Origin of the sequence: Acinetobacter celticus (genome assembly GCF_001707755.1) — a bacterium.
GTDB classification, from domain to species: domain Bacteria; phylum Pseudomonadota; class Gammaproteobacteria; order Pseudomonadales; family Moraxellaceae; genus Acinetobacter; species Acinetobacter celticus.
In genome coordinates, this window is sequence record NZ_MBDL01000010.1 from 115344 (window position 1) to 346029 (window position 230686).

General features: G+C 38.4%; 246 protein-coding genes, 1 tRNA gene, 1 other RNA gene and 3 pseudogenes (2 of these 251 only partly in view). 93 read left to right on the plus strand and 158 right to left on the minus strand.

The genetic code is table 11. The features are described 5' to 3' along the window. Positions 1 to 147 carry the beginning of a hypothetical protein gene (locus BBP83_RS15505; protein WP_068887899.1) on the minus strand. Its footprint begins 270 nt before the window's first position, so the window shows 147 of its 417 coding nt (coding positions 1-147); it begins with the start codon at positions 145 to 147; its stop codon lies off the left edge, out of view. On the opposite strand from BBP83_RS15505, the gene BBP83_RS09560 reads away from it, so the two are divergent. After that, positions 119 to 415 carry an Arc family DNA-binding protein gene (locus BBP83_RS09560; protein ID WP_068887901.1) on the plus strand — a complete coding sequence of 99 codons (297 nt, stop codon included), beginning with the start codon at positions 119 to 121 and terminating at the stop codon, positions 413 to 415. The genes BBP83_RS15505 and BBP83_RS09560 overlap by 29 nt on opposite strands. An 89-nt stretch (positions 416 to 504) precedes the next feature. Here the strand turns inward: BBP83_RS09560 and BBP83_RS09565 are convergent, their stop codons facing one another. The 37 genes from BBP83_RS09565 to BBP83_RS09740 form a co-directional block, all read right to left on the minus strand. Next, positions 505 to 1038, minus strand: a complete 534-nt coding sequence (locus tag BBP83_RS09565; protein ID WP_068887903.1) for a hypothetical protein — start codon at positions 1036 to 1038, stop codon at positions 505 to 507. A 31-nt stretch (positions 1039 to 1069) separates the two neighbouring features. Continuing rightward, complete coding sequence (locus BBP83_RS09570; RefSeq protein WP_068887905.1) at positions 1070 to 1633, minus strand: hypothetical protein; 564 nt, start codon at positions 1631 to 1633, stop codon at positions 1070 to 1072. Positions 1634 to 1712: 79 nt separating this feature from the next. Then, the gene (locus BBP83_RS09575) at positions 1713 to 2129 is read right to left on the minus strand and encodes a hypothetical protein (protein WP_245669736.1); all 417 of its coding nucleotides are present in this window, start codon (positions 2127 to 2129) and stop codon (positions 1713 to 1715) included. 73 nt (positions 2130 to 2202) lie between these two features. Continuing rightward, positions 2203 to 2439: a hypothetical protein gene (locus BBP83_RS15020; protein WP_078055427.1), complete on the minus strand. Its 237-nt coding sequence runs from the start codon at positions 2437 to 2439 to the stop codon at positions 2203 to 2205. 41 nt (positions 2440 to 2480) lie between these two features. Further along, positions 2481 to 2951 (minus strand): hypothetical protein, encoded by a 471-nt coding sequence (locus BBP83_RS09580; protein WP_068887907.1) that lies wholly within the window; start codon positions 2949 to 2951, stop codon positions 2481 to 2483. 39 nt (positions 2952 to 2990) lie between these two features. Beyond that, complete coding sequence (locus BBP83_RS09585) at positions 2991 to 3926, minus strand: phage tail tube protein (protein WP_068887908.1); 936 nt, start codon at positions 3924 to 3926, stop codon at positions 2991 to 2993. A gap of 94 nt (positions 3927 to 4020) precedes the next feature. Further along, the gene (locus tag BBP83_RS09590; RefSeq protein WP_068887912.1) at positions 4021 to 4800 is read right to left on the minus strand and encodes a hypothetical protein; all 780 of its coding nucleotides are present in this window, start codon (positions 4798 to 4800) and stop codon (positions 4021 to 4023) included. 95 nt (positions 4801 to 4895) lie between these two features. Then, positions 4896 to 5330: a phage tail terminator-like protein gene (locus BBP83_RS09595; RefSeq protein ID WP_078055428.1), complete on the minus strand. Its 435-nt coding sequence runs from the start codon at positions 5328 to 5330 to the stop codon at positions 4896 to 4898. Then, the gene (locus tag BBP83_RS09600) at positions 5327 to 5701 is read right to left on the minus strand and encodes a hypothetical protein (RefSeq protein ID WP_068887914.1); all 375 of its coding nucleotides are present in this window, start codon (positions 5699 to 5701) and stop codon (positions 5327 to 5329) included. Before BBP83_RS09600 ends, BBP83_RS09595 begins: the two co-directional genes overlap by 4 nt. A 53-nt stretch (positions 5702 to 5754) precedes the next feature. Next, positions 5755 to 6375 (minus strand): hypothetical protein, encoded by a 621-nt coding sequence (locus tag BBP83_RS09605; RefSeq protein ID WP_068887916.1) that lies wholly within the window; start codon positions 6373 to 6375, stop codon positions 5755 to 5757. Between the two features lie 29 nt (positions 6376 to 6404). Continuing rightward, positions 6405 to 6776: a glutamate 5-kinase gene (locus BBP83_RS09610; RefSeq protein ID WP_415502428.1), complete on the minus strand. Its 372-nt coding sequence runs from the start codon at positions 6774 to 6776 to the stop codon at positions 6405 to 6407. Next, positions 6773 to 7147: a hypothetical protein gene (locus tag BBP83_RS09615; protein WP_068887918.1), complete on the minus strand. Its 375-nt coding sequence runs from the start codon at positions 7145 to 7147 to the stop codon at positions 6773 to 6775. Before BBP83_RS09615 ends, BBP83_RS09610 begins: the two co-directional genes overlap by 4 nt. A gap of 4 nt (positions 7148 to 7151) precedes the next feature. Next, on the minus strand, positions 7152 to 7769 hold the full coding sequence (locus BBP83_RS09620; RefSeq protein ID WP_068887919.1) for a HeH/LEM domain-containing protein: 618 nt from the start codon (positions 7767 to 7769) through the stop codon (positions 7152 to 7154). 38 nt (positions 7770 to 7807) lie between these two features. Then, positions 7808 to 8752: a major capsid protein gene (locus BBP83_RS09625; protein WP_068887921.1), complete on the minus strand. Its 945-nt coding sequence runs from the start codon at positions 8750 to 8752 to the stop codon at positions 7808 to 7810. 9 nt (positions 8753 to 8761) lie between these two features. Beyond that, on the minus strand, positions 8762 to 9520 hold the full coding sequence (locus BBP83_RS09630; protein ID WP_068887923.1) for a DUF6651 domain-containing protein: 759 nt from the start codon (positions 9518 to 9520) through the stop codon (positions 8762 to 8764). 109 nt (positions 9521 to 9629) lie between these two features. Beyond that, positions 9630 to 9902 (minus strand): hypothetical protein, encoded by a 273-nt coding sequence (locus BBP83_RS09635; protein ID WP_068887924.1) that lies wholly within the window; start codon positions 9900 to 9902, stop codon positions 9630 to 9632. A gap of 87 nt (positions 9903 to 9989) precedes the next feature. Continuing rightward, positions 9990 to 10610, minus strand: coding sequence for a super-infection exclusion protein B (locus BBP83_RS09640; protein ID WP_068887926.1), 621 nt, complete (start codon positions 10608 to 10610; stop codon positions 9990 to 9992). A gap of 47 nt (positions 10611 to 10657) precedes the next feature. Beyond that, positions 10658 to 11779, minus strand: a complete 1122-nt coding sequence (locus tag BBP83_RS09645; protein ID WP_068887928.1) for a minor capsid protein — start codon at positions 11777 to 11779, stop codon at positions 10658 to 10660. A 40-nt stretch (positions 11780 to 11819) separates the two neighbouring features. Beyond that, positions 11820 to 12053, minus strand: coding sequence for a hypothetical protein (locus tag BBP83_RS09650; RefSeq protein WP_068887930.1), 234 nt, complete (start codon positions 12051 to 12053; stop codon positions 11820 to 11822). 99 nt (positions 12054 to 12152) lie between these two features. Continuing rightward, a complete protein-coding gene (locus BBP83_RS09655) occupies positions 12153 to 13565 on the minus strand; it encodes a DUF4055 domain-containing protein (protein ID WP_068887932.1) in 1413 nt (470 codons plus the stop codon). Further along, the gene (locus tag BBP83_RS09660) at positions 13562 to 14854 is read right to left on the minus strand and encodes a terminase large subunit domain-containing protein (protein ID WP_068887934.1); all 1293 of its coding nucleotides are present in this window, start codon (positions 14852 to 14854) and stop codon (positions 13562 to 13564) included. The genes BBP83_RS09655 and BBP83_RS09660 overlap by 4 nt, the downstream gene beginning before the upstream one ends. Then, positions 14814 to 15335, minus strand: coding sequence for a DUF2280 domain-containing protein (locus tag BBP83_RS09665; RefSeq protein WP_068887937.1), 522 nt, complete (start codon positions 15333 to 15335; stop codon positions 14814 to 14816). The genes BBP83_RS09660 and BBP83_RS09665 overlap by 41 nt, the downstream gene beginning before the upstream one ends. A gap of 58 nt (positions 15336 to 15393) precedes the next feature. Next, on the minus strand, positions 15394 to 16035 hold the full coding sequence (locus tag BBP83_RS09670) for a putative metallopeptidase (RefSeq protein ID WP_068887939.1): 642 nt from the start codon (positions 16033 to 16035) through the stop codon (positions 15394 to 15396). Next, a complete protein-coding gene (locus tag BBP83_RS09675) occupies positions 15995 to 16432 on the minus strand; it encodes a hypothetical protein (protein ID WP_068887941.1) in 438 nt (145 codons plus the stop codon). The genes BBP83_RS09670 and BBP83_RS09675 overlap by 41 nt, the downstream gene beginning before the upstream one ends. Positions 16433 to 16467: 35 nt before the next feature. Then, entirely contained in the window at positions 16468 to 17157 is a 690-nt protein-coding gene (locus BBP83_RS15300) for a DUF6988 family protein (RefSeq protein ID WP_171258083.1), read from the minus strand. A gap of 86 nt (positions 17158 to 17243) precedes the next feature. Then, positions 17244 to 17600, minus strand: coding sequence for a roadblock/LC7 domain-containing protein (locus tag BBP83_RS09685; protein ID WP_068887943.1), 357 nt, complete (start codon positions 17598 to 17600; stop codon positions 17244 to 17246). A 139-nt stretch (positions 17601 to 17739) separates the two neighbouring features. Continuing rightward, a complete protein-coding gene (locus BBP83_RS15305; RefSeq protein WP_171258084.1) occupies positions 17740 to 17916 on the minus strand; it encodes a hypothetical protein in 177 nt (58 codons plus the stop codon). Between the two features lie 1624 nt (positions 17917 to 19540). Continuing rightward, positions 19541 to 19981: a hypothetical protein gene (locus BBP83_RS09695; protein WP_068887946.1), complete on the minus strand. Its 441-nt coding sequence runs from the start codon at positions 19979 to 19981 to the stop codon at positions 19541 to 19543. A gap of 5 nt (positions 19982 to 19986) precedes the next feature. Beyond that, entirely contained in the window at positions 19987 to 20382 is a 396-nt protein-coding gene (locus BBP83_RS09700) for a hypothetical protein (protein ID WP_068887949.1), read from the minus strand. Next, positions 20360 to 20773 (minus strand): HNH endonuclease, encoded by a 414-nt coding sequence (locus tag BBP83_RS09705; protein WP_068887951.1) that lies wholly within the window; start codon positions 20771 to 20773, stop codon positions 20360 to 20362. The genes BBP83_RS09700 and BBP83_RS09705 overlap by 23 nt, the downstream gene beginning before the upstream one ends. Beyond that, positions 20760 to 21035 carry a hypothetical protein gene (locus BBP83_RS09710; RefSeq protein WP_068887953.1) on the minus strand — a complete coding sequence of 92 codons (276 nt, stop codon included), beginning with the start codon at positions 21033 to 21035 and terminating at the stop codon, positions 20760 to 20762. Before BBP83_RS09710 ends, BBP83_RS09705 begins: the two co-directional genes overlap by 14 nt. Beyond that, a complete protein-coding gene (locus BBP83_RS09715) occupies positions 21032 to 21751 on the minus strand; it encodes a hypothetical protein (protein ID WP_068887955.1) in 720 nt (239 codons plus the stop codon). The genes BBP83_RS09710 and BBP83_RS09715 overlap by 4 nt, the downstream gene beginning before the upstream one ends. Next, positions 21732 to 22739, minus strand: a complete 1008-nt coding sequence (locus BBP83_RS09720; protein ID WP_068887957.1) for a hypothetical protein — start codon at positions 22737 to 22739, stop codon at positions 21732 to 21734. Before BBP83_RS09720 ends, BBP83_RS09715 begins: the two co-directional genes overlap by 20 nt. After that, complete coding sequence (locus BBP83_RS09725) at positions 22736 to 23071, minus strand: hypothetical protein (RefSeq protein ID WP_068887961.1); 336 nt, start codon at positions 23069 to 23071, stop codon at positions 22736 to 22738. The genes BBP83_RS09720 and BBP83_RS09725 overlap by 4 nt, the downstream gene beginning before the upstream one ends. After that, complete coding sequence (locus tag BBP83_RS09730) at positions 23068 to 23301, minus strand: hypothetical protein (protein WP_068887962.1); 234 nt, start codon at positions 23299 to 23301, stop codon at positions 23068 to 23070. Before BBP83_RS09730 ends, BBP83_RS09725 begins: the two co-directional genes overlap by 4 nt. Positions 23302 to 23348: 47 nt before the next feature. Continuing rightward, a complete protein-coding gene (locus BBP83_RS09735) occupies positions 23349 to 23849 on the minus strand; it encodes a phage regulatory CII family protein (RefSeq protein ID WP_068887964.1) in 501 nt (166 codons plus the stop codon). A 58-nt stretch (positions 23850 to 23907) separates the two neighbouring features. Continuing rightward, entirely contained in the window at positions 23908 to 24126 is a 219-nt protein-coding gene (locus BBP83_RS09740; protein ID WP_068887966.1) for a helix-turn-helix domain-containing protein, read from the minus strand. 134 nt (positions 24127 to 24260) lie between these two features. On the opposite strand from BBP83_RS09740, the gene BBP83_RS09745 reads away from it, so the two are divergent. The 5 genes from BBP83_RS09745 (at position 24261) to BBP83_RS09765 (ending at position 26752) form a co-directional block, all read left to right on the plus strand. Beyond that, positions 24261 to 24932: an XRE family transcriptional regulator gene (locus BBP83_RS09745; RefSeq protein ID WP_068887968.1), complete on the plus strand. Its 672-nt coding sequence runs from the start codon at positions 24261 to 24263 to the stop codon at positions 24930 to 24932. A 29-nt stretch (positions 24933 to 24961) separates the two neighbouring features. Next, positions 24962 to 25264 (plus strand): hypothetical protein, encoded by a 303-nt coding sequence (locus BBP83_RS09750; RefSeq protein ID WP_068887970.1) that lies wholly within the window; start codon positions 24962 to 24964, stop codon positions 25262 to 25264. 37 nt (positions 25265 to 25301) lie between these two features. Beyond that, positions 25302 to 25517: a KTSC domain-containing protein gene (locus BBP83_RS09755; RefSeq protein WP_068887972.1), complete on the plus strand. Its 216-nt coding sequence runs from the start codon at positions 25302 to 25304 to the stop codon at positions 25515 to 25517. 330 nt (positions 25518 to 25847) lie between these two features. Next, on the plus strand, positions 25848 to 26174 hold the full coding sequence (locus tag BBP83_RS09760; protein WP_068887974.1) for a hypothetical protein: 327 nt from the start codon (positions 25848 to 25850) through the stop codon (positions 26172 to 26174). Between the two features lie 224 nt (positions 26175 to 26398). Continuing rightward, a complete protein-coding gene (locus BBP83_RS09765; RefSeq protein ID WP_068887976.1) occupies positions 26399 to 26752 on the plus strand; it encodes a hypothetical protein in 354 nt (117 codons plus the stop codon). 72 nt (positions 26753 to 26824) lie between these two features. Here BBP83_RS09765 and BBP83_RS09770 read toward each other — a convergent pair whose 3' ends face one another. Then, positions 26825 to 27283: a DUF2147 domain-containing protein gene (locus BBP83_RS09770; RefSeq protein ID WP_068888579.1), complete on the minus strand. Its 459-nt coding sequence runs from the start codon at positions 27281 to 27283 to the stop codon at positions 26825 to 26827. Between the two features lie 304 nt (positions 27284 to 27587). Here BBP83_RS09770 and BBP83_RS09775 point away from each other — a divergent pair, with 304 nt between their 5' ends. From BBP83_RS09775 to BBP83_RS09830, 12 genes are read left to right on the plus strand one after another with little or no spacing between them, the layout of a single operon-like run. Next, complete coding sequence (locus BBP83_RS09775) at positions 27588 to 27872, plus strand: hypothetical protein (protein ID WP_068887978.1); 285 nt, start codon at positions 27588 to 27590, stop codon at positions 27870 to 27872. After that, positions 27872 to 28495, plus strand: a complete 624-nt coding sequence (locus BBP83_RS09780; RefSeq protein WP_068887981.1) for a hypothetical protein — start codon at positions 27872 to 27874, stop codon at positions 28493 to 28495. The genes BBP83_RS09775 and BBP83_RS09780 overlap by 1 nt, the downstream gene beginning before the upstream one ends. Before the next feature lie 15 nt (positions 28496 to 28510). Next, the gene (locus BBP83_RS09785) at positions 28511 to 29638 is read left to right on the plus strand and encodes an ATP-binding protein (protein WP_068887983.1); all 1128 of its coding nucleotides are present in this window, start codon (positions 28511 to 28513) and stop codon (positions 29636 to 29638) included. Further along, the gene (locus BBP83_RS09790) at positions 29635 to 29979 is read left to right on the plus strand and encodes a DUF2786 domain-containing protein (RefSeq protein WP_068887985.1); all 345 of its coding nucleotides are present in this window, start codon (positions 29635 to 29637) and stop codon (positions 29977 to 29979) included. The genes BBP83_RS09785 and BBP83_RS09790 overlap by 4 nt, the downstream gene beginning before the upstream one ends. Further along, entirely contained in the window at positions 29976 to 30878 is a 903-nt protein-coding gene (locus BBP83_RS09795; RefSeq protein WP_068887987.1) for a hypothetical protein, read from the plus strand. The genes BBP83_RS09790 and BBP83_RS09795 overlap by 4 nt, the downstream gene beginning before the upstream one ends. Next, positions 30875 to 31132 carry a hypothetical protein gene (locus BBP83_RS09800; RefSeq protein WP_068887989.1) on the plus strand — a complete coding sequence of 86 codons (258 nt, stop codon included), beginning with the start codon at positions 30875 to 30877 and terminating at the stop codon, positions 31130 to 31132. Before BBP83_RS09795 ends, BBP83_RS09800 begins: the two co-directional genes overlap by 4 nt. Next, a complete protein-coding gene (locus BBP83_RS15510; protein WP_245669737.1) occupies positions 31132 to 31680 on the plus strand; it encodes a hypothetical protein in 549 nt (182 codons plus the stop codon). Before BBP83_RS09800 ends, BBP83_RS15510 begins: the two co-directional genes overlap by 1 nt. After that, positions 31680 to 32177: a hypothetical protein gene (locus BBP83_RS09810; protein ID WP_068887991.1), complete on the plus strand. Its 498-nt coding sequence runs from the start codon at positions 31680 to 31682 to the stop codon at positions 32175 to 32177. Before BBP83_RS15510 ends, BBP83_RS09810 begins: the two co-directional genes overlap by 1 nt. After that, the gene (locus tag BBP83_RS09815; RefSeq protein ID WP_068887993.1) at positions 32170 to 32475 is read left to right on the plus strand and encodes a hypothetical protein; all 306 of its coding nucleotides are present in this window, start codon (positions 32170 to 32172) and stop codon (positions 32473 to 32475) included. The genes BBP83_RS09810 and BBP83_RS09815 overlap by 8 nt, the downstream gene beginning before the upstream one ends. Then, positions 32468 to 32713, plus strand: a complete 246-nt coding sequence (locus BBP83_RS09820) for a hypothetical protein (protein ID WP_068887995.1) — start codon at positions 32468 to 32470, stop codon at positions 32711 to 32713. The genes BBP83_RS09815 and BBP83_RS09820 overlap by 8 nt, the downstream gene beginning before the upstream one ends. Next, on the plus strand, positions 32714 to 32917 hold the full coding sequence (locus BBP83_RS09825) for a hypothetical protein (protein WP_068887997.1): 204 nt from the start codon (positions 32714 to 32716) through the stop codon (positions 32915 to 32917). It begins immediately after the preceding gene. Between the two features lie 3 nt (positions 32918 to 32920). Next, complete coding sequence (locus BBP83_RS09830) at positions 32921 to 34045, plus strand: phage integrase Arm DNA-binding domain-containing protein (RefSeq protein WP_068887999.1); 1125 nt, start codon at positions 32921 to 32923, stop codon at positions 34043 to 34045. 517 nt (positions 34046 to 34562) lie between these two features. On the opposite strand, the gene BBP83_RS09835 is transcribed toward BBP83_RS09830, so the two are convergent. Further along, on the minus strand, positions 34563 to 34784 hold the full coding sequence (locus BBP83_RS09835) for a transposase (protein ID WP_068888001.1): 222 nt from the start codon (positions 34782 to 34784) through the stop codon (positions 34563 to 34565). Positions 34785 to 36225: 1441 nt separating this feature from the next. Between BBP83_RS09835 and aroQ the strand changes: the two genes are divergently transcribed. The 3 genes from aroQ to accC are packed head-to-tail and all read left to right on the plus strand — an operon-like array spanning position 36226 to position 38494. Continuing rightward, positions 36226 to 36681: a type II 3-dehydroquinate dehydratase gene (aroQ, locus tag BBP83_RS09840; protein WP_068888003.1), complete on the plus strand. Its 456-nt coding sequence runs from the start codon at positions 36226 to 36228 to the stop codon at positions 36679 to 36681. 17 nt (positions 36682 to 36698) lie between these two features. Beyond that, positions 36699 to 37115, plus strand: a complete 417-nt coding sequence (locus tag BBP83_RS09845; protein ID WP_068888005.1) for an acetyl-CoA carboxylase biotin carboxyl carrier protein — start codon at positions 36699 to 36701, stop codon at positions 37113 to 37115. 17 nt (positions 37116 to 37132) lie between these two features. Next, positions 37133 to 38494 (plus strand): acetyl-CoA carboxylase biotin carboxylase subunit, encoded by a 1362-nt coding sequence (gene accC / locus BBP83_RS09850; protein ID WP_068888006.1) that lies wholly within the window; start codon positions 37133 to 37135, stop codon positions 38492 to 38494. A 56-nt stretch (positions 38495 to 38550) separates the two neighbouring features. Here accC and BBP83_RS09855 read toward each other — a convergent pair whose 3' ends face one another. After that, complete coding sequence (locus tag BBP83_RS09855) at positions 38551 to 39039, minus strand: hypothetical protein (RefSeq protein ID WP_068888008.1); 489 nt, start codon at positions 39037 to 39039, stop codon at positions 38551 to 38553. Between the two features lie 143 nt (positions 39040 to 39182). Further along, the gene (locus BBP83_RS09860; protein WP_245669738.1) at positions 39183 to 40322 is read right to left on the minus strand and encodes a GGDEF domain-containing protein; all 1140 of its coding nucleotides are present in this window, start codon (positions 40320 to 40322) and stop codon (positions 39183 to 39185) included. A 263-nt stretch (positions 40323 to 40585) separates the two neighbouring features. Between BBP83_RS09860 and BBP83_RS09865 the strand changes: the two genes are divergently transcribed. Further along, positions 40586 to 42148 (plus strand): sensor domain-containing diguanylate cyclase, encoded by a 1563-nt coding sequence (locus tag BBP83_RS09865; RefSeq protein WP_068888581.1) that lies wholly within the window; start codon positions 40586 to 40588, stop codon positions 42146 to 42148. 317 nt (positions 42149 to 42465) lie between these two features. On the opposite strand, the gene BBP83_RS09870 is transcribed toward BBP83_RS09865, so the two are convergent. The 9 genes from BBP83_RS09870 to BBP83_RS09910 all read right to left on the minus strand — a co-directional run bounded on the left by BBP83_RS09870 (position 42466) and on the right by BBP83_RS09910 (position 56037). Next, on the minus strand, positions 42466 to 44166 hold the full coding sequence (locus tag BBP83_RS09870) for an NAD-dependent malic enzyme (RefSeq protein ID WP_068888012.1): 1701 nt from the start codon (positions 44164 to 44166) through the stop codon (positions 42466 to 42468). 342 nt (positions 44167 to 44508) lie between these two features. Continuing rightward, entirely contained in the window at positions 44509 to 45627 is a 1119-nt protein-coding gene (locus BBP83_RS09875; protein WP_068888014.1) for an ABC transporter permease, read from the minus strand. A 4-nt stretch (positions 45628 to 45631) separates the two neighbouring features. Further along, positions 45632 to 46756, minus strand: coding sequence for an ABC transporter permease (locus BBP83_RS09880; protein WP_068888018.1), 1125 nt, complete (start codon positions 46754 to 46756; stop codon positions 45632 to 45634). Beyond that, positions 46756 to 48513, minus strand: a complete 1758-nt coding sequence (locus BBP83_RS09885; protein WP_415502429.1) for an ATP-binding cassette domain-containing protein — start codon at positions 48511 to 48513, stop codon at positions 46756 to 46758. Before BBP83_RS09885 ends, BBP83_RS09880 begins: the two co-directional genes overlap by 1 nt. A gap of 16 nt (positions 48514 to 48529) precedes the next feature. Beyond that, positions 48530 to 49546 carry an HlyD family secretion protein gene (locus BBP83_RS09890; RefSeq protein ID WP_068888022.1) on the minus strand — a complete coding sequence of 339 codons (1017 nt, stop codon included), beginning with the start codon at positions 49544 to 49546 and terminating at the stop codon, positions 48530 to 48532. 266 nt (positions 49547 to 49812) lie between these two features. Further along, on the minus strand, positions 49813 to 52983 hold the full coding sequence (locus tag BBP83_RS09895) for an efflux RND transporter permease subunit (RefSeq protein ID WP_068888024.1): 3171 nt from the start codon (positions 52981 to 52983) through the stop codon (positions 49813 to 49815). Continuing rightward, a complete protein-coding gene (locus tag BBP83_RS09900; protein ID WP_068888027.1) occupies positions 52973 to 54217 on the minus strand; it encodes an efflux RND transporter periplasmic adaptor subunit in 1245 nt (414 codons plus the stop codon). Before BBP83_RS09900 ends, BBP83_RS09895 begins: the two co-directional genes overlap by 11 nt. Before the next feature lies 1 nt (position 54218). Continuing rightward, positions 54219 to 55577 (minus strand): TolC family protein, encoded by a 1359-nt coding sequence (locus tag BBP83_RS09905; RefSeq protein WP_068888029.1) that lies wholly within the window; start codon positions 55575 to 55577, stop codon positions 54219 to 54221. Between the two features lie 49 nt (positions 55578 to 55626). Beyond that, complete coding sequence (locus BBP83_RS09910; protein WP_068888031.1) at positions 55627 to 56037, minus strand: cation efflux protein, CzcI-like; 411 nt, start codon at positions 56035 to 56037, stop codon at positions 55627 to 55629. Between the two features lie 363 nt (positions 56038 to 56400). Here BBP83_RS09910 and BBP83_RS09915 point away from each other — a divergent pair, with 363 nt between their 5' ends. Next, on the plus strand, positions 56401 to 56838 hold the full coding sequence (locus BBP83_RS09915) for a DUF2147 domain-containing protein (protein ID WP_415502430.1): 438 nt from the start codon (positions 56401 to 56403) through the stop codon (positions 56836 to 56838). Between the two features lie 258 nt (positions 56839 to 57096). Here BBP83_RS09915 and BBP83_RS09920 read toward each other — a convergent pair whose 3' ends face one another. Continuing rightward, the gene (locus BBP83_RS09920; protein ID WP_078055429.1) at positions 57097 to 57465 is read right to left on the minus strand and encodes a NirD/YgiW/YdeI family stress tolerance protein; all 369 of its coding nucleotides are present in this window, start codon (positions 57463 to 57465) and stop codon (positions 57097 to 57099) included. Between the two features lie 171 nt (positions 57466 to 57636). On the opposite strand from BBP83_RS09920, the gene BBP83_RS09925 reads away from it, so the two are divergent. Further along, positions 57637 to 59070: a cryptochrome/photolyase family protein gene (locus tag BBP83_RS09925; protein ID WP_068888037.1), complete on the plus strand. Its 1434-nt coding sequence runs from the start codon at positions 57637 to 57639 to the stop codon at positions 59068 to 59070. Positions 59071 to 59114: 44 nt separating this feature from the next. Here BBP83_RS09925 and BBP83_RS09930 read toward each other — a convergent pair whose 3' ends face one another. From BBP83_RS09930 to BBP83_RS09945, 6 genes are all read right to left on the minus strand, one after another. Further along, positions 59115 to 59339: a hypothetical protein gene (locus tag BBP83_RS09930; RefSeq protein WP_068888041.1), complete on the minus strand. Its 225-nt coding sequence runs from the start codon at positions 59337 to 59339 to the stop codon at positions 59115 to 59117. 124 nt (positions 59340 to 59463) lie between these two features. Beyond that, a complete protein-coding gene (locus BBP83_RS15310) occupies positions 59464 to 59640 on the minus strand; it encodes a hypothetical protein (protein WP_171258085.1) in 177 nt (58 codons plus the stop codon). Positions 59641 to 59744: 104 nt separating this feature from the next. After that, positions 59745 to 60179 (minus strand): I78 family peptidase inhibitor, encoded by a 435-nt coding sequence (locus tag BBP83_RS09935; RefSeq protein WP_068888043.1) that lies wholly within the window; start codon positions 60177 to 60179, stop codon positions 59745 to 59747. 216 nt (positions 60180 to 60395) lie between these two features. After that, the gene (locus BBP83_RS09940; protein ID WP_068888045.1) at positions 60396 to 60623 is read right to left on the minus strand and encodes a hypothetical protein; all 228 of its coding nucleotides are present in this window, start codon (positions 60621 to 60623) and stop codon (positions 60396 to 60398) included. 680 nt (positions 60624 to 61303) lie between these two features. Then, on the minus strand, positions 61304 to 61417 hold the full coding sequence (locus tag BBP83_RS15515) for a hypothetical protein (RefSeq protein WP_245669739.1): 114 nt from the start codon (positions 61415 to 61417) through the stop codon (positions 61304 to 61306). Between the two features lie 548 nt (positions 61418 to 61965). Further along, positions 61966 to 62196 carry a hypothetical protein gene (locus tag BBP83_RS09945; RefSeq protein ID WP_068888047.1) on the minus strand — a complete coding sequence of 77 codons (231 nt, stop codon included), beginning with the start codon at positions 62194 to 62196 and terminating at the stop codon, positions 61966 to 61968. Between the two features lie 254 nt (positions 62197 to 62450). On the opposite strand from BBP83_RS09945, the gene BBP83_RS09950 reads away from it, so the two are divergent. Both BBP83_RS09950 and BBP83_RS09955 read left to right on the plus strand, forming a co-directional pair. Further along, a complete protein-coding gene (locus BBP83_RS09950; RefSeq protein WP_068888049.1) occupies positions 62451 to 62933 on the plus strand; it encodes a CinA family protein in 483 nt (160 codons plus the stop codon). 78 nt (positions 62934 to 63011) lie between these two features. Next, a complete protein-coding gene (locus BBP83_RS09955; protein WP_068888583.1) occupies positions 63012 to 63632 on the plus strand; it encodes an aminotransferase in 621 nt (206 codons plus the stop codon). An 80-nt stretch (positions 63633 to 63712) separates the two neighbouring features. On the opposite strand, the gene prpC is transcribed toward BBP83_RS09955, so the two are convergent. Further along, positions 63713 to 64849: a bifunctional 2-methylcitrate synthase/citrate synthase gene (gene prpC / locus BBP83_RS09960; RefSeq protein ID WP_068888051.1), complete on the minus strand. Its 1137-nt coding sequence runs from the start codon at positions 64847 to 64849 to the stop codon at positions 63713 to 63715. A 3-nt stretch (positions 64850 to 64852) separates the two neighbouring features. After that, the gene (gene prpB, locus BBP83_RS09965) at positions 64853 to 65737 is read right to left on the minus strand and encodes a methylisocitrate lyase (protein ID WP_068888053.1); all 885 of its coding nucleotides are present in this window, start codon (positions 65735 to 65737) and stop codon (positions 64853 to 64855) included. Between the two features lie 233 nt (positions 65738 to 65970). On the opposite strand from prpB, the gene BBP83_RS09970 reads away from it, so the two are divergent. From BBP83_RS09970 to BBP83_RS09980, 3 genes are all read left to right on the plus strand, one after another. Further along, positions 65971 to 66621: a TetR/AcrR family transcriptional regulator gene (locus tag BBP83_RS09970; protein ID WP_068888055.1), complete on the plus strand. Its 651-nt coding sequence runs from the start codon at positions 65971 to 65973 to the stop codon at positions 66619 to 66621. A gap of 117 nt (positions 66622 to 66738) precedes the next feature. Next, entirely contained in the window at positions 66739 to 67659 is a 921-nt protein-coding gene (argF, locus tag BBP83_RS09975; protein ID WP_068888057.1) for an ornithine carbamoyltransferase, read from the plus strand. 92 nt (positions 67660 to 67751) lie between these two features. After that, positions 67752 to 68222: a hypothetical protein gene (locus BBP83_RS09980; protein ID WP_068888585.1), complete on the plus strand. Its 471-nt coding sequence runs from the start codon at positions 67752 to 67754 to the stop codon at positions 68220 to 68222. A 63-nt stretch (positions 68223 to 68285) separates the two neighbouring features. On the opposite strand, the gene BBP83_RS09985 is transcribed toward BBP83_RS09980, so the two are convergent. The 7 genes from BBP83_RS09985 to rpiA all read right to left on the minus strand — a co-directional run bounded on the left by BBP83_RS09985 (position 68286) and on the right by rpiA (position 75213). Next, the gene (locus BBP83_RS09985; protein WP_068888060.1) at positions 68286 to 68639 is read right to left on the minus strand and encodes a YnfA family protein; all 354 of its coding nucleotides are present in this window, start codon (positions 68637 to 68639) and stop codon (positions 68286 to 68288) included. Between the two features lie 109 nt (positions 68640 to 68748). Then, the gene (gene clpA, locus BBP83_RS09990; RefSeq protein ID WP_068888062.1) at positions 68749 to 71025 is read right to left on the minus strand and encodes an ATP-dependent Clp protease ATP-binding subunit ClpA; all 2277 of its coding nucleotides are present in this window, start codon (positions 71023 to 71025) and stop codon (positions 68749 to 68751) included. A gap of 9 nt (positions 71026 to 71034) precedes the next feature. Continuing rightward, complete coding sequence (clpS, locus tag BBP83_RS09995) at positions 71035 to 71451, minus strand: ATP-dependent Clp protease adapter ClpS (RefSeq protein ID WP_068888064.1); 417 nt, start codon at positions 71449 to 71451, stop codon at positions 71035 to 71037. 19 nt (positions 71452 to 71470) lie between these two features. Then, positions 71471 to 72223: a hypothetical protein gene (locus BBP83_RS10000; RefSeq protein ID WP_068888065.1), complete on the minus strand. Its 753-nt coding sequence runs from the start codon at positions 72221 to 72223 to the stop codon at positions 71471 to 71473. A gap of 78 nt (positions 72224 to 72301) precedes the next feature. Then, on the minus strand, positions 72302 to 73357 hold the full coding sequence (gene argC / locus BBP83_RS10005; RefSeq protein WP_171258086.1) for an N-acetyl-gamma-glutamyl-phosphate reductase: 1056 nt from the start codon (positions 73355 to 73357) through the stop codon (positions 72302 to 72304). A 362-nt stretch (positions 73358 to 73719) separates the two neighbouring features. Further along, positions 73720 to 74400 (minus strand): YgjP family zinc-dependent metalloprotease, encoded by a 681-nt coding sequence (locus BBP83_RS10010; RefSeq protein ID WP_068888067.1) that lies wholly within the window; start codon positions 74398 to 74400, stop codon positions 73720 to 73722. Positions 74401 to 74541: 141 nt separating this feature from the next. Further along, complete coding sequence (gene rpiA / locus BBP83_RS10015; protein ID WP_068888069.1) at positions 74542 to 75213, minus strand: ribose-5-phosphate isomerase RpiA; 672 nt, start codon at positions 75211 to 75213, stop codon at positions 74542 to 74544. A 106-nt stretch (positions 75214 to 75319) separates the two neighbouring features. Between rpiA and ilvA the strand changes: the two genes are divergently transcribed. Further along, entirely contained in the window at positions 75320 to 76858 is a 1539-nt protein-coding gene (gene ilvA, locus BBP83_RS10020; protein WP_068888071.1) for a threonine ammonia-lyase, biosynthetic, read from the plus strand. Positions 76859 to 77293: 435 nt separating this feature from the next. Here the strand turns inward: ilvA and BBP83_RS10025 are convergent, their stop codons facing one another. Next, positions 77294 to 78031, minus strand: a complete 738-nt coding sequence (locus BBP83_RS10025) for a histidine phosphatase family protein (protein ID WP_068888073.1) — start codon at positions 78029 to 78031, stop codon at positions 77294 to 77296. Between the two features lie 54 nt (positions 78032 to 78085). Continuing rightward, the gene (locus BBP83_RS10030) at positions 78086 to 78937 is read right to left on the minus strand and encodes a 3'(2'),5'-bisphosphate nucleotidase CysQ family protein (protein ID WP_068888075.1); all 852 of its coding nucleotides are present in this window, start codon (positions 78935 to 78937) and stop codon (positions 78086 to 78088) included. Positions 78938 to 78951: 14 nt separating this feature from the next. Between BBP83_RS10030 and BBP83_RS10035 the strand changes: the two genes are divergently transcribed. The 4 genes from BBP83_RS10035 to BBP83_RS10050 all read left to right on the plus strand — a co-directional run bounded on the left by BBP83_RS10035 (position 78952) and on the right by BBP83_RS10050 (position 81935). After that, positions 78952 to 79638, plus strand: a complete 687-nt coding sequence (locus BBP83_RS10035; protein WP_068888077.1) for an HAD-IA family hydrolase — start codon at positions 78952 to 78954, stop codon at positions 79636 to 79638. Continuing rightward, positions 79631 to 80074: an RNA-binding S4 domain-containing protein gene (locus tag BBP83_RS10040; RefSeq protein WP_068888080.1), complete on the plus strand. Its 444-nt coding sequence runs from the start codon at positions 79631 to 79633 to the stop codon at positions 80072 to 80074. Before BBP83_RS10035 ends, BBP83_RS10040 begins: the two co-directional genes overlap by 8 nt. 142 nt (positions 80075 to 80216) lie before the next feature. Further along, a complete protein-coding gene (gene recA / locus BBP83_RS10045) occupies positions 80217 to 81260 on the plus strand; it encodes a recombinase RecA (RefSeq protein ID WP_068888082.1) in 1044 nt (347 codons plus the stop codon). 69 nt (positions 81261 to 81329) lie between these two features. Further along, positions 81330 to 81935, plus strand: a complete 606-nt coding sequence (locus BBP83_RS10050; protein WP_068888084.1) for a regulatory protein RecX — start codon at positions 81330 to 81332, stop codon at positions 81933 to 81935. On the opposite strand, the gene BBP83_RS10055 is transcribed toward BBP83_RS10050, so the two are convergent. Beyond that, positions 81932 to 83134: a hypothetical protein gene (locus tag BBP83_RS10055; protein WP_068888086.1), complete on the minus strand. Its 1203-nt coding sequence runs from the start codon at positions 83132 to 83134 to the stop codon at positions 81932 to 81934. The two genes, BBP83_RS10050 and BBP83_RS10055, sit on opposite strands and share 4 nt — an antisense overlap. 192 nt (positions 83135 to 83326) lie before the next feature. Then, an RNA gene (ffs, locus tag BBP83_RS10060) (signal recognition particle sRNA small type) lies at positions 83327 to 83423 on the minus strand. A 287-nt stretch (positions 83424 to 83710) separates the two neighbouring features. Here ffs and BBP83_RS10065 point away from each other — a divergent pair. Next, positions 83711 to 84565: a YbgF trimerization domain-containing protein gene (locus tag BBP83_RS10065; RefSeq protein ID WP_068888090.1), complete on the plus strand. Its 855-nt coding sequence runs from the start codon at positions 83711 to 83713 to the stop codon at positions 84563 to 84565. Positions 84566 to 84622: 57 nt separating this feature from the next. On the opposite strand, the gene lpxA is transcribed toward BBP83_RS10065, so the two are convergent. The 12 genes from lpxA to rimO all read right to left on the minus strand — a co-directional run bounded on the left by lpxA (position 84623) and on the right by rimO (position 97039). Continuing rightward, positions 84623 to 85411, minus strand: coding sequence for an acyl-ACP--UDP-N-acetylglucosamine O-acyltransferase (gene lpxA, locus BBP83_RS10070; protein WP_068888092.1), 789 nt, complete (start codon positions 85409 to 85411; stop codon positions 84623 to 84625). Continuing rightward, complete coding sequence (gene fabZ / locus BBP83_RS10075) at positions 85408 to 85893, minus strand: 3-hydroxyacyl-ACP dehydratase FabZ (protein ID WP_141689978.1); 486 nt, start codon at positions 85891 to 85893, stop codon at positions 85408 to 85410. The genes lpxA and fabZ overlap by 4 nt, the downstream gene beginning before the upstream one ends. Beyond that, positions 85886 to 86965, minus strand: coding sequence for a UDP-3-O-(3-hydroxymyristoyl)glucosamine N-acyltransferase (lpxD, locus tag BBP83_RS10080; protein WP_068888096.1), 1080 nt, complete (start codon positions 86963 to 86965; stop codon positions 85886 to 85888). The genes fabZ and lpxD overlap by 8 nt, the downstream gene beginning before the upstream one ends. A 3-nt stretch (positions 86966 to 86968) precedes the next feature. Beyond that, on the minus strand, positions 86969 to 87466 hold the full coding sequence (locus BBP83_RS10085) for an OmpH/Skp family outer membrane protein (RefSeq protein WP_068888097.1): 498 nt from the start codon (positions 87464 to 87466) through the stop codon (positions 86969 to 86971). A gap of 47 nt (positions 87467 to 87513) precedes the next feature. Then, complete coding sequence (bamA, locus tag BBP83_RS10090; protein WP_068888099.1) at positions 87514 to 90099, minus strand: outer membrane protein assembly factor BamA; 2586 nt, start codon at positions 90097 to 90099, stop codon at positions 87514 to 87516. 44 nt (positions 90100 to 90143) lie between these two features. Further along, complete coding sequence (gene rseP, locus BBP83_RS10095) at positions 90144 to 91499, minus strand: RIP metalloprotease RseP (protein WP_068888589.1); 1356 nt, start codon at positions 91497 to 91499, stop codon at positions 90144 to 90146. Between the two features lie 13 nt (positions 91500 to 91512). Then, entirely contained in the window at positions 91513 to 92700 is a 1188-nt protein-coding gene (gene ispC, locus BBP83_RS10100) for a 1-deoxy-D-xylulose-5-phosphate reductoisomerase (protein ID WP_068888102.1), read from the minus strand. After that, on the minus strand, positions 92701 to 93525 hold the full coding sequence (locus tag BBP83_RS10105; protein WP_068888104.1) for a phosphatidate cytidylyltransferase: 825 nt from the start codon (positions 93523 to 93525) through the stop codon (positions 92701 to 92703). Between the two features lie 3 nt (positions 93526 to 93528). Next, positions 93529 to 94281, minus strand: a complete 753-nt coding sequence (gene uppS / locus BBP83_RS10110) for a polyprenyl diphosphate synthase (protein ID WP_068888106.1) — start codon at positions 94279 to 94281, stop codon at positions 93529 to 93531. A 6-nt stretch (positions 94282 to 94287) separates the two neighbouring features. After that, positions 94288 to 94842 carry a ribosome recycling factor gene (gene frr, locus BBP83_RS10115; protein ID WP_004651725.1) on the minus strand — a complete coding sequence of 185 codons (555 nt, stop codon included), beginning with the start codon at positions 94840 to 94842 and terminating at the stop codon, positions 94288 to 94290. A gap of 78 nt (positions 94843 to 94920) precedes the next feature. Continuing rightward, the gene (pyrH, locus tag BBP83_RS10120) at positions 94921 to 95649 is read right to left on the minus strand and encodes a UMP kinase (RefSeq protein ID WP_068888108.1); all 729 of its coding nucleotides are present in this window, start codon (positions 95647 to 95649) and stop codon (positions 94921 to 94923) included. Positions 95650 to 95695: 46 nt separating this feature from the next. Next, on the minus strand, positions 95696 to 97039 hold the full coding sequence (gene rimO / locus BBP83_RS10125; RefSeq protein ID WP_068888110.1) for a 30S ribosomal protein S12 methylthiotransferase RimO: 1344 nt from the start codon (positions 97037 to 97039) through the stop codon (positions 95696 to 95698). A gap of 346 nt (positions 97040 to 97385) precedes the next feature. On the opposite strand from rimO, the gene glnL reads away from it, so the two are divergent. Both glnL and glnG read left to right on the plus strand, forming a co-directional pair. Beyond that, on the plus strand, positions 97386 to 98495 hold the full coding sequence (gene glnL, locus BBP83_RS10130) for a nitrogen regulation protein NR(II) (RefSeq protein ID WP_068888112.1): 1110 nt from the start codon (positions 97386 to 97388) through the stop codon (positions 98493 to 98495). Continuing rightward, the gene (gene glnG, locus BBP83_RS10135) at positions 98482 to 99960 is read left to right on the plus strand and encodes a nitrogen regulation protein NR(I) (protein WP_068888114.1); all 1479 of its coding nucleotides are present in this window, start codon (positions 98482 to 98484) and stop codon (positions 99958 to 99960) included. Before glnL ends, glnG begins: the two co-directional genes overlap by 14 nt. Before the next feature lie 97 nt (positions 99961 to 100057). Here the strand turns inward: glnG and BBP83_RS10140 are convergent, their stop codons facing one another. Both BBP83_RS10140 and mnmG read right to left on the minus strand, forming a co-directional pair. Then, positions 100058 to 100384, minus strand: a complete 327-nt coding sequence (locus BBP83_RS10140; protein ID WP_068888117.1) for a hypothetical protein — start codon at positions 100382 to 100384, stop codon at positions 100058 to 100060. 460 nt (positions 100385 to 100844) lie between these two features. Then, on the minus strand, positions 100845 to 102725 hold the full coding sequence (mnmG, locus tag BBP83_RS10145; protein ID WP_068888119.1) for a tRNA uridine-5-carboxymethylaminomethyl(34) synthesis enzyme MnmG: 1881 nt from the start codon (positions 102723 to 102725) through the stop codon (positions 100845 to 100847). Between the two features lie 254 nt (positions 102726 to 102979). On the opposite strand from mnmG, the gene BBP83_RS10150 reads away from it, so the two are divergent. The 16 genes from BBP83_RS10150 to BBP83_RS10225 all read left to right on the plus strand — a co-directional run bounded on the left by BBP83_RS10150 (position 102980) and on the right by BBP83_RS10225 (position 123025). After that, positions 102980 to 103330: a hypothetical protein gene (locus tag BBP83_RS10150; protein WP_068888121.1), complete on the plus strand. Its 351-nt coding sequence runs from the start codon at positions 102980 to 102982 to the stop codon at positions 103328 to 103330. A 153-nt stretch (positions 103331 to 103483) separates the two neighbouring features. Then, on the plus strand, positions 103484 to 104374 hold the full coding sequence (locus BBP83_RS10155) for a bile acid:sodium symporter family protein (RefSeq protein ID WP_068888123.1): 891 nt from the start codon (positions 103484 to 103486) through the stop codon (positions 104372 to 104374). An 82-nt stretch (positions 104375 to 104456) separates the two neighbouring features. Continuing rightward, positions 104457 to 105338 (plus strand): bile acid:sodium symporter family protein, encoded by an 882-nt coding sequence (locus BBP83_RS10160; RefSeq protein ID WP_068888125.1) that lies wholly within the window; start codon positions 104457 to 104459, stop codon positions 105336 to 105338. 136 nt (positions 105339 to 105474) lie between these two features. Then, positions 105475 to 106377, plus strand: a complete 903-nt coding sequence (gene prmA / locus BBP83_RS10165; RefSeq protein WP_068888127.1) for a 50S ribosomal protein L11 methyltransferase — start codon at positions 105475 to 105477, stop codon at positions 106375 to 106377. A gap of 19 nt (positions 106378 to 106396) precedes the next feature. Further along, positions 106397 to 107284 (plus strand): DUF3426 domain-containing protein, encoded by an 888-nt coding sequence (locus BBP83_RS10170; protein ID WP_068888129.1) that lies wholly within the window; start codon positions 106397 to 106399, stop codon positions 107282 to 107284. A 398-nt stretch (positions 107285 to 107682) separates the two neighbouring features. Continuing rightward, a complete protein-coding gene (fis, locus tag BBP83_RS10175) occupies positions 107683 to 107952 on the plus strand; it encodes a DNA-binding transcriptional regulator Fis (RefSeq protein WP_001086304.1) in 270 nt (89 codons plus the stop codon). A 94-nt stretch (positions 107953 to 108046) separates the two neighbouring features. Next, positions 108047 to 109621 (plus strand): bifunctional phosphoribosylaminoimidazolecarboxamide formyltransferase/IMP cyclohydrolase, encoded by a 1575-nt coding sequence (gene purH, locus BBP83_RS10180; protein WP_068888131.1) that lies wholly within the window; start codon positions 108047 to 108049, stop codon positions 109619 to 109621. A 148-nt stretch (positions 109622 to 109769) separates the two neighbouring features. Further along, positions 109770 to 111053 carry a phosphoribosylamine--glycine ligase gene (purD, locus tag BBP83_RS10185; protein ID WP_068888134.1) on the plus strand — a complete coding sequence of 428 codons (1284 nt, stop codon included), beginning with the start codon at positions 109770 to 109772 and terminating at the stop codon, positions 111051 to 111053. 560 nt (positions 111054 to 111613) lie between these two features. After that, entirely contained in the window at positions 111614 to 112486 is an 873-nt protein-coding gene (locus tag BBP83_RS10190) for a MetQ/NlpA family ABC transporter substrate-binding protein (RefSeq protein WP_068888136.1), read from the plus strand. Positions 112487 to 112558: 72 nt separating this feature from the next. Continuing rightward, positions 112559 to 113584, plus strand: a complete 1026-nt coding sequence (locus tag BBP83_RS10195; RefSeq protein WP_068888139.1) for a methionine ABC transporter ATP-binding protein — start codon at positions 112559 to 112561, stop codon at positions 113582 to 113584. Then, a complete protein-coding gene (locus tag BBP83_RS10200) occupies positions 113581 to 114276 on the plus strand; it encodes a methionine ABC transporter permease (RefSeq protein WP_068888142.1) in 696 nt (231 codons plus the stop codon). Before BBP83_RS10195 ends, BBP83_RS10200 begins: the two co-directional genes overlap by 4 nt. 330 nt (positions 114277 to 114606) lie before the next feature. Then, positions 114607 to 118179 carry a DNA polymerase III subunit alpha gene (dnaE, locus tag BBP83_RS10205; RefSeq protein WP_068888144.1) on the plus strand — a complete coding sequence of 1191 codons (3573 nt, stop codon included), beginning with the start codon at positions 114607 to 114609 and terminating at the stop codon, positions 118177 to 118179. A 57-nt stretch (positions 118180 to 118236) separates the two neighbouring features. Further along, positions 118237 to 119079, plus strand: coding sequence for an RNA methyltransferase (locus BBP83_RS10210; protein WP_068888146.1), 843 nt, complete (start codon positions 118237 to 118239; stop codon positions 119077 to 119079). Beyond that, a complete protein-coding gene (gene cysE / locus BBP83_RS10215; RefSeq protein WP_068888148.1) occupies positions 119072 to 119878 on the plus strand; it encodes a serine O-acetyltransferase in 807 nt (268 codons plus the stop codon). Before BBP83_RS10210 ends, cysE begins: the two co-directional genes overlap by 8 nt. A 114-nt stretch (positions 119879 to 119992) precedes the next feature. After that, a complete protein-coding gene (locus tag BBP83_RS10220; protein ID WP_068888151.1) occupies positions 119993 to 120907 on the plus strand; it encodes an ABUW_2363 family tetratricopeptide repeat lipoprotein in 915 nt (304 codons plus the stop codon). Positions 120908 to 121021: 114 nt separating this feature from the next. After that, positions 121022 to 123025 carry an esterase/lipase family protein gene (locus tag BBP83_RS10225; protein WP_068888153.1) on the plus strand — a complete coding sequence of 668 codons (2004 nt, stop codon included), beginning with the start codon at positions 121022 to 121024 and terminating at the stop codon, positions 123023 to 123025. Positions 123026 to 123065: 40 nt separating this feature from the next. Here BBP83_RS10225 and BBP83_RS10230 read toward each other — a convergent pair whose 3' ends face one another. Then, entirely contained in the window at positions 123066 to 123821 is a 756-nt protein-coding gene (locus BBP83_RS10230; protein ID WP_068888155.1) for an iron-containing redox enzyme family protein, read from the minus strand. Positions 123822 to 124127: 306 nt separating this feature from the next. Between BBP83_RS10230 and BBP83_RS10235 the strand changes: the two genes are divergently transcribed. Then, positions 124128 to 125345, plus strand: coding sequence for a GGDEF domain-containing protein (locus tag BBP83_RS10235; protein ID WP_068888157.1), 1218 nt, complete (start codon positions 124128 to 124130; stop codon positions 125343 to 125345). A gap of 284 nt (positions 125346 to 125629) precedes the next feature. Next, positions 125630 to 128254, plus strand: coding sequence for a DNA mismatch repair protein MutS (gene mutS, locus BBP83_RS10240; RefSeq protein ID WP_068888160.1), 2625 nt, complete (start codon positions 125630 to 125632; stop codon positions 128252 to 128254). A 266-nt stretch (positions 128255 to 128520) separates the two neighbouring features. On the opposite strand, the gene BBP83_RS10245 is transcribed toward mutS, so the two are convergent. Continuing rightward, positions 128521 to 129321 (minus strand): BRO-N domain-containing protein, encoded by an 801-nt coding sequence (locus BBP83_RS10245; protein WP_078055430.1) that lies wholly within the window; start codon positions 129319 to 129321, stop codon positions 128521 to 128523. Between the two features lie 167 nt (positions 129322 to 129488). Between BBP83_RS10245 and BBP83_RS10250 the strand changes: the two genes are divergently transcribed. Both BBP83_RS10250 and BBP83_RS10255 read left to right on the plus strand, forming a co-directional pair. Beyond that, positions 129489 to 129941, plus strand: coding sequence for an Arc family DNA-binding protein (locus BBP83_RS10250; RefSeq protein ID WP_068888162.1), 453 nt, complete (start codon positions 129489 to 129491; stop codon positions 129939 to 129941). 29 nt (positions 129942 to 129970) lie between these two features. Continuing rightward, a complete protein-coding gene (locus BBP83_RS10255; protein ID WP_068888164.1) occupies positions 129971 to 130837 on the plus strand; it encodes a hypothetical protein in 867 nt (288 codons plus the stop codon). Positions 130838 to 130995: 158 nt separating this feature from the next. Here the strand turns inward: BBP83_RS10255 and BBP83_RS10260 are convergent, their stop codons facing one another. From BBP83_RS10260 to BBP83_RS10270, 3 genes are read right to left on the minus strand one after another with little or no spacing between them, the layout of a single operon-like run. After that, positions 130996 to 132066, minus strand: coding sequence for a hypothetical protein (locus BBP83_RS10260; protein ID WP_068888166.1), 1071 nt, complete (start codon positions 132064 to 132066; stop codon positions 130996 to 130998). 3 nt (positions 132067 to 132069) lie between these two features. Then, entirely contained in the window at positions 132070 to 132567 is a 498-nt protein-coding gene (locus tag BBP83_RS10265; RefSeq protein ID WP_068888168.1) for a type II toxin-antitoxin system VapC family toxin, read from the minus strand. Beyond that, a complete protein-coding gene (locus tag BBP83_RS10270) occupies positions 132564 to 133379 on the minus strand; it encodes a hypothetical protein (protein ID WP_068888170.1) in 816 nt (271 codons plus the stop codon). The genes BBP83_RS10265 and BBP83_RS10270 overlap by 4 nt, the downstream gene beginning before the upstream one ends. A 245-nt stretch (positions 133380 to 133624) precedes the next feature. On the opposite strand from BBP83_RS10270, the gene BBP83_RS10275 reads away from it, so the two are divergent. Beyond that, positions 133625 to 133846: an excalibur calcium-binding domain-containing protein gene (locus tag BBP83_RS10275; RefSeq protein ID WP_068888173.1), complete on the plus strand. Its 222-nt coding sequence runs from the start codon at positions 133625 to 133627 to the stop codon at positions 133844 to 133846. Next, positions 133782 to 134750 carry a hypothetical protein gene (locus BBP83_RS10280; RefSeq protein WP_245669740.1) on the plus strand — a complete coding sequence of 323 codons (969 nt, stop codon included), beginning with the start codon at positions 133782 to 133784 and terminating at the stop codon, positions 134748 to 134750. Before BBP83_RS10275 ends, BBP83_RS10280 begins: the two co-directional genes overlap by 65 nt. Positions 134751 to 135212: 462 nt before the next feature. On the opposite strand, the pseudogene BBP83_RS15645 reads toward BBP83_RS10280, so the two are convergent. Continuing rightward, positions 135213 to 135439 (minus strand): annotated as a pseudogene (locus tag BBP83_RS15645) (type II toxin-antitoxin system HigB family toxin); the annotation flags it as partial. Between the two features lie 268 nt (positions 135440 to 135707). Between BBP83_RS15645 and BBP83_RS10290 the strand changes: the two are divergent. Continuing rightward, positions 135708 to 138419: a M66 family metalloprotease gene (locus BBP83_RS10290; protein ID WP_068888177.1), complete on the plus strand. Its 2712-nt coding sequence runs from the start codon at positions 135708 to 135710 to the stop codon at positions 138417 to 138419. Between the two features lie 256 nt (positions 138420 to 138675). Then, positions 138676 to 139389 carry an outer membrane protein gene (locus tag BBP83_RS10295; RefSeq protein ID WP_068888179.1) on the plus strand — a complete coding sequence of 238 codons (714 nt, stop codon included), beginning with the start codon at positions 138676 to 138678 and terminating at the stop codon, positions 139387 to 139389. Positions 139390 to 139457: 68 nt separating this feature from the next. Here BBP83_RS10295 and BBP83_RS10300 read toward each other — a convergent pair whose 3' ends face one another. The 33 genes from BBP83_RS10300 to BBP83_RS10460 all read right to left on the minus strand — a co-directional run bounded on the left by BBP83_RS10300 (position 139458) and on the right by BBP83_RS10460 (position 164548). Further along, positions 139458 to 140444, minus strand: a complete 987-nt coding sequence (locus BBP83_RS10300; RefSeq protein WP_068888182.1) for a phage late control D family protein — start codon at positions 140442 to 140444, stop codon at positions 139458 to 139460. Continuing rightward, positions 140435 to 140644, minus strand: coding sequence for a tail protein X (locus BBP83_RS10305; RefSeq protein ID WP_068888184.1), 210 nt, complete (start codon positions 140642 to 140644; stop codon positions 140435 to 140437). Before BBP83_RS10305 ends, BBP83_RS10300 begins: the two co-directional genes overlap by 10 nt. Position 140645: 1 nt before the next feature. Beyond that, entirely contained in the window at positions 140646 to 141104 is a 459-nt protein-coding gene (locus BBP83_RS10310; RefSeq protein WP_078055431.1) for a phage tail protein, read from the minus strand. Next, positions 141104 to 143503 carry a phage tail tape measure protein gene (locus BBP83_RS10315; RefSeq protein ID WP_141689970.1) on the minus strand — a complete coding sequence of 800 codons (2400 nt, stop codon included), beginning with the start codon at positions 143501 to 143503 and terminating at the stop codon, positions 141104 to 141106. The genes BBP83_RS10310 and BBP83_RS10315 overlap by 1 nt, the downstream gene beginning before the upstream one ends. A 218-nt stretch (positions 143504 to 143721) precedes the next feature. Then, complete coding sequence (locus tag BBP83_RS10320; protein WP_068888190.1) at positions 143722 to 143994, minus strand: phage tail assembly protein; 273 nt, start codon at positions 143992 to 143994, stop codon at positions 143722 to 143724. 1 nt (position 143995) lies between these two features. After that, the gene (locus BBP83_RS10325) at positions 143996 to 144505 is read right to left on the minus strand and encodes a phage major tail tube protein (protein ID WP_068888193.1); all 510 of its coding nucleotides are present in this window, start codon (positions 144503 to 144505) and stop codon (positions 143996 to 143998) included. A 12-nt stretch (positions 144506 to 144517) separates the two neighbouring features. Next, a complete protein-coding gene (locus BBP83_RS10330) occupies positions 144518 to 145711 on the minus strand; it encodes a phage tail sheath subtilisin-like domain-containing protein (RefSeq protein WP_068888195.1) in 1194 nt (397 codons plus the stop codon). Positions 145712 to 145812: 101 nt separating this feature from the next. Then, positions 145813 to 146529 carry a CatB-related O-acetyltransferase gene (locus BBP83_RS10335; RefSeq protein WP_078055432.1) on the minus strand — a complete coding sequence of 239 codons (717 nt, stop codon included), beginning with the start codon at positions 146527 to 146529 and terminating at the stop codon, positions 145813 to 145815. 85 nt (positions 146530 to 146614) lie between these two features. Further along, a complete protein-coding gene (locus BBP83_RS10340) occupies positions 146615 to 147079 on the minus strand; it encodes a hypothetical protein (protein ID WP_068888197.1) in 465 nt (154 codons plus the stop codon). Next, entirely contained in the window at positions 147079 to 148611 is a 1533-nt protein-coding gene (locus tag BBP83_RS15355) for a phage tail protein (protein ID WP_068888199.1), read from the minus strand. Before BBP83_RS15355 ends, BBP83_RS10340 begins: the two co-directional genes overlap by 1 nt. Continuing rightward, positions 148608 to 149138 (minus strand): phage tail protein I, encoded by a 531-nt coding sequence (locus BBP83_RS10350; RefSeq protein ID WP_068888201.1) that lies wholly within the window; start codon positions 149136 to 149138, stop codon positions 148608 to 148610. The genes BBP83_RS15355 and BBP83_RS10350 overlap by 4 nt, the downstream gene beginning before the upstream one ends. Beyond that, on the minus strand, positions 149131 to 150051 hold the full coding sequence (locus BBP83_RS10355) for a baseplate assembly protein (protein WP_068888203.1): 921 nt from the start codon (positions 150049 to 150051) through the stop codon (positions 149131 to 149133). The genes BBP83_RS10350 and BBP83_RS10355 overlap by 8 nt, the downstream gene beginning before the upstream one ends. Beyond that, the gene (locus tag BBP83_RS10360; RefSeq protein WP_213030443.1) at positions 150048 to 150386 is read right to left on the minus strand and encodes a GPW/gp25 family protein; all 339 of its coding nucleotides are present in this window, start codon (positions 150384 to 150386) and stop codon (positions 150048 to 150050) included. Before BBP83_RS10360 ends, BBP83_RS10355 begins: the two co-directional genes overlap by 4 nt. Further along, positions 150386 to 150910, minus strand: a complete 525-nt coding sequence (locus tag BBP83_RS10365; protein ID WP_068888205.1) for a phage baseplate assembly protein V — start codon at positions 150908 to 150910, stop codon at positions 150386 to 150388. The genes BBP83_RS10360 and BBP83_RS10365 overlap by 1 nt, the downstream gene beginning before the upstream one ends. After that, positions 150907 to 151485 carry a hypothetical protein gene (locus BBP83_RS10370; RefSeq protein WP_068888207.1) on the minus strand — a complete coding sequence of 193 codons (579 nt, stop codon included), beginning with the start codon at positions 151483 to 151485 and terminating at the stop codon, positions 150907 to 150909. Before BBP83_RS10370 ends, BBP83_RS10365 begins: the two co-directional genes overlap by 4 nt. Then, a complete protein-coding gene (locus BBP83_RS10375) occupies positions 151470 to 152018 on the minus strand; it encodes a hypothetical protein (protein ID WP_068888210.1) in 549 nt (182 codons plus the stop codon). Before BBP83_RS10375 ends, BBP83_RS10370 begins: the two co-directional genes overlap by 16 nt. Next, entirely contained in the window at positions 152015 to 152314 is a 300-nt protein-coding gene (locus tag BBP83_RS10380; RefSeq protein WP_213030444.1) for a head-tail joining protein, read from the minus strand. The genes BBP83_RS10375 and BBP83_RS10380 overlap by 4 nt, the downstream gene beginning before the upstream one ends. A gap of 29 nt (positions 152315 to 152343) precedes the next feature. Next, on the minus strand, positions 152344 to 152634 hold the full coding sequence (locus tag BBP83_RS10385) for a hypothetical protein (protein WP_068888214.1): 291 nt from the start codon (positions 152632 to 152634) through the stop codon (positions 152344 to 152346). 51 nt (positions 152635 to 152685) lie between these two features. Continuing rightward, positions 152686 to 154674, minus strand: coding sequence for a phage major capsid protein (locus BBP83_RS10390; protein WP_078055433.1), 1989 nt, complete (start codon positions 154672 to 154674; stop codon positions 152686 to 152688). Beyond that, positions 154674 to 156236, minus strand: coding sequence for a phage portal protein (locus BBP83_RS10395; protein ID WP_068888216.1), 1563 nt, complete (start codon positions 156234 to 156236; stop codon positions 154674 to 154676). The genes BBP83_RS10390 and BBP83_RS10395 overlap by 1 nt, the downstream gene beginning before the upstream one ends. Before the next feature lie 9 nt (positions 156237 to 156245). Beyond that, a complete protein-coding gene (locus BBP83_RS10400; RefSeq protein ID WP_068888218.1) occupies positions 156246 to 156791 on the minus strand; it encodes a hypothetical protein in 546 nt (181 codons plus the stop codon). Between the two features lie 124 nt (positions 156792 to 156915). Further along, the gene (locus BBP83_RS10405; protein WP_068888220.1) at positions 156916 to 157485 is read right to left on the minus strand and encodes a hypothetical protein; all 570 of its coding nucleotides are present in this window, start codon (positions 157483 to 157485) and stop codon (positions 156916 to 156918) included. Beyond that, positions 157469 to 159463: a phage terminase large subunit family protein gene (locus BBP83_RS10410; protein ID WP_213030445.1), complete on the minus strand. Its 1995-nt coding sequence runs from the start codon at positions 159461 to 159463 to the stop codon at positions 157469 to 157471. Before BBP83_RS10410 ends, BBP83_RS10405 begins: the two co-directional genes overlap by 17 nt. Next, positions 159456 to 159956 carry a terminase small subunit gene (locus BBP83_RS10415; RefSeq protein WP_068888224.1) on the minus strand — a complete coding sequence of 167 codons (501 nt, stop codon included), beginning with the start codon at positions 159954 to 159956 and terminating at the stop codon, positions 159456 to 159458. Before BBP83_RS10415 ends, BBP83_RS10410 begins: the two co-directional genes overlap by 8 nt. A gap of 93 nt (positions 159957 to 160049) precedes the next feature. Further along, complete coding sequence (locus tag BBP83_RS10420; protein ID WP_068888233.1) at positions 160050 to 160643, minus strand: lysis system i-spanin subunit Rz; 594 nt, start codon at positions 160641 to 160643, stop codon at positions 160050 to 160052. Between the two features lie 6 nt (positions 160644 to 160649). Next, on the minus strand, positions 160650 to 161267 hold the full coding sequence (locus BBP83_RS10425) for a lysozyme (protein ID WP_068888235.1): 618 nt from the start codon (positions 161265 to 161267) through the stop codon (positions 160650 to 160652). Continuing rightward, a complete protein-coding gene (locus BBP83_RS10430) occupies positions 161264 to 161635 on the minus strand; it encodes a hypothetical protein (RefSeq protein WP_068888237.1) in 372 nt (123 codons plus the stop codon). The genes BBP83_RS10425 and BBP83_RS10430 overlap by 4 nt, the downstream gene beginning before the upstream one ends. A gap of 59 nt (positions 161636 to 161694) precedes the next feature. Next, complete coding sequence (locus BBP83_RS10435; protein WP_068888239.1) at positions 161695 to 162114, minus strand: Mor transcription activator family protein; 420 nt, start codon at positions 162112 to 162114, stop codon at positions 161695 to 161697. 6 nt (positions 162115 to 162120) lie between these two features. Continuing rightward, positions 162121 to 162576 (minus strand): hypothetical protein, encoded by a 456-nt coding sequence (locus BBP83_RS10440; RefSeq protein ID WP_068888241.1) that lies wholly within the window; start codon positions 162574 to 162576, stop codon positions 162121 to 162123. Further along, on the minus strand, positions 162573 to 162932 hold the full coding sequence (locus BBP83_RS10445; protein WP_245669742.1) for a hypothetical protein: 360 nt from the start codon (positions 162930 to 162932) through the stop codon (positions 162573 to 162575). The genes BBP83_RS10440 and BBP83_RS10445 overlap by 4 nt, the downstream gene beginning before the upstream one ends. Next, complete coding sequence (locus tag BBP83_RS10450; protein WP_068888243.1) at positions 162929 to 163861, minus strand: helix-turn-helix domain-containing protein; 933 nt, start codon at positions 163859 to 163861, stop codon at positions 162929 to 162931. The genes BBP83_RS10445 and BBP83_RS10450 overlap by 4 nt, the downstream gene beginning before the upstream one ends. A 12-nt stretch (positions 163862 to 163873) precedes the next feature. Continuing rightward, positions 163874 to 164323, minus strand: coding sequence for a phage regulatory CII family protein (locus tag BBP83_RS10455; RefSeq protein WP_068888245.1), 450 nt, complete (start codon positions 164321 to 164323; stop codon positions 163874 to 163876). Between the two features lie 24 nt (positions 164324 to 164347). Continuing rightward, entirely contained in the window at positions 164348 to 164548 is a 201-nt protein-coding gene (locus BBP83_RS10460) for a Cro/CI family transcriptional regulator (protein WP_068888247.1), read from the minus strand. 100 nt (positions 164549 to 164648) lie between these two features. On the opposite strand from BBP83_RS10460, the gene BBP83_RS10465 reads away from it, so the two are divergent. Next, entirely contained in the window at positions 164649 to 165296 is a 648-nt protein-coding gene (locus tag BBP83_RS10465) for a LexA family protein (protein ID WP_068888249.1), read from the plus strand. A 106-nt stretch (positions 165297 to 165402) separates the two neighbouring features. On the opposite strand, the gene BBP83_RS10470 is transcribed toward BBP83_RS10465, so the two are convergent. Then, the gene (locus BBP83_RS10470; protein WP_078055434.1) at positions 165403 to 167082 is read right to left on the minus strand and encodes an SNIPE associated domain-containing protein; all 1680 of its coding nucleotides are present in this window, start codon (positions 167080 to 167082) and stop codon (positions 165403 to 165405) included. A gap of 258 nt (positions 167083 to 167340) precedes the next feature. On the opposite strand from BBP83_RS10470, the gene BBP83_RS10475 reads away from it, so the two are divergent. From BBP83_RS10475 to BBP83_RS10505, 7 genes are all read left to right on the plus strand, one after another. Continuing rightward, on the plus strand, positions 167341 to 167529 hold the full coding sequence (locus BBP83_RS10475; RefSeq protein WP_068888251.1) for a hypothetical protein: 189 nt from the start codon (positions 167341 to 167343) through the stop codon (positions 167527 to 167529). A 55-nt stretch (positions 167530 to 167584) separates the two neighbouring features. Beyond that, a complete protein-coding gene (locus BBP83_RS10480) occupies positions 167585 to 168241 on the plus strand; it encodes a hypothetical protein (RefSeq protein WP_068888601.1) in 657 nt (218 codons plus the stop codon). A 59-nt stretch (positions 168242 to 168300) separates the two neighbouring features. Beyond that, positions 168301 to 168507, plus strand: a complete 207-nt coding sequence (locus tag BBP83_RS10485) for a hypothetical protein (RefSeq protein WP_068888253.1) — start codon at positions 168301 to 168303, stop codon at positions 168505 to 168507. 20 nt (positions 168508 to 168527) lie between these two features. Further along, on the plus strand, positions 168528 to 169658 hold the full coding sequence (locus BBP83_RS10490) for a phage integrase Arm DNA-binding domain-containing protein (RefSeq protein WP_068888254.1): 1131 nt from the start codon (positions 168528 to 168530) through the stop codon (positions 169656 to 169658). A 233-nt stretch (positions 169659 to 169891) separates the two neighbouring features. Beyond that, complete coding sequence (gene fdxA, locus BBP83_RS10495; RefSeq protein ID WP_004651686.1) at positions 169892 to 170215, plus strand: ferredoxin FdxA; 324 nt, start codon at positions 169892 to 169894, stop codon at positions 170213 to 170215. 148 nt (positions 170216 to 170363) lie between these two features. After that, a complete protein-coding gene (locus BBP83_RS10500; protein ID WP_068888256.1) occupies positions 170364 to 171086 on the plus strand; it encodes a D-Ala-D-Ala carboxypeptidase family metallohydrolase in 723 nt (240 codons plus the stop codon). 133 nt (positions 171087 to 171219) lie between these two features. Then, a complete protein-coding gene (locus BBP83_RS10505) occupies positions 171220 to 171885 on the plus strand; it encodes an O-methyltransferase (protein WP_068888258.1) in 666 nt (221 codons plus the stop codon). A gap of 121 nt (positions 171886 to 172006) precedes the next feature. On the opposite strand, the gene BBP83_RS10510 is transcribed toward BBP83_RS10505, so the two are convergent. The 11 genes from BBP83_RS10510 to BBP83_RS10560 all read right to left on the minus strand — a co-directional run bounded on the left by BBP83_RS10510 (position 172007) and on the right by BBP83_RS10560 (position 180263). Beyond that, on the minus strand, positions 172007 to 172849 hold the full coding sequence (locus BBP83_RS10510; protein WP_068888259.1) for a universal stress protein: 843 nt from the start codon (positions 172847 to 172849) through the stop codon (positions 172007 to 172009). A 151-nt stretch (positions 172850 to 173000) separates the two neighbouring features. Next, the gene (locus BBP83_RS10515) at positions 173001 to 173618 is read right to left on the minus strand and encodes a DapH/DapD/GlmU-related protein (RefSeq protein ID WP_068888603.1); all 618 of its coding nucleotides are present in this window, start codon (positions 173616 to 173618) and stop codon (positions 173001 to 173003) included. Then, positions 173611 to 174210: an IMPACT family protein gene (locus tag BBP83_RS10520; protein WP_068888261.1), complete on the minus strand. Its 600-nt coding sequence runs from the start codon at positions 174208 to 174210 to the stop codon at positions 173611 to 173613. Before BBP83_RS10520 ends, BBP83_RS10515 begins: the two co-directional genes overlap by 8 nt. Positions 174211 to 174438: 228 nt before the next feature. Further along, the gene (lptB, locus tag BBP83_RS10525; RefSeq protein ID WP_068888263.1) at positions 174439 to 175185 is read right to left on the minus strand and encodes an LPS export ABC transporter ATP-binding protein; all 747 of its coding nucleotides are present in this window, start codon (positions 175183 to 175185) and stop codon (positions 174439 to 174441) included. Beyond that, the gene (lptA, locus tag BBP83_RS10530) at positions 175185 to 175751 is read right to left on the minus strand and encodes a lipopolysaccharide transport periplasmic protein LptA (RefSeq protein ID WP_068888266.1); all 567 of its coding nucleotides are present in this window, start codon (positions 175749 to 175751) and stop codon (positions 175185 to 175187) included. The genes lptB and lptA overlap by 1 nt, the downstream gene beginning before the upstream one ends. Then, positions 175741 to 176283 (minus strand): LPS export ABC transporter periplasmic protein LptC, encoded by a 543-nt coding sequence (gene lptC / locus BBP83_RS10535; RefSeq protein WP_068888268.1) that lies wholly within the window; start codon positions 176281 to 176283, stop codon positions 175741 to 175743. The genes lptA and lptC overlap by 11 nt, the downstream gene beginning before the upstream one ends. 40 nt (positions 176284 to 176323) lie before the next feature. Beyond that, positions 176324 to 176863 carry a KdsC family phosphatase gene (locus BBP83_RS10540; RefSeq protein WP_068888270.1) on the minus strand — a complete coding sequence of 180 codons (540 nt, stop codon included), beginning with the start codon at positions 176861 to 176863 and terminating at the stop codon, positions 176324 to 176326. Between the two features lie 3 nt (positions 176864 to 176866). Continuing rightward, positions 176867 to 177844, minus strand: coding sequence for a KpsF/GutQ family sugar-phosphate isomerase (locus tag BBP83_RS10545; RefSeq protein ID WP_068888272.1), 978 nt, complete (start codon positions 177842 to 177844; stop codon positions 176867 to 176869). 201 nt (positions 177845 to 178045) lie between these two features. After that, positions 178046 to 178121, minus strand: a tRNA-Gly gene (locus tag BBP83_RS10550). Positions 178122 to 178185: 64 nt separating this feature from the next. After that, on the minus strand, positions 178186 to 179607 hold the full coding sequence (cysS, locus tag BBP83_RS10555; protein WP_068888274.1) for a cysteine--tRNA ligase: 1422 nt from the start codon (positions 179605 to 179607) through the stop codon (positions 178186 to 178188). Positions 179608 to 179984: 377 nt separating this feature from the next. Next, positions 179985 to 180263, minus strand: a complete 279-nt coding sequence (locus tag BBP83_RS10560) for a hypothetical protein (RefSeq protein WP_068888276.1) — start codon at positions 180261 to 180263, stop codon at positions 179985 to 179987. A 418-nt stretch (positions 180264 to 180681) separates the two neighbouring features. Between BBP83_RS10560 and BBP83_RS10565 the strand changes: the two genes are divergently transcribed. The 3 genes from BBP83_RS10565 to BBP83_RS10575 all read left to right on the plus strand — a co-directional run bounded on the left by BBP83_RS10565 (position 180682) and on the right by BBP83_RS10575 (position 183789). After that, positions 180682 to 181392, plus strand: a complete 711-nt coding sequence (locus tag BBP83_RS10565) for a glutamine amidotransferase (protein ID WP_068888278.1) — start codon at positions 180682 to 180684, stop codon at positions 181390 to 181392. Between the two features lie 131 nt (positions 181393 to 181523). Further along, a complete protein-coding gene (locus tag BBP83_RS10570) occupies positions 181524 to 182156 on the plus strand; it encodes a LysE family transporter (RefSeq protein WP_068888280.1) in 633 nt (210 codons plus the stop codon). A 535-nt stretch (positions 182157 to 182691) separates the two neighbouring features. Further along, positions 182692 to 183789 (plus strand): OmpW/AlkL family protein, encoded by a 1098-nt coding sequence (locus BBP83_RS10575; RefSeq protein ID WP_068888282.1) that lies wholly within the window; start codon positions 182692 to 182694, stop codon positions 183787 to 183789. Positions 183790 to 184380: 591 nt separating this feature from the next. Here BBP83_RS10575 and BBP83_RS10580 read toward each other — a convergent pair. From BBP83_RS10580 to tkt, 4 genes are all read right to left on the minus strand, one after another. After that, the gene (locus BBP83_RS10580) at positions 184381 to 184959 is read right to left on the minus strand and encodes a YceI family protein (protein WP_068888285.1); all 579 of its coding nucleotides are present in this window, start codon (positions 184957 to 184959) and stop codon (positions 184381 to 184383) included. A 132-nt stretch (positions 184960 to 185091) separates the two neighbouring features. Further along, positions 185092 to 185538 (minus strand): GNAT family N-acetyltransferase, encoded by a 447-nt coding sequence (locus tag BBP83_RS10585; RefSeq protein WP_068888287.1) that lies wholly within the window; start codon positions 185536 to 185538, stop codon positions 185092 to 185094. Positions 185539 to 186112: 574 nt separating this feature from the next. After that, positions 186113 to 186328 carry a hypothetical protein gene (locus BBP83_RS10590; RefSeq protein WP_068888290.1) on the minus strand — a complete coding sequence of 72 codons (216 nt, stop codon included), beginning with the start codon at positions 186326 to 186328 and terminating at the stop codon, positions 186113 to 186115. Positions 186329 to 186489: 161 nt separating this feature from the next. Then, positions 186490 to 188478 carry a transketolase gene (gene tkt, locus BBP83_RS10595; protein WP_068888292.1) on the minus strand — a complete coding sequence of 663 codons (1989 nt, stop codon included), beginning with the start codon at positions 188476 to 188478 and terminating at the stop codon, positions 186490 to 186492. Between the two features lie 705 nt (positions 188479 to 189183). On the opposite strand from tkt, the gene metK reads away from it, so the two are divergent. From metK to BBP83_RS10620, 5 genes and pseudogenes are all read left to right on the plus strand, one after another. Further along, on the plus strand, positions 189184 to 190350 hold the full coding sequence (gene metK, locus BBP83_RS10600) for a methionine adenosyltransferase (protein ID WP_068888294.1): 1167 nt from the start codon (positions 189184 to 189186) through the stop codon (positions 190348 to 190350). Positions 190351 to 190602: 252 nt separating this feature from the next. Beyond that, a pseudogene (locus BBP83_RS15675) lies at positions 190603 to 190926 on the plus strand (SMI1/KNR4 family protein); the annotation flags it as partial. Between the two features lie 139 nt (positions 190927 to 191065). After that, positions 191066 to 191410: a hypothetical protein gene (locus tag BBP83_RS10610; protein ID WP_068888295.1), complete on the plus strand. Its 345-nt coding sequence runs from the start codon at positions 191066 to 191068 to the stop codon at positions 191408 to 191410. A gap of 136 nt (positions 191411 to 191546) precedes the next feature. Beyond that, positions 191547 to 192248, plus strand: coding sequence for a VIT1/CCC1 transporter family protein (locus BBP83_RS10615; RefSeq protein WP_068888297.1), 702 nt, complete (start codon positions 191547 to 191549; stop codon positions 192246 to 192248). Between the two features lie 122 nt (positions 192249 to 192370). Further along, positions 192371 to 193582, plus strand: coding sequence for a YeeE/YedE family protein (locus BBP83_RS10620; protein WP_068888298.1), 1212 nt, complete (start codon positions 192371 to 192373; stop codon positions 193580 to 193582). A gap of 50 nt (positions 193583 to 193632) precedes the next feature. Here the strand turns inward: BBP83_RS10620 and BBP83_RS10625 are convergent, their stop codons facing one another. Then, positions 193633 to 194154, minus strand: coding sequence for a hypothetical protein (locus BBP83_RS10625; RefSeq protein ID WP_068888300.1), 522 nt, complete (start codon positions 194152 to 194154; stop codon positions 193633 to 193635). Positions 194155 to 194356: 202 nt separating this feature from the next. On the opposite strand from BBP83_RS10625, the gene BBP83_RS10630 reads away from it, so the two are divergent. Beyond that, on the plus strand, positions 194357 to 195400 hold the full coding sequence (locus tag BBP83_RS10630) for an NAD(P)H-dependent flavin oxidoreductase (protein ID WP_068888303.1): 1044 nt from the start codon (positions 194357 to 194359) through the stop codon (positions 195398 to 195400). Positions 195401 to 195675: 275 nt separating this feature from the next. Here the strand turns inward: BBP83_RS10630 and dusB are convergent, their stop codons facing one another. The 4 genes from dusB to pgaB all read right to left on the minus strand — a co-directional run bounded on the left by dusB (position 195676) and on the right by pgaB (position 200761). Beyond that, positions 195676 to 196719 carry a tRNA dihydrouridine synthase DusB gene (dusB, locus tag BBP83_RS10635; protein ID WP_068888305.1) on the minus strand — a complete coding sequence of 348 codons (1044 nt, stop codon included), beginning with the start codon at positions 196717 to 196719 and terminating at the stop codon, positions 195676 to 195678. A 339-nt stretch (positions 196720 to 197058) separates the two neighbouring features. Beyond that, positions 197059 to 197472, minus strand: a complete 414-nt coding sequence (gene pgaD / locus BBP83_RS10640) for a poly-beta-1,6-N-acetyl-D-glucosamine biosynthesis protein PgaD (protein ID WP_068888307.1) — start codon at positions 197470 to 197472, stop codon at positions 197059 to 197061. Then, on the minus strand, positions 197462 to 198754 hold the full coding sequence (gene pgaC / locus BBP83_RS10645) for a poly-beta-1,6-N-acetyl-D-glucosamine synthase (protein ID WP_068888309.1): 1293 nt from the start codon (positions 198752 to 198754) through the stop codon (positions 197462 to 197464). The genes pgaD and pgaC overlap by 11 nt, the downstream gene beginning before the upstream one ends. Positions 198755 to 198766: 12 nt before the next feature. Continuing rightward, positions 198767 to 200761: a poly-beta-1,6-N-acetyl-D-glucosamine N-deacetylase PgaB gene (gene pgaB / locus BBP83_RS10650; RefSeq protein WP_068888310.1), complete on the minus strand. Its 1995-nt coding sequence runs from the start codon at positions 200759 to 200761 to the stop codon at positions 198767 to 198769. A 536-nt stretch (positions 200762 to 201297) separates the two neighbouring features. Between pgaB and BBP83_RS10655 the strand changes: the two genes are divergently transcribed. Both BBP83_RS10655 and BBP83_RS10660 read left to right on the plus strand, forming a co-directional pair. After that, complete coding sequence (locus BBP83_RS10655; protein ID WP_068888312.1) at positions 201298 to 202506, plus strand: DUF1615 domain-containing protein; 1209 nt, start codon at positions 201298 to 201300, stop codon at positions 202504 to 202506. Continuing rightward, on the plus strand, positions 202473 to 203135 hold the full coding sequence (locus BBP83_RS10660; RefSeq protein ID WP_068888314.1) for an HAD-IB family hydrolase: 663 nt from the start codon (positions 202473 to 202475) through the stop codon (positions 203133 to 203135). Before BBP83_RS10655 ends, BBP83_RS10660 begins: the two co-directional genes overlap by 34 nt. Before the next feature lie 65 nt (positions 203136 to 203200). On the opposite strand, the gene BBP83_RS10665 is transcribed toward BBP83_RS10660, so the two are convergent. Both BBP83_RS10665 and BBP83_RS10670 read right to left on the minus strand, forming a co-directional pair. Continuing rightward, positions 203201 to 204295: a fatty acid desaturase family protein gene (locus BBP83_RS10665; protein WP_068888316.1), complete on the minus strand. Its 1095-nt coding sequence runs from the start codon at positions 204293 to 204295 to the stop codon at positions 203201 to 203203. A gap of 15 nt (positions 204296 to 204310) precedes the next feature. Then, entirely contained in the window at positions 204311 to 205381 is a 1071-nt protein-coding gene (locus BBP83_RS10670; protein WP_068888605.1) for a ferredoxin reductase, read from the minus strand. 141 nt (positions 205382 to 205522) lie between these two features. On the opposite strand from BBP83_RS10670, the gene fabR reads away from it, so the two are divergent. Continuing rightward, entirely contained in the window at positions 205523 to 206215 is a 693-nt protein-coding gene (gene fabR, locus BBP83_RS10675) for an HTH-type transcriptional repressor FabR (RefSeq protein ID WP_068888318.1), read from the plus strand. Between the two features lie 68 nt (positions 206216 to 206283). On the opposite strand, the gene BBP83_RS10680 is transcribed toward fabR, so the two are convergent. After that, positions 206284 to 207087 (minus strand): alpha/beta fold hydrolase, encoded by an 804-nt coding sequence (locus BBP83_RS10680; protein WP_068888319.1) that lies wholly within the window; start codon positions 207085 to 207087, stop codon positions 206284 to 206286. Between the two features lie 158 nt (positions 207088 to 207245). Further along, positions 207246 to 207512, minus strand: coding sequence for a PAAR domain-containing protein (locus tag BBP83_RS10685; protein ID WP_068888321.1), 267 nt, complete (start codon positions 207510 to 207512; stop codon positions 207246 to 207248). Between the two features lie 225 nt (positions 207513 to 207737). Between BBP83_RS10685 and BBP83_RS10690 the strand changes: the two genes are divergently transcribed. After that, a complete protein-coding gene (locus BBP83_RS10690; RefSeq protein ID WP_068888324.1) occupies positions 207738 to 208025 on the plus strand; it encodes a hypothetical protein in 288 nt (95 codons plus the stop codon). A gap of 91 nt (positions 208026 to 208116) precedes the next feature. Here BBP83_RS10690 and rapA read toward each other — a convergent pair whose 3' ends face one another. The 7 genes from rapA to BBP83_RS10725 form a co-directional block, all read right to left on the minus strand. Beyond that, positions 208117 to 210945: an RNA polymerase-associated protein RapA gene (gene rapA / locus BBP83_RS10695; protein ID WP_068888326.1), complete on the minus strand. Its 2829-nt coding sequence runs from the start codon at positions 210943 to 210945 to the stop codon at positions 208117 to 208119. 151 nt (positions 210946 to 211096) lie between these two features. Next, complete coding sequence (locus BBP83_RS10700; RefSeq protein WP_068888328.1) at positions 211097 to 211741, minus strand: RluA family pseudouridine synthase; 645 nt, start codon at positions 211739 to 211741, stop codon at positions 211097 to 211099. A 657-nt stretch (positions 211742 to 212398) separates the two neighbouring features. Then, the gene (locus tag BBP83_RS10705) at positions 212399 to 212794 is read right to left on the minus strand and encodes a PAS domain-containing protein (RefSeq protein ID WP_245669743.1); all 396 of its coding nucleotides are present in this window, start codon (positions 212792 to 212794) and stop codon (positions 212399 to 212401) included. A 477-nt stretch (positions 212795 to 213271) separates the two neighbouring features. Further along, positions 213272 to 213688, minus strand: coding sequence for a GlcG/HbpS family heme-binding protein (locus BBP83_RS10710; protein WP_068888332.1), 417 nt, complete (start codon positions 213686 to 213688; stop codon positions 213272 to 213274). Positions 213689 to 213775: 87 nt separating this feature from the next. Continuing rightward, entirely contained in the window at positions 213776 to 215080 is a 1305-nt protein-coding gene (hemL, locus tag BBP83_RS10715; RefSeq protein ID WP_068888334.1) for a glutamate-1-semialdehyde 2,1-aminomutase, read from the minus strand. Positions 215081 to 215118: 38 nt separating this feature from the next. After that, positions 215119 to 215739, minus strand: a complete 621-nt coding sequence (thiE, locus tag BBP83_RS10720) for a thiamine phosphate synthase (RefSeq protein ID WP_068888336.1) — start codon at positions 215737 to 215739, stop codon at positions 215119 to 215121. A gap of 560 nt (positions 215740 to 216299) precedes the next feature. Then, the gene (locus BBP83_RS10725) at positions 216300 to 216683 is read right to left on the minus strand and encodes an Mpo1-like protein (RefSeq protein ID WP_068888338.1); all 384 of its coding nucleotides are present in this window, start codon (positions 216681 to 216683) and stop codon (positions 216300 to 216302) included. 317 nt (positions 216684 to 217000) lie between these two features. Here BBP83_RS10725 and BBP83_RS10730 point away from each other — a divergent pair, with 317 nt between their 5' ends. Both BBP83_RS10730 and BBP83_RS10735 read left to right on the plus strand, forming a co-directional pair. After that, the gene (locus tag BBP83_RS10730; protein ID WP_068888340.1) at positions 217001 to 218461 is read left to right on the plus strand and encodes a CYTH domain-containing protein; all 1461 of its coding nucleotides are present in this window, start codon (positions 217001 to 217003) and stop codon (positions 218459 to 218461) included. 121 nt (positions 218462 to 218582) lie between these two features. Continuing rightward, positions 218583 to 220049: a CYTH and CHAD domain-containing protein gene (locus BBP83_RS10735; RefSeq protein WP_068888342.1), complete on the plus strand. Its 1467-nt coding sequence runs from the start codon at positions 218583 to 218585 to the stop codon at positions 220047 to 220049. A 64-nt stretch (positions 220050 to 220113) separates the two neighbouring features. On the opposite strand, the gene BBP83_RS10740 is transcribed toward BBP83_RS10735, so the two are convergent. Further along, the gene (locus tag BBP83_RS10740) at positions 220114 to 220746 is read right to left on the minus strand and encodes a hypothetical protein (protein WP_068888344.1); all 633 of its coding nucleotides are present in this window, start codon (positions 220744 to 220746) and stop codon (positions 220114 to 220116) included. Between the two features lie 106 nt (positions 220747 to 220852). Here BBP83_RS10740 and BBP83_RS10745 point away from each other — a divergent pair, with 106 nt between their 5' ends. The 9 genes and pseudogenes from BBP83_RS10745 (at position 220853) to BBP83_RS10785 (ending at position 229573) form a co-directional block, all read left to right on the plus strand. Next, positions 220853 to 221248, plus strand: coding sequence for a DUF3144 domain-containing protein (locus tag BBP83_RS10745; protein WP_068888346.1), 396 nt, complete (start codon positions 220853 to 220855; stop codon positions 221246 to 221248). A 224-nt stretch (positions 221249 to 221472) separates the two neighbouring features. Beyond that, positions 221473 to 221679, plus strand: a pseudogene (locus BBP83_RS10750) (amidohydrolase family protein); the annotation flags it as partial. A 244-nt stretch (positions 221680 to 221923) separates the two neighbouring features. Next, entirely contained in the window at positions 221924 to 222310 is a 387-nt protein-coding gene (gene rpsF / locus BBP83_RS10755; RefSeq protein WP_068888349.1) for a 30S ribosomal protein S6, read from the plus strand. An 11-nt stretch (positions 222311 to 222321) separates the two neighbouring features. Then, positions 222322 to 222549 (plus strand): 30S ribosomal protein S18, encoded by a 228-nt coding sequence (rpsR, locus tag BBP83_RS10760; RefSeq protein WP_068888352.1) that lies wholly within the window; start codon positions 222322 to 222324, stop codon positions 222547 to 222549. A 9-nt stretch (positions 222550 to 222558) separates the two neighbouring features. Further along, entirely contained in the window at positions 222559 to 223005 is a 447-nt protein-coding gene (gene rplI, locus BBP83_RS10765; RefSeq protein ID WP_068888354.1) for a 50S ribosomal protein L9, read from the plus strand. 189 nt (positions 223006 to 223194) lie between these two features. Further along, positions 223195 to 224643 (plus strand): replicative DNA helicase, encoded by a 1449-nt coding sequence (gene dnaB / locus BBP83_RS10770; RefSeq protein WP_068888356.1) that lies wholly within the window; start codon positions 223195 to 223197, stop codon positions 224641 to 224643. A gap of 345 nt (positions 224644 to 224988) precedes the next feature. Beyond that, positions 224989 to 226062 carry an alanine racemase gene (gene alr, locus BBP83_RS10775; protein ID WP_068888358.1) on the plus strand — a complete coding sequence of 358 codons (1074 nt, stop codon included), beginning with the start codon at positions 224989 to 224991 and terminating at the stop codon, positions 226060 to 226062. A 338-nt stretch (positions 226063 to 226400) separates the two neighbouring features. Further along, on the plus strand, positions 226401 to 227402 hold the full coding sequence (locus BBP83_RS10780; RefSeq protein ID WP_068888607.1) for a helix-turn-helix transcriptional regulator: 1002 nt from the start codon (positions 226401 to 226403) through the stop codon (positions 227400 to 227402). Positions 227403 to 227902: 500 nt separating this feature from the next. Beyond that, positions 227903 to 229573, plus strand: coding sequence for an FMN-binding glutamate synthase family protein (locus BBP83_RS10785; protein WP_068888360.1), 1671 nt, complete (start codon positions 227903 to 227905; stop codon positions 229571 to 229573). A gap of 112 nt (positions 229574 to 229685) precedes the next feature. Here the strand turns inward: BBP83_RS10785 and BBP83_RS10790 are convergent, their stop codons facing one another. Then, positions 229686 to 230686, minus strand: the 3' portion of a protein-coding gene (locus BBP83_RS10790; RefSeq protein WP_068888362.1) for an alpha/beta hydrolase. It continues 40 nt past the right edge of the window; 1001 of the gene's 1041 nt are visible here — the last part of the coding sequence; its start codon lies beyond the right edge, outside the window — the gene reads right to left on this strand; it ends in the stop codon at positions 229686 to 229688.

Consider the following 230686-nt stretch of genomic DNA (forward strand, 5'->3'; position numbering starts at 1 on the left):
AATCTTATCGGCTTTAACTTCCTGCTTTTCAGCCTTCACTTTTAAATCCATTACCTCTAGATAATGCTTTGCATCTTCAAAGTGAATAGCGCGTAATTCACGATATGTACCCTTATATTTGAAGTGGTTTTTTAAACGACTCCACATACTCGCAATTGTTCCACCATCAAAACTCAAAGAGCAAATTGAGAAGTCTGCTAATAATAATGAGCGCTCTATTACAGCCGAGCTTGTTGCACGCTTAGAACAAAGTCTTGCTTTATATCCTGAAGATCATCCGATAAATATGTCTCCAGAAGAGCTAATGCAACGCACAACCCAGACCGTTGCCAAAGAGGTGGTTGAGGAATTTATTGAAAGGATGAAGAAAAACGATTTGGGAAATATTAAAATTGAGTTTATTGAGAAAAAGTAAATTAGCGCTACCCCTTCTCAAACCTCTAAAATGAGGTTTCACTCCCCATATGTGAGGAGCATTAAAAAAGCACCCTAGGGTGCTTTTGCTTACTTTATATCATTAACAACATCATCTAAGTACCAGTCTTTAGCAAAGGTATTCACATCTTCTATTTGCTTGCCTGTCACCCCTAACCAACCACCAGTCCAAGATCCATATTGTGGTTCACCATCTAGTGTGTATACGTTCTCAGGCATTGTTCGCAGTGTGTAGATAGGATTTTGAAATTCATACTCTTTACCCAGTTTTTGAAAATAATCGCCCTTGAAATAGAATTTATCCTCCCCCTTGTAGCCAAGATAAACTTTATTGAATTGCTTATCTTTTGTTTTTTCAGAAAACTGGAGCATCACTCGACTCACATCTAGTGCACTATTTTCTCCAGATATACCTCGGAGGTCATACTTTAACTCAGCTGGATTGATAAACCATTTGTAATGAACCCAAACCTTTACACCCTCATTCCTTGGATCGCCTTTTAAAACACTTACCATGTGTCTTTGAAGCGAGAAATAATTCACTGTAAATATGCTTACTACAGCAATAATAATTCCCAAAGCTACTATTTTTAAAGTTTTCATATTTTAATACCCCGTAAACAACGCAATCAATCTATAGCTTTTCTTCCGCTTCGTTAAAACTCTTGGTATTAAATTTAAACTGTTTTAAGCCATTGTTATAAAATGGAACTTCGACAATTATTGTTTTAAATGTTCTAATATTTTGAAGGAATGGTTTTGATGAACTACCATCTAGCACAAGAATAGTCCCATCACCTCCCTGAGTGTCATACTCATGAAATCTTACATCTTGAACTGGGTTATTGCCAAACTTTACGGACACACTGCAACCATAACTACCACAATCATACTGGCCCCTATCAATTGTTAAAAAAATTCGAGCAGACCCTCTTTTTGAATCAAGCACATCTAATTGTAATCTGTTCTCACCATCATAAGGAAAATCCAGATCTGCATTATTTCCTGAACGCAAAGCAAGCCACCTTGATTCGGTATTACGCATCTCATCCCTATTAACCACGACCCGCCACTCACCCTCTCTGGATTCAATACTTGGTCTAATCTCATCTTTCGCAATGTTGGGCTGGTTTGCATTTTCGCTCTTTTCACACCCAGCCAGCCCGACCATTACAGCCAAAAATAGCACCTTCTTCATATAAAACCCCTCTTATAAGTATTCACAAGATACTAATTTACCGCATAAAAAGAAACCGCCACTTGGGCGGTTTGTCATCTTAAGGTTTTGGGTTTGTTAGTATCAATGGCTTTTCATTGCTTAAATTAGCCATGCCATTGACTGTTCTGCAATGAGGCTGGCTCATATCAAGCACTTGCGTACCTTCTACCCGATAGCCAATTTTACCCACAATAAAAGCATGATTAAGGCTTGAGATTACAACATCAGTTAAGGCCACTGAGCATTTATTCTTCTCAATCGCCTTATCCATTGCAGTCTTCATATTTGGAATGCCAAGCGGAAATAATACAACAGGAACCGAATCATCTGCCGTAACGCGCTCACCTTTCACAAACTGACTGGAGTTAAGGTTGTAGTTTTTGGTGCTGGCAACTGTTAAATCAGCCATACGTACGCTACACCCACTCGCAGTTAATCCTAGCCCAATCATTGCTACTACTAATAATTTTTTCATGTTACCCCCTAAATTAAGGTGATAAATTACTCATTTTCTTGCAAAAAGTCTAGATAGGTAAAAGAAAAGCACGCTAAGATGATTTTCCTACCCGCCTCCTCACATCATCCAAAAACAAGTTATCCAGAGCAAATACACACTCAACAAAGATGTGTAACTCGCACGGCGCTTCATACAGCTCAAGATATGAATTGATACTACTACCATCCAATGGCATAGCCACGGGATGATAAGAGCGTGCTCGAGCAATCACATTAAATGCCGTCACAATGGCATGAGCTGTAAAGCTAAACTCAGGCGCATCATCCAACTTTCGCCCAAGCTTATCGCGGATCTTCTTCTGATACTCTGTTAAGCCTCCGTCTCCAGCATGCCATCGGTAGAGCTTTGTGACTTTCCCAGTGCATCGGCTTTAGCTTGATCTGCTTCCAATTGGATCTGTTCAGCATTTGCTTTGACAAACACCCATACAGCAATACCAATATCACCCATGCTTAAAAGTTTAATTGCATTTTCGGGTGTACAAGGCTGTTCTGCTTCCTTCCCATTTTCAGAGAAAACCACACCTTTCCAGTCTTCAATTAAGTGGCATGCTGTAGCATCCAAAAGAAGCTCATGATAAAGCTTGTCTTCCGCACTGGCCGTGGAAACGTTATAGCCCTTGGAAGCAACCTGATTCTGTGCCCGCTCCAATGCTACCCGGTAAGGCTTATACGCCTCGCCACGAATCTTGAATTCTGCCAACACATTACCTTTGGCATCTTTGTATTCTTTCCAAAGAGAAATATTTTTGCTCTTCTGAATTTCTGCTTTTAAAGCCATTTTCTTATCCCCAAAATAATGCCCCTTTCGGGGCTATGTTTATACTTCAGTGCGTGTAATGGTTGGCGCTTCTTTTACCTGACGGAATTCCATAGCTAACGTATGGTCATCATTTTTATTGGTATCGGAAAGGCCATCATTATCGAGTTCTAACTTGGTGAAATTGAACCCATAAGCATTACCCTTAGAGTCTTCTAGACCAATTTCCGCAGTCATGTTTTGGCGCGACTCAACATAAGGAATCCATGCTTTTGAAGTTGTGGTTAAGGCCAGCGTCACATTTAGCGTGATACTCACATTACCTTCGGTATAGCGGTTCGGAATCAAGCTACCATTCCCCAAACATGGTTTAGCGGTCAGGTTGTTATTAATCGTGATTGTGAATGATTCAGCGCATGCTGTACCGACAGTACTTACACCACTAATCTTAAACTCGTTCACATTAATAGATGACATGAACGGTGTTGTGGTTGCTGGCAATGGCGAATTCACAGGACTAGCAACAGGATTGCTATAGCCCGTTGCATTGATTGAAGCACTACCCGTAATTTTACCTTCAGTATCTCCCTGAATGGTCAGCTCACCAATGCGACAACCTGAAAACACTTGAATAAAACCGACTTTCTTATCGTGCTTCACAATCGTATAGGTTGGTAAGGTATCGCCACCAATTTCAAGCGTTGATACAGATGGCGTGCCTGAATCAACAAACATGTTGCCTGCCACACCTTCAAAGAACATGTCTTGGCTAAGCGCTGATAACTCGTACTCAACATTTCCGACCGCTTCTGCAGAAGTAGCGACTGAACCCTGCTCAAAACGAGAATCTACAATTTCATCAGATTGAGTCAAAGACACTGTCTTTTTCAATGAGTCTGAGTTACGGCGCAATGTATGCCACTCAGGCGCTACAGGTAATGTATTCGGTGTTTCTTCTTTCGCAATGTGGATAACCACATCGGTGCCTTTGGACATGGCTGTCTCCTAATTTTAGGCGTAAAAAAACCGCCATGTAGGCGGTTATTGGATTAAATTATTTAACTATCTTCAATCATATCCATTAATTTGGTTAATCTTGAATTAAAGAAAATGCATTCAATAGTTCTTCCTCTTGAATACTTGGAATCGTGTGTAAATTATCAAACAAAAAATTATGTATTTTCTTATGTTCTGCAACTAGATTTAACTCATCAATTGCACAATCATCCTTTGTACATGAGGCACCTTTCACTTGATTCACATAATTTCTGAACTTCACTTCATCAGCATTTTCAGTTTTTAACAATTCGAATAACTCGGTAATGAATTCAATATATTTATCTCTATTTGAAATCCGAAATGCTTTATCAGGATCATGAAAACAAATTGAAGCTAAACCATGACCTATAATTTCTCCATAAGCAGTTTCTTCAGCAGTATTTAGCTTGCCTTTAGTATGTGCATATGAATCACCTAATGCATGTATTAACAATCCAGCTTTACGAATGTTTGGCTCGTTCAATGCTTGAGCAATAGCATTTTTTAAATCACTTCTTCTTTTTTGAATTTTTTTATGGTTTCCACCATGTAGGCTATGAACTTTATTGTAGATAAAACTGCGCCATTCTTCTCCAAATTTAAAGAATTGCCCAGTAGCGCTGAAATCTTTTGATTCATCTGGGTATTCAGAATAAAAGGATAGCCACAAAGAATCATCTTCACTTCTACCCGCAAATCTAGAAATTAAGTACGGTGTATCTAAATGCCCATAAATATTGTACATCGGCACAACATGTAATCCACCCAGTTTAGAAATATCTATTTTTTCTAGATTTGTTAACAAATCTAATTCTAAATTATCTTCACTCATTTTTTATTCTCAGTACAAGTATAATAAGAGGTCTAACATTAGAATTAATATAAATTATTTTCCACTACAAAATGATAGATAGTAATACTTAACCCCTAGTTCACCACATAGGCCACATTCACGTTGTACTGGTAATAACTCATGCTAGATGGGTCGCCAATCGCGCTGGAATGACCCGCATCAATAATATTTGCTTCACGTAGCTCTAGGTGATCAATTCCATAAAACTCCATGTGTTCAGCCCACTTATCTGCCAATTGAGATAATGCATCTGTGCCTGTATTTAACGGCGCAAATAGCTGAATAAAAATAATCCCCGTCGTTCTGGTACAAGGCTTATCTCCCATACCTGTAATGAACTTCCCCGCATTATTTACGGTGATCTTGGCCCATAACTCCTTTTCAGGTGGCTCAAATGGCTTGCCTTCATGCAATGGGTTGTTCGCCAACTGAATGTGCTCTTTAAGCATTCCAGTGAATGCGCCCACACGCGCAAGAATGGCCCGCAAGGCTTGGGTATTTGTCATCATTTGTACTTCTCACACACGTATTGAAATGACAAGGCATAAACGCCATTTGGCGCCTGCATACTATGGCCGTTTTCTAATGCCAATCCATACGGGCTATTCGTTTGGATATAGACCAAGCCACCAAATTGGGCTGTAGCTGCGACTTTAAGGCCTTGGGCTAAAGTTTCAGAGCCTGATTCGTCATATTCTTTTTGATATGTGCTATCAGGTGAATCCAGCGTAACTTTGTGCGATGCGCGGAACTCTCCGTCCATTACTGGTGATCTTAGGACGACCTGTTGCAAAACTTCACCTACAATTTTTTGAACGTGCTGATCAGCATCTTTCAAAGCAGTTAAAGCAAAACTAGAAGGTTTATTTTTCCATGACATAAATTTCACCCATTAAAAAACCCACCGAGGTGGGCATTGCATTTCTGGTTTTTTTACTTCAAACAATAAGATAAATCAAACATCTTTTTAATAATAATTTCAAAGTTTTCTTTATTTGCCACCATTTTTTCACCTTGAAAATTCATCCAGAATTCACTATTTTCTATAGAGGTTCTTCTAAAGTTTTGACTTATCAAATTTGGCACCGCTTTCATTTTTTCAATCTGATTGTTTAAAGTAACTACATCCTGAATGTATATCTCATTAAGATGTCTTGAGAAACTCTCATATTGTTTAGCAAACTCAAAATTAGAAGAATATTTATACGTCACCAAAACATTAAATTCACTTTGGAGTCTTCCTCGCTTTACTACTATTTGACTTAGAGTTTGCATTTTACTCAACGATGCTTCATCGTGGACTCTAAATGTTAATGAAATTCCAGTATTTTTAATTCCCCAGCTTCTTAAATTACGATCTAATGAGGTCAATCCATTGTTGCCAGCAGAATTACTTAAAAGATCCGCTAAATAAAAATTAATTCTATCAACCATATTTTTAGCGTTTTCCAAAAATTGAGTTGATATATTCTGATGCTCCTCTTTTACCTGATTTGCATTTTTGAGAATTTCTATATCTCTCTTTCCGATTTCTTTTAACTCATTAAATTCCATAAATCCCCCTTAATTCCAGAAGAATATTACTAAACTTTCCGCAACTGGCAAACCCAAATAGATCCTGTTGAATCAGCGCCAATATTCACCACCCTAAATCGCCCTTTGCTTATAGCCCATACGTCACTAATTTGTGGCACCTGTGTGACTTCATTCTGCAATACTGTGGCCTTTGAATCTGTTGATTGGTAATCCATTGGCTTAACCATATCTTTCAAATAAGAGCCAAATAGAACACCGCGCCCGCTATAGGCTTCCACGGTTATCGTCGGATATGTCTGCGTTTCAAAATCAAAGTCACCTGACTGGATTTCTTTAGAACATGTAAATGTATCAACAGCATCAGCAAGTTTTTTATCAAAAGCTTTGGCTACTTTAGATTGAATCTTATTTTTAATCATGCCCGATACACCTTAAATGTAAATCCTTTTGACTTTAGGTTCAGTGAAGCAATGTATGCCCGAGCGATTTGCTCAAACTCAGATATTTCAACACTACCTTCGGCAAATGTTTCACTGACTTGCACGGTATCCGCTTTAACACTCTCACTTGTCGTTTGACGAGCAATGCCAGCGTAGATCACACCACCCTGAATACCCTTGATAATTTCACACGACGCATCTTTTAGAAGTTGGTCAATCGGATCGGGAACAAAGCCAACTTCATTCCGCATCCATGTATTCGCTAATTTGATTAAACGAGCCTTATCACTATCATCGGCAAAGTCCGCCCCAAGGATAGATTCAGCTTCGGCAATAGCAATAAAGCTCATGGCGTTATTCCTTTGAAATTAAGAGTGCCAATAGGTCATCTTTTTTGGCATCAGATGGAAATTCAATGCCTTTCAATTTCAAAACATCTTTCAGCTCATCAACCTTCATTTTTGAGTAATCAACCGATTGAAGTTCAACGATACGGGCTTGCATTGCACCAACATCATTTTTGAATGCAATGAATTCGCCTTGTCCTATGTCCAACTGTTCTTTTGTGTTGGTTAAATCGAGTGCGACTGCATCAAATTGCTCTACTGGAACTAAGCCAGTTAAATCGGCAGGCTCGCCCTGAATCAGTCCAGCTTTTAACATTTCCATTTGTTGTTTCAGGTCATCATTTTCAGCGACAACCTTTTCACATTCCGCTTTGGCTTGATCGATAGTGGCTTGTAGTTCTGGTGTGATGCTAGCTTTAACGTCAATTGTTAGAGGCTTAGCTTTAGGTAGCTCACGCACCTCAACATCAACACCTAACTCTTCATAGTCAGCTTTGATATGGGGATAGTCACCATAGATCACGACCGACTGAGCATTTGATTCAGGTTTTAAATAATATTCGGGATTCTGAAATGATCCCTGCTCATCAATGCCTGAGCTCTTTTTTGCATAGATAATTTTCAATTTTTTCTCCCAAAAAGAAAGAGGGCTAATGCCCTCTTTTATGGTGTGCCTGACAGATCAAGCAATGTGCCCGCAGTCATCTTGTTGCTGGTTGCATACTTCTGCCAGTTGGCATCTGCACCAAGCAATGCCAGTGTCGGATTTGCACCTTTTGATGCATCCCAAGAATAACCAAGGATATCCAGATTAAACGTACCTTCAGCACGCATACCGATAGCCAAGTTTTCTTCATCATTGATATCGTACGCACGGAAACCCGGTGCCTGTGATTCAGTCACAGTTAATGCACCTGCCTGTAAACCAAATGCATCATTGTCGCCAACCATATCGGTCACTAAAACAGGTTTACCAAGTGTTCCTGGTAATCCACCATAAATCACTAATTCAGATTCACCGTAAACCTGATTGGTTAAAGCCTCATCCACAATATCGAAATACGTGTCAGAGTTCATAACCCATAACGAGATACGGCCAAACTTGTCACCAAATTTACGCATGCCTTTTGTCAAAGCCTTACGACCATCTGTGGCAATACTACCCTTAGCAATCATGTCAGGGTTACTTGTGATAGCGGCTTTAAGTGCTGTTAAACCATATTGCAAACGACCAGCTACCAATGCATCAGCTAAGTCATAACCAATGATTTCTGCAAACTCTTCTGGTGAGCGTGCACGGCGTTTAAAAGCTTCTTCAGTAGAAGAATATGGGCCATATTTGTACGGCGTTTTAATACCAACCATTTCACCAGCACCAATCTTCTTCGGTGTGACCTTTGCAGTAGAATTCACATCACGGTGCTCAATACCACCACCAACACGATAGAAAGATTTCTGATCAAAATCACCTTGAATGACGTTATTTACATAACGGATTGCACCATTTGATGCTTGGTTAAACACATTCAAATTATCCTGCAAACGTTCTAAATACGCTGTTTGGGCTAATTGGTTATAAATAACCATGTCACTATTTACTGTAGTCATTACGACTCCTTATTTTGGAAGTTTTAAATATGATTCTTGGCCATGGTTTTTTAAGTAATCAGCTTTATCCTTCGCGGTCATATCACCACGTTTAAGTCCAGAATTTTGACCACCACCTTGGAATCCACCACCCGAACCTTGACCACCTTTTAAAATCGAATCTTTGTGTTGGTATCCACCAACCAGAGATTCCAAGGCTTCGTCAAAGTCAGCGACTTCACCTGGGCGAGTGCGTGAATAGATTTTTTGACCATCCGCACCAACGGCCACGACTTTGCCATTTTCGATTTGGAAGTTTTTCCCGAACTGGGCTTGGATCATGTCTGCGGGTACAGCGATATTGTCTTGAATGTACTTAGAACGAGCGAAGCCACCACCAATAAGTTCGTTATGCAGTTGGGTCTGGAAAGCATCACGCTCTTGAACAATCGGAGCATATTTATCTTCAATCGCTTTGATTGCTTCAGCTTTTACTTTTTCGATTTCACCAGCATCCACCAGTTTTTTGTCATCGAAGTTTTTCAAAGTTTCTAAAGCTTTTTTGGCTGCTGCTGGGTCTTCGATACCGTCAAAACCCTTAAGCTTTGTTTCCAGTTGTTCTTTGGCTTCACGATGAGTTTTAGCCTCACCATTCAGGCGTGAAATCGTAGCAACCGTGTGTGCTGCATCGTGTGGTGCCTCTTTGCCATCGTCATGAATATAGATAGGTTTATCACCATCCACTTCTGCATACGTTTTACCTTCGATGGTTACTGTTTTAAGTTTCATAAGTCATCCGACCCTATTTCTAAAATGAGCATCCGCTCGTTACGCTGTCCGCATCCGCTTTCAGCAGGCAATAAAAAAGCACCCGGTTGGGTGCTCTATTTAGATTTGGTTATTTGGCTTTAAATTTGTTGTGATCTGCTGTACATGCAGCAAATGCGGCAAACCATATTTTAAACCAATGATTTGCAGTATTACGCATTACAATTGCATCAGCTCGACCATTATTGAATTTAGGCCTAATTTCGTATTCCATAGAAAATTTATTGAATTCAAGAACCTTGTGATGATCTTCGAGATTGGTTTTTTCAAGTTCCTCTAAAACCTCATGTTCAAAAAGCCATACTGTTCGCTCTAAACCTATTTCTTTTGGCTCTTTAACCATTTTCTTCTCACATAAAAAAGACCCCTTCGGGCCTAAGTTTGAATTTGATTTGTATAAAAAATTCTATCTTTAATAATTTAGATATTCTTAATACCCGAATAAATTTCTGTTTTCATTAACAACACGTACACTCTCTGGTGTGTGGTTATATATAAGCTCATCAAGTAATTCCTTTTTATATTTATTGGAGTATATATCGGGGTACGTTTGAGCTAATTTTTGCATCATTTCGTTTGGTAGCTTTAGCATTGCTGCTTCACCCGCTCTCGTCATTCTTGCAGTATTACTTGCTAAGGATAAAATCCCTGCGTTAAGTAACTCTACAACTTCTTGCCCCCTAAATGGCAGCCAAATAGTCTCGGATTGTTGAATGAAAAATTGAAGTAAAACTGCTTTTTCTTGATTTGTTAGATTGGTAATCTTCACATCAATTAGTTTTGCTAGCCTTTTTTGATCTCTACTACTTACAAATACATTATGGAAGAAAGTAATTATGGACTTAATACAAAGTACTATTATTGTGATGGCTGAAACTAGAAATATAAGACCGATATAGTTTTTGTACTCTGCTTTAATTTCATTATAGCCTGTTAGATCAGCTACCCCCATTACATTGTAAGAGAGTAAGCCGGCTACAATACAAACGACATAAAGTAAAATATTGTGTGTTCTAAAAATATCTAGAATTGCTTTAAACAAATTTTCCATAAAGAATATTTTAAATGATTTTATGTTGGATTAATTTATCATAAAAATCACAACCCTACCGCCTCAAACGTCTTTTTATCCAAAGCCCTAAGCTCAGCCAACGTATAACCACGCTTATTTAATGGATCGGCAAACTTATCAATACTGTACTCGCCCTTTTTATAAAGTTCGTACTTTGACTTACCAAGCCAAGTCTTTTTAAAGAACTCATCCGATTGTTCAAAGAACTCCTTGAATGATGTATTGGCATCCAACTGCCCAATAAGGTGATTACGCTCTTCTTTGGGAATATCCTTAACTTTTCGCTCATCCATTACAAATGGTCGTTGACCTGCAATGTTTCCATCCTTGTCACAACCAACATATGTTGTGCGGTTGTGCGGATGCACTGGAAAGCGTGGTCTAGTCGGATCATCAATGTGATAAACCTTGCCATCAATTGAAGCACAGTATTTACATGTACGACCATCCAGTGTGGCCACAACTTTTACATACTCATAACCAAGCGCCTTATACACATCAATATATGCGGCATTGGATACGTGACTGCGTGCGGTTCTTACCTGACGCTCAATGACATAACGTTCTGACTGGAGCAATCCATCCTTATAATCAAGCGACTTTCGCCCTTTAATTCGATTGATAATCTGCTGATTAGTCTGACCTTGTGAAAATCCATCACGAATGACGTATTCCACTTTCTTACGCAAACTGGCAGCAATATCAGCAAAGAGATAATCAACCAACTGGCCACCGGAGAAAGGCGCCTTTTTGGCTTTCTGATATAGCTTTTCACCATCAGTTTTAAGTGTCTTGCCCATCAAAGTGACGGTATAACCAGCCTCATAAACTGCCAAAGCAATAGCAGACTGCTCAAATATTGTAGGTAGCTCTGTACTTAATGAGGAAAACCACTCGTTTAAAGTGGTTTTAATTTCTTCAATATTCCGACTGGCTTTTGCTCTACTTGAAAAGTTAAGACCTTGTAAGGCTTTACGCTCTGAATCAGTTAGATCTTCAAACAGCTCGCTTAATTTAAGCAGTTGCTCATTGGATAACTTATCAAAGACCTTGATCAGATCATTGACGTTCTGAGAGGATGCACGATATAGATATGCCTGATGTTGAATCAGCGCATCAAGTAAGGCTTTTTGCGCTGATACGTTCATAAATTTAGCTCATTAAAAAACCCTCACTAGGAGGGCTAAATTAGTTCATTTTCCATGTAAACGGCGTGTCGTCACGAGTTGAAACTCCAACCTCGTATCCTAAAAACTTCATATCCACCATACCTGTATCCATTGGGATAGTTTTAATAAAATCACTTTGTTCACTCAGTAAGCTTTTATGAGTGTTAGCGCTTACTGATAGGTAGTTTGGCACTGAATGGTTTTGATCTATGTAATCAAAATATGCTTGTTTTATTTGTTCTGGCAAAGTCATTTTATACCTCGGCAAATAATTTGAGTGAATTGCAGAAAACCAATAGGTTGATAATCTGATTTAGGCGCTCCCCCTTCTCGCTCAATAATTGTACATGAATTATTCAAGACCACCATCATTCCGCTGTTCTATTTTCTTCTCAATTTCTTCCCATTTTTCCTCTGAGAAGATGCCAGTCTGTTCATACTGATACCAGACCACCCAAGGCAGGTTACCACCCACACACGCCTCATAAAGACGCTTAGCACGTTCCTCACTGAATTTAGGCTTGTTGAAGTCTTGGGAGATGACATAGTTCAGTTCATCAGGACTTAAATCATGATTTGGCAATGAAAACTTCGCACACCATCGCAAAGCCATTTGAAATGCTTCACTGATATTCGATACGGCGAGCGATAAAACCGAATGTTGTACAGAGTCTTCATTATCGGCTTGAGTCGCAGTCTTATTTGCCGATCCAACCTCAATAAGTCGAGCACCCATCTCTTTCATCTGTGCCCATTTATCAGTCATGAGCGTTTTAGCAAGATTATTTTCTTTCGCCTGAACAATCTCAACCTTTGTCGGGAACCCAGAACGACCACCAATAGCCAAGCCATCTTTTTGGATAATTTTATATTGCTCGGTTGTGACTGCTGGCATTGAGATGATCGGTTGACCAACTACAAAGCCCGATTCTTCAACATCGGCACTATTTCGATAATGTGCAAGATTGATATCAGCAAGCTCCAATAAAGGCGCGTTTCCAATCTCATCCGTATTGTCTACAGCACCACAAAATGTGAATGGAATATAGGACCATGTTTTACCGTGATAATCGGTAGGAGTATATTTAGTCCCTTCAATCCATTCGCCCTTTTCATTCTGCGTGTGGATTTGGACTGTATACACATGACCAGTTTCATTTTCTTCTAAACGCAATACACGATATTGATCTTTAATTTCACGACCAAAGCCATCAGCACTTCGAGTAGCTACAGATTCTCGAATCTTCACAAACGAAGTCTTTTTCTGATTACCGACAATAATATGGTCCCAGTCTTCAACCGAAGCTGCTTTCAAAATATGAATCATCGGGAAAGCATTTTTTAACTTGTCCTCAGCACGGTTTCGAGAAGGTGCAACTTGTGGATAATCTACATAAACACCACAGCGATAATGCTTTGAAATAAGTCGCAGTGAGTGCTGTGATGCTTGATAAATACTTCGACCTGAACCATCTGCGTTTCGATCTAGATATTCCAAATCATCTGGACGCTTAAAATCAGGCAGCTTATTAAATGCAGATCCAACATGACTATTCAAAGTTCGTCCAGTCACACCATAAAATACAGCACGATCTAAATACTCTTCATACCGATCCTTATCCCCATCCCCAAAAGTAATAGGAACGGGTAAATAGGTTTTACCCTTTGCCTTAACTGCTTTCTGACCTTCACAAACATCATCTACTTTTGTCCAAAGATCGATGTGCTTGAGATAATCAGCATGTTTAGATGTAATGCCTTTCATCTTCTTCTTCCAAAAATAGGGATATCGAGTCGGGTGACTGGTTTAATAATTGGGAAACGCTTAGCTAATGGGTAACCACCGGCATCACCAACGTGATCAAGCCCAGATTTCTTATCTGGCATACCAAAATCGTCGTAAACCTGTTGCTCTAAGGTTTCAGTAAAACGTGGACATTTATTCGTATTCACCAATAGCGTACGTTCATTATCACCATTTAGAATGAGTGCATTCACCGCATTGATACGATCTTTAATGGCTGGGTTTATTCCATCAACTTCAACTGTAAATCCTTTATCACGTAAAATTTGATGATCCGACTCACTACTATTTTTTGATGAAGTCGATTGCCCTGCGGCATCTGGTATTACCGTCATTTCATGAAATGGAAAACGCTCAATAAGTAATGTGGCCATCGTCGGTGTATCACGTACACCAACCATTTCATCTAACGCCAATGGCTTACCCTCACGAATAACATAAACCACGGCAGCCATTTTTAAGACGTTGAAGTCCATCCCGATGATCAAATGTTCACCTGATTTAATTTCTTCATCGGTATGATTTAGTTTTCGATCAAAGTCTGGATATACAGCACCACTGGTTAAATTGACAAACTGCCCACGCAAATACGCTGAAATCAACTGAGGTGGGTAGGATTCATATAACGATGAAATATAATCATCGGGTAAATTGGCTTCATTGTCATAAGTAGAAGCCTGAATCATTCCATACAGCGCACGCTTTGCAGGGGTTAAATTCGCCTCTTTTACAAACTGCTGATGTGTGAACTTAAATCCCTCAGGTGTAGTTGCAACATCAATACCATTTATAAGACCGGGATGTTTCACACGCATACGAGCGATAATTTTCCGCCATGCTTGCTGGGCCTTAACCGTTGGCATAACATCCAACTCATCAATCAAAGCATGTCCAATCTTAAAACCTACAATCGTTTGAGGCTTTTCCATCGATCGACAAATAATTGTGCTTCGATACTGACGACCATAGTAGATATCCACTTCTTTATTTGATTCATAAATCTTGGTCTTTAATCCCCAGTCAAATGCCACCTCATCAATAGTCGGAAAGAAGATATCCCGAATCTGTGGATAGGTTGGTGCAAAGTAACCTAATGGTACCTTAGGAAATTCCCAAGATTTATCGCATAGGCTTGAACAACCTACCCACGTCTTTCCTGATCCAAAACCAGCAACAAATGCACGAAACTTATTTTCTAGCTGTAAGAAATTAGCCTGAGGTACATTCAGGGTCGGATTGATGTTCGGCATTTTCTTTACTCGCATCTACGACCTGAATGGTCACTTTGACTGGAGTCGGATCATCTGCCCCCTCACCATCACCGTTTTTAATCTTGTCAATTTCAAGTTGCTTTAACTGAGCATCTAGCAATTGTATTTCGTAACCCTGCATTTCATCTTTAATTTGCTTTATCAGTTTGGTTTTCATGACACGATTGCCAGTAAGGCCGTTATACATTTTCTGTAATTCAGTAAGACGAACAGCCTTATTTGCCAAAGGAATGTCATGAATATTGGTCTGAAACTCTTTTCTAGTTCTAGTAAAAAGATCTTTTAATTTTTTACTAAGATTCTTACCTGTTGCCTTTGTTGGATCGTATAGCGCTACCTGTTGTCGCAATATTTCAATGTTAAATTCTTGCTTTACAGACTCCACTACCTGTTGAGGGGTTTCAAAGCAAGCAAGAGATTGAACTATAAAGATTTTTATAGGCTCCCTTAATGTTGCCATAAATGCCCCTTTGTAAAGCTACGTAAAGCAAGATAGGCAAAAAAAAGAGCCCTAAGGCTCAATTAATCACACACGTTCCACAACACGCTGAAATATTAGTTTCTGAAACAAACGGCGCATTCTTCGCAATTTCAATAAGGCGTTTGACTGATTCATCTGCGCCCCATCTTTTGGTCTCACCGAAGAACACTTCTACATCATGGCCCGCAAGATAATGCTTAGGCAGACCCGTATTATCGCTATAGATTGGCTCACCGTCTGCATCTCGCTCTACCCCAATGTGATACAGCTCATGTTCGATGAGTCGGCAAAATTCACGGTCAGTCGTATTTTCACAATAACTTGCATCAATGGTAATGAGGTAAACAGGTACGGCGCCAAACCAGTCTCGCATCTGTTGCTCTTGGCGTGCTTTCTTCCATCCACCTTGGTTAAACATCACTTTTTCACATTGACCCAAGACCATTCTCTTTTTGGCAACACATGCAGATGAAGCCCAAGCAAACGCTAAAAAGTTCTCATCATCGTGAATCAGTTCTGCAATGTGGTCATGATCTGGGTTGTGAAGTTCACCGCCAATCGTCAACCAGTTTTTAATGACCCAGTCTTTCAAATCCACGGCGGGCGCAAGCAGAATAGCTTCTTGTTCTTCTGCTCGGTCAATTAGGTCTGTCGGTGGAAATGGTCTCATCTGTTCCATCCTCTAATCTCTCTAACTGATCTTTAATCCACTGAATGACATAACCCGATTCAATATGATCAGGCTCAAAGCGTATATGCCTATAACCCATATCTTCAGCTAAATCATATTTATTAAATGCGTTTGCGATCTTTCTTCCACCGCGACCAACCGACCATGGGCTACCCGCTATTTCAATAAGAAGTTTCAACTTCACAATATGAAAATCGAATCGCCAATTTTTGGTAGATTCAAATTGAAATTTGCGCTCATAGCCAATCAGGTGTTCTTCTAATTCTTGAAATAAGGCTTCTTCCGCTTCCAGATATGCTTCTTTTGCCTTAGGTAATAGTTTGGCACGAGGCTTAGTTTTAGGTGGGCGTTTCTTGGTTTTCCAAAAATAGCTGTCAACATCCATAAATTGCGCCCATTAAAAAACCGCCCGAGAGAGGCTTATTTTAATTTTCCATCTGTGTAATATTTTTCAACCCTATCTACCATGGCTGGATCAGCATCTTCTTCTAAGTAGAAACAAGGTCGATACTTTTCTATATAAGAGTTTATTAAATACTGCTTATCTGGAATCGTGTGTTTCAACATAATTTGGGCTGCTACCGTAATTAAATTGTTAGACTGCCCTAACATCGGATAAAGCAAGTCACTTTTAAAACCCATTACATTTCTTGTAAAGGCTTGTTTACCAGTATGTACGAAGGAGTTTAATTGCTTTAGATGGTATTTTTTAAAACCACATAGGTGATCTATGATTAGCTTTGCTTCTAAATCTGCATTACTAAGCTTATCCAACATTTCGCTCACCGCTGGGCATGTATCACTTTCGAACTGCTCCTCAAAGGTATAACTAAAGTTTAGCTTTGATACTTGATGGTTCGTAGCAATAAATAAAAGCCAGTACGCCCTAACGACCGCCTCAAATTGAGACCTTAGCAAAATCATTGCTTGGGTTGGTAATCCAGCCACAAGTAAGCTATTAACCCCTATACCATGCTCAAATGAAATATAGATACATTGCTCAACCAATTCTAATCTGGGCCCACAATCCATTACATCGCTATCAATGATTTCTTGCTTGAGCTCGGTTATCATTTTTAAAGACAATTCAAATAATTTTTCTTTATTCACAATGACTTCTTTTATAAATAAAACAATATCTTATTATTCAACTCATTAAAAAACCACCCGAAGGTGGTTTTTATACACTTTTAATTTTAAGAAAAATCTAATTCTTTTTCAAAACGTTTTAATTCATGACGAGCCATAGCTAAGTTAGCCTTTTGACGATCTAAAACAAGGTATAGGAATAATGAATCATTCGTATCAAGTGGGCGAATCAAGTGATATTGCTTACCCAAAGTGATTAAAATATCCTCAATCGAATCATTCAAGCCTAAAGATTTTGCCACTTTACGTTTAGCACGAATTACTTCTGTATTTCCAGCTGCAGCAAGCTCTAAGTCTATGCCTGATCCCATAGTAGCCAAAGCTAAGCCACTTTCACTTTCAACAAGTGCGCCAACTACAAAACCATCAATATCGTTTAAAGCTTCCAAGCTTAATTTAGCCATTAGTAACAACCCCTTTATGGAATAAAAAAATAGGAGACAAGTTGTGTCCACCCAAACTTAACATTCACATATTTCAGTAATATTATCAATGGTAAAAATTTACCTTTTATATCAAAACCCATAAGAACTTATTAAATAATTAGAAGATATGTAACGTTTCACGCAAATTAGCAATACGTTCTTTCAGCCGAATCATCACATTATCAATTGCGATTAACTCATTATGTCTTAAACCTGTTCGACTCAAGTTTTGATATTTACTCAGTTCATCACAACAGAACTGCAAATCTTTTTTAGCTTGTACACGATCTGTCATGATTACCTCGAATAGAAAAGAAAAACCCCGCCAACATCTAGAATGCGACGGGGTTTTATATGCCGTAATACGTTCGGCGAAACTAGGTTATCTCTTTAACCTTAAGGCAATCTCGACAAAACTTTAATTCACCATCAGTGCAGTGATGAATTTCAGTCACACCATGAAAGCCGAATAAGCATTTTAAAAATTGGAACATTTGATTCTCCTTACACCGGAGCTTACACCGGAGCTAAGTTTTAATTTGGTGTAATTCCACCATTTAGATGTGACCTCAACGATATGGTACCCTCACAAATGAAGTTACCATCAGCAGGGTAAATGTATTCTTATGATTTTAAAGGTATCGAATTCGATCTAATTAAAACTGGCATATTCGCCATAATTAGAATCTTAGTAATAAAAAGCCCGATCAAATGACCGGGCTTTCGTTGTTATAATCAATTGAGCTTATTTTTCAATATCAATTCAATTCGACTGGTAGTATCAAATATACTCATTTCCGCATATCGCCAGAAACAAAATATTCGCGTACCAATAAGATATTTTTGCTTAATGTAATCAGAGGCCTTACCTCTATGAATTTCTCTTGCATTGAATCGAGCTTTATCTAGCCTGACTACCCATCCCTCTAAATCACCACCAATACAAATGTACATCCTTGCTGTCCATTTGATTAATTTTCAACCATGCCATGAGAGCCTCAATTTGCTCACATTATATTCATAAAATAAATTGCACATTTATTCCGTACGGCCCATATATCTAGGCGCCAGCTGTATTCATTTTTAAACCAGTTAAGGGATAAAACAGCTGGCATAGAACAATCCTGCTATACAGATAACGCATAGCAGGATTGAGTAGTGTGCTTTTAAGGCTACTGATGTGTTAAGAGGTCGCCAATCCTCAAGTGGTACTCACCTTTTGAAACATATAGAGCCCAAAATCTTCGCGGGGCTAGACGCTACTCACATTCACTAACAACCAAATAGGCATGGTCACTTCGCAAAATGCTTTCATTCAATTTCGGGTTGGGTCATCACTCCCGATTCTGGGGGTTCCTGCATATCCTATTCATGCTCGATAAACTGCATGGGTTGTATCCTCTTTCGTGGGATCTATACGCGCTTACTTAAACAGTCTTTAGCTAATTAGCAAGCTTAAGTGTATGGGCATGGCTTTTCTCCAGACAATAAAAAACCACCCTAGGGTGGTTTTTATGAAATTGATTAGTTTTTAAACGATTACTTAGGTCTGCATACCACCTAGGCTAGTACAAAACAGGTTAATTGCAGAATTACTTAAAAAGTTTGAAACGGTTAAGATTAGGTTTCTCTTCATAGGCGCCTCCACATTTAGATTAGGGGAATTAGATTGATTGCTTGTTTTAAATACTACATAACCAAATACAAGTGCAATTAAACCGTAAACTAGTGATGGAATCGAACCATCAGCCACATACCCAGACCTAAATAATCTTCTTCAATAATAACACAAAAATTGAAAAGCATTAAAAAACCCACCAGATGATGAGCTTTTAATTAACTTTAGTGCTTTACATACACTTCGGTCACTATAGCAGAAATATGCCATATCCCATGCGCACGGTCAACAGATTCTGATCTCAATTTAATTTTAAACGCTTATCATGACCACAAAGGAAGAATTTACCTGCATAAACCATGCTCTTAATTGAAGTTCTTCCGAGAATAAACTCGTTTGCCATCTGATCAAACGACATACCTCGGACATTCTTCTCAATAAAAAGATTAACGGCCACTTTGGCTGAATCACAGATACGACTTGAAAATTTTAAATCAATGATAAGTTTTCGCACCTCATTTGCTTCAAAATCATCAATACTGCAAATCAATTGATTCTTACGCGGTGCCACCCCCTTGTTATTCTCGCAAATCAACCAATAAATCTGATTAACGCCCAAGCGGTCTGGTTCATTCCCTGATTTCATGCGACAGGTTTGAATGTACGCCCCATACTGCTTAAACCACTCTTCAGCTGTAAACTTTGACCAATCCATTGTTTGTGCTTTTACCGCTACATTCATCCCAATCACCCTATTCGCTTTAAAATTTCGTCGATTGCTAAACCGTTTTTTACTTGTTCAGTGCTGTACCGATACACCTGATAACCCAACCCCTGTGCCGAGTTATATTTCGCCATGTCCCCTAAATAACCTTTACCCCGTGTATGACGGCCATTACTCCAAATCCCGCCTTCAACCTCAATCAAAATACCCATTCCAATTAAATGAAAATCAGCTCTCCACTTCCGATCTGCATTAAATTGAAACTCCTGTTCAAAACTGATTTTGTGTGCCTTCAGGTGCTGAGATAAAACCGCTTCACCCTCACTCACCACTCGTTCTTTCTTGACCGATGCAGGACGCTTGGCCCTGCGTTTCGGTTTATTGATTTTCTTGTACTCAGCGAGTGAGATGCTGGTCACTGGCACCTCGCTTCTCGAAAAAGAACACCACTGGATCAGGCTTAATCTCAATCAAGCCAAAACGATGTAAATGACGCGCATGAGTGCTATCTCTAAGCAATTGAACATCACGATAGTGCTCAATGGATTTACGCCATGATTCAAGGCTCATTGAGTGTTTGTTTATATTGCATGGAACACATGAGGGGTTAAGGTTCTCAATAGTGTCTAGATGTGGCTTATGCATTTCACCAGTAGACTTAACACCTCGCTTTGGACACCAAGCTAAAACCCTATCTACCGCTTCAATATGGTCTGCATGCCACTTATCGCCCAACTCACATCCGCAATATGCACAATGTCCGTCATACTTCATTTTGAGTTCTGCGCGCTGTTTCTTATTCAGTTGCATGCTCACCTCGCAGGGCTTCTTCCACCTCATTAATCAAGGCCAATGTTTCACACTCGATCATAAATTTTCCAATAAACTTACGATTTTCATTACATACACCTAATGTCGAATTAATACGCTCCTGCAACGCATCCCGCTCTTTTTTCATCCCGATATAACACCGCTCCATGTTATTCAGCTGAGTTTTAAGCTCTGCAATCTGATCCTGTTGTTCCTGCATCTTCCCGATGTAGCGCTGATTCATTTCTTTTAAATCACTCATGCAACACCTCCCACGCTCTTAAACTCTCGACCCGCTTGCATTAAGGCCTTTGGAAGACTTAAGCCCTCAACCTGTAATTCCTTGGTTCGGCTCTCTATCCATGTTTTTTGCTCTGGTGTTTGCACAGGCAACATTGAATTGGGTTTTGTGTCTAAAACCATGGGCTTGTTTTCTACAGCTTTAGGTTTATCCCAGATCGTTTGTTTTATCCCTTTTTCAGCAAAGTCTTTAATCACATCTGCGTAATTATCCTTGAAGGCCTCATAAGCTAAATACATCGCTCGATCTGCATTTTTCGCCCAAGTAATTTCCTCAAACATTTCATAACAGCGGTCATACGCATCTTTTTCCGCATTGGTAATGTCTTGTTTAGAGTCCTTACGCCACTTCAAGATATTCGCTAATGCTGCATGCTTACCTTTGAATGAATCCTGTAAGCGCTGTTGATCAGTGCCAAAGCCAGTGATTCCTAGGCACCACTTGCGGAACATGGCAGGATCTGGACAAAAACCGTTATCACGAACTTGAGACAATCCGAAATTCACCTGGTCATGGGTTAGTCCATCGATACAGATTTTCATTGCAGTATTGATTTGCGCTGTAGCCACACCATCAAAAGTTTTTTCAAATGAACGTGGTGCAATCGCTTTAAAAACACCAACCAGTTGCGCTGAGTTAATTGGGCCAAGGTTTTGATTAGAAGCCGTAAGTTGCATTGCCTTGCTCCTCTTGTGCGATTAATTCTTGAATTTCAGACATTCGAGTTGATGCTTGGGTTTGATTGCTAAAATTACTGCTCAATGAAATGCGAGGTTCAAATAATCCTTGGTGATTACCTTTGATTGCGGTCTTCAAAGAAATATCTGATTTCTCAATTCCCCACGCCTTAAACTCATCATGGATGGTCTTGAGTGCATTTTTGGTCAATGCGGTTTTTTTGTATTCAGAGCGATTGGTGACAAACTGCTCCCAGAGATTTGGTGAGCAGAGTTTTTGGATATTGGTTGTGGTCAAATCCATAACTTCATCAAAAGATAATTTACGAGTTTTCTCTTTGCGCTCAGCTACAGATTTGGCTTTCTGCTCTGCTTCCATTTTTTGTTGATCAAGGAGATTCTGTTTTTTGATTTCTTGGTATTCAAAGAAATGAGACTGCAAAGGATTTTTAGCCCGAAGGGTATTATTTAATAATTCTATAATAGTAATTCTATGGGTTAATTCTATTGTGTCTACAGATTTTGTAGTACCTATCACTACAGATTCTGTAGTGGTGCTATCCATATTTTGTAGTACTACAGATTTTGTAGTGGTACTACATTTTTTGAAGTGCTCAACCAAAGAAACTTCATTAATTTGATACTCATTGCCTTTGCGACTACTCTCGCTCACGACAGATATAACGCCCAAATCAATCAGCTCTTTAAGGCCTTTACGCACAGTCATGGCACTTATTTTTTTCGCACCTTCCAGCTTCCCACCTTGAAGTTGAGAATAGCTAACATGGTCTGTGGTTTTGTCTTTAAAGCCGTTAATTCGATCCTCAAGCTCTGCGTACACGTTTCTAGCGGCATCGGTTAAGAATGGGCGTACTTCATAACGGTAAAGACGACTCGAAGGCACGTAACCCCTCTCGAACTTGTCTACCATTTTATTTCCTTTAACAAACGGAACAATATTGTTCTCGTTTTTTAAGAGAGCTGTCATTTCTTAGCACCTCCCAGCTTTACTAAGCCACGCTTTTCCAGCTGGCGGATAATTCGAGGTGCGATAAACTCGCCATTGACCTTGTAGCGCGTTCTGGACTTCTCTTTGACCTGAATAAGCAAAACACCTTCTTCCAGTTGACGGCGTATCTCTATTGCTTGCCCCCCCATTTTGGTGGTGTGTTCCATCAGGTAAAAAGCTTCTTGGGCCTCGATACATGCCAGCATTCGAGAACGACGCATAACAGCTAATTCCTTGGCTGTGTAAATACGAACAGGCTCAAGTAATGGAATGGTGGTCTCAATTGGCGCTAATGATTGATTTGATTTCATACCACCTCTCCCAAACGCTTTCCAGCATTCAATTCCGCCACACTTGCTGTCCGAATCGAGTGATTAAGAGCGACCTTGGCACCATTATTCATAAGTACACCGCGAGATCTTGCGAATGAAACTGTCATAAGCTCGTCGTGCATTGAGTCATCAATAAAAACAACGACATCACCGACCAAGAAGTCGGGTTTGTCATCTGTGGGTGGTTGTGGTAAATTTAGTTCGTTCATTGAATTGCCTATATAATTTTTTGAATACGAAAGCCTGATTCTCTAGATCAGGCTTTTTCTTTTTCTAAATTCGATGTGTACTTTTTCATTTGCTTAAGTGCTGCTTGATCTACTGCGGTAATCAGCTCAATTAAACTTTGTGTAAGCTGGTGGATATCTTCGTATTCCGCTGGCGTCACTACACCATCTTCATAAGCGTCATACACCGCTTTATTCGCTTTGCCATTTGTAATGTTCGAAAGCATCATTGCTTCAAAAATTGAAAGCTCATGGTGTTTGCTTGAATCACAATTCACTGGCACCAATGCATAGCCCATTTGATGCGCCCATACCTTCAACACCTCAGGGTTTTGTGTGTACATCATGATTGCTTCGAGCTTTTTAAGGCTTGGCAAATGGTTAGACATGCTCACGTTGCCGTAGTTGCAAATCGTGTTATGTGAGTCACCAGTAACCTGAGCAATTTCTTTCGGTGAAATCCCCTTCGTCTGATTAATCATTTTAAAAATAGCCGTCTGAGCTTCACGACTTAAGGTTATTTCTTGCATTGTGAAATCCTTGTTTTCTTTCACGTTTCTTTAAAACAATGGCCGAGTGATAATTGGGTTAGGCAGTTAATTTCTGAAATTCTTTCAGGGATGGGCATAAGTCAGAGGCCTTGAATTTACCGTCTGTGGCTTTTTCCGCTCGCATTGCAATAAGCTCAGACATATTCCAGCGACCAGACACATACCCACTGATGTTTGCTTGACTAACACCCAAGGCGATGGCAGTGAGTTTCTGCCCGCCAAAGTGCTTAACGAGATCTTTGTATAAGGCCTGCATTAGCATTCTCTTATTTAAATATAAGTAACACTTGAATAATATTAGTATTCTAATACTTAGTCAATAAGTATTCTTATTTGAATTATTATTAGTAGCCTAATATATTTATTAGATATAAATGAGGCTTTACCCGAATGCTTAAAGATAGACTTAAGGTTGCAAGAAAAAATGCACGCAAATCCCAGCTTGAGGTAGCTGAGGCTATAGGGATTACGCAATCCGCATACAGTCAACTGGAGACAGGTAGGGTTGACTCCTCATCACACCTTCCTGCAATTGCTAGATTCCTCGGGATTGATTCGTATTGGCTACAAACAGGTGAAGGTTCTGCTGACACATTGAATTCTCTGGAGATGTTGGATCCAGTAATCGTCACTGATGATCTTAAAAATCAGTTTGTTTGGATTGATGTGGTTGAGGCTAGCTTCTCTTGTGGTACAGGTGAATCCATTGAATTTCACTTCGATGCTATCAATGGAAAAATTCCCTTCCCACCCGCATTTCTGAAAGATAGAAATGTCACCGAACAAACTATGAAAATCATTAAGGCCAAAGGTGACAGCATGGCTGACTTCATCAAAGATGGTGACATGGTGGGAATTAATTTAGCTCAGACAGATGTTATAGATGGTGAAATTTATGCAGTGTATTTTGCTGGAGAAGGCATGATTAAGCAGGTATTTAAAGAGGCTGATGGTTCACTCATTCTTCATAGTCTTAATGAAAAATACCGCGACAAAATTGTGACTGAAGAAAATGGAAAAAATTTCAAAGTAATTGGACGCCAGATCTGGCGCGCTGGGTAATTGAAATTTCTTAAAGAAAAGGGAATGCAATGATCGCAACACTTAATAAATCTAAAACTGCACTAACAATTAATCGTCAAGAATTTAAATTGGCACTAGATAAAATTGGCGCAGGAATTGATAAACAAATAGCCTCACTTAATAAAGCCAAACAAAGCTATGACGCCACGGAAATGGCACGCGAGGTCATTAGTGAAGCAAATATTTTTGAAGCTATTATTGAAGGCTTTAACGAAGCAGAAGGCACTAATCTAAAGCTGGCTGACATAACCAATCTTGATGCAGCACAAGGCTGGATAGATGAATTTTTAGAAAAGTGTTCTGAGCTATAACCCAGCAAACAAATTAAGGAAATGGCAAATAAACTTGATGCAAACAATTGAAGTTAATTCCCGCAATATCAGCCATGTGCTTTACCAGCACTTCTTATTGACGGTGGTGCTTAGGACTGGTGAGAGGTTTATTTACAAGCTTCTTGAGGCAAGTACATTTGCGGAATTTATTGATTCGGAAGATAGGGATAAATATTATAGAAGCCATATTGAGGCAAATAAAAAATTTAAACGGATTCAGCTTTTTGTGTGATTAAAACTGCTAAGTTAATTAAACTAAATTTTAATGTTGAGACTAGTGTTTTCAACCCGCCCTATCGGCGGGTTTTTTTATCTTAAATAAAATCCTAAAGAAAAAATGAATACACCTGGTAGCATGCATAAAAAGCCAATAGCTTTTGCATCTTGCATATTTTTTATATGTTTTTGAAATATATGTGGGCCAAATATTATCCCTGTAAACGTCACAATAAAACCTATGATTATTAGAAATGCTGACAAAATCTAGCTCCCCAGTTAAATACTGTATTTTCTAAATAGTTTTCCCACTATAATTCATTCAGCTATAACAACAAGACTGCTCATGCAAAAAATAATACTCAGCACCCTACTACTTTCCCTTGCTATCACTGGCTGTCAAAAACAGCAAGCTGAAGATACCAAAACGCAATTTGAAAAATCAGATGCTGTTATCGGCAAATACCTAGATCAGCTTGATGACCCAAATACGGCGCAAGATACTCGTATTCAGATCCTATGCAAGGATTACCCACAAGAGTACAAAACAAACTACATGCCTGCACTTTTAAAGTTATCGCCTGCTGATTACACTGAAGAAAAGCTACTGAAGGATTTAGAGATTGCACTGAATTACTACAAAGACAATTTCAAAATTGAATGCCCTAATTAACACTGCGTAGGCCCATAGGTGAAGCCATAGAAAGATATGTAATTGTTGTGATATTGATCATTGTCGCTATTTTATTAGTGATATTTTATAATCAGAAAAAATGACAAATAACCCAAATTCGGTGGCTTTTTTTCTGTCATTCAAATGTAAATAAGCCTTCATATATAAATTTAACTAATTAATATATGCATACCTATGATTTATAAATAAATGGCATATTCAAAATGAAATATTTAATTGGCGCTTCTCTTATCGCTTTAGCACTTGCTGGCTGCAACTCCTACCCTGCTAAAAACGCTCCTCAAGAAAATAGCGTACCAAGCACTCCTGCTGAAACTCAAGTGATTAACTTTGTTGGACCAATGGATTTAACCATTCAACTTAAGTCATCTGATAACTTCGAAACGGCAGAAATGACAGACAACTCTGGTAGAGTCCATCATTTAAAACAAACTGTAGCAGCTAGTGGTGTGCGTTTAGCAAATGATCAAGGCGTATCAATTCACTTTAAGCGTGGTGAAGGTATTGTAGAGCTTGTAAAAGACAAACCGATTAGCATTACCGAATATAAAAAATAAGATTAGTATTTAAAAGCCAACCCATCCCAGTGATGGGTTTTCTTTAGATATATCTGAGAAAACTTAAATTTTTTAAAATTTTTTCCAAGTCATAGCACTGGTGGTATTGGCATTTATTGCCTTACCAAAAACTTTCATCTGATCTCGAGAATCATTTAAACGAGCTTCAATATCATAAGTTTGGCCATCTTGTATGCTAAGCCATACACCCTTCTTAAATTGAGTATTACTGTTATTTGCTACCATGCCCTTTAGTACTTCCATACCAAAAATTGGCTGATCCTTTAATACACCTTGGCATTTACCACATGCATCAGGATTTTCCACACCAGGTGCTTGTCGGTTTTTAGTAACCACAGCACTATATTGTTGGGTTTTAGAGTTCTTGCGAATTACAATTTCAGAAACGTAATAACCTGTACGATCATCAATAACTTTCCAAGTACCAATTAATGGATCAAAAGGCATGGCATTCAAAGGATTGATAAGTCCCAACAGTAGTGCAACAGCACCAAAAAATTTAAGATTCATATAAAAATTATTTACAGTTAAGTTAAAAGAAACACAAATGTGCATAAAACTCGGTGAATTATAACAATTATTTTTCAGAATTATAAAAAATTGATTCTAGTTTCATAAGCACCTATCCAACCCACCCTGTGTGGGTTTTCTTTTGCCTATTAAAACATAGAAAAATTAAATTTATAAAAATACTAATAAATATATTAGCAAACTTATTGACTACTAATATTAGTATGCTAATATTTATCTCGTAAACAACAAAAAGCCCCAACACTTGCAGGCGACGGGGCTAATTGAACACAACGAGGTAATTATGAATAAAACCGCATCACATAGCAATACACCGACTTTCGTAAAAAACGAAAGCAATACAAAGCCTGTGCTTTACCAGCACCCGACCAAAGCAGAAATGCGTACTCCTTTTGGCGCGAAAGCTAAAGCAGTATTTAAAGAGTTGGCGGCAATTGGTCTTGTGATTATCACAATCGCCTCACCTATTTTAACCATTCGCAGTTGTTCAGATGAAGTAGATCGTCAGCATGCGCAGGCTGTTAAACACCAGTTGCAATTCTCAACTTCAAATGTGGGAGCACGCTAATGAAAAAACCTATCGTGTATGACACCGAATTCCGTGAAGACTTAGGTCTTGATGCTGATGGCTATCACCGCATTCGCATGGGTAAAACCATCTACTGCGTGAAAGACAATGTGATTTTCATTGTTGATGCAACTGGTGCCCTTAATCGCCTTGAAGAAGCTGGCTTGCCTAAAAACAAATGGTGGATTCGTCGCAACGTGAATGAAGTCCTTGGCTTAAACCAAAAGGCTCAGCCTGAGCCAAAAAAGGAAAAACTGATTGCTAGTTTGGTCAGTAAATCACGTAACAGCTATGTCGTTGCCGTGAATGGTACTGAGTACGTCATTAGTATTTCTTCTGACTTCACCAAAAACTTTGATGAATACGTTCGTGAAGCCAACGCCCCTATTTTCTCCTGGTTAAGTGTTCAGGAAATCAAAAACGGTATGAAGCAATACGCTCCAGCCGATGTTGTGAATGATCCTGAATTTCAAAAAGTGGTTAAAGGTGTTGTGAATCCTCAGCGCAGGCTCGCCCGAGTTACTCAACATCATAGCTTTAATCGTTGGCACTCAAAGCAAGAATGCCGTGAGTACCGCGCTAAGCAACATAACACCGATGCTTTCGGCAGAACGTTTAACTAAATTAGGGGAAATATCATGGCTTTAGCAATTATTCCAGCTGACCAAGCATTAAACGTCAGTGCAATCATCACATACATCTATGCAGATCCGGGTGTGGGTAAAACATCTTTGGGCTTTACTGCAGACAAGGCTATTTCTTTCGACTTTGACCGTGGTGCTCACCGTACTGGTGAACTTCGTCGCGGGGCTGTGGTTCCAGTACAACAGTGGTCAGATATTGAAAATATCAAAGAGCAAGATCTTGCTCCATACAACACAGTGGTGATCGATACCGTTGGCGCTATGTTGGAGTCTATTAAAACTCACTTGCTTAAAACTGCAAATAACCGTCAACAGGATGGTGCCTTAAAACTTAAAGCTCAAGGCTTGGCAAACATGAAGTTTAAGCAATACATCAATACCCTACTGAGTTTTGGTAAAGATGTTGTTTTTATCGCCCATGCTTCTGAAGATCAAAATGGTGATCAGGTCATTTACCGCCCAGAGCTAGGTGGTAAAAACAGAAATGAGCTATACCGCATTGCTGACATCATGGGCTACTTAACAACGGTAACGACGGGCGAAGGTAAGAATGCCCGCGTTATCAACTTCAAACCATCACCTACCCACCATGCTAAAAATTCAGGTGGATTGGGTGGTGAAACTGGTGAGGTATGGTTGCCAGATCTAAAGACCAATCCTACATTCTTGGCTGATCTTATCGCTGAAGCAAAGGCCCATATCAATACCTTAACACCCGCTCAGGTTGCATCAAATAAGGCTCTTGAGGATTTTGAAAACTGGAAACAGAGCTGTGAAGAAGCACTGCATGCTGGTGATCTTAACCAGCTGACAGAAACCTTGAAATTGGATAAAGAGCACATGTATTACCAAAACATGCGCCAAGCCATGTTAGTCCGCTCTAAGGTTTTGAAATGCAATTTCGATAAAGAGCGTGATGCGTGGATTAGTCCACCTGAGTTCAATGGCATTAATGAAACTCAGCGCGATGACCTTCAGGCGTTTATATCTGAGCGTGGTTTAGATGTGAAAACCGTGTGTGAGCATTTGGGAATTGATTCACTTATGCAAATTGATTTATCCAACATTCAAGCAGTGAAACAAGACATTGATGAACTTGGCAAGCAGGAAGTGTCGGTATGAGCGATTCAATTTTAAGAAAAATTAAGCATTGTGAGGCTTTATCTAAAAGCCCCAATGGGAATGAAGCTGCTGTGGCTTATAAGCAAATGCAGGCACTTATTAAGAAGCACCACATAGCCTATAAAGCCAATCAAACCAATTTTAAAGCTGGTGACAAGGTTGTATACATCCCCTTACATCGAACAGATGAGGTTCTTACTATTAGCCTCATGATGGATAAGGATCACTTGCGATATCCAGTTGCCTTTATGGGTGGTATCAATGCATGCGGCATAATTATGATACGCCATGCTACACCCGATGAAATTATTACAGGAAAAAGAGCGGGGAAAACAGCATGAATATTTTAAATGGTACCGAAGCATTTACAGCAATGTCAGCAGGTCAAAAAATTGAATGTCGCCATGTTGGATCTGATTTAGATTTTGATGATATCCGCAACTTCTCTGCAACTGTCTTTATTGATCAGGATCATGAATTTCGTATCGCTGTAATTTACATGATGATAGGTGCAATGCAGGTTCCAGAGGCTGTGAAAGACACTCCAGCGAAAGGCGTGCAATGCTTTTGCCCTTCACTATTAACAACTGAGTTAAGCAAGGCGTTTAAGTGGAGAAATTCAGATTCTGATCTGACTTTATTGGAGCGCGGTTTAGTTCATTTGTATGAAGAGAATGCCATCACTCATGCCAGAGCATTGGTTGCTGTGAGTCTTGGGCTGGTAAATAGTCCATTTAAAAATGAGGTTGATTTACCTTGGGATGATGAGGAAAAGACATCCACAAGTCAGTCGAATATAGAAATCATCTCGCAGGGCCCGATTGCTGTGGTTGAAGATAGTCTTACTGATTTTGAGGTTCAAGAAGAATCAACAAAAAAAGCATTAGACGATGAATACAAAAACCATTTGAATCAATTGCTTGATGGTGTGTCAAATGCAAAAACACCTGCAGAAGTAAATGCCCATACTCGGTACACAAAGAAGTGGTCAGAAGAACAGCGCAAACCCCTACTTGATGCGATTCACAAGCGTCTTAATGAGTTAGCACCAGACGCAATTGAGATTAAAGAACCACCTTCGCTGTTGTCTCAAATTCAATCTGCTGAGGATTTAACAGCATTGGATGTCTTAGAAATTGATGTGGCCAGTCGTCACGTAGACATTCAGCCCAAGCTAATGGATGCCATTAAAAAGCGAAAATTTGAATTAGAGAATCAATCTGGTGAGGTGGTTTCATGATCTGTCCAGAACAATTGATTCCTGCCTTCACCATGTTTATTGCAAGCGATGGCTATCAATGCGTAATCAAAAAAATCATTGGTGAGGCAACTTTTACAAAAGCAAATAAGCCCGGTTTGAAAATTGACAAACTTGGAAAAATGAACGAAGCAGCGCAAAAGCGTTATGAGCTGTTTCTTAAATTATGGCTGAAGAATGGCAAAGACTTTGTACTTCGCCTTCGAGCTCAGGCAATTATGTTGAAGGTGGTGTGATGGATATTAAAGAAAAACAAGCTCGATGGGCTTTGGAAAAACCGCTATTTGAAGCTGAATTTATTCACTCTCACCTTCTGCCATTTTTCCACTTCAATGAAAATACTGGCGATTATGAAATCAAAACTGAAAGCGTCAATAACACAGATGAAGAAGATCGTAAGGTTGCTTATGAGTCTTTAAATACTGGTTGGGCGATGTGGTTACGTGTAAAACGCACCGCCAAAGCCCAAGCGGTGCTGAAATCCCCTGTGATGGCTTTTGATGAGTGGTTTAAAAAGAGACACGAAAAGACCGGTCTATATGAAGAAGCATTATGTGGAAAAGATGATGCAACTTATATCAAGCATGAAATGAACAAGGCATTTCAGGCTGGTCGGAAAGAAAAACAAGCGGTGCCTGAAGGTTTTGTTTTGATGCTTAAAGACTGCTCTGACGATATGGCTGAGATAATTGCGACTACTGCCAACGTATGTGGCGGAATAGCTGGTGATGTTTATGACGCCATTCTCAAGCAAGCAATGATCGAAGCACAGGAGCAAAAATAATGCAGATGTATTTTGAAATAACAGATGCAGAATCTGTGGCTAAAATCGATGCAGCCATGAAACCAATTCATGACTTTGATGAAAAACTACATGCTTTGCAGAAAAAATATGTTGCTGATAAGCCATATGTTTTTAACTCATTAGATCATGGTCTTGAATTTAGTTATTTGTGGTTTGAAGCTTATCCACTTCATCTGAACACCGAAAGAGAATTCAAGGTATCTATTGAAAAATATAAAACTGGATATGAGTTACGCCCGCGGAAAAGTAATAAGAAATTCTATTCCGAATTTATGAGCGGTCTTACTGGCGTGAGCTACAACAACTTAAAGGCGGTCTTGTTTGGCGATGAGGAGTGCAGACCAAGCCTTTCATACATGAAAAAAGGCAATGTTTATTACATTGATTCAACAATGGATATTGCTCTCGCATACCGTGAATTAACCGCATCGGAATATAAAGATTTAACAGAGGCACAGGAGCAAAGTCATGAGTGAACTTACATTTGATCAGTCTGGTGACTTTGTTGCAGTTGATTTAGCTAGAGTCTGGCTAAAAGACCATGGCTATAGTTGTGGCTCAATGTGCATGGATATGCCAATTGGTATTCTAAAGGGTGATTGGCGTATTGCTAAATGGAAAAATCTCACAGCAAAAGAACGCACTCAGCTAGATGGTCAGTTGGTTTCTAAAGATTTTCGGAACGGCCCTGTCACTATTCAGCTTAAAGATCCTGCTACTGAAGCAGAAATTAATGCAGGCCTTCGTCTTGAGCAGGTGAAAAGTCATGATTGAGAAAATAGAAAATCCATTAAATTTTGGCCTTGAGCAAATCGAAGTTTTAATATCAGAGCTTCAGGAAACTTTTGATTCATTCGGTGGAGATTTAGGTCCCTTCGCACTGGATGAGTCTGGGGTCTCTATTGAGATTAAAACCAAATCTGGCGAATACAGCTACAACCTTGAACAGTTAAAGAAACTTAAGGCTGAACTTGAAGATCCATTAGTGCAAAGTTTGAAGGAGGTGTCTTAAATGGCTTGTCTAATTAAAATCTCTGAATTTACCAGACGTGTGTATGGTGATCAGGGCTCACACCCTGCCCGCCAAACAATTGTGCGTCAATGCAAGTTAGGAAAATTACCAGCCGAACAAAAAGGCAATTTATGGTACATCAAGTGGGATATTTACCAGAAACAAACTGGCGATGATCTCGTTGATAAAGTTTTAGGAAGTTGAACAATGTCACGACCTCGCGTTAAGAGAAACAAAGACTTACCATCAAATTTGTATCGAAATGGTGTAAATACTTGGAAATACAGACATCCTCTTACAGGTGTATGGCATAGCATGGGTGCCGACAAGGCGAAAGCAATTGCTGCAGCACGGAAACTTAATGACATCCTTATTCCAACTACGGATCTGGTGTCTGTTGTCATGGGCGAAGTGACTTTCGGTGAGTTCTCGAAAAAGTTTTTGTCTGAAAAACGCCGAAAAGATGGTCGCCAGCTTGCTCCAAATTCTATTCGAACTTATACCCATAGTTTAAGCCGCTGTGCTGAGTGGGATGATAAATCTTTATCAGCAATCACCCTATTTATGACTAATAAGTTGCTTGAAGGCTTGCCAGCTTCAACAAGCATTGAAACACGAAGCTTATTAGTTCAAATTTTTGACTTAGCAATAAGTAAGGGCTTGGTTACTGAAAATCCTGCAGCACAAACAATTAAGCGTTTCAGGGTTAAACAGCGTAAACGTCATACGCTTGAAGGTTTGGCAATGATCCGTGGTGCATCACCGCAATGGTTACAAAATGCAATTGATTTAGCAATGCTCACAACTCAGAGACGAATCGACATTATTCAAATGAAATGGTCTGATATTCGTGACGATTATCTACATGTCGCTCAAGAAAAAACTACAGATGATCCTGAAGATGAATTTGAATTATTGGAAGGTGCTGGATATGTACGTATTAAGGTTAATAATGAATTACAGAAAGTATTAGATCGCTGCAAAGATAATGTGATCAGCCCATTTATTATTCATCGTGTACCCAAGGGTAAAACTAAGAACAAAGGCCAAGCTAAGGAGCATTGGACACAGCTTGAGGCACAGTATGTATCGCGTGAATTCTTAAACGCCATCAAACAATCTGGCGCGTATCCTGAATTATCTGGACGTCAGTTACCAAGCTTCCATGAGATTCGAGCTTTATCCATTCATCTGCATAAAAAAGCAGGTAAATCAGCACAAACTTTAGCTGGCCATTCAACTGAAAAAATGACGGAAATGTATGCTTCTGGACATGAAATTATTTGGAATGATGCGGATATTGGAATTGATTTACCATTTAAAGATAAATGATTACATCCGCTCCTTTGGGAGTGGATTTTGACCCTTCTGACAGTAAATCACCTATTAAAACTATATGCTAAGTTATTGTTTTACATAACTACCAGATGCACCATTTTTACCGCATTATTGCATCAATAATATTGAATTATTGTTATAAAAATCAGTTACTTATTTATTTTTATATTACCTGTTAAATAAATATCGAACATTTAAAATTTCCACTTATAAAATATTGTTTTAAAACAGTTTGTTTAAAATAAAGCAAAAAATAGCAAAATTCCTGCAAAACTGTAATAAAAAACGAAATGCATTTTAGCAATTATGACAGTTTATTCAAAGCCAATTGAAGTATTTAAAATTACAGAACTTTATAATTTAGAAATGAATGAAAAAATTTAGTATTTATGTCAACAATTCAGACCGAGTAAGAATAATGATTACTCCAGATGTATAAAAGGCCCATTACTAAATGAGCCTTTAAAAACTAAAATTTCAAAATAGAAACTATTTTTACTGAAGTTTTCAGTTAAATAGCAACACGATACAATTGATTAAGTCCTAAGTAAAAAGATCTTCCGTCAAAATTAAATTGACGATTCTCACCTGTTTCCAATTCAATTTTTTTACCAACTTCAACCCAACTCATACCAGAGGGATTACGTTGCTGACGTTCAAGTGGTACAATTTTCACACGAATTTCATCGCCATTTACGGCAGTAGCTGTGATCCAGCCATTTAATTTATTCAATTTAATTACTCATTTATTGAGCTTTTGTAAAACAGAGCAGTAATTAACTATTAAAACCAGCAGAGAGAATTTTTAAAACTGTTGATAAATCAAGGCTATTTTGCCTAAAATTAAACTTACGATATTTACATTAGCATATATATTGGATTGTATAATTTGGATTTGAAGCATCCCTTCAATTCCTTTTAGACACAATTTATCCTACATAGGATGTTCAACACTATAAACGTTTTTTCAATATTTAGCAAATACTAACAGCACCCTCCGTCATGTCTTTGCTCATGTAAACTTGTCGTTTATTATTGATAACGCCATTCATAATGTATGTAAAGACATGTATCTATCCTAATGGCCTTCTAGACTTCTCATTTTCATCATTACTAAATCATATTGCTCTTTCAGTAAACGGTTAGAGTTTTGGGTACTAATGCTACTGACGGCTATCATCATAGATAGATATCTTAGTTTTCAATTTTCTGGGAACACCTCAAAAAACAAGCAAAAACTCACCAGAGATAATAGGTCAGTTGCTGTAATTTAACTTTTGCCAATAAACACTATCTAACGAGGCTATTCTCTGCCCTCCTAACTTAGCCATTCGTGAACTAAAAGGTCAATCCTGCCTTGTACTAGATGCTCTACAGTCTCCCTCTAAAAAATTCCGACTTCCTATGGCTTTTTATCTATCGTTTCAGAAAGGATTTATCAAACCAGTCATACTTTTATATCGGTCATGTCCATAAATACTTAATGGAACAACAGCAACTCTGTACTATTGAATCTATAACGCTATGGAAAAATATCAAACCGACTTGATAAAAAAAAGAGTGCTCACATACGATTAGACTTGAATACGCCGCAGATGATTTTCTTATTTTAAGCCAAGCTTACTGACAACAAATAGATGTTTTATTTAAAAAAACATTCAATATATTGGTTTTTTTATTAGGTCTGGCACGCAAGATACTGAAACTCAATAGGTGTGTGATTTTTGACAACCTCTTAAAAAATTCAATAATGTAATCAACTCATGCTTACACCACTAAAACTGAAAAATAGATATAGCTCCAACTGTAGTCAAAACAGAATTTTTATCGACATTTCAAACTTTAATCAGTCAACAGAAGTATCGTTCACCACCTTATACAATCTATAGAAATAAGCTGTTAAACGTTAAATAGTTTTCACTGTTACACAAATGATATGAACAGTTTTAGCCAATTCAGTTTAAAATTAAAAAAATTAAAATTCCTAGAAAAATGTAATCTTTTAACATTGCCAATTCTCTGCAAAGTTCTCATTATATAGCTTAATTCTGGCACACATCTTCTACGTCAATTCAAAGAATTTATAAAAAAAATGTGGGACATTATGCCATAATAAGCAAACTTTGCTGATATCTTGCAAAGTGTTTTTGCAAATTTTAATTGGAGCAAGCTAAATGAGCTCGACCATTTTGGTCATTCATGGACCGAATCTAAACTTATTGGGTATGCGAGAACCCGAAGTTTATGGACACCTCACACTTGAGGATATAAATCAGCAGCTCATTGCACAAGCGCAAAATGCATCAATTACTTTAAATACTTTCCAAAGCAATTGGGAAGGCGCAATTGTCGACCGAATTCATCAAGCACAGCAAGAAGGCGTGCAATTCATCATTATTAATCCTGCAGCACTGACACATACGTCTGTTGCAGTACGTGATGCCCTGCTTGGCGTGGCAATCCCATTTATTGAAGTTCATTTATCAAATGTGCATACGCGTGAAGCATTCCGTCACCATTCATATTTATCAGATAAAGCTATTGGCGTAATTTGTGGCTTAGGCGCAAAAGGCTATTCAGCTGCACTTAATTATGCAATCGATAAAATTCAACCTACTGTATCAAATTAACCTAGGAATACTGTCTCATGGATATCCGTAAAATCAAGAAACTCATCGATCTGATGATTGAATCTGACTTACAGGCAATTGAAGTTAAAGAAGGCGATCAGTCTATTGCTTTAACTCGACGTAGCCCAGTGGTAGCCGGAAACTTTCCTGCAATGCCAACACCTGTGGCTGCAGCGCCAGTAGCAAAAACACCACGTGGTGCGGTAGAAACGTCACCAATGGTTGGTGTGTTTTATGAAGCGCCAAGCCCAGGCGAAGCTACATTTATTAAAGTCGGTCAAACGGTATCTGCAGGCGATACTTTAGGCATTATTGAAGCAATGAAAATCATGAACCCAATTGAGGCAACTCAAAGTGGTGTGGTTGAAGAAATTCTTGTAAAAAATGGTGAAGTCATTCAGTTTGGTCAACCATTGTTCCGCTACCGCGCCTAAGACCTCGAGGATAAATAATGTTGCAAAAAGTTTTAATTGCAAACCGTGGTGAAATCGCGTTGCGTATCACTCGGGCGTGCAGAACTTTAGGAATTAAAACCGTTGGTATTTATTCCGATGCAGATAAAGACCTCATGCACTTGCGCTTCTGTGATGAAGCTGTGTGTATTGGTCCTGGTGCAAGTAGCGAAAGTTATCTGAATATTCCTGCCATTATTACTGCGGCAGAAATTACAGGTGCAGATGCAATTCATCCAGGCTATGGCTTTTTATCTGAAAATGCAGAGTTCGCAGAAATTGTAGAAAATTCGGGTTTTATTTTTATTGGCCCGCGTCCAGAACATATTCGCTTAATGGGGAACAAAGTTTCTGCCATTATGGCTATGCGTAAAGCAGGTGTACCTACCGTACCAGGTTCTGCTCATGCAGTAACCACCAACAATGCATTAGCAGAAGCCAAAGAAATTGGTTTCCCGCTCATTGTTAAAGCCGCATCTGGTGGTGGTGGCCGTGGTATGCGTATTGTTGAACGTGTTGACACCTTACTCGAATCCGTTCAAGCGGCACAGCGTGATGCTGAAATGTGGTTTGGTGATGACACTGTCTATATGGAACGTTTTTTACAAAAACCGCGCCATGTAGAAGTTCAAGTTCTTGCCGATGGCAATGGGCATGCCATTCACTTATTTGATCGCGATTGTTCTTTACAACGTCGTCATCAAAAAGTATTGGAAGAAGCACCTGCTCCAGGCTTACCTGAACAAGCACGTGCTGAAATTTTAGAAGCCTGTGTAAATGCTTGTAAAATGATGCAATACCGTGGTGCTGGTACATTTGAATTCTTATTTGAAGATGATGAATTCTTCTTTATTGAAATGAATACTCGTGTTCAAGTTGAGCATCCTGTCACTGAAATGGTTACGGGTATTGATATTATTGAACAGCAATTGCTTATTGCTGGTGGTCTAGGTCTAAACATTCAACAAGAAGATGTAATCTGTAAAGGTCACTCTATGGAATGCCGTATTAATGCGGAAGATCCGACCAACTTTATGCCATCACCGGGTAAAATTGAGCATTTCTATGCACCAGGTGGCGCAGGTATTCGTTTAGATTCTCATATTTATCAAGGTTATAGTATTCCGCCATACTACGATTCTATGATTGCTAAACTGATTGCACATGGTAAAGATCGTGATACCTGTATTGCACGTATGAAACAAGCTTTGGAAGAAATTATTCTGACGGGTATTAAAACCAATATCCCTCTTCACAAAGACTTAATCTTAGAAGATAAAAACTTCTGCGAAAAAGCAATGGATATCCATTATTTAGAAAAACATTTGCTCAAGCAAATTGAAGGTAATGAAGACAAGTAATTTGTCTTTATAATAAAAAACCGCTTACTGAGCGGTTTTTTATTGACCAATAACACTTAAGGAAGTATACGACGAAGCGTTGCAAAACACTGCTCTGCTTTTTCATTACTACAAAAATTAATTGTACTAGGGCTGGCCCATTTCACGAAATATTGAGAGATTTCACCCGTTTGATCGGCTTGACTCCCCGAGCAATCTTTTTCATTATTGTCATATTTCACCTGCAAAACTAACGCAGGAATTTGCACATCAGGATCTGGTGCAGGTTGATAGTCATAGATACCCGATGACCATTCTGAACCGCTTTTAATCACAACATCATTATTGCTTTTAAAATTATAATATTCGATACACTTTCGATTGTTTGGAATTTCCATTCCCCATAGCCCCACAATTTCAGGACGTGTCGTTACCCGAAAACTATTTGTGTTACTGACCTGAACAGGAACATTCGATACTTGATTTTTTGTCGCTTTTTTATCGTCCGCTGCAATTACATTGGATGTACACAGCATAAGTAAAACAGTTAAATATGTTTTTTTCATACATTTGTTCAGTCATATAAACCATGCATTCTAAATTACCACATTTTTGTATAAAACCTTCTTTTATCACCATTTTATAACAATCATTTTATAACGACATGGATACACCTAATGTGTCCAAAATGAACTCAGCATCATGTGCTTTAACTCACATTAACTTGGTTACGACCGTTATTTTTAGCATTGTAAAGTCGCTTATCCGCTAGCTCTAAAGCTTTAATTAATCGATCTTTATCCTCTATACACGCGACGCCAAAGCTCGCTGTAACTCGAATATTGTCTACAAATATTTGATTTTCTATTTGACTACGCAAACGATCGACCAAATAAAAAGAAGATAATTCGTCGAAACTTCGAAACAATATAATAAATTCCTCACCACCAAATCTAGCGACAATATCATCTTGACGTACATTATCCTTAAAGATATCGGCAATCGTACATAAAATTTGATCCCCCGTAGCATGCCCCCACGTATCGTTAATCCTTTTAAAAAAATCGATATCGCACATCACAACATAAACTTCGCCTTTAGCAGAATCATCAAATAACGCACTAGATTTTTCAAAAAAACCGCTACGGTTGTACAGCTTTGTTAAGGGATCCATCATTCTTTCTTCATTTAATACAATGAAGAGTTCTTTTACCGTTGTCGCTACCACAACAATTGCAAACCATAAACTAATCACCACATTGATAGCGAGCATCAACATCCACCATTTCGATGTTGACAGTGCAATCCTATCTACATTTTGAAGGAAAAAAAGAATCGCGAGTGTTCTTAATGTTGCATAAGTAAATAAAAGAAAATAACTAAAACAGAGTAATTTAACTAATCCAGAAGATTGTCTAAATAGAAAATAGACACTGGGAATCGCCAAAGCTTCAAGGCATATGATGACAATATTGATCGTCATCATTCTCAACCAAAGCTGTTCATCCACATAAGCAAAATAGAAAAGTGACAAAACACCTAAGACAACGATAGTGAAGGAGGCAATTGAATTGGTTTTGGCTTTTGCTTTTATCATCATTCCGTGAGCGACTGACCAAGCCCCGCCAAGATATAAAATTCCAATCCATGGTGCCGTCAGCGTCAACTGTGCATTGGTCATCAAACTTTGAGCACCCAAGGCAACCGATGGCAAAATACATCCTAGCCCCATCCAAAATAAATATTTTGGTGCCTTAAATAGATAATATGCAGAGATAAAAACCCCGCCTATTAAAATCAAGCAAATGGGAACAACGAGCAAAAAATACTGGGTATCAGGCAAATCCACGGATTGAATTACAACAAATGCTGTGTGTGGTTAATATTAAATCGATTATGCCAACCTATTCAATAAATATTTATTTCTAAAAGAAAAATACCAATCCATCAGTGGTTAAAATATAGACTACTCTTGTGCTCTAAAAGCCCAACTCTGACCATCCATACATCTGATTGATACGTATAGTTCTCAAATTTTATCGAAATGGATAAATATATGGCATAATATCAACCATTAAGCCCATACAGTGCTTTACAGGGAGAATGAGGCACTTGAAACAACTCGCTTTATTTTTAAAACTAGATCTTCAAAGACTGATTTTAATATTAATTATTTTATGTGTATCCTGCCTCTTTGGTAGTTCAATTTTTATTTTAAATCACGTCATTAAAGCACAACTAATAGAAAATTCACTTTCAGTGAATGAAAAATATGCCTCTAAAATCGCCTTAAGTACAGATCAATATTTCGAAAATATGCTTCAAGAATTGGCATATAGTGCAAATACTTTGGGACAAGATTTTTCAAATAATGCATTAGTACAAAGTGAAGCTCATCGTTTAAAATTTCAATCAAATAACTTTAATTCCGTTTCAATCATTGACAATATGGCGCATATTCGTCATTTAGAACCCCTCAATTTAAAATTCGATGCCAATACAGCCTATAAAACACTCGGTATCACAGAATCATTAAAACTAAAAAGAACTTATATATCTCCACCCTATAAATCTATGTCGAACAACCTCATTGTTTTGATGTCACAACCCATTTTTAGTCCAGAGAAGCATTATTTAGGTACAGTGACAGGTTCCATTTATTTACAGAAGGAAAATTTGATTAGTGAAATCTTATCGACCACATACTCATACAAAAAGAGTTATATGTATGTTATCGATAACCATAATAAAATTATTTTTCACCCAGATAAAAACCGAATTGGTGACGTCGTTCAGCATAATAATGGCCTCAATGCGATGTATCAGAAGCAGCATGGCTATATCCAGTTAACCAATAGCAAAGGCATTAATAACTTAGCTGGCTTTGCCCATATTCCTAGTGTTAACTGGATTGTAGTTTCGCAACAACCCACCGAAGAACTGTTGGTTCAAGCAAATGCAATTATTTTAAAAGCTGCTATTGGAATTTTTATCTTTTATCTCTTTATGTTCTTTGTAATTTGGAAAATCACCCAATATATTTCTTCGCCACTCAATGGTTTAGCACAAATGGCAGGCATGCTAGCAACGCCAGAAACTGAGCAGAAAATTACAGAAGTCGATCCGTGGTATTTTGAAGTCATGCGCTTTCGTACTGCACTATTATTTAGCTCTAAAAAATTTAAAGATAAAATTTCCGAACTAAATTTACATATTAATACCGACCCGCTTACAGGTTTGCATAATCGACGTGGAATGCAGTTATTTTTAGAAGAACTGCAAACCATGCAAACTGAATTTGCAGTTCTGCTGATTGATATTGATTTCTTCAAGCAAGTTAATGATACCTTTGGTCACGACCAAGGTGACGCAGTATTAAAAGCCTTAGCAATACAAATGAAACAAAATTTTAGAGATAATGATGTGTGCTGTCGTATGGGCGGTGAAGAGTTTTCTGTTTTAATGGCAACGTCAGATCGAGATGCTGTCTATAGTGCAGCAGAAAGGTTACGTAATACAGTGCAACAAAATACTGTAAACAGCATAGCACCAATAACAATTTCTATTGGTATTGCATTTTGGCCTTCCGATTCAAATAACGTAAAAGAAGTCTTCAAACATGCAGATAATCGCCTGTATAGAGCTAAAAATGAAGGACGAAATTGTATTAGATAATCCGATCTAGCCATGAAATAATATAAAAGCTATATTGGCTTTATAATTCAGACTAAGATTTTTAATATGTTATACATTACTATCTTTATTCTACTTTTTATTATTTATCACTACAGATTAAAAGATGCTCATGTTGGAAGTAGCGAGTATATTTTTTACATCTTACTTTCATTCTGTATTATTTTAGCTTTCAAGATTAAACGCATGGCTATAAATTAATTAAACTCTCCTAAAAAAGAAAAGCCCTAATTTAAAGGACTTTTCTTGATAAAAATATCAATATAGTTTTATGCACCGTACACTGTGCACAAAACTATTTAAAACGTAATACGTTGATACTGACGGTATTCCGGTTTCCAGAAATTCGCTTCTATTTTCTTTTGCAATTCTTCAAGACTAATCACAGGAGCAACCCCATCTTGCATCGCTGCTTGAGCCACTTTGATTGCAATGATTTTTGAAATTTGCTGAATTTGACTTAAATCTGGCAACAAATCTGCATCAGGATTTTGTAGTTTTGGCGAACAATCAGCCAAGGCATTACTAGAAGCCATTAACATACTGTCAGTTACACGCGTTGCGCCTGAAGCAATAACACCTAGACCAATACCCGGGAAAATATAAGAATTATTACACTGAGAAATATTGTAAATTTTCTCTTGATAAATCACAGGTGCAAATGGACTACCCGTTGCAATCAGTGCCTTGCCCTTGCTCCATTCAATAATATCAGCAGGAACAGCCTCTACACGTGACGTTGGATTAGACAATGGCATCACAATTGGGTTTTCACAATTCTGTGACATAGTTTTAATCACGTCTTTGGTAAATAACCCCGGTTGACCTGAAACACCAATTAATACAGTCGGTTTGGCGTGATGAACCACATCATGCAATGAGATAATTTCATCTGCATTCCCCCAAAGTGCCACATCTTCAGGTTTTTGAGCCAATTTTCTTTGAAAATCTAACAAGTTAGGCTGATTTTCTGTAATTAGACCAAAACGATCGACCATAAAGACGCGCTTACGTGCTTCTGCATCGGTCAAACCTTCAGCAATCATTTGTGCAATAATTTGTTCTGCAATACCACATCCTGCAGAACCTGCGCCTAAGAAAGTTACCACTTGATCTTTTAGTTGCTTTTTAGCTGCATGTGAAGCTGCAATCAAACTTCCGACAGATACAGCCGCTGTTCCTTGAATATCATCATTGAAACAGCAAATTTTATCACGGTATTTTTCTAGCAAAGGCATGGCATTTTTTTGCGCAAAATCTTCAAATTGAATCAATGCTTCAGGCCATCTTTGTTGAATAGCCTGAATCACCATATCAACAAAGTTATAATATTCTTCACCTGAAATTCGTGGCTGACGACACCCCATGTATATTGGATCATTCAATAACTGCGGATTATTCGTACCGACATCTAGGGTAATAGGTAGCGTATATGCAGGACTAATACCACCACAAGCGGTATAAAGTGATAGTTTTCCAATTGGAATACCCATACCACCAATGCCTTGATCGCCTAGTCCTAAAATGCGCTCACCGTCGGTAATAACAATAACTTTGACATTACGGCGATTAACATTGTGCAAAATACTATCAATTTGCTCGCGATCTGGATAAGAAATAAAAATACCACGATGACGGCGATAAATATCCGAAAAACGCTGACAAGCCTCACCAACAGTTGGTGTATAAATAATAGGCATCATTTCAGTCAAGTGGTTTTCAATTAAATGATAAAAGAGTGTTTCGTTGGTATCTTGAATATTACGGAGGTAAATGTGTTTATTAATCGCATCATTAAATGCGCAATACTGTTGATATGAACGCTGACTTTGCTCTTCAATTGTTTCAGCTACGTGCGGAATAAGACCATGTAGATTGAAGTTTTTACGCTCTTCTGCTGTAAAAGCCGAACCTTTATTTAAAAGTGGGAGTTCCAACAACGTATTTCCCGCATAGGGAATGTACAACGGGCGTTTAGATTTCAAGTTCTCTGCAGGCATTATGCGATCTCATTTGTTCAGATTTAAACTGCAATCTCCAAGAGATTTGCTTTGTATGTCAGTTTTTAATAGCTTAGACCTATTTGTGGTGAAGTGGCTATTTATAAAATTAATAGTGATATTATTCATATTTCTATAGGTGATATAGAGACCTTAAATAGCTTAGATCATCGCCAATACGTTCATTTTTTCGCTTTAGTTTTGTATTCATGAGAAATTACTTAGATATTTTAACTATGAGTTGTCTCTTTATAGTGATAAAGCGAATCAACAGCATGTGGAAAAAACTCAACGGCATATTTACGCTCTTACAAATCCTAAAAATTAGCTTCTTTTAATACTCTACGACAAGCGATTTCGAAATAGCCATGCGGCCAAAGGAAGTGTGATCACAGCCAAAACAATCATAGGAATAAAATCATATTTAACTTGGCTGAACTGCGCACCTTCCAAATATACCCGTTGTGTCAAATTAATTCCAAAACGTAGCGGATTTGCATACGTAATGATTTCCAGTATTTTAGGCATATTTTGTACGGGTGTGAGCAAACCTGAAAGCAACATCAAAGGCATAATCAGCAAAAAGGTAAATAGCATTGCTTGTTGCATATTTAATGAAATTGCAGAGATCGATAAGCCCAGCCCTACCACTGCAATATTAAAACTAACTAAGCCAAAGTACAGTAGCCCAATTGAACCATTCATTGGAATTTGAAACCAAAATAAAATGATCAGTAAAATAATTGTCGATTGTATTAAGCCAACAAAAATTGGGGGCAAAGCTTTCCCAATCATAATATGCAGAGGCGTATACGGCGTCACTAAAAGTTGATCAAAAGTACCCTGTTCACGCTCCCGCGCTACCGACAATGCTGACAGCAAAAGGGTTTGCATCATGCTTAAAGCCGCAATTAAAGATGGCATAAGCCCCCAGCGCGACTCTAAATTAGGGTTATACCATATTCGTGTTTCAATATTGATTGGAGATGCATTCCCCAATTGTTGTTGATTAAACTGCCCGACTACAGCACCAATATAAGACCCTGCAATACCTGCTGTAAATGAGTTTCGCCCATCTAAAATAACTTGTATTGGGGATGCTTGCTGCAGATTTAGCTTGGTTTCAAAGTCCGCAGGAATGCTAATCACTGCTAGAGCTTTACGATCATCTATAACTTGTTTAATTTGATCGCTATTTTGTAAAGTTTCTATTCGATTAAAAACACCAGAACCATCTAGTTTAGAAATGAATGCAGTAGAAGCCTGCCCTTTACTTTGATCTAAAACCGCATAATCCACATGATTGACATCGTAACTGGCCGCATATCCAAAAATCAGGGCTTGCATCAATGCAGGCGCAATCAAAATAATACGGTTCGCGGGGTCACTAAAAATGGTTAAAAATTCTTTTTTGACTAAACAACTTAAATAAGCTAACCACGCAATGATTGAATTGAACATAGGCTTATCTCAGCTGTTTTTTTAAAGAATAGGTTGATGCAATAGTCAGCACCACCACATAAATCATTAAAATACTGCATTCTTTTAGCCATAAAACCCAATCATCGCCACCCAAAAATAACGTTTTAATAAGAGTCATAAAATGTGTGGCAGGTAAAATTTGACTGATGACCTGTATGACACTGGGTAAGTTACGCGTATCAAAGACAAAGCCTGACAACATTAAAGCAGGCATAAAACTGGCTAAAAGTGCAATTTGACTGGCCTGAAACTGGCTTTTGGCAAAACCTGAAATAGTCAAGCCCAGTAGTAATGACACAAGTAAATAGATGAAAGACGCACTGACAATAGAAAAAATAGAGCCACGCATAGGAACTTCAAACAACCAATACGATGCAACGAGGCACATCACAATATCAATCATGCCAATTACAATATAAGGAGTTAGTTTGGCCAGTACAATTTCTATAGGTCGCACTGGTGTTACAAATAGCGCCTCCAAAGTGCCTCGTTCACGCTCTCGTGCGATCAACAAACCTGTAAGAAATGCGCCAATCAGTGTCAAAATCAACACAATTAACCCAGGCACCAAATACCATGTGCTGTTAGATGATTCGTTAAACCACATCCGTTGTTCTATCGTCACCATGGCAGTAGCAGAACTTAAATTTTGACGCGCTGCATTCATGGTTACTACGTTATTCACGGCCCCTGTGACATAACCCTGCATAGCAACTGCAATACTGCTAGAGCGACCATTCAGCAATAGTTGTAACTTAGCGTTACCTTGGGCACTATCTATAGCAAAAGTAGATGGGATCACCAAAATTGCATCAATTTCATCATTTTTAATTGCCCAAATTGCTTCAGGGTAATGAATATATTGTTGTGTACTGAGATAGCGCGAGCCTTGCAACCCTGAAATGACTTGCTGGCTTTGTGGTGTAGGTTGTTCAACCACCACTCCAACCCGTCCATTGCTTAAATCTAAAGAAAGTCCATAACCAAATAAAAGAATGAGGACAATGGGTAAAAGTAAGCCAATGGCCAAACTGCTTTTATCGCGTATGAGTTGTCGCGTTTCTTTTTTCAGTAAGGCCTTAAAGCGTACAAGAAAAGCCAAAGTCATTAGACCGCCTCCTCTTGTTGTATATTCGCCCGCGCTTGTTCCACAATAGCAATAAAGGCACTATTCATGTCTAATGCTTCATCTGAACCTGCTTGTTGTCGTACTTGATTGGGCGAACCAAGTGCCAACATTTTCCCTGCATCTTGAATCGCAATACGATCGCAATATTCCGCTTCTTCCATAAAGTGCGTGGTAATAATGACCGTAATGCCTTTATTGGCCAGCTCACCGATGGTGTACCAAAAGGCACGGCGCGCCAGTGGATCTATGCCACTGGTCGGCTCATCTAAAAAGATAATTTCAGGTTCATGTAACAGAGCTGTTGCCATAGACAGTCGTTGCTTATAACCGTTAGGTAAATCTTCACTTTTAATATGTGGCTTCAAATTAAACTGTTGTAGCGCATTTTCAATTTGTGTCTTTAATTTTTTACCAGACAAGCCGTAAGCACCGCCAAAAAACTTTAAATTGTCTATGACCGTTAAATTACCATATAAAGCAAATTTCTGTGACACATAGCCAATACGGGCACGCGCCTGTGCTCGAGCGTTACGCAAATTCATTCCCGCAACGTCTAATGAACCACTACTGGCAGGCAACAAACCACATAACATCCGAAATGTTGTGGTTTTACCTGCTCCATTTGGCCCCAATAAGCCAAAAATTTCACCGCGTTTTACCTCAAAGGACGTACTGGCAACAGCCGTAAAATCTCCAAATTTTCTTACCAAATCTTTGACGGCTATGGCGGGTTCATCGACTAAATGGGAACTTACTGTTTCTTTGCTCAGTTGAGTGACAGAAGTATATGAATGATGCTCTTGTTGTGTTTCATGCAGAAACATCATAAAAGCATCTTCTAAATTTGGTTCCCGAACCTGAACATGCATGCCTTCGGGTAACAGATCAGATGGAAGTTGAGGATATTGCGGATTGGTAATAAAACGTACACTGGCACCTTTGGGTACAGCATCAATAACGTATTGCACGTTTTCCAACAAATAGGCTTGCAACACCCGTGGTTTCATTCCTTGGGGTGGCGCAACTTGCCAGGTTAACCCTTGAACTTGCTCACGAAGCTGTTTTGGTGTTCCTTGCTTAAGTATCTTTCCTTCATACATCACATAGACTTGGGCACAACGTTCCGCTTCATCCATATATGCGGTACTAATAATGACGCTAAGATTTTCCTCATGCACCAATTGTTCAATAATTTCCCATAAATCACGGCGTGATAAAGGGTCGACGCCTACACTGGGTTCATCTAGTAATAACAGTTCAGGAGAACGTACCAAGGTACAGGCCAACCCTAATTTTTGTTTCATTCCACCAGACAACTTTCCTGCTGGGCGATGCGTAAAATTGGTTAAATCGGTAATTTTCAGTAGCCGTTCAAAGCGTTGTTTTCGAATATTTTGTGGCACGCCATGCAGGTCTGCATACAAGTCTAAATTTTCCTGCACACTTAAATCTTCATATAAACCAAAACGTTGTGGCATATAGCTGATACGATCTTGTACACGTTGTGGATGTTGGGTGACATCAAAACCTAAAACCTCTAATTGTCCTGATGTCAGCGGATATAGCCCTGCCAATAAGCGTAAAAATGTTGTTTTTCCTGCACCATCTGGCCCAACCAATGCCGTTAATTCACCCGCTTTAATTTCCATATTTAAGCCATCAAGTGCACGAATTTCGGGTACACCTTTGGTTCCAGATGGAAATGTCTGAATAATCTCTTTTGCATGAACAATCATACTGGGCACTTTCATATTATTTTTGCTCTGTATGTGCAGATGCTTTGGCCATTTTGACCGTAACAGGTTGTCCCATTTTTAACTGGTCGTTTGGATCTTGCACATATACCCGCACTTCATATACCAGTGTGGTGCGAATATCTTCTGTTTGTACGGTCTTTGGCGTAAATTCAGCCACAGATGAGATATAGCCAATTGTGCCCTGTATGGGCTGATTAGGTTTTGAATCACGAATGACCTGCGCAGTAGAACCTATTTTAATTTCAGATAAATCGGCTTCATTGGCATATACCCGTACCCATTTAGGGTTCGTCAATGCGAGGGTGTACACTGTTTTTTGTGCCGTGGTCATGTCACCAACTTCTTGCAAACGCGCACGGACAACGGCATTAACTGGCGAACGCAATTGGCTTTGCGCAATTTTGTATTGCATTAAATCTAAATTGGCTTTTGTAACATCTACTTGCGCCTTTGCTGCTGTGCGGTCTTCTTTGCGTGCCCCTTTTTCCAGTAACACCAAATTGGCTTGGCGTTCTTTGACACTTGCAATAGCAGTATTCACATTACTTTGAGCGCCGTCTATTTCTTGCTTACTAATGGCTTTACCACCTGTGCTGTTAAATAAAGCCTGATAACGTTGTAAATCTTTCGTGGCTTTATCCAGCTGTGCCTGCGCGGATACAACTTGCGCTTTTGCCTGAGCAATTTCTTCAGGTCGCGTACCTGCATCTTGTTCATCGACAGCTTGTTGTTGCACAACCAACTGTGCTTGGGCCTGTTTGGCTTGAATTTCTAAAGCTTGCGTGTCTAAAACTGCCAGTACCTGTCCTTCCTGAACATGGTCTCCTTCCTGAACATTTAAAGCTTTAATTCGCCCCGATCCTTCAAAAGCCAAAGACACCTGACGAATATCTACATTGCCATATAAAGTTAACTCATTAACGGAGTCTTCATCTTTATTCATTACCCAATATGCAGTTATTGCCACAATAACGACCATAACAACAATTCCAGCAATGATTATTTTTTTCATGATGAATAGACCTTTATCTGATCAGAATTGCATAATTTCAGTTCAATTTAAATTACCATAGCCGTCTAAATAAAAGACATTTTTCAATTATTAATTTAGCTTCGGTTGGAGTTCATTGTTATTTTTAGAGCAAAGATGGCTTTTATTACACGATATTAGATATACATTTTAAATAAAGCTTATGTAGCTGAGCATGCAGAAATTTATAAAAAAATAAATCATCCAGAAAATGCAGAATACATCATTCTGCATTTTCCAAATTTAAATTAAACCGATTTTACTTTTTCATTCATCCAACGATAAATAATAGGTAAAACCACCAAGGTTAATAAGGTCGATGAGAAAATCCCCCCGATCACGACTGTCGCTAAAGGTCGTTGTACTTCTGCACCTGTACCCGTTGCTAAAGCCATAGGGATGAAACCTAATGACGCCACACAGGCCGTCATTAATACTGGACGTAGGCGCAGAACTGCACCGTGCCATGTTGCGTAATGAATATCATATTGCTGACGCAGTTCTTTAATAAACGTCAGCATCACCAAACCATTAAGTACCGCCACACCTGACAAGGCAATAAAACCCACACCCGCAGACATCGACAATGGAATATCACGTAACCAAAGCGCGACCAAGCCACCACTTAAAGCAAAAGGTACACCACTAAACACCAGTAAAGATTCTTTTAGGTTGTGAAATACTGCCAATAACAAAATGAAAATTGTTAATAAAGCCAGTGGAACAACCAATTGCATTCTGGCTTTTGCTGACATTAGGTTTTCAAATTGACCACCATATTCAAGCCAGTATCCGCTTGGTAAAGTTTGTCCAGACAATGTACTTTGTAATTCAGTTACAAAAGAGCCTAAATCACGGTCTTCAACATTTGCTGTAATGACAACACGGCGCTTCCCATTTTCACGACTGACTTGATTGATTCCCAAAATATGATCTACCTTGGCAACATCTTGTAGTTGAATCAATCCACCATTGGGCAATTGAACGGGAAGTATTGCCAACTGTTCTGGGCTACGTTGTGATTCGTCTAAACGAACTACAAAATCAAAGCGTTTATCGCCTTGTAAAATGGTTCCTACACTTTGCCCACCCACACTGGTCGCGACCAAGTCCTGAATAGATTTCACCGACAAACCATATTGCGCAGCTTTAGATTTATCAATTTCGACATTCAATAAAGGCAAACCACCAGTTTGTTCGACATTAACAGCGGTCGCGCCTGCAATAGATTGAACTTTTTGCGCAATTTTATTGGCTTCATTGTTCAGTACTTCCATGTCATCGCCAAACAATTTAATGCCAACATCACTACGAATACCTGAAATTAATTCATTAAAACGCAATTCAATCGGTTGTGAAAACTCACTATTATTGCCCGGAAGTGTTGCTAAAAAAGCAATCATACGTTGACGCAATTCATCAATACTTTGTTTAGGTTCTGGCCATTCCTTACGAGATTTTAACAAGATTACTGCATCTGAAATATTCGGAGGCATGACATCTGTTGCAACTTCAGCAGTTCCTGTTCGTGCAAAAATAGCTTTAATTTCTGGAAATTCTTTAATTAAAAGTTTTTCCGTATTTTCTTGCATTCTTAAAGACTGCTCTAAACCTGTACTTGGCGAACGCATCTGCTGAACGGCAAAATCGCCTTCACTTAATTGTGGCGCAAACTCACTGCCCAATTGTGTCGCCAAAACACCCGTTAAAACCAAAATGCAGGCCACAATCGTTAAAGTAAATAAACGAAACTCGTAAGCTTTATCTAATAAAGTTTGATATTGGGTTTTAAGCCAAATCATCCAACGGCTTTCTTTTTCCTTAATTTCACCCGTTACAAACAGTGCGACAGCAGCGGGAACAAATGTCACCGACAAAATCATGGCACCGACCAAAGCCAATACCACCGTCATTGCCATAGGATGAAAAAGTTTAGCTTCTACACCAGACAATGCAAAAATAGGCAAATACACCACTAAGATAATCAGCTGACCAAAAATTAATGGACGGCGTGCTTGTTTTGCTGCTAAAAAGACTTCTTTAAAACGTTCAGAACGACTTAGGATTCGACCATGATGTTTTTGGGCTTCTGCTAATCGCCGTATACAGTTTTCAACAATCACCACGGCACCATCAACAATAATACCGAAGTCTAAAGCCCCTAAACTCATCAAGTTCGCACTAATTTTCTGCTCTGCCATACCAGCCAAAGTAAACAACATCGACAATGGAATGACACAAGCCGTAATTAGCGCTGCACGGAAATTTCCTAAAAAGGCAAATAAAATCACAATAACTAATATTGCGCCTTCAATCAGGTTTTTTTGCACCGTTTGAATGGCTCGATTTACCAAGTCCGTTCGGTCATAGACTGTTTCTAGTACCACACCTTTCGGTAGTGATTGCTGGATCGTTTGCACTTTTTCATCAATGGCTTGGGCAACTGTTCGACTGTTTTCGCCCATCATCATCATGGCAATACCTAAAACGGTTTCTTCACCATTGTAGGTTGCGGCACCTGTTCTTAGGTCATGTCCTATACTGACCGTAGCGACATCTGCAACCCGAATTGGATAACCATTTTTATTGGCAATACTAATATTTTGAATATCTTCTAACGTATTCAAAGTCCCTGGGACACGTACAGTAAGTTGCTGACCATTTTTTTCAATATAGCCTGCACCACGGTTTTCATTATTTTCACTTAGCGCTGTTTGCAAATCTGACAGTGGAATTTGTAGTTGCTGCAAACGGTTTAAGTTTGGGGCAACCACATAGGTTTTATTAAACCCACCAATACTGTTAATTTCTGCCACACCTTGTACACGCTGAAGCTGAGGACGCACAATCCAATCTTGAATTTCACGCAAATCCATGGCGCTATAAGGTGTTCCATCAGGTTTTTTGGCATTGGGTTCAGCCTTAATCACCCATTGGTAAATCTCACCTAAGCCCGTCGATACGGGTGACATGGTTGGCTGTATGCCATCAGGTATTTCACTCTGTGCTTCTTGCAAACGCTGGTTAATCAGTTGTCTGGCCCAATAAATATCGGTGCCATCTTTAAAAACTACCGTAATTTGCGACAATCCATACCGCGAAATAGAGCGAGTTTGCTCCAATTGTGGCATTCCCGACATTGCGGTTTCAATGGGATAGGTAATCCGCTGTTCTATTTCTAAAGCAGTAAAACCATTGGCTTGGGTATTAATTTGAACTTGCGCATTGGTAATATCTGGAACGGCATCAATGGGCAATTTTTGATAGCCATAAATACCCACACCAATCCATGCCACTACAAATAGCATGACCCAAATGGCATTTTTAATTGAAAACTGAATAATTCTGTCAAAGATGCCTTCAGGCTTTGGAAGCCCATCATCGTCAGAGATAGGTTGCTCTGGCAAGTTAGTGCTCATGTGAAGCTTCTCCTTTTTCTAATTCAGATTTCAGAAGAAAACTACCATTGGCCACATATTGTTGACCTTGAGCCAAACCAGAAGTGACTTCAATCCATTGGCTTTGCGTCGCACTTTGAGCAATGCTCACAGGTTGAGCGCTAAATTCAGTTTTTGCACCATGTGCAGAAGCAATAAAGACCACATCTTTACCTTCAATTTGCTGAATTGCCGTTTTTAAAATGCGTAAAGCTTGTTTAGACGATTGTTGCTCTAGCATCACATTCACCATTAAATTGGGGCGAAGTTCATGAGCGCTTGATAAGACTTTTGCGCGAATCTGTAATCGTCCAGTTTGAGCATCCGCTTCGCTATTCATGGTTTGAATAACCGCTTTAAACACATTGCCAGTTTGTAGAGATTTAAACTCAATTTCTTTATTCAAGGTAATTGCACTCAATTCAGTGCTTGGCACAATAAATTCCAGCCATAACTGATCTAACTGATCAATCACAAATAACTGATCGGCCAACTGTACATTTTCACCCAGTACCAAATCTTTTTTACTAATCACACCATTAATGGGTGCTTTTAACACATAACGGCCCTGACTGGTCGATGCTGCACCATAGGCTTGCAAACGAGATTGCGTCGCTTGTACCTGAATTTGCGCCTGTTTATAGCTATTCAGTGCGCGCTGATAATCTTGCTTGGCAGAAATTCCTTGCGACCAAAGTTGTCGTTCACGCTCAAAATCTTGCTTGGCCAATTCTAAATTAGCCTGTTCAATTTTAAGATTTGCTTGCTGGTCAACTAAATCAGGTACCAATAACACCGCCAAAGGTTGGCCTTTTTTTACACCTTGCCCAAGTTCGACATAAACTGCTTCTACATGGCCACTAAAACTAGGTGAAACATGCGCTTGCTGATCGGTATTCACATTTAATTTAGCCGGATAAGCACTTACACTCATCACAGTGCCCTGTTCAACTTTCGCTAATTGAATGCCTTGCTCAACCAATTGCTTTGCGGTTAATGCAATGCCTTCTTCATGCTCAGTTTCCGCACCATGCTCTGCTTCACCGTGTTCTTCACCTTCGGCATGATCATGTGCATCTGCCGATCCAGTTTTATTTTTATTTATCAACAACAAAGCCATCGCAATCAACAAAGTAATGCAAATTGCTAAAACCATCATGAGGGATTGTGAAACTTTACCGCTTTGCTTGTTCAGTATATTTTTCATGTTTAACATTTTAATTTCCCCCACCAATGACTGGCATCGCTTGAATGTCTTGCCATAAATTTTGATTAATGACTGCAAGTGCATCTTTAGACATCACTTCACTAGGTGCTATACCTAAACTCATACTTTCTGCTTCTAGAGCTTTTTGCCAAGCATCTTTCAACAATTGAATTTTTCGCAATCGCACATCCTGTAGTTGCAAGGTGGCCTGTTGCACATCGGTTAGCGCAAATTTACCTGCTGTAAAACCCTGTAATGTTTTACTTTGAACTTGAACAGCCAATGGAATTTGAGTCTGATCAACTTCTTTAAATTGCACATTCAAGCCTTGTAATTCCGTTAATAACGTCCCAATTTGCAAGGCGTTTTGCTTTAGATAGAAATCCTGCTGACGAGCTAACAATTCCTGTTTAGCCTTGGCAATTTGCAACCCATATTGCTGACGGTCAAAAATATGTAATGGCACACTCACACCAACCACAAATTGATTTTCCGATTCAGTATTGGCAGTACGTACTTGGTTCACACCTGCATTCACAGTGGGATTCGGCCTTGCTTTGGCTTTAAGTACATTCACCGTCATTTCAGATTCTTTCACCTGAATAATGCGATATTTTTCCATATAATTATTGGCCAGATAATTCTGCACTTGTTGATGTACAGCAGATGGCCATAATTTTTGCGCAGTTAAATTGACCGATATCGTTTTGTCGGCAACACCCCATAAATTAGACAGTTGATGTGCAACAACTTGCCACTGTAAATCTGCCTGACGATACAAACGCATGTTTTCTGCATGGCTTAAACGCGCCCGATTTACATCTACTTCTGCCAAGCTACCAGCACTGAAACGTTTCTGAATAGCATTTAAATTGTCTTCACTCACGCGCAATTGTTCTTTAATAATGCTTTTTTCTAATTCAGCGATGGCCAACTGCGACCACAAATATTTCACAACCAACTGCAATTTGGCCTGATAAATTTTTTGATTTAACTCAGTTTTGTCCTGTGCAATATTCGCTAATTTTTGATTGGCCTTTCGCTCACCAAAAATATCCAAAGGTTGAGAAATACCAATTGCCAGCTCCTTGTCATCTTTTGAATTAAACCCTGTCTGTTCGACAGATAATTCAGGGTTTTTAAACAATTTGCTTTGCTGAATATTGCTTTGATTAATTCTGTTTTGCGTTTCCCAAAACTGTTGAGAAGCTTGATATTGACTGACCTGCTCGACGGCCTGTTCTAACGTTAAAGTTTGGCTATTCGCCGTAAAACTGGCAAAAGTTGCAGACAATAACAAGCCTGAACCAATGATAGCTCGTGAACGCTTCAGCACACTCAAGCGCTGATAAATCTGATTTTTTGACATAAAAATGCCCCACACATAATGAAATTAAGAGTGGTGGGCTTTTATTCGACTACCCCACCAGCAGTGGGGATAACATTGGAGGTGGACTATTTAAGACCAAGTCAGGCGATTGATAAAGATTTGACCAATCTATTTTAAACTGCCGAATGACATCAGTTGTTATTGGATAAAAGTAAGCTTCATGTGCTTCATTTAAAATGAGTTGGGTAAACGAAGGTAGATGATCATGATGATCGTCTACTGCAAAGCTGAATGGATCTGAAATGGGAAGATGTGCATCATCAATACATGTTTTTGATTGTTGATGGTGGCCAAAATGATTGGCACTACTACTATAGCCATTGCTCAAACTTATCGTCACATTTTCATGCACGCAAAACGCAGCCGCAATATTCCATAAACTTTGAAATACCAACAAACTGAATAAGACGGAGATGAAAATGACTTTTTGATTCGCCAAAGCGTTCTACAATAAATAAGAGCAGAGCCATGATACAAAGTTATGCCGTGTTATAAAATAACAAAGTGATTAAATTGATGATTTATTCATAAATATAAAACGTTCATTCAAAAAATGGCCTGAATAAACCCAACTAGCAGTAAAGCGATAACAAGTACTTGGCCTGTAAATTCTATAAATTTAGAAGAAATTTCACTTAATATTAATATTTTTCACAAAACTGTATGAAAAATCCATATTAAAGTCTATTTTAATGTCCAATATGATCGGTAAATATCAACGTACAAATCATGGGACTTGTCGTTCTCATTCAGATCAATATGTACACAATAGCTCACTCAAACCATTTGAGACTTTATGATGATAAAAACAACACTTAGTATAATTGGACTTTCATTGATCTCTTCGCTAGCAATAGCTGCAGATCCGTTGCATGGCACAAAATGGAAAACAATAGATGATCAGACCAAAAAGCCTCTGTCTATTGTGCAATTTACAGAAACATCTAACGGTATACTTTCTGCAAAAATCATTAATGTATTAGAAGGTTCAGAAGGCGATAAATGCACCAAGTGCGAAGGCAAATTTCACAATAAACCTTTAGAAGGTGTACAAATTGTGTCTGGCCTAAAAAGTATCAATAAGAATTCTTATGATGGCGGTAAAATCACCGACCCTAAAAATGGAAAAACCTATAGCTTTAGCGCTAAATTAGCACAAGATGGTAAAACACTGAGTGGTCGTGGCTATATTGGTATATCGGCACTGGGTCGAAGTCAAACATGGGTTCGTGCACACTAATCCATGTTTTTTATATCTACCTTGTCGTAAAATCAAATGTTGATGACGCATCATTTTCATTTAATTGCGACATCAAATCCTGAGGCAAATTTAGATAATATGAAAATGCCTAATACGAAAGCTTTATCTTTGATTTAACTACCAAAGATTCTGAATAAAATTTTACTATTCCTCAAAATATAAAAATGCCGTCCATTAAAGACGGCATTTTTGATGGTATAACCCACGTTTGAGTAAAAATTTTATACCAATTCTACTTTACAAAATATCAACTTTAACTGCGTCAATATCCGTCGCTTTAACACGATGTGTATCTACTTCGCCATATACACGGACTTTAGTGCCCGGTTTAAGCTGAGCTGGCGTTGCAAGATCACGGTCAATATCCACAATAATCGTGCCACTTTTATCTTTTAATTCATAATGTTCGTGTTTTACTTCGCGGACAATCGTGCCCGTCACAGAGACCGCCGTCTCATCTGCCAATTTACTTGCATGGGCAATGGTGACTACATTTTTACCCGCAGCTGCAATAATATGTTGATCTTCTGCATCAGAGGCAAATGTCGAAGCTGAAAACACGGTCATCAAACTACCTACGATTAATGCTGCTTTTAATTTCATCATATTTTCCTTTATTGTTAGAAGTCTAAAAATTTTAACCTATTGATATATAGCCGTCATTTAATTATTTTTCAAGCAATACATGTATTTATATTGTGAATATTTCTGATGATTTTCATTACATTTCTACAACATGCGTTATTCTTTAACATGTTCTATTCAGGTAACTGATTTATGCAATTAATCTGGTTTCGTCAAGACTTACGCATAGCTGACCATACTGCACTTTGGCATGCTACGCAGGCAGGCCCAACGATTGCTGTCGTGTTTATTTCACCTGAACAATCAATTTTACACCACGATGCTCCTGTCAAAAATATATTCTATTTACGCCAACTAGAAAGCTTAAAAACCCAATTAGAGACACTAAATATTCCATTAATTATTCAGGAAGTTGCCCTTTGGAAAGATATTCCACATGCGCTCAACCAACTTTGTCTTGCCTTAAAAATACAATGTATTCATGCCAATGTTGAAATCGGTGTCAATGAGCTACAAAGAGACTTTCAAGTCCAAAAAATATCAGAAAAAAATCATATTCCACTTGAACTTTATCATGACCGAACGCTTTTTCCTGTTGGCTCTATTCTCAATAAATCTAATCTGCCTTATCAAGTTTTTGGTGCTTTTAAAAAGCAATGCTATGAGCACCTGAGCATCAGCCTTCCTCAATGCTATCCTGCAATACAAACGCAGCAGATACTAAATATAGACCTGAGTTCGTATCAAACAGTTATTCATTTTGAACAACATTATCCAGATGATGCAATGACATCATTACAACAGTTGTGGCCCGTTTCTGAACAATATGCATTCAATTTATTGGATCGCTTCATACACAATGATTTAGCCCACTACAATACACAACGGGACTTTCCAAATCTAAATGCCACCAGTCAATTATCACCCTATTTAAATATAGGCGTTATTTCAATTCGGCAATGTCTACACGCTATATTTAGCACCCAGCAAGGTCATTTCCATATAGATAATAGTGGTCAGCAAACATGGTTAGATGAATTATTATGGCGCGAATTTTATCAACATATCTTGTTTCATTTTCCTGAAATTTCAAAAGATCAACCTTTTAAAAGCAATACAAATCAACTGCAATGGCGCCAATCTGAAGAAGATTTAATGGCTTGGCAACAAGGCCAAACAGGTATTCCAATTGTCGATGCTGGTATGCGTCAACTGCTACACACAGGTTGGATGCATAACCGTGTTCGTATGATCGTTGCGATGTTCTTAAGTAAAAATTTATTGATAGATTGGCGCTTAGGCGAAGCATGGTTTATGCAACATTTAATTGATGGCGACTTAGCAGCCAACAATGGGGGCTGGCAATGGTGTGCATCGACAGGCACAGATGCCGTCCCTTATTTCCGAATTTTTAATCCTGTTAGTCAGTCACAAAAATTTGATGCAAATGGTGACTATATTCGTAAGTGGGTTCCTGAATTGGCACACTTAGACGTTAAGCGCATTCATGATCCATTTATCAATCATCCAAATGATTCATCACTACACTATCCAAAACCCATTGTAGATTTAAAGCATTCACGTATTCGTGCGATACAAGCATTTAAATCAATATCATCCATCTAAAAATACAGGGCGTTGTATGTATTCCAGATTAAGAAGAATTTTGATTAATTCACGGCAAAATAACGTTTTTCTGTCACAATTTTCACTTTGATTCCCTTGTAATAACGAATCATCGGATCTTTGTCATCTTTACTAATTTTTTCAGCAAATTTATCTTCACCCATTAAGTTTGCATAAGTTTTGTAGCCAATAATGAGCACTTTAGGTTCTGCGCCTTGTTTTTTAAATTCATCAATTTGCTTATTTATATCTTTAATACTAATTTCCATGGCTCAATAATCGGTAACTAAACTTAATGTTTTTATATCAACTGATTGTTACACTTTAATTTCAATATAAAAAAAGCACTGATATCAGTGCTTTTTTTATGCATATAATGAAATATAAGCGTTATTAGTCAACTTTACTCAGCGCTACAGATGTCAAAATTGGGACACCAAAACATGGAAGCAATAACAAAATCCAATATTCAACTACAGGCTTATCAAATGTAAAATAAATAAACGACGCACCAATAGCCAAAACAATTAGTACATATCCTAAAAAAGTGCCAAAAAATTTTGCTGGCATATCATTCACCGTTTCGTCATTAGTGTCAGTTTCAGTATACTCTTTATCTTCAACATTCCTGCACTGAAACCGTTTTAATTAATAACCTTTTTTATATCAAAAATTTAACCACATGACGCATGGCTAATTTTATTTGATTTTGGGTCGATGGTAACAGTCACACGCTCTTCTCGATAATCCATGGTAACTGGTTGTCCAGGCTGGACAATACGTACAATTTCAGATTTAGTTAACTGTTTAATTTGAGTTTCGCTTAACGCAGACTTACCGACCAGTTTTGTAGCTTCTTCCGCCAAACATTTACCTTGATTGGCGCGAAAAAGTGCCCACTCTTCCACTGTTGTGCCATTAGGCAAATAACAATATCCTACCTGACCATTGCTTTCATTTTTAATCTCAAGTTTGCCGCCTTGCTGAATACAGTACTGGCTAGCAGGATTTGCAACGCCTAGTTTTTCAGAATTTCCATTTTTAGCTTCCATTGTAGAACAAGCACTTAAAGTAGACATGACCAGTATCAATAAAATATTTTTTTTCATATATTCATCACCTTAAAACAAATTAATTTATCAGATTGTTATTCTCTATTGTGTCATTTTTTTGAAAATTATGGCTTTCTATTCTTGATATATTTTTACTGGCAATAATTTGGCTTTCTAATGATTGAATATTGCAGTGATGAACTCCAATCCTAAGCAAAATTATATTTACCATAAAAAAGCCCGTTAAAACGAGCTTTTTTACATCTAAACAGCTTATTTTGTAGCAGCTTCGCTTGTAGCTGAACCTTCTTGTTCTAAAGGTGCAGCATCAATCATATCAGGACTAACTTCAATTGAAGTAGTGGCAGTAGACTCACCAACCGATGTTGATGAAGCTCCCACTTCTGTTTGTACTTGCTCATCTTGTTTTTTACTACATGCCACTAAACCTAGTGCTACAGCAGATACTAAAATAATGAGGCCAGTTTTTAAATTTATCATAGTGTTGCCTTTTCTTCAGGTTTTAAAAATTAGCATAATTGTAGTCATTTTTTTAAAGACGGGGAATATTGATTGTATCTGTTTGTTGATATTTAAATAAAAAAAACCATGCAATAGTTGCATGGTATAAATTAGAAGAATAAAAAAGAAACTTACAGCCTAAATTTCCTATTTGTATTTTCTATAAACTATAGAAATTGTACATTGGCAAAAACTTACAACATTAGATTTACTTCAATATATGGTATATTTTTTAAAAATTCTAATCAATCAGTTAGTTTTATCAGCAAATTTTCAATCGACAAATCACTGATAAAATCAAATGAATAGATATTGGATTTATGAACGTGCCACAGATACCATACATTGCCCATCTTTAGGCTAGATTTTAAAGCAGTGTCTTTAAACTGGCTCAAAGAGTTTTATATAGAGAAAATAAAATTTCCTCTGAAAAAAGACATAAAAACTGAATCAAGCAAATGAAATCGTGCTGATTGAAAAAAATAAATATGGAATATTTTTTGCTTCACCCAAGCTATCTAATTAATTGAATTAGCTAAACTTTTAATCCAGAAAACTAAAAAATCTTTATCAATAAAAAAAGAGCAATTTTTCATATTGCTCTTTTTTTATCTCGCTAAAATTAAGTCTTTTAGCTAATACCTAATTACAATTTCTACTTATACTGGATTAATAAAATAAAAATAAATTATTAAAAAAGATAAAAGTGTCATTGCTAAGGCTAAGTATGTCCCCACCGTATTAAAACTTCTAATAAATTTCAAAATATCCATAAATTACAGACCCTAATTTTTTCAAAAATTATAGATCATTTTTTATTTTTTTAAAAAAAACTCCGATACTATTCAGGTTATTAATACACAAATATAACAAATATATACAAGAAAACATGTGTTTTTATATTTAAACACTTTTCTCTCTTAATCATTGATATCTACAAAACGATACCTTTTTATCAAAATTAACAGATTAAACCCACAAATCAACAATAAATCCTAAAGGTGGTATTCGTACCACACATTCACCTGTCTTTGTACTAGATTTTGATAATCTAGCTCAAAGAATACCGTGTATATAAAATAAGAGGGGTTTTTCTATTTAGGGCTTTGAAAAGAAAAATAACATCTATAAAAAGGTATAAAAACTGAATCAAGCAAATGAGACCGTGCTGATTTAAAAAAGAGATTAAATTTTTTTGGTAATTACATATTAATGATAAGTGATTACTAAAATGATATGTATTTCAAAGTCCATGTAATATTTCATGCAAATTTACATGAAATATTACTGTTGTATTTACTATAAAAACCAGCAACCAAGACTACATTGAAAGAACTTTGACAATTATGGTTTGACTATCGTCTTGATCCTCTACCAAATAGAGGCGTTTTAATTCTTTACTTTTTACTTTAAATTTGTGATTTTGATAGGCAATTTCTGTAGGAATTTGATCAAAATATTGACTATCTACATCTAGTTCTTCTTGAAACAATGTTGCCCCAAACTGATAATCTGAACTTTTCAATACGACATATTTCACAGTTGTTTTCATTGCTTAAGCCTATTTCCATAATGCACTTTACTTTTATTTTTACCACTCTTTAGTCTTTGTTTAAACCTTTAATTTTCATTTTCGAACATCAAATGTACATCTGTCCATTTTTATATTTTAAGTAAGATTAATTTAAATTTTTCATCTATTCACGTACACTTAAACTACTGTTTCTTTCAATCTCGTTTAAAAATAAATCATTCACCCTAATTTATATATATCAATCTCAAAGAATAAATTTTTAGAGAAATATCATGCTATTAAAACAATGCTGTGATGTATTGGAAAAAAACAAACTGACCATTGCCTTTATTGAAAGTGCCAGTTCTGGTTATTTATCTAGCCAATTTTCAATTTATAAAAATAGTGGTGCCGATATTCTCCTTGGCGGTTTAGTTAGTTATGACCCAAGCATTAAAGTTTCCATATTGCATATTCCACCAGCTTTAATTGAACAATATACAGCTGAATCTGCTGAAATTACTCAAGCTATGGCTGAATCTGGTATAGGATTATTCACTTCGGCCAATTTTATTGTCGCCTGTACTGGACTACTTAAACCAAGTGGAAGTGCGACAGCAGAAAAGCCTGAGGGCACCTTCTTTATCTCTATTTTATTTAATCATCAAGTTTCAAATTTTCGATATTTAATTTTAGGTACGCCCGTTGAAAGACTAAATCAATTGACAGAATACGTTGCAAAAGAAATCCTTAATCTTCTGAAAATAAAAAAATGAAGTCGAAAAAATTAACATTTTCTGCATTAAAAGTTCGATATATTGGGCTTAAGTATATGGATGGCTTTGGAGTTAGATATGTCTATACCAAAAATTCTTTTCAGTACGTTCTTTTTGTCCTGCTTATCCCTCTCCGTTTATGCAACGGTGGGTGGGCCACAGCATATTGAAGTTCTAGGACTAGATCAAAAAGCCCAAAAAATTTATCTCATGCGACACTTTGAAGATGGTCGAGCTCGTTTACCACAACTATATTATTATCAATTAAATAGTACTAATCCGACTACACTTATTCAAGTTCGTTCGCTTTATATTAATCCCAAAACGAAATTAATCGATTACGATCAAGATAGTACGCAATTTGACAGAGAAATTGCAAAAATTCAGAAACGCTTACTCTTACTTCAACCTATACACAATAGTAATGCCAGTATTCAAATATTAACCACTAAAAATGGAACGGCAAAAGCATGGTATGACCCACAAGAACCTATTGATAAATGGACATATCAATATCGGGTGAAAAGCTTCCGCCTCAAAAGTACACTACAAACAGCAGAGAGTTACAAGCAAGGATTAAATATTTCTAGAGTCTATAAAGTACCTCATAAAAATAATATGCTTGTTACAGTCAAATATCTCGGTATCCCTTTTGAAATGGGTTATACCGTTGAAGATCCAGTATTGTTGACTAAATAACAGACACCCAATAAGACATTTAAAAAAATACCATTCAAAAAGCCTCCGAAGAGGCTTTTTTCATCTAGATATAATCAGTATTACGCCACTGAACGTTCCTCAATAGGTACAACTTTACGCAGTTCAGGCCCAGTATAATCTGCACTTGGGCGAATAATACGGTTGTCTGCACGTTGCTCCATGACATGTGCAGCCCAACCTGTCACACGACTCATCACAAAAATTGGCGTGAATAATTTGGTTGCGATGTCCATGAAATGATAAGCTGATGCATGGAAGAAGTCTGCATTACAGAACAATTTCTTCTCACGCCACATCACTTCCTCACAGCGTACTGAGACTGGATAAAGTACAGTATCGCCGACATCTTTGGCTAAACGCTCAGACCAAATTTTAATAATCCCGTTTCGTGGATCATTGTCTTTGTAAATGGCATGACCAAAGCCCATGATCTTTTCTTTACGCTCAAGCTTACCGAGCATTTCACGTTCAGCTTCGTCGGCAGACGTCCAGTTTTCAATCATTTCCATGGCCGCTTCATTGGCACCACCGTGTAATGGGCCACGCAGTGAACCAATTGCACCAGTAATACATGAATGCATGTCAGACAATGTTGAGGCACAAACACGTGCTGTGAATGTTGATGCGTTGAATTCATGCTCTGCATACAGAATCAGTGAAACATTCATCACTTGTTCATGCAGTTCATTCGGTTTTTCACCACGAAGTAAATGCAGGAATTGCGCACCGATTGAATCGTCATCGGTATTTTCTTCAATACGTACGCCATCGTGGCTAAAACGATACCAATAGCAAATAATGGCAGGTAGGGTTGCCAAAATACGGTCTGCAACGTCTTGCTGTTCATCGAATGATTTTTCTGTTTCGATGTTACCCAGCATCGATACGCCTGTACGCATCACATCCATCGGGTGTGAGTCCGCAGGAATACGCTCAAGAACTTCTTTCAATGCTTGTGGCAATTGACGCAGTGATTTAAGTTTGGCTTTATAGGTTGCAAGCTGTTCTGTTGTTGGCAATTCACCAAAGAAAATCAGGTAAGCGACTTCTTCGAATTGGCAGTTTTCTGCTAAGTCTTGCACATCATAACCACGATAAGTTAAGCCTGCACCGCTTTTACCCACGGTAGATAATGCAGTTTTACCAGCCACTTGTCCGCGCAATCCTGCGCCTGTGAGTACTTTTCCTTCAGCCATTTTTTATTTCTCTTCAGTAAATAGTTTATCTAGGGTGTTTTCAAAGGTGTGATAATCTAAAAATTCATACAGTTCTTTGCGCTGTTGCATGATATCCAACACATTGACTTGTGTGCCTTCTTTACGAATGGAATGCATCACTTCAAGCGCGGCTTTTTGCATAGCACGGGTTGCTGACAGTGGATACAGCACCATTGAAATGCCCTGTTCGCCCAGTTCTTGGGTGGTGTAATACGGGGTATCACCAAATTCTGTGATATTGGCCAGTACAGGCACACCGACTGCATCGCACACGGTTTTATACATGGTAATGTCGGTCATCGCTTCAGCAAAGATGGCATCTGCACCTGCTTCTACACAGGCACAGGCACGGTCAATTACCGCTTGTAGGCCTTCTTTTTGTAGTGCATCGGTACGTGCCATGACCACAAAGTTGGAATCGGTTTTGGCATCGACAGCGGCTTTAATCCGATCGACCATTTCTTGTTGGGTCACAATTTCTTTATTGGGACGGTGTCCGCAACGTTTTTGTGCCACTTGGTCTTCAATATGTACCGCGGCAGCACCTACCGCAATCATTTGCTTAACACTGCGTGCAATGTTGAACGCACCGCCCCAGCCTGTATCAATGTCCACCAAAAGTGGAGTATCAACACGCTCGGTAATACGACGGACATCTTCTAAAACGTTATCCAGACTGGTCATCCCTAAATCAGGCAGACCATAAGAGTAGTTGGCAACACCGGCACCCGAAACATAAAGGGCTTTGTAACCCACCTGTTTCGCCATCATTGCTGCATAAGCATTGACTGTACCGATGATCTGTAATGGTTTTTCCACTTCTAGAGCTTGTCTAAATCTCAAACCTGCAGACGTTTGTTCTGTCATATTCCTTTCCACAGTTATTACTAATTATTTGTTGAAGCCTGAGTATAACCATAAAAATTCTGCTACCTATGACCCATTAGATTTTTTACTCTAAAACTTTAGTCAAATATTTTTGAAATCTATAATATTATTTCGTTACAGTATGATTGTTCGTCATAACAAACGGTACAGAATCTTGTGCAAAGGTTTGCTATAATTGCAAGAGATTTTCGTTATTTGATCATATTTACTTTATGCAAGATTTAACTCAGTTAGAACCGATTGCTCGTGATTTACCGCAAACTCGGCGCGGTCATGAACGTTGTGTCGCGCTTTTAGAAAGCGGTGCTGAACTATTTCTTGAATTTGGCTACGATGCTGTTTCACTTGATGATATCGTTAACCATGCTGGTGGTTCAAAAGCCTCTATTTATAAATATTTTGGCAATAAAGAAGGTTTATTTAAAGCCATTTGTGACTATCGTCGTGACCAATTTTTTAACGATATTTGTCAATCATTCAATTCTGAACAATCTGATTTTCGTAGTTATCTCATAACCACTTTAATGAATTTCCAAGCGCATTTATTATTGCCAGAAAAAGCTGCGTTTATGCGCTTAATTGTAGAACAAAGCCAGCGCAACCCCGAACTTGCCCGTCATATTCATGAACAAGGCCCAAAACAAATTCAATTGGCAATTGCAGTGGCTTTGGAAAATGGGCACAAAAAAGGCTTTCTATATTGTGAAAACCCAATGTTTTCAGCACAATTTTATTTTGGAATACTACGAAATTTAGAATGGAAAATTTTAATGGGTTTACCGCCAGAAGAATTCGATCAAGAAACCAACAAATACATTGAATATTCAGTAGATCGCTTCTTAGATGGTCATCAAAAGCCTTAGTTTTTTTACAATTTTGTTTATAGATAGTATAGAGTAAGCCATTCCCCGATTTTCTTTTAACCAACCAACAACTAATTGTTGTTTACTTTTTGATTCAGCAATTATTGTGGAGTAACCATGGCTCTGCGTCATTTTCTCACTTTACGCGATTTATCGACTTTAGAACTTAATCAAATTTTGCTACGTGCGATTGAACTCAAACGCAAGCAACACAACAACGAAGTTTTCCAGCCATTCAACGGCAAAGTCATGGGCATGATTTTTGAAAAGTCGAGTACCCGAACCCGTGTATCGTTTGAAGCAGGTATGAGCCAGTTTGGTGGTAGCGCAATTTTCTTATCTTCTCGTGATACACAATTGGGACGTGGCGAACCTATCGAAGATTCTGCACGCGTAATATCAAGCATGCTTGATATTGTCATGATTCGTACTTTTGGCCATGACATTGTTGAACGTTTTGCTTCTTATTCTAAAGTCCCTGTCATTAATGCATTAACCGACGATCATCATCCTTGTCAGTTACTCGCCGATATGCAAACTTTTGTTGAATATCGTGGTTCAATTGAAGGTAAAACTGTTGCATGGATTGGTGACGGTAACAACATGTGCAACTCTTATATTGAAGCTGCACATATGTGGGGTTTTAAATTAAAAATTGCCACACCTAAAGGTTATGAACCACAAGAAAAATTCTTAACCGAATTTGCACATTGTGTAGAATTAGTTGGTTCCGCTGAAGATGCTGCCGTAAATGCAGACTTAATCGTGACTGACGTGTGGGCAAGCATGGGACAAGAAGAAGAACAAAAAATCCGTGAAAAAGCCTTCGCTGATTATCAAGTTAATGAGCGTTTAATGAATTTAGCGCATTCAGATTGTTTATTTATGCATTGCTTACCTGCTCATCGTGGTGAAGAAATTTCTGAAAATATGTTAGATCATAAACACGCAGTGGTTTGGGATGAAGCTGAAAACCGTCTACATGCACAAAAAGCCTTGGTTGAATTTTTAATTAACGAAAATTTGAAAAAAGACTAAGTATTTCGTTCAATAAAAAGGCACCTTCGGGTGCTTTTTTTATAATGATCTGGCTATAATCAAAACCATAATGTTTATAAGTGATTTTAAAAATGCGTTTAAAAAAACTTTTTTTGGGTTTAATCTGTTGTTCTGCTTCAATCCATTTACTTGCCTCACCCACCGAATTTGACCAATATTTAATAAATAAACAAATTTTAAATAACGATTTTAAAATTAAAAACACTCAAGCTTTAAATGAAATTTTAGACGTAATCAGTGTGGAAGATTCACGCACATTGCCCTTTCAAGTCGATCAAAACATGCTGATGGAACAATATAATCTTCGTGCTGATCACGTCGAAATACAAGGTATTATCACCACGCCCGATTTTGCTCAGTTTGAACAAAGTATTGGAGTCAAAGAAGTTAAACAACTAATTAAAAAGAATACGTTACAAAATTGCCACTTACTATTTGAACACGAATTTCAGCGCAAAAATCCGTATGCAGTTAAACTCGTACTTGCTTCGGAAAAAGAAACCTATCAATTAACCATTCCAAATACTGAATGTAAATTTTAATCTTTTCCATCAAAAGCCTCTAATTTCGTCTAAATCATAGAGGCTTTTGATGTTCAAATTGTATTAACGCACAAGCCCCTGAGGCTGTAATATGATGAGCGATGCACCAATCAAAACAATTGTCCCTCCGAGTAAATCCCAACGGCTTAATGCGATTTGATCGACAAAACGAAGCCAGATTAATGCCGTAAAAATATAAATACCGCCATAGGCTGCATAAATTCGACCAGATGCTGCTGGGTGTAAAGTTAACAACCAAACAAAAGCACCCAAAGCCAATACGGTAGGAACCCATAACCATTGAGATTTATTTTGATTCAAAATTAAATATGGGAAATAACACCCCAAAATTTCCATGACTGCTGTAAGCAGAAATAGGAAAAATGTGGTTGTGACTTTAATAACTTGAGTATCCATAATGCCTGTAAAATGCAAAGAATTTATTTCCCTATTCAGGAAACTAAAAAATTAAATTACCAATAAATAACCCGTGCGAACACGGGTTATTTTGAAACAAAATAGTAAATTAAGCAGGTTCGGCAGTTTGATCTTCAAACACTTCTAATTTCAAACCCACAGCCTTACCATTTTCTTTTTTCACAGAAACTGCAACATTACCGCCATGTTCAGCAAGCTCGCCGAATAAAATCATTTCCGCCAACGGTTTCTTCAAGTGTTCTTGAATTAAACGTTGCATAGGACGTGCGCCCATCAATCGATCATAACCTTCTTCCGCCATCCACTCACGGGCAGATTGATCGACCTCTAAAATGACTTTTTTGTCATCTAACTGTGCTTGAAGCTCAGTTAAGAATTTATCAACAACACTTTCAATGACAGTTGTTGGCAATGATTTGAACTGAATCACACCATCTAAACGGTTACGGAACTCTGGAGAAAATGCTTTTTTCATTGCATCCTGATTATCATTACTGTTGTCTTGTTCCATAAAGCCAATACTAATGCGGGAAATACTTTCCGCACCAATATTTGTCGTTAAAACTAAAATAACATTACGAAAATCGGATTTACGACCATTGTTATCGGTCAGTGAACCATGATCCATAATTTGTAATAACAAATTAAAGACGTCTGGATGCGCTTTTTCAATTTCGTCTAATAATAAAACACAGTGTGGATTTTTGTGAATTGCATCAGTCAATAACCCACCTTGGTCAAATCCGACATAACCCGGAGGCGCACCGATTAAACGTGATACAGCGTGGCGTTCCATATATTCAGACATATCTAAACGTACCAGTTCAACCCCTAGCAATTTTGCCAGTTGTTTGGTCACTTCCGTTTTACCCACACCCGTTGGGCCAGCAAAAACAAAACTACCGACGGGTTTATCTGGCGATTTCAAACCTGCACGTGAAAGCTTGATTGCAGATGATAATGCTTCAATTGCTTCATCTTGGCCAAACACCACACGTTTTAAATCACGCTCAAGGTTTCCAAGTACCGACTTGTCATCTTTAGAGACTGTTTTCGGTGGAATCCGTGCAATTTTAGAGACAATATCTTCAATATTCTCAACAGTAATAGACGTATCGTCTTGCTCCGCTTTTAAACGTCGTTGTGCACCCGCTTCATCAATAACATCAATGGCTTTATCTGGTAAGAAACGGTCATTAATGAATTTTGCAGATAACTCTACAGCTGAAACCAATGCAGAATCTTCATATTTCACGTGATGGAATTCTTCAAACTTAGATTTCAAACCACGAAGAATATCAATCGTTTCAGAAACAGAAGGTTCATTGACGTCAATTTTTTGGAACCGGCGTGATAATGCATGATCTTTTTCAAATACCTGACGGTATTCTTGGAAGGTCGTTGAACCAATGCAACGTAAAGAACCATTTGCCAAAGCGGGTTTAATTAAGTTTGATGCATCCATCGTGCTACCCATACTTGAGCCTGCACCTATAATCATATGAATTTCATCAATAAACAGCACCGCTTCAGGTTTTTTCTTCAGCGCGTTGAGTAACTGTTTTAAGCGTTTTTCAAAATCGCCACGGTATTTAGTACCTGCAACCAATGCACCAATGTCTAAACTAAAAACTTCCGCATTGGCTAAAGGTTTTGGCGCTTTGCCATTGACAATCAACCACGCTAAACCTTCGGCAATAGAGGTTTTACCGACACCAGGATCTCCCACTAAAAGTGGATTATTTTTACGGCGACGGCAAAGAATTTGTGCAGTTCGCTCAATTTCTTTTTCGCGACCAATCAATGGATCTGTTTTGCCTTTTTGCGCTTCCACATTTAAATTTACAGTGTACAGTTCAAGTGGCCCTGCATTTGCAGAAGATGCCGATTCCCCTTCTAAATCTTCAACTTCTTCTTCTTGATGCACTTCTTCTTTGCGCGTGCCGTGAGAAAGATATTGCGTTAAGGTCAGTCGGTTTATTTGATGACGTTTAAGTAAATAGACAGCGAATGAATCACGTTCCGAATACATTGCAACTAAAATATCTGCACCTTCCACAGTTCGGTCGCTACCACTAGACTGCACATGGAAAATTGCACGTTGTAAAATGCGGTCAAAACTTTCTGTAGGATGTGGCGCTTGGTCGCTGTTTTCACCCAACTTAGGCGTATGTTGTTCTACGTATTCTTCAAGTTCTTTTCGAAGTACGATAATGTCTGCACCGCAAGCTTTTAAAGCATTTACAGCAGAGTCGTTATCCAGTAAAGCCAATAATAAATGTTCTACCGTCAAAAACTCATGTCTCTTTTGACGAGCCATGCTGACAGCCAAACGTAATGATACTTCTAATTGACGACTGAGCATGCAACCCCCTTAATCTTTGGGCTCGATCTGACAAAGCAATGGATGACTTTGTGATCGAGCGTAATTATTGACTTGGTTTGCTTTGGTCTCCGCAATGTCTCTTGGATAGACACCTGCAACACCTTTTCCTTCATAGTGTACAGTTAGCATTACTTGAGTAGCTTGGTCAAGATTCATTGCAAAGTATTGTTGTAAAATTTCGATTACAAAATCCATTGGCGTATAGTCATCGTTCATTAAAACGACAACATACATTGGTGGACGCTTTAATTCAGGCCGTGAAGCCATAACGATAGTATCTGCTGAACCGCCATCTTCATGCGTTTCACTGCTTAAGCGTGGTGTAATTTGCCAGTCCACGAGTCCAGTTTGATGAAAAGTATCTTTAATGTCAGATAAACTCATTTGACGCTTATTGGTTCGCATAAGGTATTTGTTTCACACTTTAGTTGCTATTGGCTTCAGTTTGAGGAATTTCCGAGAGGAATGTCGATTGATCGGTCACAGCTTGTCCTTTAGACCAGCTAAAACGTCGTACTACTTGTTTGCCAGAATGATTCAAACGTATTTCAATAAAGTCTGGACTAAAGCCTTTAGGCATCGTCCATCGTCCTGTTAAACGTTCGTTATTTTCAAAATTAAAGTTTTTATCTTCCAGTGGAACCGTTAAAACCTCAGTTCCTTTAATCAAACGTAATTCGACACTACCAGATGCATTGCTTTTACTTGGGCTGACTTGCATTAAATCTAATTGATACTCAAAAGCATTGTCTGGCAAAGGCTTCACCGCAATGTGTTGTACAGCCAAAGCGACTCCACCACGTTGACGTAAGACTTCACGATACAATACGCCAAGCGTTTCTGCCTGCTCCTGAGCATCTTTCGACTTATTGACAGCCAAATACAAATCATTCGAATTACTAACAGCCACGTCTCGTTCTTGAACAGCCGCATTCATGCTCTTATTTAATACAGCAAGCTCAGCTTTTTGCTTTTGCACCACTTCAACCAATTGCTCAGCATCGGCGTCATAACCAACCACGGTTAAACCCTGACGGTGACCAACGGTATAACCGAGAAAACCACTGCTTACAATTAAAATCGTTGCACCAATCACCAAAGGCATATTGGTGTGCATAAATGGTTTTTTTTCGCTGGTATTCGACTGTGACGTGATCTGTGAGTCTGAATTTGGCATCGTCATCTCTTATTTTGATTTATTCAAAACACACATTTAAATCGAAATTTAAATGTGTGTGAAGCTTTAATACGTTTTTTATGGTAATAAACCAATGCCTTCAAGCCCTGCATTTTCAGCAAAACTGAACATTAAATTCATATTCTGTACTGCTTGACCTGCAGCACCTTTTACCAAATTATCTTGTACCACCAAAATCACCAGTTTTTTAGGCTGTGGCTTATACAGTGCAATACGCAATTGGTTCGCACCACGTACTGAACGCGTTTCTGGTGAACTGCCCGCAGGCATGACATCTACAAACTGTTCATTGGCATAGAACTGTTCATACAATGACTGTAAATCTGCATTTACACCAGCATCGGTTAGATCAATATAAATTGTGCTAAACATCCCGCGAATCATTGGCACTAAATGCGGTACAAATAAAATATTGTCAAACACGCCTTTTTGACCTGAAATATTTTCCAATGCTTCGACAATTTCAGGATGATGACGATGGCCTGCAACGCCATAAGCTTTAAAATTATCGGCATTTTCAGAATAGATCATACCAAGACTGGCTTTACGGCCGGCACCTGAAACACCCGATTTTGCATCAATAATAATACTTTCAGGTTTCACCAATGCTTCAGTGGCTTTTAGAACTGGCGCTAAACCCAACTGTACCGTTGTCGGATAACAGCCTGGATTACCTACAACATTTGCCTGTTTAATTTTGTCACGATTAAGCTCAGATAAACCATAAGCTGAGTCTTTTAAAATATCTGGGCAAGTATGATCAAGACCATACCATTTTTCAAATTGAGTAAGATTTTGCAAACGAAAATCAGCAGCCAAATCAATCACTTTAGTATTTGACGCAACCAGTTCTTCTGCATGCTTCATTGCGACGCCATGTGGTGTGGCAAAGAAAACTACATCGCATTTTTTTAGTTCGTCAATATTTAAGTCTGAATAACACAGGTCGGTATGACCTCTTAGACTTGGAAACATGTCATCGACACGGCGACCATTTTCGGTACGTGAGGTCAGTACTGTTACTTTCGCATTTGGATGTTTAAGTAAAAGACGCAACAACTCAACGCCCGTATATCCTGTACCGCCAACAATACCTACTGAAATCACGCTCATTCCCTCAACTCAAAAGTATTTATTTGATGACCCTATAGTATGACAGGAAGTTAGAATTTTCTGAACTGTTTTACTCAGGTATTGGTTATTTTTATGAATTGTATTAAGGGTTAAGGCCATACACATTAGTGAACGCCCTCTTTTACTAGAACACACTCTGCTTTTTCAAAATTTAAATTTTAGAGAGTTTTTTTTAGCATGATATGAATCCCTTTAAAACTTCAATAAACATGAGGTAAACACGATAAGTTATTTGATTAAAGAGATGAAAACTAGCTTAGGCTATTTTACAATAATATAAACATTGAAAATGCGGATAATTTCTAACGATAAATGTCTATTTTTAATGATAAATTTATCTATTAAACAGAATTCCACCAATATGGCATTGTCGTAGTTTTTAAAATTCTCTGATGGTTCTTATAGTTACAATCATGCTTTTCAACTTCTGCCCAAAAATACGGACTATGATCAAAGTGCCTTGTATGCGCCAACTCATGTACAGCAACATAACGACTAATTGTTTCTGGAAATAACACCAAAGCGCTATTTAGCATAATGTCATGCTTAGATGTACAACTTCCCCATCGGGTTTTGGGCTGACGTACAACACACTCAGCAAATTTCAGACCAATTTCATTACTCACTTGCTTTAAAAAAATGGGCAGATGATGTTTGGCATAAGCAATAGTAAAAGCTTTTAAATACTGTTCTGGCTGACGATCACTCATCAATAACTGATGATTTTGCCCATCAAAAATATAGGAATTCTTTTGAGTTTTATAAACAATCTGCAAAGGTTGCTCTAAGTTAAACAGCTTTAATTCTGTCGGTAATATGCGCTCAATTTGTACTACTTTTTCTTGTTGTTTTTGCCACGTTTCAATCATCCATTGCTCAGATTGTTTTAAAAATTCTTGAATTTGATGTTTTGTACAATATTTAGGAACAGTTAAACGAATTTGAGTCGGTTCTACACGTAAGCGCAACCGTGTCGCTCGTGCATGATGAGTCATTTGAATTTTAGGCAAGTTTTGGGTCATTTTTCTCTTATTCTGGAAATCCCCACTCACCCCCTTTGATAAAGAAGGGTTGAGTGGCAAAGCTACGCAAGGCAACTAATTCAAAAATGCTTTTGCTTTTAGCCCCTCTTTTAATAAAAAGGGATTTAGGGATATTTTAAATTAAACCGCAGTGCGTTCTTCAATACCGTTGTCAGTGGCAACAATAGCAATATTTGCTTTGTTTAAAGCGAAAATACCATTACATACAACACCTGGAATACTGTTTAAAGTTTTCTCAAGTTCCAACGCATTTAAGATATTAAAGTTATGCACATCTAAAATCACATTACCATTATCTGTAACAACGCCTTCACGGTATACAGGATCACCTCCTAGCGCTACAATTTTACGTGCAACCGCAGAACGTGCCATTGGAATCACTTCTACAGGTAAAGGGAAGTCATGACCTAACTGCCCGACCCATTTAGAATCATCAACAATACAAACAAATTTCTTCGCAATAGATGCAACAATTTTTTCACGGGTTAACGCAGCACCACCGCCTTTAATCATGTGCATATGACGGTCAATTTCATCTGCACCGTCGACATAGGCATCTAGACCGCCAACACTATTCATATCGACCACTTCAATGCCTAGTTTTTTTAGACGCTGTGCAGTGACTTCAGAGCTTGCTACAGCAGCTTCTAATTGCAATTCTGGCAATAATTCAATGAGGAAGTTTACTGTACTTCCTGTACCGACACCCAAAATACCGCCTTTCGGCAAGTGTTTTAAAGCAGCTTTAGCAACTGCTTGTTTTTTTTCGTCTTGGGTAGCATACAGACTCATAACTTGGCTCAACTATTTTTTGACATTTGTTGCTGATTTTACAGCCTAAATGTACGGGGTTTGTTACAATAAAAATCTATTTTAAACTGTTAGATGGAAAATTAACATGCTGTCTCGTTTGGTTCGACAAATATTACAGGCAACGGTCTACGACGTTGCAATCGAAACTCCACTCGAAGCAGCGCCACGAATTAGCGAAAAGCTAAACAATAACATTCGCTTTAAACGCGAAGACTTACAACCTGTGTTTTCTTTTAAATTGCGCGGTGCCTATAACCGTATTAGTCAATTATCGAAATTACAGTTGGAACGTGGCGTTATTACTGCTTCTGCGGGTAACCATGCTCAGGGCGTGGCTTTATCTGGTCAAAAGTTGGGTATTACCGCCATTATTGTCATGCCAAAAACCACACCAGATATTAAAGTGCAGGCCGTCAAGCGCTTAGGTGGACAAGTGGTCTTGCACGGCGATTCTTTTGATGTTGCCAACAAATATGCCATTCAACGCGCTAAAGATGAAGGTCTAACCTTCATTCCACCATACGATGATGAATTGGTCATGGCTGGACAAGGTACCATTGCCAACGAAATTTTACGTCAATGGCGCGATGTCGAATACGTATTCGTTGCTGTGGGCGGTGGTGGTTTAATTGCAGGTGTGGCCGCTTATTTAGGTGATGTTGCGCCACATGTGAAAGTCATTCCTGTGGAATATGATGAATCTGCGTGTTTAAAAGCCGCTTTTGAAGCCAATGAACGTATCATTTTACCTTCAGTTGGTTTGTTTGCAGACGGCACAGCAGTGGCACAAATTGGTGAAAAACCCTTTGAAGTCATTCAATTACAAAAATCAGATAACTCAGGCCCCATTGTGGAACGTGAGGTTGTTTTAGTAAATACCGATGAAATTTGCGCAGCCATTAAAGATACCTATGATGAATGTCGTAGTATTGTTGAACCATCGGGTGCAATGGCTTTGGCTGGTATTAAAAAATACGTTGCTGAACATGGCTTAGAAAATAAAAATATGGTGTCCATTGTTTGTGGTGCAAACATGAACTTTGACCGTTTACGCTATATTGCTGAACGTACTGAATTGGGTGAACGTAAAGAAGCTATTTTTGCCGTGACCATTCCAGAAGAAAAAGGTTCATTCCTGCAATTCTGCCGTGCGCTCCAAGGTCGTAATATTACAGAGTTCAACTATCGCGCCAGTCATTCTAGTGCTGCACAAGTCTTTGTGGGTATTAGTTTAAAAGGTGGCGAAAAAGAACGTCATGACATTTATGAAACTTTAAAATTCCAATACGATGTAGATGACTTGTCAGACGACGAAGTTGCAAAACTACATATTCGTTATTTGGTGGGTGGTCATGCAGACATTGAAAATGAACGTTTATTCCGTGTGGAATTCCCAGAACGTCCTGGTGCATTACTTACCTTCTTAGAACGCCTTGGCCCTACGCATAACATCACCCTATTCCATTACCGTAATCACGGCGCAGCAGAAGGTCGCGTATTGGTGGGTATGGAGGCAACCGATGCCAAGCAGAACCCAGATGGCTTAATTGAAACATTGGAAAGTATTAGTTATCCATATGCTGAAATTACCAATAATTTAGGCTACCAACGCTTTCTTAAATAAGCGTATATAAATTTAGCGTTTTAAATAGCCTGTTTTTACAGGCTATTTTTTTCATAGATGAAAATGTATATGTTAAAAAATTCTGATCATTTTAAAACAGATAAAATTATTTTGAACTTACAACAAGGTTTTCCCGAATATTTTTATTTGAATGATCATGATGATTTTTTGAATTTTGAATGATTCTGATGAACTATAGTAGAACAGCTTAATTTTTTCATACAGATTTGAAAAAACAACTTAAACAGCAGATCAATTGACTCAACAGACCCTGATTGTAGCCGATAAATACAGCCGAATGCATCACGCAGTGTTCCAGTAAACACTTCTCTGTGGCCACTGAATGATGCAGGTTTGAATATTGACTTAGAAGATTTTCCAATCATTTGAAAGCAAAAATATAATGTAGATGACTGCTTGGGTACATGGTCTAACTTAACTTTCTAATTGTTGAAACTCTCGAATACTCAGCTCATTGACTTCACCACGCCAAATCCATTTGAGCTTCGACTCTAGAAACACATCGCCTTCAAACCAAACAAATAGACCTTCCATCATTTTAGGCCAATCTTCTCTGGTCACAATATGTTTACCCGAAATCACTGCAAGAATAGCCGCCAAAATAGTGTCATGACTTACAGCCAAACTTAAACCATAGGAATTATTAGGATGCGTATTATAAATAAGCTCCAACACATCGACCACGCCATGAATGGGGTGTTTCATACCTGGTAAAGCATTATTTACAAAGCTATTAATAAAGCCCAATGCACCTTGTTTTTGAAAATATGGCCCTGCTTGCTTTATATCTAAAACAAAGCTACCGGGTTCTACCAACAAACCTTGTTCAATAATTTCAATATGATGGGTATTTGGCTCTATCGTTTGAGCGTCTGCGCCTCGAATCATTAATGCTGCAGTATCTACACAACGTTGAATCGGGCTTGAAATACAGTGTTGTATCACGCGGTCGGTATGATCAATTAAATAAGATCCCCACGCTTCTGCCAAATCACGTCCTTCATTGGTCAATTGCAAATCATAGCCTGCAAGACCTTGCCCTTTTACAACTTCGCGAATGGAATGACGTGTGAATAAAGTTACAGGAGTTTTTGCGTCTGGTAACAAGTCTATTGCTTTGAACATACTGGGCGGGAGCAAATCTAAGGCCATAATCAACAAAAACTCAACATTTCAAAAACTACTATAACATGATCAGTTTTTAGCTCAATGCCGTTTCTGCATCAGCTCAAGCGCCTGCAATGCCAAAGTTTTCATTTTGGTATTTTTAAAAGCAATAAAACCTGCGTTTAGCAAAGTTTCGCGCTGATTATATACAAACGGCCTCCCCTTAAAATCGACCAATCCACCACCAATCCGTTCAATGAAACATTGACCCGCACTGGTATCCCACTCACATGTCGGATGAAAACGTGGATAAATATCAACCTGATCTTCCAACATCATGCAGAATTTATAGGCACTTCCTGCTTTCAATACGCCAAAATTTGTCAGTGTAGCCAAATCTTGTAAATATTCTGCATACTCTGGTTTGTGTTGTGCGCTTTGGCTCAAACCAATTTGAATATTTTTTTCAGTCTCATCTGCAATATATTCAAACCACTGCCCAGTGTCAGTTTCCAATTTTAAAGGCATACCGTCTTCAGGGCAAAAATAAATCTGTTGCTCACACGGAATGGCCAATACGGCAAAAACAGTTTGCGACCCATCAACCAAACTTAAATTAATTGTAAATTCAGGCCGTTTATGCAAAAACTCTTTTGTACCATCCAAGGGGTCTAACAACCAAAAACGTTGCCAAGCCTGACGTGGCATATTATCTGCTTCTTCCGACAACAGAGGTAAATCTGAAATAGTCGCTAAAGCTTGAGTAATATAATTATTCGAACGGTAGTCGGCTTGCGTTACAGGTGAATGGTCGGCTTTTCTTTCCACATCAAAAGCATCGCCTGCACAATAGTGCTGATATTCTTCTCGCAAAATTTCACATGCCTGTGTCACAATGGGAACCAATTGCAAAATCATTGGATCTTGCGTCGATGTCGTTGCTTTAAACATAGAAAACCCTTTATATGCCAAATTATTCAGATAAACCTACCATTATTTTTGACATGGACGGCACACTGCTTGATCTTGCCTATGATGATTTCATTTGGAATCATTTATTTCCTATTCGTTATGCAGAAACTCACCATTGCACACTAGAACAAAGTCATAGAACTTTATCTGAATTTCACCAAGAGCATAATCATACCTTAAATTGGTACTCATCTCGCTTTTGGTCTGCTAAAGTCAAAGTTGATGTATTGGCCATGCAAATTGAGCATAAACATAAAGTTGCAAAACGAAATGGTTGTTTAGCAATTTTACAATATCTAAAAGAAAATGATTACCCAATTTGGTTAGCGACCAATGCAGATGTTGCGAGCCTTACCTTTAAATTAAAAGAAACAGGAATTGCTGAATATTTTGATGTCATTGTTAGTAGTGAAACCCTTGGTCATGCCAAAGAATTCAACGGATTTTGGCAAAAACTACAAGAACTACACCCCTTTGATGTCAATAATTGCTACTTTATTGATGACACTGAAAAAGTGCTCAATAGTGCCAAACAGTTTGGCATTCAAAATCTGTACAGTATTCAGCAACCATCTTCCGCCAAAGAAGCGCGCAAAACTTGCAATTATCCCATGTTGGACGTATTAACTGACTTAATCTCTATTTTAAAAAATTCAGAGGAACTCAAAAAGTATGCGTAAATCAAATCTAACCGAAAATGCGGTTGGTATGCGTATAGATAAATGGCTGTGGGCTGCACGTTTTTTTAAAACACGCTCTATTGCTAAAAATGCCATTGAAGGCGGTAAAGTTCACCATAATGGCGACCGCGTGAAAGTATCGCGTGAAGTTCGCGTCGGTATGGAACTGGCGATTCAGCAAGGTTTAGAAAAAAAATCGGTCATAGTAAAAGCACTTTCAGATATTAGAGGCCCTGCACCAGTGGCACAGCTTTTATATGAAGAAACCGAAGCCAGTATCGAACGCAGAGAGTTGCTTACCTCACAAAGAAAATTGCATAATCTTGCACGTCCAGATCATCGACCCAGTAAAAAAGACCGTCGTGATATTGGGAAGTTTAAACGAGAAAATGATCAACAGTTTGGCCAAGATTGGTCATATAATGATGATGAATAATGAGCGTCATAACATGTCGCATGTGTTGTGATTTTTAATGAACCTAAGATTAAATTCTGTCACTATATTGATGTGGAAAAAGTTTCAATTCAAGACATCCACTTAAGTATATTGTTTCGTGACATCGTATTGAGGTTGTAAGATGGATGATAATAAAAGCAAAGCGCTAAATGCTGCATTGGGCCAAATTGAAAAACAATTTGGTAAAAATACAGTAATGCGCTTAGGTGACAATACCGTTTTAGCCGTTGAGGCTGTATCGACTGGGTCACTCACCTTAGATATCGCACTCGGCATTGGCGGTTTACCCAAAGGTCGTATTGTAGAAATTTACGGCCCTGAATCTTCAGGTAAAACCACCATGACATTGCAAGCCATTGCACAATGTCAAAAAGCCGGTGGCACCTGTGCATTTATTGATGCTGAACATGCCTTAGACCCACAATATGCACGTAAACTTGGTGTAGATCTCGACAATTTATTGGTATCTCAGCCCGATCATGGTGAACAAGCCCTTGAAATTGCTGACATGCTCGTACGCTCAGGTGCCGTCGATATGATCGTTATCGACTCTGTCGCTGCATTAACCCCTCGCGCTGAAATTGAAGGCGAAATGGGTGACTCTCACATGGGTCTACAAGCACGCTTGATGAGCCAAGCATTACGTAAAATGACGGGTAACGCGAAACGCTCCAATTGTATGGTTATTTTCATTAACCAAATTCGTATGAAGATTGGTGTGATGTTCGGTAGCCCAGAAACCACTACAGGTGGTAACGCACTGAAATTCTATGCTTCTGTACGCTTAGATATCCGTCGTATTGGCCAAGTCAAAGAAGGTGATGAAATTGTCGGTTCAGAAACCCGCGTAAAAGTGGTGAAGAACAAAATGGCACCGCCTTTTAAAGAAGCATTGTTCCAAATTTTATATGGTAAAGGCGTCAATCAACTGGGTGAATTAGTTGATTTAGCTGTCGCACAAGAATTGGTGCAAAAAGCTGGTGCTTGGTATTCGTATCAAGGCAACAAAATTGGTCAAGGTAAAAACAATGTCATTCGCCATTTAGAGGAACATCCTGAAATTGCGAAAGAACTAGACCGTCTAATTCGTGAAAAGTTACTCACACCAGTGACAGTACCCGTTGACGAAAAAGATGACCTTGAGCCTGATTTGCTCGATGCTTAAATTTTTACGAAATTCAGGTTAAACTGTAAAACGCCCTACGGGGCGTTTTTTTATAATAAGTTGCACAGCATGAATGATTCAAAATTCCCTAAATTACTTGATTACCAAGCACTCAAGCAACAATATGGAGATGAAGCAGACCAATCCATAGAGACCTCTTCACAAAATACTTCACAAGAAAACAATGCTTTAAACTTTGAGCAAGAGCGTGCCGAAAAAAAATTGGGGCTACATGGCTCTCGTTTACGTTCTTACGCCTTCGCAGTGCTTACCCGTAAGGAATACTCTAAAGTAGAGTTGATTGAAAAATTAGCCCTATATGCAGAATCACGTGATGAAGTCATTAGCTTGGTTGAAGAGCTCTCTGCGCAACACTATCAAAGCGACCAACGTGTTGCAGAAATGATGCTGTCGAGCCAAAAGCGTAAAGGCAAAGGGCCGAATCAAATTAAGATCAAACTCAAAAATAAGAAAGTCGATAGCGCACTGATTGCAGAAGAGCTCAAAGAAACCGATTGGACAGAACAAGCCTACCAACTCAAAGTTAAAAAATATGGTTTGGATGTAACTAAAGACCAAAAACTAAAAGCCAAACAAATGCGTTTTTTAATGTACCGAGGCTTTGAAATGGATGCAATTATCAAAGCCATTTCCCGTAAACCGAATGAAGATTAATAACCGTTGGTTTGTGTCCAAGCAATGCCTAAATTACCTTTGTACGTGTGGATCTGATAATCATCACCCACTTGTTTCGCACTGTAATGTCGCGACGGTACATCTATATTTTCTAATACCCCGCCCGATGCACTTTTCAAATCAAAATAATGCTTTGAAATAGACCGTCGTCCGCCAGAGGAATACTCTTTATTAATAATGGTATAACTATTGGTATGTAAAATTTGTTGTTCGCCCAGAGTATTAATCAGGCTGACAAAATTCATTGAATAAAAGAACATCATACTAAAAGTAATCAATAAAAAGCCAAATACTTGTGTAACAGGTACCTCTTGATTAAATAGGTTTGCCGTAATAAATAATAAAACAAATAGAATGCAACTACAGGCAATCACAAAAATCAAATAACGTGCTAAATCCTGATGATCAATCACTTTATAAAGTAACAATAGCCCCGATAACATCATAATGACCCAAATACTATAAAGAGAATTCGGCAACGCAGTCTGTCTAAAATGAATACGGATTAAACTACGGTCTGAATAACTTAAATAGAAGTAAACAAATATACTCAGATGAAATAACAATTCAGCATATTGTGAAATATGAAAAAAACTGATGATAAACAAGACGCCTACAGTGATATCAAGGCTTTTTTTAATTCGCTTCGCTCTGGTTATATATTTTTCTTTTTCATTATCCGTAAGCTCACCTTCTTGAGCAAAAAAGGCATTATCGTGCTCATTCCCTAATTTCTGATCTAAATCCTCAAAATTTTCAGCCATCATCAAACGCATTTCCATAAAATATTCAAACGAACTCGGGACAGTGATTCGTTCAGTATTATTCGCCTCTATAATCAAATGATTTCTTAAACGATAACCTTTGATATCTCGATAATAAATATCTCTAGTCTTGAAAAAAGTATGAGAAGAAATATGATTAGTATGTGTGGTCACTTTAAATGCAAATGTTTCTATTAACACACCGAGATAAAGGAACGTCACTAAGCATGAACCTATGATTGAAATACCAATCATCCAGATGGAATGATCTGCTGATAACAACGATGCATTAAAAATATATAGAAATGGAAAGAACAATAAGGCAATAAAAAACCAGAGAATCACGCGTGAACGTTTCATTGCAACAGGATATGCCAAAACCCGACCTGCATAGACTTTATAGTTTAAGTACATTTTTATTATTCAAGCTATTCTTAAATGTATATTTCCCTATCATATCAATGACAAAAGATCAAAAACAATTATTTTCAAAAAATGAATAATAAGGTGAATACTAAAAGGATTTAAATTAGGTGATTTGAAAGTTTTAAGCGAGAGCTAATAAGAGAGGATTGTAGAATTTTTATTATAATAAAATGGTGGCAACCCTACCAGCAAGACTCCGGCACATCATAGGTCTACTACCGTTGCTACCTTCCGGTCCTGGCGGGGTTTGTAGATTACAATTGCGAAGCAACCAGCAGGGCTACCATTGCAAGAACAGAGTATAGAGATTTTTATTAAACTTGCAAGGCAAATTGGCGAATTTCACTAAGGCACTCATTCGTTTGATTATTTATAAAGCAAATAGACTATTTTAGACAATTTAACCCCATAAAAAAGGCATCATCAAATTTACTTTTAAACACAACAAGTTTGCAAAAGCTTATTGCTTTTCATAAGTATGACGTTTTTAATGTGACTATCAAATTTATATAGATGAATATCTCTCATCAGAGATTAGACCTCTAAGAACTATACGGAAATTTTATGATGTTACATAAGCATGTTTTAGGTGCGCTTGCCTTATTATGCTCTGCCCCTGTTCTAGCCAATATCCCAATTGAATCTAGAGGCTTAAGCCAAAGTAGCTCTAGCCCCAATACGCCTATAGCTTATTCTACCAATAATAGTGCTGTAGACAGCGCTCCAACACCAACAAATTTAAATTGGCAATTGATGCAAAAAAATCAACAATTGGAAAATGATCTACGAAGCCTACGTGGAAAAGTTGAAGAACAAGACAATGAAATTTCACAATTAAAAAATGAGTTGACCAACCGCTATGCGGATTTAGATCAGCGCTTAGAATTACTACAACAAAAAGTTGATCCTGCGCCAGAAGAAAGCAGCACGGAGGATAATCAACAAGATACTGCACCCAGTAGCAACGCTAAGCAACCCGTAGCCGTAAATACACCAGTTACCATCAACACTCCAGCTAAAGTGAACACACCTGTTGTTACCCAACAATCAACCAATGAGCTGGATAAAGCCGCCTACACGGTTGCATTAGATGCATACAAACAAGGTGGTGCAAAAAAAGCCATTGCACCGATGCAAAATTTTATTAAAAACAATCCAAACAGCGTATATATCAGCAATGCGCACTTTTGGTTGGCTGAGTTTAATTTAGCCATTGACCCAACAAATTACGTTGAAGCTAAGCGAAATTACAATATTGTTGTCAATAAATATCCAAACTCATCCCGTGCATCACGAGCCTTGTATCAGCTTTACAGCATCACTAAAGATGTAGACCATAATGCAACGCTAGCATCACAATACAAACAAAAATTGCTAAAAAATTATCCACAAGCAGAAGAAGTGAAATACTTCAAATAACCCCAAATACAGACATAAAAAAACCGCCTAAATGGCGGTTTTTTTATAACTTAAATTTTAACGTACAATACCGCGTTTCGATTGCTCCACCGAGTCAATCAACAACTGGACTTCTGCTACTTCTGGTAAAATGTCAGTTTTAATCTGTTGCAACGCTTCTGCTGTAGTCAAACCTGATTTATAAATCAGTTTAAATGCATCGCGAAGCCCTTGAATGACATTTTTAGACCATCCTTTACGACGCATTCCTTCCACATTCATCGCAAAAGCATGTGCAGGATTGCCTGAAACCATCACATAAGCAGGAACATCTTTTAAAATTAACGATGCCCCACCAATCATACTAAAAGAATCAATTTTACAAAATTGATGAATGCCAGAATTGCCACCAACAATCACATAATCACCAATGCGAACATGCCCAGCAACACCGACATTATTTGCAAAAATATTATGATCACCCACCAAACAGTCATGCGCAATATGCGTATTAACCATCAGCAAGTTATGACTACCAATTTTAGTCAGACTTTGGTCTTGGACTGTGCCACGGTGCAAACTGCAATGCTCACGAATTGAATTATGATCACCAATTTCCAGCCATGTCTCTTCACCTGCGTATTTTAAATCTTGGCAAACCTCACCGACACTGGCAAATTGAAAAATTTCATTATTTTGACCAATGCGAGTAAATCCACCAACCACAACATGTGAATGTATTTTTGTACCTGCCCCAATTGTGACATTTGGACCAATAATTGAATATGGTCCAATATGCACATCTGGCGCAATGACTGCAGATGAGTCAATGATAGCGGTTGGGTGAATAAATTCGTTATTGCTCATGCTTGCTCTGTTTTCTGTTGCGTAATCATAATTTCCGCAGTTGCAGCAACAATCCCATCAACTGTAGCAATACAGTTGTATTTAAAAATGCCACGTTTTTGCATTACAAGTTCAGCTTTTAAAACCAATTGATCACCAGGAATCACTTGCTTCTTAAAACGAACGCGCTCTGCACCTGCAAATAAGAAAATTTTATCACTTGATGGTTTTTGATTATTCATGACAAAGCCAAGAATACCTGAAATTTGTGCCATTGCTTCCACAATCAGCACACCAGGCATAATCGGAAAGCCAGGAAAATGTCCTTGTAAAAATTCTTCATTCATTGAAACATTTTTATAGCCTACAATACCTGTATCCGTGATATCAGTCACACGGTCTACCAATAAAAATGGGTAGCGGTGTGGTAAATATTCACGAATGGTTTGAATTTGCATTGGCAATTCAGGCTTTGTGAATGCAGGAGTATTCGACTCAGTCATCATAATTATTACGCAATCTAGTTGATTCAAGGGACTCGATTTGAGACTGTATATGATCAAGTTTTTTCATCAACTGGGTCAATGGCACATCTGCTAATTGTTTGAATCTCACTGCTGCACGTTTCCAATGTAAACTTTCTAACATTGGCGTTCCTGAAGAGTAACTACCCGCTTCAGAAATACTTTTTGTGACCATTGACATACCAGTAATGGTCACATTATCGGCAATATTTATGTGTCCTACAACACCAACCGCACCCGCTAAGACACAGTTTTTGCCAATTGTCGTACTTCCTGCAATACCACATTTTGCAGCCATTGCAGTATTTGCACCAATTTTAACATTGTGAGCGATTTGCACAAGGTTATCAATAATGACACCATCTTCCAAGATGGTATTATCTAATGCGCCACGATCTATACTGCAATTGGAACCGATACGAACATCATGACCAATATGTACAGAACCCAATTGTGCAATACGATGCCATTTACCTTGATAAGGTGCAAAACCAAAACCTTCACCACCAATAACCGTATTGGCATGAATACGTACGCGATCACCAATTTTGGTCTGGCCCGTTAAAGTCACATGCGAGTCAATAAAACACTGCTTGCCAATTTCCACATCATCATCAATTTTGCAATGAGACTGAATCACAGATTCATCACCCACGACACAGTTTTTACCAATGACGACAAAATGTCCAATATAAGCAGAATCTGCAACTATAGCGGATGAATGAATTTGGGCAGTGCTTTCAATGCCTTTTGCTGTGTGTTTTCGCTCAAAAACATGGGTCAAAATTGCAAAAGCCAAATAAGGGTTTGCCACTACAATAAAATTCTGTTGTGTTTTTATTTGTGCTTTTAAAGCCTCTGTAACAATAAGTGCACCTGCTTTAGAATGCTCCGCAGGTTCTATATACTTATCCGCATTTACAAAAGCCAAATGCCCAGATTCAGCATGCTCTAAACTCGCCAAACCTGATACCTGTAGGTCCTGTTGACCCACACACTCACCCTGTACAAGATGAGCGAGTTTTTCTAAGCTGAAATATTGAGGATTCATAGATTACTTAATTGCATTAACCTTTTGAATCATTTTATCAGTTAAATCATACTTAGCGTCATAGGCAAGCGCTGAATTTTTATTTAAAACAACGTCTAAATTGTTTTCTTTACGCAATTGTTCAGCGACTTGCTTAATTCTTGAGTCCATGGTGCGATTTAACGCCTGAATACTTGACTCTACAGAGCCTTGTACTTTTTGTTGCAATGCAGTCAATTCTTGTACTTTAGACTGATATTGCTGTGTCATGCTTTTCTTTTCAGCATCTGACAGTTTAGTGTTCTGCTGTGCGCGTTGCTGTAAAGCTTCTAGCTCTTTGGTTAAACTTTCAATTTTTGCTGTTTGTGGTTTAATCTGTTGTTGCATACTGGCATTTTGTTGTTTGATATAAACACTTTGTTCTACAATTTTTTCTAAATCAACAATACCGTAACCTGCCGCATGTACGGCTGTGCTACACAATAAACCAAGCGCCAGTGCGCCACCTAAAATATTTTTCATATAATATCCTGAATTTTAAATTATTTTTTCAGCCGAAAAGGCCGTACTTAGAAAGTACGACCAATTTCAAATTGGATCTCTTTAGTTGAATCACCTGGCTTGTCATTCAATGGGAATGCATAGCTCAGTGATAATGGCCCAATCATCGTAATCCAAGTAAAGCCAACGCCAACGCTGTAACGCATATTTTCTGTATCAAAACCAAAGTTATCTTTACAGTACTTCTTAGCATCTACGCCTGGGTCACTTAAACCACCCGATAAATAAAGTGTACCTGTTGGAATATCACATTGTGTATCAAACACTTGTGCACCTTCGGCAAACAATACAGGACGTACTTGACGAGTCCAATCCCCTTTAAACGGTAACGGCAACGCCAATTCAGCACCAAACTGGATTAATGCATTACCACCCACTTCCTCAGGATCATAATCTCTTTTATGCGACTCGTTATAAGTAACACCTGGGTATTTTGGCCCTAAGGTACTGTTGTCATAACCACGTACTGAACCAAAGCCACCTGCATAGAAGTTCTTAAAGAATGGCAAATCATTACCATAACCCAATTTACCATAACCACGAAGAATAAAATCTTTACCCAATGGGAAGAAAGCTTGTGCATCGTAAGTTAATTTTTGATATTCAATATCACTCCCCGGTAAAGCAATTTCAGCATTTACACGATGCGACATACCATTGGTTGGGAACACTGGACGGTTTAAGGTATTGTATGACCAGCCTAAATTTAGATTATAGGTTAAAAAATCACCTGAAAATTCATTATCAAATGGGGTAAAACCAACATTATTACGTGAGGCATCTACACATAATGAATCATAATAATTCGGATCTGGGTTCGTTGGTTTCTCAAGATTTGGGTCTTTCTCACGATCAATATCCCACTGTGACATCAATTTATCAGTCGAACAATACTTACCTTGCCCTTTAACCTTTCCGCCATTTTTAAGTAAATAGTCTCGGACATAGGTAGAGACATAAGGCCCTGTTGTAACATCTGTCTGGTCAATATTCAGACCTGCGCTAATACTTTGGTTTTCATCAATTGGATAACCAAAGTTAATACCACCGCCAAAACTGTCTGTCACGTAGTTGTTAACGTTATAGTCGTCATTCAACTTAGTTTTACGGTAGTACATATTGTAACCACGACGCACACCATCAATTGTGAAGTACGGATCTGTTACGCTCAAGTTGTAGTAATCTTGTGTTTCAGAACGAGATAAATCGACAGAGACTGAGTTACCTGTACCTAAGAAGTTTGTTTGACTTAAACCCGCTTGGAAGGTTACACCGCCACTTTGCGAGAAGCCAACAGCCAATGTACTTGTCCCTGAATGTTGCTCTTCAACATTGATGTTTAAATCAATTTGATCGGGAGAGTTTGGAATACGCGCTGGCTTAACATCGACAGTTTTGAAAAAACCTGTACGCTCTAAACGCACTTTAGATAAATCAATTTTTTCATTACTTGCTAATGCACCTTCCATTTGGCGCATTTCACGACGCAATACTTCATCGGCAGTTTTCGAGTTACCTGTAAAATTAATACGACGAACTGTCACCTTCTGACCAGGATTAATGTAGTAATTCAGATCTACAATTTTAGTTTCGTTATTAATTTCAGGAACAACATTTACTTCGGCAAAATAGTAGCCTGCGTTACCATATTTACGAAGTAACAATTGCTTTACGCCATTCACTCTTTCTTGTGAGTAAAGATCGCCGTCTTTATAAAGTTGTAAGGGTTTTAATTCTTCTGCAGTGTAAAGTGCATCACCCAAAAATTTAGTTTGACCAAATTTAAATTGATCACCCTCATCTACTGAAACTTCAATAAAGACATGTTTCTTATCTTCACTTAAGTTCAGGCTCGAATTGGCGATATTAAAATTGATATAACCTTTGTTTAAATACAAAGCACGCAAAGCTTCTAAACTTGCTGCCATTTTTTCACGTGCATAACGGTCGTTACGTGAAACAATAGAGTTCCAAGCACTTTCTTTAACTGCAAAAGCTTGCTTAATATCGCTTTCTTTAAAAACAGTATTACCAATAATGTTGATATCCACCACTTTCGCAGCTTTACCTTCGGCAAACTCTAAAAGGATATCTACACGGTTATTGGGTTTTGCTGTAGTTGTGACCTTTACATCCGCATCATAACGGCCTTGTTGCATATATTGTTGTTCGAGTTCAGTCTCTACAATCTGTAATGCCGATTGTTTCAAAACTTCGCCTTCAGCCAAGCCCATTTTTTTTAGGCCTTCTTCTAGCGCCTCTTTAGGAATGAGCTTATTGCCCTTTAGCTCAATTTTAGAAATAACAGGGCGCTCAACAACTTTAAATATCAAAACATTGCCATCTTGAGATGCTTTAATATCATCAAATAGCCCTGTCGCATATAAAGTACGAATTGCGTTTGCTATGACTGGATCATTCACACGGTCGCCACTCGTAATAGGCAACATGCCGTATACACTTTCTGGCGTTAAACGGACTAAGCCGTCTATTTTTACATCTTGAACAATAAAATCATCTACCGCGTATACTTGTTGTGCCACTGTCATAGCACTAACCAGTGCAAGAGGCATAAATAAATGTGTGTGTTGCATGCCAGTCTTTTCCGCTGTTAATTTATTCCATCTTCTACGCTGTTCTATAACCGCATAAAATCATTAAAAAGTGCCAGCAACATCATGCTGCCAAGCAGTACCATACCAATTTTCAGTCCAACCAATTGTATTTGTTCAGAAACAGGTTTACCACGAATTAATTCAACTAAATAGTAAACCAAATGTCCGCCATCCAACATCGGAATTGGAAGTAAATTGAGAATTCCTAAACTCACGCTCATTAGCGCCATGAATGAAATAAATGTTTGCCAGCCCATTTCAGCGCTTTGCCCTGCGACCTTTGCAATAGTAATTGGGCCTGATAAATTATCTAAACCAATAAGACCACGAACCATTTTTACAATGGAATTTAAAATCATACTAGAAAGTTGGCCGGTTTTATCCACTGCCATTGTAAATGCTTCAACAGGAGAATACTGTATTGTCTGTTTAAATTCAGCAGGAATTATTATTTTCCCTGGGTCACTTTGCACACCCAAAACGCCCGCAATATTGCCCATTTTGTCTCGTTTGCCTTGCGGCATGACATCAAGATGAACCAACTGCTGATTTCGAAGAACGTCAATTTTCAACATTTTTTCTGGCGAAGATTGCACAACTTGTACAACATCAAACCATTCACTCATCTTAACGCCATTAATCGCAACAATTTGATCGCCTGCTTTCATACCTTGACGAATTGCAGCACCATCTTCATTTAACTTTGAAACCACAGCAGGCAAATGTGGACGGTAAGGGATAAAACCCAATGCTTCTAAAGGTGATTGCGACTGGTCTTTTAAGAAATTTTGAATGGGAAGATTGAAACTTTTTTGCTCACCCGCTCGAACTGCTTCAACAGTAATACTGCCTGTTTCACCAACACGATCTACCAAAGCAAAATTTAACTTTTCCCAAGTCGAAACAGGCATACCATCAATAGCTGTAATTTTATCGCCCTCATGCATTTGCACAGTGGCAGCTACCGTATTCGGTAACACTTTTCCAACTCGGGTATTTAACTGTTCTTGAGCAGGAAGGAATAAAATCCAAAATAATACAACAGCAAAAGCCAAATTGATAAAAGGCCCTGCTGCAACAATTGCAATTCTTTTCCATGGACTTTGTCGATTAAACGCATAAGGTAAATCCTGTTCAGGAACATCCCCTTCACGTTCATCCAACATTTTGACATAACCACCTAAAGGTAAGGCAGAAAGCTGATATTGAATACCTGACTTTTTAGATTTCCACTTCAGTAGCGTAGGGCCAAAACCAATGGAGTACACCAAAACCTTAACGCCCAATTTACGCGCAACAATGTAATGGCCAAACTCATGAATTGCAATGAGTGGTCCCAACAGAAAAACTGCCGCCAGAATCATAAATAAGGCATTCATCATTTCAGTTCCTTTAACTCATCACAAGTTGCTGAGCGATAGATCGTGCTGAACAATCTGCCTGCAAAATAACTTCAACACTATCGGCAGCATTATTTTCCAACTGGTTCAAGGTCGCTTCTACAATATTTGGAATCTGTGTAAATCCTATCTGATTATTTAGAAAAGCCGCAACTGCTATTTCATTGGCTGCATTTAAAATTGCCGGTGCCAAACCACCCGCTTGCATCGCCTGTCGCGCTAGCTTTAATGCAGGAAAGCGTGTTGTATCTGGTTCTTGAAAATTCAGATGTGTATGCGTAAACAAATCCAATGGAGGGACATGTGTTTGAATACGCTTTGGCCATGCTAAAGCATGCGCAATAGGCGTACACATATCAGGGTTACCCATTTGCGCCAAAGTTGAACCATCCACATATTGAACCATGGAGTGAATAATACTCTGTGGATGAACAACAACTGTTACAAAATGTTCTGAAATTGCAAAAAGATGGCACGCTTCAATCAATTCCAGCCCTTTATTCATTAAAGTGGCCGAATCAACCGAAATTTTCTGCCCCATAGACCATTTGGGATGTTTACAGGCTTGCGCTGGTGTCACCATTTCTAGTTGTTCTAATGTATGGTTTAAAAATGGCCCACCCGAAGCTGTTAATAAAACGCGTGATACTCCCATCTTCGGTTGACCATTGCGTTCAGCTTGAAAATAGCCTTCAGGTAAACATTGAAAAATTGCATTATGTTCTGAATCGACTGGAAGAAGTGTGGCTTTATAATCATGTACGGCCTGCATCATCAGATCACCTGACATCACCAAAGCTTCTTTATTGGCCAAAAGCACACGCTTGCCGGCTTTCACTGCTGCCAATGTCGGTAGCAAACCTGCTGCACCAACAATTGCAGCCATAACCACATCTACTTCAGGAAGTGAGGCCACTTCAATGAGCCCTGCTTCCCCTTGTAAAATTTCAATATCATTTAAATTTTCACGAGCCAAAAACTGTTGTAATTCATCTACTTTATAGGCTGGTACAACAACGACTTTCGGCCGATACTGTTTGCAAATTTCTACCAATTCTACAATTCTGCTATGTGCTGTGACTGCAAAAACGGAATACTCTTCAGGATGTTGCTCTAATATTTTTAAGGTACTTTGACCAATAGAACCCGTAACACCCAATATGCAAACAGATTGTGACATCTATAAATCTACACCTATAAGTTTTAAAACATAAATACCTGCTGCAAAAATCGGAGCTGCAGCCAGTAAGGAATCGATACGATCTAGCACACCACCATGACCAGGTAAAATACGTCCTGAATCTTTAATACCAGCGCGGCGTTTAATCATTGATTCAAAAAGATCGCCCAACACTGAACTAAATACAGTGATGACTGAAAGAATAAGGAAAAGAATATGTTCAGCCAAACTGAGTTTTAAATACAAAACTTCGACTGAAATCACAATAATCATGGCAGTAACGATACCACCATATAAGCCTTCTAAAGACTTGTTCGGACTCACATTCGGTGCCAGTTTTTTCTTACCCAACTTACGCCCAACAAAGTACGCGCCACTGTCTGCTCCCCAAACCAACAGGAACAAATACATTAGCCACCACGGAGAACTTTGCCAAACGGCAAAAATTGCAGTCACTGCTGCCGAAATCAGTATTAGCCCGATAAAATTAAGCGTTGGGTTGTACCAGCCATCATAATCAGGATAAGACTTAACCCAATAGACGCTTAAAATCCAAGTAAAAATGGATGCCATCCAAAGAAGCAATGCAACATCATTATAATGCAAGGCCAAGGCTGAAAGCACAGCCGTAATTAAGCCATACCCCCAAGCAATCGGCTTAACCAAATTATTCGACTTTTTAGGCATAAGTTTAAACCACTCATACCCAGCAACCCCAGCAGCAATGATCATCAGCACATACATTGGATAATGTGACTGTGTAGCAAACATACAACTCAGTACAACTGCTACTAAAACCAATGCGGTAATAATCCGCTCTAACATTTATTAATTCTCAAGTTGCTTTTGTTGAATTTGTTCTGATGTTTTACCAAAACGGCGTTCACGTCCTGCAAAAACCGCAAATGCATCATCTAATTCTTCAATGGTAAATTCTGGCCATAATGTTTCTGTGAAATACAGTTCAGCATAAGCTGCCTGCCACAGCAAAAAATTCGATAGACGGAAATCTCCACCTGTACGAATCAGCAAATCAACTGCAGGTAAATCACTTAAACTCACATAGCGACCAAATAAATCAGGTTCAATGGCATCAATATCTATTTTCTTCGCCAAAACATCTGTAGCAATTTGCTTAGCAGCCTGCGCCATGTCCCACATTCCACCATAACTAATTGCAATAGTTAAGGTCATGCTAGTGAACTTAGCAGTCCTTTCTTCGGCATGCAACATTAAGTCACATAATTGCGTCGACAAACGCGAACGATCACCAATAAAACGCAAGGCTATATTGAACTTTTCCATACGTGGCAATTGCTCACGAATGGTCTCCCCAAGTAATTGCATTAGTAAATCGACTTCAAATTGAGGACGATTCCAATTTTCACTTGAAAAGGCAAAGACAGTTAAAGCTTGAATGTTATGAGATCGGCAATGCTCTACAATTGGATCGAGGACGTTTTTACCTTCACGATGTCCATCGCCTTTTTGCATTTGATTTTTTTTAGCAAAACGATTGTTGCCATCCATAATGATGGCAACATGTTTTGGAAGACAGGAGGTTTCTTCTGATAAGGTCATTAAAGCTTAGACCTTCATCAATTCTGCTTCTTTTGCCGCAAGGCGTTTTTCTACTTCTGCAACAAATTTATCTGTGATTTTTTGGATATCATCACTTGCACGACGATCATCATCTTCAGAAATTTCTTTTTCTTTCAACAATGCTTTGATATCACCCAACACGTCACGACGGATGTTACGAATCGCAACTTTGGCATTTTCAGCTTCAGTACGTGCAACTTTTTGCATATCACGGCGTGTTTCTTCAGTCAGTGCTGCCATTGGCACACGAATCGCATCTGCAGTAATCGGATTAAGACCTAAGCCTGCTTCACGAATCGCTTTATCAATTGCAGAAACCATTGAACGCTCAAATGGCTGTACCAGTAATGTACGTGAGTCTTCAAGACCAACGTTCGCTACTTGGTTTAATGGCACATCAGAACCATAGTAAGAAACCATCACCCCATTCAAAATAGATGGATGCGCACGACCTGTACGAACTTTAGCAAAACCGTGCTCTAGAGATTCTAGAGTTTTATTCATACGGTCTTCGCTGTCTTTTTTAAGATCGTTAATCATATGATCTTCCTTACTTAATTTTCAAAAGTGTAATTACTAAAATAATATGCAGTATAAAGGGCTTTCAGGTTCACGTCATTATTTAGTAACGTGAGTGCCCTCTTTTTCACCCATTACCACTGAAAGTAATGAACCAGTTTTATTCATGTCAAAGACTTGAAGTGGAACATTATGGTCACGGCATAGGCAAATTGCAGTTAAATCCATAACACCTAATTTTTCATCAAGCACTTGATCAAAAGTAAGCGTATCGTATTTAACAGCATCGTCAAATTTACTTGGATCTTTATTATACACACCGTCAACTTTGGTGGCTTTTAAAATTAAGTGTGCTTCAATTTCAATACCACGCAAGCAAGCTGCTGTATCTGTCGTAAAGAATGGATTACCCGTTCCTGCAACAAATACACAGACTTCGCCTTGCGTTAAATGACGAATTGCATCACGGCTAGAGTAAGACTCAACCACAGTACCAATTGGTAGTGCTGACATCAAACGTGTTTTGATATTGCGACGAACCAAAGCGTCACGCAATGCCAAACCGTTCATCACCGTTGCAAGCATACCCATTTGGTCACCCGTTACACGACCAACCAAACCATCTTGCTGTAATTGACTACCGCGGTATAAGTTACCACCACCCACAACAATACCTACTTGCACACCCAGGCCAACCAAGTGTGCAATTGCCAAAGACATTTGATCAAGCACTTGTGCATCAATCCCCATGTCTTTATTACCCGCAAGTGCTTCACCTGATAGTTTTAGCAAAATACGTTCATAACGTGGCTTTTTTGAGTCCATCATCTCAAACTCCAATTCTGTGTCTAATCTAAATTTTATGTGTATTCAATTAAGCCGATTTAATGCGAATTAACTTAGCATACAAGTCATATTCATCTGCATCTGTAATTTCGACCTCAAGTAAATCACCCGCTTTAATTTGTGATTTATCAATATCTTCTACAAATACATTACCGTCAATTTCTGGTGCATCTGCATATGAACGCGCAACTGCTACAGGGAACTCTTCTTCAAGATCATCCACCAAAACGGTCATGGTTTGACCAATACGTTTCTGTAATTTCTCAGCTGAAATTGCTTGCTGAACTTCCATGAAACGTTCATAACGCTGTTGCTTGATTTCTTCAGGCACATGATCTGGTAAATCATTGGCTGTCGCACCCTCAACAGGTGAATAGGTAAAGCAACCTACACGGTCAAGTTTTGCTTCTTGCAACCAATCCAACAACATCACGAAGTCTTCTTCAGTTTCACCAGGAAAGCCGACAACAAACGTCGAACGAATCACCAATTCAGGACATTTTTCACGCCATAATTTAAGACGTTCTAATGTATTTTCGCTATGGGCCGGTCGCTTCATTAGTTTTAAGATACGCGGGCTAGCATGCTGAAAAGGAATATCTAAATAAGGCAGGATTTTACCTTGCGCCATTAAGTCAATTACGGCATCCACATGCGGATAAGGATAGACATAATGTAGACGCACCCAGATACCCAGTTGACCTAAAGCTTCACACATATCGTAAAACTTAGTTTTAACTGGCTGGCCGTTCCAAAAATCAAGTTTGTATTTGGTGTCTAAACCATAAGCAGAAGTATCTTGGGAGATTACGAGTACTTCTTTTACACCGGCGCGCTTAAGTGCAGCCGCTTCGTCTAAAACCGAACCGACTGGACGTGACACTAAATCACCACGCATACTTGGGATAATGCAGAATGTGCAACGGTGGTTACAACCTTCTGATATTTTCAAATAAGCATAATGTTTCGGTGTTAAACGAATGCCTTGCTCAGGAACAAGATCAATAAAAGGATTATGCTTCGGCGGAGCAGGTACATATTCATGCACCGCTTCCATTACATCTTGATACGCAGCTGCACCCGTTACTTTTAAAACGCTTGGGTGCATTTGACGAATTTTTTCTTCATCTTTACCCAAACAACCTGTCACAATTACACGACCATTCGCGCTAATGGCTTCGCCAATTGCGTCTAAAGATTCTTGTACTGCAGATTCAATAAAACCACAGGTATTTACAACAACTAAATCTGCACCGTCATAATCTGATGCAACATCATAACCTTCAGTCTTCAACTGAGTTAAAATTCGTTCGGAATCTACCAATGCCTTAGGACAACCTAAAGATACGAAACCGACTTTGGGGGACTTCATTATTGAATCTGCGCTCTACTAGAATGCACATATTGTATGTCTTTTCACTGCATAAAAACAGGTGAAAAGCGCACTCTTTGTATTACGCACCAAAATAATGCTATAAATTTATCCATCCAATTATTAATGCGCCATTTTGAAACATTACTTATTTACAGCCTGCTTCCAATTGGCTATACATGTTGATTAAAGATCATTTTCAGCACACTTAATTTAACCTGTATTAAAACTCAATGTCTTTTTCCTAAGTTGGCGCGTATTTTGCATCATATCAGGTCTTATTCTCTGCAATAGACCCATTCATGAAGATGCAGTTGCGCTATTTTAATACAGGAAACCATCATTAATGGATCATCCTATGACTATCGATTACCGCTTATTGGTTGACAATTTAACCACTGCAATTTTATTGGTCGATAGTGATTTAAATATTTTTTATTTAAATTCTGCTTGCGAAGCCTTATTTGATATCAGCTTGCTTCGTGCATCAGGCATGCCTGTTTTGAATTTAATGCAAATGCCCGATGATGAGTTTAATACTGAAGAAGCGCTGAACAGAACCTTACATTCGGGTCAACATTACACACGCAGAGAGGCAACCATGAATGTTAACTTCAAAGACATTCATGTAGATTACACCGCGTCTCAACTAAATTCAGGCAAACCCTATCATCCACTTCTACTGATAGAACTGAATCAAATTGACCGCATGCTAAAAATATCTAAAGAAGAAAACTTCATTCAGCAACATCAGGTCACGCGCCAAGTTATTCGGGGTGTAGCCCATGAAATTAAAAACCCGTTAGGGGGCATTCGTGGCGCAACACAACTTTTAGCACGTAGCTTAAATGACCCAAAATATAGTGAATTTACCGATATTATTATTAGTGAAGTCGATCGTTTACGCAATTTAGCCGACACTATGCTTGGGTCGCGCCAACTACCAAGTTATGAACCTGTAAATGTACATGAACCTTTAGAGCGTGTTCGCTCACTCATTGCCAATCAAACCAAAAATAAAATTAAAATTATCCGTGACTACGACTTATCTTTACCTGATGTCTTGGCAGACCGTGACCAACTCATTCAAGTCATGCTCAATATTAGTGTTAATGCTGTTCAATCAATGACTGAACATAAAGATTTTTTCATTGACCATCAACCAGAACTTACCCTAAGAACACGAATTCAGCGCCTTGTGACCATTAACGGAGTACTAAAGCGCTCTGCAATTCGTATAAACATTGAAGACAATGGCTCTGGTATTCCTGAAGATATGCTGGAATCCATCTTTTATCCACTGGTCTCTGGTCGTGCAAAAGGAACTGGCTTAGGTCTTAGCATTGCACAAAATATTATGCATCAACATAACGGAATGATTGAATGCCAATCTGTTCCCGGAAAAACAGTATTCAGCTTATATTTACCTTGGGAGACCGACCATGTCGCGAAATAGAATATGGGTAATTGATGATGATCGCGCTATGCGATGGGTGCTTGAAAAAACATTCAAAGAAGAAGGTTTTGATGTCACCAGTTTTGAAGAAGCTCAATCGGCTTTAGATCAATTAAGCACAGATGCACCCGATGTTATTTTGACTGACATTCGTATGCCCGGTATAGATGGCCTAACCTTTTTAGCAAAAGTGAAAGCAGACTATCCAGACCTGCCTGTAATTATTATGACCGCACATTCGGACTTAGAATCTGCCGTGTCTAGTTACCAAACAGGTGCTTTTGAATACTTACCCAAACCTTTCGATATTGATGAAGCCCTCGCTTTAGTCAACCGTGCTATTTTACATATTGCAAAGTTACAACAACAAGAGTCTGCAAAAACAGCACCACCAATTCAGTCAACTGAAATTATTGGTGAGTCACCTGCCATGCAGGAAGTTTTTCGTGCAATTGGGCGTTTATCACAATCACACATTACTGTACTAATTAATGGTGAATCTGGTACAGGCAAAGAATTGGTTGCACATGCTCTGCATCGCCATTCACCGCGTAGTAGCAAACCCTTTATTGCGTTAAATATGGCCGCAATTCCAAAAGACTTGATTGAAACTGAGCTTTTTGGCCATGAAAAAGGTGCGTTTACCGGTGCAAACTCCCAGCGTCAGGGTCGTTTTGAGCAAGCCAATGGTGGCACCTTATTTTTAGATGAAATTGGCGACATGCCTTTTGAAACCCAAACACGCTTACTTCGTGTCTTAGCAGATGGTGAATTCTATCGCGTTGGTGGTCACATCCCAGTTAAAGTCGATGTACGAATTGTTGCAGCCACCCATCAAGACCTTGAAAAATTAGTACATGATGGTCGTTTCCGTGAAGACTTATACCACCGTCTCAATGTCATTCGCATTCACATTCCAAAACTTGCACATCGTAGTGAAGACATCCCTATGCTGGCACAGCATTTCTTGGCACGTGCAGGTAAAGAGCTTGGGGTTAGCCCTAAAATCTTACGCCCTGAAACGCAAGAGTATATGCAAAAACTGCCTTGGCAAGGTAACGTGCGTCAATTGGAAAATACCTGTCGTTGGCTAACCGTCATGATTACTGGGCGTGAGGTCTATCCTGAAGACTTACCTTCTGAACTCAAGCAAATTCCAATTACTCAAGGTAGTAACACCAACCAAGCACCAAACACTCTTGACCGCATTTCTATTCACCATTGGGATGAACTGTTAAGCCAGTGGGCAATTCAAAAACTGAAAAACGGCGAAATGAAGCTCCTCGACATTGCCACACCAATGTTTGAGCGCACTTTAATTAATGCCGCTTTACAGCAAACGCGCGGTCGTAAACGTCATGCTGCTGAACTTTTAGGATGGGGCCGAAATACCCTTACCCGCAAACTTAAAGAGTTAGGCATGGATAGCGCTGAAGATGACATAGAAGAAGAAATTGAAGGTTAAATCATCTTCTATTTAATAAAAAACCTCCAATTATGGAGGTTTTTTATTTGCTCTACTTTTATAAGGTTTAATTTACAAGCCACAACTTTTATATAAGTTATGCAGTAAAACCAATATAACGGGAATAACCTTCCACACCCAAAACAGACTGATAAATCCGATATTCAGGATATTGCGATGCGACCAATTCTGCAAAAATATTGACCTGATCATCATTGGCATGCAAGTCATCTACTGTACGGCGCATGGTCTGTTCAAATTCGTCTGTAATATATTCAAAGCCAATATCCATCGCAATAAATAACGTATGTTCACAAGGCTGGATATATTGCTCCTCTGCCCAATTAATAACTTGTTGCTGACAATGCGGGCACTGAATATTATCTGTTGCTTGAATTTCAAGCTGAACCAATTGATAAGCCATAAAATCATAATTTAAAAAATTTTGTCTAGTTTAACAAATTCTTTAAACATTAATCAGCAGATAAATCCCCCCTTAAAAGATAAAAAAGAAAGCTCGAGCCTCCTTTTTTTAATTCAATACCAAACTTTAAACTTACTTTTTATGCACTTTATCTGTACAAAATATTGCAACCTTAATAGCAGATAAAGCAACGCCAAGTGTTTGAAGCCAAAGCCTTAAAAACGTCGCCCTGAAATACAAAAATACCGTTAAAAAATTTTGTGATTTTTCTGTTTATACTTGTAACAAAAAAAGGGAGGAAACTGAGACACAATAAGCCTCATTTAACAAATTAACGCTATATTACAAAATCTTATAAAAATAAAACTTTTAACAATTACAGCACCCAAAATTTAGATCACTCTAAAATACTCAACAAAAAAGCCCGTATAAAACGGGCTTTTTTAATCATTTTTAACTATTAAGCAGATTTTTTTGCTTGGTTGTTTTTACGAACCGTAATCATAATCAACTGAACCGCCGCAGGAGTCACCCCTGGAATACGACTCGCTTGCGCTAAAGTCTCAGGACGCACCTCTTTCAACTTTAAAGTAATTTCACGTGACAGACCAGAAATTACATCATAATCAAAATCTGCAGGAATACGTGTATCTTCCAAACGCTTCATTTGCGCAACATCTTCTTGCTGACGATTAATATAACCCGCATATTTCACAGCAATTTCAATTTGCTCACCAACAAATGCAGATACTTTAGAATCTGTCAGTTCAGCAATTTGAGCAAAATTAATATTTGGACGTTTCAATAAATCAATCGCGGAAGACTCTTTGGATAAGTCATCACCTGTCATCTCAACGAATTTTTTACCCATCGGATTATTTGGCGCAGCCCAAAGGTGTTGTAAACGACCTTTTTCAGTTTCTACTGCTTCCATTTTTTCACAGAAAGCATTCCAACGCTCATCATCCACCAAGCCCATTTCACGGCCAATTGTAGTTAAGCGCTGATCCGCATTGTCTTCACGAAGCATCAAACGGTATTCCGCACGTGAAGTAAACATACGATACGGTTCTTTCGTACCCAATGTGATCAAGTCATCAACAAGAACGCCCATGTACGCTTCATCACGTTTCGGTATCCATTGCTCTTGATCCCAAGCACGGCGCGCAGCATTTAAACCTGCCAATAAACCTTGTGCGCCAGCTTCTTCATAACCTGTGGTACCGTTAATTTGCCCCGCAAAATACAGGTTATTAATGGCTTTGGTTTCTAAAGAGAACTTCAAAGCTTGTGGGTTAAAGTAATCGTATTCAATTGCATAACCCGGACGAAGAATGTGTGCATTCTCCATACCACGAATCGAACGAACCAATTCAAATTGCACATCAAATGGAAGTGATGTTGAAATACCATTTGGATAAAGCTCGTGCGTATCTAAACCTTCAGGCTCAAGGAATACTTGATGTGAATCTTTATCAGCAAATTTATGAATTTTATCTTCAATTGATGGGCAGTAACGTGGGCCTACACCTTCAATTTTACCTGTGTACATTGGCGAACGGTCTAAGCCACCACGAATAATGTCATGTGTACGTTCATTGGTATGCGTAATATAACAATTTACTTGTTCAGGATGCATAGAAGCATCGCCCATGAATGACATGGTTGGCGATGGAAAATCACCCGGCTGCGCTGTCATTACAGAAAAATCAACAGAACGCGCATCAATACGTGGCGGTGTACCTGTTTTTAAACGACCTACAGGTAAATTTAATTCGCGTAAACGCGCTGCCAATGAAATAGATGGAGGATCACCAGCACGTCCACCGCTCGATTTTTCGAGTCCTACGTGAATCACGCCACCCAAGAATGTACCTGTAGTCAACACGACAGTTTTCGCATCAAAACGAATACCCATTTGCGTCACAACACCTTTAACGGTATCGCCATCTACAATTAAGTCATCTGCTGATTGCTGAAAAATATCTAAGTTGGCTTGATTTTCTAGCGTATGACGAATAGCCGCTTTAAAACGCACACGGTCAGCTTGCGCACGTGTTGCACGTACTGCTGCGCCTTTACGCGAGTTTAAAATACGGAATTGAATACCACTTTTGTCGGCAGCCAATGCCATTGCACCGCCTAGTGCATCAATTTCACGTACTAAGTGTGATTTACCAATACCACCGATGGCAGGATTACAGCTCATCTGCCCTAAAGTCTCAATGTTATGAGTTAAAAGCAAAGTCTGTCGGCCCATACGTGCTGCAGCTAGCGCCGCTTCAGTACCCGCGTGACCGCCACCGATAACAATGACATCGTAAACTTTAGGATAATGCATAATGGTTTGAGAGATAAAAAAGAATGACGGAGTATTATATCAAAACTGAGCAAGATAAGTTGACAAATTCAGTCAATTTTAAGTGCGACCCTTGTATTCATGTACAGCACATCAAAAATCAAATGTAATCGCGCTTTTCAGAGTCACCATACAAATGAAACATTTTATCTTCAAAACTTACTCGAATCGTATTGTTTTATTTTGAATATTTTATAACCTGTAAGTTGGATACACGACAAACAAAGGTATCAGTGATGAATAAAAATATTTTCCTCTCCGTAATACTCTGTAGTCTTTTTTTCACCCCCCTTACCACACAGGCCAATGATAAAGTTGAAACGGTTTATCATGCGCAAAAGTACCAACAAGTGTGTAAAGACAAAACACAAGGTGCGCAAGTCAGCTTTGCATATAGAGGTATTATTTGGAATGGAACGTGCGAGCCTCAATTCTTTGCAACCACCAAAAATGCACCAATTAAAGGAGATGAAGCGGAACTTAATTCAATATGTGCCACGAATGCCAACACCAAATCCATCAATATAGAAGGTAAAGAAATTAAAGGTAAATGTGCATTGGGTTTTGTCGCACCTCACCCCAAATAACCATGAGAGTTACAAAGGAAGAGTCTATGTTAACTGCTTCAAATTATGGGTGAAAATGTATAATTTCCACCCATTTTTAATTATTGCTTATTTAACAAACTTAGTTAAACTCAAAAAACAACCAATAAGGATTAAAACAAAAAAGGATATTCCATGGATTCGGGGCTATTTGCTGTTTTTCTGCCCGTCACTTTGGCCCTCATGATGATGGGGTTGGGCCTAGAGCTTTCTATCAAAGATTTTTTGCGTGTTGGACGCTACCCCAAGGTAATTTTTTTAGCACTTTTTACACAGCTCATTATTTTGGTTTCTATTGCATTTTTAATTTGCAAGGTTTTAGATTTACCACCGTTACTTTCTGTGGGTTTAATGCTTTTAGCAGCCTCTCCGGGTGGGCCAACTGCAAACTTATTTAGCTATATTTATAAAGGTGATGTTGCACTTAATATGACGTTAACCGCAATTAACTCAATTATTTGTATATTTACATTGCCTTTTATCGTGAATTTATCATTGTTATATTTTTTAGGTGACAAAACCACGATTAGTATGCCTATAGATAAAATTGCACATGTTTTTCTTATTATTTTTATTCCCGTTTGTATTGGTATGCTATTACGCCATACATTGCCAGCGCTGGCTTATCAGCTAACACGACCAATGCGTCTCATCTCAATTTTTTTCTTATTCTCTATTTTTATTTATGCATTATTCAGAGAAAAGCAGAATGTTATTTTGTATTTTGTAGATGTCGGCATTGCAACTGCTATTTTTTGCTTTGCAAGCCTGTTTCTAGGTTATCTCATTCCTCACTTAGCCAAAATTCCTGAAAAACAAGCCCGTGCATGTACCTTTGAAATTGGCATCCATAACACGGCTATTGCAATGACCACTGCAATTTCTGTTCTGTCCAATACCACCATTGCAATCCCTGCTGGTGTTTATTCAATTGTTATGTATATTTTTGTACTGCTTTTTGGAATTTTACTTACACGCTCAACTGCTCATAATGTTGCCTTAAATAGCAAAATATCAAATTTTTAATTTTACACTTCAACTTTATATAGACAATTTATTTTAAAGAAAACAAGCAAATGTAATAAATAAAACAAGGGAGTATATATACATGGATTCTGGAATTATAACCGTAATGCTACCTTTAGCATTGGCTATTATTATGATTGGCCTTGGCTTAGAACTAACACCAAAAGATTTTTCTCGCGTCACCAAACACCCCAAAGCCGTATTGATTGCATTATTTTGCCAACTGGTTGTATTGGTTAGTATTGCATTTGTACTCTGCAAAATCTTTGCTCTCCCTCCTTTACTTGCCGTAGGCCTCATGCTACTGGCTGCTTCACCTGGTGGTAGCACTGCAAACTTATTTAGCTACTTATTTAAGGGCGACTTAGCCTTAAATATCACCTTAACTGCTATTAATTCTGTCATTGCAGCACTGACTTTGCCTTTGATTGTAAATTTTTCAATCATGCATTTTATGCAAGAAGGTCAACAAGTCAGCTTACAGTTTTCAAAAATTCTTCAAGTATTTGGCATTATTATCATTCCAGTGTGTATTGGCATGCTAATTCGTCATTATGCTCCTGTATTAACAGAAAAATTAAACAAGCCTTTACGTATTTTTGCAGTCATTTTTCTTATTTTAATTATCATTGGCGCGATTATTAGTGAACGGGAAAACATTGCGCTCTATCTTGCTCAAGTCGGCGCGGCCACAGCCCTCTTCTGTATCTGTAGCCTAACTATTGGTTACTTTGTTCCTCGTCTATTGGGTATTAATAGCGCTCAAGCACGCGCTTGTGCATTTGAAATTGGTATTCACAACAGTACATTGGCCATGACCATTGCACTGACAGTAATGTCTAGTTCTGCCGTTGCCATGCCCGCAGCTGTCTATTCAATTTTCATGTATATATTTGCAGCTGTCTTTGGTTTGCTAATTAACAAATATGCACCTTTAATCCCAATTCCAGAAAAAGCACTATAATTAACTTTGAAATATTTTAAATTAAAAGGGCGTCTATGCGTCCTTTTTTATTTTGTTATGAAGACAATAAGTTATAGGCGCTACATATAGAGTTCCGCTACAATAGCCCTTTACTTAACAAATTTAGGTTCTTCCCGTGAAGTGGTTACAAATTCATATTACTGTTGATCAAGCGCAAGTCGATTACACTGAAACCTTACTTAGCTCTTTAGGTGCAGTCAGCGTAACTCTAGACGATGCTGAAAATCAGGAACTACTGGAACCACTTCCAGGTGAAACACCACTTTGGAATAAAGTCATTGTCACAGGTATTTATGCACAAGAAGATGATGAAGAAATTGACGTTGTCGCTTTAGAAACCTTTATTAAAGCGCAAATGCCAGAAGCACCACTTCGTAGCGAATTTATGGAAGACCAAGAATGGGAACGCACGTGGATGGATGCCTATGAACCAATTCAAATCGCTGAAAAGTACTGGATTGTTCCACAGTGGATGGAAGCTCCAGAACCTGATGCAGTCAACATTAAATTAGATCCAGGCCTTGCTTTTGGTACAGGCAACCATGCATCAACTTTCCTTTGCTTACAATGGTTAGGCAAAACCGATGTTAAAGATAAAATCGTAATTGATTATGGCTGTGGTTCAGGCATTTTAGGTGTAGCTGCATTGTTATTGGGTGCTAAAAAAGTCTATGCAACAGACATTGACCCACAAGCAGTCCATGCAACACAACAAAATGCAGAATTGAATGGCGTGTTAGACAACCTATATGTTGGCTTACCAGAAGAGTTTAATGAAACCTTCAAAAACCAGAAAGCCGATGTATTTGTTGCCAACATTTTGGCTAGCCCACTGATGGTACTTGCGCCTGAATTCTCAACTTTAATTAAATCTGAGGGCGAGTTCGCACTTGCAGGTGTAATTAAAGAGCAAGTTGATGATGTTTCTGCTGTTTATTCTGAATTTTTTGATATATTAGATGTCGAAGAACGCGAAGAATACTGGTGTCGCATTTCTGGAAAACGCCAAAAGCATTAATGAATCAACGTAAGTACTTATGAGCAATAAACAAACATTCTGCCCAACATGTTCCACAACATACAAAGTAACAGTCGCTCAGTTGACCGTTGCCCAAGGCATGGTGTGTTGCCCAAAGTGCTCAACCTCATTTAATGCGCTGAGTTATTTGGTTGCAGCTAGAACGACTAACCTTTCTATTGCAACCGAATCCTCAACTATTTCCAACTCTTCAACTACATCACAAATCAATATTGCTAATTTCAACTTTGAAGATCAGCCTCCTCAAGTACAAAATGAACAACCTCGCACATTGTTAGATATCTTTGAAGATAAAGTCGAAAATTCAAATATTGACTTAAAAACCTATTTAAACAACCTAAACTATTTCAGCACAGAACCTATTGGCAACTTTCCTGCCCTAAACTGGTCTGATAAAGCAGATGTTGAAAAAAAACGAAGTCCCTTCAATTATGCAATGTGGACTGTTATAAATATTGCATTAATCGGTACTTTATTGTTTCAGTTTTTTTGGTTTAATCCTCAATATCTAAACAACAGCCCAGTCATGGCTGCAGGCTTCAATGCTGCTTGTGAGGTTTTTAATTGTTCTAAACTTGAAGAGCGCTACAACCTGATTACCATTAAAAAAGTCAAAGTTCGCTCTATTGCTAAAAATGAAGTGGAATTTAGCGGACAATTGGTTAATTACCATGACCGCAGTTTAGCATTACCTATTTTGCGCGTAAAACTAAAAGAAAATGGCGCTGTATTCGCAACCCACTCTTTATCGCATCAAGAATATTTAGTTGATAGCCTGTCGAGTATTCAGCGCATTCCAAGTAATAGCCCTTTCAAATTTAAATTTAAGCTTCCTATCGACCGAAAAAGCTTCAATAGCTACGATTTAGAAATAATTCGACCATAAAATTGGAAAAAACTATTAAAAAAAACAAAAAAAACTAAAAAAAATGCAGTTTTCTTGCTCACTTTTTCTTAGACAATGGTATGATACGCGCCACGAAAGCTTTGCACTGCAAACTTCTCACTCATTTTTCAAAAACAAATATGATCCAGCCTAATGCGCCTTATTTAATATAGCGTATAGAGCAGATTTTTTTGTTTGATTTTGGCCTGTAACAAATATTAATCTATTGTTACGCTTAAATTTCGATCAATCCTTTGAGTTGTGGCATGCTAGAGCTAAATTGGAATGTCCCAGTTTTAGAATTTCTGTTTTAGGATCTAAAACAGAGTTCATTTAATTTATAGACCACTTTTATATCACTTTACCCAAGTGATCCTGATTTTTTCGGATTAATTCGCATGAATAGCAAATCTCCTATTTTTACTGCACAATCTGATGTCGCTCTTCGTATTCACGTAGATCGCGCAGTTCGTCATTACTTTGCACAACTACAAGGCGAACAGCCTTCTCAGGTATATGACATGGTGCTAGCAGAAATGGAGAAACCTCTTTTATCTGTAGTTCTAGAATATACGCGTGGTAATCAAACACGTGCCGCAGAGATCCTCGGTTTAAACCGCGGAACTTTACGTAAAAAGTTGAAAGCTCACGGTTTAATGAGTGAATAAATGATAAAATGCTTGCGGTCTCCGCAGGCATTTTTTTTAACCTGTAGTTCGCCAATTTCTGTATTAATCTGCACTTGTAACTGTGACGAAGATCATGACTATTAAACGCGCTTTAATCTCTGTTTCCGATAAGACTGGTATTGTGGAGTTTGCACAAAACCTTGTAGCTCTAGGGGTAGAAATTTTATCTACTGGCGGCACATATAAATTGTTGAAAGACAATAATGTCGCTGTAGTTGAAGTTTCAGAGCATACTGGTTTCCCAGAAATGATGGACGGCCGTGTAAAAACACTACATCCTAAAATTCATGGCGGTATTCTTGCCCGTCGTGGTTTGGATGAAGCTGTAATGGCTGAACACAACATCGATGCGATCGATTTAGTTGTTGTTAACCTTTATCCATTTGCAGCCACTGTTGCAAAACCAAACTGCTCACTTGCAGATGCGATTGAAAATATCGACATCGGTGGCCCGACTATGGTTCGTGCTGCAGCAAAAAACCATGCCTCTGTGGGTATTGTGGTTAATGCATCTGACTATTCAACTGTTGTTGCGGAACTTAAAGCAGAAGGTGCTTTATCTCACGCGACTCGTTTTGACCTTGCCGTTAAAGCATTTGAACATACTGCGCAATATGACGGTATGATTGCTTCTTACCTCGGCGCTCGCGTAGGCAAAGAAGATGGTTCTGCTGACAAATTTGCACGTACTTTCAATACACAATTGAATAAAGCTCAAGATTTGCGTTACGGTGAAAACCCGCATCAATCTGCTGCATTTTATGTAGAAGACACTGCAACTGAAGCATCTGTTTCAACAGCTAAGCAGTTACAAGGTAAAGAATTATCTTATAACAATATTGCAGATACAGATGCCGCACTTGAATGTGTAAAATCATTTGCAAAACCAGCTTGTGTAATTGTCAAACATGCAAACCCATGTGGTGTTGCTGTGTCTTTAGATGGCATTGCTACAGCTTATGATCTTGCTTATGCAACAGATCCTGAATCTGCATTTGGTGGCATTATTGCGTTCAACCGTGAATTAGACGTTGCAACTGCGCAAGCCATTGTTGACCGCCAATTCGTTGAAGTGATTATTGCACCAAGTATTGCTGAAGGCGTGCTTGATGTTACTGGTGCGAAGAAAAACGTTCGTGTCCTTGTCTGTGGCGAACTTCCTGCACTGGATGCACGTCAATCACAGCTTGACTACAAACGTGTGAATGGCGGTTTATTGGTTCAAGACCAAGACTTAGGTATGATCACCAAAGACGACCTTAAAGTTGTAACTAAAGTTGCACCGACTGAAGCTGAAATTGATGACATGATTTTTGCTTGGAAAGTTGCGAAATATGTGAAATCAAATGCTATCGTTTATGCTAAAGGCCGTCAAACCATTGGTGTAGGCGCAGGCCAAATGAGCCGTGTAAACTCTGCACGTATTGCTGCCATAAAAGCAGAACATGCTGGTTTAGTGGTTGAAGGTGCAGTTATGGCATCGGATGCATTCTTCCCATTCCGTGATGGTATTGATAATGCTGCTAAAGCTGGCATTAAATGCATCATTCAACCGGGTGGTTCTATGCGTGATGAAGAAACCATTGCAGCAGCTGATGAAGCTGGTATTGCTATGGTATTCACTGGTATGCGTCACTTCCGCCATTAATTGATTAGACGTCATATTTATTAATCCCCCTAAATCCCCCTTTGTAAAAAGGGGGACTTTTCACGTAAGAAACCTTAGTTTTCATGCGTGATCCCCTCCCTTTTTAAAGGGAGGTCGGGAGGGATTCTTTTCTTTGAGGGATTTTTAGATGAATATTTTAGTTTTGGGTAATGGCGGTCGTGAACATGCACTTGCATGGAAAATTGCGCAAGACGATAAAGTAACGAAAGTATTCGTTGCTCCTGGTAATGCAGGCACAGCAACTGAAAACAAATGTGAAAACGTCAATTTAAGCATTTTAGACAATGCAGCAATTATCGACTTTGCAAAAAATAATGCTGTTGAGTTGGTCATTGTTGGCCCAGAAGCACCACTTGTAAATGGTGTGGTCGATGCTTGCCGTGCTGCTGATGTCAAAGTTTGGGGTCCGACCCAATTTGCCGCACAACTGGAAGGTTCTAAAGCATTTGCTAAACACTTTTTAAAACGTCATAACATTCCAACAGCGTTTTATGATGTATTTACAGATGTTGCCGAAGCTAAAGCTTTTATCGAAAAAAATGGCGCACCTATTGTCATTAAAGCCGACGGCCTTGCTGCAGGTAAAGGCGTGATTGTTGCCATGACCAATCAAGAAGCATTTGATGCCATTGATGACATGCTTGCTGACAACAAATTTGGCGATGCTGGTTCACGAGTGGTCATTGAAGAATTTCTTGCGGGTGAAGAAGCCTCTTTCATTTGTATGATTGATGGCGACAACATTTTGCCAATGGCAACCTCACAAGATCACAAACGTATTTTCGAAGGCGACCAAGGCCCAAATACAGGTGGCATGGGTGCATACTCTCCTGCGCCTGTTGTAACAGCTGACGTTTTTGAAAAGACAATGAAAGAAGTCATGCGCCCTACTGTTGATGGTATGAAAGCAGATGGTCACGTTTATACAGGTTTCTTATATGCAGGCCTGATGATTGATGAACAAGGTCAGCCTAAAGTTATCGAATTCAACTGCCGTTTTGGTGACCCTGAAACGCAGCCGATTATGATGCGTTTAAAATCATCATTGGTCGATTTAGTGGAAGCAGGTATTGCAGGAAACTTACCTGCAGAAGCAGAATGGGATGAACGTAAAACTGTCGGTATTGTACTTGCATCTAAAGGCTACCCAGAAACATCAAGCAAAGATGATGTAATTTCTGGTTTAGACACAGAAATGAGCGATGCCAAAGTGTTCCACGCAGGTACTGCACTCAATGCAAACGGTGATGTTGTAACTGCTGGTGGTCGCGTACTTTGTGTAACCGCAATTGGCAATACCATTGGTGAAGCTCAAGCTAAAGCCTTAGAGCTTTGTGAAAAAGTAACATTTGATGGCGTTCAATATCGTAAAGATATTGGTTACCGTGCTATTGCTCGTGAAAATGCTTAATTCAAACTCTTGAGTTAAGTTAAAAAAAACTCGCTCAATGCGGGTTTTTTTAACTCATTTATTTGTAGCCAAAGAATATATAATCCATATTTTTCAGATCAAACGACTTTAAATATCCCTCAATTAACCTTATATGCATTTTTCATCTTTAGATTTTCAAAAAACATATATAGAAGAATAAACCATATAATTGTAGGGTTTATCACTTTCAATAAACTTAATTTATTGTTTTATGAGTTGTTTTATTGAAAAATCGGCATTACTTATGAAAAATCAAGCTAAGTATCATCTTTTTAATCACTATTACACATAATAAAAAATTGTTATGATTGTGCCAATTTAAAATTGGTCTGAATAAGTAAAGTTACTTTGAATACAGTTACTTGCTGCACATCATCTGGATGTATGACCTTATTCGATGGATATCTTATTGCATTCATTCACAGGTCATTTTAAAGTCATATGCGTTAATCAGTTTCACTGATTCAGGCTAGATTTAATCTCTCTATACAATAATTTCGTAAATTTAAAGCAAAATTAAATTTACTTAGGATGAATACATGAAAAAGCTCCTTGGTCTTGTACTAGGCCTATCAGCTGTCTTAGCGGGTTGTGGCAAACAAGAAGCACCTGCATCGGATGCTACGCAAACTAAAAATTCTGCTGAAGTTCAAACGGTCACTATGGCCTCTACAGGTTCAGATGCTGACATTTGGCGCTATATTGCAACCTTGCCTGAAACCAAAGCTGCTGGCATTAAACTTGAAGTGAAAAACTTCACGGACTATGTATCAATGAACACAGCCGTGGCCAATAAAGAAATTGATGTCAATGCATTCCAGTCTTATGCTTACATGGTTGCTTTCAATGGCAGTAACAAAGATAAAATTGCCCCACTTTCTACGACTTATTTAGAGCCAATGGGTCTTTATTCAAGCAAAGTTAAAAAGCTTGAAGACTTTAAAGCAGGCGCGACCATTGCCATTCCAAATGATGGTGCAAATGAATCACGTGCTTTACTCCTTCTTCAATCAGCAGGTTTAATTAAATTAAAAGCAGGCTTTGATGATGTAAAAGGCACCCCTGCTGACATTTCAGAAAACGCAAAGAAAATTGTGATTAAACCTATTCAAATGGCAACTGCTGTTCGTGTAAAAGACGAAGTTGATGCAATTGTTTTAGGCAATACATTGGCAATGGAAGGTGGTTTAAACGTATTGAAAGATGCCGTCTTCTACGAACCCGTTGACCAAAGCACCAAAATGAATGTTAACGTTTTAGCTGTCGCTGCCGACCGTCAAAATGACCCTGTCTTGAAAAAAGTTGGCGAGCTTTATCATACTGAAGCTGTGAAACAATATGTTCAAGAACACTTTGGTGGCACAAAAATTGATGTGAATAAGCCAGTAAGCTATCTTACAGACGCAAAATAGTAATATACTTTACTCATCTAAACAGGCAAATTTAATTTGCCTGTTTTTCTTTTATAATTAGCCTCTGACGATATGATTCAATTTAAAAATATTTCAAAGCACTTTGAGCTGAAAGGCCAAACTGTTAAAGCGCTGGATCAAATTAATCTAGAGATTCCGGCTGGCTGTATTTTTGGCATTATTGGCTATAGTGGCGCAGGTAAAAGTACCTTAATCCGCTTAATCAATTTGCTCGAACGCCCAAGCCAAGGTCAAATCATTATTAATGATAAAGATTTTACAGCTTTGAATGCACGTGAATTGCGTCAGGAGCGTACCAATATTGGTATGATTTTCCAGCATTTCAACTTACTACAAACCAAAACAGTCGCAGAAAACATTGAAATGCCTCTGAAATTACTTGGTGCAAGTAAAGCTGAACGTCAGAAACGCTTAGATGAGTTATTAGAATTTATTGATCTCAAGCAAAAAAAAGATGCGTTCCCCGACGAATTATCTGGTGGACAAAAGCAACGCGTTGGTATTGCTCGTGCCTTAGCCAATCATCCTAAACTGTTACTGTGTGATGAAGCCACATCTGCACTGGATCCGCAAACGACCAAATCTGTTTTAGCTTTATTGAAAAAAATCAATCAGGAACAAGGTATTACCATTGTCATGGTAACTCACGAAATGGATGTGATTGAATCGGTCTGCGATTATGTTGCAGTGATGGAACAAGGTCATGTGATTGAATTAGGTTCTACCTTAGACATTTTTAGTCAACCGCAGCACCCAACCACAAAGAATTTTATTCAAACAGTGTTGCAACAGCAGCTTCCAGTTAATATTTTAAATAATCTTGAAAATAAAAATCATAAAAGTATTTATTGTCTTAAGTTTTTAGGAAGTTCTGCACAAGAAACCGTGATTCAAGCCGTGATTAAACAATTTGATATTAGCCTAAATATTCTATTTGCCAATATGACAGAAATTAATGGTTCTGTGATTGGTCAAATGTTTATTCAGCTGTTGGGTGAACCAACGGCTATTCAACAAGCAATTACATTTTTGGAAAATAGTGGCGTACAAGTTGAACAGTCAGGAGTACAAGTATGAGAGATCTCTTTGTACAGTGGCTGACTGAAGTCACCGCACCCTTCTGGAAAAGTTCACTTTCAATTGATCAGTTCGTGACAGCCCTGCAAGAAACCTTTCATATGGTGTTCTTTGCGATGTTGTTTGGTTGTATTTGGGGTTTTATTCAAGCAATCATTCTATTTACAGCTCGCCCAGCGGGTATTTTACCCAATAAAGTGATTTATCACGGGTTAAACCCAATTGTCAATGCGCTACGCTCACTGCCCTTTATTATCCTACTGATTGCAGTTATTCCACTCACCAAAGTCTTGGTTGGCACATCTATTGGAACATGGGCAGCCATTGTTCCTTTAACCATCTATGTTGGCCCCTACATTGGACGTTTAATCGAAACCTCTTTACTAGAAGTAAATGAGGGGATTATTGAATCTGCCCAAGCCATGGGTGCATCTCCTTTACAAATTATTTTTAAATTTGTTTTGCCTGAATCACGTAGTTCACTGATTTTAAACTTAACAACTGCCACTATTAGCTTGATTGGTGCAACAGCAATGGCCGGTGCAGTTGGTGCGGGTGGCATTGGCGACTTGGCAATTTCTTATGGTTATCAACGCTTTGATACCAGTGTGGTTATTTTAACCGTGATTGTTTTACTTATTTTAGTGCAATTGGTGCAAAGTCTAGGCGACTGGCTTTCACGCATGCGCTAAGTCAAATCATTTTAAAAAGTCCTCTACATGAGGACTTTTTTCATCAATCCCTACTGATTAAATAACCACTAAAATAATTTAAAACTCAAAATACTTAGCTCTAAAAATTGTGTACGATCTTTTTAAAATTATAGATGAAAATTATTCCGAATACACCCGATCTTCGTTCTTTAAAGTTGAATCACTTGAAAAATAGGTTATCTATAGTTGAAATATTGATTCTAGTAGAAGGCATTCAAGTTGCTAAAACTTCGCCAAATCATTTCAATATCACTCAGATTAACGGTCAGCCATGTTAAACTAGCCGACGGTTTAAGTAGGGACTCATTTATGCAATTTGTACATCTTGGTATTTATACAGAATTTTCGATTTCAGAGTCGATTGTACGCATACCTGATTTAGTAAAAGTTGCAACAAATGACGGTATGCCTGCATTGGCCCTAACCGACTTATCCAATTTACACGCTGCCGTTAAATTTTATGAAAAGTGTTTAAAAAGTGGCATTAAGCCAATTTTAGGCTCAACTATTCGGCTGAATGATGCAGATCATCGTGCGACTTTACTCGCCATGACAAAAAAAGGCTGGCGTAGCCTAACCGAACTGGTTTCTGAAGGCTATATCAGTGGTCAACAGTTAGATATTCCTTGCGTACAAAAAGACTGGGTTTTAAATCAGCACGAAGACTTAATTGTGTTGCTGGGTCAACACAGCGATGTTGGTAAAATGCTACTGACCTCTAATCCACAAAAAGCTGAGCCCCTTCTACAAGAATGGGTTGAAAAATTTGGTAATCGCGTCTATTTAGCCATTACCCGTACAGACCGACCGGGTGAAGAAGCCTTCATTCAAGAAGCCACAAAATTGGCGGTCAAATATAATATTGGTGTTGTTGCACATAATGATGTGCACTTTATTCGCCGTGAAGATTATGAAGCGCATGAAGCACGGGTGTGTATTGCTGATGGTTATGTACTCGGTGATAAACGTCGTCCCAAAACGTATAGCCCAGAACAGTATTTAAAACCTGCCGAAGAAATGACGGAGTTGTTTAAAGATATTCCTTCTGCTATTGAAAATACCTTTCATATTGCGAAACGTTGCAACGTCTCACTGCGCCTTGGCTTTAATGATTTGCCAGATTACCCAATTCCTGATGGCCATACCATTGACACTTATTTTGAACATTTGTGTCAGGTCGGTTTAGAAGAGCGCCTCGATTTTTTATATCCAAACAGCAATCGCGGTGAAAATTGGTCAGATATCCGCAAGCCCTATGATGAACGCTTAGCGTTTGAAATTAAAATTATTTTGCAAATGGGCTTCCCTGGTTACTTCTTAATTGTCATGGACTTTATTCAGTGGTCTAAAGGCAATGGCGTACCTGTTGGCCCCGGCCGTGGTTCAGGTGCAGGCTCATTGGTTGCCTATAGCTTAAAAATTACCGACCTTGATCCACTACGCTATGACCTGCTGTTCGAACGTTTCTTAAACCCAGAACGTGTGTCGATGCCCGATTTTGACGTCGATTTCTGTATTGCAGGTCGTGATCGCGTCATTGACTATGTCGCACGTACATATGGCCGTGAAGCCGTATCACAAATTGCAACTTTTGGTACGATGGCCGCCAAAGGAGCAATTCGTGACGTTGCTCGTGTACTGGGTAAATCTTATGGTTTAGCCGACCGTATTTCAAAAATGATTCCAACCAAACCTTTAGGTTTGACACTAGAAGAATCCATAGAAGCAGAACCACAGCTCAAAGATATCGTTACCAACCCATCAAATCCAGACAATGATGATGCCTCTGAAATTTGGGAAATGGCACTAAAACTTGAAGGGATTACCCGTAACACGGGTAAACATGCGGGTGGCGTGGTCATTGCACCAACCAAGTTGACCGACTATTCGGCCGTCATGTGTGATGCCGATGGTACTGCGCGAGTTGCACAATTTGACAAAGATGATGTTGAATCTGCTGGTTTGGTAAAATTCGACTTCTTGGGTTTACGTAACTTAACGGTCATAGAAGATGCCATCAAACACATCAATGCCCATCCTGATATTACAAAACCTATCGATATTACTTATATTCCGCTAGACGATAGTAAGGCTTACTCGATCTTTGCAGAGGCGAATACCACCGCGGTATTCCAGTTTGAATCCGTCGGCATGAAAAAAATGTTGAAGGAAGCACGCCCAAGTAAATTTGAAGAAATTATTGCCTTCGTATCATTATATCGTCCAGGCCCAATGGATCTGATTCCTGACTTTATTTTCCGTATGCACGGTGGTGAATTTGAATACTTACATCCATTATTGGAAAAAGTACTTGAACCCACTTACGGCATTATGGTGTATCAGGAACAAGTAATGCAGGCTGCGCAGCTCTGTGCAGGCTACACACTGGGTGGTGCAGACTTACTTCGTCGCGCCATGGGTAAAAAGAAAGTTGAAGAAATGGTTCAGCAGCGCCAAACGTTCACTGAGGGTGCTGCTCTAAAAGAGATTGATAACGATACAGCAAACCATATTTTCGATTATATGGAAAAATTCGCAGGTTATGGTTTCAACAAATCTCACGCTGCTGCTTATGCTTTAGTTGCCTATCAAACCGCTTGGTTAAAAGCACATTACCCTGCCGAATTCATGTCAGCGGTTATGACGTCAGAAATGCAAAACACTGATAACGTGGTGTTTATTATTGATGACTGTCGCAACAATAACCTAGAAGTATTGCCACCGTCGGTCAATATGTCACTATATAACTTTCATGCCAGTGACTCGAAAACCATTGTTTATGGTTTAGGTGCAATTAAAGGTGTCGGTGAAGCAGCCATGCAATCCGTGATTGATTCACGTGTTCAAGAAGGCCCATACCGCGACCTTTTCGACTTCTGCCATCGAATTGATTTAAAGAAAATTAATAAACGCACATTAGAAGCACTGATTCGTTCTGGTGCGCTAGATTGCTTAGGCATTGAACGTTCTAGTTTAATGGCGCAACTGCCTGAAGCGGTACAAGCAGCCGATCAGGCACGTAGTAACCGTGAAACTGGCATTATGGACTTATTTGGTGAAGTTGAAGAAGTTCAGCGTAAACCAGCAAAACCCTTAAAACCTTGGTCAGATGAAGTTCGTTTAAAAGGTGAAAAAGACACCCTTGGCCTCTATTTAACAGGTCACCCAATAGATGTTTATCGCCCAGAACTGAAATCTTTTGTGTCACAGCGCATTAACGAACTAACACCAACACGTCGTGGTGTGACCACTGTCTTTGCAGGCTTAGTGGTCGATGTTGCCAACTTCCCCAATCGAATGGTGATTACCTTAGACGACGGTACAGCGCGTATTGAAGTTTCTGCCAACCATGAACGTTTCCAACGTTTTAAAGACATTGTTCAAGCTGACAAAGTTGTCGTGATTGAAGGTGAAATTTATGAACGTGAAGGTTTTGACCGACCAATGGGTCGCTTAAGCAAAGCCTTTAGTCTAAATGAAATTCGTCAAAAGCGTGCCAACAGCATTCAAATTAAACTCAGCCCTGAACACATTACAAAAACCTTGACTCAAGATATTCAAAATATTTTAGTGCCTTATTGTAATGTTGATATGTGTAGCCACATTCCGCTTCATTTAAAGCTCGATTTTGATTATGCCTCTGCTGAATTACATTGTGGGGCCAATTGGAACATTGCTCCACTCGATGAAGCGTTGAGCAAGCTTCGTGATTATTTTGGTACAGAAGCGCTGTATATTGAATATCACGTCAAATCTAAAGCAGCCAAGGCCGTGAGCTATGAACAAGCTCAGCCCGCAAATATTCCACCGCCACCATCAAACATGAGTATGGAGGATGCGATGGATATGTATCAGGCAGAATCTAACAACCAATATTCTTAAGCTATAATTGCTTAATTTTAAATTGATTAACTTTAAATATTTAAATTTGGAACAATCATGAGTCAAATGGACAATGCTGCTGTTTCAGCGCATCTCTCCCATGTACGTATTGTCATGGTCAATACTACATTACCTGCAAACATTGGTAGTGCATTACGTGCCATGAAAACCATGGGACTAACTAAGCTCGTTTTAGTTGCACCCAAAACCTATCCGCATCCAGACATTGATGCCTTGGCTGCTGGCGCTACAGATTTAATTGAACATATTCAAATTGTAGACACTTTGGAAGATGCCATTAAAGACTGTCATATTGTATTTGGTACAAGTGCTCGCAGTCGCACCATTCCTTGGCCATTGTTAGATGCACGCCCTGCTGCAGAGCTATCGTTGAAAGCAGTTTCGGGAAGTCAGCAAGAAGTGGCTGTCATTTTTGGCCGTGAAGACCGTGGCTTAACCAATGAAGAACTGGCCATGGCCAACTATCATGTCACCATTCCAGTCAATAGTGACTATGGTGTACTAAATGTTGCCCAAGCCATTCAAGTCATTTGCTATGAAATGCGCATGGCTGCTATGAATTTTGTGGAAAATCCTGTAGACCCAGAAGCCCAAATGCATGTGACTGATGATATTGATATGCAATGGGATGAACCTTTGGTTACTCACGAGCAAATGGAACAGTTCTATCCACATTTAGAAAAAATGTTGGCAGAAATTGAATTTATGGACCCAAAAAACCCAAGATTACTACCATTACGCTTGCGTCGACTTTTTGGACGTATACAATTAGATCGTATGGAATATCATCTACTTCGCGGTATATTTACCCGAGTACAAGCCATGAATAACGGCTCATGGAAAAAAACTAAAGATCACGAGGATCAATCGAATGCTTAAACAGCTCAAAGAAGATATCCAAGCGGTCTTCGCGCGCGATCCTGCAGCACGAAACACGCTTGAAGTTTTAACCACATATCCGGGTATTCACGCCCTAATCATGCATCGTGTCGCGCATGAACTGTGGACTAAAGACTGTAAAGGCTCTGCTCGCCTACTATCTTCTTTTAGCCGTTTTGCTACAGGAATTGAAATTCACCCAGGGGCCAAAATTGGTCATCGCTTTTTCATTGATCACGGCATGGGTGTGGTCATTGGTGAAACGGCAGAAATTGGCGATGATGTCACGCTGTACCATGGTGTGACACTCGGCGGTACGACTTGGAATAAAGGCAAACGCCATCCAACTTTAGAAGATGGCGTGGTGGTCGGTGCTGGTGCCAAAATTTTAGGGCCTTTTACTGTAGGTAAAAATGCTAAAGTTGGCTCAAATGCAGTCGTAACCAAAGAAGTTCCGGCAGATACAACCGCTGTGGGAAATCCCGCACGCTTTATTACCAAAAACAAACCAAAAAATGAAGAAGAAAATAGCTTACGTGATTATGCCGAAAGTATCGGTTTCCAACCCTACGCCACAACCCAAGATCAGACTGATCCAATCTTAGAAGGTATGCGCGTACTGCTAGACCGAATACAACATAACGAAAAGCGTATGAATACGCTGTGTCAGCGTTTGTCATTGCTTGACCCGACCTTCAAAAAACAAAGTGAGCAACCCTTTAGTACTGAAGAACTCAAAATTATTGAGGAAGTCCGTCGTGAGTGTGAAGCGCAAACCAATCCCTCTAAAACGCAATAGTTGTACTGAATAACAGCGATCTGCCTGAGAACTGGCTTGCATGTTTGCCCTAGTTTTTTTAGACTGGCAAACATGCTTTTTTAAGTTTTAAAATAAATTAAATGGAAGATCACTATGACGCTTAAGCCCTTGGCTGTTGCTTTAGTCGCTTTAACACTCGCCGCCTGCGGAAGCATGCCCTCTAAAAATAATAATGGCCCAAAAGACGCTATGGTTTTTGCGGAACCAGAACTTACACCGCCGTTTTATGCGCTTAACCCATTTGATTATGACGCACCACCTCCATTTGAAATAAATTTACAAAAGGCTGCCACACAACCTGTGACGAAAATGGTCGTGAACCTAGCCAGTGACCCATCTAAAAAATTAACACTAGATACAAACCGTCTCATTATTCCAACGGTGAACAGCAAACAACGTGCATTAAAATATGCAACACTTGCTGGCGACAATGAAATTGATATCACAGAAATTGATGATTTCTTACAATTGGTTGAAGGCAAAGCTCGTCACTATCCACCACGTTTTGTACAACGTCAGGAACGTAAAGGCTTTGAAATCAAACTCAAAGAAGTGACACAACAGTTAGACACATTAGCATCGAAAGACAATGCTTCTTTTGATGTTCTAATTCGCGCGTTTAAAGCCAGTGTAATGGCTCGTAACCTCGACTTAGGCTCAGTCTATACCACCAAGTCATTAAACTACGCACAACGTATTTTAAAAACTAATAAAGATGATGCAGAAGCAAACTTCTGGTTTGGTTTTGGCTTATCTGAAGGTGGCGGTCAACGTGAAGCGATTCCATACTTAGACAAAGCAATGAAAGCGGGTGTACAAGAAGCATATCTTTCTGCAGCCAATAACTATATTGCGATGGAACAAAAGAAAAGTGCTGTAAATATTTTAAAAAATTACAAAGTAAAATATCCGCAAGAAGGTGAAGTTGCAGACCGTTTAATTCAAGAAATTGAAAAACAAGGTCGTTGGAATGTTTGGCAAGTTTTAAACCCTCCTAAAGCACCTTAATTTTTTTCAAAAAAAGGCCACTTCTGTGGTCTTTTTTATTTTAGGCGAATTGAAAATCATCAATATTGCCGTATGATTTAATAAATTCGAATATTAAAGACATGTGAAGATAATATGCAGCATAAAATGAATAAATTACTGCTTATTGCTGGGCTCAGTACATTGTTTCTCAGTGGCTGTCAGGTCGTCAGTGTTAAAAATCAAGCGTTGAATGTTTCCATCGCAAACGAACGTGACAGTATTCTTTCTCGTAATAAACTAAGCGAAGCCAGTCTCAATGTTCTTTCCATGACAGGACGTGAAGCCAAAGTTTGTAGTGAAGACCCTGAAAACTGTATCAATGAGATTAAGCAAATTCCACAAATTCAGGATGAACAATTACTCTCGACCGCAAGTGAATTATATTTAGCAAAAGCAATTGCACTAGAAAAATCATCTGAATGTAAAATTGGGATTTTAAGCAAACACACATCTGAAGAACATCAGAAAATTCAAAAAGACAACTTCAATAAATGCTTAGACCAACAGTTATTGATGTTAGATAAAAGCGTGCGCTATAGCTATGCCTATATGTTTAACACGAAGCGTGCTCCACAAGCCCGAATTTTTGATAACCGTCAAGTACAGCTTCGTGACTTTTATAATCAAAGTATAGCCAAACTCGTAAGCACTTATAATTTACGTTATACCCCGACTGAAATAGCGAACCAAATTAAAATAGGTCAAAATACTTATAATATCGACTTTAGCCATTATCCAGAATTAAAAGACCGTAAAATTGAACAATTAATGTCAACCTATAATCTTAACTTTTCTGGTTTGCGCTCTGTCACGCGCCGTGACGGTTTTGGTTCAGAGTTTTTGGTGGTATTACCTGAAGACTCTGTTAACTCTTTAGCGAAGACCAAATATATTATTGACCCTTTAACGTTCAAATATCCGAATAACGTCAATCCAAATATTCACTCGGCACGTTATTTAGCGGCAACGCTTACTGCTGAACCAGTATCGGCCCATTCAGTGGATGAAATTGTCAATAATTCAACTTTTGAAATTAAGGCTTATGACCCTTATAAATATGAACAACTGACTATTGGTAAAAAAACCTACCCACTAGCGGCTAACTTTTCAGCGCCTTATGGGCTTTGGTTGGCACAAAATAATTTAGGAAAATCGGCATATTTGTCTCTCATTGATCGTGATGAACAAATCACCATGCCTCACTTATATATGTTAGAACCTTATAATCCGCAAAAAAAAGTGATTGTTTTGGTTCATGGTCTGGCAAGTAGCCCCGAAGCTTGGATTCGTTTAACCAATGACATTATGGGGGATAATGTTCTACGTGAGCATTACCAAGTCTGGCAAGTATTCTATTCGACCAATATGCCTATTATTGAAAGTCGTTTTCAAATTTATGCCATTTTAACGCAAGCTTTTGGCCAAGTGAAAGTTGGCACACCTGCCAAAACAGATGCTGTTTTAATCGGTCATAGTATGGGCGGTATTATTTCCCGCTTATTGGTCAGTGATGCTGATATCACCCAAAATGCACTTAAAATGATGAATTATCGTCAGCTCAATCAATACAAGAAACTGCCTATTATTCAACAACGCTTAGCCATTAAAGATGTCCCTAATTTTAGCCGTGCAATTTTTCTCGCCGCGCCACATAGAGGAACTGAATTTGCTGATCGCTGGTTTACCAAAGCTGCCCGAAAAATCATTAAACTTCCAGGTGCTTTTTTATCTGCTGTAGGCGATGTATTAACACAGGAAGAGAGTTTAAAAGATGCATTAAAAGAAATAGATCATAGCTTCATTCAAAATGGCCCAAGTGATTTAAGCTATCAATCTAAATTTATGGCTTTAACTAAAAATATTATGCCTAAAACAGGAATGAAATATCATTCCATTATTGGTAACGCCACAAAAAGTGATGATTTAAATCTTATTTCTGATGATATTGTTCCCTATAAAAGTGCACATTTAGATGGCGCCATTTCAGAAAAAATTATTAAAGGTGGTCACTCAATTCAAGAAACCCCTGAAGCCGTCTTAGAACTACGACGTATTTTAAGATTACATTTGATTGAATTGGGTTTGTATAAACCTTAATACATTGAACAAAAGAAGCCGATTATTGGGTCGGCTTCTTTTATAAACAGTCTTCTTGTTGCACTTTATAGCATTCGTCCAAAGCCATTTCATAATAGGCTAACCCATTTTTTACCGCATTAAAGGCCTTATCCCTAAGTTCTATATTTTCACCGCATAACAGTTTAATCAGCTCCATCGCTTCAACAGGATGTAAGTCATCATAATGCGCATGCGCGCGTAACCACGCTATGGTGCGCTTATTGATAGACACTTCTGGGTGATCTGTATAAGCATGAATGCCCTGATAGACTTTATTACTCCAATCTCCCGTCGCCCATTCAATTGCTAAATTTGTAGCTGCCAAACTCTCAACCAAAGTACCCCGCGTATTGATATTCCAAAGGTAATGATTGACTGCGTTCATTGGCGCTGGAGGTTGCACACGGTCTAACTCATCTAGTGCGATACCAAAACCACCCGCCCAATCTCTATACCAATTTAAATGGCGCTCTTCCACCTTAATATTTTGAATCAACCAATCCCGCGTCTCAGTCACTCCAAATTCAGAAAAGTGCGTAGCCTTGGCCAAGGCTAACCCCATCAATGAAGGAAAATGTGCAACCAATGGGTAAAAATTAAGTAAAGCATAACGAAAACTTTTAAGGGTTAATTGACCATTTGCCATATTCATAAAAAAAGGATGGTCACTAATTCGATCTTTATAAGGTGTCAATTCTTCCCAGAACTGCTGTGACCAAGTAGTATGCGGCGTAATTTTTAAATGATTTACATCTTTTTTATATAATGCCGTCATTTATTGCTCCATTTCATCATTTTTATCATCGATTTTTGATCATAATTAATTTAACAACTGAAACAAGTAAATTTTATTCATCGCCTCTGAATGATTAATCGCTCTTCCCTATTAATATTTTTCACGAAAAACTACACCAATCACATAATTAAATTTTCTATCTAAAAAAAATAGTATCTCTTCCTCTTGTAGAACATTTATTCTTTTGTTAAAACTAGTAACTAAGTACTCAAAAAGCAACAAATTAAGCGTTTTTTAATTGAAGAACGTAACGAGTTAAAATAATACTAAATTCGGCCATAGCATATGAAGTTAGAAGGTTCAAAACTTTTAAACCGAGATGAAATTCAAGCCTTAATTTCCAGAGGGCTGAATTATGTTTTGTTTTCAAAAACCTTAGAACGTATTTATAAAAAACAATATCAAAATGAAGCTGCCTTAGAATTTCGCTTTCGCGGCCCTATTATTTTGTTGCTATATCTTTATTTAAGTTACGGGATTTATCAAAATATTTCTGCCAGTGAGCAAGTTCATCAATGGTTCGCCTTATATAGTTGGGTCGGCGTTATTGTACTGGTTGCATGGGCACTTTCTTTTATCCGAAAATTAGATCCATATTTTGACGTATATACAGGCGCAGGTTGTACGGCTGCGGTGGCTATTTCTTTTGTCGTAATTACGCTCATAGATAATACTAATAATGATGCACTTTTTCATGTTGCCATGATGTATGCCGTGATTATTATTTATAGTTTCGTCGGTCTGCGTTTCTATACAGCCATTATTGCAGGATGGGGTGGCGGTTTAATTGCCATTGCTATCACTAAATATCTCAACTACCCTATCGATTGGACCATTTTAAATCGCACTTATACATTTAGTAGTTTTCTAGGAATGGCTTTGGCTTATGCCATTGACCGTCAACATCGCGAAAATTATTTGCAAAATTGTATTATTGAACTTAATCAGCTTGAAATGAATAAGCAATCTCAACAGCTAGAATTACTCTCTCAGCTTGACGCATTGACTGGTCTTGCGAATCGTCGACATTTAACCCTAATCCTCGATCAGCAATGGCACACAGCTTTACGTTATCAAATGCCTATCAGTATTTTAATGATAGACATTGATTTCTTCAAAGAATATAACGACCATTTAGGTCATCTTGCTGGAGATGTTTGTCTACAGAAAATTGCACATGAATTGAAAAATTCAACATCCAGAAGCAATGATTTGGCTGCTCGCTATGGCGGAGAAGAATTCTTACTTTTATTTCCAATGCTCAATGAATCACAAATTGAACAAATTGCAAAAAAACTGATCAACCAAATTATCTCTCTAGCCTTGCCTCATACTGCCAGCTCCATTGCGGAAATAGTGACTGTCAGTATTGGTACAGCCACAATTATTCCAACAGAATCTGATCAAATTTCAGAATTTATTCAACGTGCAGATGAAGCACTTTACCTAGCAAAATCCAATGGTCGTAACCAATACTGTATATCTAAAAAAAGCATTGCGTAGTATTCGGGACAAAAATAAACAGCATGGCTTATATTTAAAATAAAAATTATCGCCGAAAAACAAGATACCCTTTCTTTCTAATTTCTTATTTTGTTAGACTGAGGCCCAATTGGGTTTTTTTATCTATAAGTGACTTTTTTGCTTAGATAAATACGTTAAACATCTCTAGGCGAATAACCCGTCTGCGTTTACAGTACAACTATCTTTTAGCCTCTTCTATATATAGATGCTATTTAAACGCCCATTTATTTTGATAATTTATAGAAATTAAGGACCATTGTTCAATGACCAGTTCTGATCTAATCGCTGATCTTTCTACTTTAACGCCAATGATGCAACAATATATGGGCGTTAAAATGCAACATCAGCATTCACTTATGTTTTATCGCATGGGGGATTTTTATGAACTGTTTTTTGAAGATGCTCATAAAGCAGCAAAATTGCTGGGTATTACCCTTACCCATCGTGGTAAAGCCAATGGTGAACCCATTCCAATGGCGGGAGTGCCCTATCACGCAGCAGAGGGTTATTTAGCACGTTTAGTTAAAAAAGGCGAAACTGTTGTTATCTGTGAACAAATTGGTGAAGTTACAGGAAAAGCGCCTGTAGAACGTGGTGTGGTTCGAATTATTACCCCAGGTACTTTAACCGATGATGCTTTGCTGACAGCGCATCAAACATCAAACTTAGTCGCACTTTGTGTGCAACAAAATCAAATTGGTATTGCCCTACTGGATTTAAGTGCGGGTATTTTTAAAGTTCAACAACAAGACTTTAAAATTGAACAGTTAGCCATTGAGCTATCTCGTCTGATGCCTAGTGAAATTATTATTGATGAAGACATTATTGATCCAAATATTATTGAACAAATTAAGCAACAACTGGACAGCCCAATTACCAAACGCCCAAATGTTGACTTTAATTTAAATAATGCACAAAAGACGTTGTGCGATCAGTTCGCTGTTTCCACCCTCTCTGGTTTTGGTATTGATCACTTGCCTTTGGCAAAAGCAGCTGCTGCAGCTTTAATTCACTATGCAAAAGAAACACAAAAAACTGCATTACCGCATATTCGTTCTATTTTACTCGAACAAAGTTCAGATTTTATTGCGCTAGACCCAGTGACACGACGCAATTTAGAACTTGTCGATCCACTTTTTGAACATGGCACATCACTCTTTCAACTGATTAATGACTGCCAAACTGCAATGGGTGGCCGTCTGTTACGCAGAACATTAATGCAACCTTTGCGTGATACAGCAATTTTAGATGGACGTCTAGATGCCACACAAGCGCTACTCAAGGGATATCACGAAGCACCAGTTCGCATTGTATTAAAAGAAATTAGTGATATTGAGCGCGTGCTTAGTCGTGTGGCTTTAGGTAGTGCGCGTCCGCGTGATTTAGTACAGTTGCGTCAAACCTGCGCTCAAATTCCGTATTTACGGCATGCCTTAAAACCTATTATTGAATTAAAACAATCCAAACTTCTGAGTGAATTAAATCAAGAACTGGGGGATTTTAATGGCCTGCATCAACGTCTCATGTCAGCGATTGTGGAACATCCACCAGTATTACTGCGTGATGGCAATGTCATTGCAGAAGGCTTTGATGATGAGTTGGATGAACTACGCAAAATTCGAGATCATGCGGGACAGTTCTTAATTGATTTAGAAATTAAAGAACGCGCAGAAACAGGCATTAATACCCTGAAAATTGGTTATAACCGTGTCAGTGGCTATTATATTGAATTGACGCGTGGTCAAGCAGATCAAGCTCCTGAGCGCTATATCCGTCGTCAAACGCTTAAAAATGCAGAGCGCTATATCACGCCTGAACTTAAATCCTTTGAAGATAAAGTCCTATCTAGTGAATCACGTGCCCTTGCCCGTGAAAAAATGCTCTTCGAAATGCTTTTAGATGAATTGCGCCTAGACATTGGTAACTTACAAATGATGAGCAGTGCAATTGCACAAGTTGACATGATTGCTAACTTTGCACAGCAAGCCCGTCTGAACAATTGGGCGCGACCTGAGTTTAGTCCTGAAATTGGGGTAAAAATTCAGGCAGGTCGTCACCCTGTGGTTGAATCACTCAGTAAAACAGCCTTTACCCCAAATGATACAACCTTAGACTTTAACCATCGTATGGCCATTATTACTGGCCCGAACATGGGTGGTAAATCGACCTTTATGCGTCAAACTGCCTTGATTGTGCTTTTAGGTTACTGCGGTAGCTTTGTTCCTGCACAAGCTAGTGTATTAGGCCCAATTGACCGTATTTTCACCCGTATTGGTTCTGCCGATGATTTATCAACAGGTAAATCGACGTTTATGGTTGAAATGACCGAAACATCGCAAATTTTGCATCATGCTACCAATCAGTCTTTAGTTTTAATGGATGAAGTCGGTCGTGGCACCAGTACTTATGACGGTTTATCGTTAGCTTGGGCCTGTGTATTAGATTTAACCAAACGTATTAAATGTCTCTGTTTGTTTGCTACGCATTATTTTGAATTGACTGAATTAGGCAAAGAATCAGCTATTGATAATTATCACGTTACGGCAAAAGAATTGAATGGTAATTTAATTCTTTTGCATAAAGTACAGCAAGGCCCTGCCAGCCAAAGTCATGGTTTGCAAGTTGCAAAATTAGCAGGTATTCCTGCTAGTGTGATTAAAGAAGCACAAAATCGTCTTAAAATTTTAGAGAAACAGCAGCAGTTACATATCCATCATGCCATTCAGAATGATTTGTTTATGCCCAATGAAACCCCTGAAGTGATAGAACGTATTATCGAAATTGAAAAAACATCTCCTGCATTAGAGCTACTCAAAGAACTCGATATTGATAATTTAAGCCCAAGAGAAGCATTACAGCAATTGTATATGCTTAAAGATCAGCTTTAATCTGGACTAGAAAAAAGGCTCTCAACTGAGAGTCTTTTTCATTTATAAGTAATTTTGATGGATATCCATGCCTTTTATCAAATTTAACAGTGCAATCTATATCAAATATCAATAAAAGGCTAAAAAAAGATGCTATCTTTCTGTTTTTTCTATAATTTATAAAAGTGCCTGCAAAATAAATGCAAAATTCCTGCAAAACTATTATCGAAAATATAGAAGAGATTGACCATTCTGACACAATAAAAAACCGCCCGAAGGCGGTTTTCTTACTTCAATAAATTATATCTTTGATGTGGCGAAGTCTTCAACTCGAACATATGTTGATAGTCATAAACTGGTAATTCTACATTGTACTTTTTGCATAGATCCGATACTGCATAGGTCATATAGAACATATTGTCATGCAACATAGACACCAGTAATGGATTGAGTTTTGCCAGTGTCGGGCTATGGGTATTCCACCATGCCTGGAAGAGTTTGGCTTGGCCACAGAGTATTTCTATAGATTGGTTTTCATCTATATGAATATCCCCTTTTGCTTTAATTTGCATGGTTTCTAGGTAGTCCACTGCGTCTTGGAAATGCATGGCCAAGAGTTCGCTATAACGTGGAATGCGAAAGTGTTTGTTATGTCTGACCCAGAGTTCGGTGCGTTTCTTTGTACTGCCCTCACAACGTCGGTCGACGATTTCTTTGAGTATGGCTTGTTGCTCTGCGTTAATTTTTACTCGAGTGTCGATTTGCTGATGCTGTATTTCTTTTTCCAATACGTCGAGTACCCATTTGCGGAATTCTTTGGCAACTGGTGTACGGGCAAACATGGCTATTAAATGACAGCCCCTAAGAGAGAATATTCGCATACCCAAATTGGGTATCTGAGGATTCTCGACTAACTGCGTCATTTTTTGAGTGAATTCATCTGCTTTACGATTAAAAATCTTGCTTACTGCATTTTCTTGCTTATATCCCAAGGCTTGAGCTAATTCAGTAGATGTTAACCAAATGTCCTGTTCATATCTAACGACATTAAACATTGTTTCATTAAAAGATAATGCTAAACTATTCATATCAGTTTTCTCACAGAAGATTGATAACTAGCCCCGTAGCCGTCCAAAGTTTCGGGGCTTTTTACACCCCAGTGGGGTGTATTTAAAATTTATTCTTTTAATTAAAACTTGTCAACCCCAGTGGGGTTTATTATTATTGAATCAATTTCGAAAAACAGATCATTGATATGAGCAAGCATCTAGGTGTGGAATATAAAGTTCGAATGCCCCAAGAACTAAAAGATAAAATTGCAGAATCTGCTAAAGATCTTAATCGCTCTATGAATGCAGATATTGTGGCGAGACTAGAAAATAGCTTTTTATTAAATGACAGTTCGGCTCCTACAAATGCTGACGTAAAAGTCTTTCATTTAAAGAATGGGAAAAGGCGTGTTATTTTTGGAAAGCTTTTAAATAACCTTAGCTTAGACTACACACAAGAACTCGATCAACTTCGTGACGATATTCATCTTGCTCTTGAGGTATTGAGTGGTTCTTCTTTTTGGAATTCATTAAAGTTTTTTAATAAAGATGTTCTGGTTTATAAAGGCGACAATCATATTGACGTTGTAGACAACGGTAAAAAAAGTCTTGGGTGGTTGATTGTCGAAGACCATTGGGTGGGAGAGAATGAAGATTAAATTAATTAACAATGTTTGGGGATTTTAATATGAATACAGGGGATATAAAACAGTTAGAAAATTTTTACTCAATATTTTTAGAAATTGAAAATAGCGTTTCTCAAATTTCATATAAATATATTTCAGTAGATGAATTTAAAAAGTTAACTCCGATTGAATGGCATTATAAATATTGGTATGAAAATATTCAAAAATTTCATATTTGTGGATTAACCTCAATTTTAAGGCTAAAAAAATGGTATGAAGCAGTAGAATCCGCATATAAAAGCCAAAATTATTATGGTTTTTGTGCAGCATTAAGAGGCGGGATCGAAGCCTGTGCTGACTCTTTTTATTCATTAAATGGCTGTGTAGTAACTATTGCTGAAAATTTTTCACTGATTAAACTAGCATTGGAGAAAGTGCCGCTCGATATTGATAAATTCTCGATTTCTCAAGAACTTGAAGACAGTTTGATTCATTACAGTTACGCTAGAAAGTTGACAAATTCTGAAAAAGTTAAGTGTGATAATAGCCATAATGCAGAGCAAGTAAGAACCTATTTAAATTCATTAAAAAATGAAAAAATCATTGAATTATATGCTGAGCTTTGTCAGGTAACACATCCCTCTGCTTACTCACTTACCCCATTCTTTATTAATATTTCAGAAAATGAACAATGTTATCACTCATTAGACATTGATAAAAAACTTATGGATAAAATTTTACTAAATTATGTAAATCCAATTATAAATACTATTGAAGTAACATTAGGACCAGCATTATGTAGTTTGAAGATTGTTAACTTACTATTCGATTCAATAGATAATCACCTTAGAACAGATGAAAATTTATTAATTATTCTTTCAGAGTATAAATTTTGGCAGATTTTAGAAGAAAAAATTAATAAAATATAATTATTTATGATTCGCAATAAAATAACTGATTTTAGATAAATTTAAAAAATTCCGAATATTTAATGCAGAAGCGAAAAAGTGGTAACTGTTTGTAGTTTCTAAAATAATTTTAACTATGTATCTACTTTATCCTAAAGAATAAAAAAGAGTTGAAACATTTAAAGTATCTCAACTCTTTTCAATTTTTCATAATTTGGTAAAGGAATAAATATCAAAAGGGGTAAATCATTAAATTTTTCTTTATAATTATCAGGTATCTGAATACTGAATTCAGATGGGTTTAAAAAAGATTCTGTAGCGATTACTTTGTCATCTTTAATTGTTAATGTTTTGAAAACTTCAGATATCATTGAACTACGCCATCCTAAATTGGCAAAAAGCTCGCCCTCATTTTTTTCAGCGGAATATATAAATCGGACACCATACAATTTACCTTTTTCAATTATCAACTCTTGCTTAGTTTCTTTCCAAGTAGAATATTTCATCAAATAAAATGCTAACTCATTTTCAAGTTTTGTTTCCAGAAGTTTATTATTACAATAAATTTTGGACACTTTCGGCGTAAAAATTACTTTTCCAGCATTATCATTTGATATTTCTTGAGCACTATCTTCATCTGTCAATAATCTAAACTCTAAATCAGGTGTAGTAGCCAAAATACAATCACCAATTTTTGACATCTCTGAACGTGATATCGCTTGTATAAAATCTATAGTGTACTGTTCTTCTTCTTCATCAAAGGCTTTAATTGGTAATAATACCCAATGGTTAAAAAGTCTAAAATAAACAGAAATATAAAGTGGCACCCCCATAATATTAGAATAATTTTCAAGCTTTTTATAATATTCTTTTTTAATTACAAATTTTTTATGAGGATCATTCGAGCTAAAATTTTTTACCTCAACTAATATTTGCTCATCATTCTTAAGAATAATTCTGTAATCAGGCATTTCTATTTCTGTTGTAGCAGTAAATAAATTCCCTGCATCTTCTTGCTTAACCAACTTGGCTGAGCCCAAAGCACCAACAACATAAGCAAAAAGCATTTCAATACGCTTTCCATGTATTGTAATATCGGTTTTTTGGGATCTTTCTAAACTTTTCTTTATTTCTTTTAAGAAAGTATTTAATGAAGTTTCATCTTGTATGTTAATTGAATATTTGCTCGTAAATGCTGAAAAAAGCTCAAATGTATCAAATTTTTCAAACTGTCTATTTTGTCTTTTCATAAATTATTGTACTCGATCACTTTCTGACACAACTAAACTCGCCATCTGCTCAAAATAATTATTGTCCATATAGTCATAAACAGCTAAAGCCAAACCAAGCTCATGTACGACTGTTTTAAGTCCCTGATCATGAGAAATAATAGCAGTTGCATTATTAGCAAGTGCTATCCCAATAATTTGAATATCAACTTTGACTTTTTGACGTGGATCTTGAGACTTTCTATTCTTTGGCAAATTACGATAGTCACGATAAACTTTGGCAGCACTTAAAGCAGCTTTTGCATCAAAATCTAAATTTTTAAATTTAGAATTTGGTTTAAGTAAACTTAAAGAACGTGCATCATCATTATCACCTGCAATAAACTCAGAAATCACAGGCATTGGTAAAGCCCAAGAAAAATTCTTACCTTGATTGAGGAAGGCAACAAGATTCTTATATTCAGCATCATCTTTGTCTTTTATTAATAATGTAATTAAGGCATTTGTATCTAAGATGATCAATCTTGTCGCTCCTTCAGCCACTCAGCTATCGGGTCATCATGTGTAGACCAATTCGATGCACCTTTCGCTCTAAAGTCATCAATCCACTCTTCTAAGCTAACATCCTCAATGACATGGAACTTATTGATGATGTATTTTTTAAGCGTTAATTGATAAGAATTAGATTTCGATAAATAAGTGGCTTCCCCTTCAAATCTTAAATTTGTATCGTTATCAAAGTATGGATGTAATTCTTTTAGCAACTTATGAGAACACTGTGCTGGAACTTCCACCCCATTGTTTAAAATAATGGTGATGTGATCTGACTTGTCACGCCCTTTTTGCAAGCGAGTTAAACGTCCGTCTAAAGACTCTTGTTGTTTGAATTCTTCTTCAGTCTCTAATTCAGGAACGACATATAAAATTTCTTTAGGTTCGTATATTTCATTATCTTTTAAAGTGCCGTATGAAATCTCAGCATGATGATATCCATACTTACCTAATTCTTTTTGAATGCGGGCAATTTGCCTGTGTTTTGCAGCAGTGTCTTTCATCACATTGGACATAGCCAATGATCTACAGTCATTTGGCACTGTAACAGCAATGGTCGTTGAACCTTCTTTAATCGTATTAAAGCTAGCTTGCTTGATGCCAACAATTTGACCTAGTGCAGATAGTAAATTCGCAATACTGGAAATTTCTAAATCATGTAAATGCCCATCATGGATTTTTAAAACAAAATCAAGATCGCCAGCTTGTTCTTGCTGAACAGCTGGATCGAATAGATCAAGACTTTGTTGGGCAACTTTGCCCTGTTTACCCACTTTTGACATTACAATTTATTTTCAATTTAGGTTGCTTATATTATGTTCAACTTATAGAACAAATGAAAGATAACTTACATATCAATTCAATTTCACTTTTTATGGCTAAAACAGTAATTTGTCAACCAAAAATCAGTCTAATTCAAAGATTTGTCAACTAAACTGGCTTTTATAATACTTTCTAACTAGATTCATTGAGCAAACAAGTCGAGAGTTGCTAGACTTTGACTAATGTTTTGACTTTAAAATAATTTATGAAATTTCTACTACTTTTGGTTCTGGGGTTCACTTCCATCCAAGTTTATGCAAAAAAGTGCGCTGACTTTAGTACACAGCAGCAAGCACAGAAATGGTATGAACAACGCAAACAATCAGGACAAACTGGTTGGAAAAGTTTAGACCGCGACGGCGATGGCCAAGCATGTGATTGCTTGCCGGGTGGAAATGGTAAGAAGTGCCCGAAGAAGAGGAAATAAAACCATAATGAAACTGAATATAAGCTTTGATTGGGCTGTTGTAACTTCCTTATTTACATTTCTACTTTATTGGTGTGGATACTGCTACTACACAGGTTATTTAGGTTTTTATGGTTTTAATATCGATTCATTCGATATTCCCCTAGTTAGTATGATAATTCAAGGCTTTGTAACAGGTTACAAAGCTTGGTTAGCTTTGATTATTATCTTTATATTAATGTCCTACATTACATCAATTTCGGTAAAACAATGGCTCTATTGGCTTATAAAAGGAATTGGTCTAACCATAAATTTTTTGATCATTATTTATCATTTAACACTCTACTATCCTATTCGCTTTATCGCCCAGCGCTCCTTAGTCTCTAAAGCTATACAACACACTAGGGACAAAATACCAAACCTCATTAAATGTTTATTCATAGGAGTTTGGAATTTTCTAAAAAAAGTGGGATTAACGATTCGTAATAAAAGCAATAAAATCGAAGAATCTAATCACCAAATTTTAGAACGGCTACACCTCACAACACCTCAAATTAAGCAAGAAATATATGGGGATAGTCCTGAACCATCAATAAGTCAAAACTTCACTTTTGACTTATCTTTTTTTATTCATTATTCAGTTTTACTCTTACTTTTAGCTGGTATTATTAATGTATTAAATGTCGGTCAAAATCTTATAAAAGATGGAAAAAATACAGCATCGAGCGATTTTAATTCGGCTCTAATTTCAATTAAAAAGGAAAACTATTCCCAGAATACTTATCCTTTGGTTGAAGTCAAAGGCCAAGATACCAATGAAAAACTATTCCTAACCAACATTTGTTTAAAATCAATGTGTTTAGTTACTGACCAAAATAAAAATGTACAAATTTTTGATGTAAAAGATATAAAGGTGCTTCATTAAATAATGCGCCACACGGCGCTCCACTTATGCAAAATCTTGAACCAATTTATTAATGACTAGTCGCTGAAGTTTAAGTGAAAATATATACATATAAGAGTTCTTAAGGGATATAACCAAATGCCTGAACTATCTAGATAATAATTATTTTTCAAAACATAACTAATCTGATATTATCGATAATGATTCTTAATAACACTTTATAAAATATAATATGACCGATTTATCAACAAACTTTAACGACACCCGCCTCATCAAATCTTGGTTTGGATTTATTCTAGGGTTGATCTGCGTTGGAATTAGCATGATAGCTTTATATGAATCTGTGAGTTTACAAGGCATCCTGAGGACTTTGGGTTTTCTATGCTGTTGGTATCCATGGTGTCAATTACCTATTAAGAATTACCCGCTATCAAAACTTTTCAGTAAAAAAACAGAAGGCGTAAAATTAAATAAACTAGCTAGCTACCTAACAATTATGGCTTTAGTTTTCCTCATTAGCTCTACAGTTTTGTTTTTATGAATTACTTTTATGTGTGACTTATACACACGCTTTGCCTGATACATCACGACTACAATAAGTCGAATCTTGTTCCGCCAATATCGAATACATGAAAATTTCCAACTTTATTGACCGCTGGAAAGTACTGTTTCATCTCGATAAAATCTTTCGGATCAGGTGCCTTCATGGAAGGCACCTGCTTAGTAGATTTTATTCAAACAGAGCATCTATATGATAGCTTGGCTTTTTAAGCTCAACACATTATTCCCGAAAACAAAATTAACTATGCTTTATAGATTACACACGATATTTAGCAGAGCCTTTATTTTATAAAAAAATCAAACCAATCAATCTACACATAAGCTAATATTGCTATAATACATTGATATATATACAAAAATACTTAACGTATTTTAATTTTAATGATACACAATCGTGGATTATGTAAGGGAAATGTGATGCAGTTTAAGCTTAAGCTTTTAGCAATCTGTACTTTATCAGCCATGCTAATGGCTTGCGGTGGCGGTTCTAATTCAGAAAATAATGATTCAACACCTCCAGCAGATGGAGATGGAAATCAAAAACCACCCTTGATACCCAAATACCCTGAACCTAAAACAGATACTTTCCCCGATGCAGTTTTAGGATATTTTGATTTTAATAAAGAAGGAACAACAAGAGTAATTAAAAATGATTTAAGCGGTGACTTTCAGGCCATGGTTCAATTTGCTCAGAGCCATACCGTGAGTCCAAATGGTAATGAGGCGAATCTTATGCCTCGCTTGGCCTCAGAAAGAGAAGCCCTTCTCTTAATTACGCCAACCGCCGAAATGGGTAAATTAGAGAGTTTAACTGCTGAAATTTATCAGAATGAAAAATTGCTACGAACAATAGAGCTCAATGACCCCTCTTTAATTCCCATATCTGACCAAAACAACACCGATGATCGCCCTCGTGTGCAATATTCTAAACGAGCATGGTCCGCAGTTTTAAATTGGGATGAAGTACGCCCTGGCTTAAACATTCGAATTGTAGATACTAAGAGCAATAAAAGCGGTTCTTTAGGGGCGTCAAATATTGATTTTTCAGCGCCTGGTGAATTATTGGTACAAAACATTCGTATAGGAATGCTCACCCCGCCAATTCCCACTGACCACCATTACATGTTAAATCAACCTGAGATTGCTGGTTCGGACTATTTCCAGACTATGCCCGCTGCTAAAATGACCGTCAGTCAATATGATGATATTTTTCTGCCAAAAGTAATGATTTCTAGTGGAAAAATTTATGACACAGTGAGTGATGACATTGGTGGAGGGCATAGTGGTGATATGCGTGAAAATGTAGGGAAATCCACTTTTAGTGTTGGTATTAACTTAGCCAACTGGGGTGTGACCAGTGCCTCAATGCAAAGTCAGCAACAACCTCAACTTACGCAGTCCGTTGTCGCCCACCATTCACGAGGTCTTTACCAAAATGGCCCAGTCAATCATGGCTTGAGTGGTGGTAACGGTATGTTGACCCTAGACTATTCATCTGGAAATGAATTCAGCCATGAAATCGGACACCATTATGGTATGGGTCACTACGATGGTCTAAAGGATGGCAATTATTTCTGGACAGCTCATCATGCGGATAGTGGTTGGGGGTATATTGGCTATCGAAACATGATGCATGGTAACTTAAACTGGACAAAAACTAATATTGATCAAGATCTTCGTAATGGCGAAGCTATTTTCTTAAATAAATATAGATATGGTCGCGACGCGCAGTCGGATGGCTTTCCAACTGGATCTATTTCCAAATATACCTACTACACTGGTTACAATACACAACGCCGCATTCAGCCACATTTTGAAGCACGTCATATTTGGGATGAAACTTCACCTAGTGGTTATAAAAAATGGAATAAAGATACACGTGAAATGGAGAACTCAAATCCTCCGATTCCTGGTTCTAATGAGGTTTGGTATAACAGTTCTAATGGTTATTATTTAAAACCTAAGCAATTTGGTGTACCAGTCTTTACAATATTGGGTGGGTATGATCCAGTAAATAAAGTAGGTCTACTCTATAAAGAAGCTCGTGGAAACTGGGGGAATGTGTTTGATTTACCAAAAACGAATCCTAATGCTATGACAGCAAATTGCTGGATCAATGTTAAATTTTACACAGGTAAAAATGAAGAAAATATTGCTCTAGCACCTCAACGCATGCAAGCCAATAGTGTTAATAAGCTACATGTAAATCTAGCTCAGTCAGACCAGCCTAAATCTGTAGATCTATACTGTAAAGATGAAGGTCAAGTAGCTCAAAAACTATCTTCAATTGAAATTCCAATCTATTCAAATAATCTTCCTAAGCCTGTCGTCATTGGTAAAGAGAGCGGATATAGCGCTTTACGCAAAATTGAGCTACCAGAACTTGAAGCTGAATTAATGAGTCAAGTTGATAAACCAATAGTGACTCTCTCTCCTAGAGGAATTGAGCTTTACAGATCTTACCGATTGCATGGGCAAGAGCTCTCAATGACAGCTCAACAACAAATGCAACGCTACACACAACAACAGAATCAATTGTATCGTCTAAATCGTTGGGTTAATGCTTATGCAAATGACCTTAGAAGCGGGAATCAAGATGCTCAAGTAGCATTTACTGATTTTGTAAATAAGATTGATTTAAGCAATGAGGCACCATTAGCTAACAGCGCTCCTCTTATTTTACCTGCAATGAGAAATAGTTGCTTGAAAGCAGAAGAGCTTGCAACAGGCAAAATAAGTGCTTATATCAGTGGCAAAAATGGCTGTACTGGCGAAGCCTCTGAGAAATGGATTTATGATGCAATGGGTAAAATCCATAATGAAAAATATGTAGATCATTGTTTATCAAGCTCTATGGAACTTACTCCTTGCCGTAATGACACAGCTAGTCAAATTTGGACTATGGATGATACCAAACAACAAATTCGACAGGGTAATCAATGTCTTGATCTACATGGTGGGCGTGCACCTGATGATAATGGTCGTGGTATAGCAACACGTTATGCCTGTTCAGGAACTTCAAATCAAAGATGGACCATGTTGCAATCCAATAACAGTCTTATTTTAAGTGCTGCACCTAATCAAAATTTAGCATTAATTACAAGTAGCTTATCAAAAGCTAATCCTTAATAGACTTGTAAAGCCTTCTCTTGAGAGGGCTTTACAACCGCATCATGTCGCGCTTTGCAGTCATTATATTTCACTACAGCACTTATAGATCAAAGCATCATACGGCGCTCTAACTTTTCCGCACCTCACTAATTCAAAATTATGATAAAAAAATCACAAAAATTTAGAATAATGAGACTAAATATGTAACAAAATGCAATAGGAGTGCATAGAAATTACGATACTATCTACACAATAATTACAGTGGAGCTACACAATGAAACAATTATTATTAGTCACAGCTATTTCGTTTTCAAGCTTAGCTTATGCTGACAATGGTTTTTATACATCACTTAAATCAGGCATCAGTGATACAAAATTTGACAATAGCAAAGACCAGATCACATTTAATGGATCTGACGTTGATTTCAAAGAAACTCTCCATAATAAAGATGCTGATAAATCTATTTACCCAAATATCTCTGCTGCTGTGGGTTTTGATTTCAGTAAAATTAGTAACATTAATGCTCGTGCTGAATTAGAATACAGCTATAAAGACAAAGCTAAATTTAATCCGGCTATTGAAGCAATACAAGATATCGATGGATCTGAAGCTGTAAATGAAGAGAGTCCATTTGTAAAAGAACTCAAAAGCCAATCTTTAATGCTTAATGGTTACTACGATTTTAAAAATACATCAAAATTCACACCTTATGTAAGTGCTGGTGTAGGTGTAACACGCGTTAAAAATGCAACACAAGTATTTTTTGAACCAGAAAATATGACGGATACAGACAACAGTTTCACTTGGGCGGCAGGTCTTGGTGTTGTATATAAAGTGACTGAAAACGTTGCCCTTGATTTAGGCTATCGCTATGTAGATGCTGGTGAAGTTGAGTTTAATAACTATCCTATTGAAGGGATTAACTTTAAAACTACCGCTGATCTAGTATCACATGACTATTCATTAGGTATTCGTTACAACTTCTAAGAGTTGGTAATAACAGAGGGGGATATTTATTATCCCCCTTTTCTTTGGGCAAAATAAAAGTAGCCTATCTATAGTATGAGTGGCTTTACAGCCTGAATACCTGTCTTAAACCCAATAGACTTATCAATACTATGCGTGGCTTGCTCAATAATCCAATCCCCTGCAATGCCTTCTCTAAAACCTATAAGTGTCAAAGGCTTTTCAGCGGAGATTTCAGGATCACCTGGTAAGTTTAAACTCAACTTTTCTTCACTACGGCGCGATTGATCTAATGATGCTTGAGCAGCTGATTGCGCACTTTTAGCATCTTGATAGATATGCCTGAGCCTTTTGACAGGCTCTCCCTCACCAACTTTTACTTCTTGCTTTTTAGCGCCCTTTTTATCATGCCAATATGCAATCGTGGTACCAACACTATCACTTGTACTGGACGTCATTTCCCAATCACTCACCTGCTGTTTTACTAAAGTTAAACTTGGCAATTCAATCTCACCGCGCTTAACAAATAGCAGTTTCCCACCTGCAGGTTTACACACCACATCGTATCTTTTGGCGATACGCATTAAAAAGTTCATATCCGACTCATCAGACTGGTCAAAATGAGGAAGCTTTAAAGCAGACACTGAATTACTCACAATCGGCTCTAGCCCATGTTCTCTCGCAATCTTAGTCACGACAGCAAAAATAGTCGTACCTTTTGGCCAAGAGCGTGTTTTTTGCGAAGATAGCGAGGTCATTCCACTTTTACTGGTCAATTGTGGTAGTGCACGGCCACGGATCACCATTTTTTCAGGTGGACCTGATAACGATACTTCACTGACGATAAATAATCCCATATCCGTCATATCATAGTCATAACCCATAGATATTCTTAATTCAGCACCTTTTTTAGGCAACTCAATTGGATTATTTGGGTCATCTATAAGTGCAATTTCACAGGTATCAGATTCATAACCAGTGCCATCAGTTACCGAAATAGATTCATACATATCTTGGATAAGTACGGTTATATCAGCATCATTCGCAATCACAGAAAAACATGGTATTAGTCCCATAGTTTCACCTTGCGCGTCTCAGTACTCTGTTTTACTTCTGGTAATTCAATCAGCACACCAGCAGGCAATAACGCCTCATATCGAGATATCCCAAAGTTTACCCCTAGAATGCGCTCAACTACTTTGTTATTGGTATGGCCATAGTATCGATAAGCGATTTCATCAAGCGTATCGCCAGCTTTAGTTAAATATTGCACCATGTTAAAGCCCTACTGCATTCATAATTCCAGACAGCAAACCTAAACGTGCTGGACTATCTGAGTATTTACGCATATTAATCGTGAATTCTTGACGGCGTGGCACGCCAAATGCGGCAAACTTGGTCTGACCTTCAGTGATGCTATTAATCACCCAATAGCCCAAAATCTTGCCTGTTCCACTGATTAGTAATTGAGGAATGCCCGTCGCAGCCAAAGCTCGAAGTTCATCAATCTGGCCAGTGCCCCCCTTAAACTCAGGATAAACCACGCCTGTTAATGACTGCGTATCTTCACCCGGCCCTAAAAACTGTAAATTATCCCAGCCACCAAATACCGCTTGTTCACCCCACTTATAATTTGTGGTGCGGTTTAGTTCTTGGTAAGCAGCTGTATAAATGCAGAACTTATATGAGCCAAGTCGCATCATGGTTAAAAATGTACCGTAGATCTGACCGTCCATTATTGACTATACCCCGCATCTATCATTGAGCCACGTTGGGCAACAGCATTAGCTCTATTCAGTTTTTGCATCACTATGTTGGCAATTTCATTTGGATTTTGTCCTGGTGCAGCAGTCACTGTGAAAGATTGTGTAATGTTCTGCTGTGGTACAACACTCTTTGTATTTGCTCCACGAATCTGAGGAGCTGGCCCAGTTCGATATGGCACACCGCGCGACACTTGAGGCTTCTTCTGCTCGGATGATCCAAATCCAAAAGTACTTTTAACCGAACCAAAAAAACTATCAATACTAGGGGCTTTATTTGCTAGATCCGCAACCTTTCCAATGATTCCACCAATATTCTTATGAATCCATGCTAGCCCATCTACAAGCTTGGTAACTGGTGTTAAAACCCAATCAATGGCAGTACCAACAATCTTGCCAAAGTTTTCGCCCGCACTTGTTGCATTTTTTAATTGCTCATCCGTAGCCTTTGTTGGGGCTATAAGTTTCATAAACCAGTCATAGACAATCCCAATGCCATTACCAATCATTTGAATCACAGGCTCCAACCATGTCATAGACTTATACAAATTTGTAAATGATGTGATTGCTGGTTCAAGCCCCTGTTTCAAGCCAGTCCAGAACCCACTAAAAAATGCTGAGATTCGATCCCAATATTTATAAATCATTACACCTGCAGTAATAGCCGCTGTGGCAACAATTCCCCAAGGGGTACGGAGTAAAACAAAACCGACTTGCTTAATAATAGGAATAATTGCACCAAAGCCTGAACGTAAAAGCCCCAACGGATTAGACAGTGATTGGAAAACTTTACCAGTAACACCTCCCGAAGTAGCTAATCTAGCAAACAGTCCATTTGTCGTGATAATTGGCGATTTAATTGCCACCAGTGCCAGCCTTGCAACCAATAACCCAAGCTTGAAGGCACCTAGAGCAACAACAGCCGTAACAATAACCTTGGTTAGTTTAGGGTGCTCTTGAGACCAGTCAGCAAAAACCGAAACCACGCTACCCACACTTCCCATGATTGAATTCACCACTGGCAACAGCACACTGCCAATATTTACAGCCAATTCAGCTCCCCTGTTTTTGAAGGTTTGCCATTGTGCTTCGGTGGTCTCCATACGAGCCTGAAATTCTCGTGTCATACTCCCTGATGCTTCATCACTGTTAGACAAGCGGATTTGTTTTTCTAGCTCAGTACGGTTCTCTAATAACTTTGAAAAGGTATCCCAATGCTCGGCGCCAAATAATGTAGCGACTGCATCAATTTGTGATGTACCTGCCTGCTCAATCCATTCACCTGGTTTCTTCCCTTTCGGTGGAACCCATATCTTTTCTAGTACAGATTCTTTCGGCAACTTCTTAATGGCATCCATCACAGAATAGATTGCACCGACCGCATCTTTTTGCATCATATTTTCTAGTTCATGCGTTTTTAGCCCTAGCTCATCAACCATGGCCTTAAATGGTTTCGATCCAGTATTTGCCGCACCAAGTTTAGAAAACACGGCGTTTATTGCTGTTGAAGATGTCTCTGATTTTTCACCTAAAGTTAATAATGTAGAGCCTAATGCTGCCGTTTCCTTGGCTGAAATTTTAACCATGGAGGCCGTACCCCCGACACGCTGCATAAAATCAATGATGTCTCCACCTTTAGCAATAGCGTTGTCATCTAGATAGTTAATTGAATCCGCCAAGTCCTCGATGTTTTTAATTGGGATCTTATACATATTGGCGATCTTACCCATATTTTCAGATAATTCACCTACGGGTAATTCAAATGCCGTTCCCATCTTGGCTGCTACACGGGTAAATTCGACAACCTCATCTTTGGCGACTCCCATCCTTAAGCCTGAAGTCACCATTTCACCAATTTCATTGGTTGCGATCGGTAATTCACGGCCAAGCAACTGAACCTGTTTCACCATGTCATGGTAGACAGGAGTGAGTTGGCCACTTTTATCTCGAGCTCCATCTAACTGTTTTGCAATACCTAACATAGCCGTTTCGAATTTAGCAGCCATGACAATAGGTGCACCAAAAGTCACAGCTGTTGCAACAGTTGCACCAATTTGACTTTTAAGCTCTTGGAACTTTTGTTGATTTTTCAGCCGTGCCGATTCAACCCGATTTAATTTTTCTTGAGCTTTGGTGAGTCGGTTTAATTCATCGGTCACACTTGAATAGCGTGCACGCAAATTATCAACATTCTTCCCCATACTTCCGAATGTGCGAATAGACTCACCCAACAAAGACTGCTGTTTTTTAACGCGCTGAATCTCAGACCCAATTTTACCTAGTTGGGATGTGGTACTACCAATGGCTGTTCGCAAAGAACCTGCGACTTCACCACCAATTGTAATAATTGCACTTAATTTCTTGTTTGCCATTGCATAAAACACACCAAGACCAATATGTAATTTTGGTATTTTTATGGGTATTTATTCATTATTCACTTATGCAAAGAAAAACCGCATTTAAGCGGTTTCTCTAGGTAGTCCATCGCACCACCACAACAATCTTGAAATTGGTAATTTCTCAACTTCAGAAAGTGGCCATGATGAAAAAGATGATAGTGCAAGCACATACTGGCGAATGTCGATTGCACTTATTCTGTAAAAAGTCGGTATGACTCTTGAATACGTTTATAGTCCTTCAGCCCTAAACTTTTAATAAAGTCTGGTGTAATTTCACACAGATTCGCAAACATCGTGATTTCCTGCTCAGCATCTGATTTACCCTTTGCCTGTAGTTCAGCAGAGAGTAAGTCTTGCACGGTTGGCTCACGCATACTGATCTCGCCTATGCCACCATAAGCACGGCTCAATGTGATCTGATTCGTGCCTGCTTCTTCTTGAATATAGTCTTTTTTAATTGTCATTTTACATTCCTAACGCTGAGCGAATATCCGCTAATACATCTGTGCCATTAATAATACGAACCATGTTGATCACATCAATTTCATGAACAACAGCGCCACCAATTGTTTGCTTGTAATAAGTTAAAGATAAATCATATTTATCTTTTGGTGCTTCACCAGCCTTGGACGTACCTTGACTAATCTTGGTGATTTTCCCAGTGAGGTTATGCACGACAGGCGTTACCGTGCCGTCAAATGATTCCATCGCTTCACGCACTGTAAATGATTTGGTATTTCCTTCCTTAATACCGAACAATGAAAGCACGTCTTTACTGTGTGAGTTTAGGGTGAAATCTGCTGTTAATTTTTCCATCCCCATCGTTATATCAATTGGAGCATCCATACCGCCAGCGCGATACTCTTCAGTTTGAAGTGATAGCTCTGGCATATTGGCTTCATCGGTATTCCCAGCAAAGCCTTTACCATCAACAAAGAGATTAAAATTCTTACGAATATCTTGTGCTACAGCCATTTCAAATGCTCCTTAAGAAAAAATCTCTTTGATATAATCATTGACCAAATGAGAGCGGAAAATAATATGCTCAGCTGGATAGACTGGAGTAAAGTCAAAATCAAAATAAACTTTCCCCTGCGCAATTTGATCTGCTGAATTGAGTTCAGGATCTGCCCAGCACGAACCACCTAAAATAGCGCCGATATTGGTTAAATGACGTAAATATGCATTCACGCCTTCAATCACGTCAGAAACATAAGTTTTGGTAATACCGCGATCGACAGCCCATAAATGCGCAGCTTTTAAGGATTCATCGATCATATCTGCTGTACGGACAACACACAGAAATGCCCATTTTTTATCGCTTGAAAGCGTACGGTTACCCCAAAGGCGATAACCATTTTGACGAATAATAGTAGCGACGTTGTTTTCATTGAGTAAATTTGCACGACAGCTAGCATCACCCATTGCAAAATCAATTGCTCGTGATGTACCAATGATACCGTTGATTTCTTGATTCGATGGTGACCACCACCAACCACGCTCATTATCTGATTTAGCAATCAGACCAGCAACGCAAGCACTAGACCATTCTTGTGACGTTTCACCATCGACCGTTTTTAGAACCTTAGGATCAACCAAGAAAATGCGTTTAGAGCCAAAGTCTTTTGAATATGCAATTGCATCTGCATCATTGGTATTTGGGCCATCTGCAATAATCACTGCTTTTAAGCGTTCTGCAATACCAGAGAGTTCAGCAACAACTGGATTTGATGTTGCAGGAGTTGGATCTACTGTTGCAGTACGTGTATGCGTGAAGCTGGGTGCGATTAAAATTTTTGGTACAAAGCCAACAATGTTTTCTGCAGCCAAGAAAGCATGTACGCCTTCATAAGTACCAGTATTTGCATCAACGCCGCCCAGAACATTAGCTAACGTCGCAGCCTCGGTTTCACCCTCTTCAATACGTACAACCACCAGCACAGCACCAATTTGATCAAAGATAGAATCAATGGCTTGAGGTAAGCTCCCCATCTCGCCCAGTTTAGCTGACACAAGTCGAGAACCAGCAATCAGCACAGGTTTATTGAGTGGGAAAATTAGAGGATCGGCATCTGGAGCCGACCCAATGATACCAATGGTCGAACTTCGAACTGTAGTAATGGGACGTGAACCATCATCTACTGTGACGTTTTGAATCCCGTGTAAAAAAATATCGCTCATGAATCACAATCTCAATTTAAGATTTTGGTTCATTTTTGCTTTTTAGTCAGTACTTTTCATTATTCACTATTGCACTAGTGAGCAAATATTTAGAAACCTTTTTAGGATAGTTTCTCATTTTCCAAAATTTCCAAAGCTTCACTAATATTATGAAATGGCACACCATTCAAATCATTTGGATTTTTTTCCCACCATTTTGTATTTAAGAGCCTAGAAATAGTATTTTCATCAAATCTATATTTAATAATCTTAGCTGGGACCCCACCTACTATTGCATATGGCGGAATATCCTTCGTGACCACGGAACCGGCGCCAATAATAGCACCAGTTTCGATATTAACACCCTCTAATACAAGAGCACCATGACCAATCCATACATCAGAACCTATCACAACCGGCGAATGATACTGATGCTTTTCCGATCTTAAAAAATCCTTATACTCTTTCAAATTAGGAAATTTGTCAGAGTTATATTGAAAAGAATGTGAACTTAACCAATCAGTTGGATGCTGAGCAAGACCAACCTGAACATCTCTTCCTATTGAGCAGTATGAACCTATTATTGTGTGAGGATAAATTACAGTATTTTGATTGACACAAGTAAACTTACCTATTTTTACTAATTCCTTAATTTCACAATTAGGGCTTAAATGAACAGGGAAGTTAATTTTACAACTACGGCTAATATGAGAAGCTCTAATCTCACATCCTTGTTTTAACAAATCACACACATTCACATCAGAAATTGTAAGCGATTCACCGATTTCAAAATTTCGTACTCTTCTAGTAATTAACCGTTTTAAAGACTTAACCTTCATATGTCAATTCCAGTATTTTTATCACTCCACACAAGGATAACAAAAAAATATACAATTAAAATACAAAACTTAAGAGCCAAATACGTTACTGCTTTAAAGCAGATACCCACATTTCATCAACTTTTTCATCACTTAAGCCAAGTATGTATCTCATCGTGAGAATACTGTCATCTGTGCGCACAAAATTAGTCGCTTCTTTAAATCCAAGCAATGTCAATTCACGTGTAAATTCATCCTCAATTGTTAGAATTTGAGTTTCAATTGCTTCTGATTTATAGCCGTTTTCTAAAAGACAGCGTAAGAATTGATAGCGTGTAAGCGTTGGATATTGTGAACGCTTGTATTGAAGTTGTTCTTCTTCAGTTCGTATATCGATCCATTCTGTGCCGTTCCACTCTGTATGAAATTTGGTTGGCTTTGGTGTTTCATGTTTCAATATTTCTTCATCTGTCATTAGTCGATATTTAGATAAATCAATCCAATCACTGACTATCACACTATCTTCAAAATATCGAATATCTGAAAAATCGTTATTTATAAACTTTTGCATTATCGCAACTCCGACCATTTTCTAATTGTATTTCTTGTGGTCACTTGATATGTCGAGGATGGTGCTACAGTAAACGTTATAGGGTATGTACTCTCATAAAAATCATCAACATCAATAACTACAAGACTATCAATTTTTACTAAAAAAGGTGTTGATAAACTCCTGTCCATAATAGTCAATATAACTGTTATTGCTTTTTCTGTTGTATTTGTATATGTAGTCTCTGAAACCCTACTAGACGTTACATCTTGCCATGTCTGACCGACCCCAAAAGCCTGATCATTCAAAACTTTACCTTGTGCGGCGGTTAAAGCTTGCGTGGATGATGTGCTTGTCAGAGTGTTATTGAGTGCTGTTTTATCAAGTTTATTAGCTTGCAGTAATTTCCCTTGCTCTGCTGAGAGTAATTTTGCAGATCCTCCAGTAGTAAGATCATCAACAATAGGGATTTGTTGTTCTGAAACACCAGTAATCAAACCTTTAGCATTTACTGTGATGACTGGGATTTTAAGATTTGAACCATACGTGTTTGCAACAACACCTGAGTTTGCTAGTGTTAATACTGCTGAACTATTCCCTGAGCCATCAAAATTAAATGAACCAGTAGCAGCACCAGAAAAGCTAATTGTGCGAGCTGTTTGTAATTTTGTTGCTGACGCAACATTACTGTCTAATGTTGCTGTATAAGTCCATGGTCCATATGCAGCGCCAGTACCCGCAGATCGTATAGCAACCTTGCCAGTAACATAGCCATACGCAATTTGCAATTTTCCAGCTGATTCAAATGTTTGTCTTGTCTCTACATAAATGTATTGATCCGAAAATAACGGTTCATTTATTAAATCAAGACCTGTATAAATCAAGCAGCGGGAACCAACTGGACATTCATCAAATGATTTGAAAAATTGGGCCGTAAATGCATCTTGATAAAAATCTACATCACGTCCAAAGGCATCTTTAAATGAACCACCTCTATTGACTTTTAGTTCTGAGAGAAGCTTGGCTTGCTTGGCAGAGACAGGTTTAGTTGCATCATTGGTGGTCAGGTTATCGACTATTTCATTTCGACGGATATAATTTTCATCAACCCATTCCTGACTCGCATAGATCAGTGATTCATCCAACAAAATTTCAACGACACTACCATCACGGACATTTTGTGTGAATTTAAGTCGGTATTCACTAACACCATCCGGATCAGCCACTTTAAAAAATGGGGCATGTGAACCATGAGAGATAAGAACATTATCCGCAATAACTCCCATTTCTCGAATCCAGAAGCCACCAATATTTGATGGAATAATGGTCTCTATCACAATGTAATTTGCAATCGCTGGATGCATTGCGTATTTAGTGACAGTTTGGCGGTGAACTTCCTTAATTAGAGTTGTTCTTGTTTTGGTTGGTGTTGGAACAGACCCATTACCATCACCAAACGCAATATGTGTGATATTTAGTTTTGAATTGTTGGCAATCGCAGTGGCAATTGCAGCATCACCAACATTGGTTGTGACGTTAAAATAATCACTCATGCTTTAGGCTCGCTGGAAAAAGTGAATGCTGTTTGATGCACAAGAATATTGCGGATCGTTAAAATTGGATTTGTTGTAATCGTCAAATTGGTCAAATGTCTTGAAGCTGCTTTTGCATCAGAAACGAGCCGATTGACTTCGTAATAGACTTCTTGATTTAAACTTTTCCCAACTAAATCCAACTCAAGATTGAAAGTACCTGGTGTCAAATTCGGCTCAACCTGAAACCATTCGATCAGCTTTACTTCATAACCAAAGGGTTCTAGCGCACGTTTGATTGCAGCTGCTGTTCCTTTCAATTTGTGCTGTTGTTTTGAATCTTGGATCACTTTACGTTTTAGTGAGTCTTGCCAATTTTCATCCCAATAATCTACTGATCTTTGCCATGCAATAAATGGTAAAAACTGCGATGGAATAGCATCAATATCCCTAATCACCCGAATTGTTGGTAAATCAAAAGTACTCCTCCCAACTTGAGCAATTTTGCGTTCTAGCTTGCTGGCGTTCGGAGGCAATAAACTATTCATTCAATCCCCCAATAGAGATCGTTTTAGCAGTACAAAATGGGTGGTGATAACTATCCATAACTAAATCGTTTACAGGTACAGTAACAACTACACGCTGAATACCGTCCACGTGCAAAGCTGCATAAATTGCAGATCTATAAATGCTTTCCCCGTTCTTTTGTGCATTTTTAATGTATTTGTCTAAACGTAAATTTGCAGTTTCGAGTAGTAATGCATCTTCTGCATTTTTACCAACATAGAGTTGAGCTTCAATTTGATAATTTGTTGCCACGCTAGATTTAACAATCGGTCTATCACAGACTGGCCGTACATGATCAGGATCCAAAGCCTTTTGAACAGCTGTGATCAATTCCGCGGAGGCTTCACCATTTACGCTATCAATCTGAGTAATCACAATATCGAGTAGATATGGATTGGCCCCATCTGAACGTACTTTAATGCCATCGACACGACCATCAGCGGATAGAGCAAAATAGCGATATGCATTAGCAGACCCTGCGGTATTCATACCATCAAAAGATAATAAGCAACGCTCTCTCAAGCGTTCATCTGATTCATAGATTGCATCAATTGGAGGTATAGCGGTGTCATCTGCAGGCGAGACTAAAAGCCGGATTAATCCATATTCTGTTAGTGCTAAGTGATCTAAATCTGATTTTTCAGCATAAGCAAGTAACAGTGAGCGTGCATCCGCATTGCATTTGGCGACATACAGCATTTCTAAATATGCATTTTCTTGAAGCAACTTAGTAACAGGTTCAGATTCACGCTTAAGTGTTTCACGGATTTCGGCCTGTTTTTCTGATTCATGCAGTGCTATAAAACTTTCTTTTCTTTTTTCAAAAAGAACCTCGAAGCTTAATTCACTGATCAAACTTGGCGGTGGTAATTGAGAAAAATCGACTGTACTCATTGACCCACCACTATTCCATCTAACTGAACGGTTTTGCCGTCTAAAACATATTTACCTGTGATTTTTAAAGTGATCTGACCAAGTTGTGCACTTGTAATATCGACTGCACTGACAAGCAAGCGAGCTTCCCACTTCATTAGTGCTTCAGCTGTTACTGCATAAATATCAACCAATGCGCCCCGATTTAGTGGGGCATCAATTAAAGAAAATAACTTGGAACCATAATCACGGCGCATCACGCGTGAACCAATTGGTGTATTTAAAATATCTGCAATAGATTGTTTTAAGTGTTCAAGGCCAGATAACGATCGGCCATTTAGTGCATTCATACCCATTAATTCACGCCTCCTGTATTAGAGCCACCAGATTGCACACCTTTATGCGTATGACTTCCTCCAATACTTTTCCCATTGTGCTTGACATCAGATCCGTTAAATTCAACAAGACCATCAACGACCAAACCACCATTAATAAAAACTTTTCCACCACTGCCTGATAAATCAATATTTAATGTATGACTGGCTTTGTCATACTCAACCACAGTGCCATCCTCATAAATATGCTTTGGATTTTCAGTAGTGCCCGCATTAGGGAAGGCAGTTTGAGATAAAGCAAAAGCAATTACGCCTTGAGACAGATCACCTGATGGTGAGAGCACTAAAACCTGCTCACCTTTGGAATAACCACCATTCCATGAACGATCCTTACCTGCTCGATCTTTCGCCCATTCAAGGTCAGAAACGAGCTCACCATCAAAATCGACTGTTGCTGTGCCTGCATCCAAATCAACAGCATGAATTCGACCAAAACGGATTAAATTCGCAAGAATCCTGTCCATCTGCGCCAGTGCATAACTCATGGCACCTCCTGATTCAGTGATAGTTCTTGGTATTTATCTTCATGACCTAAACCAATTTCAGGCGAATAGCTAAAGACAGGAGTTGGTGTAACCCCTGATCCTGCCCAAATATTTTCACCGACTAAAATTTGAGTAGAGAAGTCCACGCGCCATACCTCAAAACGATCGAGTTCAGGGAAAAATCCATCTTCAGAAATATCTTCCAGTGAACTGCTTCCAACACCAAGTTTCCCCAGCTGGGTAAAGTGCTTATTCTTAAAAATATAGAAAGCAACGCCTGCCGCTAGTTTTCGGACATTAATCTTGGCTCTACGCTGATTAAACGTATCAATAATTCGCGCTTCAAATCGGGCAATCAAAGGCAGTTGCTCTGTACCCATATCACCCTGTTCATCAATATCAAAACTGGTGAGTTCAAGGAGCAGTGCTGGCAGTTCTTTTGCTGTTGGGGCTTTACGTTCTTCTTCGTCACGATAGAACTGAACCAATTGAAAAACTGGAAATTGCGCTCTTAATTTGGCCTCAATCACATCATGTAATTGATCTAAATTCACACCTGCTATCGCATCTGCCATTTCAATTCATGCTCCAACACTTTAAAAAATTGTCTTTCAAAAGCCGACCATTGCATTACGTCTGACTCTAAAGATTTATCAATAACATCTTGTACTGGATGCCCTTGCTTCTCAATTGGTAATCTTTTTCTGCCTGTTCGCTTAAAAGCGTTACCTCTTAAAGAGATAGCTTGCTGTCCAGGTTTGGGCCCCATAAAAGCACCCTTCAGATACTTACCTCGCGTTGTCCTAACACCACCTTTAAATTGTTGCCCTCCATCTATATAAGGTAAATCAATAGGGTTCTGTCCAATCCAGATACCACCAAATCCTCCATCAGAATTAAACTTAATTTTCATCAGCTTTAAGCGTGTTCTGACAGCAGCATTTTTTAATTTTAATTCTTTAGCCATTGATCTTGCTGCTCTAACACGCAACCATCTAGACATCTTGCCAATGGTTGTTTTGAAAGCTTTTTTTGCTTGCTTTTCGGTAGGTTCAAGCTTTGCAATAATGGCCTCAATGCCCTGTGCACTTATATCGAGTGAGATCATTCGTTAATTTCTAGCTTAAGTATCGAAAGACCTGTGCCGTCTTGTTGCGGATAGGTCATGACATAAAATTTACGACCGTCTTTAAGCAGTAAAAAGTCACCCCGTTTTACACCTACAACATCTGCTGATTTACAAGTGAAACGAGGTTGAGCATCATCAACCTCATACTCACCAAGTTGAGCGTTTAAATAGGGCTCATCAAAGATTCCTGTAATGGACTTATCGTCTGCCCCATCTTCAAACTGTAAAGTGGCTGTTACGGCAAATCCGCCCACCGAATCAGTCTGAAGAAACACATCCAAATTCTCCCAACTTGGCATAGGCTTTACTCGGCTTCTGCAGCAGCTTGAATCGCTTCAATTAATTTATCTTTGGTGAGAGAAGCATCTAGCTCAAGTTCATATTCTTGCAAGGCAAAATCAATAAGTTGGGCTTTAGTCAAAGTAGCCAAATCAATTTCTTGATCTTCAGCATCACCCTCTACTAAAGTGCCACGGCCACGGCGTAACAAATCTTGTGCCAAGGCATGCGAGACTTCGACCTCGTCACCTTTTTTACGAATTTCACCCTCAATCACTACGGCAGAAGTTAAAGCAATTACAACAGTTGTTTTCATGGATATATGCTCACAAAAATGGAGTGGGAAGCCACAGTTGTGGCTCATCAATTAGACAGTTTTCTTGCCGTAGCAAATGGACTCAGTGTTACGCAAAACAAAGTCCACATCTTGGAAGCCCACAATGCGTAAGCCACCTTTAGCACTTAAAGAATACGGATCAATAGTGATATCCAAACCGCCCCACATCGCAATGATCAAATCTGCGAAATTACCGAAGAACACATCGCCCGCTTCAATCTGATTAGTCACCTCAGTTCGATAACCATTCACAGTATTCCCTGGCTCCCAAATCGTACTTTCCGTGCCAGCACCCATTCTTGGTGCTGTTTTAAAATGACCACGCATAGCGGCATTAATCACATAAGACATACGATCAACATCGGCATTGTCTGAAGCAATTTCAGATTCCATCGCCACCATTTCAGCAAAGGTTGGATTTACTGCTGCAAAGCTCACGGCGTTCATGCCAGAAATATTTTTTAAACCCAGTGGTTGATTGTCTCCACCAGTACCGTAATAAGCTGCTTTATCAATTTTCAAAGCCAAGGCACGGTTTAAATCATTCCAGACCAATTGTTCTGCCGCTGGTGAACTTTGTTGCATGAGCTTACGGCTGATCTCAACACGACCACCCACTGTTTTGGGGCTTAGTTTTAATTGACCTGTTGCAGGGCTAGACCCTTGCACTTCCTCTTCTTCACCAAGCCAATAAGCAGTTGCACCACCTGTTTGCTTTGGAATTTCGGCATCACCCACCAATCCATCCATAATGAAACCTAAGTTCATAATGGTTGAGCGGTTACGTAGCATTTCAATGAACATATCGGCACGGTGATCGGTTCCAACCAAGGTTGCACCATTATTGGAAGTACCGACTTCAAAAACGCGACTAAGTACATCCGCAGGCACTAAAATCCCTTGAGCAGAACGACCATAAGCTTTTTGTGCCGCTTCTGAACACTCCAACTCAAATGCGGCTGCCTCACGGTCTGCTAACGTTGCATTCGGCAACATGGCACGTACCGCGCGCATTAAACTAAATGAACGTGCTTCATCACCTGTTAGACCAATATCGGCATTATTGCTTTTCGGCTGTTCAGTAATTGGTTTGCCTTGATTACCATGCATACGCTCTAAAATTGCATTTTGTAATTCTGCTGGTGATTTATTTTCATCAATGTACTGGCGTACCAAATCACCCGCGCCAAAACGCTCACCTAATTGCATTAAGTCACCGACGCGTTTACGTTCTGCTTCTGCACCACGTTCTGCCGTGTCGTTTACTGCACGCACCATTTCAATTTCGCCAAAACGCTCACCTTTGTCATTGAGGCGTTGACGGACTTGGTTGCCATCTTTATCTGTAAAGTAGTCCCAATTCATACGATTTGCTCTTTGCTGATTCACTGGAATAATTGCTATAGGCTCATTTTGTGGAACGGCAGAGTTATTTTCATTATTCACAATTGCTGAACGTCCAACCCCCACATTGGTATCCGCTGGAATAGACACAAGGGAAATTTCATAGGGTTGCCATTCGGTAATCAAATAAACATCATCATGCTCGCGTTGCTCTTTTAGGATGGCCTTCTTAATGGTGTAACCAACACTGATATTGGTACGAATCAAATCATCAATATCTTGTAGAATTTCCTCGCCACGTGCAGATTTGCTCAAACGAACTAATGCACGTCCTTTACGCTGGGAATGATCTAACCAAGCATTTTCAACCACACCCACCTGATCACGGGAGTTATGATCCATTAAAAACGGCGCACGGGTATTCAAGCGCGAAAAATCAACCGCACCTTGATTGTGATCTAGAATTTCCACACCAAACCAACGGCCTACTTCCGTTTCACTTGAAAATGAAAGTTCGACCGTTCGCTTTTCCATATCAACTGTGAAGTCATCGACGATATAGTTACGAACCAGCTTATCTTTATTAAAATCAGGTAAAGGCTTTGTTTGAGAAGCATCTCGAGTCAACGTTATGCCTGCTAAAGTCAGTGCTAGATCAGTTTTCAAAAATTTCATTACATCCCCTCTTTTGGACGCCCTACTGCGCCTGCTTGTTTGCGCCCCATACTGGCAAGTACCATTTCTTCCGCTATTTCTTTACTGATGCCCTGTGCCACTAATTCATCAATCATGGTGCGAGTATCGCGGGCAATCTCAGCCCATACGGTTTGCGGATCTTTACCCTGCTCACGAATAATGGCTCCCGCAGAAGTCAGCATATTGTTCTTCGACTTTTCTGCTGCAGTGACATCAGCAGATGGATCAATCCAAGCCCAACGGCGTGGTTGCCAAGTGACTTGGGTATAACGGTCAATATCTACGGCTTTCAGTGGCACATTGCCTTTCTTAATTACGCCTTTGAGCAATGCATATTCCAACCATGCGAAATAGACTGGCTCAACTAAAGCTTCAATTAACCATTGTTGGAGTTCTTTCCAATGTTCACGCTCATCTAAAGTTCCCTGGCGAATACTTGAAAAGTTCACTCCCTCAAGGTCTGAAGCTAAGTTGTTATAGAGCACGCCCATACCTGCAGCCATTGAGCGCAACATTGCTTTGTGAAAAGGTAGGAATTCACCCGTTGGATAATTGGGAGACCACTCTTTGAGTTCTGCCCCTTCAGGCAACATTGGGAACTCACCCGCTTGAGATTCAATCTGGATTTCATCGTCCTCTTCAAACTTGGGACCATAGCCATCTTTCCATTGAATGAAACCCATTTTGTTGGCAGAAACACGCGCATTCACAATCGCTGAATCTTCAAACTCAGAAAGTTGCTTCATACGGAATAGACTGGTGGCCGTCCAAGGCATGCCCCGTTTTTGCCCGACAATTTCTTCTAAATAGCCATGAATGACTTGTTCTGCCGGAACACGAATGTAATTCCCTGAACCAACGCGATACTGTTTTTCTTCTTCTGAGTCACTATCAAAGTAATAAGCAATCGGTCGTCCAAATTGGTTAAACTCAATACCCTGACGGATAAAGCGACCACCTGAGAGTTTTGCGCTATACATGATTGGGCAACGCTGAGCATCAATCATTTGCAATGCAAAACCATATTTCCCTGCATCAGCACCACGGATAATCCTGACAAAGAACTCACCATCTTTGGCTGCTGAAATCACACAAGAACGTTGGAAAGAACGCCAAGACTTTTTGCCCTGAATATCGCAGTGATGTTTCTTATTCCAATTTGACCATTCTTGTTCCACGGCATCGCAAAGTTTATTGTCTAGTTTTCCCTGTGCATTGCGGATCTGAGCCTGAAGCGTTACACCTTGAGGCCCAACAATATTTTGATGGGTTAAACGCAAATAATTTCGGCCATAATCATTATTGGCACATTGTTCACGACTACGTGCAACTAAGGTTCGTTGATATCGCTCTACGATTAAATCAGCTGGTAATGGTGTAGATGGCCAAGCGGAAGTTAGGCGGTCGCTTACACCTGCTTTAAACCAACGGATAGCATTGCGAAAAACCCGACTCCCTCGTTTTACCACTGACTCATCTTTTACAGGATTCATCTGCGTAACATTCGGCACTTCAGCAATTTGACGTTTAAAAATATTCATAACAAGCAATTACCCCAATTTAACCCGTACAACACGACCAAACAGACTTTTACCTGATGCTTTCGCCTGTTCTCGACTGACTTCAGCACGGTATTGATTACGCAATCGAATCAGCGTCTCCATTGGGGTACGGTATAGCTCACGGTTATTAATGCGATATCGCTCTTGGTCTAAGCTGGCACGACCTTCGATGACCGCTTCTAATGCTGTTAAGGTTTTTTGCGCATGGCTTCTTAAATCGGCATTTTCTGAAATAGATGCGAGATCCGCTTTAATCTCAACTGCGCCCGATTCAAGCTCCTCCACCTCATCTGTACCAGCATTCACTGCACGAAGTGAAAAACCGTAATGTCCAGCTTTATAGTCTTTTGAGATATTTGCAGGCACGCTGAATACATGCATATTTCCCTGCGCTGTAGATTGCAGATCAATTGCACTTGCACCACGTAAATATGCATAAACTGTCCAATCAGATGCAGGGTATGCCGTTAAATTCAGATTAAATTTAAACGTCGTACCTGCTTTGATTTGGTTGGGAAACAATTGACCACTCATGTATTTTTCTAACCCAAAATGCGCTTTTTCTTGGTTTTATCATCATTTTTTAAGTGGTTTTTTTCATTATTCACAATTGTAAAAAACCCCGCATATAGCGAGGTTAAATAAAATGAAACTTAGTTCATTTTTCAGTCTTTCGACCCTTTAAAAAGTTTTTAATTTTTTTAAATAAGTACATAAATAAACTTTCTTTTGGAGAGGCTATATACTTATTTTGCAAAAAAGTAATTAAAATAACTACTGAGCTATAACAAAATAGATATTTGAAAAAATCAATTAAAGACGGCTTAAAATAAAATATAGATGCAACACCACATAATAATTGTAAAATTAAGGAAGAAAAGAAATATATAATTGGTATACAACATATTACTAGTATTCTATTTAAAAGGTGCTCACTTTCATCGTAAGCTACTTTTACTAATGTACTCGTTCCAAAAAAAAATACTACAAATATAAAAATTAATAATATTGTCTGACAAATCAACAGCTTTCCATGAAAAACATAAAGCCAGTTTTTTTGAGGAATACTTTCAATAAAAAAACCTTTGAAAATTAGATTCAATAAAAATAAGCTTAATAACAAAGTAAAAACTTGGGCTAATACTGCTTTTAGATATTCAACTCTCATATAATTTATATTAGATTCTAAAGTAAGAGCTCTATTATAAGCATTATTTCTTATTCCCAAAAACCCTTTTCCTTTTAATCATAGTATGTTTAGGTGCTGGAACGACTACCGATACAGAGATTTTTTTAACAGCCTTCTTTTTCAATACTGTTTTAACTTCTGTAGTATTTTGATCAACCTCTTTCTCAGCCTGAGGTTCATCAATCTCAATAGACATGCGCTCAGCCACGCGCTTTAAATTCGGTTGCATAATTTTTAAAGCAGCCAAAGCATAAACACGGCAATCAAGTGCCTCATTACGAGCCCGATCTGGCTTGTGCCACTCACGAATAGGTTGCCCTTTGACATAACGAATAATTAATTTTTCAGCCGTTAATTGTCGGTACCACTCCATTTCCCGATCATGTGGAAAGTGACAATAACCAGGGCCTTTCTTTTCTAAATCTAAACGGCGCATGACAGTCAGTTTTGCTTCATCGACCCCAACAATAAATAAATCAATTTTCCGTTTATCTTTACCTGACTGTTTACGCTGCGGACTTTGCACAATTGGCATCCCCCAGCCGGCACGCCCTTTAATCGCAAAGACTTTCCTGTTTCTACGGCTTTTTACATATTCATACGCACGTTGTGTGTAACCTGCGGTACCACCCGTATCTAGACATGCAGCCGAAATACTCAGTTGAGCCCCCGACTCATGCATATAAGTATCTTCTAAAATATCATCCAGTTCTTCCCAAACTTCATCACCCAGTGGATCGCCCCAAAGCACTCGATAATCTATAGACCAACTTTCTTCACCTACGCCCCAAGCGACAATTTCCAACTCAAGCCGATCCATCTGCATATCTATGCCACAAGTTAAATACACACCAGCATTCGGTATTTGAGTTGTGTATTCTTCTGCACGAAGTTGCAGTACTTCAGGATCTGCTTTGTCTCCGTTTTCTTCATAAGTTTCACCCAGCGATACGTTTACAAAAACTTGTAAATCATCAAGAGCCAACTTATCTAAATAAGACTGCACAATGTCACGCATCTTACGAAAAGTCGAAAGCATCTCTGGTGCATGAAAACTAATATGTCCTTTAAATGGCTTTTCTGCCTTCCAACCATGCCCTAATTTTTCAGCATTTCGAATTGCAACAATGCGTTCACCATCAGACCATACCTCACCACAGCATTCACAGCGATAAGTAGCAGTATCAACTTCATGATCTTGATCTAAATCTTCCTTAGCATCTTGAATATTGCGCGATTTACGGCCCACCCATGTCACATTTTCCCACCGTAAAAATTGAGCTTCACTACAATGAGGGCAAGGTACATAGTATCTACGCATATCACCTTGCTTAAAGGCATTCTCAACGCGACTCGCACCAGCAATAGTCGGTGTACTCGATTCGGTTCTTAATGCTTGATCACCAAATGTGGCCGAACGCTGGGCAAGTAGTTCAATTGGATCTCCCTCTGCTGTCGCTTCCATCCCATCAATTTCATCGGCATGAGTAATAGGCGCAGAACGTGAACGCAATGTTTTGGGTGAACCGGCCCACGAAAACATCAACCAGCCACCGACATAAGAAATCATACGACTGTTATTCACACCATCACGGCTTCTTGGCTTGGCCATCTTTTTAGAAATTGATTTATTAGCCTCAATCATTGGACGAAGTTTAGTTTCTAAGAATGTTTGAACATCACCCTGAGTTGGCTGTACAAATATTTGTGATTTGGGTTCGTGAGCAATAAAGTAACCCGTTGCACATTGTTGAATTGTAGTTTTTCCTAACTGTGCACCAGTCATATATGTAATACGGCGTACACCATATTCTTTAATCGCATCAATCATGCCACGCTGGTATGGTGCATTATCAAAATTGATAGGACCAGGTATCGCATTACCAACAGGAATCTTAATATTTTTTTCAGCCCAATCGCTCGGTAAAATATCTGGTGGCGGAACCAAGTGATGCATAGAGCGTCTTATAGCATCAAGAACATCTCCATAATTGCTAAAAATTGAAAGGTCACTCAAGATCCTCTTGCTCCAGCTCATCCTGCGCAGATGTTTCAAGCGCCAAAACCAACTCAGCTTTTAATTTTTCTTTAAAAACGCGCTCATCTGTTTCACCAAGTAATTGCAAAACTGCACGCTGAGGCACATTCATAATATTCGCACGTATTGCAGCAAAGACCATCGCCTGTACTTGCTCAAATTCAGAAATTAAAGCCACTTCACCTTTTTTAGTCGCTAGTTCTAACTCTGCTAATTCTGTTTCCGCTTTCTGCTTTCGAACTCTTAGTAATTCAATATCATCAGGTATTCCACTTGTTGCATCTTCAACATCTCGATCTCGCAACCAATTCGAAACGATCGCAGTATTAAATTTCCACTCCTGCCCACGACCGCCTTTCTGAATATACGAACAACCACTACGAACCCAATTATCAATTGTTGGTAGCGATACACCAAAGATATCAGCTAATCCCTGTCTGGTTACCTCTTGGCCTTTAATAATTGCAGACATAGAATCCCCTTTTTACTTCGATTTTCAGAATTAACTTTTAAAAACAAATATTTATAGAAAATAAGACATAAACATAAACTACGGTTCTGAAATTCACGCAGATATGAAAACCTGCGAGGTCTTTGCCCCCGCTTGGGGTGACCCTCTGGAAGTACCTTGGGAAACTATTTTTTCATTGGTATTAGATGTTTCGGTCTGACCGTTGCATAGCTCTCTGTCCTGCTGGATGAGAGCTTGAGCACTCTTGAGTTGCTCTGCTACGGCGTCTGCTCTTGCGGCATACCGAATAAGAAACTCGACATCTCTGTCGTGAAGTCCGCCTGTTGTGGCTGCATGATGACTGACGGTGCTGTCGGTAACGATGGACACATCGGGACATTTCTTGGCTTTGAGTGAGTCGCGCAAGCTGAGATTGTTAGCGCGATACTCATCAATAAGATTCGCTTCATTGTGCTGTAATTCCTTAATCTTTTCAAGGTACTTAGCCTCAAGTTGCTCTTGTTTTTTGTAACTATTACGCTCACGATTTAATGCTTGATCAGCCTGGGCTTTAAGTTCTTCAAGCTGATGCTCATAAGTCTGTATTTGTTCTGTTTGAGCGCTGTTATATCCATAGTCATAACAGCACCAACCAATGAAAATACTGGTCAGTAAAAAGCTAAGAGCAACGATGAGTTTGATATTCATATCGACCTACTTCAAAAATAGAAGTTTTTCTTTAGCACGGCGATTCGCCAGTCCACTAATGACTTTGCCATTGTCATAAATCCAGCGGTCAAACTGATTTGTAGCCAATTCAAACTTCGATTGATTCAGTAGAGTCAGCATTGTGCTTTTTACAAATGCTGTTTCACCAATGTTGTATACGAATGAAGCAAGTGCATCGAATTGGTTTTGATTGGGTTTTACTTTAATGTGCTTATCAAGGCACGCATCTACCCATTTGCAATCATTCATCAACCACAAGTCTGCTTGACCTTGCGTACAGGTATCACCTTGTTTTACTGACACACCATTAGGGTACTTGATCGTCCCATACCCAATAGTCCAAACACCGCCAGTATCTTTATACGCTTGGTTTCGAAAGCCTTCACTTTCACGAATAATGGAATAGCCGTGGTCTGAAATATCAAACAATCCACTTACAACCTTGGTTAATGAAAATCCAATCAGCGTTGCGAGTGTTTTTAAACCATGACAAGCAATAATTTCATCACCAGCAATTACTTGAGACTGTTCAAGCTTCCCACCTGACATTGCCCGTAACCATGAATAAGCCTGAGCTACTTCTGTTGTTTGATTTATGCTCATTTTTTCCCACCACGTTTAAACCAATTTTTTAACATCTCCATGAAGAAGTCTTTAAAGCCCACCTGCTTGTATGCACCTGATTTAATCCAAGCGATAATTTCCTGTAAAACCAAACCACCAATAGCACCCGTCAAAAACCCGATACCACCAGCATGTTCTGGTTGCAATGGTGTGATTTGTAAAATTAATAGTGTCAGGTAATGAGCTGTTAATGCACCCGATAAAATAAACACAACATAATCACCAGGTGTTTTAAGCTGTTCTTTGTTATATCTGGTCACAACACTCGCTCCCATTAAACCTGCAATAAAATATTGAAACTCACTTAACATTTTCATCACAGACAATAAAAAGTCATTCCACGACATCAAGACGCACCCAATTCATTTTTACTTATTGTTTTAAAAATTAGCGTTTTTTTCATTATTCACAATTGCAGGCTAAGCTGTTGCTTACTTAATTCCATATTCTGAATTTTTAGAACTATGCGTTCGGTAACATTAAAAAAAGATGCTAAATCGGCAATTGAAAACCCGCTCTTCATCATTTTCCTGATGCCCTCATCGCGTTTTTCTAGAATCATATGGGCACAGTGTGAAAGCACTAATAGTTCACCACCAAAAACCACCGACAGTTTTTGAGCATCGATATACCCCAAAGCCTGAACCAAGCTATGCCGTACTGTGAGTTTTTTAAGCTTTGGCACATATAGCAATATCTGCCCCTTGCCCGACCGCTTTTCTGTTTTATATCTTGGACACTGGCTGACCAGATAAAGGGCCTGATCTCTCCCAATGACCTCAGCGATACTTTTTAAATCTCCACTTAACCCGTTTAGGTTATCCATGAGCCCTCAAAACCTCGCATATCTTTTAAATACCAACATTGCTGCATCACGTGCATGTTCATTCGTGCGACCAGTCCAACCCGTCATACGTGTAAAATCTACTGCTTTCTTTTTTGTTGCATTTGAAGCTGGGTGAATCATCTTGTAATTAATACCCTGCTCTTTACACCAATCTTCCCAAATCTGCGCATCACGCTTAACGGATCCAACGCCTTCACGTACTCCAGCACCACTTTTGGCTTGTCGGGCATCCATGACACCAAACCAAGTCCGTAAACGTGCATCTTCGATATAAAGCGTAATATCTTGAAGGTCATGCTCATTTTCATATTCAAGAACACATTGCATGGCTTGAGTAATACTGAGTGATTCCACTCTTTGAAGCTCACCACCTGCGCCGTGATCAAATGCCACGGCGAAGCCTGTATGAACGCCAGTATCGATACCAATGAGGATTTTCAAATTACAGCCCTCTTTTCATATGCAGATTTAATTCGATTCTTTGTTTTGGTTCTGTTGGGCCTGTATCGAATGTCATAACAAGACTTACAAACCGATTCATATCTCTTAGACGTATTTCCACCAACCAAAGCAACAATACGGTGCGACCAAAACTCATCATCCAACGGCCAATATTCATTGCATTCGATGCAGAGTTTTTCTTTGCCCAATTCTGTTTCGATGTACTTACTCGGCTGATCAACTTTATTCACTTTGCTAGGCATGTCTAAACACAGATTCACAGCGCTTTCACAGACCGCGCTTTCTTTGATTTTTTGAGCCTGCGCAGTGTTGATGGTTAATTTGTTTTTCATCATGCCAGTACTCCACCAAAACCCACTTGCTTGAGATACGACTCCCATTTCTTGGCTTGAACTGGGTTTTCAAGTTTCATGGCAATTTTTGAAGCCAGTTTTTCGTAGCTGTCACCTGGTTCACTGAACTTACCTGCAAATTCAGAATGGTGAGCTAGCTTTTGAGCGAATACGGCAATCTGTTTTTCAGTCAGGTGTTTCGGTTGGGAATCAGGTTTGGATGGTTGGCCATGGACAGGTTTTGAATACTTGGTTCGGTAAGCTTTGACCAACCAATCTGCAAAATGGAAATTCATCAGGTCGTCACAGAGATTATTACCATCGTTGTACATTTCAAATGCGCGCTTCTCTCGATCTCCCCAACTTGCCGTCATGAGATATTCAAAATCCAAATCGGGATCGATGTCGTGAAATTCTTTACGAAGTTTTTTAAAGCAAAGCCAGTCTTTTTTATTTTTAGATTCTAATGAGAGATTCTTTGAAAGATTCCGTGTCCCAACGTTGGGACTCTTTAACGGAATTGTTGGGACTCTTTCATGGAATTGTTGGAACTGTTCCGTTGTTGGAACTGTTCCACTGTTGGGACTGTTTAAATCATCATTTTCAGCATCTAAGAGTACCGTTATTGGGACTGTTTCCCGACCATTCACACCCATTAATTGATAAACTTTGACCTGTTTTGTACGTCCTTTTCTCTCACCTGTGTCTACAATTAAACCATCCTCAACAAGCTCATCGATGATTTTTAAGACAGTTTTACGGTCCATTTCAGTATCTTCTACTAATCTGGCCATACTTGGATAAGCACAATGATCTTCACCCGCACGGTCTGAAAGTGAGAGTAAAACCAGTTTTTTGAGTGGTTTTAAGCTCCCGCCTTTCTTTTGTTTCTGGCGTACTTTCCAAGCCCAAATCGTTGCATCTAAACTCATATGGGTTTACCTCTATTTGTCGTCTACGCACTGGTGTATTTGTGCATCCAGTTCGGCCAGTATTTCGTGTAGTCGGTGAATGACCTTAGACATGTCTATGGCTTCTCCGCGTGTAATGCGTCCGTCTGCCATCATTTCTTTAAATAGCGTGTAGACGTTTCCGCCTTTCATCCCAAAGCTCAGCACCAAATCTGTGAGTGCTGTATCTCTGCATTCGGGTATGTCAGGCAGGTTGATTGCGACTTTGCCGTGTTGGGCATTGAGGCTTTGCAGTATTCGATAGTCGTTGGTCAGCACCATCAGCTTGGATGCTTCAACTAGCGTCAAGTGATGGGTGTCTGTATTTGGATTAACTTTGCTATTGAGCACGGCGGGACTTTTGATGCCCATACGGGGTGCAAGTGCATTTGCCCCACCTTTGTAGTCGTGCACGGTGTGATAAGCAGCATCTAATATGTTCATAACGGCTTCCTTTGAACGTTTTTATTAGATGGGAGCTTTATTACTATTTTTAGTAGAACGCTTAATAGGAATTTGGCCTTTTGCTAAATCTAGAATTTGATATTCACGCATCAAAGGAATTTTCTTTTCTGGCCATTGGCTGATCGCCTGAGAACTAATTTCTAACTTCAAAGCCAAATCTGCGACATTGCAATTCAAAAGCTGCAGAGCTTCTTGTTTTGTCATTAATTTTACTCACAAAGGTAACTTTTCTTACCTTATTAAACAGCATAAAACTTACCTAGTCAAATGGTAAGATTCCTTACATCAACAATGGGCTAAATCTATGGAAACTCTTGGTACACGCCTAAAAGCATTAAGAAAAACAAAAAAGGTGACTCAACAACAGCTTGCCGATGCAATTGGCGTATCTAAAACTTCTGTAATTTACTGGGAAAAAGATGACAACCTTCCTAAACATGAAAGCCTTATGGCTCTATCTAAAGTTTTATCAGTAACACCTGATTTTCTTCTTAGTGGTAAGACTTCAGATAGCCTAGTAAATAATATTTCCGCACCATTCCCTATTGTAGGTCGTCTTGTACCCGTCATCTCTTGGGTTCAAGCTGGTGCTTGGACTACTGCTGATGCTGTGCCTACAGGTACACAATTTGAAGAATGGTTGCCACCAAACCCTAAATGTGGAAAACATGGCTATGGCCTTACTGTTGTTGGTGAATCCATGCTTCCAGACTTCCGCCCTAGCGACAAAATTTATGTTAATCCTGACTTTCAAATAACAGATTTAAAAACAGGTGATTTAGTTATTGTATCTTGCCAAGGCGACAGTGAGGCGACTTTTAAGAAGCTTATCGTTGAGAGCGGAAATATGTATTTGCAACCTTTGAATCCAGACTGGCCAGAGAAAACGATTGTTTTAGAAGATGGTTGCAAATTAGTCGGCAAGGTTGTTGGGTTGTATCGGGATGTCTAAGTAAATTTTCAAACTAATGAAACATTAAAAAATCTTAATAAATGTCGCACTTTAGTAATTGATCTATTTTTAATTAAAAGGGCCTGCTATTACAGGCCCTTTTATCTTATTCTTCATCTTCGACTAAGGCGTAGTCTTTCTGCTTCAATTCCATTTCTTCAATAGTATCTTCCAATTCTCGCTGCTCATCATCTGGCATTAATTCAATTTTTAAAGACTCTCTATATTGTAAAGCTTCAGCCTTTAAAGTGAATTTTGCTTGTATTCCCAACTCTTCAAGATAATCCTTAACATTAGTCAAAGACGTTTTAAAGAATTCTTTTTTATAGTTAACCTTATTAACACGTTCATGATTAAAATGGTGATGAAGCTTTTTCTCAAGTGTTGGCGCATCTTCACTATAAATCATTGCATGCACATCAAATGTAAATGGAACTGAAGCATCTCCTAATTCTTTGACGCGATCCAAAGGCTCAAGACGTCTAGTCATTCCAAGCTTTAAGATATCATCGCCAAAAGAGCCTATATTTGAAATTACATAGACGTGTCCTGCTCTTGTTTGTTGTGCCATTGATAGTACACGCTGATTTTTTTCCTCAGCATTTTTGAGTTTTTCTATTAGCTCTTGCATTTTCAAATCAAATTTAGCTTTCTCATCATCAGTTGCCAAATCAAATTCTTTTTTTGCTTTTTCATAAGCTTTTTTAAGTAATTGTTCTTCTTTTTCAGCTTCTTTTATTGCCCGTTCATATTCTTTCCTTGCCTTTTCCTCCTCACGAATTTGTTCACGAATCTCTCTCTGCTCTTCGCGTTCTCTTTCTTTAAACTCAAGTACTAATGTAGCCCACTTCAACTCCTCGACTCTTAATGCGAGATATGATGGGTTAATTCTGGCATTTCTAAAAGCTTGTCCATAGTTATTTAAAAGTACATAATCATCTTTTAAAGCTTCAATTAGTTTCCCAACATTGTCATGCCTTAAACGTGATACATGCACATCTGCCTTACTATTAAAAGCATTTGTAATAAAAGCTATAGCTGTAGTTTTTCTGTTTTCTTCAACATAATCACAATCTGCAACAACACATTGCTTAATGGCAGTTTTGATTTCAAACTTTATTGTCTTTAATCTCTGAGCCGCATCTAAATGCTCGTATCCATCTATTAAATCTTCTAGAATTGCCTGATTAGGCAATAAATACTCATCACTGTAACCTTGAATTTTATTTTCGAGTGCATTACAGGTTCTTTTCAACTCCATAGTTTTCTGGGCTAAACTATAATAATCGCCAAGTATATTTTTTGCTTGTTGCTCTGTATTAAATAGAGTTTTTTGAGAATGTTTTTCTAAAAAAATTTCTACATTTTTAATTTTTTCTTTTATTTGAAGTTTAAAAGCTTCAGCTTCAGCCACAATCATTTGCTTATAAGCTTCATGTGATTTCAGATTAGATTCATATTCTCGTTGCCATGTAAGTTTGGCATCCCTTATATCATTGGAGCATTTTTCTTTTTCAGATGCTATATGCCCAACAACATCAACAATACCTTGATATTTTTCCAATTCATTTAAACGATTTTCTAAAACTTCTTTTTGATTTAAAAGTCCGCTGATTTGCCTATAATCACTACTTGCTTGAGCTTCAAGTTTCCCAATTTTTATAGATAAATTTTTATTATTATCTATAAGACCTGCTTCATTAAATTTTAACTCTTTGTTCTTTTTGTAAAAGAAATAGATAACACCACCTGAAGCTATTAATAGCAAGAAAAGAAAAATTCCCATACATTTATCTATTATTTAAAATTCAACTAATTTTCAAACATTATTTCCTTATTTTCAACTAATTATAAAATATTTATTACGTACTTTTTTAAACATCCTCTTGACTAACATAAAACTAAAAACCACTCACGGTAATTTTAATTACCAAATACTTGACATTAAAAGTAAGTTATCTTACATTTATCTCACGAACAACAAAAAAAGCACATCAACTCTCTTACCTTTTGATGTGCTTTTACAACTTAATGCGAGATAAGTATGAAACAAAAGCCTATGCACAGTCAAACAACTCCTATCCTATTCCAACATCCTTCTGAAGCAGAACTACGCCCTCCACTTCGCTCAATTATTTGGGCGAATGTACGCGACTTCGCGCTATTCATTGCTCTAGCTTTCATCTGTTGGGTAATTATTACCACTGGCCTAATGACAGTGTTTGGCGGGTAAGGTGGCGTGATGGATATTCAAGCAGAACAGCATGAAGAAACACAGGAGCAAAGTCATGAAAAATAGATTTTATCTTGCATGTTTCCGAGACAATGTGGGTACCAGTGTTTCATTTCAATGCAAGGAATTTAGGGGTTATCACACAAATATTGATAAAGCCCATGTGTGTACTTTGGAAGAAGCTCAGTACCACTATAACCATGCACGTGAATATGATTTGCCAATCTCAGCCGATCATGTTGATGCTTTAGCCGTTTGGAAGGTAGATCACCAATATATTCCTAGTACAACTCAACCATTCACGGATATTCATAATACTTATGTTGCCTTTGAAAAGGGTGTATGGGATGGCAATGATGTTTACTGGTTAAATATCGATAAATGCAACACATCAACTGATTTTGACGAAGCGTCCGTATTTGGTTATCCAATCGCTAAAAAATTAGATCCTAAATATGTGGTTATTCCATTTAGCATGGCTGATCAAGCAAAACGTCGTACATTTGATTTTAGAAAATTAAATAAACGCAAAATGGTTCAAGGTGCTGGTTTAAAAACTCCAGAACACTTAAAGAAAGCCAGTCGCAGAAAAAGTAATCCAATGACGCGGTTTAACTGTCCATCTTGCGGGAAAATTAGTTGGCAAGAATATCCTTATGATTTTGAAGGATGCAAAGATGTTTATTGTGATGAATGGAGGGCGACATCATGATCTTAATTGAAAATGATTTACCTGAAGAAGTGGTGCAAAGTTTGAAGGGGGTGTCTTAAATGGCTTGTCTAATTAAAATCTCTGAATTTATTAAGCGAGTATACGGCGCAGAAGATGCAACGCCACCAACACCTCAAACCATCACTCGCCAGTGCCGTAAAGGAATGCTTCCAGCGGAGCAAAAAGGCAGAATGTGGTATGTAAAATGGGATGTTTACCAAAAACGAACGGGTAATCATCTTGTAGATCGTGTGCTAAGTAACTGAAACAATCATTGAGGTTATTAATGTCTAGACCACGCTCTAAAAGAAATAAAGACTTACCTTTAAACCTGTATCGCGGGGATGGAATGTTATGGAGATATCGCCATCCCATTACAGGTAAATACCACGGTATGGGTGATGATAAAGCCAAAGCAATAATTGCAGCTAGAAAATTAAATGAGTTGCTAGTACCCTCAATTGACCTTGTTTCCCGTGTTATTGGCGAAATTACTTTTGGTACTTTTGCTACAGAGTTTCTGGAAAATAAACGCCGTAAAGACGGAAAAGCGATCGCTAAAAATACAAAGCGTGCGTATGTAAACTATTTGAACAGATGTGAAGAATGGAGCGACTTATCTCTATCATCCATTACCTTGTTTATGACAAATGCCCTACTGGATGAGTTGCCAGCATCAACCAGTATTGGTTGCCGTAGTTTTCTTGGCGAATTATTTGATGTGGCCATCAGTAAGGGCTTAGTGGACGATAATCCCGCCAAGCAGACTATTAAGCGATATCGAACCAAACAACGTAAGCGCCACACGCTAGAGGGATTAACGGCTATTCGCATGGCATCCCCACTGTGGCTTCAAAATGCGATTGATATTGCAATGCTGACAACACAGCGACGTGTTGATATCGTAAATATGAAATGGTCTGACATTGCTGATGGTTATTTACATGTAGCGCAAGAAAAAACCACAGATGACCCTGAAGATGAATTCGAATTTTTAGAAGGTGCTGGCTATGTGCGCATTAAAGTTAGCGATGAGCTTCAGAAAGTTTTAGACCGATGTAAGGATCATATTTCAAGCCCTTTTATTATTCATCGTGCACCAAAGAAAAAGCATGGCCGACCATTAAAAGTTGAAAAAGAACACTGGACTCAAATTGATGATCAGTACTTAACTCATCAATTTCTAGCAGCTGTTAAACGCTCTAATGCATATCCAAATTACATTGGGAGGCAAATACCTTCATTTCATGAAATACGTGCTTTATCTATTTTTATGCATAAAAAATCAGGTAAATCCGCTCAGCAGTTGGCTGGACACACCACGGCGCGAATGACTGAAGTCTACGCATCTGGTCATGAAATTGCATGGAATGATGTTAATATTGGTATTTCTTTGCCATTTGCAGATGTGACATAGAATACGTCTGCAAAACTATTTTTTAAGTTATTGTTTTCTATAATTTCTTTAAGCTCCATTTTTTCAACAAAATCTCATTTAAAATAAATACTTATCCTAATAAAAATCATACAGATAGTTCTATTTCACGCATATAAATATCAAATATCAATAAAAGGAATTGTTAGTTGCCTATGTTTTTGCCTAAAATACAGCATTAGTTATTAGAACCATATTTTTAGGTAGCTGTCGCCATGACCTTTGTTGTCACTGAAAACTGTATTAAATGTAAGTATCAAGACTGCGTAGAAGTTTGCCCTGTAGATTGTTTCTACGAAGGCCCTAATTTCCTTGTGATTAATCCAGACGAATGCATTGACTGTGCGCTATGTGAACCTGAATGTCCTGCAAATGCCATTTTCTCTGAAGATGAATTGCCTGAAGGCCAAGAAGTCTTTATTGAGCTAAATACTGAACTTTCACAAAAATGGCCAAATATCACTCAAATCGGCGATCAGCCTGCTGACCGTGAAGAATGGAATGGTAAAGCAGATAAATTACAATATTTAGAAAAGTAATTTATTGAAGTTTATAAATAATAAAAAAAGATCAGCAATTGCTGGTCTTTTTTTATACCGAAAGCACACATTTCATTGCAATATTTTCAAATTTTCTCAATCATTTTAGATTAAAATATAACGAGTTTATAAATAATTGATTTTTATAATGAAGCATTTTATGAAGGGATTGCTTGCAATTACTACAATCCCTCTAATTTTTTTGGCTGGTTGTAATACTTCACCACAAAAAGGTAAAACGATTACCACACCGGATGGAAAACGAATTTTCATCCCTCAAGAACGTATTAGTTTTGAACGCCAAGTTCCTCCAAAAGTCGTTCCTCATGTATATAACGCATGGATTGGTGTATCTGATAATTTGCGACGTGTCCGTGAATACGAAGTCTTTTTAGAAAAGAACGATGTGGGCAATATTATTCCAAGTTTTGAGCTGATGCGCACAGCCCGTGATTGGCAGAAATGTGGCCGTTCACAATATATGGTACCTAACCGTGAGTTATGGGCCAATCAAATCTCAACACTTCGTGTATTTAAATACCTCGTTGCAGCCAATGTGCTCAATGACTTTGAAGTAACGTCTGTATACCGCGATTTACCTCTAAATCAGTGTGCAGGCGGTGCAAGCTCTTCACGACACTTATACAACTCCGCAATCGATTTCCGTATTGGCCCCGAGTTTCCAAAATCAGAAGATTACGCATATATCGAAAATACTAAATTCAGGTTATGTCAGTTCTGGTCGCAATATGGTCAAAGTTTAAATATGGGACTCGGTCTATATGCATCAGGACAAATTCATATTGATACTCAAGGCTATCGTACATGGGGCCCTGATCATTCAAGGAACTCCTCCATGTGTAGCTACTAAGTAATTACATATAAATGACAAAAGCCTCAAATGAGGCTTTTTTTGTAGATAAATTCTACAATCATGAGACAAAAAATTGCGATTCATCGCGAAAGGTTTAAAATACCCTCATCGAAAACAGGGTATTAAAACTATGCAACAAATGTGGACTGACATTGATGCTTACATTGAGTCACATTTAATTCTAGAAGATCCTATCTTGATACAAACCCTAAAACATACAGATGAACGAGGTTATCCAGATCATCTGGCGGTTGCACCAAATCAAGGAATGCTATTACAAATGCTGATTCAAATGAATCAGTGCAAACGCGTATTAGAATTGGGAACCTTTGCGGCTTATAGCACTATGTGGTTAGCACGCGCTTTACCTCAAGACGGCTATATCTTAACCATTGAAGGTCGCGATACCCACGCAACTTTAGCGCAAGAAAATATTAATAATGCCCAATTGTCACAAATCATTGAGCTTAAATGTGGACGTGCTGCTGACGTCATTCGTGACCTACCAAGTGACACTGAAGCATTCGACTTTATTTTTATTGATGCAGATAAACAAAGCTATCCTGAATATTTAGAATTGAGTTTGAATGTTTCGCATTCGGGCACTATTATTGTTTTAGACAATGTGATTCGTGCGGGCGAAATATTAAATTCTGAAAACCACAAACCAAGTATCGAAGGTATTCGTGAGATGTTTGTTGCAATGCAAAATCACCCACGTATCTTATCTTGCACCGCACTACAAACAGTAGGTAGCAAAGGACATGATGGTTTTGCAATCGCAATTGTAAAATAATTCAATTAGAACAAAAAACACACTATGTTTTATTTTAACTATAAATCATAGACTTAAAAAAACTCAACACAGGGTTATCCACAGTATATGAGGATAACTCTGATGATTAATTACTCACTACTTATTTAACAACCAACAATGGCACTGTTGAATTACGGAAGATTGTTGTTGCAATACTTCCCAAGAAAAATTGATGAATTTTACTGTGACTAAATGCACCAAGAACAATCAACTGTATCTCTTGTTCTTGTTGATACAGCAAAATATTTTCAGCAACATCGCCATAGCGATATTCGGTGACCACATCTAACCCTGCATCTTTTAAATATTGCATCGGCTCATTCAATACTTCTGGATGATCACCGACATATAATAAATGACATTGAAGCAAACGAAGTAAGTCACTTTGCGCCACACGTTTCATTAATCCGACACAAGTTGGTGAATATTCATAGGCAAAAATAAAGCGTGTAGGCGGTTTAAACGTAGCACCAACTGTCATAACGGTACAGCTTGCACCGCGAATGAAATTTTCGACATTACTACCAATGGGTTTATTACGTTCTGCAGAACGTTCGCCCACACGACCAATAACCACAATGTCATCATTGCGAAGAAGACTGAAGCTTTGTTCAAGAAAATCACCTTTTTCTTGAATATGTGAAACGGCTAATCCGTATTTTTCTTGAATCATTTCAGAAATATGTTGCAGTAGATTATTGCTATAATCCATCGCGAGTTCACTTTGTTTCTGTTCTAATTCAGCTAACTCTTTCAACAGCATAGCATTGCTTTCAAAGCCAATTACGCCACTAATTTCACCCAAATGATAGCTCGCAGGGTAGTAATCTAGTACTTGCAAAAGCACCAGCTCCCGATGGGTTTGTTTTGCAACCCAAACCGCAGCTTCTGCTAATGCATTAATACACGGAGAAGAGTCAATACAAGCAATGACACGTTTCATAATTAGCCTCTCTTTCTTTATAAATTGGGCTATAAGTTGATGGTTATTTTTAACTTAGCACAACTTTTATGAACTTTGCAGGCTTTTATGTAAGTCTTTTTATTCTTTACCCAAAGACTATCTCGTCAATATTTAACACGCTATATAAATACTATTCTCTATAGCGGATAAACTGTGCGGGATTCCCCGCCATCACTGCGCGTGCTTCTACGTTCTTGGTCACCATACTATTCATACCAATGACAGCATGGGCATCAATATGAATCCCATCCTTCACCCCAACATGCGCACCAAGCCAAACGTCTTTACCTATTTCAATACCCTGAGAGCGAACAGGTTGCTGATAAATCGGTTGTGCCAAGTCCATGCCATGATCAAAAGCATACAGATGACAATAGGCTGCAATACGTACTTGATCATGCAATTGAATCCCTGCTCGCCCACCATCTAAAATACAATGATGGTTAATGGCGACTTCATTTCCAATCTCTAAAGGCCCGTGTAACGTACAATCAGCGGCAATAAAGCTGTTGTCACCAATGATAATTCTTCGGCCTGGCTCTGCAAAAATATGTGCTAATGGCGAGATAAAACAATTTTCACCAATCTCAACGGTTTCCATCTCCATTAAATAGGCCTGATAGTCTTTTTGCCACGCTTCGGCCCAGCCTCTATTTTTGGGTTTCAATGTCCAATATAACCAAGGCATATAATTCAAGCGATGTTTATGCTGTTCACGATATTTTAATAACGGATCTTGATCACTCATCATTTTCTTCTTCAATTATCTTTAACTGTTCTCTGCCCCGTGTAACATCTTGAATTTTCATTGATAAGGGTTGTATTTGATGTACTTGAACTAAGGCAATCACGTGAACACCTTCAGCGGTATATTCTTCGGTATATTCAATATGTAGCTGATTTAATTCATATTGAAAAATAGCCCACTCATTAAACTGACATTGAAAACCCACTTTTTTCTTTTCAATTAGTTCAATTTTTTCAGCCAATAACAAACATTGCCCCGCTGTTCCACCATAAGCACGTACCAGACCACCCGTACCAAGCTTAATACCTCCATACCAACGATTGACCAAAACCAATACATTGGTCAACTCATTGCCTTCAATGGTTGCCAAAATTGGACGCCCTGCTGTTCCTGAAGGCTCACCATCATCATTGAAACGTACATTATGCCCAATTTTCCACGCCCAACACTGATGTGTGGTCGATAAATCTCTATTCTCTTCTAAAAAATCTTTAACAGCCTGTTCATTTTCTACAGGCACAGCAATTGCCTGAAATCGGCTTTTTTTTATGTCTTCCTCATAACAAATCAAACGAGTAATGGTAAACGGCATATTTCATCAAATTTTAAATAATCTTTTCAATTATAATACTTTTTACTTTTAATCCATCAATAAAAAAGCCTTCAATATATGAAGGCTTTAATCTCAAACTTACTTTAACCCTAATTAAGCAAATTGATCACAAACTTGAATCGTTGGCTTAAGCAAGATTAAGGTTTTTATTAATAGATATCCCTCAAAACAATGGATTTTTCTCATTGTGTGAGGAAATTTAACTATTTAGACGGTGAAGTCATCACCTAAATAGACTTTTCGTACCATTTCATTTTCTAAAATTTCTTGTGGAGAGCCTTCTGCAATAACAGCACCCTCGCTCACAATATAGGCATGTTCACAAATTGCTAACGTTTCACGCACATTATGATCAGTGATAAGCACGCCAATGCCACGATCTTTAAGCGTTCGGATAATATCTTTAATATCCCCTACCGAAATTGGATCTACTCCCGCAAATGGCTCATCTAGCAACATAAATTTAGGATCAGCGGCTAAAGCACGCGCAATTTCTGCACGGCGACGTTCACCACCCGAAACACTCATACCCAATGAATCTTTAATATGAGTAATTTTAAAATCTGCTAACAACTCAGTCAAACGTTGTTGGCGTTGTTGCTTATTCAAATCTTTTCGGATTTCCAAAATAGACATAATATTTTCTGAAATCGTTAATTTTCTAAAAATAGATGCTTCTTGTGGTAAATAACCAATGCCTTTACGTGCGCGTTCGTGCATCGCCAAATCAGATAAATCTAGATCATCCAGATGAATTTCGCCTTTATCCATACGGACTAGACCAACCACCATATAGAAACTGGTGGTTTTTCCTGCACCATTTGGGCCTAATAAACCCACAATTTGACCGCTTTGCATGCTAAAAGACACATCTTTAACGACCCAGCGTTTACTATAGTTTTTGGCTAAATGCTTAATACACAGGGTTTGAGGCTGATTTGGTGATTTCTCCATTAATCACTTGCTCCTGGAAATGACTTCGCACTTGATGATGGAATCACAATTTGCACACGACCTGAAGATGAACCCGTCTTATTTGGCGTACCTTCGGCCACAATATCACCCTTATTCATGCTGTATTTTAAGGTATTTCCTTTAATACTTGCGCCATCTTGCTCCAACAAAGCATTACCACTCAGGTTAATAATTCCTGTTTCCGCATTATAAATAATTTTTTGCGCTTGACCTTTTGCAGGCCCTTTTGCAGGGTCAGTCTTTTGCTGAAAACGTGCAGGCCCGCCTGTTGCGGTAATAACACTAATTTCTTTACGACTATTCATATTGGCAATAATGGAGTTGGCCTTTAATTTCATTGAACCTTGTTCAATAATGACATTACCAGAATAGGTTGTAATACCCGTTTTTTCATTAAATGTTGCACGGTCAGCCACCAAAGAAATGGGCTGGTTACGATCAGAAGGCAATGCAAAAGTACCCGCTGAACAGAGTACTAGAGAACCCATTAGCACGGCTTGTTTTAGGAAAGCGTTAGACAATAGTGATTGATGATTAAGGTTCATACTTTCCTCGAATATTAAAAAATTCGTACTGACCGTCATTTAAATTGGCTTTCAGCCCTTGACTGACAAATTCTGCTTGTGGCGATTCCACAATTACTTGTTTGTCTGTTTCCAGTTCACGTGTTTCAGGAAATACAGTTAATTCATCTGTATGAAAAACCATTTTTCCTGTATCCATCAGTTTGGTTGCTTCAACCTGATGTTTCAATATAACTTTTTCATTATCATTATAACCATTTGCAACTTTGGCAAAGAATGTCGCATTGACTTGCCCATCCTGATATACCGATGCGTTTAAGTTATTCAACTGAGAAGTATTTTTTTGTAAATCCTGCTCTAATCGGTCAACTTGCGCACGAATATATAGTTTACCTTGTTCATCCGTTTGGGTTAAATGAATGTTTTCGGCAGAATAGGTCATATTTCGCGAAGCATCTGTTTGAAGCTTATTACCTTTGCCACTGTAATAGTAATAACCACCGCTTACAGCCGCAATTGCAATCGCAGTAACATATAAAACTTTTGTATCCATAAGCGGGTATTTAATCCAAATTCACTGAATTATTCAGTTATTAATGTGGGGCACGGGCAAAATTTTCAAGAAACTCTTGATAGACGCCTTTCGACATCAATAACATATCGCAAATTTCACGAACCGCACCACGCCCACCATACGCTTGTGTTACTAAATCAGCACGACGACGCACTTCCACATGACCATTTGGCACTGTAATTTTCATGCCTGCAATGGCAAAAGCTGATAAATCTGGCCAATCATCTCCCATGTACAAACAATCTTCAGGGTCTAAATTCAATTGAGCACACGCTTCACGAAGTGCTGTGCCTTTATCTTCGCGACCTTGATAAACCAAGTCAACGCCAAGATCTGACATGCGCTTTTCTACAATATTACTCTTACGGCCAGTAATAATAATGACTTTAATACCCGCTTTTTGTACGAGTTTCATACCTAAACCGTCACGAATATCAAAGGATTTAATTTCATCGCCCGAATTGGTTAAAGTCACAAAACCATCACTTAAGATACCATCAACATCTAACACCAATGCTTGAATATGACGTGCTTGCTCTAATAATACATACGAAGCCATTTATTAATTTACCCCTGCCTGAATTAAATCATGCATGCTAATTACACCAATGACTTGATTGGCATCATTTACGACAACAAACTGATTAATTTTTTTAGCATTCATTTGCTCAAGTGCTTCAACGGCACGTGCTTCTTTTGAAATAGTCACAGGATGCGCAATCATGACTTCAGACACGGCCATATTCACGTCAAAACCTTGTTGCTTATCAATTAAACGGCGCAAGTCACCATCGGTAAAAATACCCAAAAGTCGATCATCTGCATCAACAATTGTTGTTAGACCCAAACGTTTGTTCGAAATTTCATATAACACTTTATTCATCGGCGTATCAGGAGAAACTTTCGGTAACTCTTCGCCTGTATGCATTAGGTGTTTTACATGTAATAACAAACGTTTTCCTAAAGCTCCCGCAGGATGAGAACGAGCAAAATCATCTGAGGTAAAACCACGCGCTTCTAAAAGTGCCACAGCCAACGCATCACCCAATGCTAAGGTTGCTGTTGTACTAGACGTTGGTGCTAAACCCAAAGGACAAGCTTCTTGAATATCACCCAAAGTTAGTGCCACATCTGCATTTTGAGGCATTGGGCCTTGGTCATGACCTGACATCGTAATTAAAGGCACGCCAACATGCTTAATTAGAGGCATTAGCATCATAATTTCATCGCTTTTTCCTGAATAGGAAATTGCAATAAGTACATCGCCTTTGACAAGCATACCCAAGTCACCGTGACCTGCTTCACCTGGATGCATAAAGAATGAAGGTGTACCTGTCGAAGCAAAAGTAGCCGCCATTTTACGGCCAATATGACCTGACTTCCCCATACCTGTAATTACAAGACGACCTTTACATTGCAAAATAATTTCGCAGGCTTGGGTAAAACGCTCATCTATTTCAGCTGCCAACACATCTAAAGCATTACGTTCAATGCTTAAAGTTTCTAATGCAACTCTTTGGAAATCAATTTGATTGGGCATATTTGGTGGATTCAAAGCCGTTTTACCTTTTTTAAGTAGCTGTAGGACAGCCCGTCAATCACTAAGAATATTTTTTAGTATTTTAGCATATCTGTATAAACTGAACGGTTATAAATGTTCAAGTTTTAATAACTTACTACGCTTTGTAACAATTCAAAGCAAAAAAAAACCTTAGCCAAATGACTAAGGTTTTTCATATTCTGGAGCGGGAAAGGAGACTCGAACTCCCGACCCCAACCTTGGCAAGGTTATGCTCTACCAACTGAGCTATTCCCGCTTTATGGTGTGCATTATAAATTATTTCATTAAACTGTCAAGACATTATATATTTAACTGTTCAATTAATCAGCACGGCGCCATACTGTACCTTGGCGTGTATCTTCCAAAACAACCCCTTGGTCTAGAAGTGATTGGCGAATTTCATCAGCTTTCGCAAATTCTTTGGCTTTTTTCGCATCTTGGCGTTGCTGAATCAAATTTTCAATTTCTGTTTCAGATAATGTCAGCGCTTCTTGTCCAATATCTGACTTTAAGAAATCATCCACACTGTGCTGTACCAAACCTAAAATATTGGTTAAGTAGCGTAATGTTGAATAATAAACAGCGGCTTGTGTGGCATTTTCCTCTTTTACAGCACGGTTCAGCTCTTTATTAATTTCAAATAAAACGGCAATAGCTTCAGATGTATTGAAATCATCACGCATTGCCACATTAAAGCGTTCGACCAAAGCATCATCTAAAATTTCAACCGTTTTTTCACCATAAACGTGTTGATAGGCTTTAAATGAATGATAAAAACGAGATAACGTATTTTTCGCTTCTTTTAACGCTGCATCCGAAAAATTCACAGGACTGCGATAGTGTGAAGACACAATAAAGTAACGAATCACTTCAGGATGGAATTTATCCATTACATCGCGGATGGTGAAAAAATTGCCCAAAGATTTTGACATTTTTTCGCCATCAACATTAATGAAGCCAACATGCATCCAATAATTAACATATTGTTCATCTGTTGACGCTTCAGATTGTGCAATTTCATTTTCATGATGTGGGAACATTAAGTCTGAACCACCGCCATGAATATCAAAATGATTGCCTAAGCAACAGGTTGACATCGCAGAGCATTCGATATGCCAACCCGGACGGCCATTGCCCCATGGTGAAGCCCACGATGGTTCATTTTCTTTGGCATGTTTCCACAATACAAAATCAAATGGATGTTTCTTTTCTACTTCTACATCGACACGTTCAGATGCACCCGCTTGCATATCTTCAAGCTTACGGCCAGACAAACGACCATATTTCGCAAATTTTTCTACTTGGAAGTAAACATCACCATTACTTGATGGATAAGCTGTGCCTTTGTTGACCAAATTGCCAATCATGCTTTGCATCTGCTCAATATAGTCAGTCGCACGAGGTGCTTCATCTGGATGTACACAGCCTAAATTTTCAGCATCTTTATTCATAGCTTGAATAAAACGCTCAGTTAAAGCTGTAATACTTTCACCATTTTCATTGGCACGTTTAATAATTTTATCGTCAATATCGGTGATATTACGAACGTATTTAACATTCCAACCTTGGCTACGTAAAAAACGGATGATGTAGTCAAATGCAACCATCACTCGAGCATGTCCAATATGACAGTAATCATATACCGTCATACCACACACATACATGTCGATATGCCCTTCTTTGCGAGGCACAAATTCAACTTTTTTACGCTGCTCTGAGTTGTATAGAACAAATGGTTGCATAGACTTTCAAAATGTTTCAACAATAAGATGACTTATATTAACCTAAGCATTATTTTTCATAAAGATTTCGGCGAGTTTTTTTAAGTTTTATCTCATTATTTAGTTTTGTTTTTAATGAACTTCATTCAAAGTTGATCAAGCGCTGTATTTAACCCATCTAGCTCTTCTGCATAATAGCTGACATCAATCATTGGAAGCTAATAACGCTGATGAATGAGTTTTAAGAAAGCTAAAATTTGCTGTTTTAATTGGGTATTTACACCTGTTCATGGCTTCTAATAACAACCATTTGAAAAATCAGGGCCATTATTTTTTGATATATGGGCTATTTCTAGTTTTATACATGTATCTATACGTGCTTAACCATGACTGAACATTTACATTTTTTGAAGTTGTTTCAATAAATTTGCCACACGTAAGGTATGGCTTTTATTACCTTCCTTTTCTAATACCTTGTGTTCGATCCACCACAAATATTCAAAAATTTCTGTTTCACTTGAATTCTGTCGAATCAATTTAAAAATATTAGGCAAATAATCATCGTACTCGTCACGCATTGTCGGATTACGTTTAATTCCTAATGGATCCCATTCTTTCCTTAAAATTTTATGTACCGCGTGCAATAACGTTGCATCACGCGTATGTTCAACATCCATAAAACTAACCTTCTGTATGTCTTTTAATATAAAAATCATAGATATGTCATTAAGATCGTACCTAAACTAATCTTCTAAATTATTTTTTTAGCATCTCATAATACCCTTGCTGTATTAGCTGACTAGCTATTTTTCATTAATTTTTTTCTGGTTGGATGAATATATATTAATATTCAATTTATATATTGAGTAAATTTCATACAATTAACAATTACTTACAACAAACAGAGATACAAGTCTCAAATTTTATTAAAAAACAGCGATTTAACCCAATTATAAACATCAATTTTTACCAGTCAGTCACTTTTCAATATCTCCCTCATTTTAAAAATTTCTGTTTAAATTATTTAACTGCCACTTTTTATTTCTCCCTATTCACGATAAATTTCTAAATCATTCAATCTTTTATGCAGTCGCCATGAATTCTGTATTCCCTAACACTATTTACGCCATTCAACATCTTTCTTTTGAAGATCTCGGCTCGCTTGAAGATTTATTTTATCAATTAGGATTTCGTGTTCGTTATTTTGAAGCAGGTGTCGATGATTTAACCCAAGCCATGCAACACACAGGTCTAACGATTATTTTGGGTGGACCAATTGGTGTATATGAAACAGAGGACTATCCTTTCTTACAACAGGAAATAGACTTACTTAAAGTACGTTTAGAAAATAATTTACCAACTTTAGGAATTTGCTTAGGTGCGCAACTAATTGCACACGCCTTAGGTGCAAAAGTATATGCAGGCGCTGTAAAAGAAATTGGTTGGAGTCCATTAACACTGTCAAATCAAACCAATCATCTTTTGGCTCCGCTTGAAGATTCACCTGTATTACATTGGCATGGTGATACTTTTGATTTACCTAAAAATGCAGTCTTATTGGCAAGTTCAGCGCTTTATCCAAATCAAGCTTTTTCTATCGGGTCACATATTTTGGCCCTGCAATTTCATATAGAAGTTGCGAATGAAAGCCTGGAAAAATGGCTGATTGGACACACCTGTGAATTACGTAACGCCAATATTAATATTCCTGCATTACGTTTAGACAATGAAAAATTTGCACCAACCTTAGAAAATAAAGCCTCGCAAATTATTACGCAGTGGATGGCAACATTAACCAACGCTTAATAATGTTATTGAAAAATTGCCTGTGTAATACAGGCAATGAATTTTCAGCCATGCCTCAGTACTTAAGTTAAGCTTTCATTTTATAAATAAAAAGCATATAAGGAAGCTATCTTATAAATTCGTTTATTCTCATGACGCCCTTACTTAGTATTGCACTCATTCATTTTTTTGCATTAATCAGCCCAGGTCCAGACTTTTTCTTTGTCACCCAAAGTGCGATCCGCCAAAGCCGTAGTCACGCATTGTTTGCCGCGACAGGAATTGCTCTCAGCATACTGGTTTGGTCACTTTGCGCGATGAGTGGTTTACATTATCTCTTTCAAAAAATGGCTTGGTTACAACAAGTCTTGATGATTGGCGGTGGCTTATATCTTTTTTACCTTGGAATTCAACTGCTAAAATCTGCCTTGAATAAAAGCCCACAGTCTGAATCTGACACTATTGAACCCACTGTATATTCTAAAACGCCTTACCACACTCTTTTACTGAAAGGCTTTTTGACCAATATGGCAAACCCGAAAGCCTTGGTTTATTTTAGTAGTGTATTTGCAATTGCAATTAATACAGAAAGCTCTATTTTTCAACAAAGTTCGTTACTCCTCTTAGTTTTTATTGAGAGCCTGCTCTGGTTTGCACTCGTCGCTATTCTTTTTTCAACCCCTAAAATTAATAGCTACTATCAAAAATTCAGTAAAAAAATTGATGGCATCACTGGCGGTATTTTTATCAGTTTTGGATGCATGTTAATTTTAAATCGCGACTAAAAAACTAATATACAAAAGGCACCGAATGAGGTGCTTTTTTTATGACTAATTTAGAAAAAATCCAACTTATTTCAGAACAAAAACCGAAGTTTCAATTGTCATATTTACAATAATTTCTCACCCATATTTAAAGCGCTACGGAGTCGAAATATGAGATGACTTACCTGAAGCAAAAATTGATCTATTTTGACCTAAACCCGTTACCACTTTGCAGTCGATAAATTATTAAAATAATGCTAACAAGAATTCCTTTACTGCTATTGAACCTATTAGACATAAAGACAACGCTTTTTATCAAAAATTGCGGGTAATCATTCCCAAAAAATAGAGCCAAAAAACACATCGACATATCAAAATTTTCTAAAAAATGCTTAACATTTCATGCCAAAAAACCATATATATTTGCCAAAAATGTCACTTTAAAACCTGCTTATTGGTTGACTAATAGAGTAATCACTCTAATAATGTGAACCATGTTTCAGAAAGGATCCGCTGAAACTATAAAAAAAATATTGAACTTTTAAGGATATTAGGAATGAGTCAATTTTCTAAAATTGTATTACCAATAGCATGCCTGCTCTCTACAAATTTAGCGTATGCAGATTCTACAAATTTTAAGCGTTGGGCAGTCAGTGCGGGCTGGATGCATGTGATGCCACAGGGGAAAGCCAATTCCACTCATGTAACAACTGCTGTTGAGGAAGGCGGTAGCTATGGGGTTGGGTCATTATGGGGTGCAGATCTTGAAAAATATGCGACCAACAGTAAGGATCTGACGGGTATGGGAAAAATCATGTTCGATTCCTTTGTCAAAAATAGTAAAAAAGATCCTGAATATAAAGTACCTAACAGTTTAATGAATGGTGCAAGATCTGATATTTCAGGAATTTCAGATTACACTGCTGCTGGTGGTATGGAAGCTGAAAATACTGATACACTGGGACTGACTTTAAGCTATTTCGTGAATGATAATGTTTCTTTAGAATTGATTGGTGGTATTCCACCTAAAGTCGACATTAAAGGTGTGGGAGAAATTCGTGCTGTTGCTTTATCCACCTCTAATTCACCTCCTCCACTTGGAACACCACCCACTTATTTTAATGGTTTACAACTGCTTAAAGATACTTTAATTACTGACCTTGGTGCGCATGGTACAGTCGCAGAAGTCACTGCTTGGACACCTGCGATTACCGCTAAATACCATTTTGGTACATCGGGTAAAGACCGATTCCGCCCATTTGTTGGTGCAGGTGTTACATATGGTCATTTCAATAAATTAAAACTGAATGGCGGTGTTGAAGAAGACTTAATTCAAGCTGGTTATATGATTGACAATATTTTGAGTGGTCGTGCTGGAGAAGCATTGCATGGCGGTAAAGGTAGTTCGACCGCTACACCTGAAGTTAAAGTTAAAACCAGTGATGCTATTGCACCCGTGCTGACCGCAGGCTTTACTTTTGACTTAACAGAACGTTGGTTTACTACAGGTTCGTTAAGCTATATGCCGAACTTTAATAATGTTGCTACGGTTACTGTAACAGACACCTCAACAGGAAAAGAGTTGATTAAATCGACAACTAAAATTGATTTAGACCCATTAGTGACTTATGTGGGTGTCGGCTACCGATTCTAATTTGTAAAAATAATGAGAACCTAGTTGTATTCTATTGAAAAAAACTAGGTTCTCAAATTTAAAAAACTGCATTAAAACTGTGAAGCAATCCATCAAAAATTAATGGAAAAGCCGACTAAAAATAAATTGACTAAGGCTGTTTTTTAAATAATCGCAATCTATTTTTATTATTAGATAAGTTTAGTGAATTATCTACAAGCCCCATTAAGCTTAAATAGAGGATGAAATACTTATATTTCGCTCAGATAAAATCCCTTTTTTAAATATCGAATATACGATCACACCTAGATAGTGAAATATTGAAACATAAAAAATTTAGAGCATTTAAAGCCTGACTAAAAGCATTATCAAACACCAATATACTCCCCCTCTTTAAGTATGTTTGAGTAAGAATTACAGTATCTACCTCCCGCTACACCAATATATTTGTCACATGCTCAAGAGGTTTGGGTACAGCACTGGTTTAAATTTTTTCTTCTACCCATTTTATTGTTAGCTTGAATAAAATCATCACCTTTTTATGTAGCTGTTAAAAACAAAAAAGCCTATCAAGACTTTATAAAATATTGATAGACTTTTGTTTTACAAAAATTATTTTGCTACAGATGCTTCAGTTGTAATGTTTACACTAATTTTATCACCCACATTCGGTACATAAGCACCAATACCAAATGCTGAACGGTCAAATGATGTTGTCGCATTAAAACCAACCGTTTCTGCTTTTGTCATTGGGTGTACGCCTTGTTTATTTAAGACTGCATCTAGAACTACCGATTTAGTGACATTTTTAACAGTCAAATCTCCAGTAATTTTATATTTATTACCACCGACCGCCTGAACTTTTGTGCTCTTAAAGGTAATGTTTGGGTATTTAGCTGCATCAAACCAAGCTTCTTTTTGGAACTCTTTATCTAAAGCAGGAACATTACTATTGATACTACTTAAAGGGATAACAACATTAACTGATGAATTAGCAGGTTTTGCATTATCTACATTTATTGTGCCTTGAATGTCAGAAAAATTTGCAGATGGCGTAGAAAAACCAAAATGACTCCAAGAAAATACTGTCGCTGTATGAGTTGGGTCTATTTGATATGCAACTGGTTTTGCCATTGATAGCGTAGTTACTGATGCAAATGCCAAACCGATTGTTAATGCTTTAATGTTCATGTTTTTATCTCGCTTTTGAATACTAATAAGTTTATAGAATTTTGTCGCAAATACACTGTTAAAGATAAAACGATATGTTGCATCTTTAGAACGATAAATTTGTAAAGATCAGTAGCACTTTGCAATACAGCATTACATTCGGTATTGGATAAATCCTGTTTTACGCGCAACTCGATCATAAAGTCGCTGTGCAATTTCATTATCCTGATGCGTTAACCAATACACTCGGTCACAATGGCGTTGTTTCGTATATATCGCCACATATTCAATTAATTGCCGTGCAATACCTTTCGCTCGAAACTCTTCTAAGACAAATAAGTCTTGTAAATATGCATAAGGTTGAATTGTCCAACAACTCTCATGTTCAATCACATGCACAATCCCCACAATTTCCTGATTTAAAATAGCGACAAACCCATAAATATGTGAGCGTTCTGGCGCTGTTAATTTCGTCCATGTATTTTCAGTGACGTCCAGAGCAAGCTCTGACTGATAAAACTGTAAATAGCGATGCCATAAATTCAGCCATTCTGTTTTATCTAATGTATTTAAATCACGGATTGATACGTCTAAGCTCATATTACTCCCTCTTATTTCAACTATATTTTTATAGCATTTTTTTATATTTAACGTTCAATTTAAACATGCTTGTTCTTTTCAAAATACTGTTTAATAAGGTTAATTTGTATATTTCCTTATTGATAAAAAATACATCACATCCACTTTTCTCATTAAACTAACTATTCAAGGTGGCTTATCATCGACCTATAATCTATGACAAACTTCTATGCTGTTACATTGAATTAGATGCAACAATTATTTTCTGCCCTTTTGGTAAGGGAGTAGAATAGATCTGGGTCACATTACACATGAATGCAGACAACAAAGGGATTCAGATTGAATCTATTGAAGTGAATTTAATACTAAACGCTGAAAGTGATTCAACGGCAGAGCAGAACTGTATTTGCCTAAAATTACTTTAAAAAATTATGTTACTAACAAGCAAATATAAGCGCTTATTTAAAGTTACTAAGAACTGCTCTGTTCCCCAATAAGTTCTTATATTCAAATACAGACGAAACCTATCTTCTAGACTTTCGCAAAATTTTGATAAAATTAAAGCCCCAATTGGGGCTTTGGTATTTTTAGGGCTTTATAACTTTTCAACTAACACACGGTCAACTTGCTTCAGACCTGTCGTTTTTTCACGATTTTGTCGACGAACTTTAATTACTTTCTCTTCGTCCAAGTCTTTTAGCATCAATACAACTGCCATCATAGACTCAAGTGGAATATCTTGACCAATCCACTTTTGTTCGCCTGCGTCCATTAAAGTGATTTCATCACTAATTTGCTCATAAAGGCTCATGTTTTCCTCACTTTGGCAAAATTTGCCAATTATGCTGAATACTTCAATGAATGACTAAATTTTAAACCTTTAATTTTTAATCATTCGTTGAAATATCGTTATTTCAAAAATAAAAGACGCCCCAAATACTGGAGCGCCTTTTAACAATGTACTTTAAAGTATTAAGCTGTGATTTCTTTTACAGCAGCAACAACCGCTTCAGTGGTAATACCAAAGTGTTGATACAAATCTTTCGCAGGTGCAGATTCGCCATAAGTTGTCATACCAATTACACGACCATCTAGACCAACAAATTTCCACCAGTAGTCTACATGTGCAGCTTCAACAGCAACACGCGCACGAATGTCAGCAGGAAGAATCGCTTCACGGTAAGCTGCATCTTGCTTCACGAACTCTTCAGCACATGGCATAGACACTACACGTACACCATTAAGTTGTGCGTAAGCTTCCATTGCCAATGACACTTCTGAACCAGTCGCAATAATAATGGCTTTTAATTCACCTTTTTCTTTCGCTAAGATATAACCACCTTTCGCAACATCTGCAATTTGGGCATCTGTACGAGTTTGGAATGGCAAGTTTTGACGAGAGAAAATAAGTGCCGTTGGCCCTTCTGAACGTACAAGTGCAGATTTCCAAGAAATTGCAGCTTCAACAGTGTCACATGGGCGCCATGTATTTAAGTTTGGTGTACCACGTAAAGAAGCAATTTGTTCTACAGGCTGATGCGTAGGGCCATCTTCACCTAGACCAATTGAGTCATGCGTATATACATGAATCACACGTTGCTTCATCAACGCAGACATACGTACTGCATTACGCGCATATTCCATAAACATGAGGAATGTTGCAACGTAAGGAATGAAACCACCGTGTAGTGCAACACCATTGGCAATAGCAGTCATACCGAACTCACGTACACCATAGTGTACATAGTTACCCGCAGGATTGTCCTGAATGCCTTGTGCACCTTTCCAAAGTGTTAAGTTTGAACCCGCAAGGTCAGCAGAACCACCTAAAATTTCAGGAAGCAATGGTGCAAATGCTTGAATGGCTGCTTGGCTGGCTTTACGTGTTGCTACGGTTTCAGCTTTTGCATTTACTTCTGCAATGTATGCATCTGCTTTAGCCACAAAATCAGCAGGTAAATCGCCTGACATACGACGTTTAAGTTCAGCCGCTTCGGTTGGGTATTTTGCAGCATAAGCAGCAAACACTTCATTCCAAGCTGCTTCAGATTTCGTACCTTTGTCTTTTGCATCCCATGCAGCATAGATATCTGCTGGAATTTCAAATGGGCCTTCTGTCCAACCCAAAGCTTCACGTGTTAATGCAATTTCGTCGTTACCTAAAGGCGCACCGTGGCAATCTTCTTTACCTTGTTTGTTTGGTGAACCTAAACCAATAATTGTTTTACAAATAATTAATGTTGGTTTTGCAGTTTCAGCTTTTGCTTCCAAAGTTGCAGTACGTAATGCTTCTGCATCATGACCATCAACTTTAAGTACTTGCCAACCGTAAGCCAAGAAACGTTGCTCTGTATCGTCAGAGAACCAACCTTCTACTTCACCGTCAATTGAAATACCATTGTCATCATAATAAGCAACAAGTTTGCCTAGACCCAATGTACCTGCCAATGAACATGCTTCATGAGAAACACCTTCCATTAAACAACCATCGCCTAAGAAACAGTAAGTGAAGTGATCTACAACTTGAATGTCATCTTTATTGAATTGCGCAGCTAAAGTTTTTTCAGCAAGTGCAAAACCAACGGCATTAGCAATACCTTGACCCAATGGACCAGTCGTTGTTTCAATGCCTGGTGCATAACCTAATTCAGGATGACCCGGCGTTTTTGAATGTAATTGACGGAATGATTTTAAATCGTCAATTGAAAGCGCATAGCCAGTCAAATGTAGTAATGCATACTGCAACATAGAGCCATGACCATTCGATAATACAAAACGGTCACGGTTTGCCCATTGTGGGTTGGTCGGGTTGTGATTTAAGAAATCACGCCATACCACATCAGCGATATCTGCCATCCCCATTGGAGCACCTGGATGTCCTGAATTTGCTTTTTGCACAGCGTCCATTGCCAATACACGAATTGCATTTGCAATACGACGTTCGTTAAGCGGGGTTGTCATAGGTCAGAGTCCACAAATGGTTTAAAGAGTAAGATGAATAGAATTCAAAGATAGCTGTATTGTCTTAAAAAAAGCGGAATGGGTAAAGCCTAATGGGCAATATTTCGCTATTTATTCATCCGTAGCTGTATGGTTGGGTGCTTATTGCTCACTTTCAAGTCAATCTGCTTTGAATATTTATTATACAGCACTTCTTTTGTCTGACCATCGAATAAAAACCATCTTAAAATAAAGCCGATATTTCTGGGTTAAAGACAATTAAAAGACCATGTATAAAGAAAACCACTTAAAACCCATCTTTAAACTTCTAAGCGTTTCTTTTGTAACATCACCAAAAAAACTTGAGTTAAATTTGTTTTTTGCATATCCACTAAAAACTAAATTATTTAAAATCAATCATTCACTATATTCCAATCTAATACGTCGCACATAAAAATCGATTAGAACAAGGTTTTCAAAGATAGTCATATTCAATTCCTCAAATTCACTAGAAAATTGATTTGATCGCTACAATTTAACACTCATCATCTGCTTTGTTAGAAAAATTGATCCAATAATTCCTGTATATCAGTTTTATAAATGCACTTATCAATTAAAAAGTCATGAAAATGAATTAATTTTAGCCATTTTGGTCATGTTGAGCTAGTCCTCAAGGCAAACTCGATGTAACATATTGCGTCTTTAAAATTAACTGTGATAGGACTTATGCGCGAGTACGCTGTATTTACCTCGGAATCTGTAAGCGAAGGCCATCCGGATAAAATGGCTGACCAAATCAGTGATGCTATTTTGGATGCAATCTTAAAAGAAGACCCATATGCACGGGTTGCTTGTGAAACGCTTGTCAAAACGGGAGCGGTAGTACTTGCCGGTGAAATCACAACAACTGCAAACATTGACTTCGAAGCGATCGTTCGTAACACTGTAAACGGCATTGGTTATCATCATTCAGACTTAGGTTTTGATGGTTCGACCTGTGCTGTGATTAACATGATTGGTAAACAATCACCTGAAATTGCTCAGGGTGTTGACCGTCAAAAACCTGAAGATCAAGGTGCCGGCGACCAAGGCTTAATGTTTGGTTACGCAAGCCGTGAAACTGATGTTTTAATGCCGGCTCCAATTTCATATGCACATCGCTTAATGGAAAAACAAGCTGAGCTACGTAAACAAGGTAAATTAGCTTGGTTACGTCCAGATGCCAAAAGCCAAGTGACTTTTGCGTATGAAAATGGCAAGCCAGTCCGTTTAGATGCTGTAGTTCTGTCTACTCAGCATGACCCGTCAATTACTCAAGCACAGCTTAAAGAAGCTATCATTGAAGAAATTGTGAAAAAAGTGATTCCTGCTGAAATGTTCCATGCAGGCACTAAATTCCACATAAACCCAACGGGCAAATTTGTTATTGGCGGCCCTGTAGGTGATTGTGGTTTAACAGGTCGTAAAATTATTGTTGATACGTACGGTGGTATGGCACGTCACGGTGGTGGTGCTTTCTCTGGTAAAGATCCATCGAAAGTTGACCGCTCTGCTGCTTATGCAGGTCGTTATGTTGCAAAAAATATTGTGGCGGCTGGTCTTGCAGACAAATGTGAAATTCAAGTGTCTTATGCCATTGGCGTCGCTGAACCCACTTCAATTTCAATCAATACTTTCAACACAGCTAAAGTGTCTGAAGATTTGATTATTGCTTTGGTTCGTGAACACTTTGACCTACGCCCGTATGGTATTACGCGTATGCTTAATCTGATTCAACCAATGTATCAACAAACTGCGGCCTATGGTCACTTTGGCCGTGAAGGTTCAGATTCTGCATTTACATGGGAAAAAACAGACAAAGTTGAAGCACTTAAAGCATCAGCGGGTCTGTAATTTTTACAAAATTTTAATTAAAAGAGCCTGCATTTTTGCAGGCTTTTTTTAGGCTAAATGTTGTGCTCATTTGAGATTATTTGACACAATCAAGTTTTCAGCATATCTATACATGACCATCACCTTCTCAGTATTACACTTATGCCTTTTCCATTAGAACTCAAATATATTGAAATTACTGAAGAACAATTTGGCTTCAAATTTCCAGAAAAATACAAAAATAAAATGCAGTAATAAGAAAATGGCGGTGAATTTAGAGTCACTTTTTCAGAAACAACAAATGCCGATGAAATAGAGCCTTGGTGGCTTTTCCCTTTTCAAGATAGTAGCGAGATCAAACACATTAAGCGCACGATGAATCACCTCGTTTATGAGAATCAATCTATTCAAGACATGAGTGACTTTCCTACAAACAGTGTTGCTATTGCTTTTAACGACTGTGGTGACTATCTATTGTTATGCTCAGTAGATGAGATTCATCTTGAAGAAAAAATTTACCTCTGGCGTCATGAAGACAGCGAATCTGTCTACCTTCTTGCTAATTCTATTAACGTATTAATCCCAATAGAGTCATGAATGAAAGCCATTTTATTCAATTTTTCCCGTTGACAAAAATTACACTTAATCAACAATTTTAGATCGATTTATGATTGTTTTTTCAGCTAATATGTTTTCAACCCATGCTACGGGTATAACAAAAAAGAGGAAGATCAAAATGAATAAACTACTTATCGCTTTAGGCCTTGTTGCATCTGTTGCTCTTGTTGGTTGTAATAAAGAGAAAGCACCTGAAACAGGTGCAACAACAGGTGAACATATCGAAAATGCAGCTGATCAGGCTGCTCATGATCTTAAAAATGCTGCAGATCATGCAGCATCTGAAACAACAGCTGCTGCAGACAATGCGGTTGCAAAAATTGATGCAGCAACAGAAGAAGCAACTGCAAAAACTGAAGCTGCAGCACATGATGTAAAAGAAGCAACTAAAAATGCAACTGCTGACGCTGCGGCAGCCATTGAAAAAACTGCGAGTGATGTCAAAGAAAAAGCACATCAATAAGTCTTTTCCAAATAAAAAAGCCCTCTCAATGAGGGCTTTTTTACAGGTTATTTATATAAATTATCAATGTGAAAAATTCCATTTCCCCTGTATGCAAAAGTTGCATATCATATAAAAACTTTATAAGAGTATAAAAATGTCTTTTTCTCACCATAGTGAACAGCACTATATTCATCGAACAGGATGGTTGAGAGCCTCTGTATTAGGGGCCAATGATGGCATTATTTCTGTCACCAGTTTAATTATGGGTATGGCTGCCAGTGGTGCGTCTACACAAACCTTACTCATCACTTGTATTGCAGGGTTAATTTCTGGTGCAAGCTCTATGGCAGCCGGTGAATATATCTCTGTAAAATCACAAGAAGATATTGAAAAAGCCGATTTAGATATGGAGCATCGTGAGTTACAACGTCATCCAGAAAATGAATTAAAAGAATTAACCCAGATTTATATGATGCGTGGGCTTGACCCTGAACTCGCGCATGAGGTGGCTGTACAGTTGACCGAAAAAAATGCTTTGGAAGCCCATGCTAGAGATGAAATTGGTATTCATGAAAATACTGCAGCTAAACCTCTTCAAGCGGCGGGCTCATCTGCATTGGCTTTTTCTTTAGGCGCCCTGTTTCCAATGTTTTCTATATTGCTCAGCCCTGAACAGTATATTGAGTCTGTTGTAATGGTCGTTGGTGTACTCTCACTGGCTTTATTAGGTGCTCTTTCCAGTTATGTTGCAGGAACCTCACCGCTTAAGGGAAGTTTACGTGTCATGTTATGGGGAATTATTGCCATGCTCTTTTCTAGCTGGATTGGTTCATTATTTAATATCACACCGCTTTAATTCATCAAATAAACTGATATCCTAAATCAGATATACACACTTTGTATTTGAATATAATATACTTTTCATGTTTATAAAGTGCGTACAATATCCCGACTTATTCACTTTGTATTCTTTCTCTCATGTCTGTTATTGCTGCACCAGCCAATCGATCAAATACATCGATTTGGGTGGCTTTCATCTTATTAATTGTTGGCACAGTGGGTGCTTATTACGTTGTAGGTTTAACGCAGGCATTATTGTTCCTCATTGGTGGTGCATTAGGCATGACGCTGTATCATGCATCATTTGGCTTTACCTCAAGCTGGCGTGTCTTTATTACAGAACGACGCGGGCGTGGTCTACGCGCACAAATGATCATGTTGGCCTTGGCTGTTCTGCTCTTCTTTCCTGCACTGGGTGCGGGGGAATTGTTTGGCAATCCTGTAAAAGGCAATGTTAGCCCTGTTTCTATGTCTGTGATGATTGGTGCCTTTATTTTTGGTATTGGCATGCAATTGGGCGGTGGCTGTGCTTCGGGAACCCTTTATACTGTCGGTTCTGGCAGTATGCGTATGATTGTCACCTTAGTCTTTTTTTGTACAGGGTCATTAATTGCCACGACACACTTAGACTGGTGGTTTAATTTACCACATTTAGCACCTATTTCTGTGGTTCAAAGCTTAGGTGTCGCTCCTGCTTTAGTCATCAATTTTATTTTATTTGCATTAATCGCCTTTGCGACCATTTACTTTGAAAAGAAACGTCACGGTAGCTTAGAAGTTGAACCGAAAAGCCAACATCAAGGCTGGAAACGCTTTATTCGTGGCCCTTGGCCTTTAGTTTGGGCTGGTATTCTCCTTACCTTATTAAACTTCGCAACTTTGTCACTGGCAGGTCGCCCTTGGGGTGTCACTTCCGCACTTGCCGTTTGGGCTGCAAAAACAGCCAGTTTTGCAGGGATTGATGTCGCCTCTTGGAGCTATTGGCAACAACCCGCCAATGCCAAGGCATTAAGTGAATCACTTTGGTTTGATATCACCTCTATGATGAACTTCGGTATTATGTTGGGGGCCTTATTAGCCGCTGGCCTTGCAGGAAAATTTGCACCGAATTTCAACATTCCAAAACGCTCTTTAATTGCAGCCATTTTAGGTGGTCTGTTATTGGGTTATGGCGCGCGTTTAGCATACGGTTGTAACATTGGTGCCTATTTCAGTGGTATCGCTTCTGGCAGTGTACATGGTTGGTTATGGCTAGTTTCTGCTTTTATCGGTAACAGCATTGGCGTAAAACTCCGCCCAGTTTTCTTCCCAGATGAACGCCCTGCACCTGAAAAATTAACGGGTTGTTAAACCCGAAAAAAAGCCCATCAAGTGATGGGCTTTTTTTTCGTATCTTCAAATTAAGGATTTAATGCACCACGTAAATTACAACCAAATCCCATCAATTGTTGCGCATGTTTGTAAGTGCTGTGCTCTTCTAAAATGAAGGTATAAAATTGATCTGTATTTTCAAATTTATGCTTTAAATCTGCTTGAGGTGCATTATTCATTTTTACATCATTCAACAAATTTAAGTTGTAATGCCCTAAACGATACAGTTCATTAAAGTACGTATTCATCATCGTACAATACGCCTCTTTCGTTGGCTTTAAAGAGGTTGAGCTCACCGCATGTAAACTTAACGTTTTCAAATCATTTGTATCAAGTGCAGACTGATCAGAAAATGCAATATATTCTTTTTTCTTAAATTTTTGATAATCCTGCGCCAACTGCTGATTTAACAGATTGATTTTTTGCTGTAATTCATCAGCATTTTTTACCCGATACACAGCAGGATCAATGACCGCTTTCTGTGGCTTCTCTGAAGAACACGCACTAAAAAATAGACTCGTTAAAATTGTTAAGGCAAATATTGGCTTCATGATTACTCAATTATTTCACACTTTAAATCTTGCTTGTATTATGCATAAAATGACTATTAAATCGATTTTTCATTTAAATTATTCCTTTGAGTAAATAGCCATATCGTTCAACCCTCCCACTATTCCTAGACAAAATAATGAGTATTATTTGCCAAACTTTTAAGGCATAGGCACAGTAAGCAATATATAAGGAGTTTCACTTATGACTTTATTAGAACAATTAGCAATTAAACATGCTATTTTTTTAGCACCAATGGCAGGTGTATCTACTCCTGAATTAGCAGCAGAGGTTTCAAATCAGGGGGCATTTGGTTCACTTGGTCTAGGTTCAAATACCCCAGAAACTGCACGTCAACAAATTTTAAAAACCCAATCTTTAACCGATCAGCCTTTCCAAGTCAATTTTTTCTGTCATCAAAGCAAGGCTTTAAATGATCAAGTTGCACAGCAATGGATTGAATATCTAACCCCACAATTTCAAAAGTATGGCACGCTTCCGCCAAAACAACTTCACAATATTTATCCTAGTTTTCTAGATAATGATGATTTTTTAAATGTGGTATTAGAAACCAAACCTAAAGCCGTCAGCTTCCATTTTGGTATTCCACATGCACATCAAATTCAAGCCTTAAAAAAGGCAGGCATTTTAACGATGGTTTCTGCCACCAATTTAGCCGAGGCTAAAGCAATTGAGGCTGCAGGCATTGATATAATTATTGCACAAGGGATTGAAGCTGGTGGGCACCGTGGAATTTTTAATGAGTCCTTTGACAGTAGCATTAAAACAGCTGATTTAGTTCAGCTACTTAAACAACATACTCAATTACCTATTATTGCAGCTGGTGGCATTATGTCTGGCCAACATGCCAAAGTATTACTTGATCTTGGCGCAGATGCGGTACAACTAGGCACAGCTTTTGTCCAATGTAAGACGTCTAACGCGAATACGGCGTATCGACAGGCTTTATTTAATCAGCCCATTACGCAAATTACGGCCAGTATTTCTGGACGACCTGCACGTGGACTGATTAATCATTGGCACATGCAAATTGATACACCAAACCGACCACCCGTTGCGACCTACCCATATTGCTATGACTTAGCCAAACAGTTGAATGCGATAGCCTCTAAGCAAGGTGATTATGGTTTTGGCGCATTTTGGGCCGGAAGTAATGTTGCTGAAATTCGTGAGATGACAGCACCCGATTTAATCAATCAACTGGTTTTAGAGATGAACATGCACTGACATTAAAATGCATCTTTGACCACATAAAAATTGTGCAAGAGATTCAGATTAACTCTGAGGCTCTTGCACTTTACAAAGAATGCAACAAGAGGACTATTTTTAGAGGCTTGACCTGCAACCCAAACATTTAAATCAGGCTTCAAAAGTATCTAAAAGTCTGACTGAGCCATCTATAAAGATAGAACAACTATAAGCAACGACACTCGATTTTCGTTAAAACAGACAAAAATACAAATTCAAGAAATTAAATTCGTATTTAAATCTATTCTTTACTCTTAATTTTCTAGCAAATTAATCGCTTCAACCTGTACATCGCTCATGATTTCACCATGAATAAGTAAATGATTAAAATAGTCTTCCACCACTTTAAATTGTTCTACTGTCGTTTCAACCTTATACATATTTTGACGAAATTCATTACTTGAACGAAGCCCTTTGGTATACCACGCAATATGTTTACGCGAAATACGACAGCCTGAATATTCACCATAGAATTCATACAGTTCTGCTAAATGCCCCAAAAGTACTGTTTTCACTTCTTCAATACTGGGTGCTGCTAAATGCTCACCTGTCATTAAATAATGACCAATTTCGCGAAAAATCCACGGCCTTCCTTGTGCCGCACGGCCAATCATTACCGCATCTGCACCAGTATAATCTAAAACATATTTGGCTTTTTCTGGGCTGTCTATATCGCCATTGGCAATAACTGGAATACTTATGGCGTCTTTTACATCTTTAATCAAAGAATAGCGTGCTGTATTTAAATACATATCTTCGCGTGTACGACCATGCAATGCTAAAGCTGAAATTCCTGCTTCTTCAGCGCGTTTTGCCACTCGCATAATGTTCTCATGACCATTTAAATAGCCCAATCGAGTTTTTAATGTGACGGGTACATCTACTGCATTGACCACCGTATCTAAAATACGCGCCACCAAGTCTTCATCTTGCAATAGTGCTGAACCCGCCAGTTTATTACAGACTTTTTTGGCAGGACATCCCATATTAATATCGACAATTTGTGCGCCATTTGCGACCTGATAACGTGCAGCTTCGGCTAAATCTTGCGGGTCTGAGCCGGCAATTTGTGCAGAAATTGGTGCAATTTCTCCATCAAAATTAGCACGATATAAGCTTTTTTTACTCATACGTAATGTTTTGTCTGAAGTCATCATTTCACTGACAGCGTGCCCTGCACCAAAGTACTTACACAGTGTTCGAAAAGGCCGATCAGTGACTCCTGCCATTGGCGCAACCCATAGCTTCTTGTCTATTGATTTATCAAATAGGTCTTTAATTACTGTATGTTGCGCCATGAATATGTCCAAATTTTGCTATTACCGTTAACAAACACGATGCTTAAGAAGAAATACAGCTTACTTTGCACTGACAGCCAATAGATCGTACAAGGCATCAAAGTAAATTTGTGGGAAAAATGCTGAATACAACTTGTTAAAGCGTATCTTCAATACAAGGTTCAATTTGAATAAAACGGAGAGGTTTCAATTTTCAGCAAGTCTAAATCTTTCTTAAAAAAAACTCTAGCAAATGCTAAAATTTAGGTCTTTGAGATACTTTCTTCTGATAGCTAGATACTCAAAAGCCCTAATGAGATAGAGCTTTTTGATTTTACTTATCTGCGATCAAATTTGACGTTAATCAATTCGAATAATTCTTCCTTGTTCATTATGATGAACCGTGCTGACTTTACTCTGACGACCTTGCTCCACTTCTTGTACCGGTAAACTAAAATGAGCTACATAATCTGTTAAGGTTTTTGGCTGAGTCTTCGTCACTTTTTTGGCAGGCATGAAGTTCGACCAAAGTAACAATGCTACCGTACATGTAATTAAACCCGTCACACCATGTTCAATACCCAGCCCAAAAGAACCAAACAAGTGCTGTAAAAGATGCTGTTTTTGCAAGCTCATTAAACCGGCAAGTATAATAAATGGACGCCATAAAAGGAGCCAAACTGCCCACATTACAGCTGTTGAAGTACCAGATGCATAACGTGTATGCCATGGTAATTGACTACGTAAGTCAATAATTAGACTATTATTTTTCATCTGTTTTGTTCTCAATTTGACTATTTTCTCGCAGGCCACGGTCTGGGCTAACCCAACGTGCACGCTGACCTGTACCAAGTTTCAATACTTTAGGAAATGCCACAATACTTGCAGTAATTGTAATGAGCCAAAAAACCAACGGATACCAAATCATCCAATAATAATTTTTTGCCAGCGCAGGCTCATAGCGACTGTCCATCCATTTGCTGATTGCAAATTGAAGTAGGCACGTTGCGCCAAGTAGCATCCCTGTGCCGTAAGGCAAAAATGGTGAACTTACCTCGCCAAACATCGGCAACGGAATAACAAAATGAATGAGCCAAATAACTGCCATGAACAACATCAAATATGACCAGACCAATGTCAGAATAAGCTCGATCATTAATGGCCATAAAAAGTTCAACTGAGGTTTAAATAAAACATCTATATTTTTCAGCAGTACTTGCGCCCCACCCATGGCCCAACGTAAACGTTGTTTCCATAAGCCTGTGAGCGTTTCAGGCATTAATATCCAAACCAAGGCATTCGGCTCAAAACGAATATCCCACCCTGCGCGTTGTAATTTCCACGTAATATCAATGTCTTCCGTAAGCATATTTGGCGACCAATATCCTACAGAATGCACGGCGCTTTTACGAAATGCAGTAATAACACCAGACACTGTAAATAAGCGACCAAAGCTGCGCTGTGCACGTTTAATCATTCCAACAATAGATGAAAATTCACCGACTTGAATGCGCCCAATTAAAGTAGAACGCGTCCGAATACGCGGGTTTCCTGTTACAGCTGCCACGCTGTCATCTTCCAGAAAATGACGAATCATCCAAGACGCCGCATGCGGATCAAGCAAGGCATCGCCGTCAATGCCAATCAAATACTCTGCATCAGTTAACAAGCTCCCTGCTTGCAAAGCCATAGCTTTACCTTGGTTCTGTGCCAAATGCACAACACGTAATTTTTCGTGCTGTTCTGCTAACCGATTGAGCACATCTGCGGTGTTATCCGAACTGCCGTCATTAATGGCAATCACTTCAAAGTTTGGGTATTTTAAACTGAGCGCATGGCTAATGGTTTCTTGCGCATTATCGCCTTCATTAAAACACGGCACCAATACTGCGACCTTCGGATATTCAGGCAAAGCGTTTGGCATCTGATACGGAGGCTCTTTACGTTCCTTCCAATAAAAAATCAGCGCTCCAATCATCCACAAATAAGACATAAAAAGCGGATAGTAAAAGACAAAGTTCAATGCAGAGTGCCAAAATTGTTGGAGCATTGACATATTCAATCTCCCCTAAGGAACCAACTTGCTTGATTTTAAGTCGAATGCTTGGCGTAAAATTTTTACATTGGGATGGTCTTGAATCTGATCATCTGGATAGTAAGCCACGTGCATTACACCCTGTTCATATAAAGATTGAATAGTTTTCGCCATTTCTTCTGAAGGGATTTTTTGGTTTTTACGCCAATCGACCGCTTGTAATTCAAAAACAGTTTTCTTTATGCCTTTTGGAAATTTCTTCACACGATTTACAATATCGGTATAAAACTGGTCGTTATTTGGCGCTTGTTCCATATAGGGCATAGCCATAATTGCGGTGAAATCATAACGATTTAATGATTGTTCCAGTGACTGCGAATACCAATTTTCGGCATACGCTTTTAATGCAACTTGTGCATATAAATTTCGTGCGGTTAGTAAAAATGGCTGATACTGACGCACATCACTGGCCAATTCCATTGCAAAATCATCAATATATTGGGTTTTAAAGGCTGTCCATTTTTGTAAATCTGCATCATTTTTGCGAATTTCTGCCAAATCATTGGGTAGACCAATCGCCACATAGGCCTGCATTGCTTCTGGGCTGGCATCTTCATAGTCTGACAACGTTGTATCGTCATGAAATAACACCCCGTTGAACGATGCCGATTTGGCTAAATCTGTATATAAACCAGCAATGGTTTTACGTGCATCTGGTGAAAATGGGCTTAAACGGTGATAGCCCATATTTAGATGTTCAGTTTTATTGCTTTGCTGCGTCACCACCACATCATTTGAAACAACATTGGTTTTTGGCAATTCCCACGCCAACAAAGGCATCCACGCATAAATACGGCTGACCTGAGTTCGTGTCTGAATTTGCCACGCCACGCGGTTAAATAAATCTGCGCGCATAGGTAAATAACGATTCGGGAAGTACACCATATCGGCAGAGCCGTTGGCATCTGGGTCAGAAAAAGCTTGTAGATAAACCGTGTTGACTTTCATGCCTTCAATACGATCTAACAAATGACTTAAATTCCGCTCTTGTTGTACAGGATCTGGGTCATAAATATAGTCCAAGTCAATATGCATAATTTTTTGTGGACGGTTGTTATCCCCTAAATTCTTTTGGCGGATTTCAATTTCTTGTGCCAAATCTTGAGTGGTCATGTTGCCTTCAATCAAAATTCGGTTGAGCTGCCCCAAAGAGCTTTTTGCAGTATCCGCACCATCATCTAAACTAATAGCAATCGACATACCCAACTGCTTGGCAATATTGACCGTCTGCATATTGTAGCGACCATAAGGCCATACCATTACGCGTGGCGACCGAATACCATGTGCGAGCAATAGCTGATTATTCTGTGTTAAATCTGCGGTAATCCGCTGTTGATAATGCGCATCATCTTCATATGTACTGGTTTTAGGGTCATATAAACGCGTCACAGCAGCAGGTTCTGAATTGCCCTGCGGATTGCCTAAAATTCCACGATGTAAGTCATAACTATGACTGGCTATTTCGACCAGCCCACTACTTTGCATTTCTTTTAATTGACTCCATGAAAGCATGTCATTGCGCGGAATCAGTTCATCTGAAAAATTAACCTTCTGATTCTCTTTAGGTTCTAACCATGACCCAACCACAGCCAAAACTACAGGGATCTTATTGACTTTAATAATTGGATAAGCATATTGGTAAAAGGATGCATAACCATCATCGACCGTCAATAAAACAGGTTTATTGGGTAATACGTACTTCCCTTGATTGGCCTTAAGTAGCTGATCTACTGAAATAAAGTGATAACCTTCTTTCTTTAGCCAATCAATATGTTGTTGAAACAGTGTTGCACTGACGGCATATTCAGGAATCAAAGCATTTTTATTATTGGTAATTTCATGATAGCCAATAATAGTCAGTGTTTTATTGATTGAAGACTCATCTTTACTCCATGCGAAACTTGGCGCATAAAGAAAAGTGGCTGTTACAGAGGCGACCAATAGATTCGAAAAAAAACGAGTTTTCATGTTACGTTGCTCAAAATTAAAAACAGAAATTAAATCACCAACTTTTCCATCATCCTGATGTACTCGTTTTCTCTAACCAAAGTTCGAGTTCAATTTTCATGATCTATTTTTAACAAATGAAACTTAACCTAATCTTAATATTCCTCATAAAATAAAAGATTTAAATGACTGTAACATAAGTAAAAATTACGACTTATCGCTTCAAATAAAAATATTTTAATACGGATTTTTTCGGTATTTATTTTATTGTCATGGCTTTAAAAAATGAATATAAACACCAAATAAAATAACGCAAACTTATTTTTTGGTTATAAAATGACGCATTCTCGCCACTAAGCAGTAAAAAACACCCACCCAGATTTACTCTATATTCCACCTGAATACAGAAAATTTTATTGCGTTAGGCTCTAGACAACTGAACGAAACTTACAGTATTTTCAGCTGTTCCCGACAGATAAACTCATCACTTTTACATCGGCCATAGTATACTGCTCCTGCGCTTAGCGCTCACACTTCTGGAACTCATTTTCTACACTATGAAAAACACTTTTACTTACACGACTTGTGTTAAAACAATGTCTGTTTTGGCAATCTCAATCAGCTTGGCTGCTTGTGGAAACGGGTCATGGTGGTCGAAAGATGATGAGCCAACCTTAAATGCAGAGCAGATTCGTAAAGCTCTTCCGAATCGCGTACAAGGCCGTACCGCTTGGGCGCAAGACATGTATGACATTACCGATCAACTGGGTATTGCACAAACCAAACAAAATATTTGTAGTATTGTGGCTGTTGTTGACCAAGAATCTAATTTTGTTGCCGACCCGCAAGTTCCTGGTTTAGGCGAAAAAGCAGTGAAAGAAGTACAAACCCGTCTAGATGAAAAATTTAAAGAAAAATTAGGCGATGGTATTGGTGGCACAATTGCAGGCTATTTTGAAGAGGTTTTAAAAAACCAACCGAATCCTAAAGATAATTATCTTAGTCAAATGCGTCGGGTTAAAACTGAACGTGAGCTAGATGAACTGTATCGTGAAATTTTTGACTATATGTCTAAACACTATCATGTCAGTGCTTTAACCGGTGCTGCTAAGCTTGTTGGACAAGACATTGGCGAAAAAATGAACCCCATTACGACGTTGGGTTCCATGCAAGTTCACATTGGTTATGCCAAAGATAATAAACGCCAAGGGGGCAATATCGCGGACTTACGCACTGATATGTATACCCGCTACGGTGGCATGTATTATGGCATTCATCGCCTAATGATGTATCAAACCAATTATGACAAGCCAATTTATCGCTTTGCCGATTACAATTCGGGACGCTATTCAAGTCGTAACGCAGCTTTCCAAAGCATGCTTAATGATTTGACTGCGGCCGAACTTAGTCTAGATGGTGATTTACTGCTTTATAATAAAGATGGAGCACCACGCACTACAAAAAGTGAATCTGAACGTGAGTTACTTAATGTTTTCGCAAGTAATAATGTGATCTTAACCCCCCGACAAATTCGTTCTGATTTGAAAAAAGAAAAAGATCAAAATTTTGAAGATACAGCGACATATCGTACTGTAACCAAGCTGTATAAAGAAAAGACTGGCAAAGAGCCTTTTTATGCCATGATGCCTGAAGTGGTTATTTCTGGGCCAAAATTGAGCCGCGATTATAATACCAACTGGTTCGCAAGCAGAGTAAACGGACGCTATCAAACATGCATGAACAAAATCAAACATTTAAAAATCTAGCACTTTTTGATTTTGATGGAACCTTGTGCACCAAAGATAGCTTCACAGGGTTTATCTTCTATTCACTTTCTAAACGTCATATCGTGCGTCAGGGATTGAAGATCCTCCCTTGGATTCAGGGCTATTATTTAAACCTATACCCTGCTCATGCCATGCGCATTAAATTATACCATGCAATGTTTAGCAATTCAGATGCCACGCAAGTACAACAAATGGCTGAAGAGTACGCTCAAAAACTAATCTCCTCACTAGATCCACATTTATTAAAACAACTACAAATGCATCAAGACTTAGGCCATGATGTTGCTTTGGTCTCTGCATCAGTCGATTTATACTTAAAACCCATCTGTAATTTGCTAGGGATTGAACTTATTTGCTCAGAAGTCGAAATTAAAGATCAGAAAATTACTGGGCAATATCAAACGGCAGACTGTAGTGGTGAACAGAAAAAAATACGCATTTTAGAAAAGTACAATTTGCATCATTACAACAGTATCTATGCCTATGGAAATAGTGTCGAAGATTTACAAATGTTAGATTTAGCAGACTATCGCTATATGGTGGGCACAGATCAATATTTACCAAGATTACCTGCTCAACATAAAAGCCAGTTTGCAGATTCAGATTAATTTACATCCCGAATACGCGTTATAAAAAAACCGCGCATCTGCACGGTTTTTTGTTTTAACCCATCTTATTTTTTAAATGGGAATGCATATTTTACAATGCGCTTTAACACGCTACCATATTGCTTCACCAAACTGGCATTGTTGTAATTCAAGCCATATTTTTCACATACCGCTTGAACTTTTGGCGCCATTTTACGATAACGACGCGCAGGAACATCTGGGTATAAGTGATGTTCAATTTGATGGCTTAAATGACCAGTCAAAATATGAAAAGCTTCCGAACCCGTTAAGTTAGATGAGCCACGAATTTGGCGCATATACCAATGCCCACGGCTTTCATCTTGCAAAACAGTCTTTGGAAATACTTCAGCATCTTTGGTAAAGTGCCCGCAGAAAATAATACTGAATGTCCAAATATTACGCACACCATTTGCCACCAAATTGCCAGTAAAAACAGGCAATGCTGCAGGCCCTGCAATTAATGGGAAAAACACATAATCCTTAAATAATTGCTTGGTGATTTTTTTCTGCATTGGCTTCCATTCTTCTTTCGCCTCTGCTTTAGATTTACGCCCAAACAGCACTCGACCAATTTCTAAGTTTTGAATTGCCACACCCCATTGGAACAACAAGCAAAATGGAATGCTGTACAAAGGTTGCAATAGAAAACCCGGTTTCCAACGCTGTTCAGGGAAAAGACGCAATAAACCATAGCCAATATCATCGTCCATACCTTTAATATTGGTATACGTATGATGCTTATAGTTATGTGTCTGACGCCAGTTATCCGCTGTACCAACAATGTCCCACTCATAACTTGGGCCATGGAATTTAGGGTCATTCATCCAGTCGTATTGACCGTGCATAACATTATGTCCAAGCTCCATATTTTCCATAATTTTGGCAAAACTGAGCAAACCTGTACCCAAAACCCATGCTGGCGGAAACCAACCTGCAAATAACAATGCACGGCCAGCCAAAGATGTATAGCGCACAGATGAATACACACGACGAATGTATTTCGCATCTTTTTCGCCAATATCATCTAGCACTTCTTGCTTAATAGCGTCCAATTCGCGTGCAAGTTCATCTAAATCATGTGGTGTTAATTCACGGTTTTTAGGATTTTTAAAATATTGCAATTTTACAGGCATGTTCATATATGTTGTCCTACCTTATAAATCAATTACGAGATCAGTCTGAGCTGAATTCACACAAATTTTAAGTACATTGCCAGGCTCTGAATTTTGTGCGCCATTCACTAAGTTTTTGGTCGATCCTTCAACCTTTTTGCATACACATTTGTTGCAAATACCCATACGGCAACCGTACGTTGGTTTAATATTTTGTTGCTCTAAACTTGCCAAAATTGATTGGCCTTTAGGAATACTGAGTACTTTATTCGATTGAGTGAGTGTTACATTCACAAAGCCAATATCATCATTAGCCACAACGCTCATGCTAAAAGCTTCGTTTAGAAAACTGTGCGCAGACTGAGAAAACAACTCTTCAGCTTTCGCTACAAACCCAGATGGGCCACATGCATACACTGTGCTTTCTACAAGATTCAATATTAGTGATAAATGGCTGTCATTCAGTCGCGAGTCTGCTTCTATGTCTTGGGTATAGAAAATTTTAAAACTGAAATTTGAATGTAATTCTGCTAATTTTTCAAAGCGCGCTTTAAAAGCAGCATCTTGATGGTGTTTTACCCAATACAACAATTGCACAGGTTGTGCCTTCATTTGAGCTGACGCACTTAAGGCTTCTAATAAACTAAGCATCGGGGTAATACCACTACCCGCCGCAACCAAAACCAAGGGCTGATTTTGCTGTGGCAAAGTCATGTCACCAAATGGTGCGCCAAACTCAATGATTTCGCCTATTTTTGCTGAGTCAGCCAACCACGTGCTGACTTTACCTGTATCTACTTTTTTAACATTCAGCAAAACATGCTGATTATCGCGTTTAGTTAGACTGTAAGTCCGCTCATAGCGCACACCTTTTACATCAATAAATACAGGATGGTGTTGACCTGCTTGACCAAATTTGAAATGCCGATTGACCTTTAAGGTTAAGCTGAGCATATCGTCGCTCGCCATTTCTTTGTGTACAATTTTACCAAGTGATTGATTACTAGACCAAAGTGGATTGAGTTTTTGTAGCCAAAAATTTACAGCATTAAAATCCATCACGCTTTCGGTCAAAAACGTCATTGGCTGTTTTGTTTTTTGAAGTGCATACATCATCAAGGCCATCTCATTGCAGTTTTAATTATTATACACATGTATATATATTTGTATATATATTCATGCATTTTATCTAAACCCTACAAAAACTGTCAGCAATCACAATAATATGTTAAGGTTTCCAATCCCTTGAAAAATATGAATCCGTCTTCATTGAAAACGAATATAGACACTATGCTCCAAGAACAAGTAAACCCTGAATCAACCGTTCTCCGCACTGTTGGGCGTAAAGCGACCATTACAAAAGAAGAACTGTTCCAAGCAGCATTGCATCTAATTGGCCCGCAAAAAAGCATTGCCTCTTTAAGTTTGCGTGAAGTTGCACGTGAAGCTGGTATTGCGCCCAATAGCTTCTACCGCCATTTTAAAGATATTGATGAATTGGCTATTGAGTTAATTGATCGTTCAGGTTTGGTCTTGCGCCAAATTTTGCATGAAGCACGTCTAAAAGCATCTAAACAAAGTAGTATTATTCGTAGTTCTGTTGAAGTCTTTATTGAACAGTTGAATGTCGATGAAGGAAATTTAAGTCTGCTCTTGCGTGAAGGCTATACCGGTTCAACCTCATATAAACAAGCAGTTGAGCGTCAGTTAATTTTTTTCCAACAAGAACTGAAAGAAGATTTAATTACGTTGGAAAGGCTCAACCATAGCAAATTATCGCACCCTGAAATTGTCGCCAAAGGGATTACTCAGTTGGTCTTTAATATGGGTGCGAAAGTCATTGATATGCCAATAGAAGAACGCAAAGAAATGGCCGAACAAACAATGATTATGATTCGAATGATTTTAGAAGGCGCGCGACATTTGGATGAAGCGAAAATCCATTAAGCTAAGCTTCTCATAGAACAAAAGCGAATCGTTCATATCCAATTCGCTTTTGTTCTAACTAGAAATAACTATTGTTGCCTCTGAATAATCTGTTGCACTATTTTTGCGGTTTTTTCAGGTTGTTCCAATGGGAACATATGCCCACCATCAACCACGCTAAACTCAATCCCATAGGTTTTTTTCATCCCTTGCGGTAAACCTTGCTTATAAAACTGGCTTTTTTCAGCTGTAATTAAATGTACAGGAACTTGAGGAGCCTTACGCGGTGTACGCCACCACCACGCAGGAACGGTTCTAAAAATTTGTGCTTCAAGCGTTTTCGGTATGCGAAGTGTAACGCCCCCTCGGCCAAGATCCTCTTGAATACCATGTGTAAAGAAATCATCAAAACACTGTGTATCAAAATTATTAAATAAGCGATTATTGCGTAATGCACTATAGGCTTCATCAAAACTGTGCCAATGATCATTACGTTTTAGAGTAATACCCGCAGGGGTAATTTTATCAACGGCTTTCACTTTTAACTTCTGCAACCCTTCAAAAATAGCCGATTTACTACCAATCACAAAGGGCGGATCCATAATGACCAATTGTGAAAACAGCTCTGGGCGCTTATAAGCACACATCAAGGTCAACAACGAACCAAAAGAATGCCCTAAACCAATGACTTTTTGATTTGGGAAATTCTTTTCAATGTCTTGAATAACCTGATCCACCAAATGTGTCCATTGATAAGTCACAGGAAATTCGGGATTCATTCCAATCAAGGGAATCGCTTTTAAATGATAATTTTGTTCAAAAGCTTGAAAGAACTTTTGATAACTGGCAGATGGAATGCCATTGGCATGGGTAAAATGGATTGCTTGCGTCATACCAAAATTCAAAGGGTTTTAAAGTGCATTGAGCCTAACCTGTAAAATGGTTTTTTATAATTGCTTTTGAGCCATTATTTTTGAATGCTGAGTCATCAATTCTAAATTTATAGACGCTCTTTCATCAACATTTTTAAATGTCCTCAGTTTTCATCTTTTTATTTAGCCGAGACCACTAAATTCTGAGTAGCTAAAAAGGTTGCACCACAAGTCGTTTTATCTCCAGCAACAATAACAGCCCTTCCTTTTACGGTGGTCGATTGATCCGAGGCAACTGCTGAAACCATTGCCTTACATTTTGGACAGAAATGTTTCATGCCATTCAAGTGCACAGCAATACCATTAATAATAAAAGAGTGCTCACATTCAGAAACGACACCACCGTGGGATGTTTGAGAGCCGAGGGTAATCAATGCTTTAGCCATATTTTTATTGTCTTTGATTTATTTTTACGCATTTTAACTGAAGTTTCGCTTTTACTCTAGCACCTACCAAAACTCTTCAACGATTCACGTTGCCTCATAAAATGCATTTTTTAAATATATCATTTCATCTATATAAAAATTGCTAATGCATTAATCAAAACACTTTCAATAATCACGATATAATCGTTTGAAAATGAAAACTATCTGTAATTTGGAGTAAGCCCCATGAGTCAAGATCAAAAGTCTGATGTATTTATTCAGCAAATTCAGCACATACTTTTGCACGACTGGGATCCGATGAATGTTCGCAAAAACACATCGATGCACGATGAATATGATAGCTATATAGCAGATATCTTAGATATTTTTGAAAACGAAAATGCTAAGGCGACCGAAATTGCAGATTGCCTTCAAATGATTGAACATGAACATATGGGCTTAACAAAAAACCCAGCACGTGCACAAAAAGTGGCAGAGAAAGTCTGGCAATCTTTTGAAGAGTTTTTAGCTTAAGTTTTACATGAAGTTCGATATGTAGGTTTAGACATAAAAAAGCGCCTTTGGGCGCTTTTTTATGTCTTTAGATACTTGAACCTATCAATAATTAAGGTTTAACCACAACCAATACTTGAATAGCTTCAGGTGTCACCGATAATCCATCCAGCAAGCTCAAACCTTCTTTTTGGAATTTCTGTAAGTGCGTAATTTCATCTTCACGAATACTTGGATTAAATTGCTTCAAGTAAGTTAAACGATCAATTTCATATTGCCATTTACTGCCATACACTTCTTTGGCTTGTTGCCTAAAGTTTGGTAAAGCTGCTTTCGCGATATCTAACGCTTGGTTATAACGTTCTTCAATTATATCTCGACGCGCTTTAACCACTTGACGGCAACTGTTACTGTCTAAATGATGTAAATACGGCTTCAGAATTTCTGGGGCAATTTTACCCGATAAATCTTGGCCTTTTTCACTTAGCAATACACGAATTAACTGTTGCGGTAAGCTAGAAGGTAAATTTAATGCTTTCGGTGCAACAACATCTACCTTGAACCAAACTTCAATTAAAACTGAACCTTGTGGCAAGGCCGCAGATTTTAATACAGAAACATTGGTACTACCAAAGCCTTGAGTATTAATCATTTCCATCACGCTTTCTGTGAATGGATGTTCCAATGTTAAATACTGTGCATCCTCACGCACTTGCGCTTGGTCACGATAGAACGTCGCTGTCATGCCTTCTTCATCTAAGGTCAGGCCTTGAACCTGCATTTGATCGGTTGGCTTAATAATCACTGTACCATTACTTTGCTCATCAAAATCAATGTTTGTCGCCGCCATAAAGCGCTTCATAAACATTGGCAAAGTCGTGTTGTCGTCGTAATCTTCCAATGCAGCCACAATCTCTTGTGCAACAATTGGACGGCAAGAGTTATATTCGAGTAAACGGTCACGGCCTGCTTGCAGTTCAGTTTCAAGCGCTTCACGCTGAACACTAACTTCTTCTAGTAAGTCTTCAAACTGCTGGCCTAAATCGGACAATAGACAGTCTTTCAATTTAATAATGAAGTTTTCTTGTAAAGTCTGTGCCGTCGGAGAGATATTACTGAAAATATTCAAGCCTTCGTTATACCAACGGAACATACGCTCTTGCGCAGTACCCGCCAAATACGGCACATGAATTTGAATACGGTTTTCTTGACCAATACGGTCTAGACGACCAATACGCTGCTCCAACACATCTGGGTTTGCAGGGAGGTCAAATAAAACTAGATCCGATGCAAACTGGAAGTTACGTCCTTCAGAACCAATTTCAGAACACAGTAAAATCTGTGCACCATATGACTCTTCAGCAAAATAAGCCGCCGCTTGGTCACGCTCTAATAGGCTCATGCCTTCATGGAACATCGCTGTGCGAATACCTGCATGTAGACGCAAGACATTTTCTAAAGCTTCAACCACTGGCCCACTACGTGCAATAAGCAATACTTTTTTATGCTTTAAATCTGTACGTAGTTTTTCTAACAACCACATAACACGCGGATCAGCTTCCATCCAAGCGCCATCTAATTGTGCTTCTTCAGGCCACATTTGCTCACGTAGCTTACCATCTTTAGACCAGTTTTCTGGTGCAGGTAATGGCGCAGGTTGACAATCACGACCTGGGAAGCCTTGAATCGCTTCACGTGTGTTACGGAATAAAATACGACCTGTACCATGACGGTCTAAGATTTCATGAATCGCTCGGAAACGCTGTTCAGGCGTATCCTCAATACGTTGACCAAGTAGCGTTTCTACAGCATCTAAATGTTCAGCTTCTAATGGCATGTCAGACATCAGAACTTCTGCAATTTTAGCAGTATGTTGATATTGCTCTTCTTCATCTAAGAAGCGGTCAAGCGAACTGAAACGTTGCGGGTCTAATAAACGCATACGTGCGAAATGACTTTCTACACCCAATTGCTCAGGCGTTGCGGTTAAAAGTAAAACACCTGCCGTTTGCTGAGATAATTCTTCAACCAAGTCGTAACGGTCATTACCGCCGTCTTCTTCGTTCCACATCAAATGATGCGCTTCATCGACCACCAACAAATCAAAACCAGCTTCTAAAGCTTGCTCACGTAAATCATCATGGTCAATCATTAAATCGACACTGGCAATAATTCGCTGTTCAGTTAAGAACGGATTTTGCTCTGGGTCATGTTCTTTAATAGACGCTGTACGTGTTAGATCAAATAAAGAGAATTCAAGATTGAAGCGACGACGCATTTCAATCATCCACTGATATTGTAGTGAATCTGGAACTAAAATTAGAATACGTTCAGAACGGCCTGTTTTTAACTGCTGATGAATAATCAGACCAGCTTCAATGGTTTTACCCAAGCCCACTTCATCGGCTAATAATACACGTGGCGCAAAACGCTTACCCACTTCATGCGCAATATACAGTTGATGCGGAATTAAACCGACACGCGAACCCACCAAACCACGTAAAGGGCTTGATTTCATATTGGCTTGCATTAGCATCGCTTCAATACGTAAGTCATACCATTCTTTGTAGTCAATTTGGCTTGCGAGCAAACGATCTAAAGGTTTTGACAGCTGAATATTCGCACCAATGCGCGTTTCATTTAATGATTTACGATCTTCTGTGCCATCTTCTTTGGTACGAATTACGTTATAACGCAACACCCCATGACGGTCTTCAACAGATTCAACAGTCCAGATTGCACCTTCCTGATCTTGAACTTCATCGCCTGTATTAAATACAATTCGAGATAAAGGTGCATTATGACGTGCATAAACACGTGTTTCATCACTCTTTGGAAATAAAATGCTGACCGATCGCTCATCTACATCAATTAGAACCCCTAATCCAAGCTCTGTTTCTGTGTCTGATAACCAACGTTGACCAATAGCAAACTGCTGCAATTTTTTCCACCTTCATCTTAAGTAAAGACTGCAAATTTATAACTCAAATCGTGTTTGATATTTGAGCAAAAATCTACACCGAATAGCAATATATTTTGACATAAAGCCCACTAAAAAGTGAGCCTCATTTCGTATGTTTTAACGATATTTTTTAAAATGGCACAGGACAGTAAAATTCAACAGCCTGTTCTGTTTGAGGATGATAAAAACTCAAACGCTCTGCATGTAAGCATAATCGTGGCATTAGCGCTTGTTGTTCCTCATTCGCATATAAAGTATCACCCACAATTGGATGCCCTAAATACTGCATATGTACGCGAAGCTGATGGGAGCGCCCTGTAATAGGGGTCAGCTTAACACGAGTCACCGCAACACCATTGATTTGAAAATGCTCAATTGCCTGCCAATGTGTAAGCGCAGGCTTATTATGCGTAGAATCTGCAATATGCAAAGGTGGACGTGATGGATCATAAATCACGGGTACATCCACTGTGCCTTCCCCTTCTAAAGTTCCAGCAACAACAGCTTGATAGGTTTTAGAGGTTTGACGTTCTTGAAATTGGCGGGAGATACGGTTTTGACCTAATTTTGTTAAACCGAAAACCAAAATACCAGAAGTGTCTCTATCTAAACGGTGAATGAGTAAAGTGTTTGGCTCTTCTTTCACTAAACGATTGATCAGGCAATCTTGCAAATCTACTGTTTTTCCTGGAACCGTCAGTAAACCCGCAGGTTTATGAATGACCATAAAATCTTCATCACAATGAATCAGATGTTCTGCTAGAAAATTACTCAATGTTCAATCCAGACCAATCGTAAAAACAAGGGCGCAATGATAAAAAGCTTAGCCAATAAATACAATGCGAAAAGCCTGAATTGCACACGTTTTTTCCGATTTAAGATAAATTTTTATTTAATTGGGCTGAATTTAATTTTTAAGGCCTAAAATTTGTCGAAAATCGCATAAAGCAATCTGCTTTTAGATAAAAATACATTTTCAGTAACAGCAAAACCTGCCCTACAACCATAAGTTACAGATAACTTAAAAATCGTTCGCCTTGCATCGCACTATCGCCAAAAAACCTACAATTAGAATATCCTGTGCTTTAGTTTTCTTTGTTCGCACTACTTATTAAATGCTACCTAAATGTACAAACAACTGAGCACTTTGTAGGAAATGAAGAAAATTGAATTTTGGGGAGCATTGGATGCTGTACATAAGCTCTAACTTCGGTGCAAATAAATAGCATTTTAAAACTAACGATTTATGCTAATTCAGAATATCTGCATTAGCATAAGCCACATTCAATAAATTGGTTTACAGCAATATCATTTCGTATAACGTCCACTATGTTAAATATTTAAAGTTCCTACTTTTCGGATCTAAATGATATTTATATAGAAAAATGCTGACAGTCCACTCAATTGCAATTCACTTCATTTATGAAAATTTTTACTTCAACTTTTTTTGTGCAACAGCTTCTGTCATATCTCGAGCGATAGCAACACTTCCTTGCACATGACCGTCATTATCTTTAACTAAAGAAAAACTCATTTCGACATAGAGTTTTGTATCTACATTTTTATGAACTGCTCGGGTTAAGGTTGGTTTCCCTGATAATTTAAGATTTCCATTTTGGATGGCCACGTTAAAGCCTTGCCAATGCGCTTTACGTGCACGCTCAGGAATTATTATATCGAGACTTTGTCCAAGTACTTCTGCTTTAGAAAACCCAAACAATCTGCTAGCGGCATCATTCCAACGTTGAATATTGCCATGATTATCCGCATAAATTACGGCGTCACTCGTTTGCTCTATAATAAATTCAGCAAGTTCATTGTTACTCATCATATCACTCCTTTTAATACACAAACTTTACTGCTTAATGGATGTTGCATAGTCAATCTATTTAGGCAGTGAACAAGACAGAATTCTGTATGATCATCACCCTCAAATAGAGTTGCCATATAACATTAGTTCACTACGCAATCATTAGATATATTTTAAATACATTTTTATATATAATATTTCCACTAACTAACGTTCCATTCCCTAAGAGGTTAGTATTTTTTAAACCGAAGTCGGCGCAAAACGACATCAGTTAGTTCATTTAGGTGGGCTAACTATCTTTCCATAGAAAACTTATTTTCAAGTTTGATTAAAATCAACACAAGATACCTTATGCGAAAAATACAAAGATTTTCATTTAATATCAGAATCTTAATGAAATTCATTTCAAAATAGCTTTTCCATAATTATCCTTATTCTATTCGCCATTCTATAAAGTATTACTTGAAAATATTCTGCACATTCATGAACCATAGATTAAGCCACCTGTGCTAAAAATAGCTTAATCGCCTGCTGTGCAATTTCTGCATCCTGAAAAGATTTCACCCCCGAAACACCCAATGCACCCACCAATTGCCCTTCATATAAAATTGGCTCTCCGCCTTCTAACATCCCACTGAAGCTATCCATCGTTAGAAAACCCATTTGCCCGCCTTTAATCAAATCTTCAAATAACTTTGATGGACATTGACTCATTGCAGAACATTTGGCTTTTTCCAAAGATAAATTCGACGTCATTGGTGATGCACCATCCATGCGCTTCATGGCCAATAAACTGCCAGTTTCATCTGTCACTGCAATACTGACATTAAATCCATTTTCAATTGTGTAGACATGCGCTTGATTTAATAAAAATTCAGCATCTTCTAATGTTAAATAATGTTTAGTTTTCATAGGCTCATTCTCTGTATATTCATTTGCACATTCATATAAAAAAGCCCGCAATATTCTGCGGGCTTTTAGTGTACTGGATTTCAGTGCTTATGCATTTTTCATTTCAGCAAACGTTTCTTTTGCCATTTGAATGGTAAATGCAATGTCTTCGTCGCTGTGCGCGCTAGAGAAGAAGCCCGCTTCAAATGCAGATGGCGCCAAGTTCACACCACGTTTTAACATCCCATGAAAAAACTTACGGAATGCATCAACATCACATTTTAGAATTGCATCAAAACTGGTAATTTCTTTTTGGTCGGTAAAATAAAGCCCAAACATGCCACCCACTTGTTGCGTGAATAAAGGAATACCGGCTTCATCTGCTGCCACTTGTAAACCAGCCAATAACCCAGCTAATTTTTCAGTCAAAGTTTCATAAAAACCCGGCTGACGTAGGTGTTTGAACATTTCAATGCCCGCGCGCATGGCCAATGGATTACCTGACAATGTCCCTGCTTGATAAACCTTACCCAGTGGCGCAATACATTCCATGACTTCGCGTTTACCGCCAAAGGCACCAACAGGTAAACCTGCACCAATAATTTTACCCAAAGTGGTCAAATCTGGTTTCACGCCATAATGTGCTTGCGCACCGCCCAAACCAACACGAAAACCTGTCATTACTTCATCAATAATAAACACTGAGCCATGTTCATCACAGACATCACGAATGGCTTGTAAGAAACCATCAATTGGTTTTACCAAGTTCATGTTGCCAGCAACAGGTTCGACAATGACACCTGCAATTTCTGCACCAAATTTTGCAAAGCATTCTTTTAACATTGCAATATCATTATATGGCAGAGTTAACGTGTGCTTTGCAAAATCGGCTGGAACACCCGCAGATGTTGCTTCGCCTTCACCACTGGTTAATAAACCAGAGCCTGCTTTCACCAAAAGTGAGTCTGAATGACCATGGTAACAGCCTTCAAATTTCACAATTTTGTCGCGTCCCGTATAACCACGTGCTAAACGAATGGCCGTCATAGTCGCTTCAGTACCCGAGTTAGTCATACGTACCAACTCAATAGACGGCATAATTTCACAAATAATATCTGCCAAAGTCGTTTCATGTACCGTTGGCGCACCAAAACTCAAACCATCTACCGCAGCTTCTTGCACTGCTTTAATAATATCTGGTTGTGCATGGCCTAAAATCATTGGCCCCCACGAACCGACATAGTCAACATAGCGTTTGCCGTCTACATCATACAAATATGCACCCTGAGCTTTTTCAATAAATACAGGTGTACCGCCCACACCATTGAACGCACGTACAGGTGAGTTCACACCACCAGGAATATGTTTACTGGCTTGTTTAAACAATTGTTCTTGCTTTGGAGATAAGCTCATGAAATGTCTCTACTAAAAATAAAATAGCATTCAAAACGTTATGCTTTTGATGCAAATAAATCAGACCACTCTTCGATTCGTGCAGGAACTGCAGACATAGATCGACCCAATATATCACTAATAATGGCACAAAGGTCTGCACCCGCCTCAATCACAACGCCAGAGTTTTCAACAGTTAAGCCACCAATTGCGCAAATCGGCACGTTAAATTTTGCTTTGGCTTGTTTTAACGTTTCCAAACCAATATTGCCTGCTTCAGGCTTTGTTCCCGTTGCATAAATTGCACCAAAGGCCACATAAGTTGCACCTTCCGCAATGGCTTTTTCAGCGAGTTCAATCGAATTATTACAACTACAGCCAATCACTACATTTTTAGGTAAACGTGAAACGGCTTCCGCAATCGAGCCATCGCTTTGACCCAAATGTACGCCAACCCCATATTTCACAGCAGCTTCAAGATCATCATTAATCACAAAAGGTATTTTGTATTGCGCACACAAATGCTTCATGTATTCAATTTCATAAGCCTGATCTTCTTGAGCAACTTTTTTACGACGATACTGCAACATGGCAACTTCATAAGTTGCCATGGCTCCTTCCAATTTCGCTAGAAGCAATTCAATAGGATCATCATTGGTAATTAGATATAAACCGCGCATAGAACATTCACACTTTTAAACTTCTCTCTATTATAAGCGGAACTTGAATAGTATTAAGTATTTAAAATGAAATAGAACGCGATTAAATACAATATGTCCTCTCTATGGAATAATTCAAATGGTTCACTAATGGGCTAAAAATACCAAGTTCTAGGGATATCAGTACACGACTTAATCCGTAGAATAACTGCCATAACGATAAGGACTTAAGAACAATAAAATTAGTGCAAGATTAGGTCTTTTGATGATTTATATTAAAACGCATGGGATGCGTATACATGATCAAAAGGCCTATTCTATTTTTTGACTAATCGCATCTACATCTACTCAATTTATTTTTGACATAAAAAAAGCCTAGAGAAGGTCACTCTAGGCTTGGAAAACTTTAAAATAGATTATCTTGGAAGTACGTTAATCATTAATAGAACAATTAATTTAATAATGCAACATTTATAGATAACTTCCTTCGATCAAGTAAGTTTGCCATATAACAATACCATTCACAGCCAAATTATCGTTTTAACCACAAAAATAGAACCGATATGTGCAATAAGCCTAAATCAACTTTCAATTTTATCTTGATCACGGTCAATTAAGCTCAAGTTTCCACGCAGAACATCACTTAACATACGCCAATCGGAAATAAAACTATATAAGGGTTGTTTAAAACTAGCAGGTTTATTTTTTTCAAAAACAAAGTGCCCTATCCATGCACAGGCATAGCCAGAAACCAATCCATAAGCCACATATTTTGCTTGTCTTTTACGAATGGCCTGAGCAAAAAAACATAGACCAATTGAGCTTCCAACCACATGTAAACGACGGCTCACAATATTTCGATGTTCTGTTAAATAAAAACGATAAAATTCTGAATAGTCCTGAATGGGCATCTTAAATTGTGGTTCGGCGTCATGATTAAATGGAACGGGAACGTGTGCATTCATAGCGGGCATCATCCTGATATTTTTCAATCACCATAGCGCAAATTTCAAACGATGAAAAGCCAGTCAGTTGCTGTTTTAGCATAGGTGACACCTCTTACTTAAAGATGGGAACAAAATTTTATTCTGTGTTTTTGTTAATCTCTATACAAATAGATGCTTTAAATTTACGTCAAGTCTTACATGGGACGAGTTTTTCGCTACACTTAGACCTTAAAAATTACACGAACTTTTTTTGTACCTGACACTTTTAAGCAAGATGCATCATCAATGCTGTGTCATTTTAAGACTGAAAAATACGTTCAAATTAGGATACACAAATGGTTGAAGTTGAATTGAAATTTCAAATTCCCGAAGCACGTCGTACTGCGTTGCTTAAGGCGATTGATCCCAAAAAATCACAGCAGCTTCAACTCAAAGCTAAATATTACGACACCGCCGACCGCTTAATGGCACAAAAACACACTGCCTTGCGTCAACGTTTAGAAGGTACGCGCTGGATTCAAACGTTAAAAGCCGCAGGTAAAAGTCATATTGAGCGCTTTGAACATAATTTAGATTTAGGTGAGTTGGAAAATGCGCCAGAACTCAATTTAGAGCTTTATACACAACATCCTGAAGCACAAACTATTCTGCAAAATACACTTGGCAATGAACAAAACCAACTGAGCTTACAATTTGAAACGGATATTACTCGCACATTGCGTGTTTTCAATTATCAAGATGCTGAAATAGAAGTCAGTTTGGATATTGGGTGTATTCGTACCACACAAGCCGAACAGGAAGTCCATGAAGTTGAATTTGAACTTAAAAGTGGTTCTATTCAAGCCCTACTGGCTTTTAGTTCTGAATGGGTTAAAAAATATCAACTGTGGATTGATGTGCGCAGTAAAGCAGAGTTAGGCAACTTACTGGTACTCCAGCAACCTGCTAGCCCTGCCACCAAAGCCAAAGAATTTCAACTCAGTAAAAAAGAAGCAGCCAACATAAACCTGCGCATGTTAGTGGCGCAACAACTGCAACATTTACTGCCTAATATTGCCACGATGTGCGCACAAACGGCATCACAAGAACATATTGATGAAGCTCAGCAAGCTTTACAACATTTGCAATTGACGCTGTCATTATTTAAAGATTGGAACGCTGATATTTCTGACAAATGGGGCTATCAACTTGAAGCCTTTGAACAACAGTTCCGTCAGCTTCAACACTTTGAACATATGCAAAGTACCTTGGGCTCCTTTTTACAAAACCGTACCACCTCGGAAAACTTAGCCAAAGATATTTTATTTACCAAAGAAAAACTGCATAACTTAGTCAAATCGACATTAAATGTGCATCATTATTTAGAATTGCTGATGTTTAGCCTAAATGATCATGATCAACCACAAACACACGATTTAAAATGGTTTGCGCAAAATACTTTGCAAAATCAATATAAAGCTTTGCAAGACAACTTAAACAATGCCGATATTGCAAATTTTGAAAGTTTAGATACTTTAGCTTCTAGAATTTATGAGCTGAAATTTAGCTTCCCGATTTTAACCTCTATTTATGATGTAAAAAATTTGCAGAAATACAGTAAAGCATTAAATGATGCACAACTGGCGGCCAAGGAATATCAAATTTTATCATCTTCTGCTGTATACATTCAGCAAACTGAATTAGAAGCCAGTGACTGGTTTGTTTTGGGCTGGTTGACTGCTAAACAAGAAGTTTATGCACAAAAACTACTGGAAGCGACTGAGCAATTTTTAGTTAGCCGCAAGTTTATAAAGTAAAATACGAAGCAGGCGGATATATTCGCCTGCTTTCATTATTTTGTTTGTTTTTTAGGCATTCTATTTTATAGTCAAATCTACATCTTGTATGAGAGGCCTTGTGACCGACAAGGTTTTATCTATGTCAGAAATTGAGCTTAAATTTCAAATTCCAGCTTCAAAACTCAAAGCTTTACGTCTCGCTTTGGGTCGTAAACAGCCTACAATCATATCACTTCATGCCAAATATTTTGATACAGCAGATCATTGTTTACAACAACATCACATCACCCTTCGGCAACGTTTCGAAAATGATATTTGGATACAAACCCTAAAAGTACCGAAGAACACGATTGAACGACTAGAACTAGAAACAAAGTTAGGAACACAAGAACCCACAACAATCGATCTGCAACGTAGTCTTCAACATCAAAAATTCCAAAAAAAATTGGCTCCCCTTCTGCAATGCTTGAAAGACCCGTTACAGATACAATTTGAAACTCAAATTAAAAGACAGCTCTATGTACAAAAACTAGAAGACAGTGAAATTGAAGTGGCTTTTGATCAAGGAAAAGTCATGGCGAATCAACAGAGCCTTTCAATCAATGAAATTGAGTTTGAACTTAAGCAAGGCAATATTCATGATTTACTCGCGAGTATTCAACCTTGGATTGAAAAATATCAAATTTGGCTGGATAGCAACAGTAAAGCCACAAAAGGACAAATGCTACAACAATCCCTTGAAACAGTGCCTGCTCAATATCAAACTAAATTAAGGCTCAATTCCAATGTCAGCGTTGCTCAAGCCTTACCTAAAATTGTTTCCAATTGCCTAGATCACTTACTTCCAAATGTCAGTGCAATTGCCAATCAGCAATCGAATGCGCTTCATATACATCAGGCTCGTGTCGCAATCCGGCGCCTGCGTAGTGCCCTTAAAACTTTTGAATCCTTATTTGATTGTGAAACTCAGGTTTGGCAAATACAGCTTGCTGAACTCTTTAAACATTTAGGAGGCGCTCGTGACCGTGATGCCTTAACTGAAAGTCTAATTCCACAATTAATACAGGCAGGATCACCCATTACTGCATTACCTATGAACCAAACTCAGATCAATCAAGAGATAAGTAAAATTTTTCGTGCACCAGAAACCACAAAATTATGGTTGAAGTTAATCGAGTTTTCACATTTAGCCCAAACAAACAAGAAAAAACTAAAAAGCCAAATGGATAAAAAAATCAATAAAATGCATCTAAAAATTTGTCGCTCTAAAGACTTATTTGAACAAATGCCTGCTGAAGAAAAACATCAACTCCGTAAACGTGTAAAACGCTTACGCTACAGTATTGAATTTATTGCGACCTTGTACCCTAAAAAAGTAGTGAAACAATATTTAAAGGCACTTAAACCATTACAAGATAGTTTAGGTCGTTTTAATGATCTGAGTGTTGCTGATACATTATTTAAAAATGACTTAAAGCAACATCCTGAAACATGGTTTGTGGTGGGTTGGATTGCTGCTGAACAAGCATATATTGAACAAAAAATTCAACAGGACTTAGCTGTATTTAGTCAAGTTCCATACTTCTGGGCTTGCTATACAACCTAGCTCTATTTGGGTTGAATCCCCGTGATCAAAACCCATAACTCCACGTAGTCATGGGCAGTTTTCACTATCTATATTTTCCAAAAACTTTCCATGTTTTATTGTCTGCTAAAGGGTCATTGTAACTATCATTGCGTTGCTTTCGTGGTTTATCTCGTGCATCGACCAACTGAAATTCAGGCTCTACACTTAATACAATACCATTCACATAAAAACGCGTGCGCGTATATTCACTTTGCCCATACTGAAAAACGTAGGTACGTAAGTCAATAAATTCACGATGTGCCACCAAGGCTGCCGTATCATCTGAATCTAGCCAACGGTGCATGGCTGCAATTTCCCCCGCTTCAAACTGCCCACATTTTTCAACTAAACTGGCAATTCCACGAAAAGTCTTCGATTCTTTTGCGCGAGTTTTATTAATCCGAATGCGATCTACATGAAAATAAAATAAAGGCAAATTCAAATGGCTCGGTAAATGAACAGCATCCACAGTTTCATCTTCCATAAAAGGCTGAAATAAATCCTGTGCGCGCTCAATTAAACCGTCCCATTGCTTATAATAATCATCAACTTCTGATTTTGTACCGTAATAAATTGGTAGCCCTTCAACATTGGCTAAATTACTTGGTGGCCAAATATTTTGGCGTAGCAAAGCAATATCACTTTTTAAACTTTGTACCGCAATGGCATCTGGCATATAGAATTCCTTTTATGCTTAGGCTATTTTAGATTAAGTCAAAGGTTTTGTTTCTGCAAGGCTTTGCCTATAATTAGGCTTTAAGATTTTATGTTAGGAAAAATTCATGGTTCAAAAAATTGAAGCCACCGATGTCACCGAAGAAGAAGCGCTAAATGCAAAATTCTTTGAACGTGCCGATGAATTTATCAAGCAAGCCAATGAATTTTGCCAAGTCGAAAAAGGCAGTCAGATCAAACCTGCTGAAATGCGCGGTCAAGTAAGTGCTGCTATGTTATTTGCAACGGCTCGTTTTAATACTTGGGTTGCAGCTAACGGTTTTAAAGATGGCAATGAAATGCGCGAAGCCAAAGACCAAGTAATGTCTTATGTTCTTCAACAGTTTCAAATGATGCTTGAAGATAATTTTGATGAATACTGTGAACAGTTCGAAAACTATTTACGTTTCCGTCACAATGAAGAGTTTCATGCCAATAAACATGATCACGATCATAAACATTAAGATTGTTAACTTATTGTTTTGAAAGCCCTTCGGGGCTTTTTTAATTTCTTCTATTCCAATACTGATAAAGAATGAGAAAAATCATTTTTTTCATAACCCACCTTTAGTCGAAAATAAACTCATTTGATAAAAAACTCATGCAAAATAACAATTAAATATCAATAATTGACATAGCATTAAGGACGGTTATGCAACAATTAAAATTTGGCATTGAGGAGTTTTTTGATTTGGCTTGTCCTTTAATTCATCATGTCCTGAACTGTTTTGGCACATACCGCGTTATGTTTACATCCAACTTCCCTATGGATAGTGTAAGCACTTCATTGCCCCATATTCTTGATGCCTTTAGTGATGCTGTCATTGCATATGCCCCCAATGCACTTGAATTAGTTTTTCTCCATAATGCAAAACAATTTTATCGGCTCAAATAAAAAAGCGTCGTTTTTTCACATCTTTAATAAGATTGACACTTCATTCAAACTTAAAACCGCAATTTTTTATCTAAAATTTAAATGACATTCTAAAATAATATTGGCTTTTTAAATGTACACCTTGTATTTACCCCCTAAACAATCTAAAATTCAGCCTTCGCAATTTTTTGCGACACAACTTCGGTTGTGACTCCTTGCTTCAGACAATTGCGTTTGGGGCTGTATAATCCGTAAGGAGCTGACAATGCGTCATTACGAAATCGTACTTTTAGTACACCCTGATCAAAGCGATCAAGTGGTTGGTATGGTAGAACGCTATATCTCTCACATCAAAGATGCTGAAGGTCAAATTCACCGTTTAGAAGATTGGGGCCGTCGTCAATTGGCTTACCCAATTAACAAAATTCATAAAGCGCACTACATTTTGATGAATGTCGAATGTGGTCAAACTACGCTTGATGAGCTTGAAGAATTGTTCCGTTACAACGATGCAATCATTCGTAGCCTTATCATCCGTCGTGAAAATGCAATCACTGAAGAGTCATTGCTTGCGAAAAGTGCTGAAGAAAAGCGTGCGCGTAAAGCTCAACGTGAAGAAGCACAACACAATCAAGACTCTGCTGAAGCATAAGGAGAACATAAATGGCACGTTTTTACCGTCGTCGCAAGTTCTGCCGCTTTACAGCTGAGAAAGTTGCTTACATCGACTACAAAGATATCGACACTTTAAAACAGTACGTTACTGAAAACGGCAAAATTGTTCCTAGCCGTATTACAGGTACTAAAGCTCGTTACCAACGTCAATTAGCGCTTGCTATTAAACAAGCTCGCTACTTGTCTTTGATCCCTTACACTGACAATCATAAGTGAGGTTGAGCTGTGGATATTATTTTATTACAACGCGTTAAAAACCTTGGTAAATTAGGCGATAAAGTTTCAGTTAAAGCTGGTTACGGCCGCAACTACCTTATCCCTCAAGGTCAAGCAGTAGCAGCGACTGAGTCGAATACTGCTGCTTTTGAAGCTCGTCGTGCAGAACTTGAGAAAGCTGAAGCTGGTATTTTAGCTGCTGCTCAAGCACGTGCTGACCAATTAGACGAAGTTAACATCGTAATCACTGCGAAAGCTGGTGATGAAGGTAAACTATTCGGTTCTATCGGTACTCGTGATATCGCTGACGCGTTAACAAATGCTGGTCTTGAAGTTGACCGTGCAGAAGTTCGTTTACCGAACGGTGCACTTCGTCACACTGGCGAATTCAACATCGCAATCCAATTGCACCATGATGTTGTTGCTGAAGTTCTCGTTACTATCGTAGCTGAGTAATTTTTGCAAAGAAAAGAGCATGCTTTGGCATGCTCTTTTTTTATCTAAAATTTATCATTTATTTTTTCATTGTTATAATTCTCTCTTTTAATAAATCTATTCAGCAAATCCTCTTTGTTTTGCTTTAAGATAAGCTTTTGAGCTTCTCTGCTCTCTTCAAAATTTACAATTTTTAGGTCAAGGATTTATATGTCTCAGGCTGCCGCCCCTGTTCCCAAAAATACTTTTAATAAAGATGCTAAATCGAATGATTCTGCACAGCAATTAAAAGAATTTCGTACGCCACCTCATAACTTGGCGATAGAACAAGCTGTACTTGCTGCATTAATGACAGTTGCTGAATCTTTTGAACAAGTCGGTGATGTACTCACAGAAGCAGATTTTTATGCGACACGGCATAAATATATTTTCCGTGCCATTGAGCAACTCTCTAAAGAAAGCTCACCTTATGATGCTGTATTGGTTCACGACTGGTTAACCAAACAAAATTTGCTTGATGCCATTGGCGGCGAAGAATATCTGATGCAATTAATGTCAGATTCGCCTTCTAGTTTTTATAACTTAGAAACCTATGCCAATAAAATTAAAGAGTTTTCGACCTTAAGAAGCATGATTAAAGTCAGCAGTGAAATTCTGCAAAATGCCTATGACACCAAAGGTCGCACCGTTAGCGAAATTTTAGATTTAGCTGAAACCAATATTTTCTCTATTGCAGAACAACACAATAACAATGCAAAAGCACAGGGCCCAAAGCCCATTAATTCAGTCGTGGCAGACGTATTTGACAAATTAAATGAACTTTCACAAATGGAAGGCAGTATTACTGGCCTAACCACTGGTTTTGTTGAGCTGGATAATAAAACTTCAGGTATGCAGTCGGGTGACTTAATTATTGTCGCTGCCCGTCCATCTATGGGTAAAACCACGTTTGCTATGAACTTGGTCGAAAGTGTTTTATTTAATAATAACTTACCTGCATTGGTTTATTCAATGGAAATGCCTGCAGACTCCATTGCCATGCGTCTCATTTCATCTTTTGGCCGTGTCCATCAAGGGCATTTACGTTCAGGTAAAATGGATGCAGATGAATGGTCTAAGGTTACCAGTACCATTGTGCATTTACAGGAAAAGAACCTTTATATTGATGATTCTTCAGCACTGCCACCGACAGAATTACGTGCACGTGCGCGCCGAATTGCGAAAATGCACGGCGGTAAACTGGGCTGTATTATGGTCGATTACCTACAGTTAATGAAAGTACCGGGTATGGGTGACAATCGTGTGGGTGAGATTTCTGAAATTTCACGAAGCTTAAAAGCCCTAGCCAAAGAAATGCAATGCCCTGTTATTGCCTTATCTCAGCTTAACCGTGCGTTGGAGAATCGCCCCAATAAACGCCCTGTAATGTCCGATTTACGTGAATCTGGTGCCATTGAGCAGGATGCCGATTTGATTATGTTTATTTACCGTGACGAAGTGTATAACAAAGAATCAAAAGAAGCCGGTACAGCGGAAATTATTATTGGTAAACAACGTAACGGCCCAATTGGTTCACTCCGTTTGGCGTTTGAAGGGCAATACACTCGCTTTAGTAACCTGTCACCTGAGTTTTATGCCCAGTATGATGATGGTGAATAATTTAAAAGAGCAAGTGTCCATCACTTGCTCTTTTTTTTCAATTAGCGACCCCATACACCTGTCATCCAATTGCAATCAAATAAATTTGACTGATTTTTATCACTCTAATCTACAAATAAATCTAATTCTTTTGATCTAACTTTGTAACATCTGCATAAAACAGAATAATCAGTATTAAAAATCGCAGCCCTATCCCATCATTTAATCAAAGGTGCAAAATTCGCCCTGCAAATTTCTATCTATAAGCGCTAAAATACAGACACTATAAAGCCAAATGATAAAACGGCTTTAAATTGACTGAATCTGCATGATCCAGAAATAAATTAATCCTCAGGAGTTATTCGGGTGCGCCAAGCAACAGTTTATATTGACCGTGAAGCCCTTCAATATAATTTAAACCGTGTCAAACAACTTGCACCAACCGCTAAAATCGTCAGCATGGTTAAAGCCAATGCTTACGGACATGGAGTTAAAGACTGCTTAGCAGCCTTACAAGACAGCGATGCCTTTGGTGTCGCCTGCCTACAAGAAGCCTTAGAAATTCGTGAATTAGGCTTTCAACAACCAATCACCTTAATTGAAGGGATTTTCTCTGCTGATGAAATGCAGATTGCAATTGACCATGAGATTGAATGCCTTGTGCATCATCAGCAGCAGTTAGATTGGCTTCGTGCACATAAAGATGCGTACATTGCTAAAAACCTGAAAGTTTGGGTAAAACTAAACAGTGGTATGAACCGATTAGGCTTCAAAGTCACTGAAATTATTGATGTCATTCACACATTAAAAGCCGAAGGTTTTACCTGTGTATTGGTCATGCATTTCGCCAATGCTGACGCTGACAATCACCCTTTAAACGACCAACAACGTGCACAATTTTTACAAGTCAAAGAAGCCTGCGCCCCTATCATGGCTTCTTGTTGTAATTCAGCGGCGATTTATAAATGGCCTGAATTAAATTTCGATTTTGTACGTCCAGGTATTATGTTATACGGTGCATCGCCTTTTGCCGATAAAACCATTCATGATTTAGATTTAAAACCTGTCATGACATTTACAGCTGAAATTATTGCCTTAAATACCATTCAAGCAGGTGAATCTGTCGGTTATGGCTCTACTTTTGTAGCAGATAATGACATTGAGTTAGCCATTGTTTCTATTGGTTATGGTGATGGCTATCCTCGTGCATTCCCTAAACAGAACTATGTTTCAATCAATGGTCAACAGGCTCCTCTTATTGGCCGTGTAGCAATGGATATGATTGCCATCGATACCACAGGCTTGAATGTACAAATAGGCGCAAAAGTCGAATTATGGGGTAAAACTCGTTTGGTCGATGATGTCGCAGAAACCAATGGCACCATTGGTTATGAACTACTCTGTCGTTTAAGTGCACGTCCTGTACGTAAAACAAACTAAGTTCTTCGTGTAGCAATAAAAAACATCTGTTAGGCAATGCCAGTCAGTTAAAAATTGACTGGCATCTTCTTTTTAAATTCATAATTTTATTCGATATGTAAAACATCATCCACAACGCCCAAAGCAAAATCACTTTGAAAAAGTAAGGCTTCTACGATTACTGATTAATGAATAAAAGGTATTTGAGCAATTTTATAGTGAGATACATCATAAAATGCCTTTAATTACGAACTCAAAATATAGAAGGATTTTTTTGGGAAACACTTGCGAAATATATGGAGATTTCTTATTGTGTTTATCGCGTTACCTTAAATTACTTAAAGATTATTTTAGCCATTATGTCCTCACAAGAAAAAGAAACCTCCAACAGCCTCTATCGGCAGTGGCAAATACTTTCGCGCCTATCTACAGGAAAGTGGATGGGCACACGTGAGTTACAGGAAACCCTCATTCGTGAAGGAATTGATATTAGCTTGCGTACTATTCAGCGCGACTTAAATCAAATCTCGCAACGGTTTCCTATCGAAAGCAGCAAAACATCACCACAAGGTTGGAGATGGCGCTCAGATGCACCCATTCAAAGCTTACCGCACATGACCAGCTCACAAGCAGTCACCTTTATGATGGTGGAGGAACACCTCAAACATTTGCTACCACCAAGTCTTATTGATGAAATGAGCCCATGGTTTGATTTGGCACGAAGAAGCCTATCTACACAAAATAATGTACGCCAATGGGTTAATCGTGTGCGTATTGTTCCTGCAACACAACCGCTTATTCCTCCAATTGTGGATAAAACCTCACAACAGGCGATTTATGAAGGCTTATTACAAGATAAGCAACTTGAATGTGTATATCAGGGCTTAGGGCCATCAAGTGAAGAAAAAACCTATACGCTAAACCCTCTGGCTTTGGTTCAAAAAGGTGCAATTATTTATTTAATTTGTACGCGACATGACAAAACTGATATTCAAACCTTTGCCTTACACCGCTTTAAATCGGCGACTGTGTTGAATTCACGTGCATTACATCCCGTTAATTTTGATATTGATGCTTATATTGATTCTGGCGCACTTGGCTTTAGAGTCGATTTCAATAAACCGACTGAAAATGTACATTTAAAGCTGTTGATGAATGAACAAGAAACCTATTATTTTGAAGAAACGCAGCTCAGTAAAGATCAAATCATTGAAAAACAAGCCGATGGATTAAGTTGTGTTTCAGCAGATGTCCCCTTTACATCTCAATTGGTGTGGTGGCTTCGCAGTTTTGGTAATCGTATTCAACATATAGAACCTGAAGAAGTATTGAATGCTGTCCGTCAGGTGAATCAGCCCTAAGGGCTAATCTTCTACAAATTCACATAACACACCTGTACAAAGAAAAGTCCCAACAATGTGGGACTTGAAAGTTAAAGTCGTAGAATTTTTTATCATTATTATGGCAAGTTGATCATTTCGTATAGCCAAATCGCTTGTACTTGCGACAGATGCTACACACCCAATCAGTGTTAAAACTTAGCACATACATAGACAAGCCAAGTCTGCTGTATTAAAACGGATCATCTTTTTTGTCATAACCTCACCTGCTCTTTATGAAAGTAGATTCAATTTAAGCCAATTTTTAAGTGCCGTAAAATCATAAGATTTAAATTGCTTATCGTATTTTGTTTTTAGCTATTTTCTTCATTTCTTTATTCAATTGCCTTACTTATTCATGACACTTTCATCATTCACGCAAGAGAATTGCAGCTTTCCGTTAACAATCTTACGCTTATGCTTCTTTTTTCTTTATGTCGCCCTTATAGTCTTAGCATCAGCGCTAAGGAACTATCTGAATAATGCCAGATCAATCTCAAGCTATTCGCCATAAATTGCTGAATACTTTCTTTTCACGCCACTCTGTTTGGTTCACTTGTATTTTTATTGCCTTGCTGATTACTTCATTTCATATCGGCTATGACCCCCACTATATCCATTATTTTGTGTCTGAGACCTTGCTCAATAGCATTTGGGTCATTACGGCACTGCTTAGCTTGTTAGGTCTGTATGATTTACTGCAAAACAAACATTCTATTCTAAAAAATTATCCCATAATGGGGCATTTCCGCTTTATTTTTGAAGAATTTCGACCTGAAATTCGACAATATTTCATTGAATCTGATCAAGATGCACTGCCATTTTCCCGTATGCAACGCAGTTTAGTCTATCAGCGTGCAAAAAATGAAAATGCAGATAAACCCTTTGGGTCAATTATTGATGTATATCAAGAAGACTATCGCTTCATGACACATTCAATTACGCCATGCAAACCCTCCAATATCGATACATTTCGTATCACCATTGGTAATTCCGCCTGTAAGCAGCCCTATAACGCATCTATTTTTAATATTTCTGCCATGAGTTTTGGCAGCCTAAGTGCAAACGCCATTCGTGCTTTAAACAAAGGGGCACAACTGGGTAATTTTTACCATGACACGGGGGAAGGCAGTATTAGCCCCTATCATTTAGAACATGGTGGCGACATTGTTTGGGAATTGGGCAGTGGTTACTTTGGTTGCCGTACTTTAGACGGAAAATTTGACCCTGTGCGTTTTGCCGAACAAGCCAAATTGCCACAAGTTAAAATGATTGAAATTAAAATGTCTCAGGGGGCAAAACCTGGTCATGGTGGAATTCTGCCTAAAAATAAAATTTCTGAGGAAATTGCAAAAATTCGAGGGGTCAGCCGTGAATATGACTGTGTCTCCCCTTCAAACCACTCAGCTTTCACCACACCTGTAGAAATGATGCAGTTTATTGAACAATTGCGTGAGCTTTCAAATGGTAAGCCTGTTGGTTTTAAGCTGTGTATTGGACAACCTTGGCAGTTTATGGCCATTGTTAAAGCCATGCTAGAGACTAAAATTGTGCCAGACTTTATTGTTGTTGATGGCTCAGAAGGCGGAACAGGTGCCGCCCCCGTGGAATTAATCAATCACGTGGGAACACCGTTACGTGAAGGCTTATTGTTTGTCCATAACACCCTTGTCGGCGCGGGTCTGCGAGATCAAATTAAAGTCGGGGCCAGTGGTAAAATCATCAGTGCATTTGATATTGCCAGCACAATGGCCATTGGTGCAGACTGGGTCAATTCGGCACGTGGCTTTATGTTTGCTGTTGGTTGCATTCAAGCACAAAGTTGCCATACCAATCAATGTCCTGTTGGTGTTGCAACACAAGATAAAGACCGCCAAAAAGCCATTGATATTTCCTCAAAATCTATGCGGGTGTTTAATTTCCATCGGAATACCATGCATGGCTTGTCCGAACTGATTGCATCGGCGGGTTTATGTCATCCAGCGGATATTAAAGCGCATCATTTGGCGCAGCGGATTAATGACCGTGAAATTAAAAATTATGCACAGCTACATTTTTGGTTAAAACCGGGTGAACTACTTTCTTGCGAAAATAAAGATGAGGAAAACTTTTATTTCCGGATGTGGAGTTTAGCCTCAGCTGACAAGTTTTAAAATTTAAGATCTAACTCTAAACATAAAAAAGCAGTCCATCGACTGCTTTTTTATGGTGCTACATACGCATTTTCATTCGTAATGATCAAATCAATCAAATAAAAAATTTGAATTAATAATAACTTTTTCCACCATGCGCATGTAAAAAGGCAGGGATCAAACCCGTTAAAGCCGCACGAATATCTGCTCGTTCATTAATTAACTGATGCGAACCTTCTTCCAACATCAGTAAGGTCTGCAAACGAAATTTACGACGGATAAATTCAATGTTATAGCGCCAATCGACCGTTTGGTCTTGCGCCCCTTGTGCCAACCATACTGGAATACGGCAGGCTGGACGTTGCTCCATTTCCTGCATCCATTTAGACATGGCTAAAATCCAATCCATGCCCATCATTCGAGGTTGTAGTGGATCTTTTAAACGTACAAATCTTAAAAATTCAGGGTTATGATTATTCCGTCGAAAGTGGCGAGGTACTTCACGTTTAATTCGACGAATAATGCCAAGACCAACAGAATTATGCCACCATGATGATTTTGCAGGGCGAATCAGTGGTGATAGTAACAACACCCGATCAACATATGGGTTTTCACGACGCTCTGCAAACTCAAGCAAATGATGCAACCAAATAGCACCACCCGTGCTTTGCCCAATACCCAACCATGGTTGAGGCAATTGACTGGCTTGACGTACATATTGATGTACTGCATGCAACACATGCTGATAATGATCAAAATTTTGAATGCTTGCAGGCGAACCATTGCTTAAACCATGCCCCGGCAAATCATAAGTCAGAACACTAAATCCTTGTTCTAAAATCTCACGGATAATGGGTTGATAAATACCGCTATGCTCTAAATAGCCGTGCAATAAAAATACCGTGCCTTTAATTTTATCTTCTGCAACACGCAAAGTCGGTTGAAATACCTGTACATGCAACTTAAACAAAGGCATTTCAATATAGCCTTGCCAATGTTCACAATCTAATGTGTCTAAACCATACAATCTACGGTAAGACTGAATTTCAATAGAAGGTGTATAAGGTTGATTTAAATTTAATTGTTCTAAAAGTAATGGTGTCGTTTCACGGCTTGGAATAGGTAAATCTAACT

Excerpts from the sequence above, each read along its gene's own strand:
- BBP83_RS09565 (WP_068887903.1), bottom strand. The coding sequence starts at position 1,038 with ATGAAAACTTTAAAAATAGTAGCTTTGGGAATTATTATTGCTGTAGTA.
- BBP83_RS09570 (WP_068887905.1), bottom strand. The coding sequence starts at position 1,633 with ATGAAGAAGGTGCTATTTTTGGCTGTAATGGTCGGGCTGGCTGGGTGT.
- BBP83_RS09575 (WP_245669736.1), bottom strand. The coding sequence starts at position 2,129 with ATGAAAAAATTATTAGTAGTAGCAATGATTGGGCTAGGATTAACTGCG.
- BBP83_RS09580 (WP_068887907.1), bottom strand. The coding sequence starts at position 2,951 with ATGGCTTTAAAAGCAGAAATTCAGAAGAGCAAAAATATTTCTCTTTGG.
- BBP83_RS09585 (WP_068887908.1), bottom strand. The coding sequence starts at position 3,926 with ATGTCCAAAGGCACCGATGTGGTTATCCACATTGCGAAAGAAGAAACA.
- BBP83_RS09590 (WP_068887912.1), bottom strand. The coding sequence starts at position 4,800 with ATGAGTGAAGATAATTTAGAATTAGATTTGTTAACAAATCTAGAAAAA.
- BBP83_RS09595 (WP_078055428.1), bottom strand. The coding sequence starts at position 5,330 with ATGATGACAAATACCCAAGCCTTGCGGGCCATTCTTGCGCGTGTGGGC.
- BBP83_RS09600 (WP_068887914.1), bottom strand. The coding sequence starts at position 5,701 with ATGTCATGGAAAAATAAACCTTCTAGTTTTGCTTTAACTGCTTTGAAA.
- BBP83_RS09605 (WP_068887916.1), bottom strand. The coding sequence starts at position 6,375 with ATGGAATTTAATGAGTTAAAAGAAATCGGAAAGAGAGATATAGAAATT.
- BBP83_RS09610 (WP_415502428.1), bottom strand. The coding sequence starts at position 6,776 with ATGATTAAAAATAAGATTCAATCTAAAGTAGCCAAAGCTTTTGATAAA.
- BBP83_RS09615 (WP_068887918.1), bottom strand. The coding sequence starts at position 7,147 with ATGAGCTTTATTGCTATTGCCGAAGCTGAATCTATCCTTGGGGCGGAC.
- BBP83_RS09625 (WP_068887921.1), bottom strand. The coding sequence starts at position 8,752 with ATGACTACAGTAAATAGTGACATGGTTATTTATAACCAATTAGCCCAA.
- BBP83_RS09630 (WP_068887923.1), bottom strand. The coding sequence starts at position 9,520 with ATGAAACTTAAAACAGTAACCATCGAAGGTAAAACGTATGCAGAAGTG.
- BBP83_RS09635 (WP_068887924.1), bottom strand. The coding sequence starts at position 9,902 with ATGGTTAAAGAGCCAAAAGAAATAGGTTTAGAGCGAACAGTATGGCTT.
- BBP83_RS09640 (WP_068887926.1), bottom strand. The coding sequence starts at position 10,610 with ATGGAAAATTTGTTTAAAGCAATTCTAGATATTTTTAGAACACACAAT.
- BBP83_RS09645 (WP_068887928.1), bottom strand. The coding sequence starts at position 11,779 with ATGAACGTATCAGCGCAAAAAGCCTTACTTGATGCGCTGATTCAACAT.
- BBP83_RS09650 (WP_068887930.1), bottom strand. The coding sequence starts at position 12,053 with ATGACTTTGCCAGAACAAATAAAACAAGCATATTTTGATTACATAGAT.
- BBP83_RS09655 (WP_068887932.1), bottom strand. The coding sequence starts at position 13,565 with ATGAAAGGCATTACATCTAAACATGCTGATTATCTCAAGCACATCGAT.
- BBP83_RS09660 (WP_068887934.1), bottom strand. The coding sequence starts at position 14,854 with ATGCCGAACATCAATCCGACCCTGAATGTACCTCAGGCTAATTTCTTA.
- BBP83_RS09665 (WP_068887937.1), bottom strand. The coding sequence starts at position 15,335 with ATGGCAACATTAAGGGAGCCTATAAAAATCTTTATAGTTCAATCTCTT.
- BBP83_RS09670 (WP_068887939.1), bottom strand. The coding sequence starts at position 16,035 with ATGGAACAGATGAGACCATTTCCACCGACAGACCTAATTGACCGAGCA.
- BBP83_RS09675 (WP_068887941.1), bottom strand. The coding sequence starts at position 16,432 with ATGGATGTTGACAGCTATTTTTGGAAAACCAAGAAACGCCCACCTAAA.
- BBP83_RS09685 (WP_068887943.1), bottom strand. The coding sequence starts at position 17,600 with ATGGCTAAATTAAGCTTGGAAGCTTTAAACGATATTGATGGTTTTGTA.
- BBP83_RS15305 (WP_171258084.1), bottom strand. The coding sequence starts at position 17,916 with ATGACAGATCGTGTACAAGCTAAAAAAGATTTGCAGTTCTGTTGTGAT.
- BBP83_RS09695 (WP_068887946.1), bottom strand. The coding sequence starts at position 19,981 with ATGAATGTAGCGGTAAAAGCACAAACAATGGATTGGTCAAAGTTTACA.
- BBP83_RS09705 (WP_068887951.1), bottom strand. The coding sequence starts at position 20,773 with ATGCAACTGAATAAGAAACAGCGCGCAGAACTCAAAATGAAGTATGAC.
- BBP83_RS09710 (WP_068887953.1), bottom strand. The coding sequence starts at position 21,035 with ATGAGTGATTTAAAAGAAATGAATCAGCGCTACATCGGGAAGATGCAG.
- BBP83_RS09715 (WP_068887955.1), bottom strand. The coding sequence starts at position 21,751 with ATGCAACTTACGGCTTCTAATCAAAACCTTGGCCCAATTAACTCAGCG.
- BBP83_RS09720 (WP_068887957.1), bottom strand. The coding sequence starts at position 22,739 with ATGACAGCTCTCTTAAAAAACGAGAACAATATTGTTCCGTTTGTTAAA.
- BBP83_RS09725 (WP_068887961.1), bottom strand. The coding sequence starts at position 23,071 with ATGAAATCAAATCAATCATTAGCGCCAATTGAGACCACCATTCCATTA.
- BBP83_RS09730 (WP_068887962.1), bottom strand. The coding sequence starts at position 23,301 with ATGAACGAACTAAATTTACCACAACCACCCACAGATGACAAACCCGAC.
- BBP83_RS09735 (WP_068887964.1), bottom strand. The coding sequence starts at position 23,849 with ATGCAAGAAATAACCTTAAGTCGTGAAGCTCAGACGGCTATTTTTAAA.
- BBP83_RS09740 (WP_068887966.1), bottom strand. The coding sequence starts at position 24,126 with ATGCAGGCCTTATACAAAGATCTCGTTAAGCACTTTGGCGGGCAGAAA.
- BBP83_RS09745 (WP_068887968.1), top strand. The coding sequence starts at position 24,261 with ATGCTTAAAGATAGACTTAAGGTTGCAAGAAAAAATGCACGCAAATCC.
- BBP83_RS09750 (WP_068887970.1), top strand. The coding sequence starts at position 24,962 with ATGATCGCAACACTTAATAAATCTAAAACTGCACTAACAATTAATCGT.
- BBP83_RS09755 (WP_068887972.1), top strand. The coding sequence starts at position 25,302 with ATGCAAACAATTGAAGTTAATTCCCGCAATATCAGCCATGTGCTTTAC.
- BBP83_RS09760 (WP_068887974.1), top strand. The coding sequence starts at position 25,848 with ATGCAAAAAATAATACTCAGCACCCTACTACTTTCCCTTGCTATCACT.
- BBP83_RS09765 (WP_068887976.1), top strand. The coding sequence starts at position 26,399 with ATGAAATATTTAATTGGCGCTTCTCTTATCGCTTTAGCACTTGCTGGC.
- BBP83_RS09770 (WP_068888579.1), bottom strand. The coding sequence starts at position 27,283 with ATGAATCTTAAATTTTTTGGTGCTGTTGCACTACTGTTGGGACTTATC.
- BBP83_RS09775 (WP_068887978.1), top strand. The coding sequence starts at position 27,588 with ATGAATAAAACCGCATCACATAGCAATACACCGACTTTCGTAAAAAAC.
- BBP83_RS09780 (WP_068887981.1), top strand. The coding sequence starts at position 27,872 with ATGAAAAAACCTATCGTGTATGACACCGAATTCCGTGAAGACTTAGGT.
- BBP83_RS09785 (WP_068887983.1), top strand. The coding sequence starts at position 28,511 with ATGGCTTTAGCAATTATTCCAGCTGACCAAGCATTAAACGTCAGTGCA.
- BBP83_RS09790 (WP_068887985.1), top strand. The coding sequence starts at position 29,635 with ATGAGCGATTCAATTTTAAGAAAAATTAAGCATTGTGAGGCTTTATCT.
- BBP83_RS09795 (WP_068887987.1), top strand. The coding sequence starts at position 29,976 with ATGAATATTTTAAATGGTACCGAAGCATTTACAGCAATGTCAGCAGGT.
- BBP83_RS09800 (WP_068887989.1), top strand. The coding sequence starts at position 30,875 with ATGATCTGTCCAGAACAATTGATTCCTGCCTTCACCATGTTTATTGCA.
- BBP83_RS15510 (WP_245669737.1), top strand. The coding sequence starts at position 31,132 with ATGGATATTAAAGAAAAACAAGCTCGATGGGCTTTGGAAAAACCGCTA.
- BBP83_RS09810 (WP_068887991.1), top strand. The coding sequence starts at position 31,680 with ATGCAGATGTATTTTGAAATAACAGATGCAGAATCTGTGGCTAAAATC.
- BBP83_RS09815 (WP_068887993.1), top strand. The coding sequence starts at position 32,170 with ATGAGTGAACTTACATTTGATCAGTCTGGTGACTTTGTTGCAGTTGAT.
- BBP83_RS09820 (WP_068887995.1), top strand. The coding sequence starts at position 32,468 with ATGATTGAGAAAATAGAAAATCCATTAAATTTTGGCCTTGAGCAAATC.
- BBP83_RS09825 (WP_068887997.1), top strand. The coding sequence starts at position 32,714 with ATGGCTTGTCTAATTAAAATCTCTGAATTTACCAGACGTGTGTATGGT.
- BBP83_RS09830 (WP_068887999.1), top strand. The coding sequence starts at position 32,921 with ATGTCACGACCTCGCGTTAAGAGAAACAAAGACTTACCATCAAATTTG.
- aroQ (WP_068888003.1), top strand. The coding sequence starts at position 36,226 with ATGAGCTCGACCATTTTGGTCATTCATGGACCGAATCTAAACTTATTG.
- BBP83_RS09845 (WP_068888005.1), top strand. The coding sequence starts at position 36,699 with ATGGATATCCGTAAAATCAAGAAACTCATCGATCTGATGATTGAATCT.
- accC (WP_068888006.1), top strand. The coding sequence starts at position 37,133 with ATGTTGCAAAAAGTTTTAATTGCAAACCGTGGTGAAATCGCGTTGCGT.
- BBP83_RS09855 (WP_068888008.1), bottom strand. The coding sequence starts at position 39,039 with ATGAAAAAAACATATTTAACTGTTTTACTTATGCTGTGTACATCCAAT.
- BBP83_RS09870 (WP_068888012.1), bottom strand. The coding sequence starts at position 44,166 with ATGCCTGCAGAGAACTTGAAATCTAAACGCCCGTTGTACATTCCCTAT.
- BBP83_RS09875 (WP_068888014.1), bottom strand. The coding sequence starts at position 45,627 with ATGTTCAATTCAATCATTGCGTGGTTAGCTTATTTAAGTTGTTTAGTC.
- BBP83_RS09880 (WP_068888018.1), bottom strand. The coding sequence starts at position 46,756 with ATGACTTTGGCTTTTCTTGTACGCTTTAAGGCCTTACTGAAAAAAGAA.
- BBP83_RS09885 (WP_415502429.1), bottom strand. The coding sequence starts at position 48,513 with ATGATTGTTCATGCAAAAGAGATTATTCAGACATTTCCATCTGGAACC.
- BBP83_RS09890 (WP_068888022.1), bottom strand. The coding sequence starts at position 49,546 with ATGAAAAAAATAATCATTGCTGGAATTGTTGTTATGGTCGTTATTGTG.
- BBP83_RS09895 (WP_068888024.1), bottom strand. The coding sequence starts at position 52,983 with ATGAGCACTAACTTGCCAGAGCAACCTATCTCTGACGATGATGGGCTT.
- BBP83_RS09900 (WP_068888027.1), bottom strand. The coding sequence starts at position 54,217 with ATGTTAAACATGAAAAATATACTGAACAAGCAAAGCGGTAAAGTTTCA.
- BBP83_RS09905 (WP_068888029.1), bottom strand. The coding sequence starts at position 55,577 with ATGTCAAAAAATCAGATTTATCAGCGCTTGAGTGTGCTGAAGCGTTCA.
- BBP83_RS09920 (WP_078055429.1), bottom strand. The coding sequence starts at position 57,465 with ATGATGAAATTAAAAGCAGCATTAATCGTAGGTAGTTTGATGACCGTG.
- BBP83_RS09925 (WP_068888037.1), top strand. The coding sequence starts at position 57,637 with ATGCAATTAATCTGGTTTCGTCAAGACTTACGCATAGCTGACCATACT.
- BBP83_RS09930 (WP_068888041.1), bottom strand. The coding sequence starts at position 59,339 with ATGGAAATTAGTATTAAAGATATAAATAAGCAAATTGATGAATTTAAA.
- BBP83_RS15310 (WP_171258085.1), bottom strand. The coding sequence starts at position 59,640 with ATGCCAGCAAAATTTTTTGGCACTTTTTTAGGATATGTACTAATTGTT.
- BBP83_RS09935 (WP_068888043.1), bottom strand. The coding sequence starts at position 60,179 with ATGAAAAAAAATATTTTATTGATACTGGTCATGTCTACTTTAAGTGCT.
- BBP83_RS09940 (WP_068888045.1), bottom strand. The coding sequence starts at position 60,623 with ATGATAAATTTAAAAACTGGCCTCATTATTTTAGTATCTGCTGTAGCA.
- BBP83_RS15515 (WP_245669739.1), bottom strand. The coding sequence starts at position 61,417 with ATGGATATTTTGAAATTTATTAGAAGTTTTAATACGGTGGGGACATAC.
- BBP83_RS09945 (WP_068888047.1), bottom strand. The coding sequence starts at position 62,196 with ATGAAAACAACTGTGAAATATGTCGTATTGAAAAGTTCAGATTATCAG.
- BBP83_RS09950 (WP_068888049.1), top strand. The coding sequence starts at position 62,451 with ATGCTATTAAAACAATGCTGTGATGTATTGGAAAAAAACAAACTGACC.
- BBP83_RS09955 (WP_068888583.1), top strand. The coding sequence starts at position 63,012 with ATGTCTATACCAAAAATTCTTTTCAGTACGTTCTTTTTGTCCTGCTTA.
- prpC (WP_068888051.1), bottom strand. The coding sequence starts at position 64,849 with ATGGCTGAAGGAAAAGTACTCACAGGCGCAGGATTGCGCGGACAAGTG.
- prpB (WP_068888053.1), bottom strand. The coding sequence starts at position 65,737 with ATGACAGAACAAACGTCTGCAGGTTTGAGATTTAGACAAGCTCTAGAA.
- BBP83_RS09970 (WP_068888055.1), top strand. The coding sequence starts at position 65,971 with ATGCAAGATTTAACTCAGTTAGAACCGATTGCTCGTGATTTACCGCAA.
- argF (WP_068888057.1), top strand. The coding sequence starts at position 66,739 with ATGGCTCTGCGTCATTTTCTCACTTTACGCGATTTATCGACTTTAGAA.
- BBP83_RS09980 (WP_068888585.1), top strand. The coding sequence starts at position 67,752 with ATGCGTTTAAAAAAACTTTTTTTGGGTTTAATCTGTTGTTCTGCTTCA.
- BBP83_RS09985 (WP_068888060.1), bottom strand. The coding sequence starts at position 68,639 with ATGGATACTCAAGTTATTAAAGTCACAACCACATTTTTCCTATTTCTG.
- clpA (WP_068888062.1), bottom strand. The coding sequence starts at position 71,025 with ATGCTCAGTCGTCAATTAGAAGTATCATTACGTTTGGCTGTCAGCATG.
- clpS (WP_068888064.1), bottom strand. The coding sequence starts at position 71,451 with ATGCGAACCAATAAGCGTCAAATGAGTTTATCTGACATTAAAGATACT.
- BBP83_RS10000 (WP_068888065.1), bottom strand. The coding sequence starts at position 72,223 with ATGCCAAATTCAGACTCACAGATCACGTCACAGTCGAATACCAGCGAA.
- argC (WP_171258086.1), bottom strand. The coding sequence starts at position 73,357 with ATGAGCGTGATTTCAGTAGGTATTGTTGGCGGTACAGGATATACGGGC.
- BBP83_RS10010 (WP_068888067.1), bottom strand. The coding sequence starts at position 74,400 with ATGACCCAAAACTTGCCTAAAATTCAAATGACTCATCATGCACGAGCG.
- rpiA (WP_068888069.1), bottom strand. The coding sequence starts at position 75,213 with ATGAGTCTGTATGCTACCCAAGACGAAAAAAAACAAGCAGTTGCTAAA.
- ilvA (WP_068888071.1), top strand. The coding sequence starts at position 75,320 with ATGCTGTCTCGTTTGGTTCGACAAATATTACAGGCAACGGTCTACGAC.
- BBP83_RS10025 (WP_068888073.1), bottom strand. The coding sequence starts at position 78,031 with ATGGCCTTAGATTTGCTCCCGCCCAGTATGTTCAAAGCAATAGACTTG.
- BBP83_RS10030 (WP_068888075.1), bottom strand. The coding sequence starts at position 78,937 with ATGTTTAAAGCAACGACATCGACGCAAGATCCAATGATTTTGCAATTG.
- BBP83_RS10035 (WP_068888077.1), top strand. The coding sequence starts at position 78,952 with ATGCCAAATTATTCAGATAAACCTACCATTATTTTTGACATGGACGGC.
- BBP83_RS10040 (WP_068888080.1), top strand. The coding sequence starts at position 79,631 with ATGCGTAAATCAAATCTAACCGAAAATGCGGTTGGTATGCGTATAGAT.
- recA (WP_068888082.1), top strand. The coding sequence starts at position 80,217 with ATGGATGATAATAAAAGCAAAGCGCTAAATGCTGCATTGGGCCAAATT.
- BBP83_RS10050 (WP_068888084.1), top strand. The coding sequence starts at position 81,330 with ATGAATGATTCAAAATTCCCTAAATTACTTGATTACCAAGCACTCAAG.
- BBP83_RS10055 (WP_068888086.1), bottom strand. The coding sequence starts at position 83,134 with ATGTACTTAAACTATAAAGTCTATGCAGGTCGGGTTTTGGCATATCCT.
- BBP83_RS10065 (WP_068888090.1), top strand. The coding sequence starts at position 83,711 with ATGATGTTACATAAGCATGTTTTAGGTGCGCTTGCCTTATTATGCTCT.
- lpxA (WP_068888092.1), bottom strand. The coding sequence starts at position 85,411 with ATGAGCAATAACGAATTTATTCACCCAACCGCTATCATTGACTCATCT.
- fabZ (WP_141689978.1), bottom strand. The coding sequence starts at position 85,893 with ATGACTGAGTCGAATACTCCTGCATTCACAAAGCCTGAATTGCCAATG.
- lpxD (WP_068888096.1), bottom strand. The coding sequence starts at position 86,965 with ATGAATCCTCAATATTTCAGCTTAGAAAAACTCGCTCATCTTGTACAG.
- BBP83_RS10085 (WP_068888097.1), bottom strand. The coding sequence starts at position 87,466 with ATGAAAAATATTTTAGGTGGCGCACTGGCGCTTGGTTTATTGTGTAGC.
- bamA (WP_068888099.1), bottom strand. The coding sequence starts at position 90,099 with ATGCAACACACACATTTATTTATGCCTCTTGCACTGGTTAGTGCTATG.
- rseP (WP_068888589.1), bottom strand. The coding sequence starts at position 91,499 with ATGAATGCCTTATTTATGATTCTGGCGGCAGTTTTTCTGTTGGGACCA.
- ispC (WP_068888102.1), bottom strand. The coding sequence starts at position 92,700 with ATGTCACAATCTGTTTGCATATTGGGTGTTACGGGTTCTATTGGTCAA.
- BBP83_RS10105 (WP_068888104.1), bottom strand. The coding sequence starts at position 93,525 with ATGTTAGAGCGGATTATTACCGCATTGGTTTTAGTAGCAGTTGTACTG.
- uppS (WP_068888106.1), bottom strand. The coding sequence starts at position 94,281 with ATGACCTTATCAGAAGAAACCTCCTGTCTTCCAAAACATGTTGCCATC.
- frr (WP_004651725.1), bottom strand. The coding sequence starts at position 94,842 with ATGATTAACGATCTTAAAAAAGACAGCGAAGACCGTATGAATAAAACT.
- pyrH (WP_068888108.1), bottom strand. The coding sequence starts at position 95,649 with ATGATGGACTCAAAAAAGCCACGTTATGAACGTATTTTGCTAAAACTA.
- rimO (WP_068888110.1), bottom strand. The coding sequence starts at position 97,039 with ATGAAGTCCCCCAAAGTCGGTTTCGTATCTTTAGGTTGTCCTAAGGCA.
- glnL (WP_068888112.1), top strand. The coding sequence starts at position 97,386 with ATGGATCATCCTATGACTATCGATTACCGCTTATTGGTTGACAATTTA.
- glnG (WP_068888114.1), top strand. The coding sequence starts at position 98,482 with ATGTCGCGAAATAGAATATGGGTAATTGATGATGATCGCGCTATGCGA.
- BBP83_RS10140 (WP_068888117.1), bottom strand. The coding sequence starts at position 100,384 with ATGGCTTATCAATTGGTTCAGCTTGAAATTCAAGCAACAGATAATATT.
- mnmG (WP_068888119.1), bottom strand. The coding sequence starts at position 102,725 with ATGCATTATCCTAAAGTTTACGATGTCATTGTTATCGGTGGCGGTCAC.
- BBP83_RS10150 (WP_068888121.1), top strand. The coding sequence starts at position 102,980 with ATGAATAAAAATATTTTCCTCTCCGTAATACTCTGTAGTCTTTTTTTC.
- BBP83_RS10155 (WP_068888123.1), top strand. The coding sequence starts at position 103,484 with ATGGATTCGGGGCTATTTGCTGTTTTTCTGCCCGTCACTTTGGCCCTC.
- BBP83_RS10160 (WP_068888125.1), top strand. The coding sequence starts at position 104,457 with ATGGATTCTGGAATTATAACCGTAATGCTACCTTTAGCATTGGCTATT.
- BBP83_RS10170 (WP_068888129.1), top strand. The coding sequence starts at position 106,397 with ATGAGCAATAAACAAACATTCTGCCCAACATGTTCCACAACATACAAA.
- fis (WP_001086304.1), top strand. The coding sequence starts at position 107,683 with ATGAATAGCAAATCTCCTATTTTTACTGCACAATCTGATGTCGCTCTT.
- purH (WP_068888131.1), top strand. The coding sequence starts at position 108,047 with ATGACTATTAAACGCGCTTTAATCTCTGTTTCCGATAAGACTGGTATT.
- purD (WP_068888134.1), top strand. The coding sequence starts at position 109,770 with ATGAATATTTTAGTTTTGGGTAATGGCGGTCGTGAACATGCACTTGCA.
- BBP83_RS10190 (WP_068888136.1), top strand. The coding sequence starts at position 111,614 with ATGAAAAAGCTCCTTGGTCTTGTACTAGGCCTATCAGCTGTCTTAGCG.
- BBP83_RS10195 (WP_068888139.1), top strand. The coding sequence starts at position 112,559 with ATGATTCAATTTAAAAATATTTCAAAGCACTTTGAGCTGAAAGGCCAA.
- BBP83_RS10200 (WP_068888142.1), top strand. The coding sequence starts at position 113,581 with ATGAGAGATCTCTTTGTACAGTGGCTGACTGAAGTCACCGCACCCTTC.
- dnaE (WP_068888144.1), top strand. The coding sequence starts at position 114,607 with ATGCAATTTGTACATCTTGGTATTTATACAGAATTTTCGATTTCAGAG.
- BBP83_RS10210 (WP_068888146.1), top strand. The coding sequence starts at position 118,237 with ATGAGTCAAATGGACAATGCTGCTGTTTCAGCGCATCTCTCCCATGTA.
- cysE (WP_068888148.1), top strand. The coding sequence starts at position 119,072 with ATGCTTAAACAGCTCAAAGAAGATATCCAAGCGGTCTTCGCGCGCGAT.
- BBP83_RS10220 (WP_068888151.1), top strand. The coding sequence starts at position 119,993 with ATGACGCTTAAGCCCTTGGCTGTTGCTTTAGTCGCTTTAACACTCGCC.
- BBP83_RS10225 (WP_068888153.1), top strand. The coding sequence starts at position 121,022 with ATGCAGCATAAAATGAATAAATTACTGCTTATTGCTGGGCTCAGTACA.
- BBP83_RS10230 (WP_068888155.1), bottom strand. The coding sequence starts at position 123,821 with ATGACGGCATTATATAAAAAAGATGTAAATCATTTAAAAATTACGCCG.
- BBP83_RS10235 (WP_068888157.1), top strand. The coding sequence starts at position 124,128 with ATGAAGTTAGAAGGTTCAAAACTTTTAAACCGAGATGAAATTCAAGCC.
- mutS (WP_068888160.1), top strand. The coding sequence starts at position 125,630 with ATGACCAGTTCTGATCTAATCGCTGATCTTTCTACTTTAACGCCAATG.
- BBP83_RS10245 (WP_078055430.1), bottom strand. The coding sequence starts at position 129,321 with ATGAATAGTTTAGCATTATCTTTTAATGAAACAATGTTTAATGTCGTT.
- BBP83_RS10250 (WP_068888162.1), top strand. The coding sequence starts at position 129,489 with ATGAGCAAGCATCTAGGTGTGGAATATAAAGTTCGAATGCCCCAAGAA.
- BBP83_RS10255 (WP_068888164.1), top strand. The coding sequence starts at position 129,971 with ATGAATACAGGGGATATAAAACAGTTAGAAAATTTTTACTCAATATTT.
- BBP83_RS10260 (WP_068888166.1), bottom strand. The coding sequence starts at position 132,066 with ATGAAAAGACAAAATAGACAGTTTGAAAAATTTGATACATTTGAGCTT.
- BBP83_RS10270 (WP_068888170.1), bottom strand. The coding sequence starts at position 133,379 with ATGTCAAAAGTGGGTAAACAGGGCAAAGTTGCCCAACAAAGTCTTGAT.
- BBP83_RS10275 (WP_068888173.1), top strand. The coding sequence starts at position 133,625 with ATGAAATTTCTACTACTTTTGGTTCTGGGGTTCACTTCCATCCAAGTT.
- BBP83_RS10280 (WP_245669740.1), top strand. The coding sequence starts at position 133,782 with ATGGCCAAGCATGTGATTGCTTGCCGGGTGGAAATGGTAAGAAGTGCC.
- BBP83_RS10290 (WP_068888177.1), top strand. The coding sequence starts at position 135,708 with ATGCAGTTTAAGCTTAAGCTTTTAGCAATCTGTACTTTATCAGCCATG.
- BBP83_RS10295 (WP_068888179.1), top strand. The coding sequence starts at position 138,676 with ATGAAACAATTATTATTAGTCACAGCTATTTCGTTTTCAAGCTTAGCT.
- BBP83_RS10300 (WP_068888182.1), bottom strand. The coding sequence starts at position 140,444 with ATGGGACTAATACCATGTTTTTCTGTGATTGCGAATGATGCTGATATA.
- BBP83_RS10305 (WP_068888184.1), bottom strand. The coding sequence starts at position 140,644 with ATGGTGCAATATTTAACTAAAGCTGGCGATACGCTTGATGAAATCGCT.
- BBP83_RS10310 (WP_078055431.1), bottom strand. The coding sequence starts at position 141,104 with ATGGACGGTCAGATCTACGGTACATTTTTAACCATGATGCGACTTGGC.
- BBP83_RS10315 (WP_141689970.1), bottom strand. The coding sequence starts at position 143,503 with ATGGCAAACAAGAAATTAAGTGCAATTATTACAATTGGTGGTGAAGTC.
- BBP83_RS10320 (WP_068888190.1), bottom strand. The coding sequence starts at position 143,994 with ATGACAATTAAAAAAGACTATATTCAAGAAGAAGCAGGCACGAATCAG.
- BBP83_RS10325 (WP_068888193.1), bottom strand. The coding sequence starts at position 144,505 with ATGGCTGTAGCACAAGATATTCGTAAGAATTTTAATCTCTTTGTTGAT.
- BBP83_RS10330 (WP_068888195.1), bottom strand. The coding sequence starts at position 145,711 with ATGAGCGATATTTTTTTACACGGGATTCAAAACGTCACAGTAGATGAT.
- BBP83_RS10335 (WP_078055432.1), bottom strand. The coding sequence starts at position 146,529 with ATGAAGGTTAAGTCTTTAAAACGGTTAATTACTAGAAGAGTACGAAAT.
- BBP83_RS10340 (WP_068888197.1), bottom strand. The coding sequence starts at position 147,079 with ATGCAAAAGTTTATAAATAACGATTTTTCAGATATTCGATATTTTGAA.
- BBP83_RS15355 (WP_068888199.1), bottom strand. The coding sequence starts at position 148,611 with ATGAGTGATTATTTTAACGTCACAACCAATGTTGGTGATGCTGCAATT.
- BBP83_RS10350 (WP_068888201.1), bottom strand. The coding sequence starts at position 149,138 with ATGAATAGTTTATTGCCTCCGAACGCCAGCAAGCTAGAACGCAAAATT.
- BBP83_RS10355 (WP_068888203.1), bottom strand. The coding sequence starts at position 150,051 with ATGAGTACAGTCGATTTTTCTCAATTACCACCGCCAAGTTTGATCAGT.
- BBP83_RS10360 (WP_213030443.1), bottom strand. The coding sequence starts at position 150,386 with ATGGGTATGAATGCACTAAATGGCCGATCGTTATCTGGCCTTGAACAC.
- BBP83_RS10365 (WP_068888205.1), bottom strand. The coding sequence starts at position 150,910 with ATGAGTTATGCACTGGCGCAGATGGACAGGATTCTTGCGAATTTAATC.
- BBP83_RS10370 (WP_068888207.1), bottom strand. The coding sequence starts at position 151,485 with ATGGCAGATGCGATAGCAGGTGTGAATTTAGATCAATTACATGATGTG.
- BBP83_RS10375 (WP_068888210.1), bottom strand. The coding sequence starts at position 152,018 with ATGATCTCACTCGATATAAGTGCACAGGGCATTGAGGCCATTATTGCA.
- BBP83_RS10385 (WP_068888214.1), bottom strand. The coding sequence starts at position 152,634 with ATGAAAACAACTGTTGTAATTGCTTTAACTTCTGCCGTAGTGATTGAG.
- BBP83_RS10390 (WP_078055433.1), bottom strand. The coding sequence starts at position 154,674 with ATGAAATTTTTGAAAACTGATCTAGCACTGACTTTAGCAGGCATAACG.
- BBP83_RS10395 (WP_068888216.1), bottom strand. The coding sequence starts at position 156,236 with ATGAATATTTTTAAACGTCAAATTGCTGAAGTGCCGAATGTTACGCAG.
- BBP83_RS10400 (WP_068888218.1), bottom strand. The coding sequence starts at position 156,791 with ATGAGTGGTCAATTGTTTCCCAACCAAATCAAAGCAGGTACGACGTTT.
- BBP83_RS10415 (WP_068888224.1), bottom strand. The coding sequence starts at position 159,956 with ATGTCTGCAATTATTAAAGGCCAAGAGGTAACCAGACAGGGATTAGCT.
- BBP83_RS10420 (WP_068888233.1), bottom strand. The coding sequence starts at position 160,643 with ATGAATATCAAACTCATCGTTGCTCTTAGCTTTTTACTGACCAGTATT.
- BBP83_RS10425 (WP_068888235.1), bottom strand. The coding sequence starts at position 161,267 with ATGAGCATAAATCAAACAACAGAAGTAGCTCAGGCTTATTCATGGTTA.
- BBP83_RS10430 (WP_068888237.1), bottom strand. The coding sequence starts at position 161,635 with ATGTCGTGGAATGACTTTTTATTGTCTGTGATGAAAATGTTAAGTGAG.
- BBP83_RS10435 (WP_068888239.1), bottom strand. The coding sequence starts at position 162,114 with ATGGATAACCTAAACGGGTTAAGTGGAGATTTAAAAAGTATCGCTGAG.
- BBP83_RS10445 (WP_245669742.1), bottom strand. The coding sequence starts at position 162,932 with ATGATGAAAAACAAATTAACCATCAACACTGCGCAGGCTCAAAAAATC.
- BBP83_RS10450 (WP_068888243.1), bottom strand. The coding sequence starts at position 163,861 with ATGAGTTTAGATGCAACGATTTGGGCTTGGAAAGTACGCCAGAAACAA.
- BBP83_RS10455 (WP_068888245.1), bottom strand. The coding sequence starts at position 164,323 with ATGAACATATTAGATGCTGCTTATCACACCGTGCACGACTACAAAGGT.
- BBP83_RS10460 (WP_068888247.1), bottom strand. The coding sequence starts at position 164,548 with ATGACAAAACAAGAAGCTCTGCAGCTTTTGAATTGCAATGTCGCAGAT.
- BBP83_RS10465 (WP_068888249.1), top strand. The coding sequence starts at position 164,649 with ATGGAAACTCTTGGTACACGCCTAAAAGCATTAAGAAAAACAAAAAAG.
- BBP83_RS10470 (WP_078055434.1), bottom strand. The coding sequence starts at position 167,082 with ATGGGAATTTTTCTTTTCTTGCTATTAATAGCTTCAGGTGGTGTTATC.
- BBP83_RS10475 (WP_068888251.1), top strand. The coding sequence starts at position 167,341 with ATGAAACAAAAGCCTATGCACAGTCAAACAACTCCTATCCTATTCCAA.
- BBP83_RS10480 (WP_068888601.1), top strand. The coding sequence starts at position 167,585 with ATGAAAAATAGATTTTATCTTGCATGTTTCCGAGACAATGTGGGTACC.
- BBP83_RS10485 (WP_068888253.1), top strand. The coding sequence starts at position 168,301 with ATGGCTTGTCTAATTAAAATCTCTGAATTTATTAAGCGAGTATACGGC.
- BBP83_RS10490 (WP_068888254.1), top strand. The coding sequence starts at position 168,528 with ATGTCTAGACCACGCTCTAAAAGAAATAAAGACTTACCTTTAAACCTG.
- fdxA (WP_004651686.1), top strand. The coding sequence starts at position 169,892 with ATGACCTTTGTTGTCACTGAAAACTGTATTAAATGTAAGTATCAAGAC.
- BBP83_RS10500 (WP_068888256.1), top strand. The coding sequence starts at position 170,364 with ATGAAGCATTTTATGAAGGGATTGCTTGCAATTACTACAATCCCTCTA.
- BBP83_RS10505 (WP_068888258.1), top strand. The coding sequence starts at position 171,220 with ATGCAACAAATGTGGACTGACATTGATGCTTACATTGAGTCACATTTA.
- BBP83_RS10510 (WP_068888259.1), bottom strand. The coding sequence starts at position 172,849 with ATGAAACGTGTCATTGCTTGTATTGACTCTTCTCCGTGTATTAATGCA.
- BBP83_RS10515 (WP_068888603.1), bottom strand. The coding sequence starts at position 173,618 with ATGAGTGATCAAGATCCGTTATTAAAATATCGTGAACAGCATAAACAT.
- BBP83_RS10520 (WP_068888261.1), bottom strand. The coding sequence starts at position 174,210 with ATGCCGTTTACCATTACTCGTTTGATTTGTTATGAGGAAGACATAAAA.
- lptB (WP_068888263.1), bottom strand. The coding sequence starts at position 175,185 with ATGGAGAAATCACCAAATCAGCCTCAAACCCTGTGTATTAAGCATTTA.
- lptA (WP_068888266.1), bottom strand. The coding sequence starts at position 175,751 with ATGAACCTTAATCATCAATCACTATTGTCTAACGCTTTCCTAAAACAA.
- lptC (WP_068888268.1), bottom strand. The coding sequence starts at position 176,283 with ATGGATACAAAAGTTTTATATGTTACTGCGATTGCAATTGCGGCTGTA.
- BBP83_RS10540 (WP_068888270.1), bottom strand. The coding sequence starts at position 176,863 with ATGGCTTCGTATGTATTATTAGAGCAAGCACGTCATATTCAAGCATTG.
- BBP83_RS10545 (WP_068888272.1), bottom strand. The coding sequence starts at position 177,844 with ATGCCCAATCAAATTGATTTCCAAAGAGTTGCATTAGAAACTTTAAGC.
- cysS (WP_068888274.1), bottom strand. The coding sequence starts at position 179,607 with ATGCAACCATTTGTTCTATACAACTCAGAGCAGCGTAAAAAAGTTGAA.
- BBP83_RS10560 (WP_068888276.1), bottom strand. The coding sequence starts at position 180,263 with ATGGATGTTGAACATACGCGTGATGCAACGTTATTGCACGCGGTACAT.
- BBP83_RS10565 (WP_068888278.1), top strand. The coding sequence starts at position 180,682 with ATGAATTCTGTATTCCCTAACACTATTTACGCCATTCAACATCTTTCT.
- BBP83_RS10570 (WP_068888280.1), top strand. The coding sequence starts at position 181,524 with ATGACGCCCTTACTTAGTATTGCACTCATTCATTTTTTTGCATTAATC.
- BBP83_RS10575 (WP_068888282.1), top strand. The coding sequence starts at position 182,692 with ATGAGTCAATTTTCTAAAATTGTATTACCAATAGCATGCCTGCTCTCT.
- BBP83_RS10580 (WP_068888285.1), bottom strand. The coding sequence starts at position 184,959 with ATGAACATTAAAGCATTAACAATCGGTTTGGCATTTGCATCAGTAACT.
- BBP83_RS10585 (WP_068888287.1), bottom strand. The coding sequence starts at position 185,538 with ATGAGCTTAGACGTATCAATCCGTGATTTAAATACATTAGATAAAACA.
- BBP83_RS10590 (WP_068888290.1), bottom strand. The coding sequence starts at position 186,328 with ATGAGCCTTTATGAGCAAATTAGTGATGAAATCACTTTAATGGACGCA.
- tkt (WP_068888292.1), bottom strand. The coding sequence starts at position 188,478 with ATGACAACCCCGCTTAACGAACGTCGTATTGCAAATGCAATTCGTGTA.
- metK (WP_068888294.1), top strand. The coding sequence starts at position 189,184 with ATGCGCGAGTACGCTGTATTTACCTCGGAATCTGTAAGCGAAGGCCAT.
- BBP83_RS10610 (WP_068888295.1), top strand. The coding sequence starts at position 191,066 with ATGAATAAACTACTTATCGCTTTAGGCCTTGTTGCATCTGTTGCTCTT.
- BBP83_RS10615 (WP_068888297.1), top strand. The coding sequence starts at position 191,547 with ATGTCTTTTTCTCACCATAGTGAACAGCACTATATTCATCGAACAGGA.
- BBP83_RS10620 (WP_068888298.1), top strand. The coding sequence starts at position 192,371 with ATGTCTGTTATTGCTGCACCAGCCAATCGATCAAATACATCGATTTGG.
- BBP83_RS10625 (WP_068888300.1), bottom strand. The coding sequence starts at position 194,154 with ATGAAGCCAATATTTGCCTTAACAATTTTAACGAGTCTATTTTTTAGT.
- BBP83_RS10630 (WP_068888303.1), top strand. The coding sequence starts at position 194,357 with ATGACTTTATTAGAACAATTAGCAATTAAACATGCTATTTTTTTAGCA.
- dusB (WP_068888305.1), bottom strand. The coding sequence starts at position 196,719 with ATGGCGCAACATACAGTAATTAAAGACCTATTTGATAAATCAATAGAC.
- pgaD (WP_068888307.1), bottom strand. The coding sequence starts at position 197,472 with ATGAAAAATAATAGTCTAATTATTGACTTACGTAGTCAATTACCATGG.
- pgaC (WP_068888309.1), bottom strand. The coding sequence starts at position 198,754 with ATGTCAATGCTCCAACAATTTTGGCACTCTGCATTGAACTTTGTCTTT.
- pgaB (WP_068888310.1), bottom strand. The coding sequence starts at position 200,761 with ATGAAAACTCGTTTTTTTTCGAATCTATTGGTCGCCTCTGTAACAGCC.
- BBP83_RS10655 (WP_068888312.1), top strand. The coding sequence starts at position 201,298 with ATGAAAAACACTTTTACTTACACGACTTGTGTTAAAACAATGTCTGTT.
- BBP83_RS10660 (WP_068888314.1), top strand. The coding sequence starts at position 202,473 with ATGCATGAACAAAATCAAACATTTAAAAATCTAGCACTTTTTGATTTT.
- BBP83_RS10665 (WP_068888316.1), bottom strand. The coding sequence starts at position 204,295 with ATGAACATGCCTGTAAAATTGCAATATTTTAAAAATCCTAAAAACCGT.
- BBP83_RS10670 (WP_068888605.1), bottom strand. The coding sequence starts at position 205,381 with ATGTATGCACTTCAAAAAACAAAACAGCCAATGACGTTTTTGACCGAA.
- fabR (WP_068888318.1), top strand. The coding sequence starts at position 205,523 with ATGAATCCGTCTTCATTGAAAACGAATATAGACACTATGCTCCAAGAA.
- BBP83_RS10680 (WP_068888319.1), bottom strand. The coding sequence starts at position 207,087 with ATGACGCAAGCAATCCATTTTACCCATGCCAATGGCATTCCATCTGCC.
- BBP83_RS10685 (WP_068888321.1), bottom strand. The coding sequence starts at position 207,512 with ATGGCTAAAGCATTGATTACCCTCGGCTCTCAAACATCCCACGGTGGT.
- BBP83_RS10690 (WP_068888324.1), top strand. The coding sequence starts at position 207,738 with ATGAGTCAAGATCAAAAGTCTGATGTATTTATTCAGCAAATTCAGCAC.
- BBP83_RS10705 (WP_245669743.1), bottom strand. The coding sequence starts at position 212,794 with ATGAGTAACAATGAACTTGCTGAATTTATTATAGAGCAAACGAGTGAC.
- BBP83_RS10710 (WP_068888332.1), bottom strand. The coding sequence starts at position 213,688 with ATGAAAACTAAACATTATTTAACATTAGAAGATGCTGAATTTTTATTA.
- hemL (WP_068888334.1), bottom strand. The coding sequence starts at position 215,080 with ATGAGCTTATCTCCAAAGCAAGAACAATTGTTTAAACAAGCCAGTAAA.
- thiE (WP_068888336.1), bottom strand. The coding sequence starts at position 215,739 with ATGCGCGGTTTATATCTAATTACCAATGATGATCCTATTGAATTGCTT.
- BBP83_RS10725 (WP_068888338.1), bottom strand. The coding sequence starts at position 216,683 with ATGAATGCACACGTTCCCGTTCCATTTAATCATGACGCCGAACCACAA.
- BBP83_RS10730 (WP_068888340.1), top strand. The coding sequence starts at position 217,001 with ATGGTTGAAGTTGAATTGAAATTTCAAATTCCCGAAGCACGTCGTACT.
- BBP83_RS10735 (WP_068888342.1), top strand. The coding sequence starts at position 218,583 with ATGTCAGAAATTGAGCTTAAATTTCAAATTCCAGCTTCAAAACTCAAA.
- BBP83_RS10740 (WP_068888344.1), bottom strand. The coding sequence starts at position 220,746 with ATGCCAGATGCCATTGCGGTACAAAGTTTAAAAAGTGATATTGCTTTG.
- BBP83_RS10745 (WP_068888346.1), top strand. The coding sequence starts at position 220,853 with ATGGTTCAAAAAATTGAAGCCACCGATGTCACCGAAGAAGAAGCGCTA.
- rpsF (WP_068888349.1), top strand. The coding sequence starts at position 221,924 with ATGCGTCATTACGAAATCGTACTTTTAGTACACCCTGATCAAAGCGAT.
- rpsR (WP_068888352.1), top strand. The coding sequence starts at position 222,322 with ATGGCACGTTTTTACCGTCGTCGCAAGTTCTGCCGCTTTACAGCTGAG.
- dnaB (WP_068888356.1), top strand. The coding sequence starts at position 223,195 with ATGTCTCAGGCTGCCGCCCCTGTTCCCAAAAATACTTTTAATAAAGAT.
- BBP83_RS10780 (WP_068888607.1), top strand. The coding sequence starts at position 226,401 with ATGTCCTCACAAGAAAAAGAAACCTCCAACAGCCTCTATCGGCAGTGG.
- BBP83_RS10785 (WP_068888360.1), top strand. The coding sequence starts at position 227,903 with ATGCCAGATCAATCTCAAGCTATTCGCCATAAATTGCTGAATACTTTC.